The sequence below is a fragment of the Agromyces mariniharenae genome, from assembly GCF_008122505.1.
Taxonomy (GTDB): Bacteria; Actinomycetota; Actinomycetes; order Actinomycetales; family Microbacteriaceae; genus Agromyces; species Agromyces mariniharenae.
The window spans coordinates 912,455-1,139,439 of sequence record NZ_VSSB01000001.1 but is presented as its reverse complement, the minus strand read 5'-3'; the positions used below and the strand labels follow the sequence as shown (position 1 = coordinate 1,139,439).

The 226,985-nt window shown below is 71.5% G+C and carries 209 protein-coding genes and 1 tRNA gene (1 of these 210 cut by a window edge); 128 read left to right on the top strand and 82 right to left on the bottom strand.

What is annotated here, in order from left to right; all coding sequences use genetic code 11:
* Positions 1-44 precede the first annotated feature (44 nt).
* Genes FYC51_RS05255 through FYC51_RS05245 form a run of 3 tightly spaced genes read left to right on the top strand, consistent with a single transcriptional unit; the run spans position 45 to position 2,422 of the window.
* Positions 45-974: a bile acid:sodium symporter family protein gene (locus tag FYC51_RS05255; protein WP_148732582.1), complete on the top strand. Its 930-nt coding sequence runs from the start codon at positions 45-47 to the stop codon at positions 972-974.
* Between the two features lie 46 nt (positions 975-1,020).
* Positions 1,021-1,872: a hypothetical protein gene (locus FYC51_RS05250; RefSeq protein WP_148732581.1), complete on the top strand. Its 852-nt coding sequence runs from the start codon at positions 1,021-1,023 to the stop codon at positions 1,870-1,872.
* A gap of 52 nt (positions 1,873-1,924) precedes the next feature.
* Complete coding sequence (locus FYC51_RS05245) at positions 1,925-2,422, top strand: FBP domain-containing protein (RefSeq protein ID WP_148732580.1); 498 nt, start codon at positions 1,925-1,927, stop codon at positions 2,420-2,422.
* Between the two features lie 100 nt (positions 2,423-2,522).
* On the opposite strand, the gene FYC51_RS05240 is transcribed toward FYC51_RS05245, so the two are convergent.
* Both FYC51_RS05240 and FYC51_RS05235 read right to left on the bottom strand, forming a co-directional pair.
* Positions 2,523-3,293 (bottom strand): SGNH/GDSL hydrolase family protein, encoded by a 771-nt coding sequence (locus FYC51_RS05240; protein WP_148732579.1) that lies wholly within the window; start codon positions 3,291-3,293, stop codon positions 2,523-2,525.
* A gap of 183 nt (positions 3,294-3,476) precedes the next feature.
* A complete protein-coding gene (locus tag FYC51_RS05235) occupies positions 3,477-3,674 on the bottom strand; it encodes a DUF1918 domain-containing protein (RefSeq protein ID WP_148732578.1) in 198 nt (65 codons plus the stop codon).
* A gap of 149 nt (positions 3,675-3,823) precedes the next feature.
* Here FYC51_RS05235 and FYC51_RS05230 point away from each other — a divergent pair, with 149 nt between their 5' ends.
* Positions 3,824-5,182 carry a GH1 family beta-glucosidase gene (locus FYC51_RS05230; RefSeq protein ID WP_148732577.1) on the top strand — a complete coding sequence of 453 codons (1,359 nt, stop codon included), beginning with the start codon at positions 3,824-3,826 and terminating at the stop codon, positions 5,180-5,182.
* Between the two features lie 40 nt (positions 5,183-5,222).
* Here FYC51_RS05230 and FYC51_RS05225 read toward each other — a convergent pair whose 3' ends face one another.
* The gene (locus FYC51_RS05225; protein WP_148732576.1) at positions 5,223-6,773 is read right to left on the bottom strand and encodes a PucR family transcriptional regulator; all 1,551 of its coding nucleotides are present in this window, start codon (positions 6,771-6,773) and stop codon (positions 5,223-5,225) included.
* Positions 6,774-6,904: 131 nt separating this feature from the next.
* On the opposite strand from FYC51_RS05225, the gene gabT reads away from it, so the two are divergent.
* The 6 genes from gabT to FYC51_RS05195 are packed head-to-tail and all read left to right on the top strand — an operon-like array spanning position 6,905 to position 14,913.
* Positions 6,905-8,263: a 4-aminobutyrate--2-oxoglutarate transaminase gene (gene gabT, locus FYC51_RS05220; RefSeq protein WP_148732575.1), complete on the top strand. Its 1,359-nt coding sequence runs from the start codon at positions 6,905-6,907 to the stop codon at positions 8,261-8,263.
* Positions 8,260-9,570, top strand: coding sequence for a Glu/Leu/Phe/Val family dehydrogenase (locus FYC51_RS05215; protein WP_148732574.1), 1,311 nt, complete (start codon positions 8,260-8,262; stop codon positions 9,568-9,570). The genes gabT and FYC51_RS05215 overlap by 4 nt, the downstream gene beginning before the upstream one ends.
* 45 nt (positions 9,571-9,615) lie before the next feature.
* Positions 9,616-11,085 (top strand): NAD-dependent succinate-semialdehyde dehydrogenase, encoded by a 1,470-nt coding sequence (locus tag FYC51_RS05210; RefSeq protein ID WP_148732573.1) that lies wholly within the window; start codon positions 9,616-9,618, stop codon positions 11,083-11,085.
* Between the two features lie 17 nt (positions 11,086-11,102).
* Complete coding sequence (locus tag FYC51_RS05205; RefSeq protein WP_148732572.1) at positions 11,103-12,485, top strand: flavin monoamine oxidase family protein; 1,383 nt, start codon at positions 11,103-11,105, stop codon at positions 12,483-12,485.
* Positions 12,482-13,354, top strand: a complete 873-nt coding sequence (locus FYC51_RS05200) for a universal stress protein (RefSeq protein WP_148732571.1) — start codon at positions 12,482-12,484, stop codon at positions 13,352-13,354. Before FYC51_RS05205 ends, FYC51_RS05200 begins: the two co-directional genes overlap by 4 nt.
* Before the next feature lie 11 nt (positions 13,355-13,365).
* Positions 13,366-14,913 (top strand): APC family permease, encoded by a 1,548-nt coding sequence (locus FYC51_RS05195; protein ID WP_148732570.1) that lies wholly within the window; start codon positions 13,366-13,368, stop codon positions 14,911-14,913.
* Positions 14,914-15,061: 148 nt separating this feature from the next.
* On the opposite strand, the gene FYC51_RS05190 is transcribed toward FYC51_RS05195, so the two are convergent.
* Together FYC51_RS05190 and FYC51_RS19410 are read right to left on the bottom strand one after the other, a co-directional pair.
* A complete protein-coding gene (locus FYC51_RS05190) occupies positions 15,062-15,385 on the bottom strand; it encodes a hypothetical protein (protein ID WP_148732569.1) in 324 nt (107 codons plus the stop codon).
* Positions 15,382-16,902, bottom strand: a complete 1,521-nt coding sequence (locus tag FYC51_RS19410; RefSeq protein ID WP_222863203.1) for a PspC domain-containing protein — start codon at positions 16,900-16,902, stop codon at positions 15,382-15,384. The genes FYC51_RS05190 and FYC51_RS19410 overlap by 4 nt, the downstream gene beginning before the upstream one ends.
* A 113-nt stretch (positions 16,903-17,015) precedes the next feature.
* Between FYC51_RS19410 and FYC51_RS05180 the strand changes: the two genes are divergently transcribed.
* Together FYC51_RS05180 and FYC51_RS05175 are read left to right on the top strand one after the other, a co-directional pair.
* Complete coding sequence (locus FYC51_RS05180; RefSeq protein ID WP_148732568.1) at positions 17,016-18,206, top strand: ATP-binding protein; 1,191 nt, start codon at positions 17,016-17,018, stop codon at positions 18,204-18,206.
* Positions 18,199-18,864: a LuxR C-terminal-related transcriptional regulator gene (locus tag FYC51_RS05175; protein WP_148732566.1), complete on the top strand. Its 666-nt coding sequence runs from the start codon at positions 18,199-18,201 to the stop codon at positions 18,862-18,864. The genes FYC51_RS05180 and FYC51_RS05175 overlap by 8 nt, the downstream gene beginning before the upstream one ends.
* Before the next feature lie 6 nt (positions 18,865-18,870).
* Here the strand turns inward: FYC51_RS05175 and FYC51_RS05170 are convergent, their stop codons facing one another.
* The 4 genes from FYC51_RS05170 to FYC51_RS05155 form a co-directional block, all read right to left on the bottom strand.
* A complete protein-coding gene (locus tag FYC51_RS05170; RefSeq protein ID WP_148732565.1) occupies positions 18,871-19,521 on the bottom strand; it encodes an SRPBCC family protein in 651 nt (216 codons plus the stop codon).
* Between the two features lies 1 nt (position 19,522).
* Complete coding sequence (locus FYC51_RS05165) at positions 19,523-19,909, bottom strand: ArsR/SmtB family transcription factor (protein ID WP_148732564.1); 387 nt, start codon at positions 19,907-19,909, stop codon at positions 19,523-19,525.
* Between the two features lie 211 nt (positions 19,910-20,120).
* On the bottom strand, positions 20,121-21,770 hold the full coding sequence (locus FYC51_RS05160; RefSeq protein ID WP_148732563.1) for an amidohydrolase: 1,650 nt from the start codon (positions 21,768-21,770) through the stop codon (positions 20,121-20,123).
* Positions 21,767-23,008: an MFS transporter gene (locus tag FYC51_RS05155; RefSeq protein WP_148732562.1), complete on the bottom strand. Its 1,242-nt coding sequence runs from the start codon at positions 23,006-23,008 to the stop codon at positions 21,767-21,769. The genes FYC51_RS05160 and FYC51_RS05155 overlap by 4 nt, the downstream gene beginning before the upstream one ends.
* Before the next feature lie 147 nt (positions 23,009-23,155).
* Between FYC51_RS05155 and FYC51_RS05150 the strand changes: the two genes are divergently transcribed.
* The 5 genes from FYC51_RS05150 (at position 23,156) to FYC51_RS05130 (ending at position 26,725) form a co-directional block, all read left to right on the top strand.
* Positions 23,156-23,770 carry a TetR/AcrR family transcriptional regulator gene (locus FYC51_RS05150; protein WP_148732561.1) on the top strand — a complete coding sequence of 205 codons (615 nt, stop codon included), beginning with the start codon at positions 23,156-23,158 and terminating at the stop codon, positions 23,768-23,770.
* 97 nt (positions 23,771-23,867) lie between these two features.
* Entirely contained in the window at positions 23,868-24,494 is a 627-nt protein-coding gene (locus FYC51_RS05145) for a DUF937 domain-containing protein (RefSeq protein WP_148732560.1), read from the top strand.
* Between the two features lie 124 nt (positions 24,495-24,618).
* Positions 24,619-25,068 (top strand): MaoC family dehydratase N-terminal domain-containing protein, encoded by a 450-nt coding sequence (locus FYC51_RS05140; protein ID WP_148732559.1) that lies wholly within the window; start codon positions 24,619-24,621, stop codon positions 25,066-25,068.
* Positions 25,068-25,493 carry a MaoC family dehydratase gene (locus FYC51_RS05135; RefSeq protein ID WP_148732558.1) on the top strand — a complete coding sequence of 142 codons (426 nt, stop codon included), beginning with the start codon at positions 25,068-25,070 and terminating at the stop codon, positions 25,491-25,493. The genes FYC51_RS05140 and FYC51_RS05135 overlap by 1 nt, the downstream gene beginning before the upstream one ends.
* Positions 25,493-26,725: a UDP-N-acetylmuramate dehydrogenase gene (locus tag FYC51_RS05130; RefSeq protein WP_148732557.1), complete on the top strand. Its 1,233-nt coding sequence runs from the start codon at positions 25,493-25,495 to the stop codon at positions 26,723-26,725. Before FYC51_RS05135 ends, FYC51_RS05130 begins: the two co-directional genes overlap by 1 nt.
* On the opposite strand, the gene FYC51_RS05125 is transcribed toward FYC51_RS05130, so the two are convergent.
* Both FYC51_RS05125 and FYC51_RS05120 read right to left on the bottom strand, forming a co-directional pair.
* The gene (locus tag FYC51_RS05125) at positions 26,722-28,353 is read right to left on the bottom strand and encodes a bifunctional phosphatase PAP2/diacylglycerol kinase family protein (protein ID WP_238476223.1); all 1,632 of its coding nucleotides are present in this window, start codon (positions 28,351-28,353) and stop codon (positions 26,722-26,724) included. The two genes, FYC51_RS05130 and FYC51_RS05125, sit on opposite strands and share 4 nt — an antisense overlap.
* Before the next feature lie 66 nt (positions 28,354-28,419).
* Entirely contained in the window at positions 28,420-29,178 is a 759-nt protein-coding gene (locus FYC51_RS05120) for a hypothetical protein (protein ID WP_148732556.1), read from the bottom strand.
* A gap of 111 nt (positions 29,179-29,289) precedes the next feature.
* On the opposite strand from FYC51_RS05120, the gene FYC51_RS05115 reads away from it, so the two are divergent.
* Together FYC51_RS05115 and FYC51_RS05110 are read left to right on the top strand one after the other, a co-directional pair.
* Complete coding sequence (locus tag FYC51_RS05115) at positions 29,290-31,251, top strand: sensor histidine kinase (protein WP_148732555.1); 1,962 nt, start codon at positions 29,290-29,292, stop codon at positions 31,249-31,251.
* Positions 31,248-31,892, top strand: a complete 645-nt coding sequence (locus FYC51_RS05110) for a response regulator (protein WP_187432503.1) — start codon at positions 31,248-31,250, stop codon at positions 31,890-31,892. The genes FYC51_RS05115 and FYC51_RS05110 overlap by 4 nt, the downstream gene beginning before the upstream one ends.
* Before the next feature lie 30 nt (positions 31,893-31,922).
* Here FYC51_RS05110 and FYC51_RS05105 read toward each other — a convergent pair whose 3' ends face one another.
* From FYC51_RS05105 to FYC51_RS05070, 7 genes are all read right to left on the bottom strand, one after another.
* Positions 31,923-32,585: a response regulator gene (locus FYC51_RS05105; protein ID WP_148732554.1), complete on the bottom strand. Its 663-nt coding sequence runs from the start codon at positions 32,583-32,585 to the stop codon at positions 31,923-31,925.
* Complete coding sequence (locus FYC51_RS05100) at positions 32,582-33,763, bottom strand: sensor histidine kinase (RefSeq protein ID WP_148732552.1); 1,182 nt, start codon at positions 33,761-33,763, stop codon at positions 32,582-32,584. The genes FYC51_RS05105 and FYC51_RS05100 overlap by 4 nt, the downstream gene beginning before the upstream one ends.
* 61 nt (positions 33,764-33,824) lie before the next feature.
* Positions 33,825-34,634, bottom strand: coding sequence for an ABC transporter permease (locus tag FYC51_RS05095; protein WP_148732551.1), 810 nt, complete (start codon positions 34,632-34,634; stop codon positions 33,825-33,827).
* A complete protein-coding gene (locus tag FYC51_RS05090) occupies positions 34,631-35,551 on the bottom strand; it encodes an ABC transporter ATP-binding protein (RefSeq protein WP_148732550.1) in 921 nt (306 codons plus the stop codon). Before FYC51_RS05090 ends, FYC51_RS05095 begins: the two co-directional genes overlap by 4 nt.
* An 81-nt stretch (positions 35,552-35,632) precedes the next feature.
* Positions 35,633-36,883, bottom strand: a complete 1,251-nt coding sequence (locus FYC51_RS05085) for an RNA polymerase sigma factor (RefSeq protein WP_274379476.1) — start codon at positions 36,881-36,883, stop codon at positions 35,633-35,635.
* A 68-nt stretch (positions 36,884-36,951) separates the two neighbouring features.
* Complete coding sequence (locus tag FYC51_RS19785) at positions 36,952-37,809, bottom strand: YciI family protein (RefSeq protein WP_338014667.1); 858 nt, start codon at positions 37,807-37,809, stop codon at positions 36,952-36,954.
* Positions 37,810-37,889: 80 nt separating this feature from the next.
* Positions 37,890-38,675, bottom strand: a complete 786-nt coding sequence (locus tag FYC51_RS05070) for a LysE/ArgO family amino acid transporter (protein ID WP_148732548.1) — start codon at positions 38,673-38,675, stop codon at positions 37,890-37,892.
* A 71-nt stretch (positions 38,676-38,746) separates the two neighbouring features.
* On the opposite strand from FYC51_RS05070, the gene FYC51_RS05065 reads away from it, so the two are divergent.
* Both FYC51_RS05065 and FYC51_RS05060 read left to right on the top strand, forming a co-directional pair.
* Positions 38,747-39,643, top strand: coding sequence for a LysR family transcriptional regulator ArgP (locus FYC51_RS05065; RefSeq protein WP_148732546.1), 897 nt, complete (start codon positions 38,747-38,749; stop codon positions 39,641-39,643).
* 94 nt (positions 39,644-39,737) lie between these two features.
* On the top strand, positions 39,738-39,920 hold the full coding sequence (locus tag FYC51_RS05060) for a CsbD family protein (RefSeq protein ID WP_148732545.1): 183 nt from the start codon (positions 39,738-39,740) through the stop codon (positions 39,918-39,920).
* A gap of 63 nt (positions 39,921-39,983) precedes the next feature.
* Here the strand turns inward: FYC51_RS05060 and FYC51_RS05055 are convergent, their stop codons facing one another.
* Together FYC51_RS05055 and FYC51_RS05050 are read right to left on the bottom strand one after the other, a co-directional pair.
* Positions 39,984-41,201: a pyridoxal phosphate-dependent aminotransferase gene (locus FYC51_RS05055; RefSeq protein ID WP_148732543.1), complete on the bottom strand. Its 1,218-nt coding sequence runs from the start codon at positions 41,199-41,201 to the stop codon at positions 39,984-39,986.
* Between the two features lie 100 nt (positions 41,202-41,301).
* Positions 41,302-43,572 (bottom strand): esterase-like activity of phytase family protein, encoded by a 2,271-nt coding sequence (locus FYC51_RS05050; protein ID WP_148732542.1) that lies wholly within the window; start codon positions 43,570-43,572, stop codon positions 41,302-41,304.
* 130 nt (positions 43,573-43,702) lie between these two features.
* Between FYC51_RS05050 and FYC51_RS19135 the strand changes: the two genes are divergently transcribed.
* Positions 43,703-46,750: a hypothetical protein gene (locus FYC51_RS19135; protein ID WP_187432637.1), complete on the top strand. Its 3,048-nt coding sequence runs from the start codon at positions 43,703-43,705 to the stop codon at positions 46,748-46,750.
* Here FYC51_RS19135 and FYC51_RS05040 read toward each other — a convergent pair.
* Both FYC51_RS05040 and dgt read right to left on the bottom strand, forming a co-directional pair.
* The gene (locus FYC51_RS05040) at positions 46,710-47,117 is read right to left on the bottom strand and encodes a DUF7144 family membrane protein (protein WP_148732541.1); all 408 of its coding nucleotides are present in this window, start codon (positions 47,115-47,117) and stop codon (positions 46,710-46,712) included. The two genes, FYC51_RS19135 and FYC51_RS05040, sit on opposite strands and share 41 nt — an antisense overlap.
* 130 nt (positions 47,118-47,247) lie before the next feature.
* Entirely contained in the window at positions 47,248-48,762 is a 1,515-nt protein-coding gene (gene dgt, locus FYC51_RS05035) for a dGTP triphosphohydrolase (RefSeq protein WP_148732540.1), read from the bottom strand.
* Between the two features lie 243 nt (positions 48,763-49,005).
* Here dgt and FYC51_RS05030 point away from each other — a divergent pair.
* The 5 genes from FYC51_RS05030 (at position 49,006) to rplA (ending at position 51,911) form a co-directional block, all read left to right on the top strand.
* Positions 49,006-49,078, top strand: a tRNA-Trp gene (locus tag FYC51_RS05030).
* 40 nt (positions 49,079-49,118) lie between these two features.
* Entirely contained in the window at positions 49,119-49,394 is a 276-nt protein-coding gene (gene secE, locus FYC51_RS05025; protein ID WP_148732539.1) for a preprotein translocase subunit SecE, read from the top strand.
* 61 nt (positions 49,395-49,455) lie between these two features.
* On the top strand, positions 49,456-50,382 hold the full coding sequence (gene nusG, locus FYC51_RS05020; protein ID WP_148732538.1) for a transcription termination/antitermination protein NusG: 927 nt from the start codon (positions 49,456-49,458) through the stop codon (positions 50,380-50,382).
* A gap of 266 nt (positions 50,383-50,648) precedes the next feature.
* Positions 50,649-51,077 (top strand): 50S ribosomal protein L11, encoded by a 429-nt coding sequence (gene rplK / locus FYC51_RS05015; RefSeq protein WP_148732537.1) that lies wholly within the window; start codon positions 50,649-50,651, stop codon positions 51,075-51,077.
* Positions 51,078-51,221: 144 nt separating this feature from the next.
* Positions 51,222-51,911, top strand: coding sequence for a 50S ribosomal protein L1 (gene rplA, locus FYC51_RS05010; RefSeq protein WP_148732536.1), 690 nt, complete (start codon positions 51,222-51,224; stop codon positions 51,909-51,911).
* Between the two features lie 56 nt (positions 51,912-51,967).
* On the opposite strand, the gene FYC51_RS05005 is transcribed toward rplA, so the two are convergent.
* Positions 51,968-52,327 carry an SPW repeat domain-containing protein gene (locus tag FYC51_RS05005; RefSeq protein ID WP_148732535.1) on the bottom strand — a complete coding sequence of 120 codons (360 nt, stop codon included), beginning with the start codon at positions 52,325-52,327 and terminating at the stop codon, positions 51,968-51,970.
* Positions 52,328-52,467: 140 nt separating this feature from the next.
* On the bottom strand, positions 52,468-52,728 hold the full coding sequence (locus FYC51_RS05000; protein ID WP_187432636.1) for an acylphosphatase: 261 nt from the start codon (positions 52,726-52,728) through the stop codon (positions 52,468-52,470).
* Between the two features lie 75 nt (positions 52,729-52,803).
* On the opposite strand from FYC51_RS05000, the gene FYC51_RS04995 reads away from it, so the two are divergent.
* Both FYC51_RS04995 and FYC51_RS19780 read left to right on the top strand, forming a co-directional pair.
* Positions 52,804-54,423, top strand: coding sequence for a response regulator transcription factor (locus FYC51_RS04995; protein WP_148732533.1), 1,620 nt, complete (start codon positions 52,804-52,806; stop codon positions 54,421-54,423).
* A 107-nt stretch (positions 54,424-54,530) separates the two neighbouring features.
* Complete coding sequence (locus FYC51_RS19780) at positions 54,531-55,169, top strand: iron chaperone (RefSeq protein WP_338014666.1); 639 nt, start codon at positions 54,531-54,533, stop codon at positions 55,167-55,169.
* A gap of 3 nt (positions 55,170-55,172) precedes the next feature.
* Here the strand turns inward: FYC51_RS19780 and FYC51_RS04980 are convergent, their stop codons facing one another.
* Together FYC51_RS04980 and FYC51_RS04975 are read right to left on the bottom strand one after the other, a co-directional pair.
* Positions 55,173-55,973, bottom strand: coding sequence for an alpha/beta fold hydrolase (locus tag FYC51_RS04980; protein WP_148732532.1), 801 nt, complete (start codon positions 55,971-55,973; stop codon positions 55,173-55,175).
* Positions 55,974-56,070: 97 nt separating this feature from the next.
* Complete coding sequence (locus FYC51_RS04975) at positions 56,071-57,594, bottom strand: APC family permease (RefSeq protein ID WP_148732531.1); 1,524 nt, start codon at positions 57,592-57,594, stop codon at positions 56,071-56,073.
* A gap of 223 nt (positions 57,595-57,817) precedes the next feature.
* Here FYC51_RS04975 and FYC51_RS04970 point away from each other — a divergent pair, with 223 nt between their 5' ends.
* Positions 57,818-59,452: a response regulator transcription factor gene (locus FYC51_RS04970; protein ID WP_148732530.1), complete on the top strand. Its 1,635-nt coding sequence runs from the start codon at positions 57,818-57,820 to the stop codon at positions 59,450-59,452.
* Positions 59,453-59,547: 95 nt separating this feature from the next.
* Positions 59,548-60,687, top strand: coding sequence for a flavin-containing monooxygenase (locus FYC51_RS04965; RefSeq protein WP_238476221.1), 1,140 nt, complete (start codon positions 59,548-59,550; stop codon positions 60,685-60,687).
* A 60-nt stretch (positions 60,688-60,747) separates the two neighbouring features.
* Here the strand turns inward: FYC51_RS04965 and FYC51_RS04960 are convergent, their stop codons facing one another.
* From FYC51_RS04960 to FYC51_RS04950, 3 genes are all read right to left on the bottom strand, one after another.
* Positions 60,748-62,112, bottom strand: a complete 1,365-nt coding sequence (locus tag FYC51_RS04960) for an NAD-dependent succinate-semialdehyde dehydrogenase (RefSeq protein WP_148732529.1) — start codon at positions 62,110-62,112, stop codon at positions 60,748-60,750.
* A 95-nt stretch (positions 62,113-62,207) separates the two neighbouring features.
* Positions 62,208-62,990 carry a PDC sensor domain-containing protein gene (locus tag FYC51_RS04955; protein WP_148732528.1) on the bottom strand — a complete coding sequence of 261 codons (783 nt, stop codon included), beginning with the start codon at positions 62,988-62,990 and terminating at the stop codon, positions 62,208-62,210.
* The gene (locus FYC51_RS04950) at positions 62,971-63,741 is read right to left on the bottom strand and encodes a winged helix-turn-helix domain-containing protein (RefSeq protein WP_148732527.1); all 771 of its coding nucleotides are present in this window, start codon (positions 63,739-63,741) and stop codon (positions 62,971-62,973) included. Before FYC51_RS04950 ends, FYC51_RS04955 begins: the two co-directional genes overlap by 20 nt.
* 115 nt (positions 63,742-63,856) lie before the next feature.
* Here FYC51_RS04950 and FYC51_RS04945 point away from each other — a divergent pair, with 115 nt between their 5' ends.
* From FYC51_RS04945 to FYC51_RS04930, 4 genes are read left to right on the top strand one after another with little or no spacing between them, the layout of a single operon-like run.
* Positions 63,857-65,056 carry a CaiB/BaiF CoA transferase family protein gene (locus FYC51_RS04945; RefSeq protein WP_148732526.1) on the top strand — a complete coding sequence of 400 codons (1,200 nt, stop codon included), beginning with the start codon at positions 63,857-63,859 and terminating at the stop codon, positions 65,054-65,056.
* Entirely contained in the window at positions 65,053-66,243 is a 1,191-nt protein-coding gene (locus FYC51_RS04940) for an acyl-CoA dehydrogenase family protein (RefSeq protein ID WP_148732525.1), read from the top strand. Before FYC51_RS04945 ends, FYC51_RS04940 begins: the two co-directional genes overlap by 4 nt.
* Positions 66,243-67,751, top strand: coding sequence for an aldehyde dehydrogenase (NADP(+)) (locus FYC51_RS04935; RefSeq protein ID WP_148732524.1), 1,509 nt, complete (start codon positions 66,243-66,245; stop codon positions 67,749-67,751). Before FYC51_RS04940 ends, FYC51_RS04935 begins: the two co-directional genes overlap by 1 nt.
* A gap of 37 nt (positions 67,752-67,788) precedes the next feature.
* Complete coding sequence (locus FYC51_RS04930) at positions 67,789-68,046, top strand: hypothetical protein (protein ID WP_148732523.1); 258 nt, start codon at positions 67,789-67,791, stop codon at positions 68,044-68,046.
* A 65-nt stretch (positions 68,047-68,111) separates the two neighbouring features.
* On the opposite strand, the gene FYC51_RS04925 is transcribed toward FYC51_RS04930, so the two are convergent.
* Complete coding sequence (locus FYC51_RS04925) at positions 68,112-68,441, bottom strand: hypothetical protein (protein WP_148732522.1); 330 nt, start codon at positions 68,439-68,441, stop codon at positions 68,112-68,114.
* A gap of 294 nt (positions 68,442-68,735) precedes the next feature.
* Here FYC51_RS04925 and FYC51_RS04920 point away from each other — a divergent pair, with 294 nt between their 5' ends.
* The 4 genes from FYC51_RS04920 (at position 68,736) to FYC51_RS04905 (ending at position 71,969) form a co-directional block, all read left to right on the top strand.
* Positions 68,736-69,557 carry an amino acid ABC transporter substrate-binding protein gene (locus FYC51_RS04920; RefSeq protein WP_148732521.1) on the top strand — a complete coding sequence of 274 codons (822 nt, stop codon included), beginning with the start codon at positions 68,736-68,738 and terminating at the stop codon, positions 69,555-69,557.
* A 59-nt stretch (positions 69,558-69,616) separates the two neighbouring features.
* Positions 69,617-70,282, top strand: coding sequence for an amino acid ABC transporter permease (locus FYC51_RS04915; RefSeq protein WP_148732520.1), 666 nt, complete (start codon positions 69,617-69,619; stop codon positions 70,280-70,282).
* Between the two features lie 109 nt (positions 70,283-70,391).
* Complete coding sequence (locus FYC51_RS04910) at positions 70,392-71,144, top strand: amino acid ABC transporter ATP-binding protein (RefSeq protein ID WP_148734133.1); 753 nt, start codon at positions 70,392-70,394, stop codon at positions 71,142-71,144.
* A 30-nt stretch (positions 71,145-71,174) separates the two neighbouring features.
* Entirely contained in the window at positions 71,175-71,969 is a 795-nt protein-coding gene (locus FYC51_RS04905) for a Pr6Pr family membrane protein (RefSeq protein ID WP_148732519.1), read from the top strand.
* Here FYC51_RS04905 and FYC51_RS04900 read toward each other — a convergent pair.
* The 3 genes from FYC51_RS04900 to FYC51_RS04890 all read right to left on the bottom strand — a co-directional run bounded on the left by FYC51_RS04900 (position 71,866) and on the right by FYC51_RS04890 (position 76,641).
* On the bottom strand, positions 71,866-73,410 hold the full coding sequence (locus tag FYC51_RS04900; protein WP_148732518.1) for a flavin monoamine oxidase family protein: 1,545 nt from the start codon (positions 73,408-73,410) through the stop codon (positions 71,866-71,868). The two genes, FYC51_RS04905 and FYC51_RS04900, sit on opposite strands and share 104 nt — an antisense overlap.
* A 159-nt stretch (positions 73,411-73,569) precedes the next feature.
* Entirely contained in the window at positions 73,570-74,979 is a 1,410-nt protein-coding gene (locus tag FYC51_RS04895; RefSeq protein ID WP_148732517.1) for an aspartate aminotransferase family protein, read from the bottom strand.
* A gap of 123 nt (positions 74,980-75,102) precedes the next feature.
* Complete coding sequence (locus FYC51_RS04890) at positions 75,103-76,641, bottom strand: CoA-acylating methylmalonate-semialdehyde dehydrogenase (protein WP_148732516.1); 1,539 nt, start codon at positions 76,639-76,641, stop codon at positions 75,103-75,105.
* A 148-nt stretch (positions 76,642-76,789) separates the two neighbouring features.
* Between FYC51_RS04890 and FYC51_RS04885 the strand changes: the two genes are divergently transcribed.
* The 3 genes from FYC51_RS04885 (at position 76,790) to FYC51_RS04875 (ending at position 79,799) form a co-directional block, all read left to right on the top strand.
* Entirely contained in the window at positions 76,790-78,463 is a 1,674-nt protein-coding gene (locus tag FYC51_RS04885) for a PucR family transcriptional regulator (RefSeq protein ID WP_238476220.1), read from the top strand.
* Between the two features lie 108 nt (positions 78,464-78,571).
* Entirely contained in the window at positions 78,572-79,033 is a 462-nt protein-coding gene (locus FYC51_RS04880; RefSeq protein ID WP_148732515.1) for a VOC family protein, read from the top strand.
* 13 nt (positions 79,034-79,046) lie between these two features.
* A complete protein-coding gene (locus FYC51_RS04875; protein WP_148732514.1) occupies positions 79,047-79,799 on the top strand; it encodes a winged helix-turn-helix transcriptional regulator in 753 nt (250 codons plus the stop codon).
* A gap of 139 nt (positions 79,800-79,938) precedes the next feature.
* Here FYC51_RS04875 and FYC51_RS04870 read toward each other — a convergent pair whose 3' ends face one another.
* From FYC51_RS04870 to FYC51_RS04855, 4 genes are all read right to left on the bottom strand, one after another.
* Complete coding sequence (locus FYC51_RS04870) at positions 79,939-80,523, bottom strand: MOSC domain-containing protein (RefSeq protein ID WP_238476219.1); 585 nt, start codon at positions 80,521-80,523, stop codon at positions 79,939-79,941.
* Positions 80,520-80,879 carry a cupin domain-containing protein gene (locus FYC51_RS04865; RefSeq protein WP_148732513.1) on the bottom strand — a complete coding sequence of 120 codons (360 nt, stop codon included), beginning with the start codon at positions 80,877-80,879 and terminating at the stop codon, positions 80,520-80,522. Before FYC51_RS04865 ends, FYC51_RS04870 begins: the two co-directional genes overlap by 4 nt.
* Complete coding sequence (locus FYC51_RS04860) at positions 80,876-82,324, bottom strand: NAD(P)/FAD-dependent oxidoreductase (RefSeq protein WP_148732512.1); 1,449 nt, start codon at positions 82,322-82,324, stop codon at positions 80,876-80,878. The genes FYC51_RS04865 and FYC51_RS04860 overlap by 4 nt, the downstream gene beginning before the upstream one ends.
* Before the next feature lie 158 nt (positions 82,325-82,482).
* Positions 82,483-83,664, bottom strand: coding sequence for a serine hydrolase domain-containing protein (locus FYC51_RS04855; RefSeq protein ID WP_187432502.1), 1,182 nt, complete (start codon positions 83,662-83,664; stop codon positions 82,483-82,485).
* A 79-nt stretch (positions 83,665-83,743) separates the two neighbouring features.
* Between FYC51_RS04855 and FYC51_RS04850 the strand changes: the two genes are divergently transcribed.
* Positions 83,744-84,292 carry a PadR family transcriptional regulator gene (locus FYC51_RS04850; RefSeq protein WP_187432501.1) on the top strand — a complete coding sequence of 183 codons (549 nt, stop codon included), beginning with the start codon at positions 83,744-83,746 and terminating at the stop codon, positions 84,290-84,292.
* A gap of 74 nt (positions 84,293-84,366) precedes the next feature.
* On the opposite strand, the gene FYC51_RS04845 is transcribed toward FYC51_RS04850, so the two are convergent.
* Complete coding sequence (locus FYC51_RS04845; RefSeq protein ID WP_148732509.1) at positions 84,367-85,869, bottom strand: helix-turn-helix transcriptional regulator; 1,503 nt, start codon at positions 85,867-85,869, stop codon at positions 84,367-84,369.
* 162 nt (positions 85,870-86,031) lie between these two features.
* Between FYC51_RS04845 and FYC51_RS04840 the strand changes: the two genes are divergently transcribed.
* Entirely contained in the window at positions 86,032-86,508 is a 477-nt protein-coding gene (locus FYC51_RS04840) for a hypothetical protein (protein ID WP_148732508.1), read from the top strand.
* Positions 86,509-86,530: 22 nt separating this feature from the next.
* On the opposite strand, the gene FYC51_RS04835 is transcribed toward FYC51_RS04840, so the two are convergent.
* On the bottom strand, positions 86,531-87,484 hold the full coding sequence (locus tag FYC51_RS04835; protein WP_148732507.1) for a TIGR03557 family F420-dependent LLM class oxidoreductase: 954 nt from the start codon (positions 87,482-87,484) through the stop codon (positions 86,531-86,533).
* Positions 87,485-87,644: 160 nt separating this feature from the next.
* On the opposite strand from FYC51_RS04835, the gene FYC51_RS04830 reads away from it, so the two are divergent.
* Complete coding sequence (locus FYC51_RS04830) at positions 87,645-88,007, top strand: hypothetical protein (RefSeq protein ID WP_187432500.1); 363 nt, start codon at positions 87,645-87,647, stop codon at positions 88,005-88,007.
* Positions 88,008-88,016: 9 nt separating this feature from the next.
* On the opposite strand, the gene FYC51_RS04825 is transcribed toward FYC51_RS04830, so the two are convergent.
* From FYC51_RS04825 to FYC51_RS04810, 4 genes are all read right to left on the bottom strand, one after another.
* Complete coding sequence (locus FYC51_RS04825; protein ID WP_148732505.1) at positions 88,017-89,399, bottom strand: permease prefix domain 1-containing protein; 1,383 nt, start codon at positions 89,397-89,399, stop codon at positions 88,017-88,019.
* A 4-nt stretch (positions 89,400-89,403) separates the two neighbouring features.
* A complete protein-coding gene (locus tag FYC51_RS04820) occupies positions 89,404-89,787 on the bottom strand; it encodes a PadR family transcriptional regulator (protein WP_148732504.1) in 384 nt (127 codons plus the stop codon).
* A 103-nt stretch (positions 89,788-89,890) separates the two neighbouring features.
* Positions 89,891-90,790: an aminoglycoside phosphotransferase family protein gene (locus FYC51_RS04815; RefSeq protein ID WP_222863202.1), complete on the bottom strand. Its 900-nt coding sequence runs from the start codon at positions 90,788-90,790 to the stop codon at positions 89,891-89,893.
* 92 nt (positions 90,791-90,882) lie between these two features.
* A complete protein-coding gene (locus FYC51_RS04810) occupies positions 90,883-91,512 on the bottom strand; it encodes a hypothetical protein (protein ID WP_148732503.1) in 630 nt (209 codons plus the stop codon).
* 219 nt (positions 91,513-91,731) lie between these two features.
* On the opposite strand from FYC51_RS04810, the gene FYC51_RS04805 reads away from it, so the two are divergent.
* The 6 genes from FYC51_RS04805 to FYC51_RS04780 all read left to right on the top strand — a co-directional run bounded on the left by FYC51_RS04805 (position 91,732) and on the right by FYC51_RS04780 (position 98,594).
* Positions 91,732-92,955: a sensor histidine kinase gene (locus tag FYC51_RS04805; protein WP_148732502.1), complete on the top strand. Its 1,224-nt coding sequence runs from the start codon at positions 91,732-91,734 to the stop codon at positions 92,953-92,955.
* Between the two features lie 50 nt (positions 92,956-93,005).
* The gene (locus FYC51_RS04800) at positions 93,006-93,653 is read left to right on the top strand and encodes a response regulator (protein ID WP_238476218.1); all 648 of its coding nucleotides are present in this window, start codon (positions 93,006-93,008) and stop codon (positions 93,651-93,653) included.
* Positions 93,654-93,852: 199 nt separating this feature from the next.
* On the top strand, positions 93,853-95,178 hold the full coding sequence (gene aceA, locus FYC51_RS04795; RefSeq protein ID WP_148732500.1) for an isocitrate lyase: 1,326 nt from the start codon (positions 93,853-93,855) through the stop codon (positions 95,176-95,178).
* A 38-nt stretch (positions 95,179-95,216) separates the two neighbouring features.
* Complete coding sequence (gene aceB, locus FYC51_RS04790; protein ID WP_238476217.1) at positions 95,217-96,920, top strand: malate synthase A; 1,704 nt, start codon at positions 95,217-95,219, stop codon at positions 96,918-96,920.
* A gap of 154 nt (positions 96,921-97,074) precedes the next feature.
* Positions 97,075-97,626, top strand: coding sequence for a GNAT family N-acetyltransferase (locus FYC51_RS04785; RefSeq protein WP_148732499.1), 552 nt, complete (start codon positions 97,075-97,077; stop codon positions 97,624-97,626).
* A 59-nt stretch (positions 97,627-97,685) separates the two neighbouring features.
* Positions 97,686-98,594 carry a bifunctional helix-turn-helix transcriptional regulator/GNAT family N-acetyltransferase gene (locus FYC51_RS04780; protein ID WP_148732498.1) on the top strand — a complete coding sequence of 303 codons (909 nt, stop codon included), beginning with the start codon at positions 97,686-97,688 and terminating at the stop codon, positions 98,592-98,594.
* Between the two features lie 32 nt (positions 98,595-98,626).
* On the opposite strand, the gene FYC51_RS04775 is transcribed toward FYC51_RS04780, so the two are convergent.
* Positions 98,627-99,997 (bottom strand): cryptochrome/photolyase family protein, encoded by a 1,371-nt coding sequence (locus tag FYC51_RS04775; RefSeq protein ID WP_148732497.1) that lies wholly within the window; start codon positions 99,995-99,997, stop codon positions 98,627-98,629.
* Positions 99,998-100,022: 25 nt separating this feature from the next.
* A complete protein-coding gene (locus FYC51_RS04770; RefSeq protein ID WP_238476216.1) occupies positions 100,023-101,474 on the bottom strand; it encodes an MFS transporter in 1,452 nt (483 codons plus the stop codon).
* A gap of 56 nt (positions 101,475-101,530) precedes the next feature.
* Between FYC51_RS04770 and FYC51_RS04765 the strand changes: the two genes are divergently transcribed.
* Positions 101,531-102,490, top strand: coding sequence for an ArsR/SmtB family transcription factor (locus FYC51_RS04765; protein ID WP_148732496.1), 960 nt, complete (start codon positions 101,531-101,533; stop codon positions 102,488-102,490).
* A gap of 122 nt (positions 102,491-102,612) precedes the next feature.
* On the opposite strand, the gene FYC51_RS04760 is transcribed toward FYC51_RS04765, so the two are convergent.
* Positions 102,613-103,587 (bottom strand): NADP-dependent oxidoreductase, encoded by a 975-nt coding sequence (locus FYC51_RS04760; protein ID WP_148732495.1) that lies wholly within the window; start codon positions 103,585-103,587, stop codon positions 102,613-102,615.
* Positions 103,588-103,689: 102 nt separating this feature from the next.
* Between FYC51_RS04760 and FYC51_RS04755 the strand changes: the two genes are divergently transcribed.
* Positions 103,690-104,385 carry a Pr6Pr family membrane protein gene (locus FYC51_RS04755; RefSeq protein WP_222863201.1) on the top strand — a complete coding sequence of 232 codons (696 nt, stop codon included), beginning with the start codon at positions 103,690-103,692 and terminating at the stop codon, positions 104,383-104,385.
* Here the strand turns inward: FYC51_RS04755 and FYC51_RS04750 are convergent.
* The 3 genes from FYC51_RS04750 to FYC51_RS19130 form a co-directional block, all read right to left on the bottom strand.
* Positions 104,382-105,176, bottom strand: coding sequence for an alpha/beta fold hydrolase (locus FYC51_RS04750; RefSeq protein WP_148732494.1), 795 nt, complete (start codon positions 105,174-105,176; stop codon positions 104,382-104,384). The two genes, FYC51_RS04755 and FYC51_RS04750, sit on opposite strands and share 4 nt — an antisense overlap.
* Complete coding sequence (locus tag FYC51_RS04745; RefSeq protein WP_148734127.1) at positions 105,173-105,814, bottom strand: YqaJ viral recombinase family protein; 642 nt, start codon at positions 105,812-105,814, stop codon at positions 105,173-105,175. Before FYC51_RS04745 ends, FYC51_RS04750 begins: the two co-directional genes overlap by 4 nt.
* A gap of 140 nt (positions 105,815-105,954) precedes the next feature.
* On the bottom strand, positions 105,955-106,677 hold the full coding sequence (locus FYC51_RS19130; protein ID WP_187432498.1) for an amidase domain-containing protein: 723 nt from the start codon (positions 106,675-106,677) through the stop codon (positions 105,955-105,957).
* A 166-nt stretch (positions 106,678-106,843) separates the two neighbouring features.
* Here FYC51_RS19130 and FYC51_RS19125 point away from each other — a divergent pair, with 166 nt between their 5' ends.
* The 3 genes from FYC51_RS19125 (at position 106,844) to FYC51_RS04730 (ending at position 109,972) form a co-directional block, all read left to right on the top strand.
* Positions 106,844-107,344, top strand: a complete 501-nt coding sequence (locus tag FYC51_RS19125) for a hypothetical protein (RefSeq protein ID WP_187432497.1) — start codon at positions 106,844-106,846, stop codon at positions 107,342-107,344.
* Positions 107,345-107,378: 34 nt separating this feature from the next.
* The gene (locus FYC51_RS04735) at positions 107,379-108,422 is read left to right on the top strand and encodes an alpha/beta fold hydrolase (protein ID WP_148732493.1); all 1,044 of its coding nucleotides are present in this window, start codon (positions 107,379-107,381) and stop codon (positions 108,420-108,422) included.
* Positions 108,423-108,577: 155 nt separating this feature from the next.
* Entirely contained in the window at positions 108,578-109,972 is a 1,395-nt protein-coding gene (locus FYC51_RS04730) for a class I SAM-dependent methyltransferase (RefSeq protein ID WP_148732492.1), read from the top strand.
* 102 nt (positions 109,973-110,074) lie between these two features.
* On the opposite strand, the gene FYC51_RS04725 is transcribed toward FYC51_RS04730, so the two are convergent.
* Together FYC51_RS04725 and FYC51_RS04720 are read right to left on the bottom strand one after the other, a co-directional pair.
* Entirely contained in the window at positions 110,075-110,746 is a 672-nt protein-coding gene (locus FYC51_RS04725) for an ABC transporter ATP-binding protein (RefSeq protein ID WP_148732491.1), read from the bottom strand.
* A 109-nt stretch (positions 110,747-110,855) separates the two neighbouring features.
* Positions 110,856-112,355, bottom strand: coding sequence for an ABC transporter permease (locus FYC51_RS04720; protein WP_148732490.1), 1,500 nt, complete (start codon positions 112,353-112,355; stop codon positions 110,856-110,858).
* Positions 112,356-112,536: 181 nt separating this feature from the next.
* On the opposite strand from FYC51_RS04720, the gene FYC51_RS04715 reads away from it, so the two are divergent.
* Both FYC51_RS04715 and FYC51_RS04710 read left to right on the top strand, forming a co-directional pair.
* Entirely contained in the window at positions 112,537-113,277 is a 741-nt protein-coding gene (locus FYC51_RS04715) for a response regulator transcription factor (RefSeq protein ID WP_148732489.1), read from the top strand.
* Complete coding sequence (locus tag FYC51_RS04710) at positions 113,274-114,851, top strand: sensor histidine kinase (RefSeq protein ID WP_148732488.1); 1,578 nt, start codon at positions 113,274-113,276, stop codon at positions 114,849-114,851. The genes FYC51_RS04715 and FYC51_RS04710 overlap by 4 nt, the downstream gene beginning before the upstream one ends.
* Here the strand turns inward: FYC51_RS04710 and FYC51_RS04705 are convergent.
* The 5 genes from FYC51_RS04705 to FYC51_RS04685 form a co-directional block, all read right to left on the bottom strand.
* Positions 114,848-115,243: a RidA family protein gene (locus tag FYC51_RS04705; protein WP_148732487.1), complete on the bottom strand. Its 396-nt coding sequence runs from the start codon at positions 115,241-115,243 to the stop codon at positions 114,848-114,850. The genes FYC51_RS04710 and FYC51_RS04705 overlap by 4 nt on opposite strands.
* A gap of 87 nt (positions 115,244-115,330) precedes the next feature.
* On the bottom strand, positions 115,331-115,771 hold the full coding sequence (locus tag FYC51_RS04700) for a MarR family winged helix-turn-helix transcriptional regulator (protein WP_187432496.1): 441 nt from the start codon (positions 115,769-115,771) through the stop codon (positions 115,331-115,333).
* A gap of 10 nt (positions 115,772-115,781) precedes the next feature.
* Positions 115,782-117,503 (bottom strand): MFS transporter, encoded by a 1,722-nt coding sequence (locus tag FYC51_RS04695; RefSeq protein ID WP_187432495.1) that lies wholly within the window; start codon positions 117,501-117,503, stop codon positions 115,782-115,784.
* 195 nt (positions 117,504-117,698) lie between these two features.
* Positions 117,699-117,941 (bottom strand): hypothetical protein, encoded by a 243-nt coding sequence (locus tag FYC51_RS04690; protein WP_148732485.1) that lies wholly within the window; start codon positions 117,939-117,941, stop codon positions 117,699-117,701.
* A complete protein-coding gene (locus FYC51_RS04685) occupies positions 117,938-119,305 on the bottom strand; it encodes a S8 family serine peptidase (RefSeq protein WP_148732484.1) in 1,368 nt (455 codons plus the stop codon). Before FYC51_RS04685 ends, FYC51_RS04690 begins: the two co-directional genes overlap by 4 nt.
* 451 nt (positions 119,306-119,756) lie before the next feature.
* On the opposite strand from FYC51_RS04685, the gene rplJ reads away from it, so the two are divergent.
* Both rplJ and rplL read left to right on the top strand, forming a co-directional pair.
* Positions 119,757-120,272 carry a 50S ribosomal protein L10 gene (rplJ, locus tag FYC51_RS04680; RefSeq protein WP_148734125.1) on the top strand — a complete coding sequence of 172 codons (516 nt, stop codon included), beginning with the start codon at positions 119,757-119,759 and terminating at the stop codon, positions 120,270-120,272.
* 49 nt (positions 120,273-120,321) lie between these two features.
* Complete coding sequence (gene rplL, locus FYC51_RS04675; protein ID WP_092672623.1) at positions 120,322-120,711, top strand: 50S ribosomal protein L7/L12; 390 nt, start codon at positions 120,322-120,324, stop codon at positions 120,709-120,711.
* Between the two features lie 166 nt (positions 120,712-120,877).
* Here rplL and FYC51_RS04670 read toward each other — a convergent pair whose 3' ends face one another.
* Positions 120,878-121,963: a DUF4185 domain-containing protein gene (locus FYC51_RS04670; protein ID WP_187432494.1), complete on the bottom strand. Its 1,086-nt coding sequence runs from the start codon at positions 121,961-121,963 to the stop codon at positions 120,878-120,880.
* 246 nt (positions 121,964-122,209) lie between these two features.
* Here FYC51_RS04670 and FYC51_RS04665 point away from each other — a divergent pair, with 246 nt between their 5' ends.
* From FYC51_RS04665 to FYC51_RS04630, 8 genes are all read left to right on the top strand, one after another.
* A complete protein-coding gene (locus FYC51_RS04665; RefSeq protein ID WP_148732482.1) occupies positions 122,210-123,244 on the top strand; it encodes a LacI family DNA-binding transcriptional regulator in 1,035 nt (344 codons plus the stop codon).
* A 121-nt stretch (positions 123,245-123,365) separates the two neighbouring features.
* Complete coding sequence (locus tag FYC51_RS04660; RefSeq protein ID WP_148732481.1) at positions 123,366-124,343, top strand: ROK family protein; 978 nt, start codon at positions 123,366-123,368, stop codon at positions 124,341-124,343.
* Positions 124,330-126,147 carry a class I mannose-6-phosphate isomerase gene (locus FYC51_RS04655; RefSeq protein WP_148732480.1) on the top strand — a complete coding sequence of 606 codons (1,818 nt, stop codon included), beginning with the start codon at positions 124,330-124,332 and terminating at the stop codon, positions 126,145-126,147. The genes FYC51_RS04660 and FYC51_RS04655 overlap by 14 nt, the downstream gene beginning before the upstream one ends.
* Positions 126,148-126,318: 171 nt before the next feature.
* A complete protein-coding gene (locus FYC51_RS04650; protein ID WP_238476215.1) occupies positions 126,319-127,593 on the top strand; it encodes an ABC transporter substrate-binding protein in 1,275 nt (424 codons plus the stop codon).
* Positions 127,594-127,597: 4 nt separating this feature from the next.
* On the top strand, positions 127,598-128,545 hold the full coding sequence (locus FYC51_RS04645; protein ID WP_148732479.1) for a carbohydrate ABC transporter permease: 948 nt from the start codon (positions 127,598-127,600) through the stop codon (positions 128,543-128,545).
* 3 nt (positions 128,546-128,548) lie between these two features.
* Positions 128,549-129,361 carry a carbohydrate ABC transporter permease gene (locus tag FYC51_RS04640; RefSeq protein ID WP_148732478.1) on the top strand — a complete coding sequence of 271 codons (813 nt, stop codon included), beginning with the start codon at positions 128,549-128,551 and terminating at the stop codon, positions 129,359-129,361.
* A 10-nt stretch (positions 129,362-129,371) separates the two neighbouring features.
* Positions 129,372-131,501, top strand: coding sequence for a hypothetical protein (locus FYC51_RS04635; RefSeq protein ID WP_222863200.1), 2,130 nt, complete (start codon positions 129,372-129,374; stop codon positions 131,499-131,501).
* The gene (locus tag FYC51_RS04630) at positions 131,498-132,667 is read left to right on the top strand and encodes a GDSL-type esterase/lipase family protein (RefSeq protein WP_148732477.1); all 1,170 of its coding nucleotides are present in this window, start codon (positions 131,498-131,500) and stop codon (positions 132,665-132,667) included. Before FYC51_RS04635 ends, FYC51_RS04630 begins: the two co-directional genes overlap by 4 nt.
* 16 nt (positions 132,668-132,683) lie before the next feature.
* Here the strand turns inward: FYC51_RS04630 and FYC51_RS04625 are convergent, their stop codons facing one another.
* Positions 132,684-133,130: a DUF805 domain-containing protein gene (locus tag FYC51_RS04625; protein WP_238476214.1), complete on the bottom strand. Its 447-nt coding sequence runs from the start codon at positions 133,128-133,130 to the stop codon at positions 132,684-132,686.
* 188 nt (positions 133,131-133,318) lie between these two features.
* Positions 133,319-134,341 (bottom strand): LacI family DNA-binding transcriptional regulator, encoded by a 1,023-nt coding sequence (locus FYC51_RS04620; protein ID WP_148732475.1) that lies wholly within the window; start codon positions 134,339-134,341, stop codon positions 133,319-133,321.
* Between the two features lie 267 nt (positions 134,342-134,608).
* Between FYC51_RS04620 and FYC51_RS04615 the strand changes: the two genes are divergently transcribed.
* From FYC51_RS04615 to FYC51_RS04600, 4 genes are all read left to right on the top strand, one after another.
* Complete coding sequence (locus FYC51_RS04615; protein WP_148732474.1) at positions 134,609-135,967, top strand: ABC transporter substrate-binding protein; 1,359 nt, start codon at positions 134,609-134,611, stop codon at positions 135,965-135,967.
* Between the two features lie 110 nt (positions 135,968-136,077).
* Complete coding sequence (locus FYC51_RS04610) at positions 136,078-137,046, top strand: carbohydrate ABC transporter permease (RefSeq protein WP_148732473.1); 969 nt, start codon at positions 136,078-136,080, stop codon at positions 137,044-137,046.
* On the top strand, positions 137,043-138,035 hold the full coding sequence (locus tag FYC51_RS04605; RefSeq protein ID WP_148732472.1) for a carbohydrate ABC transporter permease: 993 nt from the start codon (positions 137,043-137,045) through the stop codon (positions 138,033-138,035). The genes FYC51_RS04610 and FYC51_RS04605 overlap by 4 nt, the downstream gene beginning before the upstream one ends.
* Before the next feature lie 109 nt (positions 138,036-138,144).
* Positions 138,145-139,836, top strand: a complete 1,692-nt coding sequence (locus tag FYC51_RS04600; protein ID WP_148732471.1) for an alkaline phosphatase D family protein — start codon at positions 138,145-138,147, stop codon at positions 139,834-139,836.
* A 36-nt stretch (positions 139,837-139,872) separates the two neighbouring features.
* Here FYC51_RS04600 and FYC51_RS04595 read toward each other — a convergent pair whose 3' ends face one another.
* The gene (locus FYC51_RS04595; protein WP_148732470.1) at positions 139,873-140,835 is read right to left on the bottom strand and encodes a hypothetical protein; all 963 of its coding nucleotides are present in this window, start codon (positions 140,833-140,835) and stop codon (positions 139,873-139,875) included.
* Positions 140,836-140,971: 136 nt separating this feature from the next.
* Here FYC51_RS04595 and FYC51_RS04590 point away from each other — a divergent pair, with 136 nt between their 5' ends.
* From FYC51_RS04590 to FYC51_RS04580, 3 genes are all read left to right on the top strand, one after another.
* On the top strand, positions 140,972-142,879 hold the full coding sequence (locus tag FYC51_RS04590; RefSeq protein WP_420797241.1) for an ABC transporter ATP-binding protein: 1,908 nt from the start codon (positions 140,972-140,974) through the stop codon (positions 142,877-142,879).
* 183 nt (positions 142,880-143,062) lie between these two features.
* Positions 143,063-145,213: an adenylate/guanylate cyclase domain-containing protein gene (locus FYC51_RS04585; RefSeq protein ID WP_148732469.1), complete on the top strand. Its 2,151-nt coding sequence runs from the start codon at positions 143,063-143,065 to the stop codon at positions 145,211-145,213.
* A complete protein-coding gene (locus FYC51_RS04580; RefSeq protein WP_148732468.1) occupies positions 145,210-146,643 on the top strand; it encodes a mechanosensitive ion channel domain-containing protein in 1,434 nt (477 codons plus the stop codon). Before FYC51_RS04585 ends, FYC51_RS04580 begins: the two co-directional genes overlap by 4 nt.
* An 8-nt stretch (positions 146,644-146,651) precedes the next feature.
* Here the strand turns inward: FYC51_RS04580 and FYC51_RS04575 are convergent, their stop codons facing one another.
* Entirely contained in the window at positions 146,652-147,377 is a 726-nt protein-coding gene (locus FYC51_RS04575) for a DUF305 domain-containing protein (RefSeq protein ID WP_238476213.1), read from the bottom strand.
* Entirely contained in the window at positions 147,374-148,027 is a 654-nt protein-coding gene (locus tag FYC51_RS04570) for a DUF3105 domain-containing protein (protein WP_238476212.1), read from the bottom strand. The genes FYC51_RS04575 and FYC51_RS04570 overlap by 4 nt, the downstream gene beginning before the upstream one ends.
* A 343-nt stretch (positions 148,028-148,370) precedes the next feature.
* Between FYC51_RS04570 and FYC51_RS04565 the strand changes: the two genes are divergently transcribed.
* From FYC51_RS04565 to FYC51_RS04490, 17 genes are all read left to right on the top strand, one after another.
* Positions 148,371-149,738, top strand: a complete 1,368-nt coding sequence (locus FYC51_RS04565; protein WP_148732467.1) for a cystathionine beta-synthase — start codon at positions 148,371-148,373, stop codon at positions 149,736-149,738.
* Between the two features lie 46 nt (positions 149,739-149,784).
* Positions 149,785-150,945 carry a cystathionine gamma-synthase gene (locus FYC51_RS04560; RefSeq protein WP_148732466.1) on the top strand — a complete coding sequence of 387 codons (1,161 nt, stop codon included), beginning with the start codon at positions 149,785-149,787 and terminating at the stop codon, positions 150,943-150,945.
* 79 nt (positions 150,946-151,024) lie between these two features.
* Positions 151,025-151,816 carry a slipin family protein gene (locus FYC51_RS04555; protein ID WP_148732465.1) on the top strand — a complete coding sequence of 264 codons (792 nt, stop codon included), beginning with the start codon at positions 151,025-151,027 and terminating at the stop codon, positions 151,814-151,816.
* Positions 151,817-151,963: 147 nt separating this feature from the next.
* Entirely contained in the window at positions 151,964-153,391 is a 1,428-nt protein-coding gene (locus tag FYC51_RS04550; protein ID WP_238476211.1) for an APC family permease, read from the top strand.
* A complete protein-coding gene (locus FYC51_RS04545) occupies positions 153,388-154,335 on the top strand; it encodes a cyclase family protein (RefSeq protein WP_148732463.1) in 948 nt (315 codons plus the stop codon). Before FYC51_RS04550 ends, FYC51_RS04545 begins: the two co-directional genes overlap by 4 nt.
* Before the next feature lie 99 nt (positions 154,336-154,434).
* Positions 154,435-155,265, top strand: a complete 831-nt coding sequence (locus FYC51_RS04540) for an aldo/keto reductase (protein WP_148732462.1) — start codon at positions 154,435-154,437, stop codon at positions 155,263-155,265.
* 75 nt (positions 155,266-155,340) lie between these two features.
* Entirely contained in the window at positions 155,341-156,891 is a 1,551-nt protein-coding gene (locus FYC51_RS04535) for an MFS transporter (RefSeq protein ID WP_238476210.1), read from the top strand.
* 204 nt (positions 156,892-157,095) lie between these two features.
* Positions 157,096-158,115 carry a LacI family DNA-binding transcriptional regulator gene (locus tag FYC51_RS04530; protein WP_148732461.1) on the top strand — a complete coding sequence of 340 codons (1,020 nt, stop codon included), beginning with the start codon at positions 157,096-157,098 and terminating at the stop codon, positions 158,113-158,115.
* Between the two features lie 280 nt (positions 158,116-158,395).
* The gene (locus FYC51_RS04525) at positions 158,396-159,166 is read left to right on the top strand and encodes an L-ribulose-5-phosphate 4-epimerase (protein WP_238476209.1); all 771 of its coding nucleotides are present in this window, start codon (positions 158,396-158,398) and stop codon (positions 159,164-159,166) included.
* A gap of 185 nt (positions 159,167-159,351) precedes the next feature.
* Positions 159,352-160,425, top strand: a complete 1,074-nt coding sequence (gene chvE / locus FYC51_RS04520; protein WP_222863261.1) for a multiple monosaccharide ABC transporter substrate-binding protein — start codon at positions 159,352-159,354, stop codon at positions 160,423-160,425.
* 134 nt (positions 160,426-160,559) lie between these two features.
* The gene (gene mmsA / locus FYC51_RS04515) at positions 160,560-162,089 is read left to right on the top strand and encodes a multiple monosaccharide ABC transporter ATP-binding protein (RefSeq protein WP_148732459.1); all 1,530 of its coding nucleotides are present in this window, start codon (positions 160,560-160,562) and stop codon (positions 162,087-162,089) included.
* Between the two features lie 25 nt (positions 162,090-162,114).
* Positions 162,115-163,371: a multiple monosaccharide ABC transporter permease gene (gene mmsB / locus FYC51_RS04510; protein ID WP_148732458.1), complete on the top strand. Its 1,257-nt coding sequence runs from the start codon at positions 162,115-162,117 to the stop codon at positions 163,369-163,371.
* 471 nt (positions 163,372-163,842) lie between these two features.
* Positions 163,843-163,989: a hypothetical protein gene (locus FYC51_RS19120; protein ID WP_187432492.1), complete on the top strand. Its 147-nt coding sequence runs from the start codon at positions 163,843-163,845 to the stop codon at positions 163,987-163,989.
* Positions 163,986-164,741, top strand: coding sequence for an L-ribulose-5-phosphate 4-epimerase (locus FYC51_RS04505; protein WP_148732457.1), 756 nt, complete (start codon positions 163,986-163,988; stop codon positions 164,739-164,741). Before FYC51_RS19120 ends, FYC51_RS04505 begins: the two co-directional genes overlap by 4 nt.
* A complete protein-coding gene (locus FYC51_RS04500; protein WP_148732456.1) occupies positions 164,738-166,348 on the top strand; it encodes a xylulokinase in 1,611 nt (536 codons plus the stop codon). Before FYC51_RS04505 ends, FYC51_RS04500 begins: the two co-directional genes overlap by 4 nt.
* A gap of 145 nt (positions 166,349-166,493) precedes the next feature.
* Complete coding sequence (gene araA / locus FYC51_RS04495) at positions 166,494-168,017, top strand: L-arabinose isomerase (protein ID WP_148732455.1); 1,524 nt, start codon at positions 166,494-166,496, stop codon at positions 168,015-168,017.
* Between the two features lie 11 nt (positions 168,018-168,028).
* The gene (locus FYC51_RS04490) at positions 168,029-169,234 is read left to right on the top strand and encodes a LacI family DNA-binding transcriptional regulator (RefSeq protein WP_238476208.1); all 1,206 of its coding nucleotides are present in this window, start codon (positions 168,029-168,031) and stop codon (positions 169,232-169,234) included.
* A gap of 40 nt (positions 169,235-169,274) precedes the next feature.
* Here FYC51_RS04490 and FYC51_RS04485 read toward each other — a convergent pair whose 3' ends face one another.
* Positions 169,275-169,649 carry a VOC family protein gene (locus FYC51_RS04485; protein WP_148732454.1) on the bottom strand — a complete coding sequence of 125 codons (375 nt, stop codon included), beginning with the start codon at positions 169,647-169,649 and terminating at the stop codon, positions 169,275-169,277.
* Positions 169,650-169,763: 114 nt separating this feature from the next.
* Between FYC51_RS04485 and FYC51_RS04480 the strand changes: the two genes are divergently transcribed.
* Entirely contained in the window at positions 169,764-170,342 is a 579-nt protein-coding gene (locus FYC51_RS04480) for an HhH-GPD-type base excision DNA repair protein (protein ID WP_187432491.1), read from the top strand.
* A gap of 60 nt (positions 170,343-170,402) precedes the next feature.
* Here the strand turns inward: FYC51_RS04480 and FYC51_RS04475 are convergent, their stop codons facing one another.
* Positions 170,403-171,353: an NAD-dependent epimerase/dehydratase family protein gene (locus FYC51_RS04475; RefSeq protein WP_148732453.1), complete on the bottom strand. Its 951-nt coding sequence runs from the start codon at positions 171,351-171,353 to the stop codon at positions 170,403-170,405.
* Positions 171,354-172,035: 682 nt separating this feature from the next.
* On the opposite strand from FYC51_RS04475, the gene FYC51_RS04470 reads away from it, so the two are divergent.
* From FYC51_RS04470 to FYC51_RS04450, 5 genes are all read left to right on the top strand, one after another.
* Positions 172,036-173,019, top strand: coding sequence for an ABC transporter substrate-binding protein (locus FYC51_RS04470; RefSeq protein ID WP_187432490.1), 984 nt, complete (start codon positions 172,036-172,038; stop codon positions 173,017-173,019).
* A 112-nt stretch (positions 173,020-173,131) separates the two neighbouring features.
* Positions 173,132-174,862, top strand: a complete 1,731-nt coding sequence (locus tag FYC51_RS04465; RefSeq protein ID WP_420797213.1) for a sugar ABC transporter ATP-binding protein — start codon at positions 173,132-173,134, stop codon at positions 174,860-174,862.
* Entirely contained in the window at positions 174,859-175,905 is a 1,047-nt protein-coding gene (locus FYC51_RS04460; protein ID WP_148732450.1) for an ABC transporter permease, read from the top strand. Before FYC51_RS04465 ends, FYC51_RS04460 begins: the two co-directional genes overlap by 4 nt.
* Entirely contained in the window at positions 175,902-176,963 is a 1,062-nt protein-coding gene (gene yjfF, locus FYC51_RS04455) for a galactofuranose ABC transporter, permease protein YjfF (protein ID WP_148732449.1), read from the top strand. Before FYC51_RS04460 ends, yjfF begins: the two co-directional genes overlap by 4 nt.
* Positions 176,964-177,084: 121 nt before the next feature.
* On the top strand, positions 177,085-178,125 hold the full coding sequence (locus FYC51_RS04450) for a LacI family DNA-binding transcriptional regulator (RefSeq protein ID WP_148732448.1): 1,041 nt from the start codon (positions 177,085-177,087) through the stop codon (positions 178,123-178,125).
* Positions 178,126-178,252: 127 nt separating this feature from the next.
* Here FYC51_RS04450 and FYC51_RS04445 read toward each other — a convergent pair whose 3' ends face one another.
* Positions 178,253-179,050, bottom strand: coding sequence for an alpha/beta fold hydrolase (locus FYC51_RS04445; RefSeq protein WP_148732447.1), 798 nt, complete (start codon positions 179,048-179,050; stop codon positions 178,253-178,255).
* Positions 179,051-179,099: 49 nt separating this feature from the next.
* A complete protein-coding gene (locus FYC51_RS04440) occupies positions 179,100-179,804 on the bottom strand; it encodes a hypothetical protein (RefSeq protein ID WP_148732446.1) in 705 nt (234 codons plus the stop codon).
* A 565-nt stretch (positions 179,805-180,369) separates the two neighbouring features.
* On the opposite strand from FYC51_RS04440, the gene nrdH reads away from it, so the two are divergent.
* From nrdH to nrdF, 4 genes are all read left to right on the top strand, one after another.
* Positions 180,370-180,603: a glutaredoxin-like protein NrdH gene (gene nrdH, locus FYC51_RS04435; RefSeq protein ID WP_148732445.1), complete on the top strand. Its 234-nt coding sequence runs from the start codon at positions 180,370-180,372 to the stop codon at positions 180,601-180,603.
* A 70-nt stretch (positions 180,604-180,673) separates the two neighbouring features.
* Positions 180,674-181,108: a class Ib ribonucleoside-diphosphate reductase assembly flavoprotein NrdI gene (gene nrdI, locus FYC51_RS04430; protein WP_148732444.1), complete on the top strand. Its 435-nt coding sequence runs from the start codon at positions 180,674-180,676 to the stop codon at positions 181,106-181,108.
* Between the two features lie 5 nt (positions 181,109-181,113).
* On the top strand, positions 181,114-183,246 hold the full coding sequence (nrdE, locus tag FYC51_RS04425) for a class 1b ribonucleoside-diphosphate reductase subunit alpha (RefSeq protein WP_148732443.1): 2,133 nt from the start codon (positions 181,114-181,116) through the stop codon (positions 183,244-183,246).
* A 51-nt stretch (positions 183,247-183,297) separates the two neighbouring features.
* The gene (gene nrdF, locus FYC51_RS04420) at positions 183,298-184,317 is read left to right on the top strand and encodes a class 1b ribonucleoside-diphosphate reductase subunit beta (RefSeq protein WP_148732442.1); all 1,020 of its coding nucleotides are present in this window, start codon (positions 183,298-183,300) and stop codon (positions 184,315-184,317) included.
* Between the two features lie 100 nt (positions 184,318-184,417).
* Here the strand turns inward: nrdF and arfB are convergent, their stop codons facing one another.
* Positions 184,418-184,855, bottom strand: a complete 438-nt coding sequence (gene arfB, locus FYC51_RS04415; RefSeq protein ID WP_148732441.1) for an alternative ribosome rescue aminoacyl-tRNA hydrolase ArfB — start codon at positions 184,853-184,855, stop codon at positions 184,418-184,420.
* Between the two features lie 234 nt (positions 184,856-185,089).
* Here arfB and FYC51_RS19115 point away from each other — a divergent pair, with 234 nt between their 5' ends.
* From FYC51_RS19115 to FYC51_RS04400, 4 genes are all read left to right on the top strand, one after another.
* Positions 185,090-185,794 carry a Pr6Pr family membrane protein gene (locus tag FYC51_RS19115; protein WP_187432489.1) on the top strand — a complete coding sequence of 235 codons (705 nt, stop codon included), beginning with the start codon at positions 185,090-185,092 and terminating at the stop codon, positions 185,792-185,794.
* Positions 185,795-185,844: 50 nt separating this feature from the next.
* Positions 185,845-187,122 carry a lysophospholipid acyltransferase family protein gene (locus tag FYC51_RS19110; protein ID WP_187432488.1) on the top strand — a complete coding sequence of 426 codons (1,278 nt, stop codon included), beginning with the start codon at positions 185,845-185,847 and terminating at the stop codon, positions 187,120-187,122.
* A 107-nt stretch (positions 187,123-187,229) separates the two neighbouring features.
* Positions 187,230-187,736, top strand: coding sequence for a CDP-alcohol phosphatidyltransferase family protein (locus FYC51_RS04405; RefSeq protein ID WP_238476207.1), 507 nt, complete (start codon positions 187,230-187,232; stop codon positions 187,734-187,736).
* A 41-nt stretch (positions 187,737-187,777) separates the two neighbouring features.
* Positions 187,778-188,563: a phosphatidate cytidylyltransferase gene (locus FYC51_RS04400; protein ID WP_187432487.1), complete on the top strand. Its 786-nt coding sequence runs from the start codon at positions 187,778-187,780 to the stop codon at positions 188,561-188,563.
* 18 nt (positions 188,564-188,581) lie between these two features.
* On the opposite strand, the gene FYC51_RS04395 is transcribed toward FYC51_RS04400, so the two are convergent.
* From FYC51_RS04395 to FYC51_RS04385, 3 genes are all read right to left on the bottom strand, one after another.
* Positions 188,582-188,989, bottom strand: coding sequence for a VOC family protein (locus FYC51_RS04395; RefSeq protein WP_148732438.1), 408 nt, complete (start codon positions 188,987-188,989; stop codon positions 188,582-188,584).
* 180 nt (positions 188,990-189,169) lie between these two features.
* Positions 189,170-190,219: a hypothetical protein gene (locus FYC51_RS04390; RefSeq protein WP_148732437.1), complete on the bottom strand. Its 1,050-nt coding sequence runs from the start codon at positions 190,217-190,219 to the stop codon at positions 189,170-189,172.
* 51 nt (positions 190,220-190,270) lie between these two features.
* Positions 190,271-192,013, bottom strand: coding sequence for an L-aspartate oxidase (locus FYC51_RS04385; protein WP_148732436.1), 1,743 nt, complete (start codon positions 192,011-192,013; stop codon positions 190,271-190,273).
* A gap of 77 nt (positions 192,014-192,090) precedes the next feature.
* Here FYC51_RS04385 and FYC51_RS04380 point away from each other — a divergent pair, with 77 nt between their 5' ends.
* Both FYC51_RS04380 and FYC51_RS04375 read left to right on the top strand, forming a co-directional pair.
* Positions 192,091-193,026: a LysR family transcriptional regulator gene (locus FYC51_RS04380; protein ID WP_148732435.1), complete on the top strand. Its 936-nt coding sequence runs from the start codon at positions 192,091-192,093 to the stop codon at positions 193,024-193,026.
* Positions 193,027-193,139: 113 nt separating this feature from the next.
* Positions 193,140-193,541 (top strand): type II toxin-antitoxin system VapC family toxin, encoded by a 402-nt coding sequence (locus tag FYC51_RS04375; protein ID WP_148732434.1) that lies wholly within the window; start codon positions 193,140-193,142, stop codon positions 193,539-193,541.
* Between the two features lie 46 nt (positions 193,542-193,587).
* Here FYC51_RS04375 and FYC51_RS04370 read toward each other — a convergent pair whose 3' ends face one another.
* Positions 193,588-194,064 (bottom strand): hypothetical protein, encoded by a 477-nt coding sequence (locus FYC51_RS04370; protein ID WP_148732433.1) that lies wholly within the window; start codon positions 194,062-194,064, stop codon positions 193,588-193,590.
* A gap of 84 nt (positions 194,065-194,148) precedes the next feature.
* On the opposite strand from FYC51_RS04370, the gene FYC51_RS04365 reads away from it, so the two are divergent.
* The 7 genes from FYC51_RS04365 (at position 194,149) to FYC51_RS04335 (ending at position 200,612) form a co-directional block, all read left to right on the top strand.
* On the top strand, positions 194,149-194,544 hold the full coding sequence (locus FYC51_RS04365) for an aspartate/glutamate racemase family protein (protein WP_148732432.1): 396 nt from the start codon (positions 194,149-194,151) through the stop codon (positions 194,542-194,544).
* Between the two features lie 46 nt (positions 194,545-194,590).
* Positions 194,591-195,970, top strand: coding sequence for an FAD-binding oxidoreductase (locus tag FYC51_RS04360; protein WP_148732431.1), 1,380 nt, complete (start codon positions 194,591-194,593; stop codon positions 195,968-195,970).
* Positions 195,967-197,316, top strand: a complete 1,350-nt coding sequence (locus FYC51_RS04355) for a class I SAM-dependent methyltransferase (RefSeq protein WP_148732430.1) — start codon at positions 195,967-195,969, stop codon at positions 197,314-197,316. Before FYC51_RS04360 ends, FYC51_RS04355 begins: the two co-directional genes overlap by 4 nt.
* An 89-nt stretch (positions 197,317-197,405) precedes the next feature.
* Positions 197,406-198,548 carry a 3-oxoacyl-[acyl-carrier-protein] synthase III C-terminal domain-containing protein gene (locus FYC51_RS04350; RefSeq protein WP_148732429.1) on the top strand — a complete coding sequence of 381 codons (1,143 nt, stop codon included), beginning with the start codon at positions 197,406-197,408 and terminating at the stop codon, positions 198,546-198,548.
* Positions 198,545-199,279 (top strand): iron-containing redox enzyme family protein, encoded by a 735-nt coding sequence (locus FYC51_RS04345; RefSeq protein ID WP_148732428.1) that lies wholly within the window; start codon positions 198,545-198,547, stop codon positions 199,277-199,279. Before FYC51_RS04350 ends, FYC51_RS04345 begins: the two co-directional genes overlap by 4 nt.
* 1 nt (position 199,280) lies before the next feature.
* Positions 199,281-200,132: a DUF6999 family protein gene (locus FYC51_RS04340; protein WP_148732427.1), complete on the top strand. Its 852-nt coding sequence runs from the start codon at positions 199,281-199,283 to the stop codon at positions 200,130-200,132.
* Between the two features lie 3 nt (positions 200,133-200,135).
* On the top strand, positions 200,136-200,612 hold the full coding sequence (locus FYC51_RS04335; protein WP_148732426.1) for a DNA alkylation repair protein: 477 nt from the start codon (positions 200,136-200,138) through the stop codon (positions 200,610-200,612).
* Here FYC51_RS04335 and FYC51_RS04330 read toward each other — a convergent pair.
* Positions 200,551-201,531, bottom strand: coding sequence for a methyltransferase family protein (locus FYC51_RS04330; RefSeq protein ID WP_148732425.1), 981 nt, complete (start codon positions 201,529-201,531; stop codon positions 200,551-200,553). The genes FYC51_RS04335 and FYC51_RS04330 overlap by 62 nt on opposite strands.
* Before the next feature lie 54 nt (positions 201,532-201,585).
* On the opposite strand from FYC51_RS04330, the gene FYC51_RS04325 reads away from it, so the two are divergent.
* Complete coding sequence (locus tag FYC51_RS04325; RefSeq protein WP_148732424.1) at positions 201,586-202,329, top strand: formylglycine-generating enzyme family protein; 744 nt, start codon at positions 201,586-201,588, stop codon at positions 202,327-202,329.
* Positions 202,330-202,384: 55 nt separating this feature from the next.
* Here FYC51_RS04325 and FYC51_RS04320 read toward each other — a convergent pair whose 3' ends face one another.
* The 3 genes from FYC51_RS04320 to FYC51_RS04310 form a co-directional block, all read right to left on the bottom strand.
* Positions 202,385-202,966, bottom strand: coding sequence for a dihydrofolate reductase family protein (locus FYC51_RS04320; protein WP_148732423.1), 582 nt, complete (start codon positions 202,964-202,966; stop codon positions 202,385-202,387).
* A gap of 94 nt (positions 202,967-203,060) precedes the next feature.
* Positions 203,061-204,491 carry an APC family permease gene (locus tag FYC51_RS04315; RefSeq protein ID WP_148732422.1) on the bottom strand — a complete coding sequence of 477 codons (1,431 nt, stop codon included), beginning with the start codon at positions 204,489-204,491 and terminating at the stop codon, positions 203,061-203,063.
* Positions 204,492-204,612: 121 nt separating this feature from the next.
* Complete coding sequence (locus FYC51_RS04310) at positions 204,613-205,284, bottom strand: YdeI/OmpD-associated family protein (protein ID WP_148732421.1); 672 nt, start codon at positions 205,282-205,284, stop codon at positions 204,613-204,615.
* An 87-nt stretch (positions 205,285-205,371) separates the two neighbouring features.
* Between FYC51_RS04310 and FYC51_RS04305 the strand changes: the two genes are divergently transcribed.
* From FYC51_RS04305 to FYC51_RS04295, 3 genes are all read left to right on the top strand, one after another.
* A complete protein-coding gene (locus FYC51_RS04305; protein ID WP_148732420.1) occupies positions 205,372-205,716 on the top strand; it encodes a hypothetical protein in 345 nt (114 codons plus the stop codon).
* A gap of 464 nt (positions 205,717-206,180) precedes the next feature.
* Entirely contained in the window at positions 206,181-208,616 is a 2,436-nt protein-coding gene (locus tag FYC51_RS04300; protein WP_148732419.1) for a M14 family metallopeptidase, read from the top strand.
* A 164-nt stretch (positions 208,617-208,780) separates the two neighbouring features.
* The gene (locus FYC51_RS04295) at positions 208,781-209,275 is read left to right on the top strand and encodes a bifunctional nuclease family protein (protein WP_148732418.1); all 495 of its coding nucleotides are present in this window, start codon (positions 208,781-208,783) and stop codon (positions 209,273-209,275) included.
* A gap of 264 nt (positions 209,276-209,539) precedes the next feature.
* On the opposite strand, the gene FYC51_RS04290 is transcribed toward FYC51_RS04295, so the two are convergent.
* Positions 209,540-211,264, bottom strand: a complete 1,725-nt coding sequence (locus FYC51_RS04290; RefSeq protein WP_148732417.1) for an alpha-keto acid decarboxylase family protein — start codon at positions 211,262-211,264, stop codon at positions 209,540-209,542.
* Between the two features lie 151 nt (positions 211,265-211,415).
* Between FYC51_RS04290 and FYC51_RS04285 the strand changes: the two genes are divergently transcribed.
* Positions 211,416-212,360: an NADP-dependent oxidoreductase gene (locus tag FYC51_RS04285; RefSeq protein ID WP_148732416.1), complete on the top strand. Its 945-nt coding sequence runs from the start codon at positions 211,416-211,418 to the stop codon at positions 212,358-212,360.
* Positions 212,361-212,490: 130 nt separating this feature from the next.
* On the opposite strand, the gene FYC51_RS04280 is transcribed toward FYC51_RS04285, so the two are convergent.
* On the bottom strand, positions 212,491-213,519 hold the full coding sequence (locus FYC51_RS04280) for a LacI family DNA-binding transcriptional regulator (protein ID WP_148732415.1): 1,029 nt from the start codon (positions 213,517-213,519) through the stop codon (positions 212,491-212,493).
* A 167-nt stretch (positions 213,520-213,686) separates the two neighbouring features.
* On the opposite strand from FYC51_RS04280, the gene FYC51_RS04275 reads away from it, so the two are divergent.
* The 5 genes from FYC51_RS04275 to FYC51_RS04255 all read left to right on the top strand — a co-directional run bounded on the left by FYC51_RS04275 (position 213,687) and on the right by FYC51_RS04255 (position 219,320).
* Positions 213,687-215,177: a sugar ABC transporter ATP-binding protein gene (locus tag FYC51_RS04275; protein WP_148734115.1), complete on the top strand. Its 1,491-nt coding sequence runs from the start codon at positions 213,687-213,689 to the stop codon at positions 215,175-215,177.
* Entirely contained in the window at positions 215,174-216,196 is a 1,023-nt protein-coding gene (locus tag FYC51_RS04270) for an ABC transporter permease (protein WP_148732414.1), read from the top strand. Before FYC51_RS04275 ends, FYC51_RS04270 begins: the two co-directional genes overlap by 4 nt.
* Positions 216,193-217,248, top strand: a complete 1,056-nt coding sequence (locus FYC51_RS04265) for an ABC transporter permease (RefSeq protein WP_148732413.1) — start codon at positions 216,193-216,195, stop codon at positions 217,246-217,248. The genes FYC51_RS04270 and FYC51_RS04265 overlap by 4 nt, the downstream gene beginning before the upstream one ends.
* A gap of 64 nt (positions 217,249-217,312) precedes the next feature.
* Positions 217,313-218,350 carry a rhamnose ABC transporter substrate-binding protein gene (rhaS, locus tag FYC51_RS04260; RefSeq protein ID WP_148732412.1) on the top strand — a complete coding sequence of 346 codons (1,038 nt, stop codon included), beginning with the start codon at positions 217,313-217,315 and terminating at the stop codon, positions 218,348-218,350.
* 157 nt (positions 218,351-218,507) lie between these two features.
* Positions 218,508-219,320, top strand: a complete 813-nt coding sequence (locus tag FYC51_RS04255) for a hypothetical protein (RefSeq protein WP_148732411.1) — start codon at positions 218,508-218,510, stop codon at positions 219,318-219,320.
* A 75-nt stretch (positions 219,321-219,395) separates the two neighbouring features.
* Here the strand turns inward: FYC51_RS04255 and FYC51_RS04250 are convergent, their stop codons facing one another.
* Complete coding sequence (locus FYC51_RS04250) at positions 219,396-220,715, bottom strand: MFS transporter (RefSeq protein ID WP_148732410.1); 1,320 nt, start codon at positions 220,713-220,715, stop codon at positions 219,396-219,398.
* Positions 220,716-221,193: 478 nt separating this feature from the next.
* On the opposite strand from FYC51_RS04250, the gene FYC51_RS04240 reads away from it, so the two are divergent.
* Entirely contained in the window at positions 221,194-221,667 is a 474-nt protein-coding gene (locus FYC51_RS04240; protein WP_148732409.1) for an NUDIX hydrolase, read from the top strand.
* Positions 221,668-221,743: 76 nt separating this feature from the next.
* On the opposite strand, the gene FYC51_RS04235 is transcribed toward FYC51_RS04240, so the two are convergent.
* The 4 genes from FYC51_RS04235 to FYC51_RS04220 all read right to left on the bottom strand — a co-directional run bounded on the left by FYC51_RS04235 (position 221,744) and on the right by FYC51_RS04220 (position 224,349).
* The gene (locus tag FYC51_RS04235; protein WP_148732408.1) at positions 221,744-222,142 is read right to left on the bottom strand and encodes a DUF1801 domain-containing protein; all 399 of its coding nucleotides are present in this window, start codon (positions 222,140-222,142) and stop codon (positions 221,744-221,746) included.
* Between the two features lie 5 nt (positions 222,143-222,147).
* Positions 222,148-222,723, bottom strand: coding sequence for a GNAT family N-acetyltransferase (locus tag FYC51_RS04230; protein WP_148732407.1), 576 nt, complete (start codon positions 222,721-222,723; stop codon positions 222,148-222,150).
* Positions 222,724-222,778: 55 nt separating this feature from the next.
* Complete coding sequence (locus FYC51_RS04225; RefSeq protein ID WP_238476206.1) at positions 222,779-223,180, bottom strand: cupin domain-containing protein; 402 nt, start codon at positions 223,178-223,180, stop codon at positions 222,779-222,781.
* A gap of 125 nt (positions 223,181-223,305) precedes the next feature.
* Positions 223,306-224,349 (bottom strand): LacI family DNA-binding transcriptional regulator, encoded by a 1,044-nt coding sequence (locus tag FYC51_RS04220; protein ID WP_187432486.1) that lies wholly within the window; start codon positions 224,347-224,349, stop codon positions 223,306-223,308.
* Positions 224,350-224,542: 193 nt separating this feature from the next.
* Here FYC51_RS04220 and FYC51_RS04215 point away from each other — a divergent pair, with 193 nt between their 5' ends.
* Together FYC51_RS04215 and FYC51_RS04210 are read left to right on the top strand one after the other, a co-directional pair.
* Positions 224,543-226,648 (top strand): beta-galactosidase, encoded by a 2,106-nt coding sequence (locus FYC51_RS04215; RefSeq protein WP_148732405.1) that lies wholly within the window; start codon positions 224,543-224,545, stop codon positions 226,646-226,648.
* Positions 226,649-226,740: 92 nt separating this feature from the next.
* A protein-coding gene (locus FYC51_RS04210) for an ABC transporter substrate-binding protein (RefSeq protein WP_238476205.1) crosses the window boundary here: on the top strand, positions 226,741-226,985 show its start. The gene runs 1,108 nt beyond the window's last position; the window shows 245 of its 1,353 coding nt (coding positions 1-245); the start codon lies at positions 226,741-226,743; its stop codon lies off the right edge, out of view.

The window sequence follows — 226,985 nt, the reverse complement described above, 5'->3', positions numbered from 1 at the left end:
CGGGCCCATTCCCTCGCGGGCCCGGCATGAGCGACACTGTCCGCATGGGATCAGCGTTGACCACCATCGGATTGCCCGTCGCCCTCGGCATCATCATGTTCGGCCTGGGCCTCGCCCTGACGCCGCGCGACTTCGCACGCGTGGGGCGCCATCCGAAGGCGGTGATCATCGCGCTCCTCTGCCAGCTGCTCGTGCTCCCCGCGCTCTGCTTCGGCCTCGTGCTGTGGTTCCAGCTGCCGCCCGTGCTCGCGGTCGGCATGCTGCTGCTCGCCGCGTCGCCCGGCGGCACGACCGCCAACCTCTACAGCCACCTGTTCCGCGGCGACGTCGCGCTCAACATCTCGCTCACCGCGTTGAACTCGGTCATCGCGGTCGTCACGCTGCCGCTCATCACGAACCTCGCGATCGCCTACTTCCTGCCGGGCGACGAGGCGCTCGGGCTGCAGCCGGCCAAGGCGATCGAGGTGTTCCTCATCGTGCTCGGGCCGGTCGTGCTCGGCATGCTGGTGCGCTGGTGGAAGCCCGCCTTCGCCGACCGCATGGACCGGCCCGTGCGCATCGCGTCGATCGTCATCCTCGTCGTGGTCATCGCGGGCGCCATCGTGTCGAACCTCCAGCTCCTGCTCGACAACTTCGGCCGACTGGCGGGCATCACGGTGCTCTTCTGCATCCTGAGCCTCACGCTCGGCTTCGTCGTCCCGCGGATGCTGCGGGTCGACCGTCGGCAGGCGATCGCGAGCTCCTTCGAGATCGGCATCCACAACGCGACGCTCGCGATCGTCATCGCGCAGACCGTGATCGGCAGCGTCGAGATGAGCCTGCCCGCCGCGGTGTACGGCGTGCTCATGTTCTTCATCGCGCTCGGCTTCGGCTTCCTCATCCGGGGACGCGGAGGCGACCGCGAGGCGCGGCGCGACGGCGTCGCTGCCGAACGGGCGACGGATGCCGCGGAGGTGACGCCGCCCGAACGCTGACCTGCGGCGCGCGGGCGCCGACCCGGCGGGGAGGCCGGGACACGACATGGGAATCGAGCACGAGGATCCGCTTGAGCGCCGACGCGAGGAGCTTCGGCGGATCGTCTACGGCACGCGCGACGGTGCCGAGAGCGCCGCCGCGACGGAGCTGGCCGAGATCGAGGCCGAGCTCGCCGCGCGTGCGAGCCCTGCGGCGCCGGCGATGCCCGCGGCATCCGTGTCGACGGACCGGCTCGTCTCGCCCGTCTCGTCGGGCCCGCGCGACTCGCCTCGATCGACCGGCACACGGACCCGGGACGGCGGCACCGACGACGTCGACGATTCGGATGCCGCGGGCGACGACGACGCGCCGGCGGCCGACGAGGGCCGCACGGTGGCGACCACCGCGCCGCCCGTCGCCGAGGAGCCGCCGCCGCGCTGGCGGCCCACCCGCACCCAGGTGGTGGTCGCCGCGATCGCGGGGTTCCTGCTCGTCGCAACGGGCATCGCGCTCGTCGGTCCCGCGCGCGACGCCCTCTCGCCGCCGCGCGGGCTCGGCGTGTTCGAGCACGAGCTGCTGCCCGACGACCTCGAGCTCGCCGACCAGGTCGCCACGGGCGCTCGTCTCGGACCCGACGAGGCGGCCACGCTGCGGTCGCTCGGGCGTGCGTTCGGCTACGAGTTCTGGGTGTTCCGCGACGACGGCCGCGTCTGCATGCTGTCGCGGCGGCTGTACTTCTTCGACTGGGAGCGCTCGTGCGCGACGCTGCAGGAGTTCCAGGCGCACGGGCTCACCCGCCTCATCGCCGCGGACGACATCCGCAACGGCGCGCGCCCGCGCCGGGTCGGGCCGGGGGACGTCGTCGTCGTCACGTGGGGGCCCGACTCCACCGAGATCGACTGGACGGTGGAGCCCTGACCCCCTTCCCCGCGGGGTTCGTACACTGGGAGGGGCGCACGGGAGGGGATGCATGCAGCCGCTGATCGAGACCGAGATCCGCGAGACGTTCGGCAACGCGAGCGATGCGGAGCTCGCCCAGCTGTCGCTGCCGCACGACTTCCCGCTCACCGAGTGGGCGCACCTCGACGCGTTCGCGTGGCGCGACCCGCGCATCTCCGGTCGCGGCTACCTCGTCACCGAGCTCGACGGCGAGCCGGTCGGCGTCGTGCTGCGCGCGGCCGGCGCCAACGGCTCCCGTCATCGCGCCGCGATCTGCAACCTCTGCCACACGGCGCAGCCCGGCGACCAGGTCGAGCTGTTCTCGGCGCGCAAGGCCGGCGCCGCGGGGGAGCGGGGCGACAGCATCGGCACCTACATGTGCAGCGACCTCGCCTGCCAGGAGACCGTGCGGCTCGGCCGTCCGCCTGCGCCGTCGGAGGTCATGCCGAGCGTGCGCGAGATCGAGCGCATCGACGGGCTCGCCCGCCGCACGCGCGCGTTCGTCGCCGACGTGCTCGGCGCGGCCTGAGCGAGCGGATGCCGCGGGCGCACGTCAGTGCGCCGATTCCGACAGGCAGCGACGTCGGCGGGCGACTGCCGCGGGCCGTCGTCGAGGGCGTCTGCGCACGTCAGTGCGCGGCATCCGGCGCCAACGGCTCGAGCGTGGGACGCTTCGCCGTGCGCCCGTCGCCCGACGAGCGCCCCGTGAGGCGGCGGCCGATCCACGGCAGCACGAACTCCCGGTAGTACGTCGCGGTGTTGCGGCTGCGCGGACCGGGCGGCGCCGCCGCGACCTCGGCGACGCCCCACTCCTCGGGCGTCGCGACGCCGATGGCCGTGAGCACGTTGCTGGCGACGCGGGCGTGCCCGAGCGAGTTGAGGTGCAGCTTGTCGGGCGACCAGTAGCGGATGTCGCGCAGCCCCCGGTCGTTGAAGTTGTCGACGAACGTCACGCCGTCGAGCTCGGCGAGGTCGCCGAGCGCCGCGGTGAGCCGCACGCCGCGTGCGTCGAACACGCGCCCGAGCGGCAGGTGGTCGGTGGGGTTCGCGCCGCTGAGCATGAGCACGTGGATGCCCTCGTCGCGGATGCGATGCACGGCCTGGCGGAAGCGGTCGGCGACGCGCTCCTCGGGCATGCGCGGGCGCAGCATGTCGTTGCCGCCGCCGTTGAAGCTGATGACCTCGGGGCGCAGCGCGATGGCGGTCTCGAGCTGCTCGTCGACGATCGGCCCGAGCTTGCGGCCGCGGATCGCGAGGTTCGCGTAGCCGACCGGCTCGCGCGCGGCGATGGCGAGCCCCATGGCCACGAAGTCGGCCCATCCGCGCACGCTGCCGTCGGGCAGCTCGTCGCCGACCCCCTCGGTGAAGCTGTCGCCGATCGCGGCGTAGGAGTGGAACATGGGCTCAACGGTAATCGACGATGCCGCGGCATCCGCTCGAGTGCGTCGGCAACCGCCGGCATCCCTCGAATGCCCTGCGCTCCCGACGACAGCGACGTTTCCCTCGCGCGACTCCTGAAAACAAGGACGCAGATGCGACAGAGCGCGGCGTCCTTGTTTTCAGGAGTCGCGAGGGTGGAACGTTCAGGCGTGCGACTGGTGCTCGTGCTCCAGCTCGCAGTCCGCGCCGGGGTAGAGCAGCGTCTCGTGCCCGTCGTCGAAGCGGACCATGTAGGGCGGACCGCCGTCCGCGCCGCGGACCTCCAGGATCTCGCCGTGGCGGTCGGACTGGCCGACCTGCTTGCCGTGGATGACGAGGCGTTCGCCGACCGCTGCGTGCATCGTTGCTCCCTCCGGTCGTTCCAGCGTACGCCGGGGCCCGTCGGCGCGGAAGGGACGGAATGCCCCTCCCGCCGAGCGCACCGGGCGGCTAGGGTGGGCGGAGTGGGTCATCTGTCCCACTTCCACGGCTCCACGACGGCGAGGTTCCCATGGTCGATGCGCGCACGCTCACGTTCCCGGCGGGCTTCCGATGGGGCGCGGCCACCGCCGCGTTCCAGGTCGAGGGCTCGACGCGCGCCGACGGGCGCGGCCACTCCATCTGGGACGTGTTCGCCCTCACGCCGGGACGCATCCTCGACGGCTCGAACGCCGACATGGCCGCCGACAGCTACCGTCGCTGGCGCGACGACCTCGCGCTGCTCGCCGAGCTCGGCGTCGACGACTACCGCTTCTCGATCGCGTGGCCGCGCGTGCAGCCCGACGGCACGGGCGCGGTGAACGCGGCCGGGCTGGACCACTACGCGCGAATGGTCGACGGTCTGCTCGAGGCCGGCATCCGCCCGCTGCCGACGCTCTACCACTGGGACCTGCCGCAGCCCCTCGAGGACGCCGGCGGCTGGCTCGCCCGCGACACCGCCGCCCGCTTCGCGGACTACGTCGAGCTCGTGCTCGCCGGCATGGGCGATCGCGTCGGCCACTGGATCACGCTCAACGAGCCGAACATGACGACGTTGCAGGGGTATGCGCTCGGCACGCTCGCACCGGGGCACGTGCTCATGACCGACGCGCTGCCGACCGCCCACCACCAGCTGCTCGCCCACGGGCTCGCCGTCCGGGCGATCCGCGCGGCGGGCGACGCCGAGGTCGGCATCGTGAACAACCACACGCTCGTCGTGCCGGCGACCGAGGATCCGGTCGACGGGTTCGCCGCCGCCGCGTTCCACGCGATCTACAACCGCGTCTTCTCCGACCCGGTGCTCGCCGGGCGCTACCCCGACCTCTCGGTGCTCGGCCTCGAGCGGATGCCCGGACTCGAGGACGGCGACCTCGACGTGATCTCCGCACCGCTCGACTTCTACGGCGTGAACTTCTACAACCCGACGCGGGTCGCCGGGGCATCCGCCGACTCGGACTTCGCGGCCGCCGGGCTGCCCTTCGAGCCCGTGGAGTTCGACGGCGTTCCCGTGACCGGCTTCGGCTGGCCCGTCGTGCCCGAGGCGCTCACCGAACTGCTCGTGACGCTGCGCACCGACTTCGACGACGCCCTGCCGCCCGTCGTGATCACCGAGAACGGGGCGTCGTATCCCGACGTCGTCGTCGACGGCCAGGTGCACGACGCCGAGCGCATCGCCTACCTCGACCGGCACATCCGGGCCGTGCACGCGGCGATCGGGCGCGGCGTCGACGTGCGCGGCTACCTCGTGTGGTCGCTCATCGACAACTTCGAGTGGGCCGACGGGTACACGCAGCGCTTCGGCCTCGTGCACCTCGACCTCGAGACCGGGGAGCGCACCCGCAAGGACTCGTTCGCCTGGTACCGGGAGCTGCTCGCGGCGCAGCGCCGCTGAGCGGTCGGATGCCGCGGGGCCGCGCGGCCGCGGCATCCGCTCAGTCGACGGCGAGGAGCGCCGCCCAGAGGTCGGCGCGCGCGTGGAACCCCGAGAGGTCGCGGCCGAGCAGCTTCTCGGCGAGCGCGACGCGGCTGCGCACGGTGTGCCGGTGCACCCCGAGCGCCTGCGCGGTCGCGTCGAACTGGCCGCCGTGCTCGAGCCATGATCGCGTGGTCTCGAGGAGCGACGTGCCGTGCGCCTCGTCGTACTCGGTGAGCGGGGCGAGCGTGGCGAGGGCGACCGCCCGCGCGTCGGTGCGGGCCAGGAACGCGAGCACGCCCTGGCGGCTGATCTCGTCGAAGGCGACGACACCGGCCTTCGTCTCGCGGGCGCGTTCGAGCGCGCGCAGCGCCTGCTCGTGCGCGAGCGCCACGGCGTCGGCGGCGACCGCGTCGGAGATGCCGACGGGCACCTCGAACTCGGCGGCGACCTCGTCGGCGAGCGCCGTGTCGGCGTCCTCGAGCAGGATCACCACGGTGTCCTGGTCGCGTCCGAAGAAGAGGCGTCCGCCGCGCTCCTCGACGCGGAGCTCGAGCAGCTCGGTGAGCCGGTCGACGTGCTGGGCGGGCACGTCCGCGATCGCGACCCGGAACGGCGCTGCGGGCAGCGGGCCCCACATCTCGCTCGCGACGCGTTCGGCGAGGTCGGTGTCGCCCGCGAGGATGCCGCGGAGCAGCCCGGTGCGCAGGTGGCCGCGGGCGCGGTCGAGGTCGCGGTTCTGCTCGAGCGCGAGGCCGGCGAGCGCGATCACCGACGTGACGACCTCGCGGCCGGCCTGGTCGAGCTCGGCGGAGTCGCCGATGGCGAGCACACCGCGCAGCGCGCCGCCGCCGCCGAGCGTCTGCAGCGTGATGCGCTGCGGCGCGCCGACGGACTCGCCGGCCACGAGCGAGCGGCTCGCGCGCTGGCCGCGGCGAAGCATGGAGCGCGCCTCGCCGACGACCTCGCCGAGCGCGGGCTGCTCGAGTCCGCCGTCGGGCGCCTCGCGGTCGAGCGTGCCGGCGGCGTCGATGAGCCCGACCCAGGCGTCGAGGCGATGCGAGAGCTCGCCGAGCGTCGCCGACAGGCCGTCGGGCCGGAGCGCCGCGAGCGAGATCGCCCGCTGCGCGGCGAGCGCCCAGGCCTGGCGGGCATAGGCGTCCTCGGCGAGGAGGTCGGCGACGAGGCGCGCGATCGCGATGAACGGCGTGCGGTAGGGCACCTCGAAGAGGGGGAGGCCCTGCCGCGCGCAGGCGTCGACGAGCGCGTCGGGCGTGCCAGCGCGGATCACCTCGGTGCCGAAGCCGAGCGCGGCGATGCCGGTCTCGAGGAGGCGCCGAACGTAGGCGTCGGCGAAGTCGGGCTCGTCGGCCTCGGCCCGCTCGAACTGCGTGCCCGTGGTGAGCAGCACGTGCCCCGCGTCGAGGAACGGCGCGGGGTCGACGAGGTCGGACGAGTGCGCCCACACGACGGCCGCGTCGAGCGCCTCCGGCGGCAGCGAGGCGGGCGGGGTGAGCAGCGCCAGCCCCAGCTCGGGCCGGTCGAGCAGCGTGCGCACGGTCGGCTGCATGGGTGCCTCTCCTTGTACGCGGTGTCGAGCGACGTGCACCCGAGTGTACACGCGGGCGCTGAGGCATCCGTGGCCGTCGACCTAGCATGGGCGGCATCGCCACCGTCGTCACCCTTGCATCGGAGCAGACCATGACCCTCGTCGACACCCCGGCCATCGTCGCCGGAGGACCGGCCCTCGCGCAGGAGCGCCGCCTCGTCACCGCCATCCCCGGCCCCCGCTCGCAGGAGCTCATGGCCCGCAAGGCGGAGGCCGTCGCCAAGGGCGTCGGCACCACCATCCCCGTCTCGGTCGTCGCCGCAGGCGGAGGGGTCGTCGTCGACGCCGACGGCAACTCGCTCATCGACCTCGGCTCGGGCATCGCCGTCACCGGCGTCGGCAACTCGAACCCCCGCGTGGTCGAGGCCGTCGCCGCGCAGCTCAACGCGTTCACGCACACGTGCTTCACCGTCGCGCCCTACGAGGGCTACGTCGACGTCGCCGAGAAGCTCAACGAGCTCACCCCGGGCGACTTCGCCAAGCGCTCGGCGCTGTTCAACTCGGGCGCCGAGGCCGTCGAGAACGCGGTGAAGATCGCGCGCCACCACACCAAGCGCCAGGCCGTCGTCGCATTCGACCACGCCTACCACGGCCGCACCAACCTCACCATGGGCCTCACGGCGAAGAACATCCCCTACAAGAGCGGTTTCGGCCCGTTCGCATCGGAGGTCTACCGCGCGCCCCTCTCGTACCCGTTCCGCGACGGCGGCCTGACGGGCGCCGAGGCGGCGGCCCGCGCCATCCTGCAGATCGAGAAGCAGGTCGGCGTCGAGAACCTCGCGGCGATCATCATCGAGCCCATCCAGGGCGAGGGCGGCTTCATCGTGCCGGCCCAGGGCTTCCTGCCCGCGCTCGTGAAGTGGGCGAACGAGAACGACGTCGTGTTCATCGCCGACGAGGTGCAGACCGGCTTCGGCCGCACGGGCGCCTGGTTCGCGAGCGACCACGAGGGCATCGTGCCCGACCTCGTCGTCACGGCGAAGGGCATCGCGGGCGGCCTGCCGCTGTCGGCGGTCACCGGCCGCGCCGAGATCATGGACTCCGCCATGGCCGGCGGCCTCGGCGGAACCTACGGCGGCAACCCGCTCGCCTGCGCCGCCGCGCTCGCCACGATCGAGTCGTACGAGGAGGACGGCCTCATCGAGCGCGCCCGCGAGATCGGCGCGGTGCTCCTCGGCCGGCTGAACGCGCTGCGCACGGCCGATCCTCGTATCGGCGACGTCCGCGGCCGCGGCGCGATGGTCGCCATCGAGCTCGTCGACCCCGCCACGGGCGCGCCCGACGCGGCGCTGACCTCGAAGGTCGCCGCGTACGCCCATGCGCACGGCGTCATCGTGCTGACCTGCGGCACCTACGGCAACGTGATCCGCTTCCTGCCCCCGCTCACCATCTCCGACGAACTGCTCATCGACGGCCTCGCGGTCGTCGCGGAAGGACTGAAGAACGCATGACCGACGTGCTCGCGGCGACGACGACGTCGACCGCCCACGTAGACGCCCACGCGGCATCCGATCACATCGCCACCCCGCTCACCGACGCGCGCTCGCAGCTCGCCGAGGCCGTCTCGCTGCTCGGCTACGCCGACGGCCTGCACCAGATGCTCGCGACCCCGCGCCGCGAGCTCAGCGTCGCGGTGCCGCTGCGCATGGACTCGGGCGAGAGCCGGCTGTACCTCGGCTACCGCGTGCAGCACAACTTCTCGCGCGGCCCCGCCAAGGGCGGCCTGCGGTACGCGCCGAACGTGAACCTCGACGAGGTGCGGGCGCTGGCGATGTGGATGACCTGGAAGTGCGCCCTGCTCGACGTGCCGTACGGCGGCGCGAAGGGCGGACTCGCGATCGACCCGCGCGAGCACTCCACGGCCGAGCTCGAGCGCGTGACCCGCCGCTACACGAGCGAGATCCTGCCGATCATCGGCCCGGAGCGCGACATCCCCGCGCCCGACATCGGCACCGACGAGCAGACCATGGCCTGGATGATGGACACCTACTCCGTCAACAGCGGCTACACCGTGCCCGGCATCGTGACCGGCAAGCCCATCTCGCTCGGCGGCTCGCAGGGCCGCGCGAGCGCGACGAGCCGCGGCGTCACGCACATCGCGCTCGCCGCGCTGCGCCACGTGGGGCTCGACCCCGCTCGGTCGACCGCGGCCGTCCAGGGCTTCGGCAAGGTCGGCGCGGATGCCGCGCGGTTCCTGTCCGAGGCCGGCGTGCGCGTCACCGCGGTGAGCGACCAGTACGGCGCCGTGGTGAACACGGCGGGCCTCGACATCGAGGCGCTGTCCGACCACGTGCGCGCCACGGGCTCGGTCATCGGATTCGCGGGCGGCGAGCCGCTCGACGGCGCCGACCTGCTCACCCAGGACGTCGACCTGCTCGTCCCGGCCGCGGTCGAGGGCGTGCTGCACGACGGCAACGCCGGTGACGTGCAGGCTGCGGTCATCGTCGAGGGCGCCAACGGCCCGACCACCCCGGCCGCCGACCGCATCCTCCGCGAGCGCGGCGTGCTCGTCGTGCCCGACATCCTCGCCAACGCGGGCGGCGTCATCGTCTCGTACTTCGAGTGGGTGCAGGCCAACCAGGCCTACTGGTGGCGCGCCGACGAGGTCGAGTCCAGACTGGAGGAGCGGATGCTCAGCGCCTGGCAGCACGTGCTCGGCTACGCCCGGGCCCGCGACCTCTCGCTCCGCACCGCGGCCACCGCGCTCGCCGTCGAGCGCGTCGCCGAGGCCCACCGCCTCCGCGGCCTCTACCCCTGATCGGGCACCACTCCCACCGGCCGGCATACACGAAACGGAACCAGAATGACCGACACCATGCTTGAGACGACGATCCTCGACCGGGTCGCCGACCGCCTCTTCATCGGCGGCGAGTGGGTCGAGGCGGAGGGCGGGCGCACGCTCGCCGTCACCGACCCGTCGACCGGCGACACGATCAAGGAGATCGCGGATGCCTCGCCGGCCGACGGCATCCGCGCGCTCGACGCCGCCGTGGCCGCGCAGGACGCGTGGGCCGCGACCGCACCCCGCGAGCGCGGCGAGCTGCTGCGCCGGGCGTTCGACACCCTCATGGCGCGGAAGGAGGACTTCGCCCTCCTCATGACGCTCGAGATGGGCAAGCCGCTCGCCGAGGCGCGCGGCGAGGTCGCCTACGGCGGCGAGTTCCTGCGCTGGTTCAGTGAGGAGGCCGTGCGCATCTCGGGCCGCTACGGGCTCAACCCCGAGGGCACGGGCCGCATGATCGTGTCGCAGCGCCCCGTCGGCCCGTCGTTCTTCATCACGCCGTGGAACTTCCCGCTCGCGATGGCGACCCGCAAGATCGCCCCCGCGCTCGCCGCGGGCTGCACCGTCGTCATCAAGCCGCCGGCCCTCACGCCGCTCACGACCATCGCGTTCGTGCAGCTGCTCGAGGAGGTCGGGCTGCCGAAGGGCGTCGTCAACGTCGTCACGACCTCGAAGTCATCGGCGCTGTCGGCCCCGATCATCGCCGACCCGCGCCTGCGCAAGCTGTCGTTCACGGGCTCGACCGAGGTCGGCCGCAAGCTCCTCGAGCAGTCGGCCCTCGGCATCCTGCGCACCTCGATGGAGCTCGGCGGCAACGCGCCGTTCGTGATCTTCGAGGACGCCGACCTCGACAAGGCGGTCGACGGCGCGATGATCGCGAAGTTCCGCAACATCGGCCAGGCGTGCACCGCAGCGAACCGCTTCATCGTGCACGAGTCGGTCGCCGACGAGTTCGCGAAGCGCGTCGCCGACCGCGTGCGGGCCATGAAGGTGGGCCGCGGCACCGAGGACGGCGTGAACATCGGCCCGCTCATCGACCAGGACGCGGTCGACTCGACCGACGCGCTCGTGCAGGACGCGGTCGGCCGCGGCGCCACCGTGCTCACGGGCGGCACCCGCATCGACGGCGACGGCACGTTCTACGCGCCGACCGTGCTCGCGGGCGTGGCGGCGGGCAGCCGCCTCCTGAAGGAGGAGATCTTCGGGCCGGTCCTCGGCATCACCACCTTCGCGAACGAGGACGAGGCGGTGCGCCTCGCCAACGGCACCGAGTACGGCCTCGTGTCGTACGTGTTCACGCAGGACCTCGCTCGCGGCCACCGCCTGATCGACCGCCTCGCCACGGGCATGATGGGCCTCAACACGGGCCTCGTGTCGAACGCAGCCGCGCCGTTCGGCGGCGTGAAGCAGTCGGGCATCGGCCGCGAGGGCGGCCTCGAGGGCATCCACGAGTACCTCGACACCAAGTACACGCTCATCCCGGTGAGCTGAGAAGGACTGACCACATCATGGAACGCATCGACTGCGACGTCGTCGTCGTGGGCGCCGGGGCATCCGGGCTCACCGCGGCCAACCGACTGAAGGACGCCGGCCGCCGGGTCGTCGTGCTGGAGGCTCGGGACCGCGCCGGAGGCCGCCTCTGGACCGACGACGTCGACGGCGCCATGCTCGAGATCGGCGGCCAGTGGGTCTCGCCCGACCAGGACGCGCTCATCGAGACGCTCGACGAGCTCGGGCTCGAGACGTACCCGCGCTACCGCGAGGGCGTGAACGTCTACATCGGCCCCGAGGGCGAGCTCCGCAAGTTCGAGGGCGAGATCTTCCCGGTGCCGCCGGCGACGGAGCAGGAGATCGTCTCGCTCATCGACAAGCTCGACGCGCTCGTCGCGCAGATCGACCCCGAGCGCCCGTGGGACCACCCGCAGGCGAAGGACCTCGACGAGACCTCGTTCGCACGCTGGCTCGAGACGCAGACCGACGACGAGGAGGCGCGCGAGAACATCGGCATGTTCATCGCGGGCGCCATGCTCACGAAGCCCGCGCACGCGTTCTCCGCGCTGCAGGCCCTGCTCATGGCCGCCTCGGCCGGCTCGTTCTCGAACCTCGTCGACGCGGACTTCATCCTCGACCGCCGCGTCGTCGGCGGCCTGCAGCAGGTCCCGCTGCTGCTCGCCGAGCGGCTCGGCGGCGCGGTGCGGCTGGGCCAGGCGGTCCGCACGCTCCGTTGGCACCCCGATGCCCCGGAGCGCGGCGTCGTCGCGGTGACCGACCAGCTCGAGGTGCACGCCCGGCACGTCATCCTCGCGGTCCCGCCGATCCTCATCTCGCGCATCTCGTACGACCCGCCGCTGCCGCGCCGGCAGCAGCAGCTGCACCAGCACCTCTCGATGGGCTTCGTCATCAAGGTGCACGCCGTCTACGAGACGCCGTTCTGGCGCGCCGACGGACTGAGCGGCACCGCGTTCAGCCCCTACGAGCTCGTGCACGAGGCATACGACAACACCAACCACGAGGACCCCCGCGGCACGCTCGTGGGCTTCGTCGCGGACGAGGAGGCCGACGGCGTCTTCTCGCTGAGCGCCGAGGAGCGCAAGGCCCGGATCCTCGAGTCGATGTCGCACTACTACGGCGAGCAGGCGAAGCATCCGGTGGTCTACTACGAGAGCGACTGGGGCTCGGAGGAGTGGACGCGCGGCGCCTACGCCGCGAGCTTCGACATGGGCGGCCTCGCGCGCTACGGCGCCGACCTGCGCACGCCCGTCGGGCCCATCCACTTCTCGTGCAGCGACATGGCGGGCAAGGGGTACCAGCACGTCGACGGTGCGATCCGGGTCGGCCGCGAGGTCGCCGACGAGATCCTGGCCGCCGACGAGCTGCGCGCGGCATCGTGAACGGACGCATCGTCGTCGGCTACACGGCGAACGACTCCGGCGCCGACGCGCTCGCCCTCGGCACCCGCATCGCGCGGGCGAGCGAGGCGATCCTCGACGTCGTGATGGTGCTGCCCAGCGAGGCGCACAACAGCACCGTGCCCACCGACACCGGGTACGAGCGGTACCTCAAGGGGCAGTCGCGCGAGTGGCTGGCCGAGGCATCCGAATCGCTCGACGACGAGGACGTCGTGCAGTCGCTGCACGTGCGCTACGCGGAGTCGTTCGCCGAGGGCCTCATCGCCGCGGCGCACGAGTTCGGCGCGTCGCTCATCGTCGTGGGCGCGGCTCGCGGGGGCCTCCTCGGCCGGTCGCGCATCGGCTCGGTGGCGAACGAGCTGCTGCACTCGTCGGATGTCCCGGTCGCGCTCGCGCCCGTCGGCCAGCGCGACGTGCCGGTGACCCAGGGCGTCACGCGCGTGACCGCCGCGATCGGCACGCGCCCCGGCGCGGACGCGCTGCTCGAGGCATCCGTGCGCCTGGCCCGCGCCACGCACGCGCCGCTGCGCCTCGTGTCGCTCGTGCCCATCGACCTGCCCGCAGGCCTCGACGAGGGACTCGTCGAGCTCACGGGAGCCGTGCACGCCGACGAGGTGCTGGCCGCCGCACGCCGCGAGCTGCCCGCCAACGTCGACGCCACGGCGGTCGCCGCCACCGGCGCCACCATCGAGGAGGCCGTCCAGGGCCTCGACTGGCACGACGGCGAGCTCGTGCTCGTCGGCTCGAGCCGCCTCGCCGCCCCGCGCCACCTGTTCCTCGGCTCGACGGCGGCGAAGATGCTGCGCGAGCTGCCGGTGCCCATGATCGTCGTGCCGCGCACCACCGCCTGAAAGACATCGCAATGACGCAATCGAACCAGCCCCCGCTCACCGAGGCGACCTCCGCGGTCGACGGCGCCGACCACGGCATCACGAAGAAGGGCCTCTCGGCCGGGTCGGTCGGCCTCATCGGCGCGATCGTCATCGGCATCTCGTGCATCGCGCCCGCCTACACGCTCACCGCGGCCCTCGGCCCGACGGTGTCGGAAGTGGGCGAGCAGGTGCCCGCGATCATCCTCGTCGGGTTCATCCCGATGCTGCTCGTCGCCTTCGGCTACCGCGAGCTGAACAGGCGGATGCCCGACTCGGGCACGTCGTTCACGTGGGCGACGCGCGCCTTCGGCCCGTGGATCGGCTGGATGGCCGGCTGGGGCCTCGTCGCCGCGACGATCCTCGTGCTCTCGAACCTCGCGGGCATCGCGGTGGACTTCCTGTTCCTGCTCATCTCGCAGGCGTCGGGCAATCCCGAGATCGCCGACCTCGCCGCGAACCCGTTCATCAACGTGGGCGTCTGCCTGCTCTTCGTGCTCGGCGCGACGTGGGTGTCGTACCGCGACATGCAGACCACGCAGAAGCTGCAGTACTGGCTCGTCGGCTTCCAGGTCGCCGTGCTCGTGCTGTTCTCGGTCGCCGCGCTCGTCGAGGTGGCCAACGGCAACGCGTTCGACGCGACGCCCATCGAGCTCAGCTGGTTCAACCCGTTCGCGGTCGAGTCGTTCTCGGCGTTCGCGGCGGGCCTGTCGCTCTCGATCTTCATCTTCTGGGGCTGGGACGTCACCCTCACCATGAACGAGGAGACCAAGGGCTCGGCCAAGACGCCCGGTCGCGCGGCGACCATCACGGTCGTCACCATCGTGGTGCTCTACCTGCTCATCGCGGTGTCGCTCATCGCCTACGCGGGCGTCGGCGACGGCGAGTACGGGCTCGGCAACCCCGAGATCCAGGACAACGTGTTCTTCCACCTCGCCGGCCCGATCCTCGGCCCGCTCGCGGTGCTCGTGTCGCTCGCCGTGCTGACGAGCTCGGCCTCGTCGCTGCAGTCGACCTTCGTGTCGCCCGCGCGCACGCTCCTCGCCATGGGCCACTACGGCGCCCTGCCCGAGCAGTTCGCGAAGGTCAGCCCCCGGTTCTTCACGCCCGGGTACGCGACGATCGTGTCGGCCGTCGTGGCATCCGTGTTCTACGCCGTCATGCGGTTCGTGAGCGAGAACGTGCTCTGGGACACCATCACCGCGCTCGGCATGATGATCTGCTTCTACTACGGCATCACGGCATTCGCGTGCGTGTGGTTCTTCCGGAAGCTGTGGTGGCGCTCGGTGCGGAACTTCTTCTTCACGCTGCTGTTCCCGCTCGTGGGCGGCGTGATCCTCGGCGTGCTGTTCTTCACGACGCTGATCGACAGCATGGACCCCGAGTACGGCAGCGGCTCGCACGTCTTCGGCCTCGGGCTGGTGTTCGTGCTCGGCATGGTAGTGCTGCTCTCGGGCGTGGTGATCATGCTGTGGCAGTGGCGAAAGCGTCCCGCGTTCTTCCGCGGTGAGACCCTCTCGCGGGCGGTCGCCGAGGACTGAGGTCCCGCCGATCCGGCCTCCGCTTCCGAGAGTGCGTGCAGGACCGCCCCCGCGACACCGGGGGCGGTCCTGTCATGTGTGCGGATGCCGCGTGGCCCGTCGCACGGCGGGCGAGCGGATGCCGCGGGCGAACGGATGCCGCGAGCGATCAGGCCCCGCGATCCGACCGCCGGCCGAGGCTCGAGAGCCCCGCGACGAGCAGCAGGCCGCCGAGCACGAGCAGGACGGTGAGGATCAGGCCGCCGGGTGTGAGCGTCGCCCACCAGTCCGCGACGAGCTCCATGCGGGCCGGTTCCAGCACGATCCACAGCAGCGTCGCGGCGAGCCCGGCGAAGACCAGGCCCCAGACGATCCCCGCCCATCGGATGCGCGGCCGGAGCTCCTCCGGTGCGGGTGTGCGGGGTGCGACGGATGCCTCGGGCGGCTGCAGCGTCGCGTCGAATCCGAGCGCCTTCGTCGTGTCGTCGGTCATGGTCGGTTCCCCTCGGGCTCGAACTCGGTCACGTGGATCGCGGTGGCGATCGCCTGGATGTGGATCTCGACGTCGACCTCCCCGGCCTGCAGGCCCGGTCCGATCTCGTCGCTCCATCCGCCGACCGATCGGCCCGGCCCCAGGTCGACCTCGTCGACGAGCGACCAATCGCCGTCCGCGTCGAAGCGGGCGTGCGTGACCGTGCAGTCGGCGCACTCGACCGCCAGCGCGATCCGCGCCCCGTCGCGGACGTCGATCGACACCGAGCCGACGCCCTGGACGAGCCGCCACTCGACCGGCGCGGCCTCGTCGGCGACCTGCTCGTCCACCGTGAGGCTGACCGCGCCGATCGGCTGCACGACGCTCGTCGTGCTCGCCGACTCGGCGACGCCGCCGAGCACGAGCCGCGGGTCCCGCGGCACGACGGCCGTGACGAACGTCGCGAGCAGCAGCGTGACAGTCACGAACGCGAGGAAGCCGCTGCGTCGCCGGAGCGAACCGGCGAGCACCATCGCGAGCGCGGTCACGATCGTCCCGACTGCGAGGCCGATGGTCACGGACTGCGGTGCGTGGTCGGCCGACCCGAGCGCGACCAGCGAGGCGATCGCGCCGGCGACCAGGGCCGCCCCCAGCGTGGCGACCACGTAGGCGAAGCTCGTGCGCGGGCGGGTGAGCCGCCGGATGCGCCGGGCCTCCTCGGCCTGCGCCTGGAACTCGAGCGCGCGGGCGCGGTTCTCGGCGGCGAGCTGTGCGCGCGCCGCGCGGTTCGCCTCGTCCTGGCTGCGTCGCCACGCGTCGTGCTCCGCACGCCAGGCGTCCTGCTGCACCTTCCACGCGGCGTACTCGTCGCTGCCGTGATGCGCGGTCGCCGGCGGCGGAGGGGGGACGGGCTCGGTGGTCGGTGCGGCGCTCGACAGCGGGATGGTCGCCGCGGGCGGCGTGGTGGTCGGGGCATCCGGTTGCGGCACGGATGCCGCGGGCGAGGCGCGCCGTGCGAGCCAGACGATGAGCGTGACCACGCCGGCGAGCACGAGCAGCAGCCACACCACGCCGAGCCAGCGGAACGGGCCGCCCCATCCGTCGGCGTCCCAGTCCCAGCCGCCGAACCACCACGGCCCGCCGAGGCCCAACAGGCCGACGAGCGCGAACGCCGCGACGCCGACGAGTGCGCTGTCGAACACGCCCCGCAGCATCGATTCGAGGTGGATCCGGCCGGTCGTGTCGGGCAGCAGGAGCCAGGCGGCCCCGTAGGCCAGGAACGCCACCGGGAGGAACAGCGCGACGACGACGAGGATGCCCCGCACGATGATCGGGTCGATGCCGAGCCTGGCCGCGATGCCGGCGGCGACGCCCCCGATCCACCCGGGCCGCCGCGGCACGCCGAGCGAGCGGAGCCAGGCGAAGAAGCGATCGTCGGAGGGCGGCGGGGCGGTGGCGCCGGTGGTCCCGGTGGCACCGGGGGCGCCAGTGGCGCCGCCAGGGTCGCCCGCCGGCGGCGGGGTCGTCGTGGAGGTCATGGGTCGATCGTCCCGCGTCGGCGCTCGTCGGGCCATCCGGCATCTCCCTGACGCGACCCTGATTTCCGGGCACGGCCGTGTCGGGGCATCCGCTGGTCTGCTTGGATCGGAGCATGAGCACGGCATCGGCGGACCCCGCGCTCGCGCGCCGACGCGACTGCCTCGTCGCGGGCGTCGCGGGCGGGCTCGCCGACCACCTCGGATGGCCCGTCCGGGTGGTGCGCATCGCGTTCGTCGCGACGGCGCTCCTCGCCGGCGCGGGGGCGCTGCTCTACGCGTGGCTGTGGGCGTTCGCGCCGTGGGCGGAGGCGTCGGGTCCCGACGACCGCGTCGAGCGTCGCGCGCCCGTGGCGATCCTGGCGACGGCCGGCGCGCTCGGCGCCGCGGTCCTCGCCATCCTGCTCGCGATCCTCGACGACGGCCGCGTCGACGGCGGCGCGCCCGACTGGCTCGTTCCCGCGGTCCTGGCGGTGCTGCTCGCCGCGGGTGCTGGGGCTTGGGTGAGCTTCATCGACCGGCCGGATCCCGCGCGCGGGAGGCGCCTCGAGGTCGGGGTGCGTGCGGCGCTCACCGCGGCGCTCGCGTTGCTGGCGGTCGTGCTGGTGCTGGGGCCCGCCGCGCGAGCGTGGCCGGTCGTCGCGGTGCTGGCCGCGTTCGGCGCGCTGCTCGGCATCGGGTTGGTGTACCTCCCCGCGCTCGTCAAGCTCTGGCGCGATCTCGAGGGCGAGCGGGTGCGGCGCATCCGCGACGAGCAGCGCAGCGCGATGGCCGCGCACCTGCACGACTCGGTGCTGCAGACGCTCGCGCTGATCCAGAATCGGGCAGGTGCGTCGAGCGAGGCCGGACGGCTCGCGCGCGCCCAGGAGCGCGAGCTGCGCAGCTGGCTGTACGAGGGCGACGCCCCGGCCGACAGCGACCTCGCGACCGACCTGCGCGACTTCGCGGCCGCGCTCGAGCTCGACTACCCGGTGCGGATCGACGTCGTCGCCGTCGGGATGTCGGACGAGCGGGCGAGCGGCGAGCTGGCGGCGGCCGCGCGCGAGGCCATGCTCAACGCCGCCCGGCACGCGGGCGGTGAGGTGTCGGTCTACCTCGAGGGCTCGACCGACGCCGTCGACGTCTACGTGCGCGACCGCGGACCCGGGTTCGACCCGTCGAAGGTCGCGCCGGGCCGCCTCGGCGTGCGCGAGTCGATCGTCGGGCGGATGCGCCGCGCCGGCGGCAGCGCCACCGTGCGACCCGGCGCGAGCGGCGAGGGCACCGAGGTGCACCTGCGATTCGAGACGAGGTCGGAGCATGGCTGACACGCTCACCGTGGTCGTGGTCGACGACCATTCCATCTTCCGGTCGGGCCTGCGTGCCGACCTCGACCGCTCGATCGAGGTCGTCGGGGAGGCGGCGGACGTCCCGTCGGCGGTCGCCGTGATCGCCGAGACGCGGCCCGACGTGGTGCTTCTCGACGTGCACCTGCCCGGCGGCTCGGACGCCGCGATCTCGGGCGGTGCCGAGGTGCTGCGGCGCGTGGCCTCCGAGGTGCCGTCGACTCGGTTCCTCGCCCTGAGCGTGTCCGACAAGGCCGAGGACGTCGTCGGCGTCATCCGTGCGGGCGCCCGCGGCTACATCACCAAGGGGGCGTCGGGCGCCGAGGTGAGCAGTGCGGTGCAGGCCGTCGCCGGCGGCGACGCGGTGTTCTCGCCGCGCCTCGCGGGGTTCGTGCTCGACGCGTTCGGGGCGGCCGTGGGGGAGACCGCCGCGGCCGACGACGAGCTCGACCGGCTCTCGACGCGCGAGCAGGAGGTCATGCGGCTCATCGCGCGCGGATACGCCTACAAGGAGGTCGCCGCGACGCTGTTCATCTCGGCGAAGACCGTCGAGTCGCACGTGTCGAGCGTGCTGCGCAAGCTGCAGCTCTCGTCGCGGCACGAGCTCACCGCCTGGGCGACCGCCCGCCGCCTGCTCTGAGGGGGCTCAGTCCATCGACGCGGGAGCCGCGCCCGTGTACGCCGCGAACGTGGTGTCGGCCGCGGTGCGAGCGACCTCGGGCTCGGCGCCGAACGCGACGTGCGCGGCCGACCATCGGTCGGCGCTGCCGCGCATGAAGCCGATGCCCTCGTCGGAGACGAGCCACTCTTGCGCGTTGTCGGGCCGCACCTCCCCGGTCGTGAGGTGCTGCGCGAGGCCGAGCAGCGTCTGGTCCCAGCCGATGCCCGTGGCCGACGGGCCGAACTGCTCCCACATCTCGGCGCCGAGGTCGGCCGACGGCGCGACGTGCTGGAGCTCGACGCGAGTGCGTCCCGGCTGGACCTCGGTGAGGCGCACGGTGACCCACGTGACGCCGCCGCCGTACTCCCAGGTGACGCCGTACGAGTTCGGCGCGTCGCACGATTCGACCGTGCCGCCGGCGTTGCCCTCGAGCTGGTAGCGGCCGCCGAGCCGCAGGTCGCCGCTCACGGGCAGGAACCAGCGCGGGATGCGCTCGGCCGACGTGAGGGCGTCCCACACGTCGTCGATCGGTGCGGGGTACGTCTGGGCGAGCGTCTGCACGAACGTGTCGGCGCCGTCGCGCGTACCGGTCGTCAGGCCGCGGTCCACGGCGTCGAGCTGGGAGTCGATGTCCATCTCAGGTCTCCTCGTTCGTGTCGGATGCCGGCGATTCAGGTGCCGCCGCCGGGGACGCGGCGATGCGTCGTGCACGCGCCGAGCGCGCGAGCTCGGTGCCGAGGGCGTCGAGCCGCGGGCGCCAGAACCGCTCGAACGGCGTGAACCACTCGGCGGCCTCGGCGATCGGCTCGGGCTCGAGCGCATAGAGGCGCCGCGTGCCCTCGGAGCGCACCGCCGCGAACCCCGACTCGCGCAGCACCCTCAGATGCTGGGAGACCGCGGGCTGCGAGATGCCGAACTCGCGCTGCACGGCGCGCCCGACCTCGCCGGCGGCGAGTTCGCCGTCGGCCAGCAGTTCGACGATGCGTCGCCGCACCGGATCGCCGAGGATGTCGAGCGCGTGCACATCACACATTCTTCACGTGTGACTTATATAAGTCAAGCCTGAATTATGACGCGATCGCTCCGCGACGGATCGACGCGGCGAACGATGGTTTGGTCCGCCCCGGCAACTCCTGAAAACAAGGACGTTGTGACACGTCGACCGAACGTCTTTGTTTTCAGGAGTCCGCCGGTTTCAGGAGTCCGCCCGACGGATACCCGGTGCCCGCCTTCGCTCAGGCGGCGGATGCCTCCTGCGACGCCTCGTCGGGCTCGGCCTCGTAGACCGTGGCGCCGGCCGCCACCGTGCGCACGACGCGCGCCTCGAGGAGCACGTCGGCGCCCTCGGCGAACGGATCGCGGTCGAGCACCGCGTAGTCGGCGGCGAGCCCCGGCGCGATCCGGCCGCGCTCGTGCTCCTCGAGGCAGCTCGCGGCGGCGTCGCGGGTGGCGTGGGCGAGCGCGTCGGCGAGCGGCAGCGCGTACTCGGGGTGGTTCGCGGGGAACGAGTCGTCGAGCGCCGACCGGCGCGTCGCCGCGATGTAGAGGTTCGGCAGCGCCTCGTGCGGAGCGGTCGGGGCATCCGTCGAGAACGCGAGCAGGGCGCCGGCCTCGGTGAACTCGGTCCACGCGAAGCCGCGGTCGGCGCGGTCGTCGCCGAGCATCGCGGCCCAGTTCGTCCAGATCGCGGGATCGGCGTGCACGGGCTGCATCGACGCGGTGACGCCGAGCGCCGCCATGCGTCCCGCCGTCTCGGGCGCGGTGTACTCGAGGTGCTCGATCCGGTGGCGCCGCGACCGGTCGCCGTTCACGGCGTGCGCGTGCTCGAGCGCGTCGAGCGCGACGTCGCTCGCGAGGTCGCCGATCGCGTGCAGCGCGACCTGGAGGCCCGCGGCATCCGCTGCCGCCACGACCGGGCGCAGGCGCTCGAGCGGCCAGATCGGCTCGGCGTTCGAGCCGTCGGCGTACGGATGCCGCATCGCGGCCGTGCACGCGTCGATCACGCCGTCGAGCACGAGCTTGATGCCGGCGATCTTCAGCCACGGGCGGTGCTCGCCCGCCAGCTCGATCGCGCGCGACACCTGCGCGAGGTGCTCGTCGTCGTCGCCCGTGTTCCCGATGAACCAGTGCGCCAGCACCCGGATCGGCAGCATGCCGCCGCGCCGCTGCGCCGCCCGGTCGAACGCCGCGAGCCCGAGCTCGTCGAACGCCATGTCGACCACGCCGGTCACGCCGGTCGCGAGGTACGCCGCGATCGTGCGCTCGACGGCGGCGTCGCGGTCGGCGTCGGTCGCGACGTCAGCGAGCAGCGTCCACACGTGCTGCTGCGCGGCGGTCTCGAAGAGCATGCCGTCGGGCTCGCCGTCGGCGTCACGGCCGATGCGGCCGCCGATGGGGTCGGGGGTGTCGCGGTCGATGCCGAGCTCGCGCAGCGCTGCCGAGTTGACCCAGACCGAGTGGTAGTCGTTCGCGTCGAGGTAGACGGGCACGTCGGCGACGACCTCGTCGAGCATCGCGGCCGTGGGCGCGCCGCCCGGCACGGAGTCGAAGAGCCAGCCGCGACCGAGCAGCCGCGGGGCGTCCGGATCGGCGTCGCGGGCCGCGCGGAGCCGCCCCTGGATCTCGGCGAGGGTGCGGGCGTCGGTCAGTCCGACCTTGCCGAGCGCCTCGCCCATCATCACCAGGTGCGTGTGCGCGTCGATGAAGCCGGGGACCACGACTCGGCCGTCGAGGTCGACCGTCGCGGCATCCGTGCCGGCGAAGGCTGCCGCCTCGGCGTCGGAGCCGACGAACGCGATGCGGCCGCCCTCGGTGACGATCGCCTCGGCCCACGCGGGCTCGTCGGCGGTGAACACGCGGCCGCCGCGGTGCAGCACCCGGGTCATGCGGCCACCTCCTCGACCTGGGCGGATGCGGGCTCCTCGGTGCGCTGCAGCCGCGACGAGATGCGCGCGACGAGGAACGCGGGCACGGCCAGCGCGAAGCTCGCGACGCCGAGCACGGTGACGAAGCCGTGGTAGCCGAACGCCTCGACGAGCGCGGCGCCGATGACGGGCGTCAGGGCCGAGCCGACGAGGTACACCGCGAGCAGCGGCCCCGACCAGCGGCCGTCAGCGTCGAGCGCGGCGGCGGTGGCGACGAAGTAGAGGAAGGCGATCGCGTAGACGGTGTTCCAGGCGATGAAGACGACGATGAACGTGGTCGGGTCGGTGACGAAGCCCTCGGCGATCTTCAGCAGGCCGCCGGCCACGAGCAGGATCGCGAGCGGCACGGCACGGCCGAGGCGGTCGCCGACGATCATGAGCAGGATCGCGCCGACGATGCCGCCCGCGGTCGCGCCGCTGAGCGCGATGCCGAGGCCCTCGGGCGTGAGGGCGGCCTGGTCGGCGCCCATGACGCCGGCCATCGCCCAGAGCGAGTCCTCGCTCGCGGCCCACAGGGCGAACGTGACGAGCAGCACGAAGCCCGCGATCGTCTCGGCACGGCGCGGCCGGCGGGCGACGGCATCGGATGCCGCGGCGGCACCGTGGGCGGCCGGCACGGCGGTGTGCTCGACGACCGGGGCGGTCGGCAGCCAGGCCGAGGCGAACAGCACGACGAGTGCGAACAGGGCGAGCGTGCCGAACACGCTGATCGGCACGAGCGGCATGAGGGGGATGAGCGCGAGGATCACCGTGACGATCGCGCGGTTCGCGAGGCCGCTGAACCCGGCGACGCGGTCGGGGTTCACGAAGGCCGCGAGCGCAGCGCCCGACGACGAGACCGCGCCGCCGGCGCCGATGCCGCCGATGAGCAGGCCCGCCACGACGACCGCGGGAGCCGGCACGAGCGCGGCGGCGCCGAAGCCCACCACGGCGAGCACGAGTCCGACGCGCGCGACGAGCAGGCGTCGAGGGCCGGCGCTGAGCTTCGCGGTCGCGAGGCCGGTCACCGCGGTGAGCAGCAGCGCGCCCGTGACGATCCAGCTCGCCGTGAGCACGTCGGCGCCGAGGGCCGACTGCACGGCCGCGATCATGTACGGCGAGAGGTTCACGCCGAGGTAGCCGGCGATGCCGATCCCGAACGTGGCGACCGCGCTGGGCAGCCGCAGGGGGATCCTGGCGGATGGGAGGGAGTGGGACACGGGGGGACCTCCGGGGTTCGGCACGACGGTGTGCGCGAGTTAAACGAATGGTATTCGTTTATTATGCATACGTGAGGCCGATTCGGGAAGTGCCGATTTCACGACCCGTAGGCTGACGTGACACGCACGTGGACCAGGGAGGCGCCGATGCCGAGGCCGAGGACCCCGCTGCTGTCGACCGATCGCATCGCGGATGCCGCGATGGAGCTCGTCGACGAGGGCGCGCCGTTCGGCGTCAACGCGATCGCGCGACGGCTCGGAGTCACGCCGTCGTCGCTCTACAACCACGTGCGCGGACGCGACGAGATCGTGGAGCTCATGCGCGGACGGCTCGGGGAGCGGTACCTTCCGCAGCTCGTCGGCGGCACGTGGGACGAGGTGGTCGAGGGGAGCCTGCGCGCCCAGCGCCGCATGTACGCGGAGCATCCGTTCCTCATCCCGCTCATCGTGGAGCAGACGATCACCGACCCGACCGTCATCGCGTCGTACGACCACTTGGCGACGACGCTCGCGGCGGCCGGATTCCCCGAGGACGACGTGCTCGACGTCGTCGCGATCATCGACGCGTTCTCGATCGGCATGGGCCTCGACCTCGCGTCGCCCGACGAGGTGTGGGCGCCCGAGACCCCGACCGAGACGCTCGGCCGGCTCGTGGCCGTCGGGCCCCGCGGCGCGGCTCGTAGCGACCGCGCCTTCGAGTCGGGGCTCGAACTGCTGCTCGACGGGCTCCGCCTCCGGCTCGCCCGCTACGAACTCGACTGACCCGGGACGCCGCGGCCGCTCCCTTCCGCGCGCGGCATCCGCCCGGCTACGGTGAGACCGTTGCGTCCGAGGGCGGGCGCGAGAGCGGGGGTTCCAGATGGCCGGATACGACGACATCATCGCCGACCTTCCGATGGGCGACATCGCCGCGAAGCTCGGGGTCGACGAGGCCACGGCGAGGAGGGCCGTCGACGACGCGCTTCCCGCCCTGCTGGCGGGCATGGGCGCGAACGCGACCGACCCGGCCGGCGCCGCGTCGCTCGAGCGTGCGGTCGTGCACCACGACCCGAAACTCGTCGAGGGCGGCGTGGACCTCGCCGACGTCGACGAGGACGACGGCCGCAAGATCGTGAAGAACGTCTTCGGCACCAACACCGACCAGGTGGTGACGGCGCTCGACACGAAGGAGGGTGGCGGCGGCAACCTCATCGGGAAGCTCCTGCCGATCCTCGCGCCGATCGTGATGGCGTGGCTCGCGAAGCAGTTCACGAAGAAGCAGGAGCCCGCGGCATCCGGTGGCGACGGCGGCGGCTCGGGCGGCGGCGGTGGCGGGATCGGCGACATCCTCGGCGGCCTGCTCGGTGGCGGCAGCGGCGGCGCCGGCGGCTCGGGCGGGGGACTGGGCGACCTGCTCGGCGGCCTCCTCGGCGGCGGCGGCTCGGGCGGCTCGGGCGGCGGGCTCGGCGACCTCCTCGGCGGCCTGCTGGGCGGCGGCAAGCGCTGAGCCTCGGTGGTCGAGTAGCGAGCGAAGCACGCGTATCGAGACCCTCGTGTCGGTCTCGATACGCGTGCTCCTTCGTCGCGCGCTACTCGACCACCGGCGATAGGCGCCCGCATAGACTGTCGGGGTGCCAGTGAACCCAGAGCTGCAGGGGCGCACGTTCCCGCCCACCGAGCCCTACCTGGTCGGCCGCGAGAAGGTGCGCGAGTTCGCGCGCGCCGTGTTCGCGACCGATCCGATCAACCTCGACCCCGAGGCCGCGAAGGCCGCCGGCTACGACGACGTCGTCGCGCCGCCGACGTTCGCCGTCGTCGTGCAGGAGCGCACGCTCGCGCAGCTGCTCGCCGAGCCCGACGCGGGCATCGACTTCTCGCGGGTCGTGCACGGCGACCAGCGCTTCACGTTCAGCCGCCCGATCGTCGCCGGCGACCTGCTCACGGCCACGCTCACCGTGCCGAGCGTCAAGACGCTGGGCGGGCACTCGATCGTCACGGCCGAGACCGCGGTCACGGATGCCTCCGGCGCCCACGTCGTGACCACGATCTCGGCACTCGTCGTGCGTGGGGAGGAGGACTGATGGCCGCCCCCGCGCTCGCCGACCTCCGCGTCGGCGACATCGTCGCCGAGGAGTCGTTCCCGCTCACGCGCGACTCGCTCGTGCGCTACGCCGGCGCGTCCGGCGACTTCAACCCGATCCACTACCGCGACGACGTCGCGCGCGCCGTCGGCCTGCCGGGCGTGCTCGCGCACGGCATGCTCACGATGGGCTTCGCCGTGCAGCCGGTCGTCGACTGGGCCGGCGACCCGGGCCGCATCGCCGACTACCAGGTGCGCTTCACCCGCCCGGTCGTGGTGGACCCCGAGCTCGGCGCCGTCGTGTCGGTCGTCGCGAAGGTCGGCCAGCTCGATGCCGAGGCGGGCGTGGCCCGCATCGACCTCACCGTGAAGGTCGGCGAGGAGACCGTGCTCGGCAAGGCGCAGGTGCGGGTCTCGCTCGACTGATGGCGCCCGACATCCCGTTCTCCGAGCTCACCACGCTGCGCGTCGGCGGGCCGGCGCACCGGCTCGTCACCGCGACGACGCAGCGCGACCTCGTCGACCTCGCCGCCGAGGCGTGGGAGCACGGCGTGCCGTGGCTCGCGCTCGGCGGCGGCTCCAACCTGCTCGTCGGCGACGACGGCTTCGACGGCACCGTGATCCGCATCGCCACGAAGGGCATCGAGGTGCTCGGCCGGGGCGACTCGGCCGATTCGAGCCTGGTCGGCGACGCGTCCGCCGCCGACGGGGTGGCCTCGGTGCGGATCCGCGTGCAGGCCGGCGAGACCTGGGACGACGTCGTGGCCTGGGCGGTCCACGAGGGGTACTCCGGATTCGAGGCGCTCTCGGGCATCCCCGGTTCGGTCGGCGCCGCGCCCGTGCAGAACATCGGCGCCTACGGGCAGGAGCTCGAGTCGACGCTCGTCGCGATCGAGTTCCTCGACGAGGGCGCCGACATGCCGCGCCGCATGACGGCCGCCGAGCTCGAGCTCGGCTACCGCACGTCGGTGCTGAAGCGCGGCCTGCGCGGGATCGTCGTCTCGGCGGAGTTCGACCTGCACGACACCACCGTCGAGCGGGCCGTGCTCGGGGAGCCGCTGGGCCAGCCGATCGCCTACGCCCAGCTCGCCGACGCGCTGCACGTGAACCTCGGCGACCGCGTGCCCGTCGCCCGCGTCCGCGAGGCCGTGCTGCGCCTGCGCGCCTCGAAGGGCATGGTGCTCGATCCCGACGACCCCGACTCGGTGAGCGCCGGCTCGTTCTTCACGAACCCGATCGTCACCGAGCGCACGGCGCGCACGCTGCCGGGCGACGCGCCCCGCTGGTACGTCGGCGAGGACGCGCCCGACCAGGTCACCCCGATCACGTCGGGACTCGACGAATCGCCCCTCGACCAGTTCCTCGCGCACCAGGCGTCGCTCGAGGCCGTCGAGCCCGAGGCGGATGCCGCGCCGCCCGAGCCGCTCGTCAAGCTCTCGGCCGCGTGGCTCATCGAGCACTCCGGCATCCACCGCGGCTTCGCCCTGCCCGGGTCGCGCGCCGCGATCTCGTCGAAGCACACGCTCGCGCTGACGAACCGCGGCGGCGCGACGGCCGAGGAGGTCGCGCAGCTCGCCCGCTTCGTGCAGAACCGGGTGCAGGCCGAGTTCGGCATCGTGCTGCGCCCCGAGCCCGTGTTCGTGGGCATCAGCCTCTAGGCGTCCGTCGCGATCGCCGATACGCCCGCCGCCTCGGGCGCGGTCGGCCGTGCGCTCGACGGCCGGTACACGTCGAGCGCCTGCGGCACGATCCGGATGAGTGTGCGGTAGCCCGGACCCGGGTACGCCGCCTGCGCCCGGGCGGGCGCCTCGAGCGCGATCTCGCCGTCGTGCGCGAACCCGGGCGGCTGGCCGCCGCGCGGGCGCACCACGACATCGAGCGACTCCGTCGCGAACGACTCGATGCGCTTGGGGAGGAGCCGCAGCCCGCGCAGCACGCTGCTCACCCGGCGCCCGAACGCCAGGGAGGCCGCGGCGCGCACGCGGGAGCCGGCGTGCAGGATCCGCACGTCGAGCACGCCCCCGTCGAGGCTGCGCCGCTGCAGGGGCGCGACGGTGCCCGGGTCGTTCGCGCCGACGCCCACGAAGAGCGTCCAGACGCGGGCACGGCGTCCAGCGACGACGACCTCCACGGGATCCGAGCGCCGCAGCACGCGGGTCGCCGCGATGAGCGCAGCGGGCCACTTGCCCCAGCGGTCGCGCAGCTGCTCGCGTACGGCCACGAAGTCGGGGTAGACGCCGACCGAGGCGGTGTTCAGCACGGTGACCGGCGGCCGGTCGCCGAACGACAGTTCCGCGACATCCGCCCGCACGCCCTCGCCCCGTTGCAGCGCCCCGACCGCCAGCTCGGCGGATGCCGCACCGGCCGTGCGCGCGAAGTGGTTGAACGTGCCGCCGGGGACGACGAGGAGCGGCAGCCCGGCAGCGCGGGCCTCGTGCGCCACCGCGGCGACCGTGCCGTCGCCGCCGCACACCCCGAGGATGCGCGGCCGCCCGCGGCGGTGCCGGAGCGCGGCGCGCACGACCGCGCCGGGATCCTCGCCGTCCTCCAGCACGTGCACTCGGGCGGCGGGGAGCCGGTCGGCGATGAGCCGCAGGGGGTCCGCACGCACGACGGCGGTGCCCGACGAGCGGTTCGCGACGAGGAACACGCCGGCGCCGTCGGGCGATGCGGGCAGTGCACGGTCGACGCCGCTCGGCGCGGGCGGCACGGGCTCGCCGCGCCGCGGCACGACCGCCGCGCCGAGGCCCGCCACGCCCGCGCCGAGGGCGAGCCCGCCGACGACGTCCGACAGCCAGTGCGCGCCCGTGTGCAGGCGCGAGTACCCGACGCCGAGCGCGACGGGCGCGATCGCCGCGCCGATGGCCGGCTTCTCGATCGCGACGCCGGCCGCGAAGGCGGCCGCGCTCGCCGAGTGTCCCGACGGGAACGACGGCGTGATCGGCGGCTTCGGCAGGCGACGCGCGATCGGCACGTCGGCGAGCAGCGGCCGGTCGCCGCCGAACACCTCCTTGGCGATGAGGTTCGTGAGCGCGCTCGCCGCGAGCAGCGACAGCAGGCCGCGCGCGGCCGCGCGACGTCGACGGGTCACCGCGAGCACGCCGGCGAGCGTCCACCAGAGCACGCCGCGGTCGGCGAAGCCGGTGAGCCGCGACCAGAACCGGTCGGCGACGGGATGCGCATGGCGTCGGTTCACGGCGCGGCCGGCCGCGGCATCCGCCCGCCGGACCCACCGGGGGAGGATCCTCGTGCGCTGGATGGCGACGCGGACGCTCGATGGTGCCACCCGCACAGCGTAGGCCGCCGGCGCAACCGAGTCATGGGGTTGCGCCGGCGGCGAGGGATCGGTCGATCAGGCGGCGCGCGTCCGAGCGACGCGCACGGTCGCCCGCCGCAGGAGGACCACGGCCAACGTCGTCACCCAGGCGACGAAGAGGAGGGCGGAGAGGTTCGCCACCGGGAAGAGGCCCTGCGCGAGGAACGTCCCGGTCCCGATGATCCCGAGGCCGGCGATGCCGTAGCCCGCGACACCGAGCACGCGGCCGGCGAGACCCGCGCGTGCCAGCAGCACGAGCACCGCGACCACGAGCACCGCGCGTGGGAACCCGCTGAGGGCCACCGAGAGCGGCATCACGCCGTCGAGGGCCTTGACCACGGCCCCTGCGGCGGCGCTCGTGTCGGCGGCGCCGATGGCCGGCGTCACGGCCGAGACGAGCATGCCGATCGCCGGGATCAGGAAGCTCAGCACGCCCGCGGAGATCGCGGCGGGTACGAGTGGACCGCCGGCGACCCGTCGGAGGACCGTGTCGAGGCCGCCGAGGAACAGCAGGGCGAACGGCAGGGGCAGCATCCCGAGGAAGGTGGCGAGGCCGACCATGCCGGCTGCATCCCGGAAGCCCACGGCCGCCTCGACGGGCGTCGCATCCATCGCCGGATGGCTGGTGGCGAAGAACACGGTGATGAACGCCATGCCGATCAGGTAGGTCGCTCCGACGAGCACGCCGCAGAAGAGCAGGCGTCGCTCATCGCGGGCGGCGGGTCCCGACGGCGCGGTGCGGTCGCCGGACGGGGTGAGCGTGGTGGTGGTGGTGGTGGAGGGTGTCGTCATCATGCGACGACTGTCGCGCGGGTCGCGTCAGGGGCGCATGAGCCCGAGGTCACGACGTGCGTCGGGACATTCCGTCCCATGACAGCGGGACGCCCGCTGCGGGAGGATGGCGGCGTGGGATACCTCGTCGGCGTGTTGGCAGTCGGCTCCGGGCTCGTCGGCGCCGTGCTGCACGCCGCCAACGCCGTCGCCGGCCGCGACGTCGAGCCGTCGTTCTGGTTGCTCGCCGCGCTCGGCGCGATCGCCTACGGCAGCGCGAGCGCGTTCCTCGGCGCGCGGTCCCGGGCCCGCCGCGTGGCGATCCTGCTCGGTGCCATCGGGCTCGGGCAGGGCCTCTCGCTGCTGCTCAGGGAGTACGCGCTGCTCGGCGATGCTCCCCTCGACTGGCTCGCCCTCTGGATCGGCTCCTGGCTGTGGGCTCCCGCCTACATCGCGACGGCGGCCCTGCTCCCGTTGCTGCTGCCCGACGGGGCGCTCCCCTCGCCGAGGTGGCGGCCCGCCCTCGTCCTCTCCGTCGTCGCGCTCGCCGCCGAGGCGGTGTGGTGGGCGCTCCTGCCCTACCACCTCCAGGACGTCCCGATCGTGGTCCGCGAACTGCGAAACCCGGTCGGGGTGGCCGCCGCGGCGGCACCGGTCGTGCTCGGCGTGATCGCGACGCTCACGGTGGCGGCGGTGGCACTGGCGCTCGCCTCGATCGTGGTGCGCTGGCGCGCGACGACGGGCGATCGGCGCCAGCAGCTGAAGTGGCTGCTCGTCGGCGGTGCCGCGACCGTCGTCGTGTTCGCGCTCGGCCTGCTGGTGCCGCCGCCCGCCGGCGAGGTCGTCGCCGCGATGGGGGCGATCCCCCTCCCCGCGGCCTGCGCCGTCGCGGCACTGCGGCATCGCCTGTGGGACGTGGACCTCGTCGTGTCGGCCGGTCTGCGCTACGCCGTGCTGTCCGTCGTGGTGATCGCCGTCTATGCCGCGGTGGTCGCCCTGCTCGGAGCGTCGACGGGAGCGCCGGTGATCGCCACCGCCGTGGTGGCGCTGGTGCTGCTGCCGCTCCACGCGCGGCTCCAGCGGTGGGCGAACCGCGTGGTCCACGGCGAACCCGACGACCCGGGCACCGCGCTCGCCCGGCTGGGCGAGCAGCTCGCCGCCACGTCGGACCCGGCGGACGTGGCCGACCGGCTGCTGCCCGAGGTCGTGGCGCGGATCTCGGGCCTGCTCCGTTCGCCGTACACCGCGATCAGCCTCGCCGACGGCGGGATCGTCGCGCATGGCGACCGTCCCGAAGAGGTCGACCGCGTTCCCTTGGCGTACGGAGGGGCGGAGGTGGGGGCGCTCGAGCTGACCCCTCGCAGCCGTTCGGGCGGCGAACGCCGAAGGCTGGAGGTCCTCGCCCGTCAGGCCGCCGTCGCGGTGCACTCCGTGCTGTTGACGCGGGAGGCCCGTCGATCCCGTCAGCTCGTCGTGGCGGCTCGCGAGGAGGAGCGCAGACGCCTGCGCTGGGACCTGCACGATGGCGTGGGACCCTCGATCGCCGCGCTGGCCCTGCAGGCGGAGACGGCCAGAGACCTCGTCGCCGTCGATCCGGCTGCGGCCACGGAGATCCTCGACCGCCTGGTGCCGCGCATGAACGGCACGGTCGCGGAGGTTCGCGCGATCGTGCACGAGCTGCGCCCGCCGACCCTCGACGAACTCGGCCTCGCCGGCGCGGTGCGTGAGCTCGGCACGCGATTCTCCGGTGCGGATCGCCGGGTGGAGGTCGCGCTGTCGGACCTCGGGGAGCTTCCCGCCGCCGTGGACCTCGCCGCCTATCGCATCATCTCCGAAGCGCTCGCGAATGCCGTGCGGCATTCCGGTGCCCGCAACGTGCGCGTCCGGGTCGAGCGAGACGGCGAGTGGTTGCGCCTCGAGGTGACCGACGACGGTCACGGCATCCCGGCGGATGCCCCGCCCGGCGTGGGGCTGACGTCGATGCGCGCCCGGGCGGAGGAGCTCAACGGGCGGTGCGCCGTCCGCCACGGCGCCGACGCCACCGGGACCGTCGTCTCCGCCCTGCTGCCCCTCAGCCTCGAGAAGGAGTCCCGATGAGCCTGCGCGTCCTCGTCGTCGATGACCATCCGCTCTATCGCGATGGACTGGTCACGGCCATCGCCGCCATGCCCGAGGTCGATGTCGTCGGCGATGCCGCGGATGGTCTCGCGGCCGTCCGTGCGGCCGCCGAACTCGCCCCCGACGTCGTCGTCATGGACCTGCACATGCCCGTGCTCAACGGCATCGAGGCCACCCGCCGGATCGTCTCGGAGCGGCCCGAGACGGCCGTGCTCGTGCTCACGATGCTCGACGGCGACGACTCGGTGTTCGCGGCGATGCGCGCCGGTGCTCGCGGCTACCTGCTGAAGGGCGCCGACCGCGAGGAGATCCGCCGCTCGCTGCAGGCCGTCGCGAACGGCGAGGTCGTGTTCAGTTCGGGCATCGCCTCGCGGGTGCTCGCCTTCTTCGCGGCCGGGTCGCCCGCGGCCGTGGCGCCGTTCCCCGAGTTGACCGAGCGGGAGCGCGAGATCCTCGACCTCGTCGCTCGCGGGCTCACGAACGCGGAGATCGCGCAGCGCCTCGTGCTCTCCAGCAAGACCGTCCGCAACCACGTGAGCAACGTCTTCACGAAACTGCAGGTGGCGGGTCGGGCCGAGGCCGTGGCGCAGGCGCGCGACGCCGGGCTCGGTGCGCCTTGACCGTCGAGGACGGTGCGCCGTCGGCGCCGATCAGATGAGTCCCAGCTCCATCGCCCGGGTGACCGCGCGGGTGCGATCGTTCACGTCGAGCTTCTCGAACACGTGCAGCAGGTGCGTCTTCACGGTCGCCTCGCCGATGTAGAGGGCCTTCGCGATCTCGGGGTTCGAGCGACCATCGGCGACGAGCACGAGCACCTCCCGCTCGCGCGGCGAGAGGGCGGGCGGGGCGACGGATGCCGCATCCGCCCGCACCCGCGAGACGAGCTTCGCCGCGATCGACGGGGCGAGCACCGTCTCGCCCGCGGCGACCGCGCGGATGCCCGCGAGGATCTCGGCCTGCGGCGCCGCCTTCAGCAGGTAGCCGCTCGCCCCCGCCTCGATCGCCGCGAGGATGTGGTCGTCGGTCTCGTACGTGGTGAGCACCAGCACGCGCGTGCCGCCGCCCGCCGCGACGATGCTCGCGGTCGCGCTCGCACCGTCGACGCCGGGCATGCGCAGGTCCATGAGCACGAGGTCGGGGTGCTCGGATGCCGCGAGCGCGACCGCCTCGGCGCCGTCGGCGGCCTCCCCGACCACCTCGATGCCGGGCGCGGTCTCGAGCAGGCCGACGATGCCGGCGCGCACGATCGGGTGGTCGTCGGCGACGACGATGCGGATGGGCTCGGCGCCGTCCTGAGGCTCTCGAACGGTCATGCGGCGCCTCCCGTGGGGCTCGCGGCATCCGCTCGGGGCACGACGACCCTGAGCCTGGTGCCGCCCGCGGCGCCGGGCCCGAAGTCGAAGGTGCCGCCCGCCAGGGCCGCCCGGTCGCGGATGCCGGCGAGCCCGAAGCCGTGCTCGCCCGGCTGCGCCTCGCCGGGTCCGATGCCGTCGTCGGTGACCGTGAGCACGACGTCGTCGCCCGTGGCCGCCACCTCGATCGTCGCGGTCGACGCTCGAGCGTGCTTGCGCACGTTCGCGAGCGCCTCCTGCGCCGAGCGCAGCAGCACGACCTCGAGCTCGCGGTCGAGCCCTGAGACGTCGGCGGACACCGAGACGGCGACGCCGGTCTCGCGCTCGAACGAGACGGCGAGGCGGCGCAGCGCCTCGGCGAGTCCCGCCTCGGCCTCGACGGGCGCGAGCGCCGCGACGAGCCCGCGGGCCTCCGTGAGCGCCTCGCGGGCCATCTGCTCCATGAGCTCGATGTCGCCGCGAGCGGATGCCGCGGCCGCCCCGTCGACCGCCTCGAGCCGGTTGCCCGCCCGCTGCGCCACCATGACCAGCCCGGTGAGGCTCTGCGCGATCGTGTCGTGGATCTCGCGCGCGAGCCGTCCGCGCTCCTCGGTCATGCCCGCGTCGCGGTGCATCGCGGCGAGCTGCCCCTGTGCGGCCTGCAGCTCGTCGAGGAGGCGGGCGCGCTCCTCCCCGTACTGGGCGATGCGGGTGATCCAGAGCCCGAGCGCGATGCTGAACCCGACCGTGAGCACGGCCACGCCGAGGCCGGTGAGCAGGCCCATGGGACCGGATCGCGCGGCGTAGCCGACGACGATCGCGGCGGCGACGAGGAGGTTCGCCGTGATGGCGCTCCTCGTGGTCGGCGCGGTGGTCCAGACGAACGGGTAGATGAACGCCTGCACGATCGCAAACGCCGGCTCGAACGCGGTGCCGACCGCGAGGACCGCCGCGAAGAGGATCGCGACCACGAGGTACGGACGCAGCTCGCCCACGGGCAGCAGGCGACGAGCGGCGGCGAAGTACACGACGAGGAAGGCGCCCGCCGCGGCCCACGCGCCCCACTCCGTCGGCCCGTACGGCGGGTCGATGAGCGTCAGCACCACGATGACGCTCGCGGCGACGATCGCCGCGAGGTCCCACCAGCGTGCGGTCAGCATGACGCCACCTTCTCACGTGCGGGTCGGCGCCGGCAGCGCGAGGCTGCCGGCGCCCGGTCGGTCACGCGTCGCGCCGGATCCACCGGAACGTGACGCGGCTGATGACGAGCCCCACGACGAGCCAGGCCACGAGCACGATCGCGACGAGGCCGAGGTCCCATTCGCCGTTCTGCTCGAGCACCTTGAAGTCGTCGGGCAGGAACACGGCGCGCATGCCCTGTGCCATCCACTTGAGCGGGAAGATGCTCGCGACGTTCTGCATCCACTCGGGCAGCTGCGAGAACTGCAGGTACACGCCCGAGATGAACTGGAGGATGAGCACGATCGGGATGACGACGGCGGTGGCGCTCTTGCCGCTGCGCGGCACCGCCGACAGCGCGATGCCGAGCAGCGCCGACGTGGTGGTGCCGAGCACGAACACCCACGCGAACGTGAGCCACGCCTCGAGGGTCGTCGGCAGCGCGATGCCGAGCACCGTCGCCGCCACGACGAGCAGCAGCGCCGCCTGCAGCGCGCCGGTCACGAAGACCTGGCCGATCTTGCCCATGAAGTACGACACGGGGGACAGCGGCGTGCCGCCGAGCCGCTTCAGCGTGCCGTTGCTCTTCTCCCCGGCGATGTCGACGGCGAGGTTCTGCACGCCCGAGAGGAGGATGCCCGCGGCGAGCATGCCCGGCAGGTAGTACGCCCCGACCGAGACGCCCTCGGCGCCCGGGGCCGGCTGGATGTCGCCCGCCGAGCTGAACGCGGCCGTGAAGATGCCGAGCATGATGACGGGGAACAGGAAGGTGAAGAACACGGCGTCGGGCGAGCGGAAGTAGCTGCGCGTCTCGAAGCCGACGCGCGATGCGCCGATCATGGTCGTGCTCATGCGAGCGCCTCCTCGCGATCGTGGGCCTCGGCTCCGGCCGAGTGCACCAGCTGCAGGTAGATGTCCTCGAGGCTCGGGCGGATGACCTCGAGCCCCTCGGGTTCGCCGCCCAGGCGGGCGACGACGGATGCGACGAGCTCGGCGGGTCGGTCGGTGCGCACCTCGCGGAGCGCGCCGCCGGCTTCTCGCCACCGCACGATCGGGACGCGGGCCTCGGCGCCGCCGAGCTCGTCGATCGCGCCGACGTCGACGAGCCGGCCGCCGATGATGACGCCCGCCCGGTCGCCGAGCTGCGCCGCCTCGTCGAGGTAGTGCGTCGTGAGCAGGATCGTGGTGCCCTCGGCCTTCAGCGACCGGATGAGCTGCCAGAACTCGCGCCGCGCCTCGGGGTCGAACCCCGTCGTCGGCTCGTCGAGGAACAGCAGCTCGGGGCGCCCGATGATGCCGAGCGCGACGTCGACCCGCCGGCGTTGGCCGCCCGAGAGCTTCGCCACGCGAGTGCGGGCCTTCTCCTCGAGGCCGACCGCGGCGATCACCTCGTCGACGTCCCGCGGATTCGGGTAGTAGCCGGCGAACTGCCGCAGCTGCTCGCGCACGGTCGCCGTGCCGGGCTCGGTGGCCGACTGCAGCACGATGCCGATCCGGGCCTTCCAGGCGAGGTCGCCGCGGGCCGGGTCGACGCCCAGCACGCTGACGTCGCCGCCGGAGCGGAGCCGGTAGCCCTCGAGGATCTCGACCGTGGTCGACTTGCCCGCGCCGTTCGGGCCGAGCAGGGCGAAGGTCTCGCCGCGCGCGATGTCGAGGTCGATGCCGTCGACGGCGGCGAGCCGTCCGTAGTCCTTGCGGAGCCCGCGGATGCGCACGGCGGCGTCCGCATCGCTCTCGATGGTGCCCGTACCGGGCGTCGTGATCTCCATGTCATCGAGCCTGCCGGTCGCGGCTCGCGAGCGGCAGCGACCGTGCGGTCGATTCCGCCCTCCACCGATCGGTGGATGCCCTCAGCCGAGCTCGGCGAGGCGCCGCTCGAGGAAGCGCCGCTCGGGCGCGGTGCGGGCGAGTGCGATCGCCTCGCGGTAGCGGGCGGCCGCGGCATCCGTGCGCCCGAGCCGGCGCAGCAGGTCGGCCTGGGCCGCCGGCAGCAGGTGGTAGCCGTCGAGCCGGCCGGATGCCTCGAGCAGTGCGAGATCGTCGAGCCCGTGTTCGGGCCCGAACGCCATGCCCCTGGCGATCGCCCGGTTGAGCACCACGAACGGCGAGTCGGCGAGGGCCGCCAGTGCGTCGTATCGGTCGACGATCGCAGCCCAGTCGGTGTCGTCGGCCGTGCGTGCGCGGGCGTGCACGGCCTGGATCTCCGCCTGTAGGCGGTACGGCCCGGGCGGGTCGGCCGGGCCGTCGCTGCCGGCCGGCGCCTCGAGCAGTTCGAGCCCCTCGGCGAGCTCGTCCGCGTCCCACGTCGAGCGGTCCTGTTCGGGCAGCGGTACGAGCTCGCCGTCGGCGTCAGCGCGTGCGGCCGACCTGGCGTGCTGCAGCAGCAGGAGCGCGAGGAGCGCCCGTGCCTCGTCGGCGTCGGGGAGCAGCGCGACCACCGTGCGCGTGAGGCGGATCGCCTCGATCGAGAGGTCGAGGCGCTGCAGCTCGTCGCCGTGCGACGCGAGGTAGCCCTCGTTCGCCACGAGGTAGAGCACCGCGAGCACGCCGCCGAGCCGCTCGGGGAGCAGGGCGGCTGTGGGCACGCGGTAGGGGATGCCGGCGTGGCGGATCCGGCGCTTCGCCCGCACGATGCGCTGGGCCATGGTGGCCTCGGGCACGTGGAACGCCCGCGCGATCTCGCCCGTGTCGAGACCGCCGACGGTGCGGAGCGTCAGCGCCACGCGGGCGTCCATCGACAGCGCGGGGTGCGCGCACGTGAAGACGAGCCGCAGCCGGTCGTCCCACGCGGGCTCGTCGTCGGCGACGACGTCGGCGGGATCGCGCGGGCCGTCGGCCCGCCCCGAGAACTCCTCCATCGCCATCCACTCCCTGACCTTCTCGGCCTCGACGCCGCGGCGCCGCAGCCGATCGAGCGCGAGGTTGCGCGCGGCGGTGGTGAGCCAGGCGCCCGGATTGCGCGGGACGCCGTCGCGCGCCCACGTGGTCGCCGCTCGTTCGAAGGCGCCCGACGCGGCCTCCTCGGCCACGTCCCAGTCGCCCGTCACGCGGATCAGGGTCGCGACGACGCGCGCCCACTCGCTGCGATACGCCTCGCGCAATGCGACCGCGACGTCGGGCGCGAGCGCGTCCCCGGCGCCCGCACCCGACTCGCTCTCGTCCGAACCGGTCAGAGCGACGCTCCCGCGAGGGCCTCGGCGGCCGCGGGCTCGAGGCGGCGACCGCGCTCGTCGGCCTCACGCTCCGCGCGCGCGATCTGGTCGCCGTGCACGTCGAACGGCCACAGCGGCCGCAGCTCGATCGCGCCGCCGCGGGCCATCGGATGCTTCGCCGCCACCTCGATGGCCTCCGCGAGATCGCGCACCTCGATGAGGTCGAACCCCGCGACCCACTCCTTCGACTCCGCGTAGCCCCCGTCGGTGACGAGCACCTCGTCGCGGCGGCGGCGCACGAACGTGGCATCCGAGGGCGGTCGCAGCACCTCGCCGAACTGGCGGATGCCGCGTCCGTCCATCTCGCGCACCCAGGCCTCGGGGTCGTCGTCCTCGGTCGCGTCGACCCCGGAGGGCTCGGCGTCGGCCGCGGGCTCGCTCCGCTCGCCGGTCGACTCCGCGACGACGAGCATGAGGTATCGCCGTCCGTGCGGCGCCCGCTCGGCGAATCCGTCGGGCACGATCCTCGCGCCGGGCTCGGCATCGGGCCACTGCACGAACGGCCGGATCTCCACGCGCCCGAAGGACGCGACCGGATGCTTCGACGCGATCTCGATCGCCTCGTCGAGGTCGCGCACGTCGATGACGTCGAACCCGCCGATCGCCTCCTTCGCCTCGGTGAACGGCCCGTCGACGACGAGCACCTGGCCATCTCGCACGCGGACGGTCGTCGCGTCGTGCTCGGGCCGCAGGCGCTCGCCGTACTCGGAGACGCCGCGCGCCTCGATGTCGTCGACCCACTCGCCGACGTTGTCCTCGGCGGGGACGTACGGCAGGGCGTCGGGGCCCTCGGCGTAGAACAGTGCGTACTGCATGGCGGATTCCTCTCCCTCGGTCACGCTACGCAGGTACGACGAACGAGGGGAAGGCGGATCGACACTTCGATCCGAAACGGTCAGTGCGGCAGCACGAGCGAGACGCCGAGCACGATCATGACGACTGCGATCACCGCGTCGAGCACCCGCCAGGCGCGCGGGCTGGCGAGCACGCGGCCGAGGAGCCTCGCGCCGTAGGCCAGGCCGAAGAACCAGGCGATGCTCGCGAGCCCCGCGCCGACCGCGAACGCCCAGCGACCCTCGCCGTGCGTGTTCGCGACCGAGCCCAGCAGGAACACCGTGTCGAGGTAGACGTGCGGGTTGAGCCACGTGAGCGCGAGGCAGGTCAGCACGGCCGCGAGCAGACCCGAGCGAACGTTCGCCGTGCGGTTCAGTGGCGCCGTCGCGGTCGCCGTCGCCGTCGCAGTGCCGGGTGCCGCGAGCCCGCCGGATGCCTCGAGCCCACCGGATGCCTCGAGCCCACCGGATGCCGCCGGGCCGTCGGATGCCGCGGGTGTCCCGGCCCCGGCATCCGACCGCCCCGGGGCATCCGCTCCGCTCCGCGCGTCCAGCGCCGCGCCTGTCGGGCGGATCGCCCGACGTGCCGCGAGCAGGCCGTACGCCACGAGGAACGCCGCGCCCGCCCACCGGATGACGTCGACGAGCCACGGCACCGCCTGCATGACGGCGCCGACGCCCGAGACGCCGACCACGATGAGCGCGAGGTCGGAGAGGGCGCAGATCGCGGCGACCGCGAGCACGTGCTCGCGCCGGATGCCCTGTCGCAGTACGAAGAGGTTCTGCGCGCCGATGGCGACGATGAGCGAGAGGCCGAGGCCGATGCCGGCGAGGAGGGAGGTGAACACGCTTCGAGGCTAGGCGCGCAGATCCCAGCAATCCAGCTCAGGATTCTTCAGCACCATTAGTATTGCTTCAGATGGAGATCCCGCTCGACCTCGCTCGCACCCTCGCCGCCGTCATCGACGAGGGCACGTTCGATGCGGCCGCGAAGCGTCTGCGCATCACGCCGTCGGCGGTCTCGCAGCGCGTGAAGAACCTCGAGCAGCAGCTCGGTCGCGTGCTCGTCGTGCGGTCGAAGCCGGCGCGCCCCACCGAGGCCGGCGCGCCCATCGTTCGACTGGCCCGCCAGCTCGCGTTGCTCGAGCACGACGCGCTCGCCGCGTTCGGCGACGACGCCGCGCCCGATCGGCCCGTCTCGGTGCCGCTCGCCGTCAACGCCGACTCGCTCGCCACGTGGTTCCTCCCCGCGCTCGCACGCGTGGTGCAGCGGCATCCGGTCGTCTTCGACCTGCATCGCGACGACCAGGACTTCACCGCCGGGCTGCTCGAGTCGGGCACCGTCATGGCGGCGGTCACCTCGCAGGCCGAACCCGTCGCGGGCTGCGTCGTGCGTCCCCTCGGCATCATGCGCTACCGCGCGGTCGCCACGCCCGGCTACCTCGCGCGCTGGCTCCCCGACGGGCCGACGCGCAAGGCGATCGAGTCGGCGCCGCGCGTCGACTTCGACCGGCGCGACGACCTGCAGTCCGCGTGGCTCGAGGAGATCGGCGCGGATGCCGCGCGCTCGCCCCGGCACTACGTGCCCGCGTCGAACGACTTCGCCGAGGCCGTGAAGCTCGGCCTCGGGTGGGGACTGCTGCCCGCGTTCCAGAGCGACGACGAGCTCGGCCTCGGCGCGCTCGTGCCGCTCGGCGGCCCGCCCGTCGACGTGCCCCACCACTGGCAGCAGTGGAACCTGCGCTCGACGCTGCTCGATGCGATCGCGGAGGAGGTCGTGGCCGAGTCCCGGCGCGCGCTCGTCGTCGGCCGGTAGCGCGTCGGGGCGCCCGACTCAAGCCCCTTGTCGGGTCGGCCGACCCCGCGTTGAGTGGAATCAGGCGGCGAACCCGCCGGGAGAGGAGTCCATCATGGGCGTCGGAGACCGCATGGAGAACACTGGCGAAGACCTGAAGGGCAAGGCCAAGGAGGCCGCCGGGAAGGTCACGGACAATGAGCGCCTCGAGGCCGAGGGCAAGATGGACCAGGCCAAGGCGGACATGAAGAACACGGTCGAGGACGTGAAGGACGCCTTCCGCGACGACGACCGCTAGGGCATCGACATCGACGGGCCGCCGGGATCATCCCCGGCGGCCCGTCGTCGTGTCAGTGGTTGGTCAGGCGAAGAGCCGCTGGAGGCGCTGCACGCCCTCGAGGAGCGGCGCGTCGCCGAGCGCGTAGCTGAAGCGCAGGAACCCGCTCGGGCCGAACGCCTCGCCTGGCACGGCGGCGACCTCGGCCTGCTCGAGCATGAGGTCGGCGAGCTCGAGCGACGAGGTCGGCGTGACGCCGCCCCACTCGCGGCCGAGCAGGCCCGAGACGTCGGGGTAGACGTAGAACGCGCCCTGCGGCACCGGCACGTGCACGCCCTCGATCTTCGAGAGCTCCGCGACGATGGTGCGGCGGCGGCGGTCGAACGCGCGGCGCATCTCCTCGACGGGCTCCTGCGGGCCGGTGAGCGCGGCGATCGCCGCGCGCTGCGAGATGTTCGAGACGTTCGACGAGAGGTGCGACTGCAGGTTGGCGGCGCCCTTGATCACGTCGGAGGGGCCGACCATCCAGCCGAGGCGCCAGCCGGTCATGGCGTAGGTCTTCGCGACGCCGTTGACGAGGATCGTCTGGTTCGCGAGCTCAGGCACGGCCTCCACGACCGACACGGCCCGTGGGGGCACGCCGTCGGGGTCGTCGGCGTAGGTGAGGTTCTGGTAGATCTCGTCGGCCACGATCCAGATGCCGTGCTCGAGGGCCCACTCGCCGATCTCGCGCACCTGCTCGGCCGAGTAGACCGCGCCGGTCGGGTTCGAGGGCGAGACGAACAGCAGCACCTTGGTTCGGTCGGTGCGCGCCGCCTCGAGCTGGTCGACCGTGACGAGGTAGCCCTGGTCGGCGCCGGCGAACACGTCGACCTGGCGGCCGCCCGCGAGCTTGATCGCCTCGGGATACGTCGTCCAGTACGGCGTCGGCACGAGCACCTCGTCGCCGTCGTCGAGCAGCACCTGGAAGGCCTGGTAGACGGCCTGCTTGCCGCCGTTCGTGACGACGACCTGGCCGGCGCCGACCTCGAGCCCCGAGTCGCGCAGCGTCTTCTGCGCGATCGCCTCGCGCAGGTCGGGAAGCCCGGCGGCGGGCGTGTAGCGGTGGTTCTTCGGGTCGCGCACCGCCACGAGGGCCGCCTCGACGATGTGCTCGGGCGTCGGGAAGTCGGGCTCGCCCGCGGCGTACGAGATGACCGGTCGGCCCTCGGCCTGGAGGGCCTTCGCCTTCGCATCGACCTTCAGCGTGGCGGACTCGGCGATGGCGGCGATGCGGGCGGAGAGGCGAGCGTGTTCGGTCACCCTCTCAGCCTAGGGCGAGCGGATGCCGCGTTGCACGGGCGATCGGCGACGGGCGGACGGATGCCGCGGCATCCGCCCGCCCGTCGGGACGAACGACCGATCAGCCCTCGGTGGGCCCGTCGATCGTCACGGCCACGTCGGGGTGGTCGCTGAAGACACCGTCCATGCCCGCGTCGATGAACACCTGCAGCTCGCCGGCGAGGTCGCCGGGGGCGTTCGGGTCGCTCGACGAGCGGAACTCGGCCGGCAGGAACTGGTTCTCGAGGCGGAACGTCCAGCCGTGCACCGTCAGGCCCGCGGAGTGCGCGTCGGCGATGACCGGCTTCGGCGTGCCGAGCGTGCCCGCCGGCGTGCGCGGGATCATGACCGACTTCTCGAGGCCGACGCCGTCGGCGTACGTCGCGACCTCGGCGAGGCCCGCGGGCGTCACGAGGTCGGCGTAGGTGCGCGGGTCGCCGGCGGCGGTGAAGTCGTAGGGGCGACCCGACGAGCTCACGAGCTGGGCGAGCGTGACGTCGGTCATGGCGTCGAGCTCGCGCAGGTTGCCGACCTCGAAGCTCTGGAGGATCACCGGCGCGGTCGCGCGGTCGAGGCCGTTCGCCTGCAGCGCCGCGACGAGCGGCTCCTCGAGCGAGAGGCCGATCGAGTCGAAGTACGTCGGGTGCTTCGTCTCGGGGTAGACGCCGACCTGACGGCCGTCGCAGCTGATCGAGTGGCGGGCGAGGTCCATGACCTCGTCGAGCGTCGGGATCAGGTACAGCCCGTCGAACGCGGTGTTCGCGGGCCGGGTCTGCGGCAGCCGCTCCTTGGCGCGCAGCGTGCGGAGCTCGGCGAGCGTGAAGTCCTCGGTGAACCAGCCCGTGATGCTCGCACCGTCGATGACCTTGGTGGCCTTGCGACCGGCGAACTCCGGCCGTGCCGCGACATCCGTCGTGCCGCTGATCTCGTTCTCATGGCGGGCGACGAGCACGCCGTCCTTGGTGGACACGACGTCGGGCTCGATGTAGTCGGCGCACTGCACGATCGCCGTCTCGTACGACGCGAGCGTGTGCTCGGGCCGGTGGCCGCTCGCGCCGCGGTGGCCGACGAGCGTGACGGGCGACGGCTCGATCTTCAGCTTGTCGAGGTCGACGACCGCGAACTCGGTGTCGTCGGGCGTACCGGGGATGCGTGCGTCGTTGCCCGGGTAGTTGTTGTCGTTGCCGATGAGCAGGTCGCCGTTCTTCAGCTGCACGACCGTCTCGAACGACTGCACGGGCAGCGAGAAGACCTCGCCGGTGCCGTAGCCGTCGCCCGCGCCGATGCCGTCGGGGTTGGCGATGCGCAGCGCGTCGAGCACGAGCGTCTTCTCGAGGTACCCCGCGGCATCCGTGCGACGAAGGTCGACCTGGTAGACGCGCTTCGTGACGGACTGCTCGCCCTCGAAGTCGTCGCGCTCCACGAGCAGCAGCACGTCGTTGCGCACCGTGAACGCGTCGCCGATGACGTTGGCCTCCTGGTCGGCCTGGTAGCTCCACGTGCGGCCCGTGTAGGTCCCGCGCGTCGTGTCGAACTCGTGGATCTCGCGGCGGCGCAGGTCGGGGTCGTCGGCGTACGAGCCCTCGATCACCGGGTAGAGGTAGCGTCCGTTGACGGATGCCGCGAGGGCCTCGAACCCGCGGCTGGCGCGCACGCGCGGCGTCTCGCCCGGCTGCAGGTAGGGGTTCTGCGGCGACTTCGCGCCGGTGAGGGAGAAGGGCTTCTCGAGCAGCGTGCCGTTCGCGTCGAAGTGCAGCAGGAACGGCCCGAACTCCTCGCCGACCCAGAACGAGCCGTCCGCGGCGCGGACGACCGACTCGATGTCGAAGTCGGCGCCGGTCAGCAGGCGCTCGGCGGTGCCGTCGTTGACGATCGGGAAGTCGAGCACGTGGTTGCGGTCGTTGTACGAGACGAAGCGCTCGATCGCGATCTCGCCGGCGCCGCCGTCGGCGGTCTGCCAGGCGGGACGAACGAGGTAGGTGCGCAGCAGGAAGTCGGCCGAGTTGCCCTTGCTGCCGAAGCCGTTGTCGGGCTGGGCCCAGAACGTGCCGTCGCCGTTGTCGATGGCGGCCGAGAACCCGGGGATGACCTGACCCGGCCACGGGCCGACCCGGCCGTTGCCCGGCGAGGCGAGCGCACCCGACGCAGGCCCCGGCTCGAGGTGGTCGGCGCTCAGCGTCGCACGCGCGACGAGCGTGGGCTCGTGCGTCTGCACGTACGGCGAGTTCGAGTGCTCATCGCCCTGGCCGGGCGCGGCGATGGCGGGGGAGGGGACGATGATGGCGGCGAGGGCCGCGGCGGCGGACAGTGCGAGGAGGCGCGGCAGGGCGCGTCGTGTCGATGTTCGGCTCATGCGGCGAGCCAATCGACGCCGTCCGTCGTCGGGATGACGCGCAGGGGAAGGGGTCGAGGCCGCTGGGTGAACGCACAGGTGGCGCACAGAGTGGGACATCTGTCCCACTTCTGCTACGCTGCGCCGCGTGATGACGCGCCCCCGACGAGCCCTGCGCGCCGGGGCCGCGATCCTGGTCCTGCTCGCCCTCGGGGTCGGGATCGCGTTCGTGCTGACCGATGCGCTCGGCATCCGGTCGGAGCCGTCCGACATCCCGGCGGAGACGCTCGTGGCCGCGCCGGAGGCGCCCGTCGCGGTGCCGCCGGCGTTCACGGCCGTGACGGCGCCCGACTCGCTTCGCGTCGGCATGGCGGTCGAGGAACTGCGAGCCGCGGTCGCCGATGCGGGCGCCACCGCGGGCACGGCGACGCTCGACGTGGTCGTGGAGGGGAGCGGCGCGGCCGCGGCATCCGAGGCCGACGACACGTACCGGCTCGAGGGTGCGCCCGACGCGCTGCGGGTCGTCGCGGCCACCGAGGCCGGCGCCGCGCTCGGCGTCTACGACCTCGCCGCCGCGGTGCGCGACGGACGGCCCGTCGACGATCGGCTCGGCGACGTCGTCGAATCCGAGCTCGGATTCCGCATGGTCGACCTCGGCGCCGTGGGCGTGACCGTCGACGAGGCGGAGTGGGCGGCGGGCGACGACTACTCGCACAACTCGAAGGCGTTCGCCGACGTCATCCTGCCCGACGCGCCCTACATCGACGAGGCGGCGCTCGAAGTCGCGCGCGCCGACTTCGAGGCGTACGTGCGCCATGCCCTTGCTGAGGGCTACAACGCGATCGCGATCCCGGGGTTCATCGAGTACCTCACCTTCTCGGAGGTCGGCGACGGCGACGACGTGTACGGCGCCGACGACGACCACGTCGCCCGCGCGCTCGCGATGCGCGACGCGTTCGGGCCGATGTGGGAGTTCGCGCACGACGCGGGCCTGCGCGTCTACTTCCGCACCGACATGCTCACGCTCACGACACCGCTCGAGGCGTACCTCACCGACCGCTTCGGCGGGCTCGCCACCGAGGACCCCGCGTTCTGGGACGTCTACAGCGCGGGTCTCGACGAGCTCTACGCCGAGCTGCCCTACGTCGACGGCCTGCTGGTGCGCATTGGCGAGGCGGGCCGCGTCTACGACCTGCCCGGCTGGGACTACTACTCCGAGCTCGCCGTCACGACGGTCGACTCGGTGCGCGCGATGCTCACGGCCTTCACCGGGCAGGCGGAGCGCGTCGACCGCGAGGTGATCTTCCGCACCTGGAGCGTCGGCGTCGGCGCCGTCGGCGACATGCACACGAACGACGACTCCTACCGGGCCGTGCTCGACGGCATCGCCTCCGATCGCCTCATCGTGTCGACGAAGTACACCCTCGGCGACTTCTACAGCCACCTGCCGCTCAACCACACGCTCGAGGTCGGCGACCACCGCCGCATCGTCGAGTTCCAGAGCCGCCGCGAGTTCGAGAACTTCGGCGCCTTCCCGAACGACCTCGGCGTGCTCTACCAGGAGGCCCTGCAGCGCTTCATCGCCGCGAACCCCGAGCTCGAGGGCATCTGGACCTGGACGCAGGACGGCGGGCCGTGGCGCGCCGGGCCGCTCTCGCTCGAGCTGAAGGCCGGGTTCTGGCAGCTCTACGAGCTCAACACCGAGCTCGCCGTGCGGCTCGCGCGCGACCCCGGCGCCGACCCGGCGCAGCTCACGGCGGATTGGGCGCGACGCTGGTTCTCCGACGACCCCGCCACCGTGCAGGCCATCGGCGAGGCGATGGCGCAGTCGCGCGAGGCGATCACCGAGGGCCTGTACATCGGCCCGTTCGCCGACCGCCGCGTCTTCGCGATCGGCCTCGAGCCGCCGCCGATGATGTGGATCTTCGAGTGGGACATCGTCACGGGCGACAGCGCCGTGCTCGACGTCATCTACGACGTGAGCCGCGACGAGCTCGACGAGGCCATCGCAGGCGGCGACCGGGCGAGCGCGGCCGTCGAGCGCATGCGCGAGGCCGTGGCCGCGACGGATGCCGCGACGTGGCGCGATCCGGCGCTGCGCACGGCGTTCCTCGACACGCTCGACTACCAGGCGTCGACCTACGCGATGCTCGGCGACTACCGCGAGATGTTCCTGCGCCAGGCGCAGTGGCACGACACCGGCGAACAGTCGGCCTACGAACGGTGGGATGCCGCGCGGCGCGGGTTCGAGGCATCCGCCGCCGCGCACGAGGCGGCCTACGCGGGCGACCCCTCCTACCCGGCGTACAACCTCACCGCGGCGCAGCTCGGCGTGGACCGCGCCGTGCGCGACCTGCCCATGGCGTGGGCCGCCCGCATCGCGCTCGTGCTCGTCGCGGCGTTCATCGCCTACGGCATCGCCGCGGGCGCCGCGCGCGCAGGCTGGCCCGGCGCTCGCGCGGCCCGTGCACTCCGGGTCGCGGCCACCCGTCCATGGCGCGCTGCCGAGGCGACCGAGGGGCTCACCCGGCTCGACCGCGCCCTGGTGGTGGGCGTGCCCGCGCTCGCGCTCGTGGCCAGCCGCGGCATCCAGACCTGGTTCCTCGCGCCCTCGCACCTCGTGGTGACGCTCGGCTCGTGGGCGGTGGTCGTGCTCGTGCTGCTGTTCGCGCTGCGCGGCCGCTCCGCATGGCCCGTGCTCGCGGCCGTCGGCGGGGCGGCGATGCTGCGCGTGCTGCTCCTGCTCGTGGTGCTCGCGCCGACGGGTCCGGGCGGCTACTGGTTCCACTTCTGGACCGACCCGCTCGCCCGATCCGCCTACGTCGTGGTCGCCTTCGCGGCGTTCGGCTGGGTGCTCGTCGCGGGCGCCTGGGCGCTCGCCGGGCAGATCGGCGCCCGTCGTGCCGCCGGCACGGTGGTCGCGGCCGTCGGCGCCGTGCTCGCGGTCGTGGGCACGCTCATCGGCGCCATCGGACTCGAGGCCGCGCTCACCCTCTGGAACGACGAGATGGCGCTGCTGCCGTGGGGCCTCTCGCGCATCCTCGGCATCAGCGTCTACCTCGACATCCCCGCCGACACCGCATGGTGGGCCGCGGCGGCCGGCGGGGTGCTCGTCGTGGTCGGCGTGCTCGTCGCGCTGCCGGCCCGACGCCGGGCGCTCAGTCGGTCCGAGCCGCCATCTCCCGTCCGTGCACGATGATCGCGTAGATCACCACCACGTCGAGCGCGAGCACGATGATCGACAGCCACGGCTGCGTCGGCAGCAGGAACAGCTGGCTGACGGCGCTGATGCCGACGAGGATCACCGCGACCACGCGCGCCCAGGTCGCGCCGCGGAAGAGCCCGGCCGCACCGATGATGAGGGCGATGCCGAGGATGAGGTGCCACCAGCCCCAGCCCTGCACGTCGAGGAGCAGCAGGGCGCCCTCGGTCCGCACGAAGTAGGCGCTCCCCGGGGCGAAGATCGCGGCGAGCCCATGCAGGGCGTCGAAGACGCCGGCGATGAGCATGACGATCGCGGCGAACCAGACCCAGCCGACCCACTTGGTCACGGTGTTGTCACTCATGGCGGAACACTCCCTCGAACTCGGACGAGGCGCCGGGCGGGGGCGCACGGCGCGGGGTGGTGCTGAGCGTGACGCTAGCGCTGCCGCCGTCGCACGACAAGATCCGCGAACGCCGTGTCGCGCGCGGCGCTCAGAGGCTCTGGCCGATGTCCCACAGCCGGTCGGGGCGGCCGTCGATCGCCTCCGAGACCGCGAGCGCCTGGTCGTCCGACAGCGAGGCGACGTAGTCGACCACGCCGCGCGCCACGCCGAGGGTGTGCACCTCGGATGCCTCGGGCACCGGGATGCCCGCCGGCTGGGCCGCCCGCAGCCTGGCGTACCCCTCGGTCGCGAGGTCGACGAGCTCGCGCAGCCGCTCGGGCACGCGGTGCCGATCGAAGTCGTCGGTGACCCACGCCGTGAGCCCGCGCACGGTGCGCGTGAGGGCGCGGCTGAGTCCGCGCTGGTACATGACGATGTCGGCACGGTCGAGGATGAAGTGCCGGTGCACGAACTTCAGGATCTCGACCTCGTGCCACGCGCGCCGGTCGAGGGTCACGAGGCCCGACCGTGCGACGCCGGGCGGCGCGGGGACGACCGAGGCCCGCAGGTGCCCGATCCAGCGGTTCGTGAACGACGACAGCGCGCGCTCCGACGCGATCGAGCCGTCGAACGGCGTCGCGAGCAGGCCGTCGACGAGGTCGTCGGCCACGACGTCGACGGCGTCGGCGAACGCGTCGTCGTCGGCGATCCACGGGTCGCTGCGTCGGAGCTTGCGCCGAAGCCCTTCGAGCGCGGAGCCGGGCGGCGCGCTGCGCGCCGCGAGCGCGTCGTCGTCGAGGGCGCGCAGCTCGGCCGCGCCCGCGATCCACCCGCGGAACTCCCGCGCGACGGCGCCCTGGCTGAGCAGGCCCGCCCGGTAGAAGTCGTCGACGTCGTGGATCGAGTAGGCGATGTCGTCGGCGATGTCCATGATCGAGCACTCGAGCGACTGCTGCAGCGGCGGCATCCCTCGCCGTGCGGCGACGAGGTCGTCGGCGTCGAGGTCGTACGCCGAGAACTTCACCACCTCGAGCCCGCCCGAGACGCGGCGGAGGCCGCGCGGCAGCGGGTCGTCGGACGCGCCGACGTCGACGAAGCGCGTCCACGGGTACTTCGCCACGGCGGTGCGCACGGCCGCCGTGAGGTTCAGGCCCTGCGGCGCCGCCTCGCACACGTCGAGCGCGGTGAGGATGCGGTAGGTCTGCGCGTTGCCCTCGAAGCCGTCGGCGAGGCCGAGGCTCTCGCGCGCCAGCCGGTCGAGCACGCGCTCGCCGAGGTGGCCGAACGGCGGATGCCCCAGGTCGTGCGCGCTCGCCGCGGCCTGCACCACGACGGCGTCGCAGCCGTGTTCGAGCACGAGGTCGCGGGCGGGCGACGACGGGTCGTTGAGCCCGACCGCGATCGACCGCGCGACCGCGGTGACCTTGATCGAGTGCGTCAGGCGGTTGTGGATGAGCGGGCCGGCGCCGGGCTGCGCGATCACCTGCGTCACCGCCGACAGGCGCGAGAAGTACGGCGAGAACCGGATGCGCTCGAGGTCGAGGCGGAACTCGGAGTGCTCGCCGATCACCTCGACGCTCGAGCGGGGCTCGGCGAACCGCCTGGCGGCGCGTGCGGACGGCATCAGTCGGCTCCCCTCTCGGCCGGCCGCCGCCGTCGTCGGGCGGCGCGGCCGATTCCCAATCTACGGCGGCGGGCGACGCTGCGGGAGCCGCGAGCGGGACGGCGATGCGGGCGCGGTTTGGCGGCGCGGCATCCGTCGCCTAAACTTGCTGAGGTTGCGGTTCCCACCCAAGCTTTCCCCTGCCCGCTTTCGGGCAGGAGGAGCAGGCGGGAGCGCGACAGCCGCGGAGGTCGAGTCCTCCGAAGGGCGGTGGCTCAATTGGTAGAGCAGCGGTCTCCAAAACCGCAGGTTGCAGGTTCGAGTCCTGTCCGCCCTGCGAGCCGGCAGTGATTGCCGGCCCACGAAAGGTGTACGAGGTGGCACGGAAGATCATCGACGAGCCCAGCGAGGATGTCGTCGCCAACGCGAAGCGCGAACGCGCGGCGCGGCGCAACCCCTTCGCACGGATCGCGCTGTTCATCCGGCAGGTCTTCGGCGAACTGCGCAAGGTCGTCACCCCCACGCGTCGCGAGCTGTTCAGCTTCACCGCCGTCGTGCTCGTGTTCGTCATCATCATGATGGCGCTCGTGTGGGGCCTCGACCAGGTCTTCGGCTGGCTCGTCCTCTGGGTCTTCGGTACTCCCGCGGCCTAGCGGGGCGCGGCCCCGGTGACCGGAGGCGCCGACGGCGCACGGAAGCAAAGGATTGAGAGAAGTGGCAAGGATCGAGCGCGAAGACGTCGACTGGGCGACGGCTGCCGAGCAGTCGTCTGAGGACGACGAAGTGCAGGAGGGCTCGCCCAACGAGCACGACGAGGAGTCGGTCGAGGCGGCCGAGCACCGCGCCGTGCACATCGTCGACGACGAGGGCAACGACATCGACCTCGACGCCGTGCTCGACGCCATGGCCGAGGCCGCCGATCCCGAGGCCGATGCGGTCGTCGACGACGCACTCGAGATCGACTCGGAGGACGAGGTCCTCGCGGCCGCCGAGGCGACCGCCGAGGAGGCCGAGGAGACCCACGACCCCTACGAGGAGTTCCGCGCCGAACTGCGCTTCCTCCCGGGCAAGTGGTACGTCATCCACTCCTACGCGGGCTTCGAGCGCCGCGTGAAGGCGAACATCGAGCAGCGCCGCGAGTCGATGGCGATGGCCGACTACATCTTCCAGGTCGAGGTGCCGATGGAGGACGTGGTCGAGATCAAGAACGGCCAGCGCAAGATGGTCACCCGCGTGCGCATCCCCGGCTACGTGCTCGTGCGCATGGACCTCAACGAGGAGAGCTGGTCGGTCATCCGCCACACTCCCGGTGTCACCGGCTTCGTCGGCAACGCGCACAACCCCACGCCCCTCCGCTTCGAGGAGGCCTTCGGCATGCTGAAGAGCCTCGTCGAGATCAAGGACGTCGCCCCCGCCCGCGGCGCGAAGGCCGGTGCCGCCGCAGGCGCCGCCCGCGCCATCCCGGCCGAGGTCGACTTCGAGATCGGCGAGACCATCACGATCAAGGACGGCTCGTTCGCGGGCCTGCCCGGCACGATCAGCGAGATCAAGCCCGAGAGCGGCAAGCTCACGGTGCTCGTCTCCCTCTTCGAGCGCGAGACCCCGGTCGAGCTCAGCTTCGACCAGGTCACCAAGCTTTGACGCGAGCCGGATCAATGCCGCGCAGCGGCGTTGATGCGGCTCGGGTCAAGATCGAGTAGCGAGCGGCAGCGAGCGTATCGAGATCCTCGTCCGAGGTCTCGATACGCGTGCGACTCCGTCGCGCGCTACTCGACCACCGAACATCCGTTATCATTGACAGGTTGTGCGCTTGACGCACACAGACCACCGCAGCCCGGATCCGCCGGAACCTGCGGGAGAGTGCCCCGATCGATTCGGTCGGGCGTTCGAACAGGAAGAGAGAAATCATGGCACCGAAGAAGAAGGTCACTGGTCTGATCAAGCTTCAGATCAACGCCGGCGCCGCCAACCCGGCCCCGCCCATCGGCCCGGCCCTGGGTCAGCACGGCGTGAACATCATGGAGTTCTGCAAGGCCTACAACGCGGCCACCGAGTCGCAGCGCGGCAACGTGATCCCCGTCGAGATCACGGTCTACGAGGACCGCTCGTTCACCTTCATCCTGAAGACCCCGCCCGCCGCCGAGCTCATCAAGAAGGCCGCCGGCGTGCCCAAGGGCTCTGGCGTCCCGCACACCACCAAGGTGGGCAAGCTCACGCAGGACCAGGTCCGCGCGATCGCCGAGCAGAAGATGGTCGACCTCAACGCGAACGACCTCGACGCCGCCTCGAAGATCATCGCCGGCACCGCCCGCTCGATGGGCATCACGGTCGAGTAATCCCCTCGGTGGTCGAGGAGCGCCGGCGAAGCCGACGCGTATCGAGACCCACGGATGCCCCGTCGCGGCATCCGACCTTCAGAACTCTCATTCGTGGCAGCGCCCGCCAGGCGCGATGACCACACTCTCTCAAGGAGAAGCAACATGGCACAGAAGTCCAAGGCCTACCGGGCCGCGGCCGAGAAGATCGAGGCCGGCAAGTACTACACCCCGACCGACGCCGTCGCCCTGGCGAAGGAGACCGGTTCGGCGAAGTTCGACTCGACCGTCGAGGTCGCGCTGAAGCTCGGCGTCGACCCCCGCAAGGCCGACCAGATGGTGCGCGGCACCGTCATCCTCCCGCACGGCACCGGCAAGACCGCTCGCGTCATCGTGTTCGCGACCGGCCCCGCCGCCGAGGCTGCGATCGCGGCCGGCGCCGACGAGGTCGGCGGCGCCGAGCTCATCGAGAAGGTCGCCGGCGGCTACACCGCGTTCGACGCGGCCGTCGCCACTCCCGAGCTCATGGGTCAGGTCGGCCGTCTCGGCAAGGTCCTCGGTCCGCGCGGCCTCATGCCGAACCCCAAGACCGGCACCGTGACCCCGAACCCGGCCAAGGCCGTCGAGGACATCAAGGGCGGCAAGATCGAGTTCCGCGTCGACAAGCACGCCAACGTGCACTTCGTCGTCGGCAAGGCCTCGTTCTCGCACGACCAGCTCAACGACAACCTCAAGGCCGCCCTCGAGGAGGTCGTGCGCCTCAAGCCGTCGAGCGCCAAGGGCCGCTACATCCAGAAGGGCGCCGTGTCGACGACCTTCGGCCCCGGCATCCCGCTGGACGTCAACGCGATCTGAGATCCACCACGAAGGGCCCGCCGGTTCGCCGGCGGGCCCTTCGTCGTTCCCGATCGTCAGTGGGTGATCGCGTCCTGGTGGGCCCGCATGCTGGGCCGGATGGCGAGCGCGGCGACGATCACGACGACCGCTCCGCCGATCCAGGACATCCACGCCGCACCGAAGGTCATCGGATCGGCGTAGCCGCCGATCCACGGCGAGATGATGAGCAGCACGCCGAGGGCGCCCTGCACGTACTCCATCGCGACGAGGCCCGGCATCGCAAGGTTGACGAGCCCCGAGACGATGAGCAGCGCGCCGAGCGTCACCATGATCGCGACCGATGCGCCCATCGGCGGCACGAACAAGGTCGACAGTGCCACGGCGAGACCGGCGGCGATGGCCACCCAGTCCTCCCATCGCGTCCACTTCTTCATAGAAACCAGCCTCCTCACGGGTCGGTGGCTCCCAAAGCGGGGGTCGACTTAACGGTACGACCGCGTGAGGCGCGCGGCAATCGCTGCTGATCGGGCGAAATCGGGCTCGGCGGCGCGCCACGCGGGCGCTCGGCATCCGCTCAGAAGCCGATACGGAACCCGCGGTCGCCGGTGGGCTCGACCTCGGTGACGTCGGTGCCCTGCACGACGGCGCCCCGCGGCCCCTGCGCGAGCCAGTCGAGCATCGCCTGCACGGATGCCGCGTCGCCCTCCACCTCGGCCTCGACCGTGCCGTCGGCGCGGTTCCGCACCCAGCCGGCGACGCCGAGCCGGTCGGCTTCGAGCTGCGCGGAGTAGCGGAAGCCCACGCCCTGGACCCCGCCGTGCACGATCACCCGCATGCGGATCACCCCTCCAGCGTACGATGACGAGTGCCGGCGTCGGGCCACGGCGGACCGCACCCGGCTGGGGGCGACATGACGTCGAGCGCACTCGAGGCGGGCCGCGCGGCCGCGGCGGAGCGGCGCTGGGCGGACGCGTACGAGCGGCTCTCGGTCGCCGACGCCGTCGACGGCCTCGGGGCGGCCGACCTCGAGCTGCTCGCTGAGGTCACGCTGCTCCGCGGAGAGCCCCAGGAGGCGGTCGACGCGCTGTCGCGCGCGTACGAGGCCCACCTCGCGGCGGGGCGCACCGTCGGGGCGGCGCGTGCCGCGGGATGGCTGTCGCTCTGGCTGATCGAGCTGGGCGACTTCTCGCGCTGCGTCGTCTGGGCTTCGCGGGCGATGCACCTCGTCAAGGCCATGGAGCAGCCGGGCGCGCTCGCGGGGTTCGTCCGGCTGGCGCCCGCGGTGGCGCAGCTCGGCAGCGGCGACCCCGCCGAGGCGAGGCGCATCAGCGAGGAGGTCCTCGCGATCGGCGAGCAGGCGGACGATCGCGAGCTCATCGCAAATGCGTCGCTGTGCCTCGGGAAGTCGCTCATCGAGCTGGGCGAGGTCGCCGAGGGATTCGCCTGCTTCGACCGCGCCATGTCCTCGATCGCCGCCGGCGAGGTCACGCCCGTGGCATCCGGCGTCGTCGCCTGCGCCGTGATCTCCGACGCGCTCATGGCCTCCGACCTCGAGCGCGCTGCCGCCTGGACGGCGGCCCTCGACGAATGGTGCCGCGGCCAGCCCGAGCTCGTGACGTTCAGCGGGCAGCGCCACGCCCTCGAGGCCGCCCTCCTGATCGCGCGCGGGGCCTGGGCCGAGGCCGACACGGCCGCCGAGCTGGCGCTCTCGCGTTTCCGCGCCGGCGACTACCGGGCGGTCTACGGCGCGCCGTACCAGCTCGCCGAGCTCGCACGCCTGCGCGGCGCGTTCCACTCCGCCGAGGCCTCCTACCGACGGGCCGGCGAGTCGGGGTGGGAGCCGCAGCCCGGTCTCGCGTTGCTCCACCTCGCCGCAGGGCGCACCCGACAGGCGCAGGACGAGATCCGACGCATCGCCGCGGGCGTCGATCCGTTCACCCGGCGGTACCTGCTGCCCGCCGTCGTCGAGATCGAGCTCGCAGCGGGGGATGTCGGAGCGGCCGGCCGCGCCGTCGCCGAGCTCCGCGAGTCGGGCGGCCCGATGCCGACCCCGACGCTGCAGGCGATCATCGCGGCGGCCGAGGCGCGGGTGCTGCTGGCCGAGGACGACGCCGCGGCGGCGCTCGATGCGGCGCGCGCCGCCGTCGACGCCTGGCGAGCGACCGGCGCGACGTACGAGCTGGCGCGAAGCCGCGTGGTGGCGGGACGAGCGCTGGCGGCGCTCGGCGATCGCGATGCGGCGGAGGCCGAGTTCCGCGGCGCCCGCGAGGTGTTCCGTGCGCTCGGCGCCGACCCCGCGCTCGCGGAGCTCGCCGGGCTGACTGGGGATCGCCCGTCCGGCGCGCTCACCGCACGCGAGGTCGAGGTGCTCCGCCTGGTCTCGACGGGCCTCACGAACCGCGCGATCGGCGAGCGGCTCTCGCTGAGCGAGAAGACCGTCGCCCGTCACCTCTCCAACATCTTCGGCAAGCTCGGCCTCTCGTCGCGCGCCGGCGCGACCGCCTACGCGTACGAGAACGGGCTCGTCTGATCCGGGCGCGGCATCCGCCTGCATCGAATGACCCATGCCCGCGGGTCCGCGAAGTTGGGCGCTTCGGCCGACGCGGCGGGCGGATGCCGCGGCCTACCGTTGCGGCCATGGACATCCCGTTGGTCGCCGGCACGGTCTCGACCGTGGCCTTCGCGGTCAGCAACCTGCCGATGCTGCGCAAGGCGCTGCGCACGCGGGACGTCTCCTCGTACAGCGTCTCGAGCATGGCGATGATCAACGCCGCGAACGCGATCTACTCGCTCTACGTGTTCAGCCTGCCGGTCGGCCCGATCTGGGCATTGCACACGTTCTACCTCGTCTCGTGCGGCATCATGCTCGTGCTCTGCCTGCGGGCGGCGCGTCGCACCCCGGGCGTACCATGTGACGTCATGGGGGAGATGAGCGACTACATCGCGGGACTCGAGGAGCCCGAGCGCGACCTGATCGAGCGGATCCGGGCGAGGGCCGTGTCGCTCGTGCCCGAGGCGGTCGAGGGCGTGAGCTACGGCATGCCGGCGCTGCGGTACCGCGACTCGCCGCTGCTCAGCCTCATGTCCACGAAGGACCACATCGGCCTCTACCCGTTCAGCCCCGAGGTCGTCTCGTCGGTGCAGGGCGAGCTCGAGGGCTGGTCGTGGTCGAAGGGCACCATCCGGTTCACGCCCGAGCATCCGCTGCCCGAATCGCTCGTCGACCGCATCATCCTGCTGCGCCGCGACCAGATCGACGCCGCGAAGAAGCGCTGACGGCTAGGCCGCGGCCTCGTCGCCGAGGCCGTCGAGGAATCGCTCGACGGCACGGATGAACTCGGCCTCGCCGCAGCAGTCGTGGCCGAGGCCCGCGAGCTCCACGAGCCGAGCGTGCGGGATCGCCTGCGCGATGGCGATCGCCGCGGTGAACGGCCTGCGCCGGTCGGCGCCGCCGTGCACGACGAGCGTGGGCACGTCGATGCGGGGGAGGCTCGAGCGCAGGTCGAGCCGGCCCAGGGCTTCGAGCATCGCCGCGGTCGTCTGCGGCCGCCACTCGAGCAGGGCTGCGCGAGCCGACGCGAGGCGCTCGGGCGAGGCATCCGCTCGGAATGCGCTGTGCAGGAACTCCTCCGCCCACTCGGCGGCCGGCACGTCGACCGTGGCCTCGAGGTCGCGGATGCGCCGCTCCACCTCGGTGGCCGGAAGCGACCCGGCCCAGCCGGCGAACGGACCCGCGAGGATGAGGCCCCGCGCGAGGCGGGGATGGTCGCGCACCGCGAGCAGGGCGAGCACGGATCCGAGCGAGAGTCCGCAGATCACGGGCCGGTCGAGGCCGAGCGCGTCGACGAAGCCCGCGATCGCGTCCGCCCAGTCCTCGTCGGTCCATCCGATCGGGACGTCGGAGGAGCCGCCGCATCCCGGGGCGTCCCACGCGACGACGTCCGCGCGATCGGCGAGGCGCTCCGACTCCTCGGTCCAGGCGCGCGAGTCGCCGAAGGCGTCGTGCAGGAACAGGAGCGGGATGCCGCGTCCGTTCCGGCGATAGGCGAGGTCGAGGCCGTCGACCCGCACGGTGCGCATGCCGCCACGGTAGCGCTGTCCCGAGCGCGGGTGCGACCAACGGCGGACGAGCGGTCGCGGCGTCACCCTGCCGCGACCGCTCGGTTCCCGCCGGTCGTCAGTTCACGATCGAGGGCGCCTCGGCGAACTCGCCGCGGTGCGCCCTGAGGCGATCCGCGACCTCGATCGCGTCGCCGGCGGGCGCGTCGGATTTGCGGTCGGGTCGCGCGAGGAACAGGTACGCGAACCCGGTCGCGAGCACGACCCCGAGGCCGATGAGGACCACCCAGTCGGTGAAGACGTCGCCCGATGCGCCGGGAGCCGCGAGCAGGTACATCGCGAAGATCCCGTACGCGAGCGCGAGGACGTTCACCACCATGCCCCAGCGGCCGAGCGAGAACGGGCCGGCGGGCTTCCAGCCGCGGAAGCGCTGCCGCAGCGATGCGAGCACGACCATCTGGAAGGCGACGTAGATGCCGAGCACTGCGAACGCCGTGACGGGGTAGAGCAGGTCGGCGTTCAGCCAGACCAGGACCGCGATGAGCGCGGGCACCGTGCAGGCGACGATGAGCGCGTTCGTCGGGACCTTGCTGCGCTCCGACACCTTCGACAGCCAGCGGTGGCCCGGGAGCATCCCGTCGCGTGCGAAGGAGAACAGGAGGCGGCTCGCGGCGGCCTGCAGGCTGAGCACGCACGACAGGAAGGCCGTGATCGCGACGACGAGGAACAGCTTCGCCCCGACCGGGCCGAGCGTCGACTCGAGGATCGCGGGGATGGGGTCGGCGTCCTCGCCGGAGACGATGGCCTGCAGGTCGGGCGCGGCGAGCACGTAGCCGCCGAAGGAGAACAGCGCGGAGACACCGCCGACGAGGATCGTCAGGATCATCGCCTTCGGGATGCGTCGTGCCGGGTTCTCGACCTCCTCGGCGACGTCGCCGCACGCCTCGAAGCCGTAGAAGAGGAACAGGCCGGCGAGCGCGGCACCGATGAAGGCCGGCAGGTAGCTGCCGTCCCCCTGCACCCCCATCGTGTCGAAGAAGATGCTGAACTCCTGCTTGCGCTGGAAGACCAGCAGGTACAGGCCCAGGCCGATGACGCCGATGAGCTCGGCCGCGAGGCCGATGCGCGCGACGCGGGCCAGCCACTTCGTGCCGGTGAAGTTGATCGCGAGCGCGATGAGCAGCAGGGCGAGGGTGAGCACGAGCCCCGTGGTCGGATTCGCTTCGACGCCGAACAGGCTCGCGGCGAAGCCCGACCCGTACTCGGCGACGGCGGTGATCGTCACGATCATGGCCCAGATGTAGACCCACGCGGCCATCCAGGCGTAGCGGCGACCCCACAGGCGGCGTGCCCATGGGTAGATGCCGCCGTGGATCGGGTACTGGGACACGACCTCGCCGAACACGAGCGAGACGAGCAGCTGTCCGGCGCCGACGATGACGATCCACCAGATGGAGGGCGGTCCGCCGACGGTGAGCGCGAGCGCGAAGAGCGAGTAGACGCCGACGAGCGGCGACAGGTAGGTGAAGCCGAGGGCGAAGTTCGCCCAGAGGCTCATGGAGCGGTTGAACTCGTCCTGGTAGCCGAGGACGTTCAGGTGCTCGCCGTCGCCGAGGTCGGCGGGCTTGGCGGGTTCGGACATCGTGACCTTTCGTGATCGTCGTTGATCGCGTCCGCCCACCCGGACGCCAGTCGGTTGCGCCAGCATGCCATACCTTCGGCGCTAAAGCTATAGCACCAAATGATTATCTGCAGGAGCGTTGCCGCGCGGTCCGCGCGGGTCTAGCCTGAGGCTGGGCGCCGGTCGGAGTCGACGGTCTCCCGACCTCGTGCGCGGTCGTCGCCGTCACCTCCCGGGAGGCGTCATGGACGCGTCGACCGCCCTCGACCGAGGACGCACCGCCTACCTCGAACACCGCTGGACCGACGCCGTCATCGGCCTGGATGCGGCCGATCGCGCGACCGCGACCACCGCACTCGACCTCGAGCAGCTCGCGACCGCGGCCCTCCTGGTCGGGCGGTTCGAGGAGAGCGTCGAGTGGCGCACCCGGGCGCACGAGGCGTTCCTGGCGGATGGAGACCTGGACGACGCGATCCGCTGCGCGGTCTGGCTCGGGATGGAGTTCATGTACGTCGGGCAGCTGGCGCAGGGCGGCGGCTGGTTCGCGCGGGCGCAGCGACTGCTGGAGGAGCATCCCGAGGGTCGCCCCGACCACGGGTTCCTCTTCATCCCCGAAGGGCTTGCTGCCCTCTACGGCGGCGACGGCGCGCGCGCGGCGGCATCGTTCTCGCGCGCAGCGGAGCTCGCCCGCACGGCGAAGGACGCCGACCTCGTCGCGCTCGGCGAGCTCGGCATGGGCCAGTCGGAGATCATGCTCGGCCGGTCGGCGGAGGGTCTCGCCCGGCTCGACGAGGTGATGGTCGCCGTCACGGCCGGTGAGCTCTCGCCCGTTCCCTCGGGCATCGTCTACTGCGAGGTCCTGCAGTGCTGCCGGCAGACGTTCGACGTGCGGCGCGCCCACGAGTGGACCCGGGCGCTCGACCGGTGGTGCGCCGAACGACCCGACATGGTCGCGTTCAGCGGGCAGTGCCACTCGCACCGGGCCGAGCTCTTCCTCCTGCACGGCGCCTGGGCGGACGCGCTCGCCGCGGCGGAGCTGGCGCGGGAGCTCTCGGAGCTCGGCGACCCCAACGGCATGTTCGGGGCGTGCTACCAGATCGGGGAGGTGCATCGGCTGCGCGGTGAGCCGGATGCCGCGGCGGCGGCGTACGAGCAGGCCGCACGCACGGGCTTCGAGCCGCAGCCCGGCCTCGCCCTGCTGCGGCTGGCGCAGGGGGAGCCCGACGTCGCGCGCGCCATGGTCGTCGCCGCGGCGGAACGACTGGATCCGGCGGAGCGCCGCTGGCTGCTCCCCGCGACCGTCGAGATCCAGCTCGGCGTGGGCGACGTCGCCGCCGCGCGTGAGGTGGCCGACGAGCTGCGGGAGCTGAGCCGATCGAGCCCGATGCCGATGCTGCTGGCGGTCGTCGAGCAGGCCGACGCGGCCGTGCGGCTCGCCGAGGGCGATGCTCGTGGCGCGCTGACGGCGTCGCGGCGGGCATGGGCTCGCTGGCGCGACCTCGACGTCCCCTACGAGGCGGCGCGGTGCCGGCTGATCGCGGCCCGGGCGTGCCGTGCCCTCGACGACGAGGCATCCGCGGCGATGGAGCTCGACGCGGCACGCGTCGCGCTCGCCGACCTGGGCGCCGGGCAGGCGCTCGCCGCGGCGGAGGCCGAGTGGTCGACAGAGCCGACGCCGCAGCCGGGCGGACTGTCCGCCAGGGAGGCCGAGGTGCTGCGGCTCGTGGCGGCGGGCGAGACCAACCGCGAGATCGCGAGCGACCTCTTCCTCAGCGAGAAGACGGTCGAGCGGCACCTCAGCAACATCTTCGGCAAGCTCGGCGTGTCCTCGCGGTCGGCCGCGACCGCGTTCGCGTTCCGGCACGGCGTCGCCGACTGACCCGGCGCCGGACGGGGCCGCCCGCAGCCCGCCGCGGTCGCGAATGGGGGATTCTCCCGACGCGGCCCTATCGCGTCATCCGTAGCGTGCCGCCCATGAACGAGACATTCGACCACATGGACGAGACCGATCGAGCGCTCGACGCCGTCGTCATCGGCGGAGGCCAGGCCGGACTCGCAATCGGCTACCACCTCGCGCAGCAGGGTCGCGACTTCGTGATCCTCGACGAACGGGCGCGCGTCGGCGACGCATGGCGCACGCGCTGGGACTCACTGCGCCTGTTCACTCCCGCGCGGTACGACGGGCTGCCCGGCATGCCGTTCCCGGGCGACGGGCTCGCCTTCCCGACCAAGGACGAGCTTGCCGACTACCTCGAGGCGTACGCCGAACGGAATGCGCTCCCGATCCGGCTCGGCGTGCACGTCGACGGTGTCCGCCGCGAGGACGGCGTCTACACGATCACCGCGGGCGATCGTCGATGGACCGCGGAGCGCGTGATCATCACCACCGGTGCGTTCCACGAGCCGAGGACGCCCGACGTCGCAGGCGAGCTCGGGCCGTCCATCGTGCAGCTGCACTCCGCCGAGTACCGCAATCCCGGCCAGCTGCAGCCCGGACCGGTCCTCGTCGTCGGGCTCGGCAACTCGGGTGCCGAGATCGCCCTCGAGCTCAGCCGTACGCACCCCACCAGCGTCTCGGGGACGCCGAGCGGCGAACTGCCCGTGCGCCACGGGCGCGCGGCGGCACGGTTCGTCCTCCCGGTCGTGAGGTTCGCCGGGCTGCACGTGGTCACGCTCGGGACGCCAATCGGGCGGCGCGTCATCCCGAAGCTCTCGGCCCACGCGTCGCCGCTGATCCGCACCCGGCGGAAGGAACTCGCCGGCGCAGGGGTGGCGTCGGTCGGCCGTGTGACCGGCGCCAGCAACGGCCTCCCCGTCGTCGACGGACGGGAGCTCGCCGTGGCGAACGTGATCTGGTGCACCGGATACCGCAGCGACTTCGGATGGCTGCAGGTCCCCGCATTCGATGAGACCGGAGCCTTCCGGCAGTGGCGAGGCGTCGTGGCGTCGGTCCCCGGGCTCTACGTGCTCGGCCTGGACTTCATGTACTCGCTCAATTCGGAGAGCCTTCCCGGCACCGTCCGCGACGCGGCGTACCTCGCCCGGCGCATCGCAGCCGAGCGCCGTGCTGCGGTGGCCCGTCCGCGCGCGGCGGCCGTGCCGGCATCCTCGTGATCACACGACGGCGCGCCCCCGGCCGGAGCCCAGGGGCGCGCCGCCTGATGTCGAGAGGCGTCAGCCGATGCGGATCATCTTCTTGTTGACGAACTCGTCGGCGCCGAAGCGGCCGAGCTCGCGGCCCGAGCCCGAGCGCTTCACGCCGCCGAAGGGCAGCTCCGCGCCGTCCGCCAGCACGAGGTTGACGAACACCATGCCCGCCTCGATCGCGTTCGCGACGCGGTCGGCCTGCGCGGCGTCGGTCGTGTAGACGTAGGAGCCGAGGCCGAACGGGATGTCGTTCGCGATGCGGACCGCGTCGCCCTCGTCGGTCGCGCGGTACACCTGCGCGACCGGGCCGAAGAACTCCTCCTTCGACGCGGGGTTGTCGGACGAGACATCCGTCAGCACCGTCGTCTGGAAGAACGCGCCGTCGCGCGTGCCGCCGTGCACGAGCGTCGCGCCGTGCTCGACCGCGCGCTTGACCTGCTCGTCGAGGCCCTCTGCCGCCTTCAGCGACGACAGCGGGCCGAGCGCCGAGTCCGACGAGGTCGGGTCGGTCGCCTCGACCTCGGCGATCTTCGCGGTGAACTTCTCGAGGAACGGCTCGTACAGCTCGTCGATCACGATGAAGCGCTTCGCCGCGTTGCACGACTGGCCGCTGTTGTCGAGGCGCGCGTCGACCGCGTTCTGCACGGCCGAGTCGAGGTCGTCGGTCGAGAGCAGGATGAACGGGTCGGAGCCGCCGAGCTCGAGCACGACCTTCTTCAGGTGACGGCCGGCCACCTCGGCGACCGCGGCGCCGGCCCGCTCGGAGCCCGTGAGCGAGACGCCCTGCACGCGCGGGTCGGCGATGACGGTCTCGATCTGGTCGTGCGACGCGTAGATGTTGACGTACGCGCCTTCGGGGAAGCCCGCGTCGGCGAAGATCTGCGCGATGGCCGCGGCCGATTCGGGGCACTGCTCGGCGTGCTTGAGCAGGATCGTGTTGCCGATGATGAGGTTGGGGCCGGCGAAGCGGGCCACCTGGTAGTACGGGAAGTTCCACGGCATGACGCCGAGGAGCACGCCCAGCGAGGAGCGACGGATCACCGCCGAGCCGTCGCCCGCGAGGAGCGACACCGGCTCGTCCTTCAGGAACTCGGCCGCGTTGTCGGCGTAGTAGCCGTAGATGTCGCCGGCGAAGTCGGCCTCGGCGAGGGCCTGCTCGATGGGCTTGCCCATCTCGCGCACGATGATCTCGGCCAGCTCCTGGCGGCGCTCGACGTGCAGCTCGCCCACGCGGCGGATGAGCGCGGCGCGCTCCTCGACCGTGGTCGACTTCGACCAGGTGCGGTGCGCCTCATCGGCGGCGGCGATGGCGGCCTCGAGCTCGGCGTCGGTGATGGTCGGGTACGTCTTGACCGTCTCGCCGGTGGCGGGGTTGGTCACGGCATAGCTCATGGGAGTTCTCTCCTTCTCAGGTGCACGCACGCCAGAGCCTCCGTCTGCCGCGGTGCAGTCGCTCGTCCGTCAAAGATATACCACTGAATGATTGATCACGAACCGGATGCCGCGGGCCGCACGCGCACGGCGAACGGCGTGCCGGCGCACGGCACCGTCTCGGCGCCCGGGCCCGCCAGCTGGCCGACCTGCAGCGCCGGCTCGGTGGAGAGCACCACCCGGCCGTGCTCGTTCACGAGCGCGAGCGGCTCGTCGACGTCGAGGAACGTGGCGAGCAGCGCGCGCTCGAGCGTGCGCACCGCGACGTCGGCGCCGACGACGCCGACCATGCGCTCGCCGTCGACGTCGTGCACGGGCATCGTGAGCGTGAGGATGTAGTCGCACGTGCAGAGGTGGTCGACGTAGGGGCCGGTGACGTGCGCGTGCCGCGTGGTGGCCGGGATGCGGTACCACTCGAGGGCGCGGAAGTCGCGGAGGTACTCGGTGTAGCCGCGCGTCGAGAGGTCGAGCCGGGTGGGTCCGTCGGTGGACCCGAGCACGGGGTTGTCGTCGAGGGGCCCCAGCCACCACGCGAAGTGCACGCCCTTGCCGCGCACCACCTCGCCGTCGGCGATGAACCCCGCGCCGACGAGCATCGGGTCGGCCTCCTCGAGCCGCGGGAGCACGAGGTCGGCCACCGTCGCGTCGAGCGTCACCGGGCGGACCTCGCCGCTCGAAGCGCTCCCGGCCGTGCCGCTCGCAGCGCCCACGACGCTCGCCGCACTCACGCTCGCGGCGAGCAGCTGCTCGATCGGCGTGCGCCACGCGGCGAGCTGGTCGAACACGCCGCGGAACACCTCGCTGACGGCGTCGGCGACCTCAGTCGGCGTGCGGCTCATCGAGCGCACCCCCTCGCTCGACCCGGGCCTTCGCGGCGAGCAGCCGACGCGCGAGCATCCCGACGAGCTCGCCGGCCGCCTCGCGCGCCCGCGCCGCCCGGTGCCGGGCCACCGCCCGAACGATGCGCTGGTCGAGGTCGGCGACCTCGTCGCGGGCGCCCTCGTCGGCGAGGCCGAGCAGGAGCAGCGGCCCGAACTCGGCCTGGAGCCGGATCTGCTCGCGCACGAGCCGCGCCGACTGGCTGAGCACCGCGAGCTCGAGCAGGAACCCGCCCTGGTTGGTGCGCGCCGCGGCCGGGGTCGAGAAGTCGGCGTTGCGCAGCCAGCCCGCGAGGTTGGCTGCGTCGTCGTCGGACGCGCGCTCGGCCGCCCGCTCGGCCGCGCCCGCGAGGATCGCGCCGAAGTACACCGCCATGTCGCTGAGTTCGACCTGGGCGAGCCCGCGGAGCCGGGCCGTGAGGATCGTGCGGTGCTCGGCGTCGTCGTGCACCACGAAGCTGCCGCCTTCGCGGCCACGGCGGGTCTCGACGAGGCCGGCGTCGCGCAGGATGCCGAGCCCCTCGCGCACGGTGATGAGGGCGACGCCGAAGCGGCGGGCGAGCTCGGGCTCGCTGGGGAGGCGCTCGCCGGGGTCGAGCACCCCGAGCACGATGCCGTCGGTGAGGCGCTGGGCGACCTGCTCCGCACGGCCGGCGTCGGCGAGCTGGGCGAACACGGCTTCGCGCGCCCCGGGACCGACCCTCGTCTCCATGGGACCACGTTAGCCGAGGGGTGCGCTCGCGAAGGCCGCCGCGCGCAAAAAAGATTCGATATAGGATGAATCCCGCGCGCCCGGCCGGGCCGCATCATGCGAAGGCGGATGATCCATGACCGAGTCGACCCGGGCGACGCCGCGCGGCGCGCTCGCCGGCGTGCGCGTCGCGGACTTCTCCCGCGTGCTCGCGGGCCCCTACGCCACCATGACGCTCGCCGACTTCGGCGCCGACGTGATCAAGGTCGAGTCGCCGGCGGGCGACGACACCCGGCACTGGAAGCCGCCCGTCGACGCGGCGGGGGAGGCCACCTACTTCGGCAGCGTGAACCGCAACAAGCGGTCGGTGGCGCTCGACCTCGCCACCGAGGAGGGGCTCGCCGAGGCGCGACGGCTCGCGGCATCCGCCGACGTCGTGGTCGAGAACTTCCGCCCCGGCGTGATGGACCGGTTCGGCCTGTCGTATGACGAGGTGCGCGCCGCGAACCCCGGGGTCGTGTACTGCTCGATCACGGGCTTCGGCACCGGCGACGGAGCGACCCTCGCGGGATACGACCTGCTCGTGCAGGCCGTCGGCGGCCTCATGTCGATCACCGGCGAGCCCGAGGGCGAGCCGTCGAAGGCGGGCGTCGCGCTCGTCGACGTGCTCTGCGGGCAGAACGCAGTCGCCGGCATCCTGCTCGCGCTGCGCGACCGCGACCGCACCGGCCTCGGCCAGCGCGTCGAGGTGAACCTACTGCAGAGCCTGCTCTCGGCGCTCACGAACCAGGCGGCCTCGACGCTCGCGACCGGGCGGGCGCCGCGACGGCTCGGCAACCGGCATCCGAGCATAGCGCCGTACGCCGTGTTCCCCGCCGCCGACCGCGACCTCGTGATCGCCGTCGGCAACGACCGGCAGTTCCGCGCGCTCGCCGTGCTCCTCGGCGTGCCGGCGCTCGCCGACGACCCCCGCTACGCCACGAACGAGGCCCGCGTCGCGCACCGCGACCTGCTGCACGCCGAGCTCGAGGGCGCGCTCGCCGCGGCATCCGCCGACCACTGGGTGCGCGCGCTGACCGACGCCGGCGTGCCCGCCGGGCTTGTGAACGACGTCGCCGAGGCCATCGCGTTCGCCGAGTCGCTCGGGCTCGAGCCCGTCGTCGAGTTGGGCGCGAGCCGCACCGTCGCGAACCCCATCGGCCTCTCGCAGGCCGCCCCCGACTACCGCACGCCCCCGCCGCGGCTCGACGAGCACGCCGGCGCGGACTGGCTCGCGCGCGACCCGCGCGAGCCGCGCGACCGTGAGACTCCCCGTGAGAAAGGACCCACCGCATGACCACGGCCCCACGCCTCGACGAGGTGTTCGACCTCGACGGACTGCTCACCGACGAGGAGCGCGACTGGCAGCAGCGCGCTCGCGCGTTCGCGCAGGAGCGGATCCTCCCGATCATCGAGGAGGACTTCGAGCAGCGGCACTTCCGCCGCGAGCTCGTGCGCGAGCTCGGCGAGCAGGGCTTCCTCGGCATGCACCTCGAGGGCTACGGCTGCGCGGGCGCCGGCGCGGTGAGCTACGGCCTCGTCTGCCTCGAGCTCGAGGCGGCCGACTCGGGCTGGCGCACGTTCGTCTCGGTGCAGGGTTCGCTCGCGATGAGCGCGATCCGCCGCTACGGCTCCGAGGAGCAGAAGCAGCGGTGGCTGCCGGGCATGGCGAAGGGCGAGCTCATCGGATGCTTCGCCCTCACCGAGCCGCAGGGCGGCTCCGACCCCGCCGCGATGACCACGGTCGCGCGCCGCGACGGCGACGAGTGGGTGCTCGACGGCGCCAAGCGCTGGATCGGGCTCGCGTCGATCGCGGACGTCGCCGTGGTGTGGGTGCGGGTCGAGGAACCTGCCTTCGGCGAGGGCGGCGCCGCCGTGCGCGGCTTCCTCGTGCCGACCACGACGGCCGGGTTCACCGCGACGCCGATCGAGGGCAAGCTCTCGATGCGCGCGTCGGTGCAGTGCGACGTCGAGCTCGACGGGGTGCGCGTGCCGGCCGATGCGATCCTGCCCGGGGCATCCGGACTCTCGGGGCCCTTCGGCTGCCTCAACGAGGCCCGGTACGGCATCGTCTGGGGCGCCATGGGAGCCGCGCGGTCGTGCTTCGAGGCCGCGCTCGGGCGCTCGCGCGAGCGCGAGGTGTTCGGCAAGCCGATCGGCGCGAACCAGCTCACGCAGGCGAAGCTCGCCGACATGCTGCTCGAGCTCGAGAAGGGCATCCTGCTCGCCCTCCACCTCGGGCGGCTCAAGGAGCAGGGCCGCCTCACGCCCGCGCAGATCTCGGTCGGCAAGCTCAACAGCGTGCGCGAGGCGCTCGAGATCGCGCACCAGGCCCGCACGATCCTGGGCGGCGACGGCATCACCGACGCCTACCCGGTCATGCGGCACGCGGCCAACCTCGAGTCGGTGCGCACCTACGAGGGCACCGACGAGATCCACCAGCTCATCCTCGGCCGCGCCCTCACGGGGCTGAACGCGTTCTGATGAGCGGCCGTCACACCGTCGCCGCCGACGCGACCGCCCAGGCCACGGATGCCTCGCGCGAGGTCGACGCCGTCGTGCGCGCCGCCGCGGCCTCCGGCGTCGACCGCTCGACACGCGCCGAACGCGGGACGTGGCTTCGGGCGCTCGCCGACGCGATCGAGTATCACCGCGACGAGCTCGTCGGCCTCGCGCACGGCGAGACCCACCTCTCCGAGGCGCGGCTCGGCGGCGAGGTCGTGCGCACGGCCACCCAGCTGCGCTTCTTCGCCGGCGTCATCGAGGAGGGCTCCTACCTCGAGGCGACCATCGACCCGCCCGACGCGCGGCTCATCCCGCCGCGCCCCGACCTGCGACGGATGCTGCGGCCCATCGGTTCCGTCGCGGTGTTCGCCGCGTCGAACTTCCCGTTCGCGTTCTCGGTGCTCGGCAACGACACCGCGTCGGCCCTCGCCGCCGGATGCCCCGTCGTCGTGAAGGCGCATCCGGGGCATCCGCTGCTCTCACGACGTGTGGCCGAGGTCGCCCGCGTCGCGCTCGCCGAGGTGGGCGCACCCGCCCATGCGCTCTCCGTGATCGAGGGACTCGACGCGGGCGTGGAGCTCGTGGGGCATCCGCTCGTCGCCGCGGTCGGCTTCACGGGCTCGCTGCGGGGCGGACGCGCACTGTTCGACCTCGCCGCGGCGCGGCCCGCGCCGATCCCGTTCTACGGGGAGCTGGGGTCGCTCAACCCCGTCGTGGTCACGCGGGCGGCGGCCGACGCCGACGTGGAGGCTGTCGCGACCGGGCTCGCCGGCTCGTTCACCCGTGACGGCGGCCAGTACTGCACGAAGCCCGGACTCGTGTTCGTGCCCGACGGCACCGGCTTCGAGGAGGCGCTCTGCGACGCGCTCGGCACGGTCGGCTCCCAGCGGCTGCTCACCGACGGCATGGCGACCGCCTTCGCCGACGGCGCCGCCCGGCTGGCCGGCCTCGACGGCGCGGAGCTCGTCTGGCGCGGCGCGGCCGAGGGTGCGGACGCCCCGGCCACCGTCGTCGCGACCGACGCGTCCGCGCTCGTCGCCGCTGCGGACGCGTGGCTGCAGGAGTGCTTCGGGCCGCTCACCGTGCTCGTGCGCTATCGCGACGACGACGAGCTCGACGGCGCGCTCGCGACGCTCGAGGGCAGCCTCACCGCGACGATCCACCTCGCACCGGGTGAAGACGTGACCGCCCTCGCCGGGAAGCTCGAGCGCGTCGCCGGGCGACTCGTGTTCAACGGCTGGCCGACGGGCGTCGCGATCGCCTGGGCGCAGCACCACGGCGGGGGCTGGCCCGCAACGACGGCGTCGGTGCACACCTCGGTCGGCGCGACCGCGGTCCGCCGGTTCCTCACGCCCGTGGCGTACCAGGACGCGCCCGCTGAGGTGCTGCCGCCGGAGCTGCGCGACGGGAACCCGCTCGGGATCCCGCGGCGTGAGGACGGCGTGCCGACACCACGTGGACACCGTGGCGACACTTCGCCTGAGTAGGCATAACATCGTTGATGCAACGAAGCAAGGAGCACCGATGAAGGCAATGGAGCCTCGTCTCACCCGTGCCGTCGTGGAGTGGACCGGCTGGGGCAGCACGCCCCGTCCCGCCCGAGACGACGCCCGGGTCATCGCACGGTTCGGCGGAGTCGCCGGACCGGCACTCGCCAAGGCGGCCCGCACCCTCGAGGCCGACTACGCCGCGTCCTCCTCGGAGTTCCGGCTGCGGCACCCCGAGCTCGGCGGCGACGCCGTCGACGCGCTCGCCTGGAGCGCGGCCTACGACCGCGGCTGACCGGCGCGCATGATGCGAGGCGACCGCCCCCGCCGGGGACGGCCGCCTCGACGCGTGCCCGTGGGTCAGTTGATCCCGGGGATCACCAGCCAGCGATTCGCGAGGATGAGGTACAGCGCGATCGCCACGAGCGCGATGATCGTGATCGTGCGTCCCGTGCGTCCGCCGGCGAACAGCGCAACGGCCAGCACGATGAGCGTCACCACACCCAGCACGATCGCGCCGAACGGGATGGCGGGGATGAGGAGCGCGAGCAGGAACAGGCCCGCGACGACGATCTCGATGATGCCGACGATCGTCGAGCCGCCGCGCGCCCGCAGGCGCAGGATGCCGTCGACGAGCGCGAGCGCACCGCCGATGATGGCGATGATGAGGAGCCAGGACAGAGCGATCATGGGATTCCTTCGGGTTGGCGTGAGGGACACCGCGACGCGGGAGGGGACTCCCGCGACGTCGCCAGCGTAGCGAGGACGCGCCCCCGCGGCGAGGGGTTGCGATGGATGCCCCGCGGCGTGTATTCCGTCTCGCGCATGCGCCGACGGCGGGACATCCGTCCCGATCTCGCGGCATCCGGAATGCAACGCGGAGTCATGCGGTTTCACCTCGCGGTCGCCGCGTGCTGGACTGGTTCCGCCCGGCGACGAACGAACGCCCGCCGGGCCTCGACATTCCCCACGAAGGAGCACCACATGACCCCCGCCCGTCGCGCCCGCACCCTGCTCGGCCTCGCCGCAGCATCCGCCGCACTCGTCGCCCTCGCCGCCTGCTCGAGCGGCGCGCCCGCGGCGAGCGACAGCGCGGAGGGCGGCGACGAGTACGGCCTGCTCACGGCGGGCACGCTCACCGTCGCGACGGAGGGCACGTACCGCCCGTTCAGCTTCCACGAGGACGGCTCCGGCGACCTTGTCGGCTACGACGTCGAGCTGGCCGAGGCCGTCGCCGAGAAGCTCGGCCTCGAGGTCGAGTTCCAGGAGACGCAGTGGGACGCGATCTTCGCGGGCCTCGACGCGGGCCGCTTCGACGTGATCGCGAACCAGGTCTCGATCAACCCCGAGCGCGAGGAGCAGTACCTCTTCAGCGAGCCGTACACCGTCTCGCCCGGCGTCATCGTCGTGAACGAGGGCGACTCGTCGATCTCGAGCTTCGACGACCTCGCCGGCAAGACCACCGCGCAGTCGCTCACGAGCAACTGGTACCAGCTCGCCCAGGAGTCGGGCGCGAACGTCGAGGCCGTCGAGGGCTGGGCGCAGGCCGTCTCGCTCCTCCAGCAGGGCCGGGTCGACGCGACGATCAACGACAAGCTCACCTTCCTCGACTACGTGAACACGACGCCCGACGCCGCGATCGAGGTCGCCGCGGAGACCGACGACCCGTCGCTCAGCGCGCTCACGTTCACGAAGGACAAGCAGGCCCTCGTCGACGCCGTGAACGGCGCGCTCGCGGAGCTGCGCGAGGAGGGCGTGCTCGCCGAGCTCGGCGAGAAGTACTTCGGCGCCGACGTCTCCGAGTAGGTGAGCCCGTCACCGGGTAGGGTGGCGGCGCGGCGGATGCCGCCGGAGGGAGGCTCCCCGTGAACGAGGACCTGCAGCTCTTCCTGGAGTCGTTCTGGCCCATCGTCTGGGGCGGCATCACAGGGACGATCCCGCTCGCACTCATCTCCTTCGCGATCGGGCTCGTGCTCGCGCTCGGCGTCGCGCTCATGCGGCTGTCCAGGAACCGCGTGGTCTCGGGCATCGCCCGGTTCTACGTGTCGGTCATCCGCGGCACGCCGCTGCTCGTGCAGCTGTTCGTGATCTTCTACGGGCTGCCGGCCATCGGCGTGGTGATCGACCCGTGGCCGAGCGCGATCGCGGCGTTCTCGCTGAACGTCGGCGGGTACGCGGCCGAGGTCATCCGGGCCGCCATCCTCTCGGTGCCGAAGGGCCAGTGGGAGGCGGGCTACACGATCGGGATGTCGCACGCGAAGACCCTGCGGCGCATCATCCTGCCGCAGGCGGCGCGTGTCTCGGTGCCGCCGCTGTCGAACACGTTCATCTCGCTCGTGAAGGACACGTCGCTCGCCTCGCTCATCCTCGTGACCGAGCTGTTCCGGGTGGCGCAGCAGATCGCGGCGTTCAGCCAGCAGTTCATGCTGCTCTACCTCGAGGCCGCGCTCATCTACTGGCTGTTCTGCCTCGCGCTGTCGTCGGGGCAGAATGCCCTCGAGAGGAGGCTCGACCGCCATGTCGCACACTGATCCTGCGGGTCGCGACGGCAACGGCGAGGAGCGGGTGCCCACGGGCGGTTCCGCGGGCGGTTCCGCGGGCGGCGACGCCCTCGCGCCCGAGACGCCCGCCGACCACACGATGGCGCTCACCGCGCGGGGCATCCGCAAGTCGTTCGGTCAGAACGAGGTGCTGCGCGGCGTCGACCTCGAGGTGCGCCGCGGCGAGGTCATCGCCCTCATCGGACCGAGCGGCTCGGGGAAGACGACCGTGCTGCGCTCGCTCAACGGACTCGAGACGCCCGACGCGGGCACCATCGCGGTCGACGGGGGTCCGTCGATCACGTTCGGCGCGCCCGTGCCGAAGGCCGACCGGTTCGCGCTGCGCGACCGATCGGCGATGGTGTTCCAGCACCACAACCTCTTCCCGCACATGACGGTGCTGCAGAACGTCATCGAGGGGCCGACGCAGGTGCAGCGCGTGCCGAAGGCGAAGGCGATCGCCGAAGCCGAGGCGCTCCTCGCCCGCGTGGGGCTCGCCGAGAAACGGGACGCCTACCCGTTCGAGCTCTCGGGCGGGCAGCAGCAGCGCGTCGGGATCGTGCGCGCCCTCGCGCTGAAGCCCATGCTCCTGCTCTTCGACGAGCCGACGAGCGCGCTCGACCCCGAGCTGGTCGGCGAGGTGCTCGCCGTCATCAAGGAGCTCGCCGAGGAGGGCTGGACGATGGTCATCGTGACCCACGAGCTCGGGTTCGCGCGCCAGGTGGCCGACGAGGTGCTGTTCCTCGACGGCGGGGTCGTCGTCGAGCAGGGTCCACCGTCGCGGCTGTTCACCGCGCCGCGCGAGGAGCGCACGCGCCGGTTCCTCGACCGCATCCTGCGCCCGTTCGACTGACGTCGGAGTCGCTGGGCGTAGCGTTGACGCATGGCCGCCCGCACCCCCGGAGTCACCGCTCCGGGTGCGCGGGCCCGCGCGGAGACGGCTCCCGACGCCCGCATGCCGGGCATGCGCGAGCGGCGCGCACTCGGGATCTTCCGCGTGCTCATCGCCGTGATCGAGGTCGTCGCGCTCATCGGCAACTACGAGTACGTGCTCGGATTCCGCTTCTTCGCCACCGCGAACTTCTTCAGCTACTTCACGATCCAGTCGGCGATGCTCGCCGTCGCGACGCTCGGCATCGCCGCCGGCTACGCCCTGCTCGCGCCCAACGACCCGCCGTGGCTCGGCATCCTGCGCACCATGGTGACCGCCTACCTGCTCGTCTCGGGCATCGTGTTCGCCCTCATCGTGAGCCAGGCGTCGACGCGCGACTACCGCGTCGACGTGCCATGGTCGGACACGCTGCTGCACTGGGTCGTCCCGGCGCTCGCCGTGATCGCGTGGACCACCGACAGCATCATGGCCGTGAACCCGCCCGTGCCGTGGTCGACGGTCGGCTGGGTGCTGGTCTTCCCGTCGCTCTGGCTGCCGTACACGCTCTGGCGCGGCGCCGACGTGGGCTGGTACCCGTACTTCTTCCTCGACGAGGCGCAGGTCGGCGGTGCGCTGGGCGTCGCGCTGTACTGCGCGCTCGTGCTCGCGATCTTCGTCGCGGTCACGGCCGTGCTCGTCGCCGTCAACCGGGCGCTGTGGCGTAGGGCGCGAGCCCGGCGAGGATCACCTCGAGGAACTCCCGATCGTCGAGCGCTTCCAGTCGAGGTGCCTGCCCCGCTGCGATGACGCCCACGAGGATGGGCTCGCCCGTCTCCCGTCCGACGTCGAGCCAGGCGGCGACGGGCGAGGGCGTCCCCACGAGCGTGAGCACGTCGGGCACGGATGCCGCGGGCTCGACGGATGCCGCGTCGCCCGAGGCATCCGCCCCGCCGTCGCCACCGTCGCCGCCCTCGGCTCCGGCGCCGACGCGCCAGAACGCCTCGTCGAACCGCAGCCACACCATGTCGATCGCGCCCGTCTCGAGCACGGCGATCGCGCGCTGGTGCGCGTACGGGAGCGCTGGCGAGAAGCGGAGGGTGTCGGACTTCAGTACCCCGAGCGGCACCGTCACGATCGCCCGGTCGACGGTGAGCGACTCGCCCGAGTCGAGCCGGAGGCTCACCCGGGTGTCGTTGTAGGCGATGCGCGTCACGACGCTCGAGACGGCGATGTCGACCTGGTCGGCGAGTCCGTCGAGCAGGTCGGAGAGGCGTCCGGTCACGAGGCGCGAGCCGGGCGGGAACGCGGTGCTCGGCGCCGTCCGTGCCGAGACGCGGTTCGACGGCGCGCCCGTCGCGGGCTGCACCCCGCTCGAGATGGTGTGCGCGAGCCACGACGCCGGGCTCACGCCGTCGGGGCCGGGGTCCTGCGAGAGCGGGACGACGCCCGACTGCACGAGCGCGTCCGCGAGCGAGACGTCGCGGGGCGCGGCCTCGGCCCAGGCGCGCGCGGTGGCGACCGCCTCGTCGCCCGTCGGTGGGATCGCCACGACGGTGCCGTCGGCGGTGCGGGCCTCGACCACCCCGTCGAACGCCAGGGTGTCGACGGATGCCGCGCCGAGCGCCTCCGCGAGCGGCTCCTCGTCGGGCACCAGCACTGGGCCGAGCTCGACCGGCCGGTCGAAGCCGTCGGCGTTCACCGACCACACGCGCCCGCCCGCGCGGTCGCGCGCCTCGACGACGACGACCTCGAAGCCCTCCTCGACGAGGTGCACGGCCGCCGTGAGCCCGGCCATGCCCGCGCCGATCACGGCGATGCGCTCGCCGGGCTCGGCGGTGCGGGCGAGCTGCTCGGCTGCGGCGAGCCCCGAGTCGCGCGCGCCGGTGATGGTGCCCGGCGCATCGGGGGAGCAGGCCTCGCCGGCGATCCAGAGCCGGTCCTCGACGGGTTCGGCGAGCGACGACCGGAGCTCGGGGGTCGTGCCGACGCCGTCGAACGAGAACGCGCCGCGCGCGAACGGGTCGGAGCTCCAGCTCGAGCGCCGCATCGCCGTCGGCAGCGGGACGCCGTCGGGCACCGCGGGCGTCGGCGTCGGGGTGGGCGACGGGGTCGGGCTCGCGGTGGGCGTGCCGGTCGGGTTCGGCTGTCCCCAGGTGCAGCTCGAGAGTGCGACGGCGGCGATCCCCGAGAGCGACGCGGCGAGGAAGGTACGCCGGGCCATGCCGCCGGACCCCGCCCGAGACTCCATGGGATTCAGGCTAGTCGACGGGTTCCCCGCGGGTTGCGGAGGGCGCGGAGCACCCGCCCGCGCTGGTCGATCCCGAAATGCATGAGCATCCGCACTTCGGCCCCGTGGACACCTGTCGTGCGGATTCTCATGCGTTCTCGCCGGCGCTTCCCGCCCTCCTCAGCCCGCGACGTAGCCGTCGGCCACGTCGAGCGCCTCGTCGATCACGTCGAGGCCGCGCACGAGCTCGTCCTCGGTGATCACCAGCGGCGGCGCGACGTGCATCCGGTTGAAGTGGAGGAACGGCCAGAGGCCCGCCTGCTTGCACGCGGCCGCCACGGCGGCCATCGGCGCGGCATCCGCCCCAGATGCGTTGAACGGCACGAGCGGCGCGCGCGTCGCGGCATCCGCCACCAGTTCGATCGCCCAGAACAGGCCGAGGCCGCGCACCTCGCCGACCGACGGATGCCGTTCAGCCATCGCCCGCAGGCGCGGCTCGACGACGCGCGTGCCGAGGTCGCGCACGCGCTCGAGGATGCCGTCGCGCTCGAACACCTCGAACGTCGCGACGCCCGCCGCGCACGCGAGCGGGTGGCCCGAGTACGTGAGGCCGCCCTGGAACGACACCGTGTCGAAGTGCGCCGCGATGCGCTGCGAGATGACCACGCCGCCGAGCGGCACGTAGCCCGAGTTCACGCCCTTCGCGAAGGTGATGAGGTCGGGGGTCACGCCGAAGTGGTTCACCGCGAACCACTCGCCGACGCGGCCGAAGCCGACCATGACCTCGTCGGCGATGTAGACGATGCCGTACCGGTCGGCGAGCTCCCGCACGCCCTGCAGGTAGCCCGGCGGCGGCACGAGCACGCCGTTCGTGCCGACCACCGTCTCGATGATGATCGCGGCGATCGTCGACGCGCCCTCGAGCGTGATGACCTGCTCGAGGTGCGCGAGCGCGCGCTCGGTCTCCTCCGCCTCGTTCGAGGCGTGGAACGACGAGCGGTACGGGTACGGCCCCAGGAAGTGCGCGACGCTGCCGTCGCTCGGCTCGTTCGCCCAGCGGCGCGGGTCGCCCGTGAGCGAGATGGCGGTCGCGGTGCCGCCGTGGTAGCTGCGGTACATCGACAGCACCTTGCGGCGGCCCGTCACGGCGCGCGCCATGCGCACGGCGTACTCGTTGGCGTCGGCGCCGCCGTTGGTGAAGAACACCTTGTCGAGGTCGCCGGGCGCGACCTCGGCGATGCGCCGGGCGAGCTCGCCGCGCACGTCCGACGCCATCGACGGCTGGATCGTCGCGAGGCGGCCGGCCTGCTCCTGGATCGCCGCGACGAGGTCGGGGTGCTGGTGCCCGAGGTTGAGGTTCACGAGTTGGCTCGAGAAGTCGAGGTACGCGTTGCCCGCGTAGTCCCAGAACGTCGAGCCCTCGCCCGCCGCGATGGGCAGCGGGTCGATGAGGGCCTGCGCGCTCCACGAGTGGAACACGTGGCCGCGGTCGTCGCCGCGCACCTGCGCCTCGGCGGCTGCGTCGGGCAGCGGATGCCGCGTGCCGCTCCGGTCGACGTAGGTCGCCGTGTCGATCAGGGTGTCGGTCATGGGGAGGGTCCTTTCAGGTCGGTCGTCGAGTAGCGCCGCCGGAGGCGACGCGTATCGAGACGCCCACGTCGGGTCTCGATACGCGTCCGGCTGCGCCGGGCGCTACTCGACCACCGGTGGCGATCAGTGGTTGCTCGGGAAGCCCAGGTTGACCTGCGACTCCGACGGGTCGGGCCAGCGCGTCGTGACGACCTTCGAGCGGGTGTAGAAGTGCACCGACTCGGGGCCGTAGATGTGCGAGTCGCCGAAGAGCGAGTTCTTCCAGCCGCCGAACGAGTAGGCGCCGATCGGCACGGGGATCGGCACGTTGACGCCGACCATGCCGACCTCGATGTCGAACTCGAACTGGCGGGCCGTGCCGCCGTCGCGCGTGAAGACGGCGACGCCGTTCGCGAAGTCGTTCGCGTTGATGAGGTCGACGGCCTCCTCGTACGAGGCGACGCGCACGACGGAGAGCACCGGGCCGAAGATCTCGTCGTCGTAGACCCGCATGCCGGGCTTCACGTGGTCGACGAGCGAGGTGCCGACGAAGAACCCGTCGCCCTCGAACGCCTGCAGCGTGCCGTCGACGACGACCGTCGCGCCCTCCGCCGCGGCGCCCGTGACGTACGAGGCGACCTTGTCGCGGTGCTCGCGGGTGATGAGCGGGCCCATCTCGCTCGCCGGGTCGGTGCCGTCGCCGATCTTCAGGGTCGCCATCCGCTCGGCGACCTTCGCGACGATGGCGTCGGCGACCTCGTCGCCCACCGCGACGAGCACCGACACCGCCATGCAGCGCTCGCCCGCCGAGCCGTATGCGGCCGAGACGGCGGCATCGGCCGCGGCGTCGAGGTCGGCGTCGGGCATGACGACCATGTGGTTCTTCGCGCCGCCGAGCGCCTGGACGCGCTTGCCGTTCTCGGACGCTCGCCGGTAGATCGATCGGGCGATCGGCGTCGAGCCGACGAACGAGACCGCGCGCACGTCGGGCGAGTCGAGGATCGCGTCGACCGCGACCTTGTCGCCGTGCACGACGTTGAGCACGCCGTCGGGAAGGCCCGCCTCCTGGAAGAGCTTCGCCAGGAAGATCGCGGCGCTCGGGTCCTTCTCCGACGGCTTCAGCACGACGGTGTTGCCGCACGCGATCGCCGAGGCGACCATCCAGAGCGGCACCATGACCGGGAAGTTGAACGGCGTGATCGCGCCGACCACCCCGACCGGCTGCTTGGCCTGGTGCACGTCGACGCCGCGTGCGACCTGCTCGGACCGCTCGCCCTTCAGCAGGTGCACGAGCCCGGCGGCGAACTCGACGTTCTCGATGCCGCGGCTGATCTCGCCCTTGGCGTCGGAGAGCACCTTGCCGTGCTCGTTCGTGAGGATGGCGGCGAGCTCGTCCTGGTGCTCGACGAGGAGGTGCCGGAGCTTGAAGAACACGTCCGCCCGCTTGATGAGGCCGGTTGCTCGCCAACCGGGCAGTGCGGCCTTCGCGGCGGCGATCGCCTCGTCGACCTCGGCGGTCGAGGCGAACGCGACGCGACGCGACACCTCGCCGGTGGCGGGGTTGAAGACGGGACCGGTACGGTCGTCGCCGCCGACCTCGCGGCCGGCGACGAAGTGACGGACGAGGGCGGTCTCGCGCTCGTCGACGACCTGAGGGTCGACGGTGTCCTGGACGAGGCTCATGGCGCTCCTTCGGTTGGTTCGTGACGACGGATGCCTCGGCACCCCATCGACGGGATGTGCTTGCCGCCGGACAGTATGGTCGGACAGATCGACCGAGTTCGTCTAGGCTGGCGTTCCCAAGTCTTACAGAGCCAGAGAGGCCCTACAGATGGCAGACCGTCGCGAAGACGTTCCGAACCATACGGATCGTCCGAACGGCCCCGGGGAACAGCGCGGCGACGCCGGGCTGCCGACCGTGCGCGAGATCCTGACCCTCGAGGCCGTGGCGCACGGCGTTCCCGAGGTGCTCGCGAGCGACGACGCGCTCGACGCGCGCGTGCGCTGGGTGCACGCGTCCGACAGCGCCGGCGTCGCTCGCCTGCTGAACGGCGGCGAGCTCCTGCTCTCGACCGGCTCGGGCTGGCCGACCGAGCCGACCGACCTCGAGGCGTTCATCGCGGGCCTCGTCGACGCCGGCGTCGCGGGCCTGGTGCTCGAGCTCGGCGTGCACTACCGCTACGTGCCCGCGGTCGTGGAGCAGTCGGCCCGCGAGCACGGCCTCGCCCTCGTGGCGCTGCACCGCGAGGTGAAGTTCGTGACGCTCACCGAGGCCGTGCACAGCCGCATCATCTCCGAGCAGACCGAGGCGCTCCGGGCCCGCGACGAGGTGCGTGAGCGCTTCACGGCGCTGAGCCTGCGCGGCTCGCCCGCGGACTTCATCGTGCACCAGCTCGCGCAGACGCTCGGCGCCGCGGTGGTGCTCGAGAACCTCGCGCACGAGGTCGTCGCGGCGGAGGTGCCGCCCGCCGCCGAGGAGGGGCTCTTCGCCGACTGGGAGGCGCGCTCGCGCGCGGCGCACCGCGACGACGAGCAGCGCCGACGCGACGGCGGTCCCGCTGGCGCCGACGAGTGGCTCATCGTGCCCGTCGAGGCCCGCGGCATCCGTTGGGGGCACCTCATCGCACTGCCCGGACCCGCGCATCCCGCGGGTCGCGTGAGCGTGCTCGAGCAGGGCGCGATCGCGCTGGCGCTCGGCCGGCTCGCCGACGGCGGTGCGGACGAGTGGACGCGCATCGGCCGGCAGCGGCTCGTCGATGCGCTGCTCGAAGGGCGGTTCGCGGGTGTCGCCGGGGCATCCGCCCGACTCGAGGCCGCCGGGCTCCCGGTGATGGGGGCACGGCTGTACGGCATCGTCGCGACGGGTCCGGCGATCCCCGATGGTGCGGCGGATGCCGCGGCGCGCGCCCTCGGCGGCCGGGCGATCGACGGCGTGGCGCCCGGCGCGACGGTCACCCGATCGGCACGGGTCGTGCTGCTGTCGCTGCCCGGCACGCTGTCGGATGCGGCGGCGAGCCGGTTCGCGTCCGACCTCGTCGGCGGCGACGCGGCATCCGCCGACCGGCTCGTCGTGTCGATCGGCTCGGTCGCCGACGGGCTCGACGGGCTGCTCGCCTCGGTGCAGGAGGCGACGGACCTCTCGCGCGGGGCACGCCCGCGCGGCGTGCGGGGCGCGGTGCTGCGGCGCGCCGACGAGCGACCGCTCATGCGGCTCGTGACGTCGCTGCGCGACGACCACCGGCTGCTCCGGCACAGCGAGCGGATGCTGCAGCCCATCATCGAGTACGACCTCGCCCGCGACGGCGACCTGCTGCACGTGCTCGGGGCGGTGCTCGCGCATCCGGGCAACCGCACGGCGGCGGCCTCTGCGAGCCACCTGTCGCGGTCGGTGTTCTACCAGCGGCTCGCCCTGATCGGCGACCTGCTCGGGGCCGACCTCGATGACGGCGAGACGCTCACGGGGCTGCACCTCGCGTTGCTCGTACGCCGCAGCGCGGCGAGCTGAACCCCGACGACCGAATCTTTTACTTGCTATTGACAAGTTCACTTGCAAAGAGCAAGCTGAGGATCACAATCGGAACCACCGATCGACGACGATCCACCGGAGGACACCATGACCGCCACGAACATCTTCGTGAACATCCCCACCACCGACCTCGACCGCGCAAAGGCGTTCTACGAGGCGCTGGGCTTCACGATCAACCCCAACTTCACCGACGAGAACGCCGCCTGCGTCGTGCTCAGCGACACGATCTACTTCATGGTGCTGACGCGCGAGTACCTCGGCACGTTCACCGACAAGCAGATCATCGACCCGAAGACCCAGGCCCAGGTGTCGATCGCCCTCACCCGCGACTCCCGCGAGGACGTCGACGCCGTCCTCGCCAAGGGCCTCGCCGCCGGCGGCAGCGAGCCGCGTCCGGTGCAGGACTACGGATTCATGTACTCGCGCGACCTCGACGACCCCGACGGCAACAACCTCTCGTTCCTGTTCATGGAGCCGGCGGCGGCCGAGATGGGTCCCGAGGCCTACATGGCACAGCAGGGCGCCGGCGCCGAGGCGCCGTCGGCCTGACCGGACGCGCCGAATGGCCACGCGCGCCACTCGGGGCTTCGGCCAGTACAGCGGCGTCGCCCGTGCCGTCGAGCGGGTCGGGGAACGGTGGGCACTGCTCATCGTCCGCGACCTGCTCGTCGGCGCACGCCGGTATGGCGACCTGAAGGCCGGCCTGCCGCGCATCCCGACGAACATCCTGGCCGACCGGCTGAAGGAGCTGCAGGAGGCGGGCGTCGTCCGCCGCGTGCCGACCGTGCGCGGCGGCTACGAGCTGACCGAGCTCGGGCGCGCCCTCGAGCCCGTCGTGGTCGCCCTCGAGCGCTGGGGATGGTCCACCCTGGGCGAGCCCGCCGAGGGCGAGCTGGTCACGGCCGACGCGCTCGCGATCGCGCTCGGCGCCGCGTTCCGGCCGGATGCCGCGGCGACGCTACCCCCCACCGAGTACGTGCTGCACGTCGGCGACGTCTCGCTCTCGGCGATCGTGACGGGCCGCCACCTCGACGTCGCTCCCGTCGGACCGGGCGCACTCCCGCAGCCGCGGCGCCCGATCCCCGACGTCGCGCCCGAGGACGTGCTCGAGCTCGCGGTCGAGCCGACGGGGTTCCGCGACCTCGTCTCGGGCGTCCGGGGGACCGTCACCGTGAAGGGACCGCCGTCGGGCGTCGCCATCCTCGACGGAGGGAGCGCCCTGCTCGAGCGCTTCCGCCTCACGTTCCGCATCGACCCGGTGGCGCCGCCGACCGGCGCGGCGAGCGAGGCCGGCGACGCGGCATCCGTCGCCTGAGCCGGCGGTCCCGGTCGTCGAGCAGCGCCCGCCGAAGGCGGACGCGTATCGAGACGTGGCAGGCCGATGGGTGAGAGCACCGCGTCTCGATACGCGTCGCGCTTCGCGCGGCGCTACTCGACGACCGGAGGCCCGAGCGTCAGACCACGGGCAGCGCTTCGTGCGGCTCCACCGGCAGCACGACCAGGATCGGGTCGCCCGCGCGCACGACGCCGTCCGCGACGACGACGGCCATCACCCCGGCGCGCCGGTGCGTGCCCGAGGCGTCGCGGCGGATCATCCGGCGCATGAGCCCCGGCTGGAACCGATCGATCTGCACGCACGGATTCCGCAGCCCCGTCAGCTCGACCTCCGCGGCGTCGCCGAGCCGCAGCCGCGTCCCGAGGGGGAGCGACAGCAGGTCGATCCCGCTCGTGGTGACGTTCTCGCCGAGCTCGCCCGGCCCGACCTCGTGGCCCTCGACGGCGAGCTCGTCGAACAGCTCGCGCTGGAGCAGGTGCACCTGTCGCACGTTCGGTTCGGTCCACGTGCCGCGGAACCGCGACCGGCGCCGAACGGTGGCTCCGGCGTGCGCGTCGCCCTCGATGCCGTGGCCGGCGACGAGCCGGATCTCGTCGCGCACGGGCTTCGTGAACCGGTGCGCGTCGTCGCGCGCGACGGCGACGACCGCCGCGACGCGCGTCGCGGCATCCGTCAGGCCGTCGCGTTCGCGGTCGTCGCTCACGGTGAGACGTACACCTTGCGCAGCGTCTGCCGCACCGTCCAGATCGTGCGCATGCCCGACTCGAGGCGCACGACCGAGCCCGGACGCAGCACGATCGGCGACGCGTGCGGATGCTCGAACTCCATGGTCGCGGCGCCCGCGAGCACGACGAACACCTCGTCGGCCTCGACGTCGCGCATCGCGCCGACCGACATCTCCCAGACGCCGACCGTGCGTCCGCCGTCGTCGTCGAGCACGAGGTGGCCCGTGGTCGGCGCGCCGGCGACCACCTGGTCCGCCTCGACGGGCACGTGCTCGAGTGCGACCGTCGCGGCATCCGCGATGACGCCCGGATGCAGGCGGGGCGCGTCGCTCATGAGTCGAACCCCAGGCCGAGGGCGTCGAGTGTCTTCAGCAGCATGTTGCGCCTGCCTCTCGTGTGGTCGGCGCGGTCGAGCGACCAGCGCGTCGCGTTGATGCCCATGGCGGCGATGGGCTCGGGCGGGAACGGCAGCGGCCGTTCGCGCACCATGCGCAGCCGGGTGCGCTCGTTGTCGCGCTGCTCGAGCAGGTCGAGCACGACCTCGCCGGCGAAGCGCGCGGCGGCCACGCCGAGGCCCGTGAACCCGGCGGCGTAGGCGACCCGGTTGTCGCGCGCGGTGCCGTAGAACGCGGCGAACCGCGTGCTGGTGTCGATCACGCCGCCCCACCGGTGCGAGAACCGCAGGCCCTCGAGCTGCGGGAACGTCGTGAAGAAGTGGCTCGCGAGCCGCTCGTAGCTCTCGGCGCGATCCTCGTAGCGCTCGAGGATGCGCCGGCCGTAGTGGTAGACCGCGTCGTAGCCGCCGAACAGGATGCGGCCGTCGCGCGTGGGCCGGTAGTAGTGGAACTGGTTGGCGAGGTCGCCGAGCCCCTGCCGGTTCGCCCAGCCGATCGACGCCTGCTGCTCGGCGGTGAGCGGCTCGGTCATGAGCACGTAGTCGTAGACCGGCACGGTCATGAGCCGGTTGCGCTTGAGCAGGCTCGGGAACACGTTCGTCGCGAGCACCGCGCGCTGCGCGATCACGCGCCCGCCGTCGGTCACGACGGTCACCGCGCCCGTCGAGCCGGGGGTCTCGATGCGGCGCACGCGCGACTGCTCGAAGATCTCGACGCCGAGCTCCTCCGCGACGCGGGCGAGCTCGGCGGCGAGCTTCGCCGGGTGCAGGATGGCGCTGCCCCGAGTGTCCCAGACGCCCGCGAGGTAGGTGGGGGAGTCGACCTCGGCGCGCACCTGGTCCTGGTCGAGGAATCTGACGCCGTCGTCGCCGCGGGCCGCCGCCTCGGCGACCTCCTCCTCGATCCAGTCGACCTGATGCGGCTCGACCGCGACGCCGAGGGCGCCGTTGCGCTCGAACTCGAAGTCCATGCCGAGCTCGGCCTCGGCGGCCTCGATCGCGTCGAGGTTCTCGTACCCGAGCCGCTCGAGCGTCGGCATCTCCTCGGGCCAGCGCGACGTCCCGTTCTCGCGGCCGTGCGTCAGGCTCGCCTCGCAGAAGCCGCCGTTGCGACCGGATGCCGCCCAGCCGACGGACTTCGCCTCGACGAGCACGACGTGCGCGTCGGGGTTGCGGCGCTTCGCGAGCACCGCCGTCCACAGGCCGGTGTAGCCGCCGCCGACGACGACGAGCTGCGCGACGTGCTCGCCGGTGAGCGCGGGCCGCGACCTCCCCGCCTCGGCGCCCAGGTCGTCGAGCCAGAACACGCGGTGCTCGCTCCCGGCGAGCGAGTGCTCGATGACGGATGCCGGCGGCCGGCGGCGTTCGAATACGGTCGTTCCCACGGCGGTCTCTCCAAGGCGGTCGGTGCTCCCATCCTCGCGCGCCGCCTGCGGGGACGCCACCGCGCGGTGTCGGGAATGGGGACGCCTGCCGGACGGATTGGCCGGATGGACAATTAGGCGTGCGCAGCGTAAACGGTCAGGCCCGCGCGGCTGGATGCTCAGGCGCGCGCGGCGCGGGCGAGCTCCTGCTCGATCGCGATGAGCGTGCGGAAGCTCCGCGACATCTCGCGCGTCGAGGCGAAGTTCAGCACGATGCCCGCGTCGTGCACGGGATCGTGGAACAGGTGCGTGGCGAGCACGCCGATATGGCCGATCGGGCGGGGGAGACCCCGCAGGAACGGCGAGAACCCCCCGAATCGCACCTGCATCATGCCGGCGCCGTAGCGGATGCCGACGTGGAAGCGGTGCCGCGGCTCGGCGAGCCACGCGAGGCTCTCGCGGGAGACGAGTGAGCCCCGGTGCAGCGCGGCGTCGAACGCGACCAGGTCGTCGGGCGTCGACACGATGCCACCGCCGGCCCAGTCGCAGCTGAGGCTGCGGAACGTGCTCGCCTCGGTGCGTCCGAGACGCAGCGGGGCGATGGCGAGCGAGGTGCCGGTCGAGGTCTCCGCTGCGAGCGCGGCCGTTGCGGCTCCGGGCGCCGGTGTCCCCTCGAGCGCGGCCGCCGCGGCGTCCGCGGCCGGCGCGGCCTCACGGTCGTTCGCAGGCACCGAGTGGAACAGCAGGGCGCTGTCGCGCATCCCGAGCGGCGTGAAGATCCGCTCGTGCAGCAGCTCGTGGAACACGCGGCCGGTCGCCCGCTCGAGGATGCGGCCGAGCAGGATGTAGCCCGTGTCGGAGTAGGCGAACCGCTCGCCCGGCCGACCGACCGGGCGCTGGCGCGTGCGCGAGAACTCGAGCAGGTCGGCTGGAGTCCAGAGCCGGTCGGGTTCGGTGATCACGAGGTCGCGCACGGGTCGTCCGTCGGTGACGCTGCCGTCGAAGTAGTCGGCGACGCCCGCGGTGTGCGTCAGCAGGTGCGCCACCGTGGCGCCGCCCGCGGCATCCGTCGAGCCTGTCGTGTCGAAGAGGCCGTCGAGCTCGTCGCCCGGGAGCAGTGCGCTGACCGGCGTCTCGATGGTGACGGCGCCCGCCTCGACGAGCTGCATCACGAGCGTCGCGGTGAACGTCTTGCCGATGCTCGCGACGTGGAAGCGCTGCGATCGACCGCCCGAGCGGTAGTCGATGCCGAGCCGCGGTGCGGAGACGGCGACCTGCGGGGCGCCGAGGATGCCGCGGCGGCGCGTCACCCGCTCGAGATGGCGATCGAGGCGCGTGGTGAAGTCGGCTGCGGCGTCCATCTGCGAGAATCCCCTCGTCACGGATCGTGATATCACGACTAGGGATATCACGAGTAGGAATATACGCGTCGGGAGTCGAATGGGCAACGTCATCCTCGGATTGCTCCTGCTGCTCGGGCCGCAGACGCTCTACTCGCTGAACAAGCAGTTCGAGCAGGGGCCGTCGCTCTTCTATCGGGCGAGCTTCGGCAGCCTGCAGAGCGCGCTGCGCACGCTCCTCGCCGCGGGCAGCGTGCGCATGCACGAGGAGACCGACGGCGGGCGCCTGAAGAAGGTCTACGAGATCACGGATGCCGGTGCCGCCGTGTTCCACGCCTGGATCCGCTCCCCGCTCAGCGGCGGCGACCTCGAGGTGGCCGCCCTCTCGCGGCTGTTCCTGCTCGGCCTCGTCGAGGACGCGGACGAGCGCCGCGCGATCATCGACGGCATCATGGCGGAGATCGAGGGCGAGCTGGCCGGGCTCGAGGGATACGCCGTGGCGCTCGACGCGCAGGCGGCGTCGGTGCCGGCCGAGTACCGCGAGGTGTTCCGCTACCAGCGGGCCACGCTCGACTACGGCGTGACGGCGCACCTGGCGGCGCTCACGTGGTTCCGGGAGCTCGCGGCATCCGAACCGGTCGTCGAGTAGCCCGCGCAGCAGGCGTATCGAGACGCCATCAGGGGTCTCGATACGCGTCGCGCTTCGCTACCCGACCACCGGGGTCAGCCCCGGGGCGCGTGCGCCTCGAGGAACTGGAACACCTCGGTCTGGTCGACGCCGGGGAACGTGCCCGTCGGCAGCGCCGCGAGCAGTGACGTCGGCGTGCGCGCGGCCGGCCACGAGGCATCGGCCCACTTCTCGGACAGGGTCGACGGCGGGCGCCGGCAGCACGACTCGTCGGGGCACCGCGACACGGCGCGGTGCGGCGTCTCGCGTCCGCGGAACCACTTCACGTGCTCGAACGGCACGCCGACCGACACCGAGTACTCGCCCTCCTTGGCCTTCTCGATGCGCGAGGTGCACCAGAACGTGCCCGAGGACGTGTCGGTGTACTGGTACCAGGGGCTGAACCGGTCCTCGACGTCGAACACCGTGCGGGCGGTCCAGTTGCGGCAGACCGTCGTGCCCTCGACGGCGCCGAGCGCGTCGGACGGGAACCGCACCTTGTCGTTCTCGTACGCCTTGATGATGGTGCCCGACTCGTGCACCTTCATGAAGTGCACGGGGATGCCGAGGCGAGCCGTCGCGAGGTTCGTGAACCGGTGCGCGGCGGTCTCGTACGACACGGCGAAGGCGTCGCGGAGCTCCTCCATCGAGATGCGGCGCAGGTTCTTCGCCTCGGTGAGGAAGCGCACGGCGGCCTGCTCGGGCAGGAGGATCGCCGCGGTGAGGTAGTTCGTCTCGATGCGCTGACGCAGAAATTCGCCGTAGTTTCGCGGTTCCTCGTGACCGAGCAGGTGGCTCGCGAGCGCCTGCAGGATGGGGGAGCGGGAGTCGCGCGACGGCGACTGCTGCGTCGGCAGGTAGATGCGGCCGTTGTGCTTGTCGGTCACCGATCGGGTCGAGTGCGGCAGGTCGCCGACGTAGTGCAGCGAGTAGCCGAGGTGCGACGCCATGTCGGCGACGAGCTGGTGCGACACCGGGCCGCCGGTGTGCCCGACCGCCTCGAGCAGCTCGGCCGCCTTCTGCTCGAGCTCGGGATAGAAGTTGTCGCGGGCGCGCATCTCGGCGCGCAGCTCCGCGTTCGCGCGGCGGGCCTCCTCGGGCGTCGCGGCCCGCTCGCGGTGCAGGCGGTCGATCTCGTGGTGCAGCGCGAGGATCGTCTGCAGCGTCTGGTCGCTCATCGTCTTGGCCACGCGGAACGGCTCGAGTCCGAGCGCCTGGAAGACGGGACCCCGTTGCGCCCGCTCGACCGCGATCTCGAGCGCGGCGCGCTCCGACGGGGCGTCGGGCTTCAGCAGCTCGTCGGCGGTCGTGCCGAGCGCGAACGCGATCGTGCGCAGCATCGAGAGCCGCGGCTCCCGCTTCCCGTTCTCGATCGCCGACACCTGCGAGGGCGCCCGGTCGATGGCCCGGGCGAGCTCGCCGAGCGTCATGCCGACGGCGGTGCGGCGGTCGCGGATGCGTCGGCCGAGCGTCAGCGCGTCGACCTCGTCGCCCTCGCCCGCGGGCTCGGAGGAGGCGGCCTCGAGGGCCGTGCGAGCGGTGCGATCGGCGGTGACCATGCATCGATGGTCACATGGGCGCACGGATGCCGCAAACGGAACAACCGCGAAAATTCTGTTCACCTCAGCTCCGACCTTGGAAAACCGATACCGCGTCGTGACCTGGAAACTGGTTCACTGGTGCGGCGGCCCCTACCGCCCGACCCGACCCTGGAGGAACCAATGTCGCTCCCGCGCGCCGTCGCACTCGTCCCCGCCGCCCTCGGCCTCCTGCTCTTCACCGCATGCGCCGGGGGCGCCGTCGCGGAGGAGGCCGCGTCGTCGAAGGCGCCCGAGCCCACGACCGAGGCGGTCGCCGAGCAGACGGTGGCCGAGGCGTGCCTGCTCCTGCAGTCGGGCGCGATGGAGTTGGTCGCGCTCGGCCAGCAGGAGGACGCATTCACCGCGGCCATGGCCGACCCGGCGGGCCAGGCCGCCAAGTTCGAGTCCGCCGACGCCGCGTTCGCAGCCGCGGTCGATCAGGTCTCGAACGCCGAGGTGCTCGTCCCGGCCGAGGTCACCAGCGAGGCGATGCACGGCCTCGCGGCGTTCCTGCGCGGAGCGATCGACGACCCGGCCGGCGCCGACCCGAACGAGGTCGGCCCGTTCCTGGAGGACCTCTACGCGGGTCTCGGGGGCATCCGCGAGGTCTGCTCCTGACGCCGCTCGCCGCACGCCCGCCTCAGTCGAGCAGCGCCGGCTTCAGCTCCCGGGTGAAGAAGTCCATGAAGCCGTCGGGGTCGGGCCCGTTGTTCGTGAGGACCACGTGGTCGTAGCCGGCCTGCTCGTATGAGCGCACGGCCGCGACGTGCTTCGCGAGGTCGGGGCCGCACGGCATCTGCGCGGCGACGTCCTCCTCCCGGACGTACCGCGCCGATGCTTCGAAGTTGACCGGGTTCGGCAGCTCGCTCATGACCTTCCAGCCCGTGAGCGACCACCGCGACGACGCGAATGCCGCGCGCACGGCGTGCTCCTCGTCCTCGGCCCAGGCGACGCCGACCTCGCCGTAGCGAGGTCCGCTTCCGCCCGCGTCACGGTACGCGCCGAGCAGTTCGGGGTCGGCCTCGATGCCGAACAGCCCGTCGCCGAGCTCGGCCGCCAGCTCAGCGGCATCCGGCCCGCCTGCGGCCACCGCGATCACGGGAAGCCGATCGGGCAGGTCGAAGACGCGCGCGTCCTCGAGGTCGAGGTACTCGCCCCGGTACGACCGGTACCCGCCCTGCCAGAGCAGCCGGATGATCTCGAGCGCCTCGCGCAGCATCGCCTGCCGCTCGGCCACCGCGGGGAATCCGCGCCCGACGACGTGCTCGTTGAGGCGCTCGCCGGCGCCGACGCCGAGCGTGAAGCGGTCGTCGGACACGATCGCGAGCGTGGCCGCCGCCTGCGCGATGATCGCCGGGTGGTAGCGCACGGTCGGGCAGGTCACGCCGGTCGCGAGGCCGATGCGGTCGGTCTCCGCGGCGATGGCGCCGAGCACCGTCCACGCGAACGGCGAGTGGCCCTGCGAGTCGAGCCACGGGTGGTAGTGGTCGCTCATCTCCACGAAGTCGAACCCGGATGCCTCGGCGAGCTTCGCCTGGCGCACGAGCTCCTTCGGGTCGAAGCCCTCGGCCGACAGCTTGTATCCGTACTGCATCGGTCTCCTCCGGTCGTCACGAGGTGGTCGTCGGACCGTCGCGACGGTACGCGGCGAAGGCGGGAGCCTGAAGGCCGTTGACCGGCCGGGCGGATGCCGCGAGAATGCGGGCGGATTCGCGCTCGCGGCCGCCGTCGATCCACGGGTCGCGGCCCCCGTGGTGAGCCAGCCCTCGATCCCGATCGCGCTTCCGGGGCGGCGGCGCAACGACACCGGCGTCAGCGAGGCGGAGCTCGCCGAGGTGCACCGCCGAACCTCAGAGGAGGGTCTCTGCGTGCTCGGGCTCCGGTTCAGCGAGGACCTGATCTCGCCAGGCGCTCGCTTCGAAGCATTGAAGGAGCGACTCAAGGACGGGTTCCGCGTGATCGAGCTCGACTCGTCGTGCGGCAACTCCGACAGGTTCCGGCGCCGCGCGCACTCCGTGCTCACCGCCGAGGTGCGTGAGGAGCCGCGGAACGGGGCCACGAGGGCACGCGACGAGGTGGCGGCATTCCTGCACGAGCGACTCGACGCCGGGCGCTGACGCGTCCGATCAGGCGAATCCGAACACCGGCGGGAAGATCAGCACGATGACCGCCGCCCAGGCGAGGTAGATCGGGAGGTAGCCGGTCTGCCACCGCTCGAGCCGCCCGAACGCCACGGTCCGCTGCACGAACCCGACCTGCAGCCACGCGGCCCAGGCCAGGTTCGCCAGGAGGATGAGGTTCAGCAGGAGCGACGCGGTCTTGTTCGCCGTGAAGCCGAACTCCCCGGTGCGGGCGATCATCGCGATGAGCACGATCACGTCCACGACGAGGGCGCTCGCGAGCATGAGCACCTGCAGCCGGTCGAACCACCCCGGCGGGAGCGCCGGGTCGCGCGCCGAGATCGCGTAGACGAGCAGGGCGACGACCACCACGAGCACGAGGTCGAACGCGATGAGGAGGTCGCGGCTGGCGTCGACGAGGTTCCACTGCAGCACCGCCGCGACGATGAGCGCGAGCATCATCAGCGTGAACAGCGGGGTGAACACCTTGGTGAGCACCGGCGCGATGTTCTCGATGACCCGCTGCTTCGCCCCGACGAGCCACGCAGCGACGAGGACCGCGCCCGCCGCGCCGCACGGCAGCACCCACTCCTCGACGAACGGCACCACGTCCACCTGGATCGAGGCGAACACGGCGATGGTGAGCGCGCTGAGCGCACCGCCGACGAGGGCGATGAGGAGGTAGTAGACCGCCCACTCGCCGCTGAACCGCAGGAAGTCCATGCGGGCGGTGTCGCTCCGCCAGGCGCCGCGCGCCTCCACGACCCCCGTCATGAGCCAGAGGGCGACGAGCGAGCCCGCCGCCGCGAGCATCGCGGTGGATGCCTCGGGGACGAACGGGTATGCGTTGAGCGCGATGGCCGCGACCACGAAGGCGCCGGCGACGGCCCATACGGCGGCGGCCGGGGGCCGGCGACGCCAGGCGAACCAGGCCGCGAGGAACGGCAGGACGAGCACCGCGGCGTTGCGGGCGACCACGGCGGGATCATCGATCAGGAGGTCCGCGACCTTCACGGCCAGGCCGGCGCCGACGCCGAGCGCGAGGGCGACGGGGAGCCCGTTCGCGCGTCGGTGGAACGGGATCGTGGCGGCCGCGGCATCCGTGCCTTCGGGGCCCGGCGCGTCGTGCAGCACGAGTTGCTTCCAGAGTCGCTCGGAGTGCTCGGCGGCGTACTCGTGCGACAGCGCGTCGATGCTGCCGAGGCGCTTGACCGCGATGAGGAACGCCTCGTCGTCGGTGAGCCCGGCATCGGCGAGCCCGTCGATGCGGTCGCGGAGGTGCGACTCGAGCTCGTCGATGTCCGAAGGGGTCAGCACGTCGCGTCGCGCCATCCACTGGCGCCACGAGGCGATCAGCTCGTCGAGTCCGGGGCCCTGTCCGATGGTCATCGCCTCACTCCGTCCCCAGGGCGAGCCGAGGCGCGAGTCGCGAGCGGCGCTCACCGTCGGCGCCGTCGGGCCAGACCTTGTCGAGCACGCCGCCGACGACCGACCACTGCTTGCGCTGCTCGGCGAGCGCGGCGGCCCCCTGGGCGCTGAGCCGGTAGTGCTTGCGCGGTCGTCCTGCCGACGAATGGCGCCACTCGGACTCGACGTGTCCGAGCCGCTCGAGCCGGTGGAGCAGGGGATAGAGCATCCCGTCGCTCCATTCGAGCTCGCCGCCGGAGAGCTCGGTGACCCGCTGCAGGATCGCGTATCCGTAGGACTCGCCCTCGGCGAGGATGCCGAGCACCACGGGGGTGGCGGCGGCCGCCACGAGGTCCTTGCCGATGCGCATCCGATGCTCCTGCCGCGACTCGGGGATACCTTGAGCTGCTAGGTACATAGAACCGCAATGCATGTGGAACTGCAAGGTACGGCGCAGCCTGAGGTTCCGCGCCTCAGTCCGAGGCGCGCTCGGCCACGAGCTCCGCGATGACGTGCCGCGCGTTCGCGGCCAGCGGCGGATTGCGCTCGGCGTAGTACGGCAGCTGCGCCAGCGCCTGCAGCAGGACCCAGCCACGTGCGCGCGCCCACGTCGCGTCGTCGGCACCGACCTCCGCGCGGAATACGGCACGCGCCGCCGGCGGCAGGAGGTTCCACGCGACGCGGTGGTCGCTCGCGGGGTCGCCGAGGCCCATCGCGCTGAAGTCGAGCACGCCCGTGAGGCGTCCGTCGCGCAGGAGCAGGTTGCTCGGCGAGAGGTCGCCGTGGATCCAGACGGGCGGTCCCTCGAGCTGCGGTGCGGTGAGGGCCTGGTCCCAGACCGCGACCACGTCGTCGTGCACGGGACCGAGCTCGTCGGCGAGCAGCTCGAGGTTCGTGCGCACGAGCTCGTCCTCCTCGTGCAGCGGGCGCGGCCACGCCGTCGTCGGTGCGCCGGCCGGGTCGAGCGCACGCATGGCCCGGACGAACGCGGCGAGGTCGCGCGCGAGCTGCTCGTCGTCGTACGGCCCGCCCTCGGTCGACGGATGCCGTCCCTCCACCCAGCGGCACACGGTCCACGGCCACGCCCACTCCTCCACGGGGGCGGCGAACGCCAGGGGCACGGGCACCTCGACCGGCAGCGACGGCGCGATGCGCGGGAGCCACGCGAACTCGCGCTCGAGCGGCGCGACCGCCCAGTGGATGCGCGGCATCCGCACCGACAGCTCGTCGCCGAGCCGGTAGATCGCGTTGTCGGTGCCCCACGGCTCGACGGGCGTGACGGGAAGCCCCGCCCATTCGGGGAACTGCGCGGCGACGAGACGCGCGACGAGCGCGGCATCCGTCGTCACCTCGTCGTCGTGCATCCGCGCCATCCGCTCACGCTACGCCCGCGGCGCGAACCGCGACGGCGCCACCCCGGGGGATGGTGCCGTCGCAGGCGTCGTGCAGTCGGCACGGAACTCGGTCAGCGGCGCGCGAGGCGACGGGCGCGACCCTCGAGGCCGCCCGCGAGCACGACGCCCCCGAGCACGAGGAGGAAGATGCCCGCCGGCACGCCTCCGCCGACCTGCGAGAGGAACAGCAGCGGAAGCTGCAGGAACGGGATCGGGAGCGCGAGCCACAGGCTCACCCGGCGGGCGCGCACCAGCGAGACGCAGAGCGCGATCGCGCCGACGAGCCAGAGGGCGTTGGCGAGCATCGCGACGATCGGGAAGAACTCGAGGTCGACGCCGTTGACCGCGCTCGTGATGGTGCCGACCGTGAGCAGCACGGTCCCGGTCGCGGCGACGACCGCGCCCCAGCTCGACCGGGCGTACCTGGCGAGGCCGAGGAACAGCACCGCGAACGCCCAGAGGCTCACGGTGAACATCGCGAGGATCACCCGCGTGCGCGGGTCGATGGCCGGGTCCTCGTCCTGCGGGAAGAGGAACTGCAGCACGCCGATGACGACCGACAGGCCGCCGGCGGTGAGCGCCGCGATGCCCGTCAGCCGGGCGCTCACGCGGCCGATGAGGCGGCCGTCGCGGGGGAACGAGACGGGCGATGCGTCTGCCGTGCGGGAGACGACGGCGGAGTCGAGGGTGGCGGGAGCCATGGCGGAGCCTTCCTGGTCGGTGGAGCCGGTCCATCTCGGCCGGCACTGCGAACGTACGGACCGGCCGCCGGCCGCGACATCGGCCGCGGGTCGACGGATGCCGCGACGCGCGGCTCGACCGCAGGCGCCTCGCGGCGGCATCCGACGTCGACCTCGGGCGGTGCGGATGTCGACCTTCGTCGCTGTCGCCCGAGGTGCGCGCCCACGTAGCATCGGACCGTGCCGACCCAGGAGACCGCTTCCGCGCGAACGCGCGATGCCCCCACCCGCACGACGGGGCGCGGTCGCGGCGCCCGGGGCATCCTCGGTCTCCTGCGCGACTGGCGGTCATGGACTTCGCCGCTCGACCTCGCGATCGCGGGCGGCATCGCACTCTGGGCGTCGCTCGAGGCGCTGCTCGTGCCGTCGACGAACCCCATGGGGCAGTTCGGGTTCGCGCTCGCGATCTCGGCGCCGCTCGTCGTGCGGCGGCGGTTCCCCGCCCTCGTGATGCTCGTCGTCGCGGCCGCCCTGACGCTGCACGCGGCGATCGCGGGCGCGGATGCCACGTTCAACCCGTTCCCGAGCCTGCTCGTCGCGACCTTCACTGTGGCAGAGCGCATCGCCGCGTGGTGGCTCGGTGCGATGCTCGGACTCGTGCCGATCGCGGCGATGCTCGCCGCGCACGTGCTCGGGTACTTCGGCTCGCCCGGCATCGAGACCGCCGGAACCGTGTTCCTCGTGTTCTTCGTGGGCGCGACGTGGGCTGCGGGTCGTCTCGTGCGGCATCGCGCACTCACGCTGCAGCGGACGCGCGACAGTTCCGACCGGCTCGCCGCCGATGCGGTGGCCTCCGAGCGCACCCGCATCGCGCGCGAGCTGCACGACATCGTCGCGCACGCCCTGTCGATCGTCGCGCTGCAGGCGGGCGCTGCCGAGCAGTTCCTCGACAGGGACGTCGAGCGTTCGCGGCGACATCTCCAGCTCACCCGCCGCACCGCGCAGGAGGCCCTCGACGAGATGCGGCACCTGCTCGGCGTGCTGCGCGAGGACGGCGCGGCCTACGCACCGCAGCCCGGGGTGTCGGGACTCGCCGACCTCGTCGCCGAGACGGTGGCGGCGGGGCATCCGTGCCGGCTCGAGGTCGGCGACGAGGTCGCAGGCGTCCCCGACGGGCTCGGGCTCGCCGTGTATCGCCTCGTGCAGGAGTCGCTCACGAACGTGCGCAAGCACGCACCGGGCGCCGACGTGTCGGTGCGCGTCGAGCGAGGCGACCGCGCCGTCACGGTCGAGGTGGTGAACGGCCCGCCCGCCTCGGGCGCCGCCGGCGACGTCCGCGGAAGTGGCCGCGGCCTGCCCGGCATGGGCGAGCGCGTGCGGGTGTACGGCGGCACGCTCGACGCCGGCCCCACCGATGACGGCGGATGGCGCGTGCACGCCGAGCTGCCTGCGGGGTCGTCGTGACTCCGCCCGGCGACGGCGGGGCGCCGACCGGTGCGGGACGAGCGCCCCGCGTGCTCGTGGCCGACGACCACGCGCTGGTGCGCTCGGGCGTCGTGGGCCTCCTCGAGGCGGCCGACCTCGAGGTGGTCGGCGAGGCCGCCGACGGGGCCGCCGCCGTCGAAGCGGCACGGATGCTGCGCCCCGACGTCGTGCTCATGGACATCCGCATGCCCGGCATGGACGGCATCGAGGCGACGGCCCGCATCGCCGCGACCGCGGATGCCCCGCGCGTGCTCGTGCTCACCACCTTCGACCTCGACGAGTACGTCTACCGCGCCCTCGAGGCCGGCGCGTCGGGCTTCCTGCTGAAGGACGCACCGCCTGAGCGGCTCGTCGACGGCGTCCGCACCGTCGCTCGCGGTGAGGCGCTCCTCGCGCCGGCGCTCACCCGCCGACTGATCGAGCGCTACCTCGCCGCACCCGCGCCCGGCGCGGCATCCGACCCGGCGCCCGACCTGACGCCGCGCGAACGCGAGGTGTGGCTGCTCATCGCCCGCGGCCTCTCGAACCAGGAGGTCGGGCAGCGGCTCTTCCTCAGCGAGGCGACCGTCAAGGCGCACGTCACGCGCCTGCTCGCCAAGCTCGGGGTGCGCGACCGGGTGCAGGCGGTGGTCCTCGCCTACGAGTCGGGCCTCGTGCTCCCGGGCGACGCCTCCTAGGGAGGCTTTCGCGCCGTCAGCACGCCTGGGGCGCCGCTTCTTCCGCGGCGCGGAAGAAGCGCGGAAGTTCACCCCCCGAATCGTCGGTCCGGCCCCTCGAGCCCGGCGCAGCATGGATGCACAGACCCCCGGACGGCACCGGAGACGACGCCCGACGGAACACCGAAGCATCCGCACGCTGCACCGAAGGAGCACCACGATGGCAACGACGAACCGCCCCGGCGACCAGACCCAGACCGCGGCCGAGCTGCAGCTCGAGTGGGACGCTGACCCGCGCTGGGAGGGCGTCCGCCGCGACTACACCGCCGACGACGTCATCGCCCTGCGCGGCCCGGTGCGCGAGGAGCGCACGCTCGCCAGGCGCGGCGCCGAGAAGCTCTGGGAGGACATCCAGCAGAACACCGGCACCGCGTTCGCCCCGCAGGAGGACCCGCAGTGGTCGGCCGCGCTCGGCGCCCTCACCGGCAACCAGGCCGTGCAGCAGGTGCGCGCGGGCCTCAAGGCGATCTACCTGTCGGGCTGGCAGGTCGCGGCGGACGCGAACCTCAGCGGGCAGACCTACCCCGACCAGTCGCTGTACCCGGCGAACTCGGTGCCGGCGGTCGTGCGCCGCATCAACAACGCGCTGCTGCGCGCCGGCCAGATCGAGCAGGGCACCGGCGAGCGCGACTGGATGGCCCCCATCGTCGCCGACGCCGAGGCCGGGTTCGGCGGCCCGCTGAACGCCTACGAGCTCATGCACCAGATGATCGAGGCGGGCGCCGCGGGCGTGCACTGGGAGGACCAGCTCGCGAGCGAGAAGAAGTGCGGCCACATGGGCGGCAAGGTGCTCGTCCCGACGTCGCAGCACATCCGCACGATCAACGCGGCGCGGCTTGCGGCGGATGTCGCGGGGGTCCCGTCGATCATCATCGCCCGCACCGACGCGCTCGCCGCGACCCTGCTCACGAGCGACCACGACGAGCGGGACCGCCCGTTCGTGACGGGCGAGCGGACCGCGGAGGGCTTCTACGAGGTGCAGAACGGCATCGAGCCCGTCATCGCCCGCGGGCTCGCCTACGCCGAGTACGCCGACCTGCTCTGGGTCGAGTCGGCCGAGCCCGACCTCGACCTGGCCCGCCGGTTCGCCGAGGCCGTGCACGCCAAGTTCCCCGGCAAGCGCCTGAGCTACAACTGCTCGCCGTCGTTCAACTGGAAGCGCCACCTCGACGACGACCAGATCGCGACGTTCCAGCGCGAGCTCGCGTCGATGGGCTACGCATTCCAGTTCATCACCCTCGCGGGCTTCCACGCCCTCAACCACTCCATGTTCACGCTCGCCAAGGACTACAGCGAGCGGCACATGAGCGCATACGTCGAGCTCCAGGAGGCGGAATTCGCCTCGGAGGCATCCGGCTACACCGCCACGCGCCACCAGCGCGAGGTCGGCACCGGCTACTTCGACCAGATCGCCACGGCGCTGAACCCCACCAGCGCCACCCTCGCCCTCGTCGGATCGACCGAGGAAGAGCAGTTCAACCACTGACCCGTCCGGTCGTCGACCGACTCCTGAAGGAGAAGACCATGAACACCACGCCCAGCATGACGCTCGAACGCGAGCGAACGGATGCCGCGGCATCCGTCCCCCGCTTCGCGACCCAGCCGGCCGGCAGCACCGGCAGCTTCCGCACCGTGGAGCCCCGCATCGAGGTGACCGCGCCGCTCGGCGAGCGCTACGAGGAGATCCTCACGCCCGAAGCGCTGCGCTTCCTCGCGGAGCTGCACGACCGGTTCGCGCACACCCGGCACGACCTGCTCGCCGTGCGCCTGCAGACCCGCGTCGACGCGGCGAACGGCCGCGACCCGAAGTTCCTGCCCGAGACCGAGTGGATCCGGAACGACCCGTCGTGGCGCGTCGCCGGCACCGCCCCGGGTCTCGAGGACCGTCGTGTCGAGATCACCGGTCCGACCGACCGCAAGATGGCGATCAACGCGCTGAACTCGGGCGCGAAGGTCTGGCTCGCCGACCAGGAGGATGCCACGAGCCCCACCTGGGCGAACGTCATCGAGGGCCAGCTGACGCTGTTCGACTTCCTGCGCGGGAACCTCGACTACACGAGCCCCGAGGGCAGGGAGTACCGCGTCACCGCGGCGGAGACGCCGACGATCGTGATGCGGCCGCGCGGCTGGCACCTCGTGGAGAAGCACCTGAAGTTCCACGACCGGGCGGGGCGCGCGATGCACGCCTCGGGCTCGCTCGTCGACTTCGGGCTGTACGTCTTCCACAACGCGAAGGCCCTCATCGCCGCCGGTCGCGGACCGTACTTCTACCTGCCGAAGCTCGAGTCGCACCGCGAGGCGAAGCTCTGGAACGACATCTTCGTGTTCGCGCAGGACGCGCTCGACATCCCGCAGGGCACCATCCGCGCGACCGTGCTGATCGAGACGATCCAGGCCGCGTTCCAGATGGACGAGATCCTCTACGAGCTGCGCGACCACTGCTCCGGCCTCAACGCCGGCCGCTGGGACTACATCTTCTCGATCGTGAAGACGTTCCGCTCGCGGGGCCGCCGCTGGGTCATGCCCGATCGTCGCTCGATCACGATGACCGTGCCGTTCATGCGGGCGTACACCGAGCTGCTCGTGCAGACCTGCCACAGGCGGGGGGCACATGCCATCGGCGGCATGAGCGCCTTCATCCCGAACCGCCGCGACCCAGAGGTGACCGAGCGCGCGCTCGCCGCGGTCGCCGCCGACAAGCGTCGCGAAGCCGGCGACGGCTTCGACGGCACCTGGGTGGCCCACCCCGACCTGATCCCGACGGCGCGCGCGGAGTTCGACGCGGTGCTCGGCGACCGGCCGAACCAAGTCGACCGCCGGCGCGACGACGTCGAGGTGACGGCGGCGCAGCTGCTCGACATCCCGTCGATCGGCGGCGAGGTCACCGAGGCCGGCGTGCACGACAACATCTCGATCGCGATCCGCTACATCGAGTCCTGGCTGCGCGGCACCGGCGCGGCCGCCATCGACAACCTGATGGAGGACGCCGCGACCGCCGAGATCTCGCGCTCGCAGGTCTGGCAGTGGCTGCACGACAACACGATCACCGCCGAGGGCACGCGCATCGACCAGACCTCGATCGTGCGCATCATGGCGGCGGCCGTCGCCGAGCTGCCGCGCTTCGAGGGCGACCGCTTCGACGACGCCATCTCGGTGTTCCGCAGCGTCGCGCTCGAGCCCGAGTTCCCGACGTTCCTCACGGTGGGGGCGTACGCGCGGTTCATGTGAGTCGAGACGCGTCTCGATACGCGTCCGCCTTCGGCGGTCGCCACTCGACGACCGGGCGAGCGGATGCCGCGGGCGGGGACCCCGCGGCATCCGCTTCGTGCGCGTTGCGTCACATGTCCTCGACGCACTGCCTCCTCTGCGAGAATCCGTGTCCATGTCCGACATCTCGATCCGCGTCGCCGAGCGGGCGGATGCCGCGGCGCTCTCCGAGCTCGCCGCGGAGACGTTCCCGCTCGCCTGCCCGCCGTCGACGACGCCCGATGCGATCGCCGAGTTCATCGCCGAGCACTTCACGGTCGAGCGACTGTCGGCGTGGCTCGAGGACGCGGACCGCACACTGCTCGTGGCGGAGGAACCCGACGGCCGCCTCGTCGGCTACTCGATGCTCATCGGCGGCGCGTCGGGCGAGCCCGGTGACGCGGATGCCGCGGCGGCCGTGTCGGCTCGACCGGCGATCGAGCTCAGCAAGTTCTACACCCGCGCGGTCGCGCACGGCTCGGGCACGGTCGCCGGCCCGCTCATGACGGCGACGATCGACGCGGCGGGCGCCGCCGCGGCGTCGACCGTCTGGCTCGGCGTGAACGAGGAGAACGCCCGCGCGATCCGCTTCTACGAGAAGCACGGCTTCGGGAAGGTCGGGCGCAAGCGATTCCGACTCGGCGACCGGCTCGAGGAGGACTGGGTGCTGGAGCATCCGCTGGGATGAGTCGCCGGGACGATCCGTCGGCATTGCCGTGCGAAGAATCTCTGACTAAGGTCAGAAATATGGCGACGGCCAGTGACGAACCCGACCGCGACCGCGATGCGATCGACACCGTGCGTGCCTTCAATCGCGCGGTCACCACCCGCGTCGGCGCGCTGCAGGACCACTACCTCGGCAGCGACCGGTCGCTCGGCGCGTCGCGCGTGCTCTGGGAGGCCGGCGACGACGGCCTCGACGTGCGCGCGATCCGCGAGCGGCTCGGCCTCGACTCGGGCTACCTCTCGCGCCTGCTGCGCTCGCTCGAGCGCGAGGGGCTCGTCGCGGTCGAGGGCTCGCCCGCCGACTCACGGGTTCGCACGATCCGCACGACCCCGCGGGGTCGCGCCGAGCGCGCGGAGCTCGGCCGCCGCAGCGACGACCTCGCCCGCTCGGTGCTCGCCCCCCTCGGTGCGGGCCAGCGCGCTCGGCTCGTCGAGGCCATGGCCACCGTCACGCGGCTGCTCGACGCCGGTCTCGTCGAGGTCGAGCCTGCGGATGCCGCGTCCCACGAGGCCCGCGCATGCCTCGCCGCCTACTACGCCGAGCTCGCGAGGCGCTTCCCGGGAGGGTTCGAGCCCGGTCGCAGCCTCCACCCCGACACGCACGAGTTCCAGGAGCCGACGGGCGGCTTCGTGCTCGCCCGGCTCCACGGTCGGGCGATCGGATGCGGCGCGGTGCTGTTCCACGACGGCCGGCCCGCCTACATCAAGCGCATGTGGGTCGACGACGCCGTGCGCGGCATGGGCGTCGGCCGGCGCATCCTCGCCGCGCTCGAGCAGGCCGCGCGTGATCACGGCGCGGCATCCGTCACGCTCGAGACGAACGCGAGCCTCATCGAGGCGATCGCGATGTACCGGTCGTCGGGCTACGTCGAGGTCGAGCCGTTCAACGACGAGGTCTACGCCGACCACTGGTTCGAGAAGCGGCTCTGACCCCAGGCTGACGCGCGGCGCCCGCCGACCCGTCAGCTGCGCGCGGCCTTCACGTGCTCGTACGCGGCGAGGGCCGCCTCCCGGGTCTCCTTGAGGTCCACGATCGGTTCGGGGTACTCGTCGGTGCCGGCCTCGGGCACCCAGCGCTTCACGTAGACGCCGTCGGGGTCGAACTTCGTCGCCTGCAGCTCGGGGTTGAAGACGCGGAAGTACGGCGCGGCATCCGCCCCCGAGCCGGCGACCCACTGCCAGTTGAACGGATTCGAGGCCGCGTCGGCGTCGACGAGCGTGTCCCAGAACCACTGCTCGCCGCGGCGCCAGTCGACGAGCAGGTTCTTCGTGAGGAACGACGCCGTGACCATGCGCACGCGGTTGTGCATCGTGCCCGTCGACCAGAGCTCGCGCATGCCGGCGTCGACGAGCGGCACGCCGGTGCGCCCCTCCTCCCAGGCGCGCAGAGCGGTCGGGTGCAGGCGCGGCCAGGGGAACGCGTCGAACTCGGCGCGCCAGTTGCGGGTCGCGAGATCGGGCGCGTGGAACAGCACGTGCCAGGCGAACTCGCGCCAGCCCAGCTCGGTGAGGAAACGCGAGGCGCCCGCGCCGTCCGACCGCCGCTCGCGCACCGCGTGCCACACCTCGTAGGGGCTCAGCTCGCCCCAGCGCAGGTGCGGGGAGAGCCGCGAGGTGGCTGCCTCCGACGGCACGTCGCGACCGTCGGCGTAGTCGACGAGGTCGTCATCGAGGAAGTCCCGCAGGCGCGCGTGCGCCGCGTCGGCGCCGGGGGTCCACGCGTCGCGGAGGCCGCCCGCCCAGTCGGGGTGCGTGGGCAGCAGGTCCCAGTCGTCGAGGTCGTCGGTCGCGGCATCCGCCGGGGTGATCGCGTCGGCGCCGTTGGGGGCCGGCAGCGGATGCCGCGGCTCGGGCGCCGACCGGCACGCGCGCCAGAACGGCGTGAACACCGAGAACGGCGTGCCCTGGGCGGTGCGGATCGTCCACGGCTCGAACAGCAGGTTCGCCGCGTAGCTCTCGACGACGAGGCCGTCGTCGCGCAACGCCTGCTTCAGGCGCGCGTCGAGGTCGCGCTCGGGGCCGCCGTAGCGGCGGTTCCAGAACACGGCGCCGGCGCGGGTCTCGTCGACGAGCGCACGGATGACGCGGTCGGCCGGTCCCCGCCGCAGCACGAGCCGCCCGCTGTGCTGGTCGAGGGCGTCCGCGAGCGCGGTGAGCGAACCGTGCAGCCACCAGCGGGCGGCCCCGCCGAGCGGCCGGATGCCGCGTGACTCCTCGTCGAGCACGTACACGCACACCATCGGGGCGCCGCGCTCGATCGCGGCGTGCAGGGCCGGATGGTCGGCGACCCGGAGGTCGTCGCGGAACCAGACGATCGACGGCGCGTCGCTCATGCGGCGACCCTAGCCGAGCCCGCCGTCAGGCGGCAGGCGTTGACGTGCGGGCCGCGACCCGTGCGATCGCCCAGGTGCCGAGGCCCGAGGCGAGGAACACCGCGCCGAGGATCGCCCATCCGCCGAGCCCGAACGTGAGCGCCGTCGACGTCACGAAGAGCGGCGCGACCATGGCGCCGAGCGAATAGCCCATCGAGAACACGCCCTGGTAGGTGCCCGCGCGCACCGGATCTGCCAGTTCGAAGCTGAGGCCCCAGCCGCCCGCCTGCGAGAGCACCTCGGCGAAGGCGTGCGCGATCGCGGCGATCACGATCACGGCGATCGCGAAGCCGGCCGGCAGGCCCGCGGCGGCGGCGTAGACGAGGCACGCGGCCGCCATGAGCCACGCGGCGATCGCCGACACGCGCCCGGCGCGCCGCAGGTCGTGGGTGCCGCGCGAGAGCGGCACCTGGAACAGGACGACGATGACCGTGTTGAGGATGAGCACGACGGCCACGAGCACCTCGGGCGCGTTGGTGTCGTTCGCGATCCACAGCGGCACGCCGACCTCCCCGACGCCGAACTGCATGCCGAAGATCGCGCTGAGCGCCGTGAGCCCGAGGTAGCGCGGATCGCGCCAGGGGGAGTGGGCGAAGCGGCTGCGGCGAGGCGCGGCATCGGTCGGACCGGCGGTCGTGGTGTCGGCCGCGGCATCCGTCGTGTCAGGAGTGGCGGCGGTCGCGGTCGGCGCGCTCGCCGGGCTCGGTACGTGCGTCGGCGCGTCCACGGACCGGGGCAGCTTCACGAGCTGGGTCACGCCGGCGAGGTACATGACGCCGGCGCCGACGATGATCCATCGGTACGCGTCCGCCGTACCGGCGAGCAGCGCGAGCGCGCCGACGCCCGACCCGACCGCGATCGCGACGTTCGTGACGGTGCGCAGCACCGCGCGGGCGTGCACGCGGCGACCGCCGTCGAACGCGCGGGCGATGATCGCCATGCGCGTCGAGTTCGCGGCCTGCTCGACGGCGCCCACGACGACGGCGATCACGAGCGCGCTCGCGAAGTCGTGCGCGAACACGTAGCAGATGAGGCCGACGCCGTCGACGATCGAGAGCACGATGAGCAGGCGCCGGGCGCTGACGCGGTCGGCGAGCCAGCCACCGGCGAGCGACGACAGCACGCCCGCCGCGCTCGCCGCGCCGAGCACGATCGCGACCTCGTGCGGCGCGAGCCCGACGATCAGCGTGAAGTAGAGCACCGTGACGGTGAGGAAGATCCCGCGACCGACGCGACTGATGAGCGTCGCGATGACGAGGATGCGCAGCACCGGGTCCTCGACGGATGCCGCGAGCCGGCGCAGGAGGCCGGGGCGCCGGCCGTTCGTGGCCGTCGCGACCGCCGCATCGAGCTCGGGCTCGAGCGGGAGCTCGGGCTCGATGATCGGGACGGCGTCGGTGTCGGGGGAGGGCGACGAGGCGGCGGGGGCAGGACTCACGGATCCAGTTCTCCCAGACGTGGTCCGCGGCCGAAATCGATGTAGCGTAGTGCTTCATGTTGAGGTACCTGTTGACCGAGGACGACGTCGGCAGCGTGCGGTTCGGCCTCTCGCCGCTGTGCGAGCTCGGCCTCTCCTTGCGGGCGATCAAGGAGCCGGCGCGGTTCCCGCTGCAGCTCGGATGGCTGCGCCGCACCGAGGAGGCCCGGGCCCGCCTCGACATGCCGACGCTCATGGGACTCATCGACGAGCGCATGTGGACGCCCGACTTCCTCAATCCGCGTCCGACCTCGCCGCTGACCCGGCTCGACGACGAGTTGGCGGCGCTCGCCGCGACGCCGGCCGACGTGTTCCGCGCCGACCTCGTGGCGGTGCACGGCCGCATGCCCGAGGTGTTCGCCGGGTCCTCGAGCGCGGCGCTCCGTCGCGTCATCCGTGCCCTGCGACAGCTCTGGGACACGTGCTTCGAGCCGTACTGGCCGCGCATGCGGGCCGTGCTCGAGGCCGACATCGTGTATCGCGGACGCCAGATCGCGCAGGCGGGCGTCGCCGGCATGCTCAACGGCCTCTCGTCGCGCATCGAGTACGACCACGGCGTCGTGTCGGTGCGGCTCGCCGACCCGAACGACCGGACGCAGGCGATCGACGGCAACGGCCTGACGCTCGTGCCGACGATGTTCACGCGACGTGCCTCCGCGCCCGTCGGCGACGGGCCACCGATGATCATGTACTCGGCCCGCGGCCAGGGCGCGCTCTGGGAGGCGGAGCGGGTCGCGAACCCCGCGGCCGTCGCCGCCGTGCTCGGCGAGACCCGGGCGAGCCTGCTCGCCGCGCTCGGCGACCCCGCGTCGTCGACCGAGCTGGGCGTGCGCCTCGGCGTGACGGCGTCGGCCGTGAACCAGCACCTCCGGGTGCTCCGCGACGCGGGCCTGCTCGTGAGCACCCGGTACGGACGCAGCGTGCTCTACCTCCGCAGCGAGCTCGGCTCGGCGCTGCTCGAGGCCCGCGCGGGCTGACCGCCCGATTGCCCTGGTGAGCCGGCCGACCCCGACTTCACTAACGCAGGAACTTCTGTCGGGTCCGCGGCGTGTCGGCACGCGACGCGCCGCTAGGCCGCCGGTTCTTCCTGCATTCGGGCCTACGCGGGGTCCTCCGCCACGCGCAGCACGACCTTCCCACGCACGTGGCCGCCCTCGAGCAGTCGGTGCGCCTCCGCGCCGTCGGCCAGCGGCAGCTCCCGGTCCACGTGCACGCGAACCGACCCGTCGTCGATGAGCCGCGTGATCACCGCGAGCGTGCGCGCGTCGGGCGACACCGAGTAACCGGTCGCACGGATGCCGCGCGCCGCCGCCTCCTCGGCCATCGTCGGCCACGACCCGGTCGGCACGTTCACGACCAGCCCGCCGGGACGGAGCACGGAGAGCGAGCGCGACCCCGTGTCAGCCGCAACGTTGCCGATGAGGTCGATCACGACGTCGTGCTCACCGGCGACGTCCTCGAACCGCTCGGCGCCGTAGTCGATGACGTGCCGGGCGCCGAGCGATCGCACGAACTCGACGTTGCGGTCGGAGCACGTCGCCGTGACGTCGGCCCCGAAGTAGGCGGCGAACTGCACCGCGAAGTGGCCGACGCCGCCCGCGGCCGCGTGGATCAGGATCCGCTGCCGGTCGTGCGCCCGTGCCACGTCGATGACGGCGCCCCACGCCGTGAGGGCGGCGAGCGGCACGCCCGCGGCCTCGACGAACCCGAGCGATGCGGGCTTCGGTGCGAGGCTCATCGACGAGACGGTGACGAACTCGGCGTAACTGCCGCCGGTGCGGGGCACGCGCCCCATGCCGTACACGCGGTCTCCGGGCTGCAGTGGGTGCGCCGCGTACGGCACCGCCTCGACGACCCCGGCGAAGTCGTTCCCCAGCACCGCGGGATACGACCCGATCGCCGCCGAGACGCCGCGGCCGGCGCGGGTCTTCACGTCGATGGGGTTCACGCCCGCGGCCACGACCCGCACCAGCACCTCGTCGCTCACCCGCAGCGGTCGCGGCACGTCGGCGACGTGCAGCTCGTCGGCGTCGCCGGTGCGATCGATCACGAGCGCCCGCATCGTCTCGGCCATCGCGTCGTCCTCCGTCCCGGTCTCCCCACGCACCACTATGCTGCAGTCAGCGTGCCGCGGGTGCGACCGGCGCGACGGATGCGGCGAGGACGGGGGTTCGGCGTGAGGCGGCTGTTCGGGGTGCTGCGGGTCATCGCGGCCGCGGCGATCATCATCGCGATCGTGGGGCAGTTCGTGCAGAGCTGGTCGATGGTGCCCGACCGGCTGGCATTCGTCGTGAACTTCTTCAGCTTCTTCACGATCCTGTCGAACGCGCTCACCGCCATCGTGCTGCTCATCGGCGCCGGGTACGCCTTCACGCGCGCGGTCGACCCCGACTGGTACAACCTCGTCCGCGCCTGCGCGGTCACCTACATGGCCACGACGTTCGTCGTCTACAACCTGCTGCTGCGCGAGATCTCGCTCGACCAGGCCACCACCGTGCCGTGGTCGAACGAGATCCTGCACGTGTGGGCACCGCTCTACCTCGTCGCCGACTGGGTGCTGGCGCCCGGGCGACACCGCGTCGCCTGGCGTCGCCTCTGGACCATCGCGATCTTCCCGCTGGCCTGGGCCGGGTACACGATGATCCGCGGCGCGATCGTGGGCTGGTACCCGTACCCGTTCCTGGACCCCGACGTCGAGCCGGGCGTCGGGTACGGCGGCGTCCTCGTCTACGTCATCGCGATCGCCGCGTTCATCCTGCTCGTGGGGGCGGGCATCATCGCGCTGAGCCGCACGCCGTGGCCGCACGAGCCCGACGAGCCCACCCCGCCGACAAGCGCCGCCGAGCTCGAGGACGCCCGCCCGGTCAGTTAGTCGCGCGCGAGCCAGCGCCCGACCCGCTCGCGCAGCACCGCGGTCTGCTCGGCCTGGCCGTCGTCGCGCGGCGGCAGCAGCTCGAGCATCGAGCGCAGCCCGCCGGCCCAGCGCTCGGCGATGGGGAACGGATGCACCGGGTCGCGCGCCGCGCCGATGACGAGTGAGCGGATGCCGCGTGCCGAGAGCTCGTGCAGGTCGTCGTCGTGCTCGAACGCGCGGTTGCGCGGGATCTCGACGAGCCGCATCGCCCGGCGCGCGGCATCGGGAGCCTGGAACTGGGCGAGCAGGGCCCGACCGCCCGCGGGCGACACCGACGCGACCTCGTGGAAGATCTCGCGCTCGCGGAACTCCTCGGCGCCCGCTGGACCCGCGTCGGCGAGGATCTGGCCGATCACGGGGAACGCCCGCAGGTTGTCGGGCAGCGAGGTGTCGTCGAACGACGGCCGCACGAAGACCACGCGCCGCACGGGCAGCAGGTCGTCGAGCACGATGCGCAGCGCGATCGCGGCGCCCATCGAGATGCCGATGATCGTCACCGGCTCGGATGCCTCGTGGTGCCCGCGTCCGGCCTCGGCCAGCGCCGCGGGCACGTGCTCGCAGACCTCGCGCGCGAGCCGGTCGATCCCGAAGTCGGCTGGTTCGCCGACGGCGAGGAACCCGCCGTGGGCGCGCACGTCGGGCGCGACGATGAGCTCCTCGGGACCCGATGTCTCCTCCACGACCGACTCGAACAGGCCCAGCGGCTGCCGGCGGTCGTTGCCGAGTCCGTGCAGGAGGACCGTCGTCACGCGAGCACACCCGGGCGGTAGACCGCCCTCGCCGCCTCGTCGGGACGCAGCGCGGCGAGCAGCTCGTTCGCGAGGGTCACGAGGATGGCGATCTGGTCGTCGTCGCGGTCGACCCAGCGGCAGCGCGGCTCGGGGTGCACCGGCACGAAGTCCTCGTGCTGCTCCCACACCACCAGCGTGCGCTCGGCGCCGAGCACGTACTGCTGCCACCACACCTGGCGCAGGTAGCCGCGGGGGATGCCGCGCCACGCGCGCGACGTCGTCTTGATCTCGCACAGCTCGGGCGTGCCGTCGACTGCGACGCGCAGTCCGTCGGGCGTCGCCAGGTGCCGTCGATCGGATGCCGCGTGGAACAGCAGCGACGACGGCTCGATGCCGTGCACCCGCCGCACCCAGTCCGCGATCACGGGCTCGCGCGTGCGACCGTGGTCGGTGAACCGGCTGCCGCCGAAGCTGCGCGGATTGCCGTGCAGCTTCTCGTACGCCGCGCCGCGCACCGAGGCCCGCGACGCGAGCTTCGCGGCATCCGTCGCCGTCACGCCCTGCGAGCGCGCCCGCAGCCAGGCGACCCGATCGCTCGCGTCGGCGACGATGCGCTGTTCGTGCGGGTGCGGCTCGGATCGGAGTGCCGCCGACACGCGGGGTGCGACCGACTCGAGGTCGAACAGCGCGAACGGGATGTCGGTCACCCCACAACGGTACCCCCGGGGACCCCCGTCCGGAGGGCGGGATCGGGCGTGTTCGGGGGACGTCGCCGTCGCGCCGACCGGTGGGGGGACTAGTCGGGGATGCTCCAGTAGTAGGCGACGCCGCCGGGGTGGTACTCGGTGATGGCCCAGTCCACCGAACGGTCCCACGTGGCATCCGTGTGCCCCGCATACTCGATCGAGATCGAGCCGTCGGCCTCCGTGATCACGGCCGTCACGATGCCGGTGTGGTCGCGGTCGCCCGAGTCGTCCCAGTCGAACTGCACGACGTCGCCGACCTTCACCTGGTCGCGCTGGTCGTCGGTGAGCGCGGTGGCGAGCTCGGGGTGGTCCTCGAGGTACCACATGAGCGCCGTCGAGCTGCGCCACGCGTCGGAGCTCGAATAGGGATCGCCGTCCTCCTCGTCGTACCACCACTCGTCGTCGGGCACCCAGCCGCGGGCGAGCAGCGATTGGCTCGTGAAGTTCACGCAGTCGTTCTCGGAGAGGTAGCCGAACTCGTCGCTCTCGGTGCTGTCCCAGTGCTCGTGCACGTACTCGAGCTGGGCGGCGACCGCCGGGCTGAGCGCCGACCAGTCGAAGGCGCTCTCGGAGGTGTCGTCACGGACGGCGTCGGACGCCGCACCGCTCGTCGTGTCGGCGATGGCTGCCGCATCCGACGAGTTCGAACCCTGTCCGACCGCGTAGCCCCACGCGACGGCGCCACCGCCCATGAGGAGGACAGTGGTGGCCGCGGCGGCGAGGACGAGGGCTCGCCGCCGGCGGAAGATGCGGTTCGGGTTCGGGTTCGACATCCATTCGACCGTACGTCGCCAGCCTGTGCGCCGCCTCTGCACGCGCCATGCATGGCCCGAACCGGCCATGCCGGTGTGGCCCGAACACGCGATGCCCCGGCGGGGGCCGCGGGCGTGGAATCGAGGTGTCGGCCCGCCGGCCGGCCCGAACCACCTTGGAGTCCTCATGTCCAGCACGGCCACCACCGCCACCATCGCCACCGTCGCCACCGCCACGGTCGCCTCGACCGACATCGCGCGCGTCGCGCGCGCCTCGATCGCGTTCGGGAGGAAGCGCGGCTACTACCGCGTGCTGTTCGAGGCCGGACCAGTGGATGCCGCGACGTTCGCGGAACTGGCGGGCGTGCCGGAGGCCGACGCCCGCGCGTGGCTCGCCGAACAGGTCGCCGCCGGCGTGCTCCGCGTCGTGCCGGGACCCGCGACCGACCGCGAGGAGCTGCTGCTCCCCGGTGAGTACGTGCCGATCCTGCTCGGCGACCACGGTGAGCCCGAGCTCGCGGGCGCTCGCGCCCTGCTCGACGAGCACCGCCACGAACTGCCGCACGTGCTCGAGGGCCTGCAGCAGGCACCCCGACGCGTCGACGCGCACGCCGGGGCGCCCCTCGGCGTCGAGGTCGAGCGGGCGCGGGCGTTCGCGGACGTGGCGCGCCTCGCGCGGCTGGTGTAGGCGCCGAGCTTCCCTCGCCTCCTAGACTCGGGGCGTGGAGCACGAGGACCAGGTCATCCGCTACGCGGAGCACGGCGGCGCGTCCATCGCGTGGGCGGCCGTCGGGCAGGGGCCGCCCCTCGTCATCGGAGGATGGTGGTCGAGCCACCTCGAGCTCGACTGGCGCAACGCGAGGTTCCGCCGGTTCACGGCTGCGCTCGGGGAGCATCGCACCGTCGTCCGGTACGACCGGCCCGGAGCCGGCGTCTCCGACCGCGGGGGCATGCCGGCACGCTCGCTCGAGGAGGAGCTCGACACGCTCGAAGCGCTCATCGACGAGGCCGCCCCCGGACGGATCTCGCTGTTCGGCGCCTCCTCGGGCTCGGGCGTGGCGTCCCTCTATGCGGCGCGGCATCCCGGGCGCGTCGACCGGCTCGTGCTCTACGGCTCGTACGCCCGCGGCGTCGACCTCGCCCCGCCCGCCGCGCGCGAGGCCATGCTCTCGATCATCGACCAGCACTGGGGCCTCGGGTCCCGCGTGCTCGCCGACCTGTTCCTGCCCGACGCGACCGCCGAGGAACGCGCCGAGTTCGTCGAGTTCCAGCGTCGCTCGGCCTCCCGCGAGGTGGCGCTCGCGTCGCTGCAGGCGGTGTACGAGTTCGATGCCACGGGGCACCTGGGCGATGTGCTCGCGCCGACGCTCGTGCTGCACCGGCGGGACGACCGCGCGATCCCGTTCGCGCTCGGCAAGGACGTCGCCCGCCGCATCCGCAACGCCCGCTTCGTCGCGCTCGAGGGCGACGACCACTTCCCCTGGCGGGGCGACGCCGACGCCGTCGTGCGCGAGACGCTCGCCTTCCTCGGCGCGCCCGTCGAGGCCGCACCTGCCCGCTCCAGCCCCGGTGCGGCTCGCCTCACCGATCGCGAGCGCGAGGTGCTGCGGCTCGTCGCGCGCGGGCAGACCGACGCCGAGATCGCGACCGAGCTCGTGCTGTCGACCCACACCGTGCACCGGCACATCGCCAACATCCGCACGAAGCTCGGCGTGCCGTCGCGCACGGCCGCGGCCGCGTGGGCGCTGCGCAACGAGCTCATCTGAGCGCGACCCGCACACCGGCGGATGCCGCGGGCTGGCCGGTTCCGGCCACGCGAGGTTGGCCGGATCCGGCGATTCCCCGCTCGCCGCATCAGCGTTGACTGGCGTCCCGTGCCGCACACCCGTGCGGCGGCAAGACGATGCAAGGAAGCCACACGATGTCCGAAACCTTCAACCCCCATCTGCTCGCCGAGGACGCGGGCGCCCGTCCGTCGACTCCTGAAAACAAGGACGGGCACACACTGGAGCACACAGTGTCCTTGTTTTCAGGAGTCGCCGCGGAGTTTTCAGGAGTCGCCGCGGAGTTTTCAGGAGTCGGCGCGGACGCGAGTGTCACCTCCCTCGTCATCGACGAGGTCGCCGGTCACGTCGACGAGGTCGACGGCCTCGCGGTCGCCCCCTCGCCCGAGGAGCAGGAGGCCGCCCTCGTCGGCGCGTTCGCCGAGCAGCTCGTCGGCATGCTCGCCTCGGCGACGACGCTCCTCACCGTTGAGCTCGGTCGCCGCTTCGGGCTCTACCGCACCCTGCGCGAGCGCGGACCGATGACCGCCGACCGCCTCGCGCGCACGACCGGCGTCGCGCCGCGCTACGCCCGGGAGTGGCTCGAGCAGCAGGCCGCCGCCGGCATCCTCGGCGTCGACGACGCCTCGGCGGGGCGCGACGAGCGCCGCTTCTCGCTGCCCCCGCTCCACGCGCCCGTGCTCGTCGACGAGACGCATCCGGCGCACGCCGCGCCCGTCGCGGGACTGCTCGCCGGCGTCGCGCTCGCCTTCCCCGAGGTCGTCGCCGACTTCCGGCAGGGCCGTGGCGTCGCCTTCGAGGAGTACGGCGCCGAGCTCCGACAGGGCCTCGGCGCGCTGAACCGCCCCGGATTCACGCATGAGATGCGGGCCTGGGTGGAGACGCTGCCCGACCGCGCCGCCGTGCTCGACGCCGGAGGCCTGGTGCTCGACGCCGGCTGCGGCACGGGCTGGTCGACGATCGCCATCGCGACGGCGTTCCCGGCGGCACGTGTCATCGGCCTCGACCTCGACGCCGCCTCGATCGACGAGGCGCGCGAGCACGCCGCGGCGGCCGGGGTCGCCGACCGGGTCGCGTTCCTCGTGGGTGACGCGGGCGACGCGACCGCCGTCCGCGACGCCGCCGCGGCGATCAGGGCGTTCACGGCGGGTCCGGTCGAGTCCCGCGAGACGGATGCCGCGGCATCCGGCTTCGACCTCGTCACGGTCTTCGAGGCACTGCACGACATGGGCCGGCCCGTGGACGCGCTCGCCGCGTTCCGGTCGCAGCTCCGCTCGGGCGGGGCGATCCTCGTGGCGGACGAGCGGGTCGCCGACGAGTTCCACGCCGACGCCGACCCGATCGAGCGCATGCTCTACGCGATGAGCGTGCTGCACTGCCTGCCCGCGACGACCGCCGAGTCCGACGCCGTCGCGAACGGCACCGTGCTGCGCGCGCCGACCGTGCGCCGCTGGGCGGCGGCGGCCGGCTTCGGCCGGGTCGACGTGCTGCCGATCGAGAACCCGTTCTGGCGGTTCTACCGCATCGGCTGAGCGAGCCGACGCGCGCGACGCGAGAAGACGGACGCGGTGCGCGCAGGCGGATGCCGCGGCGGGAGGGCTCCGCCGCGGCATCCGCTCGCACTCGTGACCGGGTCACCCCTTCTCGGTCACGGTGCCGTTCTTGATGTGCAGTCGCCGCTCGGCGCGCTTCGCGACGGCGGAGTCGTGCGTCACGATCACGAGCGTGAGGCCGCGATCCCGCCACAGGCCCTGGAGGAGGTCCATGATCTCGTCGCGGGTCTGCTCGTCGAGGTTGCCTGTGGGCTCGTCGGCCAGCAGCACGTCGGGCTCCTTCACGAGCGCCCGCGCGATCGCGACGCGCTGCTGCTGGCCGCCCGAGAGCTCGCCGGGCGTGTGCCCGGCGCGGTCGGCCAGCCCGACCGAGGCGAGGGCCTCGACCGCGCGGCGGCGACGCTCCTCTGCGCTCACGGCGAGCGGTTCGAGGGCCGTCTCGACGTTCTCCTGCGCGGTGAGCGTGGGGATGAGGTTGAACCCCTGGAACACGAAGCCGATCTCCCGGGCGCGGATGCGGCCGAGCTTGCCGTCGGGCAGGTGCGAGAGCTCCGCGTCGCCGAGGCTGATGCGGCCGGCCGACGGGCGGTCGAGCGCGCCGAGCATCTGCAGGAGCGTCGACTTGCCGCCGCCGGTCGGGCCCTGGATCGCGACGAGCTGCCCTGACGGGATCGTGAGGGTCACGTCCTGCAGTGCGGTCACGGTGCGCTTCGACTGCGCGTAGGTCTTCGAGACGTTCTCGAGCGTGTACATGGTCGTCCTTCTCAGTCGTTCGGTCGCGTGCGCGAGGCCGCGGGTCGATGCGGTTCGGATGCCGCGGTGCAGCGCGTGCCGGCTGCCGGCGCGTCGTATGCCGCGGGCGTCATGCGACGCTCCGCAGCGCCTCGGCAGGGCGGAGTCGCGCGGCACGCCAGCCGCCGATGGCGCCGGCGAGCAGGCCGCCGAGCACCGCGAGCCCGATGGCGATGGCGATCACGCTGACCGTGACCGGCGCGTTGAGCACCACCTCGGCCGAGCTCGACGCCTCCTGCGCGATGGCGCCGAACGGACCGCCGCCGGCACCTCCGGGTCCGCCCGCGGCGACGCCGTCGGGCAGGGTCGATCCGGTGCTGCCCGCGAGCGTGGGCGAGACGAGGTTGACGATCCAGATGCCGACGAGCCCGAGCGCGAGGCCCGCGGCGCCGCCGATGAGGCCCTGCACGAGCGACTCGCCCGCGACTTGGCCGGTGATGCGCCGGTTCGACCAGCCGATCGCCTTCAGCGTGCCGAACTCGCGGGTGCGGCGCGTGACGCCCTGGATGGTGAACAGGATCGCGATGAGGAACGCCGCCGCGAGCACCGCGATCGACAGCCACAGTCCGAGGTTCGCGATGAGGCTCGACGCCGTCGAGAGCGACCCCGAGACCGACGCGGCGAGGTCGGACTGCGTCGACACCGTGGCATCCGGCAATGCCTCCTCGAGGTCGGCCTGCACGGCCGCGATCCGATCGGCCGACTCGGCCTGCACGTAGATGTCGCTGACCTGGTCGGCGAGCCCCGAGAGCTCCTGCGCCAGGTCGAGCGGGATGTACACGTTCGAGGCCGTCGCGGCATCCGCCGACGTCGAGGTCACCGTGCCGACGATCTCGAAGGCGGTCCCGCCGACGTCGATGGTGTCGCCGACCGCGAGCTCGGCGCTCGTGGCGTAGTTCGCGTCGAGCACGGCCACGGCCTGGCCCGAGTCGGATGCCTCGAGTCCGCGCCCGTCGGCGAGCTCCACCGCCGAGAGCGGTCCGACGGCGGCGGCCGATGGGTCGAGCCCGAGCACGGTGAAGCTGTCGACGTCGAAGGCGCTGCCGCCCGCGCCGTCGAAGCCGCCGGTCGGCGCCTGCTGCGTCTGGTCCTCGGTGGGTGCTGAGCCGTCGGTCGACGGGCCCGACGCCTGCATGCGCGGCGGCAGTTCGCCCGAGAAGGTCATGTTGGTCAGCGACAGCGCAGCGGATGCCGCGGCGACGCCGTCGACGTCGGTCACCGTGTCGAGCGCCGAGGCGTCGAAGGTCGTCGAGCCGAAGCCCGCCGTGAGCCGCGACTGGCTGAGCTCGGTGGAGTCGCCCTCGGTCGTGCCGTCGTCGGCGCCGAACTCGAACCGGCCGGGGCCCTGCCCGGCCTCGCCCTCGGCGGGCGGGGTGGGCTCCTGCGAGACGGTGAGGTCGGTGCCGACGCCGTAGACGGACTCGAGCACCGCGGCCTGGGCGTCTTTCACGCCCGTCGAGACGGCGTTCACGATCATGACGAGGGCGATCGCGAGCGCCATCCCGATGGCGATGATCGCGGTCTGCCTGCGGCGCCCCGCGAGTTCGCGTCGGAGGTAGGTGAAGAACATGGGGATCCTCGGGGTCGTGGGATGCGCACCGGACGGGGCGCCGATCGCGACGTTATGGACGGAGGCTTTGGTCGGGCTATGACGTGCCACTGGGGTCGCTATGGGTCACCCCCGAGGGATGCCGCGGCATCCGCACATGCACCTCATAGGGAACGCATAGGCCGGCGCGGATACTGGAGTCATGAGCACCCCCACGACCCACCGCGCCCCGCAGATCACGAAGGGCGACGGCTCCATGGTGCGCGTCCTCGTCGTGGACGACGAGCACTCGCTGACCGAGCTGCTGAAGATGGCCCTGCGCTACGAGGGCTGGGACGTGCGCACGGCCGCCGACGGCTTCAGCGCGGTGAAGGTCGCGCGCGAGTTCCGGCCCGACGCGATCGTGCTCGACATCATGCTCCCCGACATCGACGGCCTCGAGGTGCTGCAGCGCGTGCGCTCCGACGGCACCGAGACGCCCGTGCTCTTCCTCACCGCCAAGGACTCGCTCGACGACCGCATCGCCGGCCTCACGGCGGGCGGCGACGACTACGTCACCAAGCCGTTCAGCCTCGAGGAGGTCGTCGCCCGGCTGCGCGGGCTCATCCGCCGCTCGACGCTGACGCTCGCGCAGGCGAAGGACCCGGTGCTCGTCGTCGGCGACCTCACGCTCGACGAGGACTCCTACGAGGTCGCCCGCGGCGGCACGCCCATCGAGCTCACCGCCACCGAGTTCGAGCTGCTCCGCTTCCTCATGCGCAATCCGCGCCGCGTGCTCTCGAAGGCGCAGATCCTCGACCGCGTCTGGAGCTACGACTTCGGCGGCAAGGAATCGGTCGTCGAGCTCTACATCTCCTACCTGCGCAAGAAGATCGACGCGGGCCGCGAGCCCATGATCCACACCGTGCGCGGCGCCGGCTACATGCTGAAGGCGGCGGGATGACCCACCCGGGCGACCCCGGCTACGCCGCCGTGTCGCGTGCGGAGGCTCAGGCCGACGAGACGGGCACGACGACGGATGCCGCGCGCCGCCGCCGGCGGCCGTGGACCCTGCACCGGCGGCTCCTCGCCATCGTCGCGGTGCTGCTCATCGCCGTGAGCGCGGTCATCGGAGTCATCAGCGTCGCCGTGTTCCACACCACGTCGGTGGGACGCCTCGACGCGAGCCTGCGGGAGACCGCGTCGCGGGCCACGGATGCCGCACCCCCGGGATTCCCGACGGACCCGCGTTCGACGGTGCTCGAGTTCCTCCGTGTCCCGGGGCAGCCGGTGGGCACGCTGGGGGTGCTCGTGGCGGGCGAGAGCGTTGCGGGCGTGTACATCTCGGAGAGCGGCGAGCTCATCGATGCCGGCACCCAGGCGACCTCCGCCCTCGCGGCCGTGCCGCCCGACGGCGACCCGCACACGGTCACCGCCGGCGACCTCGGCGACTACCGAGCCCTCGCCGTCCAGACGCAGCCGGAGGTGCGCAGCGTCCTCGCGCTCCCGTTGACCGACGTGAACGCGCAGACCACGCAGCTCGCGATCACGGTCGCGATCGTCGCCGCGGGCGGCCTCGTGCTCGCGCTCGCGATCGGCTCCGTCGTCGTGCGCCGCGCGCTCAGCCCGCTCTCCGAGGTGACCGCGACGGCGCAGCGCGTCTCGGAGCTGCCGCTCGACCGCGGCGACGTCGCGCTCGCCGAGCGGGTCCCGGTCGACGACGACGGCACCGAGGTCGGACGCCTCGGCACCGCGTTCAACCGCATGCTCGGCCACGTGGCCTCCGCGCTCACGGCGCGCGAGCAGAGCGAGCAGAAGGTGCGCCGGTTCGTCGCCGACGCGAGCCACGAGCTGCGCACCCCGCTCGCGTCGATCCGCGGCTACGCCGAGCTCACGCGCCTCCATGGCGGCGAGTTGCCGCCCGACGTGGTGCACGCGATCGGGCGCATCGAGTCGGAGTCCGTGCGCATGACCGAGCTCGTCGAGGACCTGCTCCTGCTGGCACGCCTCGACGAGGGCCGCGAGCTCGCGTCAGTTCCCGTCGACCTCGGTCGCGTCGTCGTCGAGGCGCTCGGCGACGCCCAGGCGGCCGGGCCCGACCACGACTGGGAGGTGCGGCTGCCGGATGCCCCGACCACCGTCGTCGGCGACGAGCCCCGCCTGCGCCAGGTCGTGATGAACCTGCTCGCCAACGCGCGCGTGCACACGCCCGAGGGCACGAGCGTCGTGGCCGCGCTGGAGCGAGAGGGCGACGAGGTCGTACTGACGGTCGAGGACGACGGACCCGGCATCCCGCCCCAGCTCGCCGAAACGCTGTTCGAGCGCTTCGCGCGTGGCGACTCGTCTCGCTCGCGTCGTGCGGGCAGCACGGGCCTCGGGCTCGCGATCGTGCGCGCCGTCGTCGAGGCGCACCAGGGCGAGGTCTCGGTGGAGAGCGAGCCGGGCGCGACGCGCTTCACGGTTCGGCTGCCGGCGACGACCGAGCGCGGCTCGGCGCACGCCTCGGCGTCGTCGCCGTCGGTCGAGCGCGCGCGTTAACCGCGGGGGATCGCGGCCGTCGCCTCGATCTCGACCAGCGCGTCTGCGCGCCCGAGGCCGGCGACGTGCGCGCCCGTGATCGCGGTGACGTGCGGCCCCCAGACGGGCATCGCGGCGGCGAACCCCTCCTCGAACGACTGGCCCTCGACGAGGAGGATCGACATGCGGATGACGTTGGCCTGGTCGGCGCCGACGGCCTCGAGCACGGCGAGCACGTTGCGCATCGCCTGCTCGGTCTGCGGCCCGATGCCGCCGGGAACGATCGCGCCCGAGGCATCCGTGCCGTTCTGGCCGCCGACCTGGAGGAGGTCGTGGTCGCCGCGCACCAGCACGCCCTGGCTGAACGCCGGGCTCGTGTGCAGCGTCGGTGGATTCACGTGGATGACTTCCATGTCGCGAGTCTCGCACCGGCCACCGACGCCGGGCACGGCGAAGGACCGGTCCCGATGGGGGACCGGCCCTTCGCGAGTCGGGGACGACTAGGCCTCGGCGAGCACCCGCAGCATCTCGGCGAAGGTGCCCAGCTCCTCGACGGAGCGGTTCTCGAGCGCCGCGCGGACGCGGGCCTGGTTGCTCGCCCGCACCGCCGAGATGCGCTCGACCGCGGTCGCCGTCGGCCGGAGCACCCGGATGCGACCGTCGCGCTCGTCGGGCAGGCTCTCGACGAGCCCCACGTCCTCGAGCACCCGCACCTGCCGGCTCACGACGCTCTTGTCCATGTCGAGCTCGGTCGCGAGCACGTGCGCGGTGGTCGACCCGAGCCGGGTGATCGTCGAGAGCACCTTGTAGCCGGCGGGCTGCAGGTCGGGGTGGATCTGCTCCGCCGCCTGCTTCCACACGAGCCGGGCCCGGTTGAACACGACGCCGAGCTGCTCCTCGACGCGCGCGATGGCCTCGTCGACGGCGGGCTCGGCGGTCATGGTGATCATGCTATCGAGCGCTCCCCGACGCGGCGCGGCCGCGCTCGCGGTCGACCGGCTCGCGCTCGTCCGACGCCTCGCCGTCGGTACCCTCGACGAGCCCGACCGACGACGACACCGGGGCGGCGATCTCGGCCTCGGCGAGGTCGATGGCGACCTGCTCGGCCTCCTCCTCGAGCTTCTCGGCGTGGGTCTGCCGCGAGAGCGCCTTGTTGGGGAGGAAGGCGATCGCGATGAGGCTCAGCACCGCGAGCGGGATCGCGATGATGAACACGTCGGCGATGCCGTGGCCGTAGGCGCTCTCGACGATCACGCGGATCGCGTCGGGCAGCTCGGAGACGTGCGGCACGCCGCCGCCGGCGAGGCCCTGCAGGGCCGAGACCTCCTCGGGCGAGGTCGGCGTGAACGACGCGAGGCCGTCCTTCACGTGCGAGGTCACCTGGGTGGCCAGCACCGAGCCCATGATCGTCACGCCGATGGTGCCGGCGATCGAGCGGAAGAAGTTCACGTTCGAGCTGGCCGCGCCGAGCTGCGACACCGGGGTGTCGTTCTGCACGACGAGCGTGAGGTTCTGCATCACCATGCCGAGGCCGGCGCCGAGCACGACCATGTAGACCGAGACCCAGAGGAAGTCGGTGTCGTAGCGGAGCGTCGACATCAGGCTGACGCCCGCGACGATGAGCGCGGAGCCGAGCAGCATCCAGCCCTTCCACTTGCCGAACCGGCTCACGAGCGCGCCGATGCCGATCGAGGCGCCCATCTGGCCGACGACCATCGGGATGGTCATGAGGCCGGACTCCGTCGGGGTCGCACCCCGGGCGAGCTGGAAGTACTGCGCGAGGAACACGCTGGTCGCGAACATCGCGACGCCGACCGAGATGGAGGCGATCACGGCGAGCGTGAACGTGCGGTTCCGGAACAGGCTCATCGGAACGATGGGCTCCTCGACGAGGAACTCCGTGATGACGAAGCCGATGATGGCGGCGGCGGAGATGCCGATCATGACGAAGCTCGTCATGGAGTTCCACTCGAACTGGTTGCCGCCCATCGAGACCCAGATGAGCAGGAGCGAGACGCCCACGGCGAGCAGCACGGCGCCCACGTAGTCGATCTTGACCTTCGTGCGGGTGCTCTTCGGCAGGTGCAGCGTGCGCTGGATCAGGATGATCGCGACGATCGCGAAGGGGATGCCGAGGAAGAAGTTGGCGCGCCAGCCGAACGCGTCGGTGACGACGCCGCCGAGCAGCGGGCCGCCGATGGTGGCCATCGCCATGACGCCGCCGACGATGCCCATGTACTTGCCGCGCTCGCGGGGGGAGATGATGAGCGCCACGGCGATCATGACGAGCGACATGAGGCCGCCGGCGCCGATGCCCTGGATGACGCGCACGCCGATGAGCATGCCCGTGTCCTGCGCGAAGCCGGCGATCGCGGTGCCGACCACGAACAGGCCGAGTGCGAGCTGCAGCAGCACCTTGCGGTCGAGGAGGTCCGCGAGCTTGCCCCAGATCGGGGTGGACACGGCGGTCGCGAGCAGGCTCGCGGTGATGACCCAGGTGTAGGCGGACTGGTCGCCGCCGAGGTCGGCGATGATGATCGGCATCGACGTCGAGACGACCGTGCCCGAGAGCACGGCGACGAACATGCCCATGATGAGGCCCGACAGCGCGGTCAGCACCTCACGGTGCGAGCGCTCGGCCTCGAGCGAGGGGGTTTCGGTGGTTGCGGTCACGTCTGGTTCTGCTCCAAGAATGTTGATAGATGTCAACTATAAAGAAATCGTTGCTTTCTGTCAACCAATGACCGCGGTCAACTGTTCCCGTGCATTGCGTCTCCGCACACGAGGCGAGGAGCCGGGCCCGTCAGCTGGGCCCGGCTCCCGATGGCGGATGCCGCGACGTCGCGCCGCGGCATCCGCTCGCCGTTGCTACTGCACCGGGGCATCCGGCGGCGGCAGCTGCACGCCGCTCTCGGGCTCGACCGTGACCCCGGGGATGCCGCGGAGCCGCTCGACCGCGTCGGGCGCCGCGCGCCCGGTCACGATGCCGAGCCCGCCGAGCGCCTCGTCGACTTCGAGTCCCGCGTCGAGCAGGTCGGGGAGCACGTCGTCGACCCCCCGACCCTGCACGGTCACGTGCACCCGGTCGCCCGCGGCATCCGATCCGGTCATCGTCGCGCCGAGGGGAGCGGTCGCGGCTCGAGCGGGCCGGGGTCGATGATCGGGCCGGGTCGCCACGGCATCGGCTGGTAGTCCCAGACCGGACGGCGCCGCGTCGGGACGACCGCGAGCCCCGCGCCCACCTCCTGGGCGGACTGGGGGAGCGGCACGGCCGTGCGCACGAGCTCCTGCCAGAGCGCCCGGCTGCGCAGGCCGGTCTTGCGAGCCAGCGTCGCGGCGACACCCGCGACGTGCGGCGTGGCCATGCTCGTGCCGCTCTTGAACCCGTACGAGCCCTTGGCGACCGGGATGGACGAGTACGTCGCCACGCCCGGCGCCGCGATGTCGATCTCGCCGCCGTTGCCGTTGAGGGCGACGCACGAGAACGGCGCACGCTGCAGCGCCTGGTCGAGGGCTGCGACCGCGAGCACCGACGGGCTGTTGGCGGGTGCGCCCACGGGGCTCCACCCGTCGTTGCCCGCGGCGGCGACGATCAGCGCCCCGGCGTTCAGCGCGGCGGTCGCCGCCTGCTCGTAGTACGTGTAGTACGTCTGGCCGACGGCGACGCGCGAGCCCAGCGACATCGAGATGACGTGCGCGCCCTGCTCGACGGCCCACTGGATGCCCGCCAGGATCTGGCCGCTCGTGCCGCTGCCCTGGTCGCTCAGCACCTTGCCGATGAGCAGACGCGAGCCGTGCGCGACGCCGTAGCGGCGCTGCGTGCCCGGAGGGCTCTTCGGCCCCGCGGCCGTTCCCGCGCAGTGCGTGCCGTGCGAGTGGCCGTCCTGCACCGCGGCGCCCGGAATGAAGGACTGGCTCGCGAGCACGCGCCCTGCGAAGTCGGGGTGGCCCAGGTCGATGCCCGTGTCGAGCACCGCGATCCGGATGCCGGCGCCCGCCCAGGGCGCCGTGGCGAGGATCGGCGGCACGGCGCGCACCGCCTTGAGGCCCCACGCGTACGTGTCGGTGTCCACGTAGGTCTCCGCAGCGTCGACCTCGTCGTCGTCGGAATCGGTGTCCGCGTCGTCCGCCATCGGGGTGGGTGGCGCGTCCATGGCGTCGATCGTGTCGAACGGGTACACGTAGACCTCGGGCTCGACGGCGATGATCGGGCTGGCCGAGTCGCCCAACGCGCGCGAGAGCGCGCCGAGCTGCTCGGGCGCGGAGTCGACGATGGCGATGCCGAGCTTGTCGAGGTAGACGTCGTTCGTCGCCACCGCGGCGGGGTCGTCGAGCCCCCGCGGCGTCCCGATGTCGAAGCCCGCGACGTCGCGCAGCTCACGGGTCGCGGTCGCGTCGTCCACCGGGGCGAACGTGATGATCTGCCGGCCGGTCGGGCCCTCGGGAACCCGTCCGGTGGCGCTGTCAGTGTTCATGATCGGATCCTTCGATTGATCACGGGCGCCGACGGGATGCTCCGGGGCTCGGGGCACGTCGCCCGCAGTGGCCATAGTCTCGATCTGGATGGAGCACGACGCATCGGGGGCTGCACTGAGGCATCCTCATATTAGTGCGGGGCCGATCGGGCGACCACGTCGATTCGGTGCCGCACCGCTGCGATTTGGCGTGACTCGCGGCATCCGCTACCCTTGACGGAGCCGAAGACCGTTGGTCGTCGCGCCCGCGACTGTGTCGATCACAGCAGTGGATGCGACCGAAGTCTTGCGAAAGCAGGAGCCCACGCAGGTGTGACGAAGACTTCCCGATCGAATCGGGCCGAGCTCCGCGCGTCTGCGCCGGAGCTTTTTTCTTTCGCTCCGAATTCTTCCAGCGCTCCGAGGCCGTGCACCGCCACCGCGATGCACGTTGAAGACACAAGGAGTGGCCATGGCGAACAAGGAAGCCGCGGTTGCCGAGCTCACCGAGAGGTTCGAGAGCTCGACCGCCGTTCTGCTGACCGAATACCGCGGCCTCACTGTTGCGAAGCTCAAGGAGCTGCGCAAGTCCATCAGTGGGGACGCGAGCTACGCCGTGGTGAAGAACACGCTGACCAAGATCGCGGCGAACAACGCCGGGATCACGGCGTTCGACGACGAGCTCAAGGGCCCGTCGGCGATCGCCTTCGTGCACGGCGACCCGGTCGCCGTCGCGAAGTCGCTGCGTGACTTCACCAAGGCGAACCCCCTCCTCGTGGTCAAGGGCGGCTACTTCGATGGCAAGCCCCTGACCGCCGAAGAGGTAGGCAAGCTCGCCGACCTCGAGTCCCGCGAAGTGCTCCTGGCGAAGCTCGCCGGCGCCTTCAAGGCCTCGCTGTTCGGAGCCGCATATCTGTTCAACGCACCGCTGTCGAAGGCCGTCCGCACGGTCGACGCGCTGCGTGAGAAGCAGGAGTCCGCTGCGTAGGCGCGAGCCTCTCAAGCGGTGAGTAACGAGAAACCCAAAGGAGAAAATCATGGCGAAGCTGTCCACTGAGGAGCTGCTCGAGCAGTTCAAGGGCCTGACCCTCATCGAGCTCTCGGAGTTCGTGAAGGCGTTCGAGGAGACCTTCGAGGTCACCGCCGCCGCCCCCGTCGCGGTTGCCGCTCCGGCCGCCGGTGGCGCTGGCGCTGCTGCTGAAGAGGTCGAGGAGAAGGACTCCTTCGACGTCGTCCTCGAGGCTGCCGGCGACAAGAAGATCCAGGTCATCAAGGTCGTCCGCGAGCTCACCTCGCTCGGCCTCGGCGAGGCCAAGGCCGTCGTCGACGGTGCTCCCAAGGCCGTGCTCGAGGGCGCGAACAAGGAGACCGCCGACAAGGCGAAGGCCGCCCTCGAGGAGGCCGGCGCGACCGTCACCCTCAAGTAGTGGCCGCCCTCGAGGAGGGCAGCACACGCTGAGTGCGACCGTCACCCTCAAGTAAGTGCTCGCGCCCGTTCGGGCGCCACTTGCGTGAGGTGACCCGCGTCACCTGAACACACGGATGCCCCGTGCCGATTCGCTCGGCACGGGGCATCCGTCGTTTCGCGGCTCGTCAGCTCACGCACTGGCCGTTCTTCACCTTCGTGTCGACCGCGACGTAGCGCGGGCGGTAGTTGTCGACGTCGACGTAGAGGTCGTTCGTGTCGAAGCTGTTCACGTTGTACGTGACGAGCAGCGTGTGGCCGTCTCCGAGCTCGGGGTGCGCCTTCGCGTTGTACGTGAAGACGTTGCCGCTCGTCTCGGGCGTGGTGTACAGGACCGTCTTGCCCGTGAACGGTCCCTCGAGGCTGTCGCTGCGGTACATGACGACCTTCGAGCTGAGGATCTCCGTCGCGTCGCCCGTGACGAGGGTGTAGCGGCCCTGGTATCGGCTCACGCTGAACTCGTTCGACACGCCCTCGAGGATGCGCTTCGTTGCGGCCGGGTCGGTGGACCATCCGGCTTCGCCGAGGTACTCCCAGGTGTCGTCGGCGAGGTCGCCGCCGGCCACCCGAGCGAGGTGGGCGAACTTCTGCAGGCCGAGGTCCTCGACGCCGTACACGTAGGTGTAGCCGTCGTCCGGGTTCTCGTAGATCGCCGAACCCCAGTTGACCCCGTTCGTCGCCAGTTCGTCGATCGAGCGCAGCTCGAGCGTCGAGGCGTCGAACGTCGCCACGCCGTTGCCGGCGAACCTGAAGTCCCACATCGTGTCGCCCGTCTTCACGAACTCGACGAGCATGACCTGCAGCTCGTCGCCGTGCACGGTCGCGTCGCCGAACCAGTACCAGTCCTGGCCCTCGTCGCCACCGGGGACCTTGACGAGCGACTCGGGCGCCTCGGGCGTGCCGCCTGTGAAGGTCGTGATCTCGCCATCGTCGTCGACGTTGATCGAGTTGTGGATGAACATCGAGTCGAGCGGGCGGCCGTGGTCCTCGTCTACCTCCCCGAGGAACGTGTCCGAGTAGATCCATGCGATCCGGCCATCCGGAAGCTCGACGCTGTACGCCGAGTCCGCCCCGGTCCATCGACCTGCGGTGTCGCCGTACGTGCCGAATCGGTCGCGCAGCTCCGTGTCGACCTGTGCCGAGATGTCGGCGCAGGTCTGGGCGGCGGTCGCGGACATCGGCACGGATGCGCCGACGAGGGCGAGTGCGCTCACCGTCGAGGCGATCGCGAGGCGCGTTGATCGGGATTGAATTCGCTGAGGCATACCTGAGTGCTCCCCTCCGGCAGCGTCGCCGGACCGCGGAACGGATGCGGTGAGGCCCCGTTCCTGTTAACGTTATCAAGCACGGGAGCGTAGCAGCGAGAGGATCCGCCTGCATAGCCCCTTCGTCGCACGGAGCGCCACCAGACCGCGCGACGGGTTACCGTAGTCCGGCGACGACGCGAGAGGAGGCCGGCCATGGTCGGTGTCGCCCACCCCGGCAAGCAGCCGACCATCAAGGAGGTCGCGCTGCGTGCGGGCGTGAGCCCGATGACGGTCTCCCGAACCCTCGCCGGCGGCGCCAACGTGCGTCCCGAGATCCAGGAGCGCGTGCTCGAGGCGGTCCGCGAGCTCGGCTACCGCCGGAACGAGAACGCCCGGAGCCTCCGGCCCGGGCAGACGAGCGGGCTCATCGGGGTCGCGATCACGAACCTCGGCAATCCGTACTACGGCAACTTCGCGCTCGGCGTCGAGGAGGCCGTCGCCGCGACCGGACGTCGCATCATCCTGGGGAACACGGGCGGCGACCCCGCTCGCGAGCGCCAGCTCGTCGCGGACTTCCTGGGCCGTCAGGTCGAGGGCCTCGTACTCGTCCCGTCCGGCGGTCCGTCCGATCACCTGCGGCCCGAGCGCCTCGGCGACGTGCCGCTGGTCCTCGCCTCGCGCCGGATCTATGGCCTCGACGTCGACGCCGTGCTCCTGGACGACGTGGGCGGCGCGTATCGCGGCACGCTCGCGCTGCTCGACGCGGGCCACACCCGCATCGGGTACCTCGGGAACGTCAGCTCCGCGTTCACGGGCGGCCGCCGCTACGAGGGCTACCTCCACGCGCTGGAGGAGCGCGGCATTCCGCTCGACCCGGCCCTCGTGCTGCGCGAGCAGCAGGACGCCGACTCGGCCAGTGAGGCGACTCGGCGGCTGCTCGACCTCGACGAGCCGCCGACGGCCATCTTCAGCGCGAACAACCGCAACAGCATCGGCGCGCTGCACGAGATCGGCCGGCGCCTCCGGGCGGGCGCCGACGCTGCGGACCTGCCGGAGCTCGTCAGCTTTGACGACTTCGAACTCGCCGGGCTCATGCCCGTCCCGGTCACGGTGGTCGACCACGACCCGCGTGAGCTCGGGCGGGAGGCGGCCAAGCTGCTGCTGTCACGACTCGGCAACGGCGATCGCCATCGTGGGCCCGCGCGACTCGTCGAGATGCCCGTGCGCCTCGCGCCGGCCGTCGGCTGACGCGCCGCGCCGAGCTGCTCCGAGGCTCGCCCGGCCCGGCCTCCCCGATCGGACTTGCGCGATTGCGGACCGCCGGTTATGGTAACGATACCAAACTCGACCACGACGATCAGGAGGACGCATGCGCACCGTGGCCATCGACCTCGGCGGCACCGCCGTCAAGCTCGGCGTGTTCGAGCACGGCCGCGTCGTCGTGGCCGACGAGTTCACCGCCGTCGACGGAGGGATCGGGCTCGACGAGGTCGGCGGCCGTATCGACCGGCTCCTCGACGGCGAGCATGCCGACGCGGTCGGCATCGCCGTCCCCGGCATCGTCGACCCCGAGGCCTCGCGCCTCATCGCGGCGCATGGCAAGTACGCCGAGTTGCACGACCTCGATCTCTCGGCGTGGTCCCGCACTCGATTCGGATGCCCCGCCGTCGTCGAGAACGACGCCCGCGCCGCCCTCATCGGCGAGCTCGCCGACGGCAGCGCGCGAGGCGAGCAGGACGCCGTCCTCATCGTCCTCGGCACGGGCATCGGAACGGCCGCGATCCTCGACGGACGCATCGTCCGCGGACGCCACGGCCACGCCGGGATCCTCGGCGGCCACGTGACGGTCGACCTCGACGGGCCCCGCTGCCCCTGCGGCAACCTCGGTTGCGCCGAGGCGCTCGCCAGCACGTGGGCACTGGCGACGGATGCCGCAGCCGGCGACCTCGCACTCGGCGCCGCGCTTGCCGCTCGCCTCGCCGAGACGGGGACCATCGGCATCCGCGACCTCGTCGAGACCCGTCGGGAGCCCGAGTCCGCTGCGATCCTCGACCGGTACCTCCGTGCCTGGGCCGCCGTCATCGTGACGCAGTGCCACGCCTTCGACCCCGAGGTGGTCGTCGTGACCGGCGGCGTCATGCGCGCCGCCGACGTCATCCTGCCGGCACTTCGCGAGCGGGTTCACGCCGATCTCTGGTCCTCGTCGTTCCGCCCGACGTTCGTCACGCCCGACGACCCGGCCACCTCGGTCCTGCGAGGACTCGCGGCGCTCGCCGCCCACGATCTCGACCCCGCCAGCACCAGCACCACCGACCGCACGACGAAGGACGGCCATGACGACCGTTGACTCCCGCCAGATCCCGCTCGAGGAATACCTGCTCGACGACCGGAGCAGTTACGTGAAGCTGCCCACCGTGTCCCTGCCCGAGGGCAGCGAGGTGCTCGTCGGCGACGAGGCCTGGCGCGCCGCGATGGACATGGCGACGACCGCGACGGGGCATCCGCTCGTCGCCGTCGACGTGTACCCGGGCGCGGACGTCGCGGCGATCGCGGACCGGATCCGGCAGGTGCTGCCCGAGGCCGACGTCATCGACGTCGAGGACGAGGCTGCGGCCGACCGCGCCGTGATCGACGCCCTCATCGCGCGCAACCTCACCGACGACCGCGTGTTCGGCGTCATGAGCCACTTCACGGTCGACGAGTTCTACGATGCGCAGCGCCTCGCCGCCCTGCAGCGTCGGATCGAGGAGCGGACCGGGCCGACGGTGATCGTCGGGTGGGGCGCCGATCTGGCCGCCGGACGCCGCGCCGATGCGCTCGTCCTGGTCGACCTCGCTCGCTGGGAGATCCAGCAGCGCCTGCGTGCGGGTGCAACGAACTGGCGCGCCGACAACGGCGACGAGGACATCCTCCGCAAGTACAAGCGCGGCTTCTTCGTCGAGTGGCGCACCGCGGATCGGCACAAGCGCACCCTCTTCGACCGGATCGACCTGCTCGTCGACGGCAACGCCGCGCTCGACGTGGCCGGCGCCGTGCGCGGCGGCGACTTCCGCCAGGCGCTCTCCGATGCGGCCACGGCACCGTTCCGCGTCGTCCCGTTCTTCGACCCCGGCGTGTGGGGCGGACAGTGGATGAAGAGCACGCTCGACCTCGACCCGTCGATGGCGAACTACGCGTGGTGCTTCGACTGCGTGCCCGAGGAGAACTCGCTGCTGCTCGAGGCGGCGGGGCGGATCGTCGAGATCCCGGCGATGGACCTCGTCCTCAGCCGGCCCCGCGAGCTCCTCGGGGAGCGGACCTTCGCCCGCTTCGGCGCCGAGTTCCCGATCCGGTTCGACTTCCTCGACACCATGGGCGGCGGCAACCTCTCGCTGCAGGTGCACCCGCTCACGGAGTACATCCGCGACACGTTCGGCATGGCGTATACGCAGGACGAGAGCTACTACATGCTCGACGCCGACGAGGACGCGGTCGTCTACCTCGGCCTGAAGTCGGGTGTCGACGCCGACGAGATGCTCGCGGCGCTTCGCGCGGCGACCGACGGGGAGCATCCCTTCGACGCCGAGAAGTACGTGAACGTGTTCCCGGCGCGCAAGCACGACCACTTCGCCATCCCGGCGGGCACCGTGCACTGCTCGGGCGCGAACTCGATGGTCCTCGAGATCTCGGCGACGCCGTTCATCTTCACGTTCAAGCTCTGGGACTGGGGCCGCGTCGGACTCGACGGCGTGCCGCGCCCGGTGCACCTCGACCACGGCGAGCAGAACATCCAGTGGGAACGCGACACCGAATGGGTGGAGCGGAACCTGGTCGGCCAGGTCGAGGAGCTCCGGCGCGAGCCGGGTCTCGTCGAGGAGCGGACCGGCCTGCACGAGCTCGAGTTCATCGAGGTCCGCCGGCACTGGTTCGAGCAGGAGGCCGCCCACGACACCGAGGGCACGGTCAACGTGCTCAACCTGGTCGAGGGCGACGAGGTCGAGATCGTGAGCCCGACCGGGGCGTTCGCGCCCTACGTCGTGCACTACGCCGAGACGTTCATCGTCCCGGCCGCCGTCGGACCGTACCTCATCCGACGGACCGCGAACTCCCGGAGCGAGCGCTTCGGGACGGTGAAGGCGTACGTCCGCGGCACGCGGACGAGCGACGCCTGAGCCTCAGCAAGCCCACAACTGAACACTCCACAATTGAACACCGGCTTTGCAGCACCACAGCACCGCGGCACTCGCCGCAGGCCACCTCACCGCCTTGCGTCCGCTCGAGAGAGTTGATATTTTTGCGCGGGGGTTGGTAACGATACCAAATCTCAGGACAAGGGAGTTCCAGTGAAGTCACGACGGATGGTCGGAGCCGGCGTCGCCGCGCTCGCCGCGACCACGATGCTGCTGACCGGCTGCTCGGGCAGCGGGAACGGCGGCGCCGAGGCGGGCGCCACGACGGGCGCGCTCGATTTCTACACCGACAAGGCGGCGTGGGAGCCCGACTTCGACGAGCTGAACGCCACGAGCGAAGAGGCAGTCGACATCACCCTCAACACGACGGGCTACTCGGACGCCCAGCAGTACGACGCGTTCATCAAGCAGTCGTTCCGCACCGACAAGAGCCCGGGCCTGTTCACCTGGCACACCGGTGACTCGCTCGAGCAGCTCGTGGACGAGGGCCTCGTCGCGGAGACCACCGACCTCTGGGACACAGCCATCGACGAGGGCTGGGCGACCGAGGGCCTGCGCGACGAGTACACGATCGACGACAAGCAGTACTGCGTGCCCATGAACATCGCCTACTGGGTCATGTACTACAACAAGAAGATCTTCGAGGAGCAGGGCATCGAGGAGCCGACGACCTGGAAGGAGCTCGACGCGGCGGCGGCGAAGCTCAAGGACGCCGGCGTCACGCCGTACTACCAGACGAGCACGCTGTTCACCTTCCAGTGGTTCCAGCAGCTCGTCGCGGGCACCGACCCCGAGCTGTACAAGGGCCTCTCGACGGGTGACGTGAAGTACACCGACCCCGAGATCGTCGACATCATGAACATCTGGCTCGACGAGCAGGAGAAGGGCTGGTTCAGCGACGCCGGCAGCACGGTCGACCCCGCGGTCGGCCTGAAGCAGGGCGACTTCGCGATGATCAACTTCGGATCGTTCTTCAACGGCTCGCTCGACGGCGCCGGCATGGTCTCGGGTGAGGACTACGACATGTTCGTGATCCCCGCGGTGAACGGCGACCTCGGCACGACGCCGGTCTCGGTGGAGTCCGGCCCGCTCTGCGTCGCCGAGAACTCGAAGCAGAAGGACCTCGGCCTCGCCTACTCCGAGTGGTGGATGTCGGCCGACGCGCAGACCGCGTGGAACGCCGCCCGCGGCGACGTCGCCTTCAACCCGAAGGCCACCGTCGCGGACCCGATGCTCTCCGAGCTCGGCACCACGGTCGCCGACGGCGAGCACTCGCTGTTCACGCGATACTTCGAGGCGACGCCCACGCCCATCCTCACCGTCGCGCTCGAGCAGTTCGGCGCGTTCAACGCCAACCCCGGTGACCCCATGCCGTTCCTCGAGGCCATCCAGGCCGAGGCGGACACGTACTGGGCCGACCAGAAGTAGTTCGATGATGGCCATCCTGCAGACGCCCGAGCGGGAGCAGGAGGTGCGGGGCCTCGCCGAGGCCCCGCACCACCCCGCCCGGCGCCGGAAGACGCCCTACCAGGGGGCTGCACGGGGGTTCATCGCCCCGGGCGTGCTGCTGGTGGCCGTCCTGCTCTACCTGCCCCTGCTCTGGACGACGTTCCTCAGCTTCACCGAGTACAACGGCCTCGGAGACCCCGAGTTCGTCGGGCTCGACAACTACGTCGAGATGTTCACGGACCCCTCGTTCGTCGGGTCGCTCATGAACACCCTGCTGTGGGTGGGCGGCACGCTGCTCATCCCGGTCGGCATCGGCCTCGCGCTCGCCCTGCTGACGTGGAACCTGCCCGGCGGCATCTGGCTCCGACTGCCGTTCCTCATCCCGTACGCCGTCTCGGGCATCGGCGTCGGCGTCATCTGGTCGTTCATCCTCTCGAGCAACGGAGCCCTCGACCAGGCCCTCGCGGTGATCGGCATCACCGATCCGCCCCGCTGGCTCGTGGATGCCCCGTTGAACACCTTCGTGATGATCATCGCGGCCGCCTGGCAGGGCGTCGGCGTGAACGCCCTCCTGTTCACGATCGGGCTCCAGTCCATTCCGAAGGAGCCGCTCGAGGCGGCCCGCGTCGACGGCGCCACGGGCGTCCGCCTCTTCACGAGCATCCTCTGGCCGATGCTCCGACCGCTCACCGCGGTGGTCGTCGGGCTCTCGATCGTCGCCAGCCTGAAGACCTTCGACATCGTGCTCTCGATGACGAAGGGCGGCCCCGGCCGGGCATCCGAGACGCTCGCGCTCACCATGTATCGCGAGACGTTCGTCAACAGCGACTACGGGCTCGGGTCCGCGATCGCCGTCTTCCTCTCGATCGTCACGCTGCTCGCCTCGGTGCTCTACCTCCGCCAGCAGCTCTCCAAGAAGCACGAGATGTAGCCCATGTCGAGAATCCTCCGCACCACCGTCCTCGTCGTCCTCGGGGTGGTCTGGCTGCTCCCCGTCTACCTCCTCGTGATCAACGCGAGCAAGTCGCCGGCCACCTTCACCTCCACCGAGGCGTGGATCCCGACCGACTTCTCCCTGTTCGCCAACATCGCCGACGCGATGCAGCTCTCCGGCCTGAGCGACAGCGTCGTGAGCACGCTGACCTACGCGGTGGTCTCGCCGATCATCGCGGTCGTGGTCGGCGCCGCGGCCGGCTTCGCGATCGTCGCGCTCCGGCTCAAGCACGGGTTCCTCTGGTTCGTCGTGATCTTCGGCGGCACTGTCTTCCCGCTGCAGATGGTGCTGCTGCCGCTCTTCGACGCGTACTCGCGGGTCGGCCTGTACGACACCCAGGTCGGCATGATCATCGTGTACACCGCGATCTCGATCCCGTTCTCCGCGTTCGTCATGCGCAACTTCTTCACCGGCGTCGCGCACAACGTGTTCGAGGCGTCGGTGCTCGACGGCGCGAGCACCTGGCGGATCTTCTCGCGGATCTACCTGCCGATGGCCTCCAGCGCGCTGGTGGCGATCTTCATCCTCCAGGCGACGTTCATCTGGAACGACCTGCTGCTCGGCCTCACGCTCAGCCAGTCCGACGACGTCCGGCCGATCGTGACGACGCTGGCGGGCATGCAGAGCACCTACGGCGGTGCGCAGATGTCGACCGTGCTCGCCGCGGCGGTGCTCGTGTCGCTGCCGACGGTCGTGCTGTTCCTGTTCACCCAGAAGTTCTTCGCCCGCGGCCTCGCCCTCGGCCAGTACTAGGAGTCCGCCCGTGTTCACCCGCACGTCCCACATCCCCACGGTCGACCACCTGGCCGCCGATCCGGTCACGCACCACTTCGACGACATGGTCGCGCCCTCCGGCCTGACGAATCACCTCGGCACGGTGCGGGTCGACCACGACCTGACCTCGGTGACCGGCGTCCAGTTCCCGCCCGTGTCGCAGGGGCTCGCCACCACGGCGGTGTGCTTCATCGACGGCCGCATCCTGAAGTCGTACGGTGCGCCGATCACGCACGAATGGCGTCCCGACCGAGTGGTGCGTCGGACGGAGCTGCCCGGCCTCGTGCTCGAGACCACGACCGTGGTCGTGCCCGGCCGCACCGCGGTCGCGATCGACATGCGGGTGCGCAACACCGGCGCAGAGCGCCGCGCGGTCGAGGTCATGCTCTCGCTCGCCGCCCGCGTGGTCCGCGGTGATGACGCGTGGAATGCGCCCGAGTCGCCGAGCGCGAAGAACGAGGCATCCGTCGACGGATCGCGGCTCGTGTTCGCCGACGACGCCGGGACCGCGTGGAGCGTGCAGGGCGTCGACCTCCCGGCGATCGCCCGCCTGAGCGGCGTCGCGCCGGCGTCCGAGGAGTTCATGGTCGGCATCGGCGGCATGGGCCGGGGCGGCGACGTCACGGTGGTGCTGGACGTTCCGGCGGGCGCCGAGCGACGCTTCGGCTACGTGCACGCCGTCGGCAGGACCCGCGAGGCCGCGGTCGAGGCGTACGACGCCGTGGTCGACGACGTGGAGGGGGCGGTCGAGGCATCCGAGCAGTACTGGAACACGCAGCTCGAGGCGGCCGTGACGCCGGGGAACCGCGAGTTCTCGGGCCACCTGCCCGTGCTCGAGACCTCGTCCGAGGCGTTGTCCCGTCTCTACTGGTGGGGCATCCTGGGCATCCTCTACTTCCGTCGCGACTACGAGGGCAACGTGCTCGGCCGCAGCTACGACACGCTGATGCCGAACTACTGGGCGACGACGACCTTCCTCTGGGACTTCAGCCTGAGCTCGGTGACCCACGCGCTCCTCGACCCCGAGGCGATGCGGCGCCAGCTCGCGCACTGGATCACGAGCGATACGCACACGCTGTTCGGCACGTCGTCGCTCACCGGCGGCCCCGTCGGCCAGTGGTACTCGGTGAACGACTACGCGATGACCCGGCTCGTGCGCGACTACGTCCGCTTCACGGGAGACGACGGCTTCCTCGACGAGGAGTTCGGCGACGGCCGCAGCGTGCTCGACCACCTGCGGTTCTGGGCGCGCGCCTGGCAGGGCCTGCGGCGGGCATCGAAGCTCGCCGACTACGGCGAGATCGAGAACCTGCTCGAGTGCGTGAGCTCGTACACCCACGAGGTCGCGAGCTTCAACGCCGCGAACGTGTGGAACCTGCGCGTGACCGCCGACCTCCTCGAGTCGCGCGGCGATACGGATGCCGCGGCCGAGCTGCGTGCGGAGGCAGACGAGCTCGTCGAGGCGGTCATGGAGCTGTACCTGCCGGGCGAGGGATTCTTCGCGGCGGGCCAACCCGACGGCACCAGGCTGCCGGTGCGCCACTGCTACGACTTCAACATCGTCGGGACGTCGATCCCCGAGGACCTCGACGAGCGGACCCGTCGGGAGATGGTCGACTTCTTCCGGCGAGAGCTGCAGACGCCCGAGTGGCTCCGCGCGCTCTCGCCCTGGGATCCCGACGCCTCGTACAGCGTGCGCCCCGACCACCAGTGGAACGGCGCGTACGCGGCTTGGCCGGCCGATGCCGCTCGGGCGCTCGTCGCGCTGGGCGAGCCGGAGGTCGCACTCGACTGGCTGCCCGGCCTCGCCCGCAGCGCCAACCAGGGCCCTCCCGGGCAGGCGCACTTCGTCGCCGAGGCACAGCCGCTCCTCAGCGGCGGCGCACGCAAGGCCCCGCCGCAGCTCCCGTACATCAACGACTGGGCGTGCTCGTCGTCGGGTGCCTACGTCGCGCTGGTGATCGAGTCCCTGTTCGGCGCGGCGCCCGGCGTCGTCGGCCTGGGCGAGGTGCACGGATGCGTCGCTGCACTCGATCCCGATGCGGTGCTCCGCGGGCTCCGCGTCGGCGACCGCCTCGTCGACGTGCACGCCGACGGCCGGGTCGTCGACCGGGCATGAGCTCCGGCGGGCTGAGCGAGGTCGACCTCTCCCGGATCGCGGTGCGCGGTGCGGTCGAGATCGAGCGGACGGCCGGGGGACTCCGGCCCCACCGCCTTCCGGCCTGGGCCCGCGTGCAGGTGCCCGATCCATTCATGCGCCAGACCTCGGCCGAGAGCTCGGGCGTGCGGCTCGCCTTCCGCACGGCCGCCACGGGGCTCGAGCTGGAGGTCTCCGCACGCCGGATGGCGCCCGACGAGGCATCCGAGCTGCCGGCGAGCCGCTACGAGCTGACGTCCGGCGGCGCCGTGGTCGCCGAGGCCGGCGCCGTCGCCGGCTCGCGGTACCTCTTCTCGTTCGACGATCCGCGCGGCCTCGTGGTGTACGGGCCGCCGTCCACCGTGCGGTTCGCGGGGCTGCCGCCCGTCGAGACGGAGTACGAGCTCTGGCTGCCGTTCACCGACGCGATCGAGGTCCTCGCACTTCGGGCGGATGCCCCGGTGTCCCCGCCCCTCGAGCGCCCGACCGTGCGCTGGCTGCACCACGGCAGCTCCATCAGCCACGGCTACCGCGCGGATGCGCCGACCGGCACGTGGCCGGCGGTGGCCGCCCTCGCGACCGGGGTCGAGTTGACCAACCTCGCGTTCTCGGGGAGCGCCATGCTCGATCCGTTCACCGCACGGACGATGCGCGACCGTCCGGCCGACGTGATCAGCCTGAAGGTCGGCATCAACCTCGTGAACGGCGACGTCATGCGCATGCGGGCGTTCCGGCCCGCAGTGGACGGATTCCTCGACACGCTGCGGGAGGGGCATCCGACCGTGCCGATCGTGGTGGTCTCGCCGATCTGGTGCGAACCCGTGGAATCGGCGGCCGGCCCGACCGTACAGGACCCGACGCGCACGGAGGAGTGGTCGATCGCGGGCGGCTCGGTCGACGACGTGGCCGCCGGCAGGCTCTCGCTCCGCGCGATCCGCACCGCGCTCGCCGAGATCGTCGCACGCCGCTCCGCCCACGACCCGAACCTGGCGTACCTCGACGGGCTCGAGCTCTACGGTGCGACGGATGCCGCGACGATGCCGCTGCCCGACAACCTCCACCCGGGCCCCGACGTGCAACGCCTCATGGGGGAGCGGTTCGCGGAGCTGGTGCTGCAACCGATCGTGGAGGCCCAGCCTCGCGGCTGAGCCTCCACGTCGCGCCTCAGCGATCGAACCGAGCGCCCTCGGGCTTCGGCTCCAGCAGGAAGAGGATGAGCAGGATGATGCCGCCGACGAACGGGACGATCCCGATGAACCACCAGGCGCCCGAGCGGTTCGTATCGTGCAGGCGGCGCCACGAGAGTGCCAGCCACGGGATGAAGGTCGCGAGCACCCACAGCGTGTAGGGCACGAACGCGACGCTCCAGACCGGCGTGGGCACGCCGTTCTCGTTGACCATCATGGGGTTGCCCATGGTGTACGTGATGCCGTAGAGCACGCCGCCGATGATGGCGTTCGCGAGGAACCACCACCAGAACTCGCTGCGGCTCGCACGGCCATGGAAGGTCGCGTACTTCTTGAAGAATCGACTGAACGCCTGTCCGAAGGTCGCTCCGCGGAGCGGAGCGTCCAGCGGCACCTGTGCGCTGTCGGCGGTGACGTCGGTCACGATGACTCCTTGCATCGACGGGATCTCACGCCCCGGCGCGGCTCGCTGGAGCTCAGCCTCATGATGGCGCTGACCGGCCGATCTCCGCCACATCGCCGCGCCCACGACCTGCACTGCTCCCCATTCGTTACATAGCCGAGCGGCCTGCGGCATCCGCTCGGCCCTGCTCGGATGCCCTGCCGCTCGGCTCAGCGCGGCGCGCTCGTGGTCGCCCGCACGACGAGCCGGGTGGGCAGCGGCGCACCCGAGTCGGGCAGCGGATCGGCCGCGCCCTCGTCGAGCAGCAGCGCCATCACGACGTCGACGGCGAGCCGGCCCTGCTCGCCCGGGTACTGCTCGATCGTCGTGAGTTCGAACATCTCGGCGTACTCGTGCCCGTCGACGCCGATGATCGAGAGGTCGCCCGGCACGTCGATGCCGAGCTTCTCGGCCGCGCGGATCGCGCCGATGGCCATCTCATCGGATGCCGCGAAGAGGGCGGTCGGGCGGGCGCCCGGGTGGCCCAGCAGCTGCAGCGCGCCCGTGTAGCCGCCCGGAAGGCTCACGTCCGCCTCGACGATGACCGCCCGGTGCTCGGGTGGGATCCCGGCGGCGGCGAGCGCGTCGAGGAACCCCTGGCGCCGCTGCCCCTGCACGCTCATGGGCAGGTCGCCCGCCCCCACGCCGGCGAGGTGCGCGATGCGGGTGTGGCCGAGGTGCAGCAGGTGCTCGGTCGCGAGCTGGCCCACGGCGCGATCGTCGACCGAGAGGCGCGCGTCGGCGCCGCCGCTGCCGCCGAGCGCCACGAGCGGCTTCTCCCGCTTCTCGAGCGCCGCGACCTCGTGCTCGTCGAGGTCGACGCCGACCGCGATGACGGCGTCGACGCGCTTGCGGGCGAGGAAGAAGTCGAAGACGCGCGCCCGGTCGGGGCCGGGCTCCGAGAGGTTGTAGAGCGTGAGGTCGTACCCCGCCGAGAGGAGGGCGCGCTCGATGCCCTCGAGCACCTCGCCGAAGAACCACCGGTTCACGAAGGGGATGATGACGCCGACGTTCTTCGTGCGCCCGGTGACGAGGCTCGCGGCATCGGGCGAGGCGATGTAGCCGATCTCCTTCGCCGCGGCCTCGACCCTGCGCCGGGTGTCGTCGGCGACGTAGCCGCCGCCCGAGAGCGCGCGCGAGGCGGTGGCCTTGGAGACGCCCGCGAGCCGTGCGACGTCGCCGATGGCCGCCATCGCCGCCTCCCTCCGTCGGGCTGCTCCGATGCAGAGTGTAGTGCTCGCGGGAGCGAATGTGGAACCGTTTCCTGATGCGGCATCCGCGTGTCGGCGCCGCCCGGCATGCCGACGTGGGAGCGCTCTCCCACCCGTTCCCCGCCGATCGGCCTCGGTGTCCGAACCGTGACCTCGGGTGTCTTGTGAGGAATCGCCCCCGTGCCATACCGTGGAGGCTGGAACCGGTTCCCGGTCCCCTGCCTGCACCACACTCAATGAGGAGAAGACATGAGACTCACACGGCATCGCCGCTGGGCGGTCCCCGTCGTGGCGGCCGCGGCGGTCGGCCTGGCGCTCACGGCATGTACCGGCGACATCGCGAACGAGGAGGCGGCAGACGTCGACTGCGCCGACTACGAGGCGTACGGCACGTTCGACGGCGCCGAGGTCACGGTCGGCGGCACCATCCTCGACCTCGAGGCCGACCGGCTGAACGAATCCTGGGCCGACTTCGAGACCTGCACCGGCATCTCGGTCGAGTACCAGGGCTCGAGCGAGTTCGAGGCCCAGATCGCGGTGCTCGCCGAGGGCGGCAACGCGCCCGACGTCGGCTTCGTGCCGCAGCCGGGCCTGATGAACCGCCTCGCGGCGGGCGGCTGGCTCATCCCGGCATCCGAGCCGGTCGAGGCGAACGCCGACGAGTTCTGGTCCGAGGACTGGAAGGCGTACGGCACCTACGAGGACACGTTCTACGGTGCCCCGCTCATGGCGAGCATCAAGGGCTACGTCTGGTACTCGCCTGCGGAGTTCGAGGAGAAGGGCTACGAGATCCCCAAGACCCTCGACGAGCTCACCGAGCTCTCCGAGACCATCGCGGCCGAGGGCGACCACAAGCCGTGGTGCGTGGGCCTGGAGTCCGGTGACGCCACCGGCTGGCCCGGCACCGACTGGGTCGAGGACTACATGCTGCGCCTGCACGGCGCCGACGTGTACGACCAGTGGGTGAACCACGAGATCCCGTTCAACGACCCGCAGGTCGCAGAGGCCTTCGACGCGGTCGGCGAGTACCTGAAGAACGAGGACATGGTCAACGGCGGCATCGGCGACGTCTCGACGCTGGTCACCGAGGCGTTCCAGACGGCCGGGCTCCCCATCCTCGACGGCGCGTGCTCACTGCACCACCAGGCCTCGTTCTACGAGACCTTCTGGAACCCCGAGGGCGGCGACGAGAACACCGTGGCCTCCGACGGGTCGGTGTTCGGCTTCCTGCTCCCGCCGGTGAACGCCGATGACCCGCTGTCGGTCACCGGCGGCGGCGAGATCGTCGTGGCCTTCCGCGAGGCGGAGGAGGTCGAGGCGTTCCGCTCGTACCTGTCGAGCGACACGTGGGCGAACAACCGCGTGAGCCTCGGCGGCGTCATCAGCGCGAACAAGGGCGTCGACCCCGAGAACGCATCGAGCGAGCTGCTCGTGCAGTCCATCGAGATCCTGCAGGATCCCGAGACGACGTTCCGCTTCGACGGATCCGACCTGATGCCCGGTGCCGTCGGTGCCGACTCCTTCTGGAAGGGCATCGTGGCCTGGGTCGGCGGCGAGAGCACCACGCAGGTCCTCGACACCATCGAGGCCAGCTGGCCGGCCAGCTGACCGTCCGCGCGTCGCGCATGGCGAGAGCCGAAGGCGCGGCATGATCGAGGGGCGGGGTCGACACCCCGCCCCTCGGCACCCCAGCTTCAACGACGAACCCGGGAGGCACGATGACCACGGCCGATCTGCTCGGCAAGCTCCTGCAGGTGGTGATGGGCCTCGCGATCTTCGCGGCGGTCGTCGGCCTCCTCATCTTCTTCATCGACAAGGCCCCGAAGAAGGGCCGCGACTACTGGCAGCTGGCGGGCTTCCTCGCCCCGGCGATGCTGTTCCTCGCCATCGGACTCGTGTACCCGGCGATTCGCACCAGCGTCCTCGCGTTCCAGGACGCGAGCGGCGCCTGGAGCCTCGACAACTTCATCTGGACGTTCACGCAGCCGGCCGCCATCCGCACGCTCATCAACACGATCATCTGGGTGCTGTTCGTGCCGACCATCGCCACGGCGATCGGCCTCGCCTACGCCGTCTTCATCGACCGGTCCCGCGGCGAGAAGTACTACAAGGTCGTGCTGTTCATGCCGATCGCGATCTCCTTCGTGGGCGCGGGCGTGATCTGGCGCTTCGTCTACGAGTACCGGTCGGGCGATCGCGAGCAGATCGGCCTCCTCAACGCCATCGTCGTCGCCTTCGGCGGTGAACCCGTGCAGTGGCTGCAGACCGACCCGATCAACACGTTCCTCCTCATCGTCGTGATGATCTGGATCCAGACCGGGTTCGCCATGGTCCTGTTGAGCGCTGCGATCAAGGGCGTGCCGACCGAGCAGATCGAGGCGGCGCAGCTCGACGGCACGAATGCGTGGCAGCGGTTCATGAACGTCACGGTGCCGGGCATCCGAGGAGCCCTGGTGGTGGTCGTCACGACGATCTCCATCGCCACCCTGAAGGTCTTCGATATCGTCCGCACGATGACCGCCGGAAACTTCAACACCAGCGTCATCGCGAACGAGATGTACACGCAGGCGTTCCGTGCCAGCGAGATCGGACGAGGGTCGGCGCTCGCGCTCATCCTGTTCGTGCTGGTCCTGCCGATCGTCATCTACAACGTCAACGTGCTTCGCAAGCAGAGGGAGATCCGATGAGCAGCGTCGCCCCGGCGGACCTCCCCGTCGGCAAGGACCTCGGTTCGCTCGAGCAGGTCGAGGAGGCCACCTACGGTGAGACCAAGACCGCTCGCGTCAAGAAGCGCCTGACGTCGCGCACGGCGACGATCGCGTCGCTCGTCATCGCCATCCTCTGGACGATCCCGACATTCGGCCTGTTCCTGTCGTCGTTCCGGCCGGCGGAGCTCATCCGAACGACCGGGTGGTGGACGTACTTCGCGAATCCCGGCCTCACGCTCGACAACTACGCGGGCGTGCTGTTCTCGACGTCATCGTCGTCGCCGCAGCTCGGCGCGTACATCGTGAACTCGATCGCGATCGCGCTGCTCGGCACGATCATCCCGCTCGTCTTCGCGTCGATGGCGGCGTATGCCTTCGCCTGGATCAGATTCAAGTGGGTGAACTGGCTGTTCATCTTCGTGTTCGCGCTCCAGATCGTGCCGCTGCAGATGGCCCTCGTGCCACTGCTGCAGATCTTCTCGACCTGGCTCCGACCGTTGCAGGCGTGGCTGCACGACGTGATCCCGATCATCCCCGAGCAGAACTACGCCCCGGTGTGGCTCGCGCACGCGATGTTCGCACTTCCGCTCGCGATCTTCCTGCTCCACAACTTCATCGCGGAGATCCCGGCCGACGTGATCGAGGCGGCGCGGGTCGACGGAGCGACGCACGGCCAGATCTTCTTCCGCATCGTGCTGCCGCTCGCCACCCCGGCGCTCGCGTCGTTCGCGATCTTCCAGTTCATCTGGGTGTGGAACGACCTGCTGGTCGCCCTGATCTTCTCGGGCGGCACGCAGGACGTCGCGCCACTGACCCAACGATTGGCGGAGCTGGTCGGCACGAGAGGCCAGGACTGGCAGCTCCTGACGGCCTCGGCGTTCATCTCGATCGTCATCCCGCTGATCGTGTTCTTCAGCCTGCAGCGCTACTTCGTGCGCGGCCTCCTGGCGGGGTCGACGAAGGGGTAGCCGCACCGGCTCGAACGGGCGGGGGAACGGATGCCGCGTGCTGGAGGGCACGCGGCATCCGCCATGCAACCCGTGGCCATGATCGACCCGACGCGATAGAACGGGATGCATGGCGTCCTCGCCACTGCTCCTCGGACCGATGCTGCGCTACGTCGACGAGACCTCCGCCAGCATCTGGGTGGAGACGCGAGCCGACTGCCGCGTGAGCGTCCACGCAGACGGGCGGTCGTGGCACGCTCGGACGTTCGCCGTGCACGGCCACCACTACGCCCTCGTCGAGGTCGACGGCCTGCAGCCGGGCACGACGCGGCCGTACGTCGTGACCATCGACGGACGACGTGTCTGGCCCGAGGAGGATTCCGCGTACCCGGCCCCCGTGGTTGCGACGCGCACGCCCGGGCGTCCCCTGCGGATGGCCTTCGGATCGTGCCGCACGAGCGTCCCGCACGATCGGCGCGGGAACCGCACGCACGGCGTGGACGCGCTGCGTGCGTTCGCGCTCGCGATCGCCGGGGGCAGTGCGGACCGCCCCGACCTCCTCCTGTTCCTCGGCGACCAGGTCTACGCGGACTCCACCTCGAAGGAGATGCAGGACTTCATCCGGAGCCGGCGCGACATCCACGAGGAACCGGGAAAGGAGCTCAAGGACTACGAGGAGTACGCGCACCTCTATCAACTCGCGTGGTCGGATGGCGCCAATCGATGGCTCCTGTCGACGGTGCCCAGCGCGATGATCTTCGACGACCACGACATCCGCGACGACTGGAACGCGTCGCTGGACTGGAAGCACAGGATGGAGGGCACCTCGTGGTGGCGGGGGCGCATCATCGCCGGACTGGCGTCGTACTGGGTGCATCAGCACCTGGGCAACCTGTCGCCGCGAGCGCGCGCGGAGGACGAGCTGTGGCGCCGCCTGATCGGACGGGACGCCGATCGGGAACTCGACCTCACGGACGCGCTCGATGCGTTCGCCGAGCGGTGCGACACGCATCCCGACGACTACCGCTGGAGCTACTGCCGGGACTTCGATGACGTACGGCTCATCGTCGTCGACTCCCGGGTGGCCAGGGATCTCACGCCTTCCGATCGCGGACTGCTCGACGCCCAGGAACTCGGCTGGTTCGACGAGCAGATGCGCGGGGGCTTCCGTCATGTCCTCGTGGCCAGCTCCCTGCCCTTCCTGCTGCCACTGGGGCTGCACCATGTCGAGGCGTGGGATGAGGCCATCGCCCAGGGTGCGTGGCGGAAGCCCGCCGCCTGGATCGGCGAACGCCTGCGCCAGGCCGTGGACCTCGAGCATTGGGCGGCCTTCCAGAACAGCTTCCAGGCAGTGGCCCGCATCGCGACGGAGGTGGCCGACGGCGAGCGCGGGCCATCGCCGCAGACCGTGACGTTCCTGTCGGGTGATGTGCACTACTCGTACGTGGCTGAGGTGGAGCGCACGACCGGAGCCCGCATCGTGCAGGCGGTCTGCTCGCCGGTGCGGAATCCGCTGCCGCGGTTCCTGCGATGGTTCGCCGTCGTCATGTCCTATGGCGTGGCCACCCCGGTCGGCGCGGCCGCGGCGCGCTCGGCGAAGGTGCCCGATCCGCCGTTCCGCTGGCACACCGTGGAGGGCCCGTGGTTCGACAACAACATCGCCCTGCTCGAAGACGCCGACGATGGGCTCACGATCACGTGGCGGAGCGGCATCGTCGACCACGGCGACGAGTTCCACCCGCGACTCGAGGACGTGGCCTCGGTCACCGTCCCGTCGTCCCGTGACGCCGAAGCGGAGGCTCGGGACGCCACCCCGCCCTGACCTTCGCCGTGGGCGGCACGCTCCCGCGCCGGTGGGTCAGCCGCGGTGCGCACGCCGTCGGTTCGCGACGAGGAGCGTCCCCCCGAGGCCGAGCAGCAGGATCGAGCCCGCGATGAGCCCGCCGATCCCGTCAGGACCCGTCGCCGGCAGCGTCGCCGCCGCGGCAGGGGTCACGGGCGCCGCCGGGCAGGGGGCGAGCGAGAAGTCCGCGCTCGTCGTCAGGTCGACCGTCGTCAGCGGCACGAAGTCGCCGCCGCCGACGAAGGGCGGCTCCTCGTAGGGCTCTGCGGTCCACGAGCCCTCGACCCACACGGTGTAGCTGCGCCCGCCCGGCAACGACGCGAACGAGGCGCTCGCCTCCGCGAACTCGTCGCCCGTCACGACCTGCGGGTCGCCGTAGGGCGTGCCGCCGGAGTCGCCGGCGTCGGTGAGCCATACCGTGTACTCGACGCCGGTGACGAGTCGCGACAGCGACACGTCCGCGGCACCGGTCCCGCCGGCGGCGGTGCACTGCGTGAGCGCGACCTCGACGGCCGGCTGGCACGGCTCGACCGCGAAGGCGATCCAGTCGAATTGGGGGACCGTCGTCTCATCCGGCGGAATGCTCTCCTGGATGTAGACGTAGTAGTTGCCGGGCGGCATGCCGACGAACTCGCGCTCCTCGATGTCGCTCTCGGCGTCGAAGGGTCCGCTGACGGTGAAGTCGGGGCCTTCGACGTCGAACAGGTACGGGTTACCGGGGATGAGGCCCGTGAACGTCACGAACGTGATGCCGTCCCGGTCGGTGCTGCAGCTGAGCGGCGTCACCGTGACCCCGATGTCGGGTGCCACGACCGCAGGCTCGCTGACGGGATTCTCCTCGGCGGATGCGGGACCCGCCGCGAGCCCCGCGAGTCCGCCCGCCAGCACGACGGCGACGGCCGCCGCCGACACCCTCCGAAGCAGCTCGGGCCGCCATCCGTCACGATGACGGGCGTGGGGCACACTGGATCGACGCATGGGCGGAACTCCCTCGGGTTGGAAGCCGAACAATGCTCAAACTAGTGGTCGTCACGCCCTCCGCGAACGTCCCCCGTTCGGGGCGAGGCATCCGGCCGGCCCGTCGCACCCCGCGCTTAGGCTTGAGCGCGTGACCATGCACGCCAGCGCGCCGGGCGGACAGTCCGGCAGGATGGGCAAGCCGCGCACGCGCATCAGCGGAGCCGACGAGAACGCGCAGCGCGCGGAGAACGCCGACGCGCCCAAGATCCCGCACCTCCTGCGTCGCATCTCGGAGCTGTTCGCGCCGCACAAGGCGGCCCTCACCGTCACCGTGATCCTCGTCCTGGTCGGGGCGGCGCTCAGCGTCATCCCGCCCCTGCTGACCGAGCGGGCGTTCGACGACGGGCTGTTCCCCGTCGGCGCCGACGGCGAGCTGCTGCCGCCGAACCTGCCCGTGCTCGCCGGGATCGTGATCGCCATGATGGCGGTCTTCATCGTCTCGTCGCTGCTCGGCGTCTGGCAGACCTGGCTCACCGCGAACGTGGGCAACAAGGTCATGGGCGCGCTCCGCGTGCGCATGTTCACCCACCTGCAGGGCATGGAGCTCAGCTTCTTCACGCGCACGAAGACGGGAATCATCCAGTCGCGCCTGCAGAACGACGTGGGCGGCGTGGCATCCGTGCTCACCAACACCGTCTCGAGCGTGCTCGGCAACACCGTCACGGTCATCTCGGCGTTCGTGGCCATGCTCATCCTGAACTGGCAGCTCACGATCATCGCGCTCATCCTGCTGCCCGTGATGGTCATCGCGCAGCGCCGCGTGGGCCAGGTACGCGCCCGCATCGCGGCGAAGACGCAGGAGTCGCTGTCGGAGATGACCGCGATCACGCAGGAGACCCTGTCGGTGTCGGGCATCCTGCTGTCGAAGAGCTTCACGCGCCAGCGCAGCGAGATCGACCGGTACGCCGACGAGAACGCGAACCAGATCAGCCTGCAGGTGCGCCAGCAGATGACCGGCCAGTGGTTCTTCGCCATGGTCGGCATCTTCATGTCGGCCATCCCCGCGATCGTCTACCTCGTGTCGGGCTGGCTCATCGAGGGCGGCTCGACCGACATCACCGCCGGCACGATCGTCGCGTTCACGACGGTGCAGGCCCGGCTGCTGTTCCCGCTCATGGCGCTCATGCGCGTGGCGCTCGACCTGCAGACCTCGGGCGCCCTCTTCGCGCGCATCTTCGAGTACCTCGACCTGCAGCCCTCGATCACGGATGCCGCCGGAGCCCGCGACGTGCGCGACGGATCAGCGCTCGGGCGCGTCGAGTTCGACGACGTCACGTTCCGCTACCCCGACGCCGACGGCGACTCCGCGCCCACGCTCGACGGCGTGAGCTTCACGATCGAGCCGGGCCAGTACGCGGCGTTCGTCGGACCGTCGGGCGCCGGCAAGACGACGGTGTCCTACCTGGTGCCGCGGCTGTACGAGGCATCCGACGGCTCGGTGCGGTTCGCCGGCGACGACGTGCGCGACCTGCGCCAGGAGTCGCTCATCTCGCACATCGGCATCGTGAGCCAGGAGACGTACCTCTTCCATGCGTCGATCGGCGACAACCTGCGGTACGCGAGGCCCGACGCGACCGACGACGAGCTCGTGGCCGCGGCCCGGGCGGCCAACATCCACGAGACGATCATGTCGTTCCCCGATGGGTACGACACCGTCGTGGGCGAACGCGGCTACCGCCTGTCGGGCGGCGAGAAGCAGCGCATCGCGATCGCCCGGGTGCTGCTGAAGGACCCGCCGGTTCTCGTGCTCGACGAGGCGACGAGCGCGCTCGACACCATCTCGGAGCGCGTCGTGCAGCAGGCCCTCGACGACGCCGCGCGCGGGCGCACGACCATCGCGATCGCGCACCGCCTCTCGACCGTGGTCGCCGCCGACGTGATCTTCGTGGTCGTCGCGGGCCGCATCGTCGAGCGCGGCACGCACGCCGAGCTCGTGCTCGCCGACGGCGTCTACGCGTCGCTCTACCGCCAGCAGGAGGAGCGCCCCGTCCTCGAGGCGTGAGCGCCCGGCGGCCGCACACCCGGCCGGCCCGCCTCGGCAGAGCCCTCCGCCGGGCGCGAGGCCGCCCGAGTCCGTGCCCCCAGTTCAGGGCTGACCCTGTGGTCCTGAGGCTTCCTCGGACAATACGATGTGGCCATCCGGCGGTTCCCGAGCGCGAGCGCGCCGGAAACCGGGGAGGTGCCCGTGACGCACGCGTCGACGACGAAGCCGAGGGACGGCGGTCGACTCTCCGCGCGGTTCGCGGGCTTCAGCATCTTCTCGATCCTGCTCATCGTGCTGCTCGCGTCGACGGTCCTCGTGAGCATCGTCGTCGGCCTCATCGGCTACGTGAACGGTGCCGCCTCGCTCACGGATGCCGCGGCGAGCCGCCTCGTCGAGGTGCGCGATGCCCGCGCCGACCGCATCGACGACCTCTTCGGCTCGATCGACACCGCCGTGGCCCTGGCCGCGTCGGAGGCAGGGACGAAGGCGGCCCTTCGCGAGTTCTCGGCCGCCTACGACGAGCTCGACGAGCAGGCCGGGGGCGCTGACGACGAGACCCTGGTCGACGACTGGTACCGGGACAGCTTCGGGCCGGAGCTCGCAGCAGCGATGGGGGAGACGAGCGTCGCCGACGTGTCGACGTTCCTGCCGACGAGCGCCGCGGAGCGGTACCTGCGCGCGCACTACACCGTGCCCGTGGACTCGTTCGAGGAGGCGATCGCCGTCGACGATGCGGGCGACGGCAGCACCTGGTCGGCGGTGCATCGGGAGGCCCACCCCTACTTCCGCGAGATGACCGAGCGCATGGACTACGAGGACGTGCTGCTGATCGATCGCGATGGCCGGGTCGTCTATACCGCGTTCAAGGGCGTCGACCTCGGCACCGACCTCGTCGAGGGGCCCTACCGGCTCTCCGACCTGGCCGATGCGTTCCGGCGCACCATGAACCGGAACGTGCCGGGCGACGTCGCCTTCACCGACTTCGCGCCGTACGTGCCGTCGCTCGGCGTGCCGGCGGCGTGGGCCGTGGCGATGGTCGCCGACGAGGGCGAGGTGCTCGGCGCGATCGCGGTCGAGATGCCGATCGAGGCGATCAACGAGGTCATGGCGGTCGAAGAGGACGAGGCGACGGGACTCGGCGACGGCGGCGAGACCTACCTCGTCGGGCCCGACAAGCTCATGCGCTCGAACTCGCGGCAGCTCACCGACGACCCCGAGGTGTACGTGCAGCGCGCGGTCGCAGCGGGTACGCTGCCCGAGGTCGCCGAGCTGGCCGCCGTGAACGGCGACACCATCATGCTGCAGCCCGTGACGACCGCGGCCGTCGGGGCGGCGCTGCGCGGCGAGGCGGGCGTGATGCCCGCAGAGGGCTACCTCGGCGGCGAGCAGCTCACCGCCTATGCACCGGTGCGCGCCGGCGGGCTCGACTGGGTCGTGATCGCGCAGGTCGACCGCGCCGAGGCGCTGCGGCCCGTCGACGACTTCACGCGCGGCCTGTTCCTCTCGACGGCGGCGATCGTCATCGTGGTGAGCCTGCTCTCGGTGGTCCTCGCGCGGCTCATCGTGCGTCCACTTCGGCACCTGCGCGACGGCGCGCTCGCGATCGCCCGCGGCGAGGAGGGCGTGCAGGTGCGATCGGGCTTCGGCGACGAGCTCGCCGACGTGGCATCCGCCTTCAACGAGATGAGCCGGAGCCTCGAGGCGAAGTCGGCCGTGATCGCCGAGAAGGAGCGCGACAACGAGCGGCTCATGCTCGCGTTCATGCCCGAGGAGATGGCCGAGCGCTACCGGAACGGCGACCGCGACATCGCCGCCGACCACCAGGACGTCACCGTGGTGTTCGTCGACCTCGTCGGCTTCGAGGACGCGAGCGCCGACCTCACGTCGACCGCGGCGCTGCACCTGCTGAACGACATCTTCCGCGACTTCGACGAGGTGGCCGAGCGGGTCGGCGTCGAGCGCGTGCGCACGACCCGGCAGGGCTACCTGGCCAGCTGCGGGCTCGCGGTGCCGCGGGTCGACCACGCCCGCCGCGCCCTCGAGTTCGCGCTCGCGCTCACCGAGGTGGTCGACCGGTGGAACGACCGCAACGGCACCGAGCTGTCCGTTCGCGCCGGCCTCGACTCGGGGCATGCGACGAGCGGGCTCGTCGGCCAGGCCCGCGTCGTCTACGACCTGTGGGGCGACGCCGTGAACCTCGCGTTCCGCGTGAGCGGCGACCAGGGCGGGTCGGGCGTGTTCGCGACCGACCGCGTCATCCAGCGGGCGCGCGGGCACTACCGCGTCGAGCCCGCGGGTGAGGTGGAGACGACGGCCGGCACCCAGCGCGTCTGGCGGGTGGAGACGACATGAGCATCGTGCAGGAACCGTGGTTCTGGCCGACCGTCGCGGTGGTCGTCGGCCTGCCCATCGCGATCGTCATCCTCTCGGAGGCCATCGTCATGCTCGACCGCCGCGGCAGCCGCGCGGTCGGCGTGCTCACGCTCATCCGCAACTGGGTGCTGCCCACCGGAGCGCTCCTCATCCTGCTGTGGCAGGTCGAGGACCCAGACCTCGAGCTGAGCTGGGGTCGCATCGTCGCGACGGTGTTCGGGTTCGTCGTGATCCTCGTGCTCGTGAACGGCATCAACCACTTCATGTTCACCCGTGCGGCGAAGGGCACGTGGCGCGAGCGCATCCCGTCGATCTTCGTCGACATCGCGCGGGTCGTCGTCGTGGTCGTCGGCATCGGCCTGCTCATGTCCTGGGTCTGGAACGCCGACGTCGCGGGCCTGTTCACCGCGCTCGGCGTGACCTCGATCATCGTCGGCCTCGCGCTGCAGCACGCGGTCGGCGGCGTCATCTCGGGGCTGCTGCTGCTCTTCGAGCAGCCGTTCGAGCAGGGGGAGTGGATCGACACGGGCGACGTGCGCGGGCGCGTGGTCGAGGTGAACTGGCGCTCGGTGCACCTCGAGACGGGCGACGGCCTGCGCATCGTGCCGAATGCGGTGCTGGCGGATGCCTCGTTCACGAACCTCTCGCGCACGCCGGGGCCGCAGTTCGCGGAGGCCGCGGTCGAGTTCGACCCGTCCGACCCGCCGAACGACGTCAAGCGCCTCCTCGTCGCGACCGCCGCCGACCTGCCCGACCGACCCGCCGACGCGGTGCCCGAGGCGACGACCGACGGAGCGGGCGCCTACACGGTCGCCATCCCGGTGCACTCGCCGGGCGAGCGGTCGAGCACGGTCGAGCTGTTCCGCACGCGCCTCTGGTACGCGGCCCGCCGAGCCGGCCTCACCCAGTCGGGCGTGCCGCCGGTCGACGAGGATGCCGCGGCCGACGTCGCCGCGGCACTCCGCGGCGAGGCCTCCGTGCTCAACCTCGACCCTGCGCAGGCCGAGGCGCTCGGCGGCAGCGCGCGCCTCGAGCGCTTCGCGGCCGGCGAGACGATCCAGGCGCACGGGGTCGTGCCCGACGCCGTGCGCATCGTGGTCGCCGGACGCGTGGTCATGCGCGCCGCGCCCGAGGGCGACTCGGGGGCGTTCCCGCTGTTCGAGCTCGGGCGGCACGACCCGATCGGCCTGACCGCGATCATGCGGCGCCCGATCGACGCGAGTGCGTCCGCCCTGACGGATGTCACGATGCTCGCGATCCCCGCCGACGTCGCCGCCGACCTCGTGCACGACGACCCCGACCTCGCCCGCGAGTTCGGGGAGGAGCTCGAGCTGCGGATGCGCCGCGCCCGGACCGCGTTCGCCGGCGCGGGCGTGGAGCCGCCCGTGGCGCTGCGCGTCATCGGCTGACGGGTGCGTCAGCTCCGCTCGGCGAGCATTCCCTCCATGAGCTCGATCTCGGCCTGCTGGCTGGCGACGATCGACTGCGCGAGGCTCAGCACCACGCGCGACTCGGCGCGCGCGAGCACGGCGTCGGCCATCTCGACCGCTCCCTGGTGGTGGGCGATCATCAGCCCGAGGAACTGCCGCTCCGCCTCGACGCCCGTTGACGCCTGCAGTTCGGCGATCTGCTCCGAGGTCGCGAGGCCGGGCATCGGGGCTCCGGGCTCATGGGCGGATGCCGCGGCATCCGTGCCCGTCGTCTCGTGCGCGCCGTGCTCGTCGGAGCCCTCGAGCGGCGGTCGCGTCATCCACGTCATCGACGGCTCGGTGCCCGCCTGCGACAGGTCCCACTCCTCGAGCCAGCCGTACATCTGGCCGGCCTGCTGCGCCTGCGCGGTGGCGATGTCGTAGGCGAGGCGGCGCACGTCGGGGTCGTCGGTGAGATCGCGCACGATCATGGCGAGCTCCACGCCCTGCAGGTGGTGCACCTGCATGTCGCGCGCGAACCCCGCCTCGGCGCTGCGGTCGTCGGGGGTCGGCTCGGCGAGCGTCGACAGGCGCCCGAGCGAGAACGCGACGACGGCCACGACGATGACCGCGAGGCCCGCGGCCACGAGCACGGCGATCCGTCCGGCACGCGAGGGTGCGCGCTCGGCTTCCGTCGCGTCGGCCGGGTCGGGGGTCGGATGCCCCGGGGTCACGCCTTGCCCGGTGCGTCCACGCCGCCCGTGCACAGGGCGCCGGGCTCGGGCACGAGGTCGCTCTTCCAGTACTCCTCGAAGAACTGGGCGATGCGCGGGTCGTCGGCCTCGTCGACCTGGAGCTGCACGTTCCAGCCGCTCAGCACGATCGGGGAGGGCAGGCCGTCGAACGGCGAGAGGATGACGTACGTCGACGGGAGCTTCGACTTCAGCTCGTCGAGGTCGGACGACGAGAGCGACGGGTCGTAGGTCACCCACAGCGCGCCGTGCTCGAGCGAGTGCACCGCGTTCTCGTTCGGCACCGGCTCGGTGTAGACGGCGCAGTTCAGCCACGCGGGGTTGTGCTCGCCGCCGGCGGGCGGCGTCTGCGCGTAGTCGACCGCCTCGGTCACGTGGGCCGAGGTGTTCTCGAACGTCTCCACGCCCTCGATCTCGGCACCCGAGCCGCCAGCCGTGTACGACGCGGGCTGCGGGATGAGCACGAACGAGACCACGAGCAGCGCGACGACCACGACGCCGCCGACGATCGCCGACGCGATCGCGATCTTGCGGTTCCGCTTGCGGCGCGCCTCCTGCTTGCGGAACTCGGCGAGCTTGCGCTCCCGCTCCGCCGCTCGCTGCTGCTTGATCGTGGGCTTGCCAGAACTCACGTGGGGGGCCTTCCGGTCGCGTGGGGAGCGCAGGGAGCGCGCAGGGGCAGTGTCAATACGAGCGCATGCACCTGTGAAAGCACCGTACCGAGTACTCACGACCGGGCGAACACGGTCGTGAATAGCGTATGCCTCGCATCCCCGTCATGGTGGTCGGCGAGATCCGAGGTGGTCTTCGCGCGCACCGGGATCGGCCAAGCGCTCGGCCGCCCAGTCCGGCTAGGCTGGCCCCGTGAGCGCACCCATGCTGTGTCGTCGTCGCTGAGGCAGGCGACCCCTTCCGACGCGTCCACGCAGCATCCGCTCGCTGTTCGACGCACTCCACCAGAGGAATGAACACGGCATGAAGTACGCAGAGTCGATCGTCGACCTCGTCGGCGACACCCCGCTGGTCAAGCTCCACCGCGTCACCGAGGGGGTGACGGATGCCACGGTGCTGGTGAAGCTCGAGTACTTCAACCCCGGCGGCTCGGTGAAGGACCGCATCGCCAGTCGCCTCATCGACGCCGCCGAGCGCGAGGGCAAGCTGAAGCCCGGCGGCACCATCGTGGAGCCGACGTCGGGCAACACCGGCGTGGGGCTCGCGCTCGTCGCCCAGCAGCGCGGCTACAAGTGCATCTTCGTGTGCCCCGACAAGGTCAGCGAAGACAAGCGGAACGTGCTCATGGCCTACGGCGCCGAGGTCGTGGTGACGCCCACCACCGTCGCGCCCGACAGCCCCGAGTCGTACTACGGCGTCTCCGACCGGCTCGCCCGCGAGATCCCCGGCGCATTCAAGCCCGACCAGTACTCCAACCCCAACGGGCCGCGTTCGCACTACGAGACCACCGGTCCCGAGATCTGGCGCGACACCGACGGCAAGGTCACGCACTTCGTCGCCGGCGTCGGCACGGGCGGCACCATCACGGGGACCGGCCGCTACCTGCGCGAGGTGTCGGGCGACGCCGTGCGCATCATCGGCGCCGACCCCGAGGGCTCCGTCTACTCGGGCGGCACCGGCCGGCCCTACTTCGTCGAGGGCGTCGGCGAGGACTTCTGGCCGAAGGCGTACGACCCCGAGGTGCCGCACGAGGTGATCCCGGTGAGCGACGCCGAGTCGTTCGCGATGACGCGGCGGCTCGCCCGCGAGGAGGGTCTCCTCGTCGGCGGGTCGAGCGGCATGGCCGTCGTCGCGGCGCTCAAGGCCGCGGCATCCGCCGGGCCCGACGACGTGTTCGTGGTGCTGCTGCCCGACTCGGGTCGCGGCTACCTCGGCAAGATCTTCAACGACAAGTGGCTGCGCGCCTACGGCTTCGGCAACGCGCCCGCCGGGCACACCGTGCGCGACCTGCTCGCCGCGAAGGCCGACCGCACCGCACCGCTCGTCTACGTGCACCCGAGCGACACCGTGAAGGACGCGATCGACCGCATGGCCGAGTCGGGCGTCTCGCAGCTCGTCGTGCTGTCGGCCGAGCCGCCCGTCGTGCTCGGCGAGGTCGTGGGCGCGCTGCACGAAGAGGCGCTGCTCGACCTCGTGTTCTCGGGCCGGGCCAACCTCACCGACGACGTCTCGACCGTGGTCGGCGAGGCGTTGCCGCTCATCGGCGTGAACGAGCCCGTCGCGACCGCGCGCGCGGCGTTCGGCGACGCCGCCGCGATGCTCGTGACCGACGGCGGCAAGGCGCTCGGCGTGATCAGCCGTACCGACCTGCTCTCGTACCTCTCCTCCTGATCCACCGGATGCCGCCGCGGCATCCGTCATGAAAGGCCCACGCACCATGCACGACGACGCGCGCTTCGACACCCGCGCCATCCACGCCGGACAGGCGTTCGACCCGACCACCGGCGCGGTCATCCCCCCGATCTACCAGACCTCGACCTACGTGCAGGACGGCATCGGCGGCCTGCGCGGCGGCTACGAGTACTCGCGCGGCGGCAACCCGAGCCGCACGGCGCTCGAGACGCAGCTCGCGGCACTCGAGGGCGGCATCCGCGGCCTCTCGTTCGCGTCGGGGCTCGCGGCCGAGGACGCCCTGCTGCGCACGGTGCTCGCGCCCGGCGACCACGTGGTGATCGGCAACGACGTCTACGGCGGCACGCACCGCCTCGTGCGCCGCATCTTCGGTGCGTGGGGCATCCGCCACTCGACCGTCGACACCAGCGACCTCGACCAGGTGCGCGCCGCCGTCGAGCTCGGCACGACGAAGGTGCTCTGGGTCGAGACGCCGTCGAACCCGCTCATGAAGATCTCGGACATCGCCGCGCTCACCGAGCTCGGCAACGAGGCGGGCGTGCTCGTCGTCGTGGACAACACGTTCGCATCGCCCGCGCTGCAGCAGCCCATCGGGCTCGGTGCCGACGTCGTGATCCACTCGACGACGAAGTACCTCGGCGGTCACTCCGACGTGGTCGGCGGCGGACTCGTGTTCGCGGCGGGCCAGGAGGAGCTCGCCGAGCAGGTGACGTTCACGCAGTTCGCGGCCGGTGCCGTCTCGGGACCGTTCGACGCGTTCCTCACGACGCGCGGCATCAAGACCCTCGGCATCCGGATGCAGCGCCACAGCCAGAACGCCCTCGCGATCGCCCGTCGCCTCGAGGAGCACGCCGGCATCGCGCGCGTGCTGTACCCGGGCCTCGAATCGCACCCCGGTCACGAGCTCGCGGCGCGGCAGATGTCGGCGTTCGGCGGCATGGTGTCGATCGACCTCGACGGCGGCGCCGCCGCGGCGCGCCGATTCGCGGAGTCGACCGAGCTGTTCCAGCTCGCGGAGTCGCTCGGCGGCGTCGAGTCGCTCGTGAACTACCCGTCGGAGATGACCCACGCGTCGGTGCGCGGCACCGAGGCCGAGGTGCCCGAGTCGATCGTGCGCCTCTCGGTCGGCATCGAGGACGTCGAGGACCTGCTCGAGGACATCGACCGGGCGCTCGCGCGGCTGTAGGGGCATCCGCCTCACCGGGCGGTGGGACAATGGAGGCAGCGGCGCGCGGCACGTCACCGGCGCCGAGGAGATGAGCTCCATGGTCTGGTTCTGGGTCACTCTCGTCATCGTCGGCATCCTCGCCATCGTCCTGTTCTTCATGTCGGTGAAGATCGTGAAGCAGTACGAGCGCGGCGTCGTGCTGCGGTTCGGACGGCTGCACAACGTGCGCGAGCCCGGCATCCGCTTCATCATCCCGATCGTCGACGTGATGACGAAGGTGTCGTTCCGCATCGTCACGCTGCCGATCCAGTCGCAGGGCATCATCACGCGCGACAACGTCAGCGTGGGGGTCTCCGCGGTCGCGTACTACCGGGTGGTCGACGCGGTGAAGTCGGTGATCGCGATCGAGAACGTGAAGTCGGCGATCGACCAGATCGCCCAGACCACCCTGCGAAAGGTCGTCGGGCAGCACCACCTCGACGAGGCGCTCTCCGACACGGCGACGCTGAACGCCAACATCCGGGAGATCCTCGACGTGACCACCGCGGAGTGGGGGGTCGAGGTGACGCTCGTCGAGCTGAAGGACATCCTCCTGCCCGACTCGATGAAGCGCGCCATGGCCAGGCAGGCCGAGGCGGAGCGCGAGAAGCGGGCGAAGATCATCGCGGCCGAGGGCGAGGCGATGGCCGCGGCACAGCTCGGCGTCGCGTCCGACACGATGATGTCGCATCCGCTCGCCCTGCAGCTGCGCACGCTGCAGAGCATCGTGGAGGTGGGCGTCGACAAGAACACCCTGGTCGTGTTCCCCGCGCCGCTCATGAGCTCCATCGGCGAGCTCACGTCGTTCATCGACCGGGAGGCGGCCGTCTCGCAGGTGCGCGGGCACTGAGTGCGGGCGGCGTCGCGACCTGCCGTCGCGCCCGTCACGACCTCCCGCGCGGCGGCATTCCGGCATCCTGACGGACTGGCAGGAATTCGACGAAGAGTGTCGATCCTGCCATCGACCCGTGTCGGTGGGATGCCCCAGAATGAGCGGGTGACATCGAACCAGACCATCGCCGGGGCAAGCGCCGACGCGACCGGATCGCCCGCGCAGCACGGCTCGCTCGGCCTCGTGCAGGGTACCGCGCTCTACATCGCGAGCGTGCTCGGCACCGGCATCCTCGTGCTCCCGGGGCTCGCGGCCGCTGCCGCCGGACCGGCCTCGATCGTGGCCGTCGCCGCCGTGCTCGTCCTCTCGATCCCGCTCGCGGGCACCTTCGCAGCGCTCGCGTCGCGCTACCCCGACCCGGGCGGCGTGGCGAGCTACGTGCGTCGCACGCTCGGCGACACGGCCGCGCGCATGACGGGCTACTGGTTCTTCTTCGGCGTCGCCTTCGGCGCACCCGTCCTCGCGGTGCTCGGCGGCGAGTACGTCGTCGCCGTGCTCGGCGTCGACCGCGCGGCAGTGCCGATCATCGCCCTGGCGATCTTCGTGCCGCCGTTCATCGCGAACTGGTTCGGCGTGCGAGTCGCGGGCTGGGCGCAGTTCGTCCTCACCGGACTCCTGATCGCCGTCGTCGTCGGCGTGGTCGCCGTGACCTTCCCCGCGGTCGAGGCGTCGAACTTCCAGCCGTTCCTCCCGAACGGATGGGGCGGTGTCGGCGTCGCGATCAGCCTCTTCGTCTGGGCCTTCGCGGGCTGGGAGGTCGGAACCCACATCGCCGGCGAGTTCAAGAACCCCCGTCGCATCATCCCGCTCGCCACCGCCATCGCGATCGTGGTGGTCGGGGCCGGCTACCTGGCACTCCAGGTCATCACCGTCGCGGTGCTCGGGCCCCGCGCGGGCGAGGGGCAGGTGCCCCTCCTCGACCTCGTCGAGACGACCGCACCCGGCATCGGGTCGGTGCTCGTCGCGATCGTCACGGCGATCGTCTGCCTCGGCGTGATGAACGCGTACCTGCCGGCGTTCGCGAAGCTGGGCGCGGCGCTGGGTCGCGACGGCGACCTGCCGCGGTTCTTCGCGAAGGGCGCTGCCGCGGGCGAGGTGCCGCGTCGCGCGCTCACGCTCACCGCCGTGCTGGTCGCCGTCTACTTCGTGCTGATGCTCATGAACGGCTTGAACCTGACGGCCTTCATCCTCATCCACACGAGCAACATGGTCTCGATCTACGCCGCAGGCATGCTCGCCGCGACGCTGCTGCTGCGGCGTTGGTCGTTCGGCTGGTGGCTCGCCGTCGTGGCGACGATCATGACCGCGGGGCTGCTCGTGCTCGCGTGGCAGAACCTCCTCGTGCCGCTCGTGCTCGCGGCGGCCGCCGTCCTCGTCACGGTGGTGCGACGCCTGCGACGCGGACGCGCCGCGCGGACCGCTCGAGTCTCGACCGATTCCGATGCCGATGCGGATTCCCACGTCGACACCGGCCCCGCTGCACGTGTGCCCGAACCCGTCCTCACCGCCACCGCCCGACAGGAGCCCAGTTGACCGAGTACCGCGCCGCCTTCGACGCCGACATCGAGTTCGTGAACGGAGGCGGGCTGCAGGCTCAGGGCTTCCGACTCGACCTCCCGTCGGCCGAACTCACCGAGGCGCAGATCGGCGAGCTCCTCGTGCGGCACCTGGGCCTCGCCATGGTCGGCCGGGTCGAACTGTCGAACCTCGAGATCGTCGAGGAGGCGCACAAGGGCTCGCGAGGCGTGGGCGCGGCGTCGACGGATGCCGCGGCATCCGCTGCTCGCACCGGCGTGGCAGACGCGGCGCGCGGTGAGCTCGTCGACCTGAGCCATCCGATCCGGGCCGGACTGGTGACGTATCCCGGCATCCCCGCGCCGACCATCACGCCGCACCTCACCCGCGAGGCGTCGCGCGACCACTACGCGCCGGGCACCGAGTTCGCGATCGACATCATCGCCATGGCGGGCAACACGGGCACCTACCTCGACTCGCCGTTCCACCGCTACGCCGAGGGCGGCGACCTCGCGAGCCTCGACCTCGACACGCTCGTGGGCGTGCCCGCCGAGGTCTTCCGGTTCACGGATGCCGCGACGCGCGGCATCCCGGCCGAGGCGTTCCTCGATCGCGACCTCGCCGGCACGGCCGTGCTCCTCCACACCGGCTGGAGCCGCCATTTCGGCACGCCCGAGTACGCGCACGGATCGCCATTCCTCACCGAGGCTGGCGCGCAGCACCTCGTCGACGCGGGCGCCGTGATCGTGGGCATCGACGCGCTCAACATCGACGACACCGAGTCGGGCGGCACGCGCCCGGCGCACTCGATCCTGCTCGCGGCCGGCGTGCACGTGGTGGAGCACCTCACCGCGCTCGACCGCGTGCCCGTGCGGGGCGCGCGCTTCACGGCCGTGCCGCCTCGCGTCGAGGGCTTCGGCACGTTCCCGGTGCGGGCGTTCGCGGAGCTGCCGGTCGGCTGAGCCGACGGTCGCCGCGGGCGAGCCGCCGCGCCGACCCGACACCGCGACCCACGGCGCCGGGCGGTGGCATCCGCCGAGTTCGTGGGTGAGGATAAGGGAATGATCGCTCCCGAGTACTCGCTTCGCGACGGCACGTCCCTCCCGGCGATCGGGCTCGGAACCTACGGACTCAACGAGCAGGCCGGCATCGAGGCCATCGTCTCGGGCATCGCCGACGGCTACCGGCTGCTCGACACCGCCTACAACTACGGCAACGAGGACGTCGTGGGCGAGGCCGTGCGCCGCTCGGGAGTCGACCGCAGCGACCTCGTGATCACGACCAAGCTCCCCGGACGCCACCACGGCTACGACGAGACCATCGCGAGCCTCGAGGAGTCCCGTCGTCGGCTCGACGTCGAGTGGGTCGACCTCTACCTCATCCACTGGCCGCTGCCGCGGATCGACAAGTTCGTCGACAGCTGGAAGGCCATGATCCGCCTGCGCGAGCGCGGGCTCGTGCGCTCGATCGGCGTCTCGAACTTCACGGCCGACATGCTCGACCGCCTCGACCGCGAGACCGGCGTCGTGCCGTCGGTGAACCAGGTCGAGCTGCACCCGTACTTCCCGCAGGAGGAGCTGCGCGCCTACCACGACGAGCACGACATCCGCACCGAGAGCTGGAGCCCGCTCGCGAAGCGCTCCGAGCTGCTGCAGGAGCCGGTCATCACCGCGCTCGCGGCGGCGAAGGGCGTGACGCCCGCGCAGATCGTGCTGCGCTGGCACGTCGAGCTCGAGGCCGTGCCGATCCCGAAGTCGGCGGATGCCGCGCGCCGACGCGCGAACCTCGACGTGTTCTCGTTCAGCCTCGAGCCCGAGGAGGTCGAGGCGATCTCCGCGCTGTCGCGCGGGCGGCTGTGGGGCGCCGACCCCGACTCGCACGAGGAGTTCTAGTCGGCCTCCGGCCCAGCGCCGGTGTCGGATCGGCCGTCCGCTTCCGTCTCGTCGCACGGGGATAGGCTGAATCGAGTGAGCGACTCGACGACGAACCCCGGGCCCGACACCAGCGAGCATTCGGTGGAGCCGGTCGCCGAGGCGGTCGTCTCGGCCGAGGCATCCGCGCGAGTCGGGTCGGATGCCGCGACGAGCACCGAGCCCGATGCCCTCCGTCGTGCCGACACCGGCGCCACGGCCGGGGCCGGTGCGGCTGCCGCGGCGCCGCCCGCGCGCAGCACGTTCTCGTTGCCCTACCGCTGGCTCTCGATCGGGATGTACTCGATCATCTTCCTCGCGGCGTTCGAGGCCATGGCGGTCACGACGATCATGCCGCTCGTCGCGCGCGACCTCGACGGCGTCGAGTTCTTCGCGCTGGCGTTCGCGGTGCCGCTCGCCGCGGGCATCATCGGCATGGTGCTCGCGGGCAACTGGACCGACCGATCGGGCCCGCTGCCCTCGCTCATCACGTCGGCCGTGCTGTTCGTCGTGGGCCTGCTCATCGCCGGCACGGCCGTGAACATGCCCGTCTTCATCCTGGGGCGCTTCGTGCACGGCGTCTCGGGCGCCGCGGTCATCGTGCCGCTCTACGTCATCGTGGCGCGCATCTACCCCGAGGCGCTGCGGGCCCGGGTGTTCGCGGGCTTCGCGGCCGCGTGGGTGATCCCGTCGATCGTCGGGCCCGCGCTCGCCGGCCTCGTGGCCGAGACCGTGAGCTGGCACTGGGTGTTCCTCGGGGTGATCGCCCTCATCGTGCCGGCCGCCGCCATGATGCTCCCGCCGATCCTCCGGGTGCGCGACCAGGTGCAAGGAGATCCGACCGTGCGCTGGAGCGTCGCCCGGGTGGCCTGGGCGGTGCTCGCCGCGGCATCGGCGCTCGCGCTGTCGCTCTCGAAGGAGTTCACCGACCCGTGGCGGTGGATCGTCGCGATCGCGTCCATCGTGCTCGTGGCCGTCGCCGCGCGACCGCTCATGCCCGTCGGCACCCTGCGCGCCGCTCGGGGGATGCCCGCGACCGTCCTGCTCCGGCTCATCGTGGCCGGCGCGTTCTTCGGAAGCGAGATCTACCTGCCCTACCTGCTCATCGAGCGATACGAGTTCTCGCCGAGCCTCGCCGGCGTCGTGCTCACCGGCGCGGGCGTGACCTGGGCGGCGGGATCGTGGCTCCAGGGTCGCCTCGGCGATCGGATGTCGAACACGCAGGCCGTGCAGCTCGGCGCGAGCGTGCTCGCGGCGGCGCTCGTCGTGGTGCTGCTCGTGTCGGCGTTCACGCTGGCGCCGGCGATCGCGTTCGTCGCCTGGACGATCGCGGGCGGCGCGATGGGCATCATGTACCCGCGGTTCTCGGTCGCCGTGCTGAAGCTCTCGCCGGTCTCGTCGCAGGGCTTCAACAGCGCCGCGCTCTCGATCGGGGAGTCGCTCGGTGCGGCCGTCGCGCTCGCGCTCACCGCGCTCGTGTCGAGCACGCTCGCCGCGGGCGCGTTCACCGCGGACTTCGCCGTGACGGTGGCCATCGCAGTGCTCGCGGTGGTGCTCGCACCGCGAGTGCGGCCCCGAGGGGGCGCTGCGGCATCCGAAACGAGCTGAGTCGTGCCCGACGGCGGTGTCGCGGCATCCGATTCGCCCTGAGGCGGCCGTCGATCGTGTGACGGCACACGCATACGGGGCGTCGCCCGCGCCCGCGCGGATGTGACGTCACATCTGTGACTGTCACATTCCGGCGGAGTTGTGCATAATTGGGGACGACGAAGCATGTGACCGTGCACATGCCCGGACCCGATCGGGGACGCCGTGCCAGAGGAGCCGCAGCGGGGGAGAGCCCCGAGCATCCGCGATGTCGCGCGCCTCGCGGGCGTCTCGCACCAGACCGTGTCGCGCGTGCTGAACAACCATCCGAGCATCCGGCCCGAGACGAAGCAGCGCGTGCTCGACGTCATGGCCGAGCTGCAGTACAAGCCCAACCGCGCGGCCCGCGCGCTCGTCACGAGCCGGTCGCGCACGATCGGCATCCTCTCGGCGTCGAGCACGCAGTACGGCCCGGCGTCGAGCATCGCCGCGATCGAGGAGGCCGCGCGCGCGGCCGGGTACTGGGTGAGCACCGCGAACATCGACTCGTCGGATGCCGGGTCGATCTCCGACGGGCTCGCGCACCTCGCCGCCCAGGGCATCGAGGGCCTCGTCGTGATCGCGCCGCAGGTGCGGGTGTTCGACACGCTCGCCCAGCTGTCGATCGACGTGCCGTACGTGTCGCTGCAATCCACCGGCCGAGATCCCGACCACGCGCTCTCGGTCGACCAGATCGCCGGGGCGCGCATGGCGACCCGGCACCTGATCCAGCTGGGACACCGCGGGATCTACCACCTCGCGGGGCCGCAGGACTGGATCGAGGCCGAGGCCAGGATGCGCGGGTTCCTCGACGAGATGAGCGCACAGGACGTGCCGACGACCGCGCCGATCCTCGGCGACTGGACGGCCGACTTCGGCTACTGGGCCGGCCGCGAGCTGCTCACGGTGCGCGACTTCACGGCGATCTTCGCGTCGAACGACCAGATGGCCCTCGGCCTCATGCACGCCGTGCGCGACGCGGGCCTCGAGATCCCGCGCGACATCTCGATCATCGGGTTCGACGACATCCCCGAGGCGCCGCACTTCTGGCCGCCGCTGACGACCGTGCGGCAGGACTTCGCCGAGCTCGGACGCCGCTGCGTGGCGCTGCTGCTCGGCGACCTCGACCCCGCCGCGGCCGACTACCACGGCACGATCGTCCCCGAGCTGATCATCCGCGGGTCGACGGGAGCGCCGCCGTGGTGAGCCGGCGGCGCCCGCCGACGGGTCGACGCCGGTTCCCGTGTCGGCGTCCGACGACGCGCGGCCGCGGCATCCGGGCCGTTACCGTTCCGTGACCTCCGTGAGTTGACAGCACGATCGCTGGTGCGGTTAGCATGTGTGACGTTCGTGTGAACGGTCACATCCCGTCGCACGGCCAGGTTCCATCCAGATCGACGAAGGAGTCCCGCGTGCTCGTCACCGAGGTTGCGCACGTTCCCGCCCGGGGCGGCAGCGCGTTCGACGGTGCCCGTGGGGGTGCGCGATGAGCTCGTTCGGTCCGCAGGTCGAGGTGGCCATCGCCCGGGTCCGCGCCGAGGTCGCGAAGCTCCACGCCGAGCTGACGCGCTACGGGCTCGTCGTCTGGACGGGCGGCAACATCTCGGGCCGCGTGCCCGGCGCCGACCTCTTCGTGATCAAGCCGTCGGGCGTCTCGTACGACGAGCTGGCCCCCGAGAACATGATCCTCTGCGACCTCGACGGCAACGTGATCCCGGGCACGCCCGGCGCCGATCGCGCCCCGTCGAGCGACACCGCGGCGCACGCCTACGTGTACCGCAACATGCCCGAGGTCGGCGGCGTCGTGCACACGCACTCGACCTACGCGACGGCCTGGGCGGCGCGGGGCGAGGAGATCCCCTGCGTGATCACGGCCATGGCCGACGAGTTCGGCGGGCCGATCCCGGTCGGCCCGTTCGCGATCATCGGCGACGACTCGATCGGCAAGGGGATCGTCGAGACGCTGACCGGCCACCGCTCGCGCGCCGTGCTCATGCAGAACCACGGCCCGTTCACGATCGGCGCGAACGCGAAGGACGCTGTCAAGGCCGCGGTCATGGTCGAGGACGTCGCTCGCACGGTGCACCTGGCACGCGAGGCCGGCCCGCTGGTCCCGATCCCGCAGGACGCGGTCGACCGGCTCTACGACCGGTACCAGAACGTCTACGGACAGCAGGACGACGCCCGCCGCGCGGGCGCCGCGAAGACCTCCCAGCGGGCGAAGGGCGCCCGCCGCACCACCAAGGTCGGATCATGATCCGGCGACCACGAGAGCTTGCGACCGACGGCACAGCACGGGCGGCGCGAGGGAGGCGGCTGACATGGACGAAGCCGGCTCCGACTGTCACCAAGACAACGACGTCCATGACTGACAACACAGTGAAAGGAAACACCGTGAAGAACACGAAGAAGGTGCTTCTCGCCACGCTCGCGGCCGGCTCGATGCTGGCCCTCGCCGCATGCTCGGGCGGCAGCGGTGGCGGCGAGGGCGGCGGCGACGGCGGCCTCATCGGCGTCGCGATGCCCACGAAGAGCTCGGAGCGCTGGATCCAGGACGGCGACGCCGTCAAGGAGCAGCTCGAGGAGCAGGGCTTCTCCGTCGACCTCCAGTACGCGGAGGACGACATCCCCACGCAGGTCTCGCAGATCGAGAACATGATCACGAAGGGCGCCGAGGCGCTCATCATCGCGTCGATCGACGGCACCACGCTCTCGCAGGTGCTGCAGGACGCGGCCGACGCCGACATCCCCGTCATCGCGTACGACCGCCTCATCCGCGACTCGGAGAACGTCGACTACTACGCGTCGTTCGACAACTACATCGTCGGCGTGCAGCAGGCCACGTCGCTGCTCGCCGGACTCGGCCTGACCGACCTCGAGGGCGAGGCTGCGGCGGATGCTCCGGCCGGTCCGTTCAACATCGAGCTCTTCGCCGGTTCGCCCGACGACAACAACGCCACCTTCTTCTGGAACGGTGCGATCGACACGCTCCAGCCGTACATCGACGAGGGCACCCTCGTCGTGAAGTCGGGCCAGACCGACTTCGAGCAGGCCGCCATCCTCCGCTGGGACGGTGAGGTCGCGCAGGAGCGCATGGAGAACATCCTGACCTCGACCTACTCCGACGGCTCGACGGTCAACGCGGTGCTGTCGCCCTACGACGGCCTCTCGCGCGGCATCATCTCGGCGCTCACCGACGCTGGCTACACCGTCGGCGAGGGCTGGCCGATCATCTCCGGCCAGGACGCCGAGCTCGACTCGGTCAAGGCGATCAACGCCGGCGAGCAGTACTCGACCATCTTCAAGGACACGCGCAACCTCGCGAAGGTGGCCGTGGACATGGCGACGGCCCTGCTGAACGGCGAGGAGCCCGAGGTCAACAACACCGAGGACTACGACAACGGCGTGAAGGTCGTCCCGTCGTACCTCCTCGAGTCGCAGATCGTCGTCAAGGACAACATCACCGAGGTCCTCGTCGACAGCGGCTACTGGACCGAAGAGGAAATCAACGGCTAGTCGCCTCCGGTTCACGCCGGCCGGATGATGCGACACCGCGTGTCGGGACCGGGGCGGGAGTACTCTCGCCTCAGGTCCCGGCCGCGGCATCCGTCACCCGGCCGGCCCCACCCGGCAATGAAGCAGGAGCAAGGATGACCACCAACATTCTCGAGATGCGCGGCATCACGAAGACGTTCCCCGGCGTCAAGGCCCTCTCGAACGTCAACCTCGAGGTCGAGCGCGGCGAGGTGCACGCCATCTGCGGCGAGAACGGCGCCGGCAAGTCGACCCTGATGAAGGTGCTGTCGGGCGTCTACCCGCACGGCACCTACGACGGCGACATCGTCTTCGAGAACGAGGTCGTCGAGTTCCGGGACCTCACGGACTCCGAGGCCAAGGGCATCGTGATCATCCACCAGGAGCTCGCCCTCAGCCCCTACCTGTCGATCGCCGAGAACATCTTCCTCAACAACGAGCAGAAGGGCCGCGGCGGCCTCATCGACTGGAACAAGACCAACTTCGAGGCGCAGAAGCTCCTCGCCCGGGTCGGCCTCCGCGAGAACCCCACGACGAAGATCATGGACATCGGCGTCGGCAAGCAGCAGCTGGTCGAGATCGCCAAGGCGCTCTCGAAGGAGGTGAAGCTCCTCATCCTCGACGAGCCCACCGCCGCCCTCAACGACGAGGACTCCGACCACCTGCTCGACCTGATCCTGCACCTGAAGGGGCAGGGCATCACGTCGATCATCATCAGCCACAAGCTCAACGAGATCAAGAAGGTCGCCGACTCCGTCACGGTCATCCGGGACGGCAAGACCATCGAGACCATCGCCAAGCAGGACGTCACGGAAGACCGCATCATCAAGGACATGGTCGGCCGGGACCTCGAGCACCGGTACCCCGACCACACGCCCAACATCGGCGAGGAGCTCCTGCGCGTCGAGGACTGGACGGCCCACCACCCGCAGGACACCTCGCGGGTCATGGTCGACAACGTCAACCTCCACGTGCGCGCGGGCGAGATCGTCGGCATCGCGGGCCTCATGGGCGCCGGCCGCACCGAGTTCGCGATGAGCCTGTTCGGCCAGAGCTACGGCTCGCGCATCTCGGGCAGGGTCTTCCTGCGCGGCGAGGAGATCAAGACCCGCACGGTCGCCGAGGCGATCGAGCACGGCCTCGCCTACGCCACCGAGGACCGCAAGACCTACGGCCTCAACCTCATCGAGGACATCAAGCGGAACATCTCGATGGCGTCGCTGAAGAAGCTCGAGAAGTACGGCCTCGTGCACGACAACGAGGAGTACGCGGTCGCCAACGAGTATCGCAAGTCGATGAACATCAAGGCGCCGAGCGTGCTCGTGAAGACGGGCAAGCTCTCGGGCGGCAACCAGCAGAAGGTCGTGCTGTCGAAGTGGATCTACTCGGACCCCGACGTCCTGATCCTCGACGAGCCGACGCGCGGCATCGACGTCGGCGCGAAGTACGAGATCTACACGATCATCAACCGCCTGGCCGCGGCCGGGAAGGGCATCATCGTGATCTCGTCGGAGCTGCCCGAGCTGCTCGGCATCTGCGACCGCGTCTACGCCCTCTCCGAGGGCCGCATCACCGGTGAGCTCCCCGTCGAGGAGGCCACGCCCGAGGCGATGCTCAAGCTCATGACCATGGAAAAGCCCCGCTGACCGGCGGATCACCAGGAGAATCCCCATGTCGAACACCTCAACCCAGACGCCCGCCGGTCCCACCGGCGAGTCGCAGGCCGTCGGCGGCAACATCAACCCGTCCGACAACAAGTTCACGAACTGGCTGTCGCACGTCCTGTCCGACCTCGGCAAGAACGGCATCTTCATCGCGCTCATCGCGGTGGTCGTGCTGTTCTCGATCCTGACGAACGGCATCCTGCTGCGTCCGCAGAACATCTCGAACCTCGTCGTGCAGAACGGGTACATCCTCGTGCTCGCGATCGGCATGGTGATGGTCATCATCGCCGGCCACATCGACCTGTCGGTCGGCTCGGTCGCCGCGTTCGTCGGCGCCTGCTCCGGCGTCTTCGCCGTGCAGTGGGGCCTGCCGTGGTGGCTGTCCGTCATCCTGTCGCTCGGCATCGGCGCCCTCGTCGGCGTCTGGCAGGGCTTCTGGGTCGCCTTCGTCGGCATCCCGGCGTTCATCGTGACCCTGGCGGGCATGCTCATCTTCCGCGGCCTCGCCCTCGTAGTGCTCGGCAACGCGAACATCGGCTCGTTCCCCGCCGAGTACCGCGCGCTCGGCAACGGCTTCCTCTCCGACGTGTTCGGCGACTTCGAGATCGACCCGCTCACGCTCGGCGTCGGCGCGCTCGCGATCGTCATCCTCATCGTGCAGCAGGTGCGCACCCGCCGCGGCCGCCAGAAGTACGGCCAGGAGGTCGAGCCCATGGTGTGGTTCGTCACCAAGCTCGTGCTGGTGTCGGCCGCGATCGGCTTCTTCGCCTACTCGCTCGCCCAGTACAAGGGCATCCCGGTGACGCTGATCATCCTCGCGATCCTCGTGCTCGTGTACAGCGTGATCATGAACCGCACGGTGTTCGGCCGTCACATCTACGCGATCGGCGGCAACCGCCACGCCGCGGAGCTGTCGGGCATCAAGACCCGTCGCGTCGACTTCTGGCTGTTCGTCAACATGGGCGTGCTCGCCGCGCTCGCCGGCCTCATCTTCACCGCCCGCCTCAACCTCGCGGGCCCGAAGGCCGGCGACGGCTTCGAGCTCGAGGCGATCTCGGCCGCGTTCATCGGCGGCGCGGCGGTGCAGGGCGGCGTCGGCACGATCGGCGGCGCGATCATCGGTGGTCTGATCATCGGCGTCCTGAACAACGGCATGTCGATCATGGGCATCGGCATCGAGTGGCAGCAGGCCGTGAAGGGCCTCGTGCTGCTCCTCGCCGTCGCCTTCGACGTGTACAACAAGCGTCGCTCCGGCGGCCAGTAGGGTGTGGTGACCCTTGGGGGCGGATGCTGCGGTATCCGCCCCCTTCGCCGTCTCCGGATGCCGCGGCATCCGGGCCCCAGTGGGCCTCCTTGCCGCTCGAGTTCCCTCACTCCCCGGCCCGACTTCACCACGGCCCCACTCCTCCACGGCCCGACTCCTCCACGGCCCGACTTCACGGCCCGACTCCACGGCCCGACTTCTCTGCGACCCGACTTCACGGCCCGACTTCACGGCCCGACTTCTCTGGGACCCGACCTTGCTCACCCGGCCCGCGGATCCCCACACGAATGCAGGAAGTTCTCGCGCGCGGGCGGCGTGTCGGAGCACCTCGGACGGCGTGTCGCGCGGTTCTTCCTGCATTCGGAGAACGGCCGCCAGGACTGTGGGTGAGCGGGGTTGAGACCGGGCTTCGTTAGCGCTAACATCGTGCTTCGTTAGCGCTCACGAAATGCCCTCGACGAAGGAGTCCCCGTGCCCGACCAGCAGTACGTGACGGGCAGCGCGCTCGACGAGTTCGCCGACTTCGTCCGGGGCCTGCAGTCGTCGGAGGACGGAGCCGAGGCGGCCGAGCGGATGGACCGCTGGTTCGAGGCCCCCGGCCGGACGGCGCCGGCGTGAGCCCCGCGGCATCCGCCCTCTCGCCCGAGGTCGAGGCAGCGATCGCGCAGGTGCGCGAGGACGTCGCCCGTCTGCACGCCGAGCTCACGCGCTACGGGCTCGTCGTCTGGACGGGCGGCAACGTCTCGGGCCGCGTCCCGGGCGCCGACCTGTTCGTGATCAAGCCGTCGGGCGTGAGCTACGACGACCTCGCGGCCGAGAACATGATCCTCTGCGACCTCGACGGCAACGTGGTCCCGGGCACCTCGGGCTCCGAGCGCGCGCCGTCGAGCGACACCGCCGCGCACGCCTACGTGTACCGCAACATGCCCGAGGTCGGCGGCGTGGTGCACACGCACTCGACGTTCGCGGTCGCGTGGGCCGCGCGTGGCGAGGAGATCCCGTGCGTGATCACGGCCATGGCCGACGAGTTCGGCGGGCCGATCCCGGTGGGTCCGTTCGCGATCATCGGCGATGACTCGATCGGCAGGGGCATCGTCGAGACCCTCCGCGGTCACCGGTCGCGCGCCGTGCTCATGCGGAACCACGGCCCCTTCACGATCGGGTCGAGCGCGAAGGACGCGGTGAAGGCCGCGGTCATGGTCGAGGACGTCGCCCGCAGCGTGCACTTCGCGCGCGAGGCCGGCCCGCTGGTCCCCATCCCGCGGGACGCGATCGACCGCCTCTACGACCGCTACCAGAACGTGTACGGGCAGACGGGGGATGCCCGTCGAGAGAGCACTGCCGGACAGAGTGAGGACGCACGCCGATGAGCGACACCCAGAACACGACGGATGCCACGCGCGCCGCGATCCTCGACGGACGCACGTCGCTCGGCATCGAGTTCGGCTCGACCCGCATCAAGGCGTGCCTCGTCGGCGAGGACCCGACGCAGGTGCTCGCCGTCGGCAGCCACGAGTGGGAGAACGAGTTCGTCGACCGTCGCTGGACCTACTCGCTCGACGCGGTCTGGACGGGGCTGCAGGCGGCCTACGCCGATCTCGTCGCCGACGTGCGGCGCCACTACGACGCGCAGCCCGAGACGTTCGGCGCGATCGGCGTCTCGGCGATGATGCACGGGTACCTCGCATTCGATGCCGACGATGAGCTGCTCGTGCCGTTCCGCACGTGGCGCAACACGTCGACGGGGCCCGCCGCCGCCGAGCTCAGCGAGCGGTTCGGGCTCAACATCCCGCTGCGGTGGTCGATCGCCCACCTGCACCAGGCGGTCCTCGACGAGGAAGCGCACGTGCCGCGCGTCGCGTTCGTCACCACCCTCGCCGGTTACGTGCACTGGAAGCTCACGGGCCGCAAGGTGCTCGGCGTCGGCGACGCGTCGGGCATGTTCCCCATCGACTCCGCCATGACCGGTTACGACGCCCGCCTCGTCGAGGTCTTCGACGCGCTCGTCGCCGACCGCGCCCCCGGCCTTGACCTGACCGAGCTCCTGCCCGAGGTGCTCCCCGCGGGCGCGCCGGCCGGAGAGCTCACCGCCGATGGCGCCGCGCTGCTCGACCCCTCGGGCGCGCTCCGCCCCGGCGTCGTGCTGTGCCCGCCCGAGGGCGACGCCGGCACCGGCATGGTCGCGACGAACTCGGTCGCCCCGCGCACGGGCAACGTCAGCGCGGGCACGAGCATCTTCGCGATGGTCGTGCTCGAGCGCGCGCTGTCGCACGCGCACCACGAGCTCGACCTCGTCACGACGCCCGCCGGCGATCCGGTCGCGATGGTGCACTGCAACAACGGCGCGAGTGAGCTCGCCGCCTGGGCCGGACTGTTCGCGCGGTTCGCGGCGGCATCCGGCAACGACGTCGACAGCGACGCCGTGTTCGAGGTGCTCTTCCGCGAGGCGCTCGAGGGCGACGCGGATGCCGGGGGCGTGCTCGCCTACAACCAGCTCGCGGGCGAGCCGATCGCCGGGCTCGAGGAGGGGCGGCCCATGGTCGTCCGCACCCCCGACAGCCGGCTGACGCTCGCGAACTTCATGCGCGCGCAGCTCTACGGCGTGTACGGCACGCTCGCGCTCGGCATGCGCGTGCTCGCGAGCGAGGGCGTCGAGCTCGACCGGATGTTCGCGCACGGCGGCATCTTCCGCACGGCCGGCGTCGCGCAGCGGTTCCTTGCCGGCGCGCTCGACGCGCCGGTCGCGGTCGGCGAGACCGCCTCCGAGGGCGGCGCCTGGGGCATCGCGGTGCTCGCGTCCTACCTGCGCTCGGCCGGCGAGCTCGACCTCGGCGCGTACCTCGAGCAGCGGGTCTTCGCGGATGCCGCGTTCGAGACCGTCGAGCCCGACCCATCGGATGTCGCCGGCTTCGCCGCCTTCCTCGACCGCTACCGCGACGGCCTCGCGGCCGAGGCCGCCGCCGTGCACGCCATCTGACCCGAGTGGGCGATCTCGGCGAAATGATCCGCGAAGGGACCGCCAAGATCGCCCACTCGAAGCAACCGACCGGCGAACCCGCAACCACGCGGCACGCCACCTGAACGCATCGCAGAAGCAAGAAGCAAGAAGCAAAGGACATCGCATGACCCGCACCCCGCTCCAGACCTCGCTCGACGCGTACGAGGTCTGGTTCCTCACCGGCAGCCAGCACCTCTACGGCCCCGAGACGCTCGCGCAGGTCGCCGAGCAGTCGCAGCGCATCGCCGAGACGCTCGACGCGGCATCCGACGTGCCCGTGAAGATCGTCTGGCTGCCCGTGCTCACCGACTCGGCGGCGATCAAGAAGGTCGTGCTCGAGGCGAATGCGGCCGAGAACGTGATCGGCCTCGTCGCGTGGATGCACACCTTCAGCCCCGCCAAGATGTGGATCGCCGGCCTCGACGCACTGCAGAAGCCGCTCGCGCACCTGCACACGCAGGCGAACGTCGAGCTGCCCTGGGGCGACATCGACTTCGACTTCATGAACCTCAACCAGGCCGCGCACGGCGACCGCGAGTTCGGGTACATCCAGACGCGCCTCGGCGTGCCGCGCAAGACGATCGTCGGGCACGCGTCCGACCCGCGCGTGCAGCGCGAGCTCGCGACCTGGCAGCGCGCGGCGGCCGGCCTCGCGGCATCCCGCAGCCTGAAGCTCGCGCGGTTCGGCGACAACATGCGCTTCGTCGCCGTGACCGAGGGCGACAAGACCGAGGCGGAGCTGCGCTTCGGCGTGCAGGTGAACACGTGGGGCGTGAACGAGCTCGCCGAGGCGGTGCACGCGGCATCCGACGCCGAGATCGACCAGCTCGTCGCGCTCTACGAGGACGAGTACGACGTCGCCCCCGAGCTGCGGAAGGGCGGCGACCGGCACGACTCCCTGCGCTACGGCGCGGCGATCGAGCTGGGGCTGCGCTCGTTCCTCGAAGAGGGCGGATTCGGCGCGTTCACCACGAGCTTCGAGGACCTCGGCGCGCTGCGCCAGCTGCCCGGCCTCGCGGTGCAGCGCCTGCAGGCCGAGGGCTACGGCTTCGGCGCCGAGGGCGACTGGAAGACGGCGGTGCTCGTGCGCATCGCCAACGTGATGGGCGCGGGCCTGCCCGGCGGCGCGACCCTCATGGAGGACTACACCTACGACCTCACGCCCGGCGACGAGCTGATCCTCGGCGCGCACATGCTCGAGGTCGCGCCGTCGATCACGACCGCCAAGCCATCGCTGGAGATCCACCCGCTCGGCATCGGCGGCAAGGAGGACCCGGTGCGCCTGGTCTTCACCGCCGACCCCGGTCCGGCGGTCGTCGTCGCGATGAGCGACCTGCGCGACCGGTTCCGATTCACGGCGAACGTCGTCGAGAACGTCGAGCCGCGGCATCCGCTGCCCAAGCTGCCCGTGGGCCGCGCGATCTGGAAGCCCGCACCCGACTTCCAGACGTCCGCGGCCGCGTGGCTCACCGCCGGTGCGGCGCACCACACCGTCATGTCGACCGCGGTCGGCATCGACGTGTTCCGCGATTTCGCCGACATGGCCAAGGTCGAGCTGCTCGTCATCGACGAGGACACCACCCAGCGCGGTTTCGAGCACGAGGTGCGCTGGAACCAGGCGTACTACCGTCTGGCGCAGGGCCTCTGAGCGGCGAGCGCATGGCCGACGCGGATGCCCCGACCGACGCGGATGCCGCGCGCGGGGCGTCCGTGCCGGCAGCGCCTGAGCCCGCCGAGCCCGAGGCGGTGTCGACGGATGCCGCGGCCGAGCCGGCCGGGTCTGACACGGGCGCAACGGATGCCGCGGCCGAGCCTGACGCCGCCGCGACCGAGTCGACCGTGACGGATGCCGCGGCCGAGCCGGCCGGCGTGCCGACGATGTTCGACGTGGCCCGCCGCGCCGGCGTCTCGCACCAGACCGTCTCGCGCGTGCTCAACGACCTCAGCGGGGTCGCGGCGTCGACGAAGCTGCGTGTCGAACAGGCGATCGCCGAGCTGAACTACACGCCGTCGCCGGCTGCGCGCGCCATGGCGAAGCGCCGGTCGGGCTCGATCGGGCTCATCCTGGCCGGACGACCCGACTACGGTCCGTCGAGCGCGGCGCTCGGATTCAACGAGGCGGCGCGCGACGCGGGCTACACCGTGAGCCAGGCCAGCATGCGCACGCTCGACCCCGACACGCTCACGCAGGCGGTGCACCGGCTCGCGCTCCAGCGGGTCGAGGCGATCGTGCTCATCTCGGGCGAGCGCGAGGGCGTCGAGGTGCTGCACGGCATCGACGCCGGCGTGCCCGTGGTCGCCGTGGCATCCGAGGACGAACCCGGCCTGCACCGCGTCGCGCTCGACCAGTACACGGGCGCGCGCCTCGCGACCGAGCACCTCATCGGGCTCGGGCACCGCGAGATCCGGCACGTCACGGGGCCGGCCGACTCGATGGATGCCGCGGAGCGCCGCCGCGGGTTCGACGACGCGATGCGCGAGCACGGCCTCGAGCCGCACGAGCCCATCGTCGGCGACTGGCTCTCCGCGTCGGGGCATGCGGCGGGGGAGCGGCTGCTCGTCGACCCCGCGGTCACCGCCGTGTTCGTCGCGAACGACCACATGTCGCTCGGGCTGCTCGCGGCCTTCCGCCGCGCCGGCAGGCGCGTGCCCGAGGACGTGAGCGTCATCGGGTTCGACGACATCCCCGAGGCCGCGTACTTCGCGCCGGCGCTCACGACCATGCGCCAGGACTTCGACGGCCTCGGCCGCGACATCATGGCGACGGTGCTCGACGTGCTGCAGGACGAGCCGAGCGCGCCCGACCGAACAGCACGCGTGCCCGAGCTCGTCGTGCGCGAGAGCACGGCGGCGCCGCGCCGTTAGGGCCGGTCACGCCTGCATCGCGTCGCCGAATGCGCCGCGCTCAGCGCCAGGCGGGGAGCTGCTGCAGCGTCCAGCGGTTGCCGTCGGGATCGCGGAAGGTGACGAACCGACCCCACGCCTGCTCGTCGACGCCCTCGGCGTCGACGCCCTTCGCCCGCAGCTGCTCGAGCGCGGCATCCGCGTCGTCGATGACCACCTGGATCACGTCGAGCGATCCCGGCGCGAGCGTGGCGCCGAGGCCCTGGCCGATTGCGATCGAGCATGCGGACCCGGGCGGGGTCAGCTGCACGAAACGGAGGTCGTCAGTGACGCGCTGGTCGTGATCGAGGTTGAAGCCGACCTTGTCGACGTAGAACTCGATCGCGCGGTCGACGTCGCTCACGGGCACGTGGATGAGTTCGATCTTCCAGTCCATGCGGTTGCCTCCTCAGGCGTGTTCTCGTGGGACCAGTGTGTCGCGACATCCGGTCGGATTCTGTCCGCATTCCAACGGATGCCTCGAAGAGCCCCCAGTGCGAGGATAGGACGCATGGCACTGCACATCACCGGCGATTCCGCGGCCGACGAGCTGCTCAGCACCGACGCGTTCGCCCTGCTCGTCGGCATGCTGCTCGACCAGCAGGTCGCGATGGAGACGGCGTTCGCGGGTCCGCTCAAGATCTCGCAGCGCGTCGGCTCGATCGATCCCGAGACGGTCGCGGACTACGACCCCGAGCGCTTCGTCGAGGTGTTCAAGCAGCCGCCGGCGGTGCACCGCTACCCGGGCTCGATGGCGGGGCGCGTGCAGGCGCTCGCGAAGGCGGTCGTCGACGACTGGGGCGGCGACGCATCCGCGATCTGGACGCAGGGCGACCCCGACGGGCCCGAGCTGCTGCGCCGGCTCAAGGGGCTGCCGGGGTTCGGCGACCAGAAGGCGCGCATCTTCCTGGCCCTGCTCGGCAAGCAGCTCGGCGTGGAGGCCGCGGGCTGGCGCGAGGCCGCCGGGCCGCACTACGGCGCGGAGGGCGGCTTCGCCTCGGTCGCCGACATCACGAGCGCCGAGTCGCTCGCCAAGGTGCGCGCGACGAAGCAGGCGGCGAAGGCCGCGGCCAAGGCCGCGAAGAGCTGACGGTGTCGGCGGAAACGCCGGCGATCCGTGCGGTCTTGTGCCTCAGCCCACTCGGCGCCATCAGCCGGCGACCGCGCGCTGGTGCCACGCCGCCGCGGTCGCGTCGAGGAGCGCGTCCCAGTCGGTCGGCTCGATCCCGAACGTCGCGGTCGTCTCGGTGGCGTCGATCTCGAAGGGCCGCTCGAATTGGTAGAGCACGCCGGTGACCTCGCGGAGGATCGGCACGACGAGTCCGAGCGCCGAGAGGGTCCACCGCGGCATCCGTCGCAGTCTCGGCTCGCCCGTGCCGGCGCGCTCGCCGAGGGCGCGCAGCACCTCGCGGACGCCGCGTGGCGGGTTCGAGGGCACGAGCCACGGCGAGCCCCACGCCCGCTCGTCGCGGCCGAGCACCGCGAGCGTCGACGCGATGTCGTCGACGGCGGTCCAGGAGTGCGGTGCGTCGGGGTCGCCGAACACGGTCGCGCGGCGTCCGTCGAGCGTGGCGTCGGCGTACATCGGCAGCAGGCCGCTCGACGTGGGCGCAGTTGGCCCGAGGTAGTCGGAGGCACGCGCCTCGGTGGCCCGCACGCGGCCGGCCTCGTGGGCGGCAAGCGCGTCGCGCCACATCCGCGCGCGGAGCTCGCCCTTGTGGTCGGTCGGGCGCAGGGGCGTGTCCCGCCGCATCGGGCCGTCGACGGGCCCGTACCCGTAGAGGTTGCCCATCGTCACGAGCACCGCACCGGATGCCTCGGCGGCATGCAGGATCGACGCGGAGAGCGGTGGCCACACGCGCTCCCACTTCGGGTACGAGCCCGGGTTCGCGCAGTTGTAGACGACCTCTGCGCCGAGGGCGACCTCCTCGAGGCGGTCGGGATCGCTCGCGTCAACGGCCAGGCGTGCGATGCCCGGATGCTCCGGTCCGCCGCCAGAGCGGGTGACGACGCGCACGGGCGTGCCCGCGTCGGCCAGCTGCAGGGCGAGGGCCCGGCCGACAGGCCCCGCGCCGACGATGAGGTGGAACGGTTCGGTCATACGCCGAGTCTGCCCCGGTCGGGTTACGCCCGCGTGAACCGCCGGACGCGGCAGCCGCGGCAGCCGTGGCAGCGGCGGCGCGGCGCGCTGGAATCCCGTTCGTGCGCCGGAATCCCGCACGAACGGGATTCCCGCGCGCAACGGGGATTCCGCTCAAGATGCGACGCGACGCGCGCCGACGCGACGCAGCGCGCCGCGACCCGACGCCGCGACGCGACCCGCCGCGCGCGCTCGTGTCTCCGCTCCCGCGCCCCGCATCCCACGCGCCGAGGGGCCGCCGTTCAGGCGATCGCTCGGGATTCAGGCGGGGATCCCCGGGATCTGCCTGATTCGGCGTCGATCGCCTGAATCCGGGATGCCACGTGGTGACGTCGTCGGGCGATCCGGCGAGCGCGCGCGGCATCCGCGAAGTTGAGCGCTCACATTCCGCAGGAGCTCGACGCAGCACACGCCGCCGACGCGGCTGGCCCCGGGGGATGGAACCGGCGTGATCAGCGCGAGAGAGCGTGATCATGCGGGCAGAAGTACACCGTGATGCATCCGTTATCGAATTCACACTTGTGAGCGCTCACAAGTGAGCGCTAACATCGCGAGTGCCGCCAGAATGGACTGGCGACCCGGCGCACCAGGAACGCAGCAACGCAGGCTTCGCCGGCACCACTGAACAAGGAGGTTCACGCTGATGAAGAAGCTCATCGGAATCGCCGCCGCGGGCGCGATGCTCGTCGCGCTGGCCGGCTGCGCGAGCGGCGGCGGGGGCGCAGCGGCCGAAGGTCCCAAGCCCCTCGACGAGCTCGTCGTCGGATTCGCCCAGGTCGGCGCCGAGAGTGGTTGGCGCACCGCGAACACCAAGGACATCCAGGCCTCGTTCGAAGAGGCAGGCATCGAGCTCAAGTTCTCCGACGCGCAGCAGAAGCAGGAGAACCAGATCAAGGCGATCCGGTCCTACATCCAGCAGGGCGTCGACTACATCGCGTTCTCGCCCGTCGTCGAGACCGGCTGGGACGCGGTGCTGAACGAGGCGAAGGCCGCCGGCATCCCCGTGGTGCTCACCGACCGCGCCGTCGACAGCAAGGACACGTCGCTCTACGTCTCGTTCCTCGGCTCCGACTTCATCGAGGAGGGCAAGAAGGCCGGCCTCTGGGTGCTCGACGAGTACAAGGACACCACCGAGCCCGTCAACATCGTCCAGCTCGAGGGCACCACGGGCGCCGCGCCCGCGATCGACCGGGCCGAGGGCTTCGCCGACGTGATCCGGCAGAACCCGAACCTCGAGGTCGTGGCGAGCCAGACCGGCGACTTCACCCGCGCCGGCGGCAAGCAGGTCATGGAGGCCATGCTCAAGTCGAACCCCGACATCGACCTGGTCTACGCGCACAACGACGACATGGGCCTCGGCGCCATCGAGGCGATCGAAGCGGCGGGTCTCGTTCCCGGCGAGGACATCAAGATCGTCACGGTCGACGCGGTGAAGGACGGCATGCAGGCGCTCGCCGACGGCAAGATCAACTTCATCGTGGAGTGCTCGCCGCTGCTCGGCAAGCAGCTCGTCGACATCATCACGACCCTCAACGACGGCGGCTCGGTGGAACCGCGCATCATCACCGAGGAGACGACGTTCAACCAGGAGCAGGCGATCGAGGCGCTGCCCGACCGCCAGTACTGAGCCCGACGCGGGCGGATGCCGCGGCATCCGCCCGCCCGGACCGGCGGGTGCGCGGCGACCGTGCCGCACACCCGCCATGCCCTACCCTCGACCAACGGCATCGCACGAGCGGATGCCGCCACCACCCTCGATGGAGAGACTCGTGACCCAGGCATCCGCTGTCGCGCCGGTCGTCGAGATGCGCGACATCTCGATCTCGTTCCCCGGCGTGAAGGCGCTCGACGGCGTCGACTTCCGCATGTTCCCGGGCGAGGTGCACTCGCTCATGGGCGAGAACGGCGCGGGCAAGTCGACGCTCATCAAGGCGCTCACGGGCGTCTACGGCATCGACGCCGGCACCATCACGCTCGCGGGCGACGAGGTGTCGTTCAGCGGGCCGGCGCAGGCCCAGGCCGCCGGCATCTCCACCGTGTACCAGGAGGTCAACCTCCTGCCGAACCTGTCGGTCGCCGAGAACATCATGCTCGGCCGCGAGCCGCGCCGGCTCGGCTCGATCGACTGGCGTGCCATGCGCCGCCGGGCCGCCGTGCTGCTCGAGAGCCTCAACCTCGAGATCGACCCCGGATCGCTGCTGGGCGACCACTCGCTCGCGGTGCAGCAGCTCGTCGCGATCGCCCGCGCGATCGACGTGCAGGCGAAAGTGCTCATCCTCGACGAGCCGACGTCGTCGCTCGACGCGGATGAGGTCGCCGAGCTGTTCCGCGTCATCCGCTCGCTGAAGGAGCAGGGCGTCGCGATCCTCTTCGTCTCGCACTTCCTCGACCAGGTCTACGAGATCTGCGACCGCCTCACGGTGCTGCGCAACGGCAAGCTCGTGGGGGAGTACCTCGTCGAGGAGCTGCTGCGCATCGACCTCGTGCAGAAGATGATCGGCAAGGAGCTCACGGCCCTCGACGACCTCGAGCAGCGCGCGCGGGCGTCGTTCGCCGACGAATCGGATGCCGCGACCTTCGTGAGCGCAGAGGGCCTCGGCCGGCGCGGCGCGATCCACCCGGCCGACCTGCCGATCGCCGCCGGCGAGGTCGTGGGCCTCGCCGGCCTCCTCGGATCCGGGCGCACGGAGTTGGCGCGCCTCCTCGGCGGCATCGACCGCGCCGACCAGGGCGAGCTCGAGATCCGCGGCAGGGCCACGAAGCTCCGCACGCCGCGCCAGGCGATCTCGCACCGCATCGCGTACTCGTCCGAGAACCGCCGCGACGAGGGGATCGTCGGCGAGCTCACGGTGCGCGACAACATCGTGCTCGCGCTGCAGGCCGACCGCGGGTGGTTCCGCCCGATCCCGAAGAAGCGGCAGGACGAGCTCACGCAGAGCTACATCCAGGCGCTCAACATCCGGCCCGACAATCCCGACGCCCTCGTGCGGAACCTCTCGGGCGGCAATCAGCAGAAGGTGCTGCTCGCCCGCTGGCTCGCGATCGCCCCGCACCTGCTCATCCTCGACGAGCCCACGCGCGGCATCGACATCGGGGCGAAGGCCGAGATCCAGAAGCTCGTGTTCAACCTCGCCGAGAACGGCATGAGCGTGCTGTTCATCTCGGCCGAGCTCGAGGAGGTGCTGCGGCTCAGCCACCGCATCGTCGTGCTCCGCGACCGCCACGTGGTCGCCGACCTCGAGAACGACGGCCTCACCGTCGACTCGCTGCTGGCGCTCATCGCCGACGGCTCGGTCGCCGAAGAGGGCGACGACGGCGACGACGGCGCGGATGCCGCGCGGCTCGAGCCCGCGGCATCCCCGGCGCTGCTCGTCGCGGTCGCGACGCCCACTGCCACGACGCCGGCGCCCGCGGCATCCGTCACCGCACCCGAACCCACCACCGACCCCGCCCAGGGAGGCGACCGATGAGCGCCCTGCTCGCCCGGCTCGTCGCGCACCGGCTGTTCTGGCCGATCGTGATGCTGCTCGTCCTGTTCGCGATCAACCTCGTCGCGTTCCCCGGCTTCTTCACCGTCACCGTGCGCGAGGGGCACCTCTTCGGGAGCCTCATCGACATCCTGCGGAACGGCGCGCCGACGCTCATCATCGCGGTCGGCATGACGCTCGTCATCGCCACGCGCGGCATCGACCTCTCGGTCGGCGCGGTCGCCGCCATCTCCGGCGCGGTCGCGTGCTCGATCATCCTCGGGTCGCCCGAGCCGGCGAGCCCCGCGACGGTCGCCGTCGCGGTGGCCGTGGCGCTGCTCATCTCGCTCGTGCTCGGCGTGTGGAACGGGTTCCTCGTGGCGGTGCTCGGCATCCAGCCGATCATCGCGACGCTCATCCTCATGACCGCGGGCCGCGGTGTCGCGATGCTCATCACCGAGGGCCAGATCATCACCGTGAACAGCCCGCCGTTCAAGGCGCTCGGGTCGGGATTCTGGTTCGGCATCCCGATCGCCGTGATCATCGCAGCCGTCGTGTTCGGCGCCGCGGCGCTCATCACGAGGCGCACCGCGCTCGGCATGTTCATCGAGTCCGTCGGCATCAACCCCGAGGCGAGCCGCCAGGCGGGCGTGCGCGCCCGCGGGCTGCTCTTCGCGGTCTACACGTTCTGCGCGTTCTGCGCGGCGATCGCGGGCCTCATCCTCACCGCGAACACCGCCGCCGCCGACGCGAACAACACGGGCCTGTTCATCGAGCTCGATGCGATCCTCGCCGTGGTCATCGGCGGCACGTCGCTCGCCGGCGGCCGCTACTCGCTCCTCGGCACGCTCGTGGGCGCGCTCGTGATCCAGACGCTCGTGACCACGGTGTACACCGTCGGTATCCCGCCGATCGCGACCATGGTGTTCAAGGCCGCGGTCGTGACCGTGGTGTGCCTCCTGCAGTCGCCCACCACCGCCGAGGCGCTGAGCGGGTTCCGACGACGACTGGCCGTTCGCGCCGGAAAGGGGGCCGCCGTATCATGACGAAGCTCCTCGACGCCCCCGCTCGCCCCGGCCGCGCCAAGCGCCCCGCCGGCCCCGGACAGCCCGGGCCCTCGGGCCGGTCTCTCGGCAGCGGCATCCGTGCCTTGCTCACCAGCCCCAAGTACGGACCCGTCACCGTGACCGCCGTGCTGTTCCTCGCCATCTTCGTGATCGGCGGGGTGCGCTACCGCGGCTTCTTCTCGGGGCAGGTGTTCCTCAACCTGCTCGTCGACAACGCGTACCTCATCGTGCTCGCGGTCGGCATGACGTTCGTGATCCTCACCGGCGGCATCGACCTCTCGGTCGGCGCGGTCGTCGCCCTCAGCGGCATGATCGCCGCGAGCCTGCTGCAGACCGGGTGGTCGCCGTGGACGGTGATCCCGCTGATCCTCGTGCTCACGAGCGTGCTCGGCCTGCTCGTGGGACTCATGATCCACGTCTTCAAGGTGCAGCCGTTCATCGCGACACTCGCCGCGATGTTCCTCGCCCGCGGGCTCTGCTACGTGATCAGCCAGAGCTCGATCTCGATCACCGACGAGACGTTCGTGCAGCTCGCAGTGGCGCGCATCCCGCTCGGCGGCGGCATGTCGATCACGCCGAGCGTCATCATCGCCCTCGTCGTCGTGGCGATCGCGGTGTGGGTGCTGCACGCCACCCGGTTCGGCCGCACGGTCTACGCGATCGGCGGCGGGGAGCAGAGCGGCCTGCTCATGGGCCTGCCCGTGGCGCGCACGAAGGTGCTCGTCTACGTCGTCTCGGGCTTCTGCTCGGGCCTGGCCGGCGTGCTGTTCACCTTCTACACGCTGTCGGGGTATCCGCTCACCGCGATCGGCACGGAGCTCGACGCGATCGCCGCGGTCGTCATCGGCGGCACGCTGCTGACGGGCGGCTACGGCTTCGTGCTCGGCTCGGTGCTCGGCGTGCTCGTGCTGGGCGTCATCCAGACGATCATCACGTTCGAGGGCACGCTCTCGTCGTGGTGGACGAAGATCTTCATCGGCGCGCTGCTGCTCGTGTTCATCATCCTGCAGCGGGTGCTCACGGCGAGGCGGCGCTGAGGGGGCGCGCAGGCCCGCGGGGCCGCTTCGCCTCGGCGGGGCCGAGCCGGGCGGGGCCGTCCCGGGCAGGATAATCGACGAGAAGGATCGCGCAGGGGCGCGGGGCAGGAGCGCAGCGCGGGTGAGCGACCGGGACGACAAGGCGAGGGTCGCGACGATCTTCGACGTCGCGCGACTGGCCGGCGTGTCCCACCAGACCGTCTCTCGGGTGCTCAACGATCTCCCCAACGTGCGCCCGGCGACGCGGGCACGGGTCGAGCAGGCCATCAAGCAGCTGCGCTACGTGCCGTCGCCGGCCGCCCGCGCGCTCGTCACCCGGCGCACGCGCACGCTCGGCCTCATCGTCACGGGCGCGCCCGACTACGGCCCCTCATCGACGGCGCTGCACTTCAACGAGGCCGCGCGCGACGCCCGGTACTCGGTCATCACGGCGAGCATGCTCGAGACGGATGCCCCGAGCCTGCGCTCCGCGGCCGAGCTCCTCGTGCGCCAGAACGTCGAGGCCATCGTGCTCATCGCCGCGCAGCGTGCCGCGCTCGACGCGCTCGACGGCGTCGAGCTCGGGGTGCCGATCATCGCCGTGGCCTCCGAAGACCGCGGCGGCATGCACCGCGTCTGGCTCGACCAGTACGGCGGCGCGCGCCTCGCGGTCGAGCACCTCATCGGCCTCGGCCACCGCGAGATCCGGCATGTCAGCGGGCCGTCCGCCGCGATGGACGCGGCCGAGCGGATCCGCGGCTGGTCGGCCGCCCTCGGCGAGCACGGGCTGCCGGCCCGCGAGCCCCTCGCCGGCGACTGGTCGCCCGGCAGCGGCTACGTGCACGGACGCGCCCTCGCCCGCGATCTCGAGGCGACCGCCGTGTTCGTCGCGAACGACCAGATGGCGCTCGGCGTGATGCACGCGCTCGCCGAGGCCGGCCGATCGGTGCCGCACGACGTCAGCGTCGTGGGCTTCGACGACATCCCCGAGGCCGCGTACTTCGCGCCGCCGCTCACGACCGTGCGCCAGGACTTCGACGCGCTCGGCCGCGACGCCATGGCGGGCGTGCTCGCCGTGCTCGGCGACGACGACCGGCTCATGCCGACGCCGACACTGCCCGAACTCGTGGTGCGCGCGAGCACGGGAGCGCCGATCCACGATCGGGTCGCGGTCGGGTCGTAGGGCGGCTGGTCGCGCGTCGCGGCATCCGCTCAGCTCGCGGTGGAATCCCGTTCGCGCGCCGGAATCCCGGCCGGCGGGGATTCCACCGCGCGAACGGGATTCCGGTGGACCGTCGCCCGCGGGCAACTCAGCCGACGAGGAACTCTGCGATCACGAGCGCGAGCGTGCGCGGCTCCCAGCGGTGATCGGATGCCTCGATCGCGCGCTTCTGGGCATGGGGGAGGTTCGCGACGAGCGAGTCGGCCGCGGCATCCATGAAGTCCATCGTCTCGGTGCCGACGAGCGCGAGGGTCGGCTGCGTGATGCCCGCCCAGAGCTCGCGGCGGGGTGCCGTCTGCGTCCACGCGAGCGATTCGGCGTCGGGCTCGAGGCTCGGCGCGATCGCGAGCATGGTCGTCCAGGCCTCGCTCTGCTTCGCGCCCTCGATCCACTCGGGCGGCATGTCGGCCATGTAGACCTCGAGGGTGCCGGTGCGGTCGCCCGCCGCGATGCGCTCGCGGAGCTCGTCGAGGAACACGGCGCCCTCGTGTCCGAGCTCCGCGTCGAGCGGAGCTTCGAAGAAGACGAGCTTCGACACGGGCAGTCCGGCCGCCGCCGCGGCGAGGGCGATGCTCGCACCCGACGAGTTGCCGAACAGGGCGACGGCGTCGTCGGCGCCCTCGGTGAGCTCGTCGATGAGGGCGCGCAGGTCGTCGAGCGTCTGCGCGAGCGTGATCGGCGCCTCGGCGGGGCTGTCGCCGCGGCCGCGCCGGTCGTAGTTCACGACCTCGAATCCGTGGCGCGCGAGGTGCCCGGCCATCTCGGTCGTCGTGGGGTCGAAGGCGCGGAACTGCATCGCGCCGCCGACGAGCACCACCGGCGGGCCGGATCCCACCCGGTCGAATCCGATGCGCGTGCCGTCGGCCGAGGTCACGTAGTCGGTCATCGCTGATCCTTCCGTGTGCCCGTCAGGCTAGCGGCGCGGGCCCGCGGCGTCACCCGGTTGCGCGATCGAGCAGCTCCTCGGGCGCACGACCCGATCGCGCGCTCGCGATGATCCGCTCGAGGAGCGCGCGGTACGCGGCATCCCTCACCGGCGTGAGCAGCACCGAGGACTCGACGACCGGAACGATGCCGAGCTCGACGTGCCGTCCGTCGATGCGACCGGCGATGAGGACGGCGCGCTCGGTCCAGTCGCTGAACGTCGCGGTGCCGACCTCTACGTGGTCGATCGCCGCGTAGTGGAGGAGCGTGGCACCGCGCCGGCCGCCGACCGGTCGCTCGCGGAGCTCGATGCCCGCCTCCGTGAACGAGAGCATCTGGTGGTGCCGGCCCGGCTTGCGTCCGTCGTCGCGCTCGGATGCCGCGACCGGCCGCCCGTCCTCGACCCAGGTCGTGCTCCTGACGGCGACGCCCTCGCGACCGACCTCCTCGCGCAGGGCGGCATAGCGCGTGCGCCCGCCCGACGCCGAGACGGCGGCGGACACGAACCAGCCGCCGACGAAGAGCGTCGCGACGACCGCCAGGATGGAGAGCGCGGCGGGGTCGGCGCCCGTCGCGAGGAGCAGGATGGCCATCACGCCGAGCACGGGCACGACCGTGAGCAGGCGGTAGGACGGCCGGCGCCGGCGGGGGAGGCCGTCGCGGCGCCGCGGCGACAGGCGGTCGGCGCGCGCGAAGGCGTCGGTGGCGATCTGCATGCGCTCAACCGTAGCGGCGGCTCCGACTGCGAACGGAATGCAGGAAGAATCCGGCGACGCTCCGCGAGGGACGACCCGACTCACCGACGAGGGGCTGGTTCTTCCTGCATTCGGTCGCTCCGAGGCGTTCCGGGGCAAGGAAGGTGAACGGATGCCGCGACCGCGCGACACGCGCGCCGCGCCGGCGGCGATGTCGGTGGGTGGTGGCAGCATGAAAGACACAACACCATATGTAGGGGTAGTGGCATCCGATGGCCCCAAGATGTCGCGCTGCACTGATGAGGGCGCAGGGCGACACGCCGGGGAATCCGTCCACAGGCGAATTTCTTCGAAGCGGGTGGGCTGTGGATAACCGGGGTCGGGTCCGCGGGAATCCGCGGATCATCGGGACATCCGGTTGGGGATGAACGGTGGATAACGCGGTGGAAAACTACACGGATGTAACTACAGCATGTTGTGGCGGTTCAGTTCCGCAGACACAAGATGTAGTATTGAAGAAGCGAAATCAGCAGTACGGGGGTGGGCTCCTCCGGAGCTCGAGAAACGAAGAGAACGAGGGGAAACCATGACGGTCACGGTCTACACGAAGCCTTCCTGCGTCCAGTGCAATGCCACGTATCGTGCCCTCGACAGCAAGGGCATCGAGTACGAGGTGTTCGACGTCTCCGAAGACGAGCAGGCGCTCGCGCACGTCAAGGAGCTCGGCTACCTGCAGGCTCCGGTCGTCATCACCGACGAAGACCACTGGTCGGGCTTCCGCCCCGACAAGATCGCCGAACTCGCCTCGCGGCTCGCGTAAGGCCCGCCGGTGAGCTCGGCGCTGGCGGAGTGAACCGGAACAGCAACGGGAACGCGGCGAAGGAAGCATCATGACGAATCTCGTCTTCTTCTCCAGCGTCTCGGGCAACACCAAGCGCTTCATCGAGAAGCTCGGCCGCCCCGCGGCCCGCATCCCGCTGCACGCTCGCGACGACGCCCTGCACGCTGAAGAGCCGTTCGTGCTCATCGTCCCCACCTACGGCGGTGGCGACGGCAAGGGCGCTGTGCCGAAGCAGGTCATCAGGTTCCTGAACGACCCGCAGAACCGCGCGCTGCTGCGCGGCGTCATCAGCGCCGGCAACACCAACTTCGGGAACGCCTACGGCCTCGCCGGCGACATCATCGCCGCGAAGACGGGCGTGCCCCACCTGTATCGATTCGAAGTATTCGGAACACCAGACGACGTTCGCGCCGTCGACGAGGGATTGGACGCATTTTGGTCACAACAAGCACAGCGGCGAACTCGGCAGCAGCAGACGGCGTAGCCCTCATGGACGCTCCGCGCACCACCGTCGCGATGGACTACCACTCGCTGAACGCGATGCTCAACCTCTACGGCGCCGACGGGCAGATCCAGTTCGAGAAGGACCGTGAGGCGGCGCGGGAGTACTTCCTGCAGCACGTCAACCAGAACACCGTCTTCTTCCACTCCCTCAAGGAGCGCCTCGACTACCTCGTCGAGAAGCAGTACTACGAGCAGGAGGTGCTCGACCAGTACTCGTTCGAGTTCATCCAGAAGCTCAACGACCTCGCGTACTCGAAGAAGTTCCGGTTCGAGACGTTCCTCGGCGCGTTCAAGTACTACACGAGCTACACGCTCAAGACGTTCGACGGCAAGCGCTACCTCGAGCGCTTCGAGGACCGCGTCGTGATGACCGCCCTCGGCCTCGCGCAGGGCGACGAGCAGCTCGCGATCGACCTGGTGGAGGAGATCATCGGCGGCCGCTTCCAGCCGGCCACCCCCACGTTCCTCAACACAGGCAAGGCCCAGCGCGGCGAGCTCGTCTCCTGCTTCCTCCTGCGCATCGAAGACAACATGGAGTCCATCGCGCGAGGGATCAACTCGGCGCTGCAGCTCTCGAAGCGGGGCGGCGGCGTGGCGCTGCTGCTCAGCAACATCCGCGAGTCGGGCGCCCCGATCAAGCAGATCGAGAACCAGTCGTCGGGCATCATCCCCGTCATGAAGCTCCTCGAGGACTCGTTCAGTTACGCCAACCAGCTCGGTGCCCGCCAGGGCGCCGGCGCGGTCTACCTCAGCGCGCACCACCCCGACATCATGCGGTTCCTCGACACCAAGCGCGAGAACGCCGACGAGAAGATCCGCATCAAGACGCTGTCCCTCGGCGTCGTCGTGCCCGACATCACCTTCGAGCTCGCCAAGAACAACGAGGACATGTACCTGTTCTCGCCCTACGACGTCGAGCGCGTCTACGGCAAGCCGTTCGGCGACGTTCCGATCACCGAGCACTACCGCGCCATGGTCGACGACCCGCGCATCAAGAAGACGAAGATCAACGCGCGCGAATTCTTCCAGACCCTCGCCGAGATCCAGTTCGAGAGCGGATACCCCTACATCGTGTTCGAGGACACGGTGAACAAGGCGAACCCCATCAAGGGCCGCATCAACATGTCGAACCTGTGCTCCGAGATCCTCCAGGTCAACACGCCGACCACCTACAACGAGGACCTCGGCTACGCGAACATCGGCAAGGACATCAGCTGCAACCTCGGTTCGCTGAACATCGCCCTCACGATGGACTCGCCCGACTTCGGCCGCACCGTCGAGACCGCGATCCGCGGCCTCACCTCGGTGTCGAACCAGAGCCACATCTCGTCGGTGCGCTCCGTCGAGGACGGCAACGACAAGTCGCACGCCATCGGCCTGGGCCAGATGAACCTGCACGGCTACCTCGCCCGCGAGCGCATCTTCTACGGCAGCGAGGAGGGCATCGACTTCACGAACATGTACTTCTACACGGTGCTGTTCCACGCGCTGCGCGCCTCGAACAAGATCGCCATCGAGCGCGGCGAGACGTTCGACGGCTTCCGCGACTCCAAGTACGCGTCGGGTGAGTTCTTCGACAAGTACACGGATGCCGCGTGGGTCCCCGAGACCGCCAAGGTCACGCAGCTCTTCGCCGACGCCGGCGTGCACATCCCCACGCAGCAGGACTGGCTGGACCTCAAGGCCTCCATCCAGGAGCACGGGATCTACAACCAGAACCTGCAGGCCGTGCCGCCCACCGGCTCGATCTCGTACATCAACAACTCGACCGCGTCGATCCACCCGATCGCGTCGAAGATCGAGATCCGCAAGGAAGGCAAGATCGGCCGCGTCTACTACCCGGCGGCGTTCATGACGAACGACAACCTCGAGTACTACCAGGACGCGTACGAGATCGGCTACGAGAAGGTCATCGACACCTACGCCGCGGCGACGCAGCACGTCGACCAGGGCCTCTCGCTCACGCTCTTCTTCAAGGACACCGCCACGACCCGCGACATCAACAAGGCGCAGATCTACGCGTGGAAGAAGGGCATCAAGACGATCTACTACATCCGCCTCCGCCAGCTCGCGCTGGAGGGCACGGAAGTGGACGGCTGCGTCAGCTGCATGCTCTGACCCGCACACCCCGCGACATCCGCTCGAGACATCCGTTCAGAAGGAACTGACATGACCCTCACCGACCCGGTCAACTCGGCCCAGAACGACCCCGCCCACGGCGGCAAGGTCAAGCTCGTCGACCACGTCAACGCGATCAACTGGAACAAGATCCAGGACGACAAGGACGTCGAAGTCTGGAACCGCCTCGTCAACAACTTCTGGCTGCCCGAGAAGGTGCCGCTGTCGAACGACGTGCAGTCGTGGAACACGCTCACCGCCGAGGAGCAGCAGCTCACGATGCGCGTGTTCACGGGGCTCACCCTGCTCGACACGATCCAGGGCACGGTGGGCGCGGTGTCGCTGATCCCCGACTCGCTGACCCCGCACGAGGAGGCGGTGTACACCAACATCGCGTTCATGGAGTCGGTGCACGCGAAGAGCTATTCTTCGATCTTCTCGACGCTCTGCTCGACGAAGGAGATCGACGACGCCTTCCGCTGGTCGGTCGAGAACGAGAACCTGCAGAAGAAGGCCGCGATCGTCATGGAGTACTACCGTGGCGACGAGCCCCTGAAGCGCAAGGTCGCCTCGACGCTCCTCGAGTCGTTCCTCTTCTACTCGGGCTTCTACCTGCCCATGTACTGGTCGTCGAGGGCGAAGCTCACCAACACGGCCGACCTCATCCGCCTCATCATCCGCGACGAGGCCGTGCACGGGTATTACATCGGCTACAAGTTCCAGAAGGGCCTCGAACTGGTCGACCAGGCCAAGCGCGACGACCTCAAGGACTACACGTTCTCGCTGCTCTACGAGCTCTACGACAACGAGGTGCAGTACACCCAAGACCTCTACGACGGCGTCGGCCTGACGGAAGACGTCAAGAAGTTCCTCCACTACAACGCGAACAAGGCGCTGATGAACCTCGGCTACGAGCCGATGTTCCCGAAGACGGTCACCGACGTGAACCCGGCGATCCTCTCGGCGCTCTCGCCGAACGCCGACGAGAACCACGACTTCTTCTCGGGGTCGGGCTCGTCATACGTCATCGGCAAGGCGGTCAACACCGAGGACGAGGACTGGGACTTCTAGCGCTTCATCGAGCAGGTGAACTACTCCCGGCGCCAGTTCCGTGCGCCGAAGGGTCGCGTGTGCGGCATCAACCACGAGCACTCACGGATCTGCTGGGTCGTCAGTCCTGAGGTGGGCGACGCAATCGCTTGACGTCGGTACGTCGCTTCTTCGCTTCCAAGCGCCGTTCCTCGGCACCGCGACTCGGCCTGGTCGGGCGTCGCGGCGGTGACGGCGGCCGCAGCGCGTCGGCCACGACGGCTGCGAGCCGGGCGCGCGCGGCATCCCGATTGCGCAGTTGCGCGCGGTGCTCGGATGCCGCGATCGTCAGAACTCCGTCGACGATGCGACCGCTCAGGCGTTCGAGGAGTCGCTCCCGCTGGTGCGGCGTGAGGACGGTCGAGTCCGCCACATCCCACACGAGCTCCACTCGGGAGTCGGCCGTGTTCACACCCTGCCCGCCGGGACCCGACGACCGCGAGAACCGCCACGACAGTTCGGACTCGGGGATCGTGAGTCGGGAGTCGACCCGAAGACCGGGACGGTGGCTGGCGGGCATGGATCCATCATCCCCTTGTGTGATCGAGCCGTGTGGCCGGGTCGTATGCTCCTGTGTTCATGCGATTGGAGCCTTCTCACAATCATCGGCCCCTCGCGTCGAGATTTCCTCAATCCTCGTGCCAATCTTCGGGCGGCCGCGTCGAGTGAGGACTACAACATCCCCAATCGAAACGCAGTCGCACCGAACTGGGGGGTTCTCATGCGTTGGGTATGGTTCAGGGTCTTTGCCGCGGTGGTCGCGCTCTCAGGCGTTGTCGCCGGGCTGCTGGTCAACATCGATCGCGCGATGCGCGAGGGGCAGAATCGCGGCGACGTGCTCGCGAACTACTTCAGCCTGTTCACGATCGTGTCGTCGATCCTCAGCGTGGTCGTGCTGCTGATCGCGGCGCGATGGATGCGGCGGCATCCCGGGCCCTCGCCCGAGCCGGTCGCCATCGCCATGGCGATGGCGGCGGTCACCGGGCCGGTGATCCTGCTCGGCATCGTGTTCAACCTGCTGCTGCGCGGCGACCCCGCGCCGATCGCCGCCACGGACCCCGGCTGGGTCGCCTTCATGGACTCGTGGGCCACCGAGACGCTGCACGTCGTGCTGCCGATCTACTTCGTGCTCGACCTCTTGTTCGCCGGCCAACGCCGTGGACTCCCATGGTCCTCGCTCGCCATCATCGTGACCTACCCGCTCGCCTGGACGATCTACACGATGGTCAGAGGGGAACGCGTCGTGAACCCCGACGGCAGCACCTCGTGGTGGTATCCCTACGGCTTCCTCGACCCGCACACTGCGGGATACGGCTCGGCGTTCACGTACATCGGTGGCATCCTCTTCGCGTTCCTGCTGCTCGGAGCAGGCATCATCGCCATCGGTCGGGCTCGGGAGCGGCGCGCCGCTCGTCACGACGTCTCGACGCGGCCGCGCATCGGTGGCCTGCCGGTCTGACCTCACTCGCTCGCGATTCGTGCTCGCTGACGATGACGGGAAGTCACCTCGTGCTGGACACCGCCTCGCTCCACCTCCCCGCACCGCCGACCGAACGCCAGGTTCGTCGCTCCGGCCTCGTGTCGTACTGGCGATCGAAGCTGTGGGGCCTGATCCTCTCGATCGTCACCGACGGGGTGACGACGATCCCGGCCGACGCAGCCGAACCGGTCCCGCTCGCTCGCAAGCCACCGGTTCCCGACGGGCCGCTCGTCGTCATCGCCAACCATGCATCCCATGCCGACACGGCGGTATTGCTCGCAACGCTCGGTCGGTCCCGGCCGGTCAGGTTCGTCGCCGCAGCCGACTACTGGTTCGGCACGCTCCGGAACAAGCTCGTCGCGACATGGCTGGTCGGCATCTGGCCCATCCGGCGCGACCGGAACGGCATGAAGGACCTGCTCGCCGCCGCGCCGACCGTCGCAGCCGGAATCGTCGTCGTCGTGTTCCCTGAGGGGAGCCGTCGCCGCACGGCGAAGCTCTCCGGGTTCAAGCGCGGCGCGTTCGAACTCGCCGCGGCATCCGGGGCGAAGGTCCTGCCCGTCGGCTTGGTCGGCGCCGGCGATCTGCTCCCGGCGGAACGCAAGCTCATCCGGCGCCGACCGGTGGAGGTGCGCTGGGGCGAACCGTTCAGCGTTGAGAACGGGCATGCGGAGGAGGCTGCCGCAGCGGCATCCGAAACGATCGACGAGCTCATCGAAGCGCCCGCCTCCCAGCGCCCAGGCCGAGTTTGGACTCGCGTGCGTCGTATGGCGTTCGCCACAGCCGGGTTGGCGCTGATCACCGCCTGGGCGTTCGCGGAAGGCATCTTCTGGCCGCTGGTCGCGGAGATGCCGCTCCTGCTGCTCGTCTGCACGGTCGGACGCTCGTGGCGGGGCCCGATGCTGATCGCGGCATCCGCCATAGCCTCCGCTGCCGGGATCCTCACCACGTGGTGGCTGGTGTCCCACGGTGTGGATACACCCACCCCGTTGACCACGGCGCGGATGCACGAGACCGCGATGTACGAGCTCGCGACCGACCCGTCGAACGCGTTCGCGCACCAGATGTTCAACGGCATCCCGGTCAAGGTGTACGCCCACAGCGCGGGGGCACTCGGAATGGAACTCCATGAGGTCGCCTCCTCGATGCTTCCACGGCTCGCTCGCATCGGGATCGTCGGCTGCATCGGATGGATCGGGGGCGGCCTGCTGTCCCGGTACTTGAAGCCGTGCCTCGGCGCCGTGCAGGCCGTGTGCCTGACGCTGTTCCCGGTCGGGCTCGGCCTCGTCATCTGGTGGTGGTCGTGATGCGTGGCCTGTATGCGGCGAAGCCGTGGTTCACTCGGCAGCTCGGGAGGATCGTGACCGTTGCCGTCGACCGCGGGTGGTCGCCCGACGCCTTCACGGCGATCGGCGTGGCCTTCGCCGCCGTGGCCGCCGGTGGCCTGCTTGTTGGATCGTGGCCACTGGTGCTCATCGGACTGGTCGGACGCCTCGCCGGTGCGAACCTGGATGGCGCCGTGGCTCGCGCCAGAGGTGTCAGCCGCCCCTTCGGGTTCGTCCTCAACGAGATCGGCGACCGCGCCTCGGATCTCCTGCCGTTGGCCGCCCTCAGCATCCTCGCCTGGCACTCCGGCTCCGTCCCTGCGCTGCTGGTGGCCCTCGTCGCGACGACCGCCGCATCGTGGCCGACCTTCATCTCGCTGTCTGCGGCCGCTGCCGGTGCAGCGAGGATCAACGGTGGACCGTTCGGGAAGACGGAACGCACGCTCACCGTGTTCCTCATGTCGGTCGCGTTCACCTGGTTCCCCGTCGCTGCGGTGATCGGCGTCGGCTCGGGCGTGATCATCGCCGGCTCGACGTTGACGGCTGCAACCCGAGCTCGAGCGGCTCATCGCCGGTTGCGGCTGGTCGACGCATGACGTGGCTCGGGCTGAGCGTCTCTGCGACCGTCGGGCTCATCATGCTCCTGGTCACCGCACTGCCGGTGCTGGTCTTCGGCACGTCGACCATTCGACTCCGGTGGATGACCTGGGCGGTCATCGGGGTGATCGTCGGCGCAGCGGAGGCGATCGGCGTCGTCGGTGCGGTCATCGTCGCCGTTGCGGTCAGTGTCCTCTGCATCGTCGAGTACGTGCGACTGGCCGGCCTCCGAACAGTGGATCGTTGGGTGCTGATCGCCGCTGGAGTCGGCGCACCGGTGCTTGCGGCGGTGAACCCGGTCGCGGTCAACACCTGGCTCCCGTTCGCATTGCTCGCCGCAGCCGTGCTTCCGGTGCTCAGCCGGGATCCGGAGTCCGCCCTCCCACGCGCCACCGCCGCAGTCTTCGGGATGCTGTGGCTCGTCTGGGCGCCCGCGCAGCTGGTGATCATCCATCAGGACCTGACCTTGCTGGTCTTGACGGTCGCGCTCACCGACGTGGCCAGCTGGGCGGCCGGCAAGACCCTCGGACGGCTCCCCGGGGTGCGTGTGCGGCCCTTCGCGGTGTCGCCGAACAAGACCGTCGCCGGCCTGCTCGGCGGTGCGGTCGCCGCCGCGTTCGTGCTGGTGGTCACGGGGCAGTTCAGCTGGGTGCTGCTCCTTGCGGCCGCGGTCGGTGCCCCGCTCGGTGATGTCGTCGCTTCGATGGTGAAACGTCACGCCGGAGTGAAGGATGCCGGCGCGTGGCTGCCGGGGTTCGGAGGGCTCCTGGACCGGGCCGACTCACTGCTCGTGGTTGCGCCGCTCTTCGCTGTCAGTCTCTCCTAGGGGGAGCAACTTCCGGACTCAGTCCGCGGCCGGCTCTCGCGGCGGGTTGTACATGAACTCGAGGCGGATGCCGTTGTCGTCCTCGACGAAGGACGCGTAGTACCGGTCGTTGAACCGCGGGTACGGCTTGGGCTCGCGCACGGCCGTCCATCCCGCCTCGACCGCGGTCGCGTGCAGGCGATCGACCTCCTCGCGCGAGTCGATCGCGAACGCGAGGTGCTGCCAGCCGACCCGGCCGTGCCGGTGCGGCCCGCTGCCCGGCTCGCGGGCGGGGAAGAGGATGAGCTCCTCCTCACCCCGGTACCAGGAGACTCCGTTGTCGGCGTCCTGCCGAGTGCACCCGAGCGCCTGCATCACCGGATCGAACTGTGCGATCGAGCGGGGCAGGTCATCGACGGTGATGCCGAGGTGATCGAAGAGGGGCACCGGGACATCCTATGGGCAGTGAGCCCGGCGACCGGATGCTCCTTCACAGGCCCGGTACCGGCGCCGCCCATGACCCGGCAGTGGCAGGCCGGCGGCTGTGCCGCTCGCGATCACCGCGGTCGCGCTCGCCCGCGCCAACGCCGCCGACAGAGCCGAGCGAGCGGCTGCTGCGCCGGGCGCTCAGAGCCCCCAGTAGTGGGACGCGACCGACCCGTTCTCATTGTTCGCGACGGCCCTGACGGTGATGAGCTGGGTCGGGCCGGGCCCGACGGGGCACGTCACCGGGATGCTGACCGAGCCCGACGTTCCGAGGCCGGACGCGAGCAGGATGAACCCGCTCGTCGCGAGGTAGTCGCCGTCGGTCAGGGCGTAGTAGATGTCGACGGTGTTGCCCGGACGGGCGTCCCAGCCGAACTGGAGCGTGACGACCTGGCCGGTTGGGTTCGGGCCGCACCACTCGCGCGGACCAGGGTGCATCTGCATGATCGCGGGATCGGGGAATGGTCCACCCCACGTCACGGCGCCGGTAGGGTCTCCGCCCGGTGCGCCGCCGCCCGAGGGACCCTGCCCGGCCTTGGCCTCCGCCTCCGCCGCCTGTCGGGCGGCGGCATCCGCGGCCGCCTGCTGCGCGGCGACGACCGCCTCGGAGGCGGCCTTCACCCGGGTGAGCGCGGCCGTGACGTCGTCGGCCGTGGCGAGGTCGGTCACGGCCTGGGTAAGGGCATCCAGGGATGCGCCGGCCAGCGGGCTCGCCGCGATGAGCCCGTCGGCTTGGCCTTTGACGCTCGCGACGAGGTCGTGCAGTGCATCGGTGAGGGCGGCGGCGGCTGCCGACAGATCCTCGGAGCCACCGCTCGCGATGGCGAGCGCGAGCTGCACGCGGGCGGCCTCGAAGGCCGCTGCGGCATCGGGGTGCACTGCGGCGGCGAGCAAGACGGTGAGTCCGGCGTACTCGGCGTTCAACCCGGCCGCGGCCTCCTTCGCCTCGGCGAGAGCCGCGGCGACCTCCGCTGCGGACTCCCGCTCCGCGGCCGCTGCATCCGCCTCGGCCACGAACGAGAGCTCGCGGTTGTGCGCGTCGACGGCGACCGCCGCGAGCGGAATCGAGACAGCGCCGACGACGACGATCATGACGCCCGCCACGGCGGCGACTTTCGTCCACCGTGGGAGCGCCATGAACCGACTGGCCACCTGCATCATTGCCGCCTTCGCGGCGAGACCTTGCGTCACGGCGTCAAGCATGGCACGCCCGCGGCGTGCTGGATGACGCCGTGTGGAGAGCTACTCGACGAGCTTGCCGATCGTCGACACGTCGCGCATGAGTGCCGCGATCTCCTCGGGGATTGCGGGGATCTCCTCGCGGGTCACCCCCGTCGAGGGCGACCACACCAGGTTCACCTGCAGCGACTCGTCGAGCGACGGGTAGTCGCTTCGGTTGTGGCAGCCGCGGGTCTCGCGCCGTTCGAGCGCGGCCTCGAGCGTCGCACGGGCGGCCAGCGCGGCCGACTTGAGGTCGAAGGCGTGTGCCAGGTCCTGGTAGCCGGCGATGTCGGGGTGCACGCCGATGGCGGCGATGCGCGCTTCGATCGCGTCGAGCTCGGCGAGCCCCGCGCGCAGGCCCTCCTCGTCGCGCACGACGCCGGCGTGCTCGGTCATGGTGTCGCGGATGGCGCGCTGCAGGGCGCGGACGTTCTCCGAGCCATCCGATGCCAGCAGTCCGGCGATCTCGGCGCGAGCCGCGTCGACCGCGGCCGCCGAACGCGTCTGCGCCGGAAGCGAGGCCGAGTAGGCGGCGGCTGCCTGTCCCACGATGCGCCCGAAGACGAGCAGCTCGATGAGCGAGTTGCCACCCAGCCGGTTGGCGCCATGAAGGCCCGAGGATGCCTCGCCGATGGCGTAGAGGCCCGGGACATCCGTGCCGTGGTCGTCGGGGCGCACCCACACGCCACCCATCGAGTAGTGCGCGGTGGGCGCGATCTCGATCGGCTGCTTCGTGATGTCGAGCATCTGCAGCTCGAGCATGGTCTGGTAGACGCGGGGGAGGCGCTGCATGATCGTCTCGCGGGGCAGGTGCGAGACATCCAGCCAGACACCGCCGTTGGGGGTTCCGCGTCCCTCCTTGATCTCGGTGTAGGCGGCGAGGGCGACGCGGTCGCGGGTCGACAGCTCCATGCGCTCGGGGTCGTACTTCGCCATGAAGCGCTCGCCGAGGCCGTTGGTGAGGATGCCGCCCTCGCCGCGCGCCGCCTCGGAGATGAGCGTGCCGGCCGCGCTCTCGGGCTCGATGATCCCCGACGGGTGGAACTGCACGAGCTCGGGGTCGCGCACCCGGCCGCCCGCCTCGACCGCGAGACGCCACGAGTCGCCGGTGTTCTCGTCGCGACGCGACGAGGTGCGCCGCCAGATGCGGTTGTGGCCGCCCGCCGCGAGGATGACCGAGTCGGCGTGGATGAGGTAGCGCGTGCCGTCCTCGAGGTCGAAGCCGTAGGCGCCGAAGACCGCGCCATCGTCGTTCACCAGGATGCGCGTGACGTAGACGGTGTCGAGGATCGGCACGTTCAGCTGCGCCGCCCGGTTGACGAGCGTGCGCTGGATCTCGAGCCCGGTGTAGTCGCCCGCGAACGCGGTGCGGCGGTAGGTGTGAGCGCCGAAGAAGCGCTGCGAGATGCGGCCGTCGTCTTCACGGGCGAACGGCATGCCGTAACGCTCGAGGTCCTGGATGCCGCGCGCAGCGTTCTTCGTCACGATCTCGACGGTGTGCGGGTTCGCGAGGAGGTAACTCTCCTTCAGCGTGTCGGCGGCGTGCTGCTGCCAGCTGTCGTCGGGGTCCATCGTCGAGAGGGCGGCGTTGATGCCGCCGGCGGCGAGCGAGGTGTGCGCGTCGGACTTGGAGCGCTTGCCGAGCGCGAGCACGTCGACGCCCGCCTCGGCGAGCTCGATCGCGGCGCGCAGGCCCGATCCGCCGGTGCCGATCACGAGCACGGTCGTGGAGAGCTGCCGCTCTGGAGTGGTACTGGTGGTCATGCGCTCCACGATAAGCATGCCTCGGGTATTACTCCAATGCATTTTCAGCCTGTTTACGATGCGCGTAGGCTATCGATATGAACCTCGAGCAACTGCGCAGCTTCGTCGAGGTGGCGAAGTTCGGCAACTTCACCCGCGCCGCCGAGGAGCTGTACCTCGCCCAGCCCTCGCTGAGCCGACAGATCGCCGCACTCGAGCAGGATCTCGGCGCCGAGCTGTTCCACCGCGCCCGCGGCGGCAGCACGCTGACGGTCGCGGGTCAGTCGCTGCTGCCGCTCGCACGCCGCATGCTCGCCGACGCCGACTCGGTGCGTCGCGAGCTCGCCGAGCTCGCGGGCCTCGAGCGCGGCCGTGTGCGGCTCGGCGCGACGCCGACCCTCTGCATCAGCCTCGTCGCCGAGGTGTTCAGCGCGTTCCACGCGGAGCATCCGGGCATCGAGCTGCACCTCTCCGAGCAGGGCTCGCGCCGGCTGCTCGACGAGCTCGGGGGCGGCGAGCTCGACCTCGCGCTCATCACGACATCGGATGCCGTGACCGCCGAGCGGTTCACCGTGACGCCGCTGCTCGTCGAGGAGCTCGTCGTCGTGTCATCCGCCGCAGCACCGCCGGTCGCCGCCGGCGACGCGATCAGGCTGGTCAAGGTCGCCGAGCTGCCCCAGATCGTCTTCAGCTCGACGTACGACCTGCGCAGCACGACGGATGCCGCGTTCCGCACGGCGAACCTCACCCCCGAGGTCGTGCTCGAGGGGGCCGAGATGGACGCGGTGCTGCGGTTCGTCGAGCGCGGGCTGGGGGTCGCGATCGTTCCCGCGATGGTGCTCATCGACCGCCCGGGCCTGCGATCGGTGCGGCTCGAGGAACCGACGCTCACCCGCACGATCACCCTCGCGCGGCCCGCGGATGTCGCGCCCACCGCCGCGGTCGACGTCATGCAGCGCACGATCGCGACCACCGCGACGGCGTTCGCAGCGCGTGCGGGAGACACCATGCGACTCGCGGAGGCGGCCCGGTGAGGTCGCGGTGGGTCGCGGAATCGAACCGTCGGCAACCTACGACACCGGATGCACTCCACGGTGTTCGGCCGTAGCGTGGTCGACACACGGGGACTGCTTGGGGGCGCTGGGTCATGACACGGTTCGGGATCGACGTCCTCACGGCATTGCGGCTCATCGAAGAGGATCTTCCGGTCGCCGAGGGCCACCAACTGGTCGCACCGAACGTGCTCCGCTCGCAGGTGCTGTCGCAGCTGTATCGTGCGGTGCGCCGAGGCGAGCTCGGGCACGATTCCGCTCGCATGCGACTGGACCGGCTCTCGTCCATGCGGGTGCGCCTCCTCGGCGACCGGGTCTCACGCGCCGTCGCGTGGAAGATCGCCGAGCAGCTCGGATGGGATGACACGACGACGGCCGAATACGTGGCCGTCGCACAGCTGCAGGCCGACGCCTTCATCACCCTCGACGCCGATCTCGCGCGCCGCGTTGAGGGGGTCGTTCCGATCGCGCCCTTCGAGGCACTGCGCGCACCCTGAGCGCCGCAGCGTCGTCCGCCGGCACCTCCGTGGAATTCCTCGTCGTTCAGTCCCCGATCGGCTCCCAGATCAGCTCGGCGACATCCAGGACGAGCTGCGGCCCGGCATCGGGTTCGCTCCCGGATCGCACCTCGCCGACGCACACGCACACGACGTCGTTCAGCCGGCGGTAGACGGGGTGATCGCTCAGATGCAGGACCGTGCCGACGACCTGCCGTGACCCGACCGGGTGGGCCCGCCCGTACCCGTGGGACTCGAACATGATCGTGGCGGCATCATCCGTCTCGATCACTCCTCGGATGTCGGGCAGGAACGGACCGGCATCCGTCCGCCGCAGCGGGGCGTTCGCCGCTCGGAATCGGCCGGTCAGGACGCCCTCGCACGTCCCCTCGGCGAGGTAGAAGTGCTGCTGCCAGCCGCCCTCGAGGTCGACCGCCCGGCCGTGCGGGTAGACGAACCGGAGTCGGTAGAGATGCTCGAGCCGCACGCGGCCCACGGTAGGACGGCTGGTGAGGGTGGTCAAGCGCCTCGCCGACACGATCCCCTTGTACCGTGGATCAGGGTCTGATCCCGCGAGGTATTCCTGTCGAGCCTGTGCCAGGTTCCGATGCTGCTGGGCGCGCTGCAGCCCCGACAGCGGCTGGGCATCCTCTGCGCGAAGCAGAGCAGTCTCGACCAGCGCATGCTGACAGGGGTGGGCATCCGCGAGGACGCGCCGATCGTCGTGGCCGGCATGGAACACAGCCCCGGGTTCCGCGGCGCGATCCTCGAAGACCAGGGTTGGATGGACCTCGACCAGGTGCGGGGCGAGGTGGTCGGCACGGCCGTGCGGTTGGTGACCGACCATCCCGAGATCGGCGCCCTGCTGCTCGAGTGCAGCGACATGCCGCCGTACGCCAAGCAGATCCAGGACGCGACAGGCCGGCCCGTGTGGGACTACATCACGCTCATCGACTGGATCCATTCGAGCGTCGTGCGTCGCGACTACGACGGATTCATCTAGCCGGAGAGGGAGTGCGGGCGCCGGACGGGCGGACTACCGTGGGGGCGTGTCCGTTCGCGAGACCGACGCACGCTCCGCCCACGCCGACGGCGTGGAGCGGCTCCTCGCAAGCTATCGGGCGCTGCCCGAGGCATCCGCGGTTCGGCTCGCGAAGCCGACGTCCAACCTGTTCCGGCCGCGGGTCCGGGCGGATGCCGCGGGGCTCGACACCTCGGGGCTGACGCACGTCATCGCGGTCGACCCCGAGGCCCGCACGGCCGATGTCGCGGGCATGTGCACCTACGAGGACCTCGTCGCCGCGACGCTCCCGCACGGGCTCACGCCCCTCGTCGTGCCGCAGCTGAAGACCATCACGCTCGGGGGTGCGGTCACCGGCCTCGGCATCGAGTCCGCCTCGTTCCGCAACGGGATGCCGCATGAGTCGGTGCTCGAGCTCGACATCCTCACCGGGGCCGGCGAGCTCGTCACCACGTCGCCCGATGAGCATCCCGACCTGTTCCGCGCGTTCCCCAACTCCTACGGCACGCTCGGCTACGCGGTGCGCCTGCGCATCGAGCTCGAACCCGTGCAGCCCTTCGTGGCGCTCACGCACCTGCGCTTCCACGCCCTCGACGAGCTCGCAGCCACGATGGATCGGATCGTCGAGACCGGAGCGCACGACGGCGTTCGCGTCGACTACCTCGACGGCGTCGTGTTCAGCGCCGACGAGAGCTACCTCTGCCTCGGCACGCAGACCGCGGCATCCGGCCCGGTGAGCGACTACACCCGGCAGCGGATCTTCTACCGCTCCATCCAGCACGACGACGGGGCGATCCACGACCGCCTGACGATCCACGACTACCTGTGGCGGTGGGACACCGACTGGTTCTGGTGCTCGGAAGGGTTCGGCGCGCAGCATCCGCTCGTTCGCCGGCTCTGGCCCCGTCGATACCGGCGCAGCCGCTCGTACTGGAAGCTGATGCGGATCGCGCGGCGGTACGGCATCGCCGACGCGCTCGAGCGGCTCAAGCGTCGCCCACCGCGGGAATGGGTGATCCAGGACATCGAGGTGCCGATCGGGCGGACCGTCGAGTTCCTCGACTGGTTCCTGGCGAACGTGCCGATCGAGCCGATCTGGCTCTGCCCGGTGCGCATGCGGGACGACGACGGTTGGACGCTCTACCCGCTGCGACCGCGCGAGACCTATGTCAACGTCGGCTTCTGGTCGACGGTGCCGATCGGGGCGACCGAAGGCGAGACGAACCGGCGCATCGAGCGGGTGGTCGATGAGCTCGACGGCCACAAGTCGCTCTACTCCGATGCCTACTACTCCCGCGAGGAGTTCGACGCGCGGTACGGTGGCGACGCCTACCGCGGGGTGAAGGGGCGCTACGACCCCGACGGGCGACTCCTCGACCTCTACGCGAAGGCGGTGCAACGACGATGACGACGTTCAAGGACCGGGCGCCCGAGACGGCCGAGCCGGCGGCATCCGACACTGAGGCCCGCGCGGACGACGGCAAGCTCACGCTGGCCGAGATCCTCGAGCTGCTCGCCAGGGGTCGGCTGCCGCTGCGGTTCACCGCATACGACGGCAGCTCGGCCGGTCCCGAGGACGCCCCCTTCGGGCTCGAGCTCACATCGCCCCGCGGCACCACCTACCTCGCCACCGCCCGCGGCGACCTCGGCCTCGCCCGGGCCTACATCGCCGGCGACATCGAGATCCACGGCGTGCACCCCGGCGATCCGTACGAGCTGCTCAAGGCGCTCGCCGACGAGCTGGTGTTCCGGATGCCGCCGCCGAAGACGATGGCCCGGATCGTGCGGTCCGTCGGCGTCGAGCACCTGCGCCCGATCGCACCGCCGCCGCAGGAGGTGCCGCCGCGCTGGCGGCGCCTCGGCACCGGACGCCGGCACAGCAAGGCGCGCGACGCCGAGGTGATCCACTACCACTACGACGTGTCGAACACCTTCTACCAGTGGGTGCTCGGGCCGTCGATGACCTACACCTGCGCGTGCTACCCGCGCGCCGAGGCATCCCTCGACGAGGCGCAGGAGAACAAGTACCGCCTGGTGTTCGAGAAGCTTCGGCTGACGCCGGGCGACCGACTGCTCGACGTCGGATGCGGCTGGGGCGGCATGGTCCGGTACGCCGCCCGTCGAGGCGTCCGCGCGGTCGGCGTCACCCTGTCGGAGGAGCAGGCGACGTGGGCGCAGCGGGCGATCGTCGAGGAGGGGCTCGCCGACCTGGCCGAGGCGCGCTTCGGCGACTACCGCGACATCCGCGAGTCGGGCTTCGACGCGGTGTCGTCGATCGGGCTGCTCGAGCACATCGGCGTGCGGAACTACAAGCAGTACTTCCGGTTCCTGCGGTCGCGGCTGCGGCCGGGCGGGCTGCTGCTCAACCACTGCATCACGCGCCCCGAGAACAGGACCGAGCCGTCGACTCACGGGTTCATCGACCGCTACGTGTTCCCCGACGGCGAGCTCACCGGCTCGGGGCGCATCATCACCGAGGCGCAGGATGCCGGGCTGGAGGTGCTGCACGAGGAGAACCTGCGCCCGCACTACGCGCTGACCCTCCGGGACTGGTGCGCCAACCTCGTCGCGCACTGGGACGAGGCGGTCGAGGAGGTCGGCCTCGAGAAGGCGAAGGTGTGGGGGCTCTACATGGCCGGGTCGCGGCTCCAGTTCGAGCGTGGCGGCATCCAGCTGCACCAGGTGCTCGCGGTGAACGCCGACGAGCACGGCGGCGTGGGCGACCTGCCGCTGCGACCGTGGTGGACGCCGTAGCGGTGCCCGCCGACGCACCGGTGTACGTCGACTGATGCGCCCTGCACAGGTGTCAGACGAGGGCGGCCGCGTGCCTTAAGGTCATCACCATGGGTGCGACGGCGACCGCTTACCTCACGGGCTTCGGCTCGTATCTTCCGGGTGATCCGGTCGACAACGACGGCATCGCGGCGCGGCTCGGCGGCGACGACGCGGTCACCGAGCGCATCCGCCGCCGCGTGCTCCAGGCGAACGGCATCCGGCAGCGGCACTACGCCCTCGACGAGCAGGGCGAGCCCACCGAGCTCAACGAGGAGCTCGCCGTCAAGGCGCTCCGCGCCGCGCTCGACGATCGGGGGATCGCGGCATCCGACCTGCGGATGCTGGCGTGCGCGACGACCATGGGCGACGTGCTCGTGCCCGGGTTCGCGTCGATGGTGCACGGGCGCCTCGGCGGCGGGCCGATGCAGCTGCTCACCGCGTCGGGCGTGTGCGCGTCGAGCCTCGCCGCGCTGGATGCCGCGGCGAGCAAGATCAGGCTCGGCGACCACCCGCGCGCCGCGGTCGTCGGCTCGGAGCTGGCGAGCCGCAGCCTGCGGCAGCGTCGCTTCGACGGCATCCGCGCCGGCATGGACTCGCACTTCCTGCGCTGGATGCTCTCCGACGGCGCCGGGGCCGTGGTGGTCGAGTTCCAGCCGCATCCGGCCAGGCCGTCGCTGCGACTCGACTGGGTGCGCCACGTCTCGCTCGCCCACGAGCACGACGTGTGCATGCGCGCCGGCATGGACGGCCCCGCGCCCGTCGTCGGTGGCACGTGGCAGGACGTCGACCTCGCCGACGCCGCGGCATCCGGCATGTTCGTGATCCGGCAGGACGTGAGCATGCTCGACGAGCTCGCCGACGCTGGACTGAAGCAGTTCGAGGAGCTCGTCGACATCGGGCTGGTCGACGTCTCGCACCTCGACCACGTGATCTGCCACTACAGCACCAACGTCTTCCGCGACCTCGCCTTCGACGGGCTGCGCCGCCGCATCCCGACGCTCGACACCGACCGCTGGTTCTCGAACCTCGAGACGCGCGGCAACACCGGGTCGGCGAGCATCTTCATCGCCCTCGAGGAGGCGTGGCGCTCGGGCCGATTCGCGCCCGGCGAGACCGTGCTGCTGGCCGTGCCCGAATCCGGCCGGTTCTCGTTCGCCTTCGCCCACCTCACCGTGGTCGCCCCACCCGATCAGCAAGGAGCATCGACATGACCGACACGACGACCACCACGACCGCCGACGCCACGACCTCCGGCTCCGCCGCGCCGCTCGCCGACGCGGGCGCCGACGCCGGCACGCTCGCCGACCGGCTCGCCGAGGTGTGGATCGAGCTCGAGGAGCGTCTCGACCAGGTGCCGATCCTGCAGCGACTCGCCGACGGCACGGTGACCATCCGCGACTACGAGCGACTGCTCTTCAACCTGCGCCAGCAGGTCGTCGACGGGTCGCCATGGATCTCGCGCGCGGCATCCAACTTCGACATCGAGCACTTCACGCTGCGGGCGGCGGCGATCAAGCACGCCGAGGAGGAGCACCGCGACTACCTCATGCTCGAGCGCGACTACGTCGCCATCGGCGGCTCGCTCGACGAACTGCGCAGCGGCCGCAAGAACCTCGGCTCCGAGGCGCTCTCGGGCTACATGTTCCACTACGCGGACCAGCCCAACCCGGTCGGGCTCCTCGGCGCGATGTTCATCATCGAGGGGCTCGGTGCGAAGCGCGCCGCGGGGTGGGCCGCTCGATTCCAGGAGGTGCTCGGGCTCGCCGACAACCAGGTGCACTTCATGCAGTACCACCAGGAGGCGGACGGCGCGCACACCGGCGACCTCGAGGCGATCCTGACGTCGGGCATCATCGACGACGCGGCCGCCGACGAGATCGTGCGGTGCGCGCAGGTGGTCGCCCGGCTCTACGCGCTGCAGCTCGAGGAACTGGACCGCTGACGTGGCGGAGTTCGTCCGCTCCGACCCGAGCATGTGGGAGGCGGTGTACGCCGACCCCTCCGTGCCGCTCGACCGTGCGCTGGTGCGCCTCATCATCGACGACCAGCGCCGGCTCTCGCGGCGCTGGCTCTACCCGATCGCCCGCGTGTTCTCGCGCATCCTGGTCGCGCTCATCTCGATCGTCAAGCGCGTGCTGCCGTTCCGGTGGATGCCGCTGCACACCATGGACGTGCTGTGCGTGTGGTTCCTGCGACGCTTCGTCTCGCCCGACGCCGTCGAGCTGCTCATCCGGCATTTCGTCGTGGAGACCAACCTCGTCAACTTCATCATCCGCAACACGCCCGTCGCGATGGAGCCCGTCACGCTGCGACCCGAGGCGCTCTCGGGGCTCGGCGACCAGGCCGTCGTCGAGCACGACGTCAACGTCTACGACGTGCTCATCGCCCTCGACGCGGTGCCGCTGACGCGGCCCGAGACGCTCGACTTCACGCAGCTCGACATCCCGCCGCTCGACGCCGAGCGGTGGCGCCGACGCTACCTCCGCCTCGACATCCAGACCGCCCTCTGCTTCATGAACATCCCGTTCTCGATGGCGCTCACGGTCGAGGAGTACCGCCGAGCCGTGCACTCGATCCGGTTCGACGACTCGTTCCTCGAGATCCTCGCCCTCGTGACCGACGACGACACCTTCCGGCACTGGAAGCTCGCGGGCATGAGCCTCTGGATGGACTCGAACGTCGACGTGCCCCGGATGGTCTACCGGCACGCGCTCGTCTGCGAGTACGCCCACGCCCGGCTCGTGAAGCTCGCCGGCGGCGCGTATCCGCGCGACACCCGCGCCGAGTTCGACTGACCCGTGGCCTCTCCCGCCGCCGAGTTCATCGATCGCACGCTCCAGGCCGAGGGCTCCGAGTTCCGGGCCGAGGCCGACGCCGAGCGGATCGGCGGCGGGCTGCGTCACTACGGCGCGTCGGTCGGGGCGGTCCGCGGCACGGTGCGCGACGCGGGGCGGCGGCATCCGGACATGACGCACGACGAGGTCACCGCGCTCGCCGCGGAGCTCTGGGCCGAGCCGGTCTACGAGCGCCGGCTCGCCGCGATCGTCCTGCTCCAGGGGCACGTGCGGATGCTGCGGGGCAGCGACCTCACGCGACTCGAGCAGTTCCTCCGCGACGCCCGCGCCCGCGAGCTCGTGGACCCGATCGCCACCGACGTCGTGCGCCCGCTGCTCGACCGGCTCGAGGGCGCAGAGGCGACGCGAGCGCTGCGGATCATCGAGCGATGGGCGATCGATCCCGATCCGAACCTGCGGCGGGCCGCCTCGCTGCGCTGATCGTCGGCCGAGCGGATGCCGCGCCGCCGACGTCGAATCGAGGCCACCAGCACCGAACGGAGCTGCGGTACCGCCGGAACGCCTCGCCGAATCGGGCCTCGAGGTCGGCCTCCTCGTGCGGTCGGACGGCGAAGTTCCACACGAGGGAACCGGCGATGGCGTACGCGACCACCAGCCATGACGAGAGCATCAGTCCGACCGCGACTCCCTGGGTGATCCCCGCGATCGCCATCGGATTGCGGACGAACCGGTACGGACCCGCGATGACGAGACGGTTGGGCATCGCCGCGGGCAGCGGGGTGCCGTGGCCGATCGTCGACATCGTGGCGGCCGACCACAGCCCCAGACCGCTCGCGAGCAGGAACAGCACCAATCCGACCGGGGCCACGACGGGAGGGAACGGGATCGCCAGGCCCCAGCGTGCCTCGACGAAGGTCAGGGTGAACGGGATCGCCGCGAGGAAGACGCCCCAGAAGACCAGGATCTGCACCGCCGTGGCGAGCACATGCCTGGTCGCGCCGGCGCCGGCGGCGGCGGGTCGGAAGGCGAACGGGCCGCGCGCGACGACCCATTCGGTGGGAATCCGTCCCAGCAGCATCAGCGACAGTGCCGCCGACGAGCCGGCGGCCGCCGCCGCCATCAGGACTGCTCCCCAGACGGCCTCGGTCGTCAGGGTGGCGTACACCGCCATGGCACCGGTGACGAGGATCGTCCACCCGGTGGTCACCACTGCGGCGATGCGCAGCCCGAGCGCGGCCGCTGCGGACGCCACCACGAACAGCGGGATGTCGAGTGCCGCGACGATCACCGGGTCGAGGCTTCCCAGGGTCGCCTCGCGCACGACGGGAACGGCGAACACGGCGATCCACCAGACGGTGCCGGCGAGGGCCTGCGCGGCGAAGTACAGGCGGGCCCACATGGCGGCACCATAGCACCGGCGGCGAGCGCCGCAGCGCCGTGCGAGACTGCACCGGTGGATGACATCGAGCTCGCCCGCATCGCGGGCGGCACCGTGGGGCTCCACGACGCGCGTCGCACGGTGCGCTGGACTGTCGAGCTCGAGCCGTTCGAGATCGGCGTCTACCCGGTCACCCAGGCGCAGCTCGGCGAGCTGCTCGGCGAGACCGCGTCGCATCCGCGCCGGCCGGCCACCGACGTGAGCTGGCTGCGTGCCATCCGGTTCTGCAACGCGGCATCCGAGTGGGAGGGACTCGACCCGGCGTACACGTTCGACGGCGAGGACGTGACCTGGCACGTCGACGCCGACGGCTACCGCCTGCCGACCGAGGCGGAGTGGGAGTTCGCGTGCCGCGCCGGGTCGACGGGTCCGCATTACGGACCGCTCGCCGAGATCGCCTGGACGAGCGCCGACGGCGTGACCACGCCGCGGGACATCGGCGGGAAGCATCCGAATCTCAACGGGCTCTTCGACACCCTCGGCAACGTGTGGGAGTGGTGCTGGGACCTGCTCGACCCCGCGCGGTACGACGACTACCGCGTCTTCCGCGGCGGCGGGTTCGCCGACGACGCGTGGAGCGTGCGGGCGTCGACCCGTCGCGGGGGAGCGCCGCGCATGCACCACGAGGACGTCGGGTTCCGCGTCGCGCGCGGCGGCTTCGACGCGACGGATGCCGCGCAGGGGTGGTCGGCGCAGGCCGACCTCGAACGCGCCGAACTCGACGGTCCGACGCCGTTCGGGTGGACGCCGAGGCGCTGACCGCCGCCGACCCGACGACGGCCAGCCGCCGTCGGGCGGGCGCGCCACCCCGCGGCTACTTCACGACGCGGTACCGCAGGTGCGTCGCGGCATCCGTGTCGACCACGACTGGCCCCTCGAGCTTCACGTGCCGATCGATCCACGCATCGCCGAACAGGGGCGTGCCGCTGCCGAGGAGCACCGGCACGAGGTGGATCGAGATCTCGTCGACGAGCCCCTCTGCCAGGTACTGGCGGGCGATGTCGGCGCCGCCCATGATGCCGACGTCCTTGTCGCCGGCGGTGGCGCGGGCGGCGTGGAGCGCCGAGCGGATGTCGCCGACGAACGTGTAGACGCCGTCCTCGGGAACGTCGTCGGGCGTGTCATGGCTCACGACGAACAGGGGGGTCCGCGCCGGACCCGTCGGGCCGTCGGCTCCCCACCACCTGATCGAGTTGTCGTAGGTGCGACGCCCCGCGATGACGGCGCCCAGACGCGCGCCGGCTTGCTCGAGCAGTTCGCGGTCGCGCTCGTCGCCGGCGAACGCCCAGTCGTGCAGCCGTTCGCCGTCGACGCCCATGCCGACGTCGGGCGTCATTCCGCTCGCCGCGATGAAGCCGTCGAGCGACATGCTGATGTCGAAGATGACCGTACCCATGATGAGCTCCTCTCTCGGAAACGTACGCTCACTGACGCGTCGAACGGGGAGGCGCCGGGATCGACATCGTGGGGGGTTTCGTACCCCCGGCTGATCACTTCTCGGCGTCGAGGCGCTGCCGATCGGCGTCGAGCAGCGCATCCTCGCCCTCGTCGCCCTCGGCGATGACCTCGTCCTCCTGCAGCGACAGGCGCAGGCGGCGTCGGAAGAGTCGCGTCATCACGAGCAGCGCGACGAAGCCGATCGCAAGCCAGATCAGGCCGTAGGTCATCGCCTCGCTGCTCACGTTGAGCCAGAGCACGACCGTGAGCACCACGCCGATCGTCGGCAGCACGATGTTCCGGACGACCTGCCAGGGCGTCTTCACCTCGCGGCGACGGACCGCGAAGTGCAGGATGACCGCGAGGTTCACGACCGTGAACGCGATGAGCGCACCGAAGTTGATGAGCGAGAACACGAAGTCGAGGTCGGCGACCGCAGCACCCAGCGACACGACGCCGACGAGCACCACCGCGACCGCCGGCGTGCGGAAGCGCGGGTGCACGTACGACAGGCGTCGCGCGATCGGACCCGAGCCGTTGCGGCCCATGACGTAGATCATGCGCGACACGCTCGCGTGCGAGGCGAGGCTCGACGCGGCGGCCGCGGCGATCGCCGCCGAGACGAAGAAGATCTGGAACAGCATGCCGCCGACCGAGAACGCGATCTCGGGCAGCGCGGTGCCCTCGGTGAAGCCCTCGGTGACGGGGAAGAGCGACTGCGCGAACCACGCGGCCGTGAAGAAGATGGCGCCGCCGATCAGCAGCGCGAGCACGATCGCCTTCGGCACCGTGTGCGCGTCCTTCGCCTCCTCGGTGTACATCGTGATCGCGTCGAAGCCGATGAACGAGAAGCAGACGATCGTGGCCGCGCTGACGACCGTCGCGATCTGCACGTTGGCGTGGTAGAGCGGCTCGATGCTGAACGGGGTGCCGTTGCCGGCGCCCTGCGCCAGCGCGCCCCAGGCCAGCACGACGAAGACCGCGATGAGTACGACCTGGAAGACGAGAAGCGTCGCGTTCACGCGCGAGGTCGACGAGATGCTCCAGAGGTTGAGCAGCGTGATGAGCGCGACATAGCCGGCCACCCAGATCCATCCGGGCACGGCGGGGAAGAAGGACTCGAAGTACTGGCGCACCAGCAGCGCGTTCACGAGCGGCAGCAGCAGGTAGTCGAGGAGCGCGGTCCATCCGACGAGGAATCCGACGTTCGGGTGGATCGTCTCGGACGCGTAGGTGTACGCCGAGCCGGCCGACGGGTAGACGCGCGTCATCCGCCCGTAGCTGAGCGCCGTGAACAGCATCACGACCAGCGCGAAGAGGTACGCGAGCGGCACGACTCCGCCGCTCTCCTCCGAGACGTAGCCGAACGTGTCGAACACCGTCATCGGTGTCATGTACCCGAGTCCGAGCGCCACGATGGCCCAGAGGCCGAGGGAGCGCCGGAGCTTGGTGGGGTTGGCCGTCCGTACGGAAGTGGTGGTCATCGTGGATCCTGTCGTCGCCATTGTCGAGCGAGGTGACATTACGCCAGCCGACTCTCGCCGGGCATGGACATGACGGCGAATGTGCGGCGAAGGATGCGCCGCGATGTCGAATCGGGTCGATTCACGCCTCGGATGCCGCGGCCCGGGCCGCCTCGGCCGCCCGCTCCACCCACTTGGGCACCTCGCCGTAGCGCTGCGGCGGCACGAGCCGGCCCGCGGCGCTGTCGTCGATCAGCTGGGCGAGCCGGCGCTCGCGGGTGGACTCCTGCTTCGCGGTGAGGATCCAGTGCACGACGAGGCGGCGGTAGGTCGGGGTCGCGGCCTCCCAGAACGCCGTGGCCGCGGCATCCGCCGACAACTGCTCGGCGAAGGCGGGCGGAAGGTCTTGGACCGGGTTCTCGACGGAGTAGACGCCCGACCGGTCTTCGCGACGACGCTCGAACGCCGCGACGCCGGCGGGGTGCATGCGTCCCTCGTTCGTGAGTCGCTCGACGAGCGCGATGTTCACGGCCGACCAGTTGCTGCCCGCCTTGCGCGGGGTCCACCGCTGGCGCCGCGCGTCGTCGTCGATGCGCTGCGAGACCGAGTCGATCCACCCGAAGCAGAGGGCCTCGGGCACGGCCTGCTCCCAGGTGAGGCCGCGGTCGGACACGTGCCGCTTGTTCAGGCCCATCCAGAGCTCGGTCTCGGTGGCATGGTTGGCCTCGAGCCAGGCGCGGAACTCGTCGGGCCCGGTGAAGAACACCGCAGGTCGTTCGGGCGAACCGCCGGGGGTGCCGATGCTCGTGGCCATGTGACGAGTCTGCCAGCAGCCACCGACGTGATCGTCGCGTGGTCAACCCCCTGACGGCATCCGGGACGTCGTTCGTAGATTGGTCCCATGATGCACGTGACCTTCGCGGACAAGTCGCTGCTGCTCGGCGACGATGCCGCGCTCGCGTTGCTCGACTACGCGACCGCGCTCGCGGACCATGGTCGGGCCGATCAGGTGACGCTGCGTGCGATCGGCAACGACGGGAACGAGGTCGACGTGAGGATGGTGCTGGACGCCGGCATCATCATCGCGGCGGAAACGACTAACATCACCGTCGAGCCCCCCGAAAACGCCTTCAACATCGCCGACATCCGTCGCCGGCTCAACCGTCTCGTCCACCGCGTCGCGCCCGCGCCCACCCGATCGGACGGGTTCCCCCACGACGGCGACCACTGGCCCGAGGAGTACTGACCGCTGACGCCCTGAATCCGCCTCCGACCCGAGGCGGCGATTTCTTGCGCGACGATTCCGGCTGGAAAGCGGTTGCAGGCGGACATCGAGTCGCATGCATGCGGCGATCGGCATGCGCCCGGGGATGCCCGGTCGGGCCGCGAAACCGGCGTGACGTGCGCCGTCCGGCAGCGCTTGCAGCGCGGAGGTGCGTCTCCGTTTCGCGGTCCGCCTTTCGGAGGACCGTGCGCGGCTTATGACGAGCCGTTGACGCAACATTGCACACTGCGCAATCCCGACTCGTCAATTCCGGACTATTGACGCTCGAAGCCGCCATCCGCTAGACAGATCCGCAAGCACCGGCCCGACTCCGCACCCGAAGGCGATCCGGTGCCGTCGGAGTGACGCCTCCCGCTGCATCACCCCTCGGCACGACTCCGGCTCGACGGCACGACTGCGCCACCGCAACGAGGAGGGAATGCCTGATGTACACGTTGAGAAGGAAGAGGGCGATCGGGGGGTCGGCGGTCGTCGCCGCACTGCTCGGCCTCACGCTCACCACGCTGACGCCCATGGGAGCGGCCGCCGGCTCGGAGCCGCCGCCCGAGCTCACGCGCGACGCCGACGAGGAGGTCAGCGTCGTCGAGGTGAACCTGGCCGACCACACCGAGCTCGACCGCCTGGTCGACACGGGTGTCGACCTCGACCACGCCGCGCACCTCAACGCCGACGGCACGATCACGGCCCACGCCGTGATCAGCGACGGCGAGGCCGACGCGCTGCGCGCCCGCGGCTTCTCGGTCGGCGGCACCCTGCACGACGAGGACGACACCGAGGCCGTGCTCGCCGAACGCGACGCGACGATCGCCGCCGCCGTCGCGGAGAACGAGCAGTTCGCAGCGGCGGCCGCCGCCGACGCCGCGGACGTCAAGATCATCCGCGCCGACTACTACACGCAGTTCGGCGTCGGCTACCTGTCGGTCGAGGCGAAGTGGGCCGACGGCCAGACCAACTCCGCGCAGCTCACGGTCCAGCGCGACAGCGGCCCCGGCACCGAGCTCGGATCGGGCGGAACGCAGAACATCAGCCGCTTCGTCGACGCCGGCGTCTACCTGTACCACCGCGGTGCGTCGACGGTCACGACCCGACCCGACACCATCAGCATCACGAGCCCGACGGGCGACGTCGCCACCGCCAAGGTGAACGACTGGCTGCCCATCGAGGGCGACACGACGTGGGGCCCGAACTACCAGACCGACTTCATCACGTCGTACCTCACGCCGACCGAGCTCTACGACCGGGTCAAGGCGCTGGCCGCGGAGTTCCCCGAGATCTCCGAGATCGTCGAGCTGCCGAACCCGACGAACGGCTACCGCCGGCACGCGCAGGCCGTGCTCGGCAGCGCGAATGCCAGCCGTGTCGCGATCGACTCCAAGGCGTGGGGCCACGAGGGCGGGAACGACATCACCGTCGCGCTGACCTCGCCCGGCACCGCGAACGCGCCGCTGTCGGTCTCCGTCACGGGATCGGCGATCGCGGTCTCGCTCGCCACGAACGCCGCCGGCGCCGTGACGAGCACCGCGGCCCAGGTGGTCGCGGCGATCAACGCCTCGCCCGCGGCATCCGCCCTCGTCGTCGCCTACACCTACCGCGGCAACACCGGCACAGGTGTGGTCGCAGCAGGCTCGGCCGCGCTCACCGACGGGCTCTCGGCACCCGCCTCGGTGTCGCGGGACCCGCAGCCCGTGTACGCGATCCGGATCGGCAAGACCCGCGACGGCTCGAAGCCCGGCGTGCTGGCCTACGCGCAGGAGCACGCCCGCGAGTGGGTCCCGCCGCTCGTCGCGATCGAGTCCGCGGAGCGCCTGCTGCGCAACTACGCGCAGGACGCGTCGACGAAGCAGCTGGTGAACAACCTCGACATCTGGATCGTCCCGTCGGTCAACCCCGACGGTGGTCACTACTCGTTCTACGACTTCGCGTCGCAGCGCAAGAACATGACCAACCACTGCGAGCGCACGGGGAGCGCCGACTTCCTGGCCCGCACGAGCTGGGGCGTCGACAACAACCGCAACTACGACACCTACAGCCTGTTCGACGGCTACAGCGGCGCCTCCTCGTCGTGCACCAGCGGCACGTACGCGGGCCCGGCGGAGCTGAGCGAGCCCGAGAGCGCGAACATCGACTGGATCGCGGGTGCGAACCCCAACATCAGGTTCGCGATGAACCTGCACAGCTCGGGCAACTACTTCATGTGGTCGCCCGGCGCCTACACGACGCCGGACCGCGGCTCCTCGCCGCGCCCTACGCTCGAGGAGGAGTCGTACTTCTGGGGCGCCTCGGCGCGGATCCTCACGGAGATCAAGCGGTACCGCGGCATGTCGGTGACGCCGGCGCGCACGGGCCCGATCTCGGACGTGCTGTACTCGGCGGCCGGCAACTCCGGTGACATGCTCTGGTACAAGTACGGGATCTACGCGTGGAACTTCGAGGTCGGCACGCAGTTCCAGCCGCCCTTCGAGAGCGAGGACCCGACGGGCGCATCGGCGCATGCCGAGTCGCAGGAGTTCGCCAACGGGCTCATCGAGCTCATGCGCGTGGCGCACGACTTCGACACCGACTCGCAGCGTCCGACGAGCACCGTCGAGGTCGCGGCGGGCGCCGAGGCCGGCATGGTGGACCTGACGTTCGAGGTCTCCGAGTCCGCAGCGGTGTTCTACACGCTCGACGGCTCGAAGCCCACCTACGAGTCGACGCTGTACGGCACCGCCGGCATCCGCGAGGGCGCCGAGGTGCTCACCGTGCCGGCGGGCACGACGGTCAAGTGGTTCTCGGTGGACTCCGCCGGGAACGTCGAGAAGAACTACCGCCCCGACGGGAGCGGCAAGAACTTCAACACGACGACGGTGACCGCTCCGTAACGACCATCGAGTGAGTCGGCTGCGGCCGCGGCGTTCCCTCAGGATGCCGCGGCCGCAGTCCGTTCGTCCCCCCGACGACCGCCGTCCGGTCGTCCCCTCCGCGACCCGGCCACCCGACGTACGATGGCAGTGTCACGCCCCGATCATCGAGGGGAGGGGCGCACATGGTTCAGGTCCGGGTCCTCGGCGTCGCGCTGGATGCCGCGCGCCAGCACATCGTGCTGCTGAAGCCCCTGCTCGAGGACCCGAACGCGCGCCGGGTGCTGCCGATCTGGATCGGCTCCCAGGAGGCGACCTCGATCCTGCTCGCGCTCGAGGGCGAGCAGGCGCCCCGGCCGCTGACGCACGACCTCATGACGACCTTCCTCGAGACGCTCGGCGCCCGGATCGAGCGCGTCGACGTGACCCGCATCGAGGACGGCACGTTCTTCGCCGAGATCACGCTCGCGACGCCCTCGGGCAAGCTCGTGCTCGACGCGCGTCCGTCGGACGCCATCGCCCTGACGCTGCGGAGCGAAGCGCCGCTCTACGTGGCCGAGCGCGTGCTCGAGGAGGCGGGGATCCCGGCGGAGCTCGCCGATCCGCGCACCGACGACGCCAAGGTCGACGAGTTCAAGCGGTTCCTCGACGACGTGGATCCCGAGGACTTCCAGGGCTGAGCCCACCGGGCGGGTCCTGCGGCGTGGCGTCCACGCCGGCGATCCCGCGGCGCGCGTGACAGCGCGACGTAGAAGAAGAGCAGGAGGGCGGCGATCGCGGCCAGGCCGACTCCCGTCATCACGTCGAACAGCAGGTCCACGTCGACCCTCCTTCGCATGGGGCGCACCGGCGGGTGGGTCGCCGGTGTCCCGGAAGGATACGCACACCGGGAGGGGGTGTGCAGGGACTTGACAGCCGCGGGGTCGATACGGCAGACCGGGCCGCTACTCGGTTCGGCGGTTCGCGGCCGCAGCGACCTTCCCGAGCGCATCGAGGGTCGGCGGCACGTCGTCACGCGGCACGACGGCCTGGACCAGGGTGAGGCCGTCGCGGGTGCGCGCCGATTCCAGCGCGTCGCGGAGCTCGCCGACGGTCTCCGCGCGCACCCCCACGGCAGGGATCGAACGGCCGAAGGCGGACACCAGCGCGGTCCAGTCCCACTGCGCGATGTCGTTGTACGCGGCTGTCGGCCCATGGATGACGCGCTCGATGGTGTAGCCGTCATTGTCGACGACGACCACGATCGCGGGGATGCGATGCCGCAGCAGGGTCCCGAGCTCGGCGATGGTCAGCTGTGCGGCGCCGTCGCCGATGAGCAGCACCGGCCGGAGGTCGGGGCGTGCCAGGGCGGCGCCGAGCAGTGCGGGCAGCGTGAACCCGATCGCCGCCCAGAGCGGCTGGCCGACGAACGTGACGCCGTGCGGCAAGCGGTGGTTCGCCATCCCGTAGTAGGCCGTGCCCACGTCGCAGAGCACGACGTCGCCGGTGCGGATCGACGCGGCCACCTCGTGCCACAGCTGCTCCTGGCCGAGGGCATCGGATGCCGCGGGCGCACGTTCGGCCACGACGACGGTGTCGGCGCCGCCTGCGGCCGTCGCGGCATCCGTCGTCGAACCCGCGAAGGGGCCCGAGTCGGCGCCCGCGAGGCGCAGTGAGTCGGCCGCGGCGACCACCGCCTCGGTCACCGCGTCGAGCGCATCGCCCATCGCGAGGGGCTGGTACGAGGTGCCTCCGATCCGCGTGGCCTCTCCGCGGATCTCGACGGTGCGCTCGGGGTCGATCCGTTGGCTGAAGAAGCCGCTCGTGAGGTCGGTGAACTGCACGCCCGACATGACGAGCAGGTCGGCGGACTCGATGCCGTCGCGCACCTCGGGATCGCTGGCCTCGCCGAGGTAGGAGCCGAGGTACCCGAGCGCCGACTCGTCCACGACGCGGCGGCCCCAGAGCAGCGTGGCGTGGGGAACCCCCGTGTCGAGGAGGCGGTGCAGGTGCGGTTCGCAGTCCAGCCGGTGCACGAGGATGTCGGCCAGGACCGCGATGCGCTCGGCCTTCGACATCCGCTCCACGAGTGCCGCCCGGAAGGCCTGGAGCGCGGCGGGATCGGTCACCGGCGGGTGCGGCTCCAGTGGCGCCGTCGGGGGAGCGGCGGGAGTCTCGGCGACGTCGGCGGGCAGCATCAGGTAACCCGGCAGGCGCCGGTCCCGCACCTCGACGAGGGCGCGATCGATCTGCGACGCGGCATCCGTCGCCGTGAGCACGGCCTGGGTGGCGGTGACCTCCGCGGCCATGCGGGCGAAGTGGCCGAAGTCGCCGTCGCCGAGGGTGTGATGCGTCGCCCGGCCGGCCGACTGCACGGCCGTGGTCGGCGCCCCGACGACGTGCACCACCGGCACGTGCTCGGCGTAGCTGCCCGCGACGGCGTTGACGGCCGACAGCTCGCCCACGCCGAAGGTGGTGCTGAGCGCGCCGAGCCCGTGCATCCGGGCGTAGCCGTCGGCGGCGTAGCCCGCGTTCAGCTCATTGGCGCACCCGACCCACTCGATGCCCTCGTGCGCCTCGACGTGGTCGAGGAACCCGAGGGTGAAGTCGCCGGGCACCCCGAAGAGATGTCGCACGCCCAGCTCCGAGAGGCGATCGAGCAGGTAGTCGGCGATCGTGTAGCCCTCCATCGGAGCAGCAAACCAGAGTCACGGCCGTGCCGCCAGCCTCCCGATGCCGCTCGCAGCGGGGTACGGCCGCGCTCGGGCGACCAGCTTCGCAACGTGGGCGCGGGGTCCGACGCGATGCGAGAGGCTGGAGGCACCGACCCGAGAGGACACCATGGCCAGAGCAGTCGTCTACCGCGAGATCGGCGGACCCGAGGTGCTGCGCCTCGAGGAGGTGCCCGACGCGGAGCCGGGGCCCGGCGAGGTCGTCGTCGCGGTGCGGGCCGCCGGCGTGAACCCGATCGACTGGAAGCTCCGCTCGGGCGTGCGCGGCAACGGCACGGGTGGTCGCGCGGTGCGTCCGGGGGCGGATGCCGCGGGGGTCGTCGAGGCGGTCGGCGCGGGCGTCGACGGGGTGCGCGTGGGCGACGAGGTCATCGTGCGCAGCGCGCGCGGGGCGTACGCGACGCAGGTCGTCGTGCCCGCCGAGCGGCTGGTGCCCAAGCCCGCCGGACTCGGCTGGGCCGAGGCCGCGAGCATCGGCGTGCCGGTCGGCACGGCGTACCAGGCGATTCGCTCGCTCGGCGTGGGGCCGGGCGACACGCTGCTCCTCCACGGCGGCGCCGGCGGGGTCGGGCAGGCCGCGATCCAGTTCGCCGTCGCCGAGGGCGCCCGCGTCATCGCAACCGCGAGCGAATCGAACCACGACCGTCTGAGCGAGCTGGGCGCCGTGCCGGTGACGTACGGCGCGGGGCTCGTCGATCGCGTGCGGGCGGTCGCGCCCGAGGGCGTCACGGTCGCGCTCGACGCCGCCGGCACCGACGAGGCGCTCGACGCCTCGGTCGCGCTCGTCGCCGACCGCGATCGCATCGCGACGGTCGTGCGCGGTGCGGACGCGCCGAGGTGGGGCATCCACGCCTACGCGGGCGGCAGCGCCGTGCCGCTCACGGCGGAGGAGCAGCGGTGGCGCGACGAGGCGACGGCCCGCGTCGCGGAGCTCGCCGCCGAGGGCCGGTTCGAGCTCGAGGTCAGCCGCACGTTCGGGCTCGACGAGGCCGCGGAGGCCCACCGCGTGAGCGAGGCCGGGCACGTGCGCGGCAAGCTCGTCATCCTGATCTGAGCCGGCGCGCGCGGCATCCGTCACCGCTCGCCCCACGAGCGGTCGAGGCGAGCGGATGCCCCGCGGCATCTGTCGCCACTGGCCCGCGCGAGCATCGAGGCCAGCGGATGCCCCGCGGCATCCGCCTGGCTCAGTGCGCGCGCCGCGGTGCCGGGTCGGTCGACCGGCGCACCACCAGTTCGGGCTGGAACACCGTCTGCCGGGGGATGTGCTCGGGGTCGGCGGTCTCCTCGAGGAGGATGCGCAGCGCGGTACGGCCGATCATGCCGCTCGGCTGGCGCATCGAGGAGAGCGGCACGGCGGCCGCGCCGGCGAACGCGATGTCGTCGAACCCGATGATCGCGATCTCGTCGGGCACCAGCATGCGGCCGCCGACGACGAGCGACTGCAGCAGGCCGAGCGCGATGAGGTCGTTCGCGGCGAAGAGCGCGTCGGGCCACTCGTGGCGCGGGCGCGAGACGATGCGGGCACCGGCGGCCGCCCCCTCATCGACCGTCATGGCGGCCGTCGCGACGACCTCGATCTCGACGTGCTCGCCGGCGTTCTCGGCCGCGACCCGCGCGCCGGCCAGCCGGTCGTTGACCTGGCGGATGTCGAACGGTCCGCCCACGAAGGCGATGCGTCGACGCCCGGTCTCGATGAGGTGCTCGACCGCCATGCGACCGCCGGCGACCGAGTCGACCGACACCGAGCTGAAGCGGCTGCTGCCGCCGAACCGGTCGACGAGCACCGCAGCGATGCCGCGCGAGCGGAGCCGCTCGAGCCGGGGGAGGATGTCGCCGTAGGGCGAGATGAGCACGCCGCGCACCTGCTGCTCCTCGAACAGGTCGAGGTAGAGCTTCTCGCGGGAGACGTCTTCATCGGTGTTGCCGTAGAGGATCGCGATGTTGTGTCGCGAGGCCTCGTCCTCCGCGCCCCGCACGACGTCGTTGAAGAACGGGTTCTGGCCGTTGAGCACCACGAACCCGACCGTGGTCGAGACGCCGGCCCTGAGCTTGCGCGCCGCGTCGTTGCGCACGTAGCCGAGGGCCTCGATCGCGCGGTTCACGCGCGCGATCGACTCCGCCGACACCTCGTCGGGGCGGTTCAGCACGTTGGAGACCGTGCCGACCGACACCCCGGCGTGCTGCGCCACATCGCGGATGCTGGCCCCTGCCATTGTGCTCCTCGTCGTCGATGTTGCACCGATGTCCCGGGTGACTTGACCGATCACCCGTCCGTCCATAGAGTAGCCCTGAATCGCCCCTGAATCGATTCAGATCCATTTTCACCCTCGACGAGGAGGAACTCGTGCAGACGGACATCCCGCCGGCCGCAGCGCCCCCCATGCTGGAGCTCTCCCGGGTCGTCAAGTCGTTCGGCGCCGTCGTTGCTCTGCGCTCCGGGAGCCTGCGCATGCAGCCCGGGTCGATCCACGCGCTCATCGGCGAGAACGGCGCAGGCAAGTCCACGCTGGTCAAGATCGTGGCCGGGCTGTATCGCCGCGACGCGGGCGAGTTCCGCCTGAACGGCGAGGAGGTCGACTTCACGTCGACGGCCCAGTCGAAGTCCGCGGGCATCGCCGTGATCTACCAGGAGCCGACGCTGTTCCCCGACCTGTCGGTCACCGAGAACGTGTTCATGGGCCGCCAGCCCGTGGGCCGGTTCGGCCGCATCGACCGCAAGGCCATGCGCCGCGAGGTCGAGTCGCTGTTCCAGCGCCTCGGCGTGCGGATCGACCCCGACCGTCCGGCCGAGGGCCTGTCGATCGCCGACCAGCAGGTCATCGAGATCGCCAAGGCCGTGTCGCTCGACGCGCGGGTGCTGATCATGGACGAGCCGACCGCTGCCCTGTCGGGCGTCGAGGTCGACCGGTTGTTCGCGATCGCGCGGAGCCTGCGCGACGAGGGCCGGGCGCTGCTGTTCATCTCGCACCGGTTCGACGAGGTGTTCGACCTCTGCGACACCGTCACGGTCATGCGCGACGGCTCGTACATCGCGACGACGCCGATCGCCGAGACCACCGTCGACGAGCTCGTGCGCCAGATGGTCGGTCGCGACGTCACCGACCTGTTCCCGAAGATCGAGGCCGAGATCGGCGAGCCGCTGCTCGAGGTCGAGGGCCTGTCGAGCGCGGGCGTGTTCCACGACATCTCGTTCACGGTGCGCGCGGGCGAGATCGTCGGGCTCGCCGGCCTGGTCGGTGCCGGCCGCAGCGAGGTCGCCCGGGCCGTCTTCGGCGTCGACGGGTACGACTCGGGCTCGGTCACGCTCGAGGGGCGTCCGGTGAAGAAGGGCGACCCGGCGCGGGCAATGCTCCAGGGCATCGCGCTGGTGCCCGAGGACCGCCGCAAGCAGGGACTCGTGCTCGAGTCATCCGTTGCCCGCAACATCACCCTCTCGATCCGCAACCAGCTCGCGAAGGCGGGCATCATCACGTCGGGCTTCGAGAACCGCGCCGCGAAGGTGTGGGCCAGCCGGCTCGAGGTGAAGACCACTGCGCTGTCGACCGTCGCCGCGACCCTGTCGGGCGGCAACCAGCAGAAGGTCGTGCTCGGCAAGTGGCTCGCGACCGAGCCGCGGGTGCTCATCGTCGACGAGCCGACCCGCGGCATCGACGTCGGCACGAAGGCCGAGGTGCACCGGCTGCTCTCGGAGCTCGCCGGACGCGGCATCGGCATCCTCATGATCTCGTCGGAGCTGCCCGAGGTGCTCGGCATGGCCGACCGCGTGCTCGTCATGCGCGAGGGCCGCATCACCGCCGAGATCGACCGCGCCGACGCCACCAGCGAGAACGTGATGTTCGCCGCGACCCACGCCCAGGGAGCCCACTCGTGACCGCCACGATCGAGAAGTCCGACGTCACGAAGCGCCTGCGCGCCGTCGGCGCCGCCCGCGAGTTCGGCATCCTCATCGCGCTGCTGCTCGTCATCGTCGCCGCGACGATCGCGAACCCGAACTTCCTGTTCAGCACCGACGGATGGCGCGACCTGCTGCTGACCCCGTCGATCCTCGTGCTCCTCGCGGTCGGCCAGGCGATCGTCATCATCACCCGCAACGTCGACCTGTCGGTCGGCTCGGTGCTCGGCCTGTCGGCCTACCTGTGCGGTCGCCTGTTCATCGACCTCGAAGGAATCCCGATCATCGCGGTGTTCGTCATCGTGATCGTCTTCGGTGGGCTGCTCGGGCTCGTGAACGGCGCACTCGTCGCCTTCGCGAAGGTGCCGTCGCTCGTCATCACGCTGGGCACGCTGTACGCCTACCGCGGCATCAACGTGCTCTGGACCGGCGGCGACCGCATCAACGCGTCCGACCTGCCGCGCGACTTCCTCGCGCTCGGCACCGGGCAGATCCTGTTCATCCCGATCCTCACGATCATCGCCCTCGTCGTGCTCGCGGTCGCGGGCTGGCTCATGAAGAACACCCGCGGCGGGCGCGAGTTCTACGCGATCGGGTCCGACCCGGCCGCCGCGGAGCTCTACGGCCTGCGCGTCACTCGCCGCCTGCTCACCGCGTTCGTGCTCTCGGGCGCGCTCGCGGGGCTGGGCGGCGTGCTCTACGCCGCGCGCTACGGCACGATCAGCTCGCAGGCCGGATCGGGCTGGGAGCTCGACGCGGTCGGCGCCGCGGTCATCGGCGGCGTCGCGATCTTCGGCGGCAGCGGCACCGTGTGGGGCGCCGCGATCGGCGCCGTGCTGCTGCTCACCATCAACCGCGCGCTTCCGATCCTCGGCATCCCCGACTTCTGGCAGCGCGCCGTCGTGGGCGCCCTCATCATCGGCGCCATCGTGCTCGACCGCGTCCTCGCGATCCGGCAGAAACGGAAGCTCCTCGAGGCCAGGGAGGAAGGCGAATGACCGCGACCACCACCACCGACGCGGCCGTGCGCACCTACCGCGACTACGACCGGCCCCTGTGGCAGCGCGTGCTGCTGACCCGCGAGATGGCGATCATCGCGCTCCTCGTGATCGTCGCCGTCGTCGCCGTGCTGAGCGTGCGCGGCTTCAGCCAGCCGATCACGCTCACGTTCCTGCTCCTCGACGTGATGCCGATCCTCCTCATCGCCCTGCCGATGACCCTGATCATCATCACGGGCGAGATCGACCTGTCGGTCGCGAGCATCGCCGGCCTCGCCAGCGTGCTCACCGGCGTGATGACCCAGGCCGGCGTGCCGTTCGAGATCGCTGCCGTGCTGGCGATCGTCGCCGGCGCGATCGGCGGCGCGATCAACGGCTTCCTCATCACCGTGGTCGGCCTGCCGTCGCTCGCGGTGACGATCGGTACCCTCGCGCTCTACCGCGGCCTCGCGGTGGGACTGCTCGGCACCACCGCGATCACCGACTTCCCCGACTTCTGGACCGATCTCGCCAAGGCGCGGGTGGGTGGTTCCAACATCCCGGTCGTGCTGTTCCTCTTCCTCGTGCTCCTCGTGGTGTTCGTGGTGCTGCTGCACTTCACGCCGTTCGGCCGAGGCATCTACGCCATCGGCCTCTCGAGCGAGGCGGCGCGGTTCTCGGGCGTGCGGGTGGAGCGGACGAAGTTCATCCTGTTCGTGCTCTCGGGCGCCATCTCGGCGCTCGCCGGCATCTACTACACGCTCCGCTACGGCAGCGCGCGCGGCGACAACGCCACGGGCCTCGAGTTGCAGGTCATCGCCGCGGTGCTCCTCGGCGGCGTGTCGATCTTCGGTGGCCGTGGCGCGATCCACGGCGTGATCGCCGGCGTGCTCCTGATCGGGGTGCTCGCGAGCGCGCTGCGCCTCGCGAACGTCACCTCCGACGTCATCAACATCATCACCGGCGTGCTGCTCGTGCTCTCGGTGGTGACCTCCAGCTTCCTGGCCTGGCTGCGAAAGCGGCGGCGAGCACCAGGGGGGATACCGCGCGTCGAGGCCTCCACAGCAGGGTGACCGGGCTGCGCGAACCGTCGAGGCGATCACCCATCGCCCTCATCCGATGAAGGGAAGAACAACGATGTTTCACAACAAGCGGCGTGCGGGCGCACTGACGGCGCTCGCCGCGGCCGCGGCGCTGGTCCTGGCCGGCTGCGCGGTGGATTCGGGCACCGGTGGCACGGAGGGCGGCGGCGAGGGCGGCAGCGACAACCTGGCGATCACGTTCCTGCCGAAGAACCTGGGCAACCCGTACTTCGACACGTCGTCGGCGGGTGCCGAGGAGGCCATCGAGGAGTTCGGCGGCACGTTCGCGGAGGTCGGCCCGGCCGAGGCGACCCCGGATTCGCAGGTGTCGTACATCAACACGCTGACCCAGCAGGGCGTGGGCGCGATCGCGGTGTCCGCGAACGACCCCGAGGCGATCTGCGACGCGCTGAACGAGGCCCGCGACGCGGGCGTGAAGGTGGTCACGTTCGACTCCGACACGAACCCCGAGTGCCGTGACCTGTTCATCAACCAGGCCACCGCGGAGGGCATCGCGAAGGTGCAGATCGACCTGATCGCCGAGCAGATCGGCGACGCGGGCGAGATCGCGATCCTCTCGGCGTCGGCGAACGCGACGAACCAGAACGCGTGGATCGAGCTGATGAAGGAGGAGCTCGCGAACCACCCGAACATCACCCTGGTCGACACCGTGTACGGCGACGACGACGACCAGACCTCGTTCGACAAGACCGCGGCGCTGCTGCAGACCCACCCGAACCTGAAGGGCATCATCTCGCCCACCACGGTCGGGATCGCGGCCGCGGCCCGGTACCTGTCGACCTCGGAGTACAAGGGCACGGTCGCGCTGACCGGGCTGGGCACCCCGAACCAGATGCGCGAGTACGTCGAGGACGGCACGGTCACCGCGTTCGCGCTGTGGAACCCGGCCGACCTGGGCTACCTGACCGCGTACGCGGCGAAGGCGCTGATCGAGGGCGAGATCACCGGCGAAGAGGGCGACACGTTCGAGGCCGGCAAGCTCGGCGACTACGAGGTCGGCGCTGACGGCACCGTCCTGCTCGGCGACCCGTTCGTCTTCGACGCCGACAACATCGGCGACTTCGACTTCTAGGCCGACGTCGTCACGGCCGGGTGCTTCGCCCGGCCGACCAGGGAGAGCGGATGCTTCGCACGGGGCATCCGTTCTTCCGCGTCTTCGTGTCTTCCGCGTCTTCCGTGTCTTCCGCGCTCGGGTCGCCTCGGCCATGATCGTCGTGGGGGTGGGACGCATGGAGATCTGCTCGTACGACGACACCGAGGCGATCGCAGAAGCCGTCGGCGTGATCCGCGCCGGCGGGGTGGTCGGCACGCATTTCGGCACGGTGTTCGGGCTCCTGGTCGATGGGAGCCACGCGGGCGTGGCCGACGAGATCATGGCGATCAAGGGCGCGGCGCGGGGGCACAAGCCGCTCGCCGTCGCCACTCGGCCGGGGCGGTTCGTCGAGCTCATCGACGTCGCGTCGCTGCCGCACGACGTTCGTCGCCTCACCGAGGAGTCGTGGTTCGTCGACCGGCTGGCCGGCATGGTGGCCGTGCGAGCCCCCGCGGCACCGGCGATGGCCATCCCCGAGCACCTCGTCTCGGAGGTGGACGGGCGCCGCTGGGTACAGGTGTTCGACCCGCTGCGGATGCCCGGGGCATCCGACCTCATCTCGGCGATGTGGGACGCCGGCGTCGACTGGGTCGCCGGGACGTCGATGAACGAGAGCGGCCAGCCCGAGATCGTCGACCTCGAGGACGCCGTCGACTTCGCCGAGCGCCACGGGCTGGCGCTGCTGTTCCAGCCCGCGGCCATGCACGAGGCATCCGGTTCGCTGCCGATCCTCCAGCTCGACCCCGCGGGGCTGCGGCTCGACCGGCAGGGCATCATCGCGCACGCCGACCTCGAACGCGCGATCGGGGAGTCGATCGACGCGTCGCAGGCGATCCCGGCGCACTTCCCGCCCATGGCGGTGCCGCCCGCACTCCTCGACGGGCTCGACCCTGCCCACGCGACGGCCGAGCTGCTGCGGCTGCTGTACCCGCTGTACCGCTCGGCCTGACACCGCCAGGCCCGACACGCGACGAGCGGATGCCCCGCAGGGGAGGCATCCGCTCGTCGGCCGTGTGTCGGCGACCTACGCGTGCAGGTCGACGCCCTTCGGCTCCTTCACCAGCGAGACGCCGATGAGCGAGACGACCGCGGCGATCGCGATGTAGACGCCGATCGTCCAGGACTGCCCGGTCGCGCCCATGAGGGCCTCGGCGATCATCGGCGCGAACGCGCCGCCGAGGATCGCGCCGAGCGCGTAGCCGATCGAGACGCCCGAGTAGCGCACGTTCGCCGGGAACATCTCGGCGTAGAGCGATGCCTGCGGGCCGTACGAGAGGCCGAGGCCGAACGTCATCACGAACAGCGCGACGAAGTACCAGACGATGTTCCCGGTGTCGATGAGGAACCACATCGGCACGGCCCACAGCGCCAGGAACCCGTAGCCGATCTGGAACGTGCGCACCCGGCCGAGGCGGTCGGAGATCGCGCCGCCCCACAGGGTGAAGATGAGCCAGCCGAACGACGCGAGGGCCGTCGCGAGGAGCACCGTGGGCCGGTCCATCTCGAGCACCGAGACCGCGTAGGTCGCGAAGAACGCGATCAGCAGGTAGCCCGCCGCGTTGTTGCCGATGAAGATGATGGCCGTGAGGACGACGTTCTTGGTGTTGTGGCGGAAGAGCTGGCCGAGCGGAGCCGACGACTCCTTGCGGCGACGCAGGAGGTCCTCGAAGATCGGGCTCTCCTCGACCGCGCGGCGGATCACGTAGCCGACGACGATCAGCACGATCGACAGCAGGAACGGGATGCGCCAGCCCCACTCCATGAACGCCTCGGGCGACATGGACGAGGTGAGGATGAACAGCGTCGAGGTCGCGAGGATCATGCCGACCGGCACGCCGATCTGCGGGAACGCGCCGAAGAAGCCGCGCTTCCGGTCGGGGGCGTGCTCGACGGCCATGAGCGCCGCACCACCCCACTCGCCGCCCGCCGAGAACCCCTGCAGGATGCGGAGCAGGATCAGCAGGATCGGAGCGGCGATGCCGATCGCGGCATACGTCGGCAGGAAGCCGATGAGTGCGGTCGAGATGCCCATCATGATGAGCGTGAAGACCAGCATCTTCTTGCGGCCGAGCTTGTCGCCGAGGTAGCCGGCGACCACGGCGCCGAGCGGGCGGAAGAGGAACGAGATGCCGATCGTGGCGAACGACAGCACCTGCGCGAGCCCGGGGTTGGACTCGGCGACCGGGGCGAGGAAGAGCGGGGCGAGCACGAGGCCGGCGGCCTGCGCGTAGATGAAGAAGTCGTACCACTCGATGGACGTGCCCACGAGCGTGCCGGCGAGGACCTTGCGTTCCTCGCGGGTGACGCTCCCGGTGCGTTCCTGTTCCTGGACAGATGTCGACATGCGAACTCCGTTGTTCTGATGCTTGCGGGTAGGGGACCGGCACTGGGGTGGTGCGCCGCAATTCCTGACCGATCGTTCGGTCAGGTGTTCGACCATAGCGCATGGATGACGCATTCCGGAAGTGCGGCGCGACGAACGGCCGCGTCCGTGCGGTGAACGGTCGAGGCATCCGGATGCTGCGGCGACGTCGAACCGGCGCAGCTGCAGGTCCCGATCGCTGGAACTGCGCATCTTCGACGGATCGATCGTGTCGCCGCACAGGACGCCCGTGCCATGCGGCGGGCGATCGACGACGCCAGGGCGCGCGGCGCCGCGCTCGTGCAGCTCACGTCCGACGCGCGGCGCACCGACGCCCGCCGCTTCTCCGAGCGCCTCGGCTTCGAGCCGTCGCACGTGGGGTTCGAGCTGTTCCTCTGGGCGTCGGTCGCGAGCCGCGGATGCCCCGTGGCATCCGCTCGCCGTCGCCTAGGGTCGAGGCATGCCCACGCCCGATTTCGTGCTCGAACTCCGCCGCCACGTCGGCACCCTCCCGCTCTCGCTCGTGGGCGTGACCGCGGTCATCCTGCGCGGCGACGAGGTGCTGCTCGGGCGGCGCTCCGACAACGGCGCCGTGACGCCCGTCACCGGCATCGTCGATCCCGGCGAGGAGCCGGCGGATGCCGCGCGGCGCGAGGCGTTCGAGGAGGCGGGCGTGCGCATCCGCGTCGACCACCTCGCGTGGGTGCACCAGATCCCGCGGATCACCTACGAGAACGGCGACCAGGCCGACTACCTCGACCTGACCTTCCGGTGCATGTGGCTCGAGGGCGAGCCGTTCCCCGCCGACGGCGAGATGACCGAGGTGGGCTGGCACCCCCTCGGCGACCTGCCCGCGATGAGCGACGAGCAGCGGCGGCGCATCGCGGCGGCGGTCGACGGGCAGGGCGCCGCGAGCTTCGAGGGCGGCGCCTGAGGGCGGCGCCTCGAGCGGCGCCTCAGGGGTGTGCATCGCGGCGGCGCTTCAGGGGCGTCGGGTCGGTGCAGCGACGTCAGGCGCCGGGCTCGAAGGCGAGCCACGCGCGGATGACCTCGACGGTCGCCGCGCGGGCCGCGGTGTCGTCGGCGGCCGGCGCCGTGAGGCTCGCCCGGATGTCGGAGTGCCACGTGAGCAGCCCGTCGGGATCGCCGTCGAACGCGGAGCCGCCGCCGGCCTGCTCTGCGCGCGCCGTGCCGAAGTGCAGGATGAGGCGCACCGGACCGCGCCCGGCCGCGTTCACGGTGAGCCGGTCGACGCCGTCGAGCACGTAGTTCGGCGAGTTCCACTTCACCGTCTCGACGAGCTGCGGGTCGGCCTCGCGCACGATCGATCGCAGCACGTCGACCTCGGCCCGCCGTGCTGGATCCTGGGCGGCGAGGAACTCCTCGACGGTGCGGAATCGATCGGCCATGCGCGTCAGCCCAGGTCGAGTCGCATGAGCACCCGGGGGAAGCCGTTGAGCACCGAGTCGGTGTCGGCCGCCTTCGTGAATCCGGCGGCCTCGAACAGTCGGCGCGTGCCCACGTAGGCCATGGTGAGGTCGACCTTCTCGCCGTGGTTGTCGACGGGGTAGCCCTCGACCGCCGGGGCGCCGTGCTCGCGCGCGAACCGCACCGCGCCCTCGAGCAGCTGGTGGGAGATGCCCTCGCCGCGGTGTCCGGGGCGCACGCGGATGCACCACACCGACCAGACGTCGAGGCCGTCGATGTGCGGGATCTTGCGGTTCGTGGCGAAGCTCGTGTCGGCGCGCGGATGCACGCCCGCCCAGCCGACGACCTCGTCGCCGTCGTACGCGAGCACGCCCGGCGGCGGATCCTGTCGCACCAGCTGCTTCACGCGCTCGCCGCGATCAGGACCCTTCAGCGACAGGTTCTCCTTCGACGACGTGAGTCGATAGCTCAGGCACCAGCACACGTTGGCGTCGGGCCGCTTGGGCCCGACCACCGCACGCACGTCGACGAACCTCGTCGCCGGCCGCACCTGGATCCCCATACCGCCACCCTGCCAGCGGCCGCCGACACCGGCAACGGGGTGGACGACCGCCGCCCTACTCCTCGGCCCAGGTCTGGACGATGACATCGGACGCGTGGATGCAGAGCACCCGGAGCGGCCCGGTGCCGGCGTTCTTGAACCCGTGCCACACGCCAGCGGGCACCGTCGAGGTGTCGCCCGCGTTCGCGATGAGCTCGTGGTCGCCGATGGTGATGCGCGCGGTGCCCTCGATGACGACCCAGGTCTCGGCGTAGGGGTGCCAGTGCAGGCCGGGTCCCTCGCCGGGGTCGTTGTCGACGTAGAAGTACGAGATCCCCGCGCCGTGGTCGCGACCCACGAACCGGCGCGTGCGCCCGGAGCCGAGGCGCAGGGAGTCGCCGGACACGATCACGGGTTCGGTCGGGGGTGTCATCGTGGGGGCCATGGTGAGCTCGGTGGAATAGGTCGCACTCGTCATCGGATGCCTCGATTCGGTCGTAGGGGAGCCGTCCCGGGGTCCACTGTGGCGGATGCCGCCACCGAAGTCGACCCGCCCCGCCGAAGGCTCGGCCGGAGCGAGTCGCACCTGCGACTGACGCCTCCTCAGGCGGATGCCGGCCCCGACGATCGCCGCACGACGAGCTCGGGCGGGGGCACGTCGATCGCGCGGACCTCGGTGCGCTCGATCCGCGCGAGCAGCGTGAGCAGGGTCTGGCGCCCCCGGCTCTCGAAGTCGATGCGCACGGTGGTGAGCGGCGGGTCGTAGTACGCGGCCTCGGGGATGTCGTCGATCCCGACGACGCTCACGTCCTCGGGAACGCGGAGCCCGCGCTCCTTCAGGGCGAGCATCGCCCCGAGCGCCGTCTGGTCGTTGGCCGCGAGGATCGCCGTGGCGGGGACCTCGGGGAGCGACCGGACGGCCTCGTAGCCCGACCTCGCCGACCAGTCGCCGGCGAGGATGCCCGCCGACGCGAGACCGGCGCGTTCCACGCCCGCCTCGAAGGCGAGAATCCGGTTGCGACTCGCCGACCAGTTGCCCGGGCCCGCGATGTGGAGCAGCCTGCGGTGGCCCAGGTCCGCGAGGTGGTCGATGAGCGCCGGGATGCCGACCCCGGTGAGGTCCGACGGATGCCCCGTGACGGCGTCGTCGGCCTCGGTGTGGACGTACGCGGGAACGCGGAACTCGCTCGTCTCGAACGCCCGCGTCATCTCGTCGGTGTTCGAGAGCGCCAGCACGCCCGCGAGGTCGTGCTGGGTGAGCAGGTCCAGCGACTCCTCGATCGCCCGCGGATTGCGCGCGTCGAGCGAGATGAGGTCGAGCACGTAGCCGGCCTCGCGCGCGGCCGCGCTCGCACCCTCGGCGACGCGGCTCGGTCCCACCTGGGAGAGGTCGTGGGTGAGCGCGCCGATGCGGTGGGAGCGACCCGACTTGAGACTGCGTGCCGTCAGGTTGGGGCGGTAGTCGAGTTCGCCGAGCGCGCGCTCGACGCGTTCCCTGGTCGCGGGGCGGATGCCCTCGAAGCCCTTGAGGAAGCGGCTGACCGTCTGGTGCGAGACGCCGGCGGCCTGCGCGACGTCGTAGATCGTCGCGGGCTTGTGGGGCGGTGCGCCCGGCGTCCGCTCCGCCGAGGCCGTGCTCTCGCTCATATCCCCCGATCCTCCCCGAATCACGTGCGGCATCACGACACCCGGAACGAGGGCCATTCGTCACGATGCCGAAATGTTGCTTGACAAGACGATGTTATCGGCAACATTCTGGATTCCGTCAGATGTTGTCGAAAACATCCTGACTTCGCAGACCCAGGGTCACCCGGCTCGCCGACAACGGAGTACGCAGCAGATGCCTTCCCCCCAGCCCGCACCGTTCCCGAGCGGCATCCTCTTCGGAGCCGCCTACTACGCCGAGTACCACCGCGATGAGCGCACCGAGACCGACCTCGACCTCATGCAGGAGGCGGGCTTCACGGTGATCCGCGTGGGGGAGTCGGTGTGGTCGACGTGGGAGCCGCGCGACGGGGAGTTCGACCTCGACTGGCTGGCGCCGGTGCTCGACGGCGCGCATGAGCGGGGGATCTCGGTCATCCTCGGCACGCCGACGTACGCGGTGCCGCCGTGGCTGCAGACGGCCCATCCCGAGATCGCCGGCGAGGTCCGCACCGGGGAGCCGATGCCGTGGGGCGCCCGCCAGGAGGTGGACTACTCGCACCCGGCGTTCCGGTTCCACGCTGAGCGCGTGATCCGCGCCGTCGTCGCCCGCTACGCCGACCACCCGGCCGTGATCGGCTACCAGGTCGACAACGAGCCGGGCATGCTGCTCTTCCACAACCGCGGAACGTTCCAGCGCTTCGTGCGTCGGCTGAAGGCGCAGTACGGCGACGTCGAGACGTTGAACCGCGAGTGGGGCCTCACCTACTGGTCGCACCGCCTGTCGGACTGGTCCGACCTGTGGACGCCCGACGGCAACACGCTGCCGCAGTACGACCTCGCGTGGCGGCGCTACCAGGCCGACCTCACGACCGAGTTCATCGCCTGGCAGGCCTCGCTCGTACGCGAGTACGCACGGCCCGGGCAGTTCGTCACGACCTGCATCGCCTACCCGCGCCCGGCCCTCGCCGACGAGCAGCTCGTCGAGGCGATCGACGTGACCGCCGGCAACCCGTACTACGCGATGCAGGACCACCTCGACGCCACCCTCGACCTCGAGCCGGTCACGCCGTGGACCACCTCGGGCGTCGCGGCGCTGCTCCGCCAGGCCGACCGCATGTACTCCTCCAAACAGTCCCGGTTCCTCGTGACCGAGACCGACGCGCAGTCGATCGGCGGACCCGAGTTCAACCTCCCGCCGTACCCCGGCCAGCTCAGGCAGGCGGCGTTCGCGTTCATCTCACGCGGCGCGGCCATGATCGAGTACTGGCACTGGCACACCCTGCCCTACGGCACCGAGACCTATTGGGGCGGCGTCCTGCCGCACAGCCTGGAGCCCGGTCGCGTCTACCACGAGCTCGCCGGCGTGGGCGCCGACCTCGGCGCCATCGGCGACGCCCTCGACGGGTACCAGCCCGACGCCGACGTCGCGATCCTGTGGTCGAACGACAGCCGGTTCGCGCTCGAGTTCTTCCCGCCGCTCGCGACCGCCGACGGCACGCCCGACCGCACGGCGTACCAGCGCATCGTCGACGCGTTCCATCGGGGCGTCGTCGACGCGGGCGCGCAGTCCCGCATCGTGCACGTCGCCCAGGCGAACGACCTCGGCGCCGCGGAGCTCGCGAGCCGGTTCCCGGTGCTCGTCGCACCGGCGCTGTACGCGGCATCCGATGCCGACCTCGACCTGCTCCGCGACTACGCGGCCGCCGGCGGGCACCTCATCGTCGGCATCCGCACGGGCTACGGCGACGAGGAGGCCCGGGCACGGGTCGAGGTCGCCCCCGCGCGACTCGCCGACGCGGCCGGCGTGCACTACGACGAGTTCTCCAACCTGCGCCACGACCTCGCGGTGGCCGCGACCGCGCCGTTCGAGGCATCCGGTGGCGCCGTCGCCCGGTTGTGGGCCGACGGCCTCATCGTCGACGGGGCCGACGTGCTCGCACGCTACGAGCACCCGCGCTTCGGCGACTTCCCCGCGATCACGACGAACGCGCACGGCTCGGGCCGCATCACCGTCGTGGGCACGGTGCCGTCGCCCGAGCTCGCCGCCGACCTCGTGCGGTGGGCCGCGCCGTCGCCCATCGCCGACGAGCTCGCCGTCGACCGCGCACTGCCCGTCACCGTGGCGTCCGGCTCCCTGCCCGACGGCCGCCGCGCCTGGTTCGTCTTCAACTGGAGCTGGGCCGAGACGACCATCACCCTCGACCGCGACGTCACCGACGCGGTCTCCGCCGCCGCGCACGCGGCCGGCACCGAACTCCCGCTCGCTGCATGGTCGACGCTGACCCTCATCGACGGGTGAGGCGACCGGCGACGCCGGTCACCACCGAACCGAATACCGAACAGACACGCACCACCAGTACAGGCAAGCACCACCAGAGGAAGAAGAAGGACATGAGGAAGACACCAAGAGCAGCACTGGCGCTGGGCGCCGGCGCATTCGTCACGGCACTGGTCCTCTCCGGCTGCACTCCCGGCGGCGGGAACGACGGCGGCCAGACCGAGCCGATCACCGACGAGCAGCGCGAGGAGGCGCTCAACACGCCCACCGAGCTCACCTTCTGGACCTGGGTCCCCGACATCGAGAACGAGGTGAAGCTCTTCGAGGAGCAGTACCCCGCGATCGACGTCAAGGTCGA

Excerpts from the sequence above, each read along its gene's own strand:
- FYC51_RS04265 (WP_148732413.1), top strand. The coding sequence starts at position 216,193 with ATGACCGCGACCACCACCACCGACGCGGCCGTGCGCACCTACCGCGAC.
- FYC51_RS04950 (WP_148732527.1), bottom strand. The coding sequence starts at position 63,741 with ATGGAGACGAGGGTCGGTCCCGGGGCGCGCGAAGCCGTGTTCGCCCAG.
- dgt (WP_148732540.1), bottom strand. The coding sequence starts at position 48,762 with ATGCCGTCCGCACGCGCCGCCAGGCGGTTCGCCGAGCCCCGCTCGAGC.
- FYC51_RS04350 (WP_148732429.1), top strand. The coding sequence starts at position 197,406 with ATGGGTGCGACGGCGACCGCTTACCTCACGGGCTTCGGCTCGTATCTT.
- FYC51_RS04330 (WP_148732425.1), bottom strand. The coding sequence starts at position 201,531 with ATGTGGGCCCGCCTGTACTTCGCCGCGCAGGCCCTCGCCGGCACCGTC.
- FYC51_RS04875 (WP_148732514.1), top strand. The coding sequence starts at position 79,047 with ATGGCCACGCGCGCCACTCGGGGCTTCGGCCAGTACAGCGGCGTCGCC.
- FYC51_RS04525 (WP_238476209.1), top strand. The coding sequence starts at position 158,396 with ATGAGCTCGTTCGGTCCGCAGGTCGAGGTGGCCATCGCCCGGGTCCGC.
- FYC51_RS04785 (WP_148732499.1), top strand. The coding sequence starts at position 97,075 with ATGTCCGACATCTCGATCCGCGTCGCCGAGCGGGCGGATGCCGCGGCG.
- FYC51_RS05240 (WP_148732579.1), bottom strand. The coding sequence starts at position 3,293 with ATGTTCCACTCCTACGCCGCGATCGGCGACAGCTTCACCGAGGGGGTC.
- FYC51_RS04780 (WP_148732498.1), top strand. The coding sequence starts at position 97,686 with ATGGCGACGGCCAGTGACGAACCCGACCGCGACCGCGATGCGATCGAC.
- araA (WP_148732455.1), top strand. The coding sequence starts at position 166,494 with ATGACCCGCACCCCGCTCCAGACCTCGCTCGACGCGTACGAGGTCTGG.
- FYC51_RS04465 (WP_420797213.1), top strand. The coding sequence starts at position 173,132 with ATGCCGCCACCACCCTCGATGGAGAGACTCGTGACCCAGGCATCCGCT.
- FYC51_RS04775 (WP_148732497.1), bottom strand. The coding sequence starts at position 99,997 with ATGAGCGACGCGCCGTCGATCGTCTGGTTCCGCGACGACCTCCGGGTC.
- FYC51_RS04355 (WP_148732430.1), top strand. The coding sequence starts at position 195,967 with ATGACGACGTTCAAGGACCGGGCGCCCGAGACGGCCGAGCCGGCGGCA.
- FYC51_RS04280 (WP_148732415.1), bottom strand. The coding sequence starts at position 213,519 with ATGGCAGGGGCCAGCATCCGCGATGTGGCGCAGCACGCCGGGGTGTCG.
- FYC51_RS04815 (WP_222863202.1), bottom strand. The coding sequence starts at position 90,790 with ATGGCGCGGATGCACGACGACGAGGTGACGACGGATGCCGCGCTCGTC.
- FYC51_RS19780 (WP_338014666.1), top strand. The coding sequence starts at position 54,531 with ATGGACATCCCGTTGGTCGCCGGCACGGTCTCGACCGTGGCCTTCGCG.
- rhaS (WP_148732412.1), top strand. The coding sequence starts at position 217,313 with ATGTTTCACAACAAGCGGCGTGCGGGCGCACTGACGGCGCTCGCCGCG.
- FYC51_RS05245 (WP_148732580.1), top strand. The coding sequence starts at position 1,925 with ATGCAGCCGCTGATCGAGACCGAGATCCGCGAGACGTTCGGCAACGCG.
- FYC51_RS04615 (WP_148732474.1), top strand. The coding sequence starts at position 134,609 with ATGAGACTCACACGGCATCGCCGCTGGGCGGTCCCCGTCGTGGCGGCC.
- FYC51_RS05105 (WP_148732554.1), bottom strand. The coding sequence starts at position 32,585 with ATGACCGTTCGAGAGCCTCAGGACGGCGCCGAGCCCATCCGCATCGTC.
- FYC51_RS04540 (WP_148732462.1), top strand. The coding sequence starts at position 154,435 with ATGATCGCTCCCGAGTACTCGCTTCGCGACGGCACGTCCCTCCCGGCG.
- FYC51_RS04975 (WP_148732531.1), bottom strand. The coding sequence starts at position 57,594 with ATGTCCGAACCCGCCAAGCCCGCCGACCTCGGCGACGGCGAGCACCTG.
- FYC51_RS04385 (WP_148732436.1), bottom strand. The coding sequence starts at position 192,013 with ATGACCACCAGTACCACTCCAGAGCGGCAGCTCTCCACGACCGTGCTC.
- FYC51_RS04665 (WP_148732482.1), top strand. The coding sequence starts at position 122,210 with ATGGTCGGTGTCGCCCACCCCGGCAAGCAGCCGACCATCAAGGAGGTC.
- FYC51_RS04590 (WP_420797241.1), top strand. The coding sequence starts at position 140,972 with ATGCACGCCAGCGCGCCGGGCGGACAGTCCGGCAGGATGGGCAAGCCG.
- FYC51_RS04565 (WP_148732467.1), top strand. The coding sequence starts at position 148,371 with ATGAAGTACGCAGAGTCGATCGTCGACCTCGTCGGCGACACCCCGCTG.
- FYC51_RS04285 (WP_148732416.1), top strand. The coding sequence starts at position 211,416 with ATGGCCAGAGCAGTCGTCTACCGCGAGATCGGCGGACCCGAGGTGCTG.
- FYC51_RS04620 (WP_148732475.1), bottom strand. The coding sequence starts at position 134,341 with ATGGCGGCCATCGGCGACGTCGCACGGCTCGCGGGCGTCTCCAAGGCC.
- FYC51_RS05175 (WP_148732566.1), top strand. The coding sequence starts at position 18,199 with ATGGCTGACACGCTCACCGTGGTCGTGGTCGACGACCATTCCATCTTC.
- FYC51_RS05210 (WP_148732573.1), top strand. The coding sequence starts at position 9,616 with ATGACCGACACCATGCTTGAGACGACGATCCTCGACCGGGTCGCCGAC.
- FYC51_RS04965 (WP_238476221.1), top strand. The coding sequence starts at position 59,548 with ATGAACGAGACATTCGACCACATGGACGAGACCGATCGAGCGCTCGAC.
- aceA (WP_148732500.1), top strand. The coding sequence starts at position 93,853 with ATGGCAACGACGAACCGCCCCGGCGACCAGACCCAGACCGCGGCCGAG.
- FYC51_RS05225 (WP_148732576.1), bottom strand. The coding sequence starts at position 6,773 with ATGCAGCCGACCGTGCGCACGCTGCTCGACCGGCCCGAGCTGGGGCTG.
- FYC51_RS04730 (WP_148732492.1), top strand. The coding sequence starts at position 108,578 with ATGTCCGAAACCTTCAACCCCCATCTGCTCGCCGAGGACGCGGGCGCC.
- FYC51_RS04900 (WP_148732518.1), bottom strand. The coding sequence starts at position 73,410 with ATGGAGTCTCGGGCGGGGTCCGGCGGCATGGCCCGGCGTACCTTCCTC.
- FYC51_RS05215 (WP_148732574.1), top strand. The coding sequence starts at position 8,260 with ATGACCGACGTGCTCGCGGCGACGACGACGTCGACCGCCCACGTAGAC.
- FYC51_RS04220 (WP_187432486.1), bottom strand. The coding sequence starts at position 224,349 with ATGAGCGAGAGCACGGCCTCGGCGGAGCGGACGCCGGGCGCACCGCCC.
- FYC51_RS04765 (WP_148732496.1), top strand. The coding sequence starts at position 101,531 with ATGTTGAGGTACCTGTTGACCGAGGACGACGTCGGCAGCGTGCGGTTC.
- FYC51_RS04825 (WP_148732505.1), bottom strand. The coding sequence starts at position 89,399 with ATGACCATCGGACAGGGCCCCGGACTCGACGAGCTGATCGCCTCGTGG.
- FYC51_RS04655 (WP_148732480.1), top strand. The coding sequence starts at position 124,330 with ATGACGACCGTTGACTCCCGCCAGATCCCGCTCGAGGAATACCTGCTC.
- aceB (WP_238476217.1), top strand. The coding sequence starts at position 95,217 with ATGAACACCACGCCCAGCATGACGCTCGAACGCGAGCGAACGGATGCC.
- FYC51_RS04440 (WP_148732446.1), bottom strand. The coding sequence starts at position 179,804 with ATGCAGATCGCCACCGACGCCTTCGCGCGCGCCGACCGCCTGTCGCCG.
- FYC51_RS04490 (WP_238476208.1), top strand. The coding sequence starts at position 168,029 with ATGGCCGACGCGGATGCCCCGACCGACGCGGATGCCGCGCGCGGGGCG.
- FYC51_RS04595 (WP_148732470.1), bottom strand. The coding sequence starts at position 140,835 with ATGCGTCGATCCAGTGTGCCCCACGCCCGTCATCGTGACGGATGGCGG.
- FYC51_RS04910 (WP_148734133.1), top strand. The coding sequence starts at position 70,392 with ATGGCGCTCACCGCGCGGGGCATCCGCAAGTCGTTCGGTCAGAACGAG.
- nrdF (WP_148732442.1), top strand. The coding sequence starts at position 183,298 with ATGACCCTCACCGACCCGGTCAACTCGGCCCAGAACGACCCCGCCCAC.
- FYC51_RS04935 (WP_148732524.1), top strand. The coding sequence starts at position 66,243 with ATGAGCGGCCGTCACACCGTCGCCGCCGACGCGACCGCCCAGGCCACG.
- FYC51_RS04920 (WP_148732521.1), top strand. The coding sequence starts at position 68,736 with ATGACCCCCGCCCGTCGCGCCCGCACCCTGCTCGGCCTCGCCGCAGCA.
- FYC51_RS05170 (WP_148732565.1), bottom strand. The coding sequence starts at position 19,521 with ATGGACATCGACTCCCAGCTCGACGCCGTGGACCGCGGCCTGACGACC.
- mmsB (WP_148732458.1), top strand. The coding sequence starts at position 162,115 with ATGTCGAACACCTCAACCCAGACGCCCGCCGGTCCCACCGGCGAGTCG.
- FYC51_RS19410 (WP_222863203.1), bottom strand. The coding sequence starts at position 16,902 with ATGACCTCCACGACGACCCCGCCGCCGGCGGGCGACCCTGGCGGCGCC.
- FYC51_RS04840 (WP_148732508.1), top strand. The coding sequence starts at position 86,032 with ATGTCGCTCCCGCGCGCCGTCGCACTCGTCCCCGCCGCCCTCGGCCTC.
- FYC51_RS04720 (WP_148732490.1), bottom strand. The coding sequence starts at position 112,355 with ATGTTCTTCACCTACCTCCGACGCGAACTCGCGGGGCGCCGCAGGCAG.
- chvE (WP_222863261.1), top strand. The coding sequence starts at position 159,352 with ATGCTGGCCCTCGCCGCATGCTCGGGCGGCAGCGGTGGCGGCGAGGGC.
- FYC51_RS05195 (WP_148732570.1), top strand. The coding sequence starts at position 13,366 with ATGACGCAATCGAACCAGCCCCCGCTCACCGAGGCGACCTCCGCGGTC.
- FYC51_RS04725 (WP_148732491.1), bottom strand. The coding sequence starts at position 110,746 with ATGTACACGCTCGAGAACGTCTCGAAGACCTACGCGCAGTCGAAGCGC.
- FYC51_RS05005 (WP_148732535.1), bottom strand. The coding sequence starts at position 52,327 with ATGAAGAAGTGGACGCGATGGGAGGACTGGGTGGCCATCGCCGCCGGT.
- FYC51_RS04305 (WP_148732420.1), top strand. The coding sequence starts at position 205,372 with ATGATGCACGTGACCTTCGCGGACAAGTCGCTGCTGCTCGGCGACGAT.
- FYC51_RS04240 (WP_148732409.1), top strand. The coding sequence starts at position 221,194 with ATGCCCACGCCCGATTTCGTGCTCGAACTCCGCCGCCACGTCGGCACC.
- FYC51_RS04850 (WP_187432501.1), top strand. The coding sequence starts at position 83,744 with ATGGGCAACGTCATCCTCGGATTGCTCCTGCTGCTCGGGCCGCAGACG.
- FYC51_RS04215 (WP_148732405.1), top strand. The coding sequence starts at position 224,543 with ATGCCTTCCCCCCAGCCCGCACCGTTCCCGAGCGGCATCCTCTTCGGA.
- FYC51_RS04295 (WP_148732418.1), top strand. The coding sequence starts at position 208,781 with ATGGTTCAGGTCCGGGTCCTCGGCGTCGCGCTGGATGCCGCGCGCCAG.
- FYC51_RS05065 (WP_148732546.1), top strand. The coding sequence starts at position 38,747 with ATGGAGATCCCGCTCGACCTCGCTCGCACCCTCGCCGCCGTCATCGAC.
- rplJ (WP_148734125.1), top strand. The coding sequence starts at position 119,757 with ATGGCGAACAAGGAAGCCGCGGTTGCCGAGCTCACCGAGAGGTTCGAG.
- FYC51_RS04470 (WP_187432490.1), top strand. The coding sequence starts at position 172,036 with ATGAAGAAGCTCATCGGAATCGCCGCCGCGGGCGCGATGCTCGTCGCG.
- FYC51_RS05050 (WP_148732542.1), bottom strand. The coding sequence starts at position 43,572 with ATGAGCCGAACATCGACACGACGCGCCCTGCCGCGCCTCCTCGCACTG.
- arfB (WP_148732441.1), bottom strand. The coding sequence starts at position 184,855 with ATGCCCGCCAGCCACCGTCCCGGTCTTCGGGTCGACTCCCGACTCACG.
- FYC51_RS04290 (WP_148732417.1), bottom strand. The coding sequence starts at position 211,264 with ATGGAGGGCTACACGATCGCCGACTACCTGCTCGATCGCCTCTCGGAG.
- FYC51_RS05060 (WP_148732545.1), top strand. The coding sequence starts at position 39,738 with ATGGGCGTCGGAGACCGCATGGAGAACACTGGCGAAGACCTGAAGGGC.
- FYC51_RS04895 (WP_148732517.1), bottom strand. The coding sequence starts at position 74,979 with ATGACCGACACCCTGATCGACACGGCGACCTACGTCGACCGGAGCGGC.
- rplA (WP_148732536.1), top strand. The coding sequence starts at position 51,222 with ATGGCACAGAAGTCCAAGGCCTACCGGGCCGCGGCCGAGAAGATCGAG.
- FYC51_RS05255 (WP_148732582.1), top strand. The coding sequence starts at position 45 with ATGGGATCAGCGTTGACCACCATCGGATTGCCCGTCGCCCTCGGCATC.
- FYC51_RS05180 (WP_148732568.1), top strand. The coding sequence starts at position 17,016 with ATGAGCACGGCATCGGCGGACCCCGCGCTCGCGCGCCGACGCGACTGC.
- FYC51_RS04820 (WP_148732504.1), bottom strand. The coding sequence starts at position 89,787 with ATGCGCATCGGCAAGGACCTCGTGGCGGCCGCCGCCACCCCCGTGGTG.
- FYC51_RS19130 (WP_187432498.1), bottom strand. The coding sequence starts at position 106,677 with ATGTCGAACCCGAACCCGAACCGCATCTTCCGCCGGCGGCGAGCCCTC.
- FYC51_RS04485 (WP_148732454.1), bottom strand. The coding sequence starts at position 169,649 with ATGGACTGGAAGATCGAACTCATCCACGTGCCCGTGAGCGACGTCGAC.
- FYC51_RS05100 (WP_148732552.1), bottom strand. The coding sequence starts at position 33,763 with ATGCTGACCGCACGCTGGTGGGACCTCGCGGCGATCGTCGCCGCGAGC.
- FYC51_RS05130 (WP_148732557.1), top strand. The coding sequence starts at position 25,493 with ATGGCGCCCGACATCCCGTTCTCCGAGCTCACCACGCTGCGCGTCGGC.
- FYC51_RS04945 (WP_148732526.1), top strand. The coding sequence starts at position 63,857 with ATGACCGAGTCGACCCGGGCGACGCCGCGCGGCGCGCTCGCCGGCGTG.
- FYC51_RS04480 (WP_187432491.1), top strand. The coding sequence starts at position 169,764 with ATGGCACTGCACATCACCGGCGATTCCGCGGCCGACGAGCTGCTCAGC.
- FYC51_RS04230 (WP_148732407.1), bottom strand. The coding sequence starts at position 222,723 with ATGGGGATCCAGGTGCGGCCGGCGACGAGGTTCGTCGACGTGCGTGCG.
- FYC51_RS04715 (WP_148732489.1), top strand. The coding sequence starts at position 112,537 with ATGAGCACCCCCACGACCCACCGCGCCCCGCAGATCACGAAGGGCGAC.
- gabT (WP_148732575.1), top strand. The coding sequence starts at position 6,905 with ATGACCCTCGTCGACACCCCGGCCATCGTCGCCGGAGGACCGGCCCTC.
- FYC51_RS04475 (WP_148732453.1), bottom strand. The coding sequence starts at position 171,353 with ATGACCGAACCGTTCCACCTCATCGTCGGCGCGGGGCCTGTCGGCCGG.
- FYC51_RS04640 (WP_148732478.1), top strand. The coding sequence starts at position 128,549 with ATGTCGAGAATCCTCCGCACCACCGTCCTCGTCGTCCTCGGGGTGGTC.
- FYC51_RS04610 (WP_148732473.1), top strand. The coding sequence starts at position 136,078 with ATGACCACGGCCGATCTGCTCGGCAAGCTCCTGCAGGTGGTGATGGGC.
- FYC51_RS04315 (WP_148732422.1), bottom strand. The coding sequence starts at position 204,491 with ATGACCACCACTTCCGTACGGACGGCCAACCCCACCAAGCTCCGGCGC.
- FYC51_RS04300 (WP_148732419.1), top strand. The coding sequence starts at position 206,181 with ATGTACACGTTGAGAAGGAAGAGGGCGATCGGGGGGTCGGCGGTCGTC.
- FYC51_RS05110 (WP_187432503.1), top strand. The coding sequence starts at position 31,248 with ATGAGCCTGCGCGTCCTCGTCGTCGATGACCATCCGCTCTATCGCGAT.
- FYC51_RS05250 (WP_148732581.1), top strand. The coding sequence starts at position 1,021 with ATGGGAATCGAGCACGAGGATCCGCTTGAGCGCCGACGCGAGGAGCTT.
- FYC51_RS04250 (WP_148732410.1), bottom strand. The coding sequence starts at position 220,715 with ATGTCGACATCTGTCCAGGAACAGGAACGCACCGGGAGCGTCACCCGC.
- FYC51_RS04905 (WP_148732519.1), top strand. The coding sequence starts at position 71,175 with ATGGCCGCCCGCACCCCCGGAGTCACCGCTCCGGGTGCGCGGGCCCGC.
- FYC51_RS04235 (WP_148732408.1), bottom strand. The coding sequence starts at position 222,142 with ATGGCCGATCGATTCCGCACCGTCGAGGAGTTCCTCGCCGCCCAGGAT.
- FYC51_RS04365 (WP_148732432.1), top strand. The coding sequence starts at position 194,149 with ATGCTGCTGGGCGCGCTGCAGCCCCGACAGCGGCTGGGCATCCTCTGC.
- rplK (WP_148732537.1), top strand. The coding sequence starts at position 50,649 with ATGGCACCGAAGAAGAAGGTCACTGGTCTGATCAAGCTTCAGATCAAC.
- FYC51_RS04845 (WP_148732509.1), bottom strand. The coding sequence starts at position 85,869 with ATGGTCACCGCCGATCGCACCGCTCGCACGGCCCTCGAGGCCGCCTCC.
- FYC51_RS04960 (WP_148732529.1), bottom strand. The coding sequence starts at position 62,112 with ATGAGCTATGCCGTGACCAACCCCGCCACCGGCGAGACGGTCAAGACG.
- rplL (WP_092672623.1), top strand. The coding sequence starts at position 120,322 with ATGGCGAAGCTGTCCACTGAGGAGCTGCTCGAGCAGTTCAAGGGCCTG.
- FYC51_RS04660 (WP_148732481.1), top strand. The coding sequence starts at position 123,366 with ATGCGCACCGTGGCCATCGACCTCGGCGGCACCGCCGTCAAGCTCGGC.
- nrdH (WP_148732445.1), top strand. The coding sequence starts at position 180,370 with ATGACGGTCACGGTCTACACGAAGCCTTCCTGCGTCCAGTGCAATGCC.
- FYC51_RS04645 (WP_148732479.1), top strand. The coding sequence starts at position 127,598 with ATGATGGCCATCCTGCAGACGCCCGAGCGGGAGCAGGAGGTGCGGGGC.
- FYC51_RS04255 (WP_148732411.1), top strand. The coding sequence starts at position 218,508 with ATGGAGATCTGCTCGTACGACGACACCGAGGCGATCGCAGAAGCCGTC.
- FYC51_RS19125 (WP_187432497.1), top strand. The coding sequence starts at position 106,844 with ATGTCCAGCACGGCCACCACCGCCACCATCGCCACCGTCGCCACCGCC.
- FYC51_RS04980 (WP_148732532.1), bottom strand. The coding sequence starts at position 55,973 with ATGCGCACCGTGCGGGTCGACGGCCTCGACCTCGCCTATCGCCGGAAC.
- FYC51_RS05235 (WP_148732578.1), bottom strand. The coding sequence starts at position 3,674 with ATGCACGCAGCGGTCGGCGAACGCCTCGTCATCCACGGCAAGCAGGTC.
- FYC51_RS04600 (WP_148732471.1), top strand. The coding sequence starts at position 138,145 with ATGGCGTCCTCGCCACTGCTCCTCGGACCGATGCTGCGCTACGTCGAC.
- FYC51_RS05160 (WP_148732563.1), bottom strand. The coding sequence starts at position 21,770 with ATGACCCGGGTGCTGCACCGCGGCGGCCGCGTGTTCACCGCCGACGAG.
- FYC51_RS04970 (WP_148732530.1), top strand. The coding sequence starts at position 57,818 with ATGGACGCGTCGACCGCCCTCGACCGAGGACGCACCGCCTACCTCGAA.
- FYC51_RS04320 (WP_148732423.1), bottom strand. The coding sequence starts at position 202,966 with ATGGGTACGGTCATCTTCGACATCAGCATGTCGCTCGACGGCTTCATC.
- FYC51_RS04705 (WP_148732487.1), bottom strand. The coding sequence starts at position 115,243 with ATGGAAGTCATCCACGTGAATCCACCGACGCTGCACACGAGCCCGGCG.
- FYC51_RS04995 (WP_148732533.1), top strand. The coding sequence starts at position 52,804 with ATGACGTCGAGCGCACTCGAGGCGGGCCGCGCGGCCGCGGCGGAGCGG.
- FYC51_RS19785 (WP_338014667.1), bottom strand. The coding sequence starts at position 37,809 with ATGCAGTACGCACTGTTCTACGCCGAGGGCCCCGACGCCCTGCCGTAC.
- FYC51_RS05205 (WP_148732572.1), top strand. The coding sequence starts at position 11,103 with ATGGAACGCATCGACTGCGACGTCGTCGTCGTGGGCGCCGGGGCATCC.
- FYC51_RS05090 (WP_148732550.1), bottom strand. The coding sequence starts at position 35,551 with ATGGAGATCACGACGCCCGGTACGGGCACCATCGAGAGCGATGCGGAC.
- FYC51_RS05000 (WP_187432636.1), bottom strand. The coding sequence starts at position 52,728 with ATGCGGGTGATCGTGCACGGCGGGGTCCAGGGCGTGGGCTTCCGCTAC.
- FYC51_RS04310 (WP_148732421.1), bottom strand. The coding sequence starts at position 205,284 with ATGGCCACGAGCATCGGCACCCCCGGCGGTTCGCCCGAACGACCTGCG.
- FYC51_RS04835 (WP_148732507.1), bottom strand. The coding sequence starts at position 87,484 with ATGCAGTACGGATACAAGCTGTCGGCCGAGGGCTTCGACCCGAAGGAG.
- FYC51_RS05135 (WP_148732558.1), top strand. The coding sequence starts at position 25,068 with ATGGCCGCCCCCGCGCTCGCCGACCTCCGCGTCGGCGACATCGTCGCC.
- FYC51_RS04445 (WP_148732447.1), bottom strand. The coding sequence starts at position 179,050 with ATGACCGACTACGTGACCTCGGCCGACGGCACGCGCATCGGATTCGAC.
- FYC51_RS04460 (WP_148732450.1), top strand. The coding sequence starts at position 174,859 with ATGAGCGCCCTGCTCGCCCGGCTCGTCGCGCACCGGCTGTTCTGGCCG.
- FYC51_RS04400 (WP_187432487.1), top strand. The coding sequence starts at position 187,778 with ATGCTCCTGGTCACCGCACTGCCGGTGCTGGTCTTCGGCACGTCGACC.
- FYC51_RS04930 (WP_148732523.1), top strand. The coding sequence starts at position 67,789 with ATGAAGGCAATGGAGCCTCGTCTCACCCGTGCCGTCGTGGAGTGGACC.
- FYC51_RS04375 (WP_148732434.1), top strand. The coding sequence starts at position 193,140 with ATGACACGGTTCGGGATCGACGTCCTCACGGCATTGCGGCTCATCGAA.
- FYC51_RS04710 (WP_148732488.1), top strand. The coding sequence starts at position 113,274 with ATGACCCACCCGGGCGACCCCGGCTACGCCGCCGTGTCGCGTGCGGAG.
- nrdI (WP_148732444.1), top strand. The coding sequence starts at position 180,674 with ATGACGAATCTCGTCTTCTTCTCCAGCGTCTCGGGCAACACCAAGCGC.
- FYC51_RS05230 (WP_148732577.1), top strand. The coding sequence starts at position 3,824 with ATGGTCGATGCGCGCACGCTCACGTTCCCGGCGGGCTTCCGATGGGGC.
- FYC51_RS04555 (WP_148732465.1), top strand. The coding sequence starts at position 151,025 with ATGGTCTGGTTCTGGGTCACTCTCGTCATCGTCGGCATCCTCGCCATC.
- FYC51_RS04855 (WP_187432502.1), bottom strand. The coding sequence starts at position 83,664 with ATGGACGCCGCAGCCGACTTCACCACGCGCCTCGATCGCCATCTCGAG.
- FYC51_RS19135 (WP_187432637.1), top strand. The coding sequence starts at position 43,703 with ATGACGCGCCCCCGACGAGCCCTGCGCGCCGGGGCCGCGATCCTGGTC.
- FYC51_RS04685 (WP_148732484.1), bottom strand. The coding sequence starts at position 119,305 with ATGAACACTGACAGCGCCACCGGACGGGTTCCCGAGGGCCCGACCGGC.
- FYC51_RS04345 (WP_148732428.1), top strand. The coding sequence starts at position 198,545 with ATGACCGACACGACGACCACCACGACCGCCGACGCCACGACCTCCGGC.
- FYC51_RS05120 (WP_148732556.1), bottom strand. The coding sequence starts at position 29,178 with ATGATGACGACACCCTCCACCACCACCACCACCACGCTCACCCCGTCC.
- FYC51_RS04885 (WP_238476220.1), top strand. The coding sequence starts at position 76,790 with ATGGCAGACCGTCGCGAAGACGTTCCGAACCATACGGATCGTCCGAAC.
- FYC51_RS05040 (WP_148732541.1), bottom strand. The coding sequence starts at position 47,117 with ATGAGTGACAACACCGTGACCAAGTGGGTCGGCTGGGTCTGGTTCGCC.
- FYC51_RS04580 (WP_148732468.1), top strand. The coding sequence starts at position 145,210 with ATGAGCATCGTGCAGGAACCGTGGTTCTGGCCGACCGTCGCGGTGGTC.
- FYC51_RS04630 (WP_148732477.1), top strand. The coding sequence starts at position 131,498 with ATGAGCTCCGGCGGGCTGAGCGAGGTCGACCTCTCCCGGATCGCGGTG.
- FYC51_RS04865 (WP_148732513.1), bottom strand. The coding sequence starts at position 80,879 with ATGAGCGACGCGCCCCGCCTGCATCCGGGCGTCATCGCGGATGCCGCG.
- FYC51_RS04700 (WP_187432496.1), bottom strand. The coding sequence starts at position 115,771 with ATGACCGCCGAGCCCGCCGTCGACGAGGCCATCGCGCGCGTCGAGGAG.
- FYC51_RS04955 (WP_148732528.1), bottom strand. The coding sequence starts at position 62,990 with ATGAGCCGCACGCCGACTGAGGTCGCCGACGCCGTCAGCGAGGTGTTC.
- FYC51_RS04380 (WP_148732435.1), top strand. The coding sequence starts at position 192,091 with ATGAACCTCGAGCAACTGCGCAGCTTCGTCGAGGTGGCGAAGTTCGGC.
- FYC51_RS04940 (WP_148732525.1), top strand. The coding sequence starts at position 65,053 with ATGACCACGGCCCCACGCCTCGACGAGGTGTTCGACCTCGACGGACTG.
- FYC51_RS04925 (WP_148732522.1), bottom strand. The coding sequence starts at position 68,441 with ATGATCGCTCTGTCCTGGCTCCTCATCATCGCCATCATCGGCGGTGCG.
- FYC51_RS05150 (WP_148732561.1), top strand. The coding sequence starts at position 23,156 with ATGCCGAGGCCGAGGACCCCGCTGCTGTCGACCGATCGCATCGCGGAT.
- nrdE (WP_148732443.1), top strand. The coding sequence starts at position 181,114 with ATGGACGCTCCGCGCACCACCGTCGCGATGGACTACCACTCGCTGAAC.
- mmsA (WP_148732459.1), top strand. The coding sequence starts at position 160,560 with ATGACCACCAACATTCTCGAGATGCGCGGCATCACGAAGACGTTCCCC.
- FYC51_RS04500 (WP_148732456.1), top strand. The coding sequence starts at position 164,738 with ATGAGCGACACCCAGAACACGACGGATGCCACGCGCGCCGCGATCCTC.
- FYC51_RS04810 (WP_148732503.1), bottom strand. The coding sequence starts at position 91,512 with ATGGCTCCCGCCACCCTCGACTCCGCCGTCGTCTCCCGCACGGCAGAC.
- FYC51_RS04225 (WP_238476206.1), bottom strand. The coding sequence starts at position 223,180 with ATGACGAGTGCGACCTATTCCACCGAGCTCACCATGGCCCCCACGATG.
- FYC51_RS04560 (WP_148732466.1), top strand. The coding sequence starts at position 149,785 with ATGCACGACGACGCGCGCTTCGACACCCGCGCCATCCACGCCGGACAG.
- FYC51_RS04880 (WP_148732515.1), top strand. The coding sequence starts at position 78,572 with ATGACCGCCACGAACATCTTCGTGAACATCCCCACCACCGACCTCGAC.
- FYC51_RS04275 (WP_148734115.1), top strand. The coding sequence starts at position 213,687 with ATGCTGGAGCTCTCCCGGGTCGTCAAGTCGTTCGGCGCCGTCGTTGCT.
- FYC51_RS05145 (WP_148732560.1), top strand. The coding sequence starts at position 23,868 with ATGGCCGGATACGACGACATCATCGCCGACCTTCCGATGGGCGACATC.
- FYC51_RS04760 (WP_148732495.1), bottom strand. The coding sequence starts at position 103,587 with ATGGCCGAGACGATGCGGGCGCTCGTGATCGATCGCACCGGCGACGCC.
- FYC51_RS04890 (WP_148732516.1), bottom strand. The coding sequence starts at position 76,641 with ATGAGCCTCGTCCAGGACACCGTCGACCCTCAGGTCGTCGACGAGCGC.
- FYC51_RS04605 (WP_148732472.1), top strand. The coding sequence starts at position 137,043 with ATGAGCAGCGTCGCCCCGGCGGACCTCCCCGTCGGCAAGGACCTCGGT.
- FYC51_RS05095 (WP_148732551.1), bottom strand. The coding sequence starts at position 34,634 with ATGAGCACGACCATGATCGGCGCATCGCGCGTCGGCTTCGAGACGCGC.
- yjfF (WP_148732449.1), top strand. The coding sequence starts at position 175,902 with ATGACGAAGCTCCTCGACGCCCCCGCTCGCCCCGGCCGCGCCAAGCGC.
- FYC51_RS04690 (WP_148732485.1), bottom strand. The coding sequence starts at position 117,941 with ATGACCGGATCGGATGCCGCGGGCGACCGGGTGCACGTGACCGTGCAG.
- FYC51_RS05190 (WP_148732569.1), bottom strand. The coding sequence starts at position 15,385 with ATGACCGACGACACGACGAAGGCGCTCGGATTCGACGCGACGCTGCAG.